Annotated in this window: 199 protein-coding genes, 9 tRNA genes and 1 other annotated feature (2 of these 209 only partly in view); of the genes, 91 read left to right on the top strand and 117 right to left on the bottom strand. The window is 58.4% G+C overall.

Annotated elements, in window-relative coordinates; all coding sequences use genetic code 11:
• The 3 genes in view from mlaD to BQ9846_RS02985 are tightly spaced (at most 16 nt apart) and all read right to left on the bottom strand, a layout consistent with a single transcriptional unit that may run on beyond the window.
• Nucleotides 1-216, bottom strand: partial view of an outer membrane lipid asymmetry maintenance protein MlaD gene (gene mlaD / locus BQ9846_RS02995; protein WP_075879127.1) — the 5' end (the start) only. It extends 249 nt beyond the left edge of the window; 216 of the gene's 465 nt are visible here — the first part of the coding sequence; the start codon lies at nucleotides 214-216; its stop codon lies beyond the left edge, outside the window.
• A 16-nt stretch (nucleotides 217-232) separates the two neighbouring features.
• Nucleotides 233-1033 (bottom strand): lipid asymmetry maintenance ABC transporter permease subunit MlaE, encoded by an 801-nt coding sequence (mlaE, locus tag BQ9846_RS02990; protein ID WP_075879126.1) that lies wholly within the window; start codon nucleotides 1031-1033, stop codon nucleotides 233-235.
• Nucleotides 1034-1855, bottom strand: coding sequence for an ABC transporter ATP-binding protein (locus BQ9846_RS02985; RefSeq protein WP_075879125.1), 822 nt, complete (start codon nucleotides 1853-1855; stop codon nucleotides 1034-1036).
• 241 nt (nucleotides 1856-2096) lie between these two features.
• Here BQ9846_RS02985 and BQ9846_RS02980 point away from each other — a divergent pair, with 241 nt between their 5' ends.
• The 10 genes from BQ9846_RS02980 to BQ9846_RS02935 all read left to right on the top strand — a co-directional run bounded on the left by BQ9846_RS02980 (nucleotide 2097) and on the right by BQ9846_RS02935 (nucleotide 9249).
• A complete protein-coding gene (locus BQ9846_RS02980; RefSeq protein WP_075879124.1) occupies nucleotides 2097-3068 on the top strand; it encodes a KpsF/GutQ family sugar-phosphate isomerase in 972 nt (323 codons plus the stop codon).
• Between the two features lie 34 nt (nucleotides 3069-3102).
• Nucleotides 3103-3651, top strand: coding sequence for a KdsC family phosphatase (locus BQ9846_RS02975; RefSeq protein ID WP_075879123.1), 549 nt, complete (start codon nucleotides 3103-3105; stop codon nucleotides 3649-3651).
• A 5-nt stretch (nucleotides 3652-3656) separates the two neighbouring features.
• Complete coding sequence (lptC, locus tag BQ9846_RS02970; protein ID WP_210433163.1) at nucleotides 3657-4238, top strand: LPS export ABC transporter periplasmic protein LptC; 582 nt, start codon at nucleotides 3657-3659, stop codon at nucleotides 4236-4238.
• Entirely contained in the window at nucleotides 4235-4750 is a 516-nt protein-coding gene (lptA, locus tag BQ9846_RS02965; RefSeq protein WP_075879122.1) for a lipopolysaccharide transport periplasmic protein LptA, read from the top strand. The genes lptC and lptA overlap by 4 nt, the downstream gene beginning before the upstream one ends.
• A gap of 13 nt (nucleotides 4751-4763) precedes the next feature.
• Nucleotides 4764-5534, top strand: coding sequence for an LPS export ABC transporter ATP-binding protein (lptB, locus tag BQ9846_RS02960; protein WP_235818892.1), 771 nt, complete (start codon nucleotides 4764-4766; stop codon nucleotides 5532-5534).
• Nucleotides 5535-5650: 116 nt separating this feature from the next.
• Nucleotides 5651-7069, top strand: coding sequence for an RNA polymerase factor sigma-54 (locus tag BQ9846_RS02955; protein WP_075879121.1), 1419 nt, complete (start codon nucleotides 5651-5653; stop codon nucleotides 7067-7069).
• A gap of 86 nt (nucleotides 7070-7155) precedes the next feature.
• On the top strand, nucleotides 7156-7464 hold the full coding sequence (gene hpf, locus BQ9846_RS02950) for a ribosome hibernation-promoting factor, HPF/YfiA family (protein ID WP_075879120.1): 309 nt from the start codon (nucleotides 7156-7158) through the stop codon (nucleotides 7462-7464).
• A gap of 4 nt (nucleotides 7465-7468) precedes the next feature.
• Nucleotides 7469-7936, top strand: coding sequence for a PTS sugar transporter subunit IIA (locus BQ9846_RS02945; RefSeq protein ID WP_075879119.1), 468 nt, complete (start codon nucleotides 7469-7471; stop codon nucleotides 7934-7936).
• Nucleotides 7937-7992: 56 nt separating this feature from the next.
• Nucleotides 7993-8886 (top strand): RNase adapter RapZ, encoded by an 894-nt coding sequence (rapZ, locus tag BQ9846_RS02940; protein WP_075879118.1) that lies wholly within the window; start codon nucleotides 7993-7995, stop codon nucleotides 8884-8886.
• A 93-nt stretch (nucleotides 8887-8979) separates the two neighbouring features.
• Nucleotides 8980-9249: an HPr family phosphocarrier protein gene (locus BQ9846_RS02935; RefSeq protein WP_075879117.1), complete on the top strand. Its 270-nt coding sequence runs from the start codon at nucleotides 8980-8982 to the stop codon at nucleotides 9247-9249.
• 9 nt (nucleotides 9250-9258) lie between these two features.
• Here BQ9846_RS02935 and pmbA read toward each other — a convergent pair whose 3' ends face one another.
• Nucleotides 9259-10599 carry a metalloprotease PmbA gene (pmbA, locus tag BQ9846_RS02930; protein WP_075879116.1) on the bottom strand — a complete coding sequence of 447 codons (1341 nt, stop codon included), beginning with the start codon at nucleotides 10597-10599 and terminating at the stop codon, nucleotides 9259-9261.
• Nucleotides 10600-10700: 101 nt separating this feature from the next.
• On the opposite strand from pmbA, the gene yjgA reads away from it, so the two are divergent.
• A complete protein-coding gene (gene yjgA, locus BQ9846_RS02925) occupies nucleotides 10701-11222 on the top strand; it encodes a ribosome biogenesis factor YjgA (protein WP_075879115.1) in 522 nt (173 codons plus the stop codon).
• A gap of 23 nt (nucleotides 11223-11245) precedes the next feature.
• Here yjgA and tldD read toward each other — a convergent pair whose 3' ends face one another.
• The 7 genes from tldD to BQ9846_RS02890 all read right to left on the bottom strand — a co-directional run bounded on the left by tldD (nucleotide 11246) and on the right by BQ9846_RS02890 (nucleotide 21016).
• The gene (gene tldD / locus BQ9846_RS02920; protein WP_075879114.1) at nucleotides 11246-12697 is read right to left on the bottom strand and encodes a metalloprotease TldD; all 1452 of its coding nucleotides are present in this window, start codon (nucleotides 12695-12697) and stop codon (nucleotides 11246-11248) included.
• Nucleotides 12694-16350, bottom strand: a complete 3657-nt coding sequence (locus tag BQ9846_RS02915) for a YhdP family phospholipid transporter (RefSeq protein ID WP_075879113.1) — start codon at nucleotides 16348-16350, stop codon at nucleotides 12694-12696. Before BQ9846_RS02915 ends, tldD begins: the two co-directional genes overlap by 4 nt.
• Before the next feature lie 4 nt (nucleotides 16351-16354).
• Nucleotides 16355-17818, bottom strand: coding sequence for a ribonuclease G (gene rng, locus BQ9846_RS02910; RefSeq protein ID WP_075879112.1), 1464 nt, complete (start codon nucleotides 17816-17818; stop codon nucleotides 16355-16357).
• A gap of 33 nt (nucleotides 17819-17851) precedes the next feature.
• Entirely contained in the window at nucleotides 17852-18445 is a 594-nt protein-coding gene (locus BQ9846_RS02905; protein ID WP_075879111.1) for a Maf family protein, read from the bottom strand.
• A gap of 63 nt (nucleotides 18446-18508) precedes the next feature.
• Nucleotides 18509-18997 carry a rod shape-determining protein MreD gene (gene mreD / locus BQ9846_RS02900; protein WP_075879110.1) on the bottom strand — a complete coding sequence of 163 codons (489 nt, stop codon included), beginning with the start codon at nucleotides 18995-18997 and terminating at the stop codon, nucleotides 18509-18511.
• Nucleotides 18997-19953 (bottom strand): rod shape-determining protein MreC, encoded by a 957-nt coding sequence (gene mreC, locus BQ9846_RS02895; RefSeq protein ID WP_075879109.1) that lies wholly within the window; start codon nucleotides 19951-19953, stop codon nucleotides 18997-18999. The genes mreD and mreC overlap by 1 nt, the downstream gene beginning before the upstream one ends.
• A 25-nt stretch (nucleotides 19954-19978) precedes the next feature.
• Nucleotides 19979-21016 carry a rod shape-determining protein gene (locus BQ9846_RS02890; protein WP_075879108.1) on the bottom strand — a complete coding sequence of 346 codons (1038 nt, stop codon included), beginning with the start codon at nucleotides 21014-21016 and terminating at the stop codon, nucleotides 19979-19981.
• A 191-nt stretch (nucleotides 21017-21207) separates the two neighbouring features.
• Here BQ9846_RS02890 and gatC point away from each other — a divergent pair, with 191 nt between their 5' ends.
• The 3 genes from gatC to gatB all read left to right on the top strand — a co-directional run bounded on the left by gatC (nucleotide 21208) and on the right by gatB (nucleotide 24492).
• Complete coding sequence (gatC, locus tag BQ9846_RS02885; RefSeq protein ID WP_075879107.1) at nucleotides 21208-21495, top strand: Asp-tRNA(Asn)/Glu-tRNA(Gln) amidotransferase subunit GatC; 288 nt, start codon at nucleotides 21208-21210, stop codon at nucleotides 21493-21495.
• Between the two features lie 82 nt (nucleotides 21496-21577).
• Complete coding sequence (gene gatA, locus BQ9846_RS02880; RefSeq protein ID WP_075879106.1) at nucleotides 21578-23038, top strand: Asp-tRNA(Asn)/Glu-tRNA(Gln) amidotransferase subunit GatA; 1461 nt, start codon at nucleotides 21578-21580, stop codon at nucleotides 23036-23038.
• Nucleotides 23038-24492 carry an Asp-tRNA(Asn)/Glu-tRNA(Gln) amidotransferase subunit GatB gene (gatB, locus tag BQ9846_RS02875; RefSeq protein ID WP_075879105.1) on the top strand — a complete coding sequence of 485 codons (1455 nt, stop codon included), beginning with the start codon at nucleotides 23038-23040 and terminating at the stop codon, nucleotides 24490-24492. The genes gatA and gatB overlap by 1 nt, the downstream gene beginning before the upstream one ends.
• A gap of 65 nt (nucleotides 24493-24557) precedes the next feature.
• On the opposite strand, the gene sixA is transcribed toward gatB, so the two are convergent.
• The 4 genes from sixA to BQ9846_RS02855 form a co-directional block, all read right to left on the bottom strand.
• The gene (gene sixA, locus BQ9846_RS02870) at nucleotides 24558-25040 is read right to left on the bottom strand and encodes a phosphohistidine phosphatase SixA (protein WP_075879104.1); all 483 of its coding nucleotides are present in this window, start codon (nucleotides 25038-25040) and stop codon (nucleotides 24558-24560) included.
• The gene (locus tag BQ9846_RS02865) at nucleotides 25030-26100 is read right to left on the bottom strand and encodes an NAD(P)H-dependent glycerol-3-phosphate dehydrogenase (RefSeq protein ID WP_075879103.1); all 1071 of its coding nucleotides are present in this window, start codon (nucleotides 26098-26100) and stop codon (nucleotides 25030-25032) included. Before BQ9846_RS02865 ends, sixA begins: the two co-directional genes overlap by 11 nt.
• A 133-nt stretch (nucleotides 26101-26233) precedes the next feature.
• Nucleotides 26234-28138 carry a molecular chaperone HtpG gene (htpG, locus tag BQ9846_RS02860; RefSeq protein WP_075879102.1) on the bottom strand — a complete coding sequence of 635 codons (1905 nt, stop codon included), beginning with the start codon at nucleotides 28136-28138 and terminating at the stop codon, nucleotides 26234-26236.
• Nucleotides 28139-28271: 133 nt separating this feature from the next.
• Nucleotides 28272-28616, bottom strand: a complete 345-nt coding sequence (locus tag BQ9846_RS02855; protein ID WP_075879101.1) for a YkvA family protein — start codon at nucleotides 28614-28616, stop codon at nucleotides 28272-28274.
• A gap of 109 nt (nucleotides 28617-28725) precedes the next feature.
• On the opposite strand from BQ9846_RS02855, the gene BQ9846_RS02850 reads away from it, so the two are divergent.
• Nucleotides 28726-30693 (top strand): transglycosylase SLT domain-containing protein, encoded by a 1968-nt coding sequence (locus tag BQ9846_RS02850; protein WP_075879100.1) that lies wholly within the window; start codon nucleotides 28726-28728, stop codon nucleotides 30691-30693.
• A gap of 18 nt (nucleotides 30694-30711) precedes the next feature.
• On the opposite strand, the gene BQ9846_RS02845 is transcribed toward BQ9846_RS02850, so the two are convergent.
• Nucleotides 30712-31368, bottom strand: coding sequence for a LysE family translocator (locus BQ9846_RS02845; RefSeq protein ID WP_075879099.1), 657 nt, complete (start codon nucleotides 31366-31368; stop codon nucleotides 30712-30714).
• A gap of 202 nt (nucleotides 31369-31570) precedes the next feature.
• Here BQ9846_RS02845 and BQ9846_RS02840 point away from each other — a divergent pair, with 202 nt between their 5' ends.
• Nucleotides 31571-31774: a cold-shock protein gene (locus tag BQ9846_RS02840; RefSeq protein WP_075879098.1), complete on the top strand. Its 204-nt coding sequence runs from the start codon at nucleotides 31571-31573 to the stop codon at nucleotides 31772-31774.
• A gap of 108 nt (nucleotides 31775-31882) precedes the next feature.
• Here BQ9846_RS02840 and BQ9846_RS02835 read toward each other — a convergent pair whose 3' ends face one another.
• From BQ9846_RS02835 to BQ9846_RS02820, 4 genes are all read right to left on the bottom strand, one after another.
• Nucleotides 31883-32629: a hypothetical protein gene (locus BQ9846_RS02835; protein ID WP_235818891.1), complete on the bottom strand. Its 747-nt coding sequence runs from the start codon at nucleotides 32627-32629 to the stop codon at nucleotides 31883-31885.
• Nucleotides 32630-32717: 88 nt separating this feature from the next.
• Nucleotides 32718-33680 carry a lipid kinase YegS gene (gene yegS, locus BQ9846_RS02830; protein ID WP_075879097.1) on the bottom strand — a complete coding sequence of 321 codons (963 nt, stop codon included), beginning with the start codon at nucleotides 33678-33680 and terminating at the stop codon, nucleotides 32718-32720.
• A gap of 52 nt (nucleotides 33681-33732) precedes the next feature.
• On the bottom strand, nucleotides 33733-36363 hold the full coding sequence (gene pepN, locus BQ9846_RS02825; protein ID WP_075879096.1) for an aminopeptidase N: 2631 nt from the start codon (nucleotides 36361-36363) through the stop codon (nucleotides 33733-33735).
• Between the two features lie 62 nt (nucleotides 36364-36425).
• Entirely contained in the window at nucleotides 36426-36911 is a 486-nt protein-coding gene (locus BQ9846_RS02820) for a YajQ family cyclic di-GMP-binding protein (protein ID WP_075879095.1), read from the bottom strand.
• 224 nt (nucleotides 36912-37135) lie between these two features.
• Between BQ9846_RS02820 and cobO the strand changes: the two genes are divergently transcribed.
• Complete coding sequence (cobO, locus tag BQ9846_RS02815; protein WP_075879094.1) at nucleotides 37136-37735, top strand: cob(I)yrinic acid a,c-diamide adenosyltransferase; 600 nt, start codon at nucleotides 37136-37138, stop codon at nucleotides 37733-37735.
• Nucleotides 37736-37742: 7 nt separating this feature from the next.
• Here cobO and BQ9846_RS02810 read toward each other — a convergent pair whose 3' ends face one another.
• From BQ9846_RS02810 to BQ9846_RS02760, 11 genes are all read right to left on the bottom strand, one after another.
• Nucleotides 37743-39056 (bottom strand): adenylosuccinate synthase, encoded by a 1314-nt coding sequence (locus tag BQ9846_RS02810; protein WP_075879093.1) that lies wholly within the window; start codon nucleotides 39054-39056, stop codon nucleotides 37743-37745.
• Nucleotides 39056-40249: an ATP phosphoribosyltransferase regulatory subunit gene (locus tag BQ9846_RS02805; protein ID WP_075879092.1), complete on the bottom strand. Its 1194-nt coding sequence runs from the start codon at nucleotides 40247-40249 to the stop codon at nucleotides 39056-39058. The genes BQ9846_RS02810 and BQ9846_RS02805 overlap by 1 nt, the downstream gene beginning before the upstream one ends.
• A gap of 218 nt (nucleotides 40250-40467) precedes the next feature.
• The gene (gene hflC, locus BQ9846_RS02800) at nucleotides 40468-41355 is read right to left on the bottom strand and encodes a protease modulator HflC (protein ID WP_075879091.1); all 888 of its coding nucleotides are present in this window, start codon (nucleotides 41353-41355) and stop codon (nucleotides 40468-40470) included.
• Nucleotides 41356-42600 carry an FtsH protease activity modulator HflK gene (gene hflK, locus BQ9846_RS02795; RefSeq protein WP_075879090.1) on the bottom strand — a complete coding sequence of 415 codons (1245 nt, stop codon included), beginning with the start codon at nucleotides 42598-42600 and terminating at the stop codon, nucleotides 41356-41358.
• Nucleotides 42601-42718: 118 nt separating this feature from the next.
• Nucleotides 42719-44029 carry a ribosome rescue GTPase HflX gene (hflX, locus tag BQ9846_RS02790; RefSeq protein ID WP_075879089.1) on the bottom strand — a complete coding sequence of 437 codons (1311 nt, stop codon included), beginning with the start codon at nucleotides 44027-44029 and terminating at the stop codon, nucleotides 42719-42721.
• 39 nt (nucleotides 44030-44068) lie between these two features.
• Nucleotides 44069-44317: an RNA chaperone Hfq gene (hfq, locus tag BQ9846_RS02785; protein ID WP_075879088.1), complete on the bottom strand. Its 249-nt coding sequence runs from the start codon at nucleotides 44315-44317 to the stop codon at nucleotides 44069-44071.
• Nucleotides 44318-44421: 104 nt separating this feature from the next.
• Nucleotides 44422-45360 (bottom strand): tRNA (adenosine(37)-N6)-dimethylallyltransferase MiaA, encoded by a 939-nt coding sequence (gene miaA / locus BQ9846_RS02780; RefSeq protein WP_075879468.1) that lies wholly within the window; start codon nucleotides 45358-45360, stop codon nucleotides 44422-44424.
• 67 nt (nucleotides 45361-45427) lie between these two features.
• Nucleotides 45428-47359: a DNA mismatch repair endonuclease MutL gene (gene mutL, locus BQ9846_RS02775; protein ID WP_075879087.1), complete on the bottom strand. Its 1932-nt coding sequence runs from the start codon at nucleotides 47357-47359 to the stop codon at nucleotides 45428-45430.
• Between the two features lie 35 nt (nucleotides 47360-47394).
• Nucleotides 47395-48879 carry an N-acetylmuramoyl-L-alanine amidase gene (locus BQ9846_RS02770; RefSeq protein ID WP_083651449.1) on the bottom strand — a complete coding sequence of 495 codons (1485 nt, stop codon included), beginning with the start codon at nucleotides 48877-48879 and terminating at the stop codon, nucleotides 47395-47397.
• Nucleotides 48876-49367, bottom strand: coding sequence for a tRNA (adenosine(37)-N6)-threonylcarbamoyltransferase complex ATPase subunit type 1 TsaE (tsaE, locus tag BQ9846_RS02765; protein ID WP_075879086.1), 492 nt, complete (start codon nucleotides 49365-49367; stop codon nucleotides 48876-48878). The genes BQ9846_RS02770 and tsaE overlap by 4 nt, the downstream gene beginning before the upstream one ends.
• Before the next feature lie 11 nt (nucleotides 49368-49378).
• A complete protein-coding gene (locus BQ9846_RS02760) occupies nucleotides 49379-50872 on the bottom strand; it encodes a bifunctional ADP-dependent NAD(P)H-hydrate dehydratase/NAD(P)H-hydrate epimerase (protein ID WP_075879085.1) in 1494 nt (497 codons plus the stop codon).
• 54 nt (nucleotides 50873-50926) lie between these two features.
• Between BQ9846_RS02760 and queG the strand changes: the two genes are divergently transcribed.
• Nucleotides 50927-52096, top strand: a complete 1170-nt coding sequence (queG, locus tag BQ9846_RS02755; protein WP_235818889.1) for a tRNA epoxyqueuosine(34) reductase QueG — start codon at nucleotides 50927-50929, stop codon at nucleotides 52094-52096.
• A gap of 16 nt (nucleotides 52097-52112) precedes the next feature.
• Here the strand turns inward: queG and orn are convergent, their stop codons facing one another.
• Nucleotides 52113-52697: an oligoribonuclease gene (orn, locus tag BQ9846_RS02750; protein ID WP_075879084.1), complete on the bottom strand. Its 585-nt coding sequence runs from the start codon at nucleotides 52695-52697 to the stop codon at nucleotides 52113-52115.
• A 150-nt stretch (nucleotides 52698-52847) separates the two neighbouring features.
• On the opposite strand from orn, the gene rsgA reads away from it, so the two are divergent.
• Genes rsgA through asd form a run of 3 tightly spaced genes read left to right on the top strand, consistent with a single transcriptional unit; the run spans nucleotide 52848 to nucleotide 55634 of the window.
• Nucleotides 52848-53888, top strand: coding sequence for a small ribosomal subunit biogenesis GTPase RsgA (gene rsgA, locus BQ9846_RS02745; protein WP_075879083.1), 1041 nt, complete (start codon nucleotides 52848-52850; stop codon nucleotides 53886-53888).
• Between the two features lie 12 nt (nucleotides 53889-53900).
• Entirely contained in the window at nucleotides 53901-54755 is an 855-nt protein-coding gene (locus BQ9846_RS02740) for a sulfurtransferase (protein WP_075879082.1), read from the top strand.
• Between the two features lie 27 nt (nucleotides 54756-54782).
• Nucleotides 54783-55634: an archaetidylserine decarboxylase gene (gene asd, locus BQ9846_RS02735; protein WP_075879081.1), complete on the top strand. Its 852-nt coding sequence runs from the start codon at nucleotides 54783-54785 to the stop codon at nucleotides 55632-55634.
• Here asd and epmA read toward each other — a convergent pair.
• Both epmA and efp read right to left on the bottom strand, forming a co-directional pair.
• A complete protein-coding gene (gene epmA, locus BQ9846_RS02730; protein ID WP_144049364.1) occupies nucleotides 55624-56601 on the bottom strand; it encodes an EF-P lysine aminoacylase EpmA in 978 nt (325 codons plus the stop codon). The genes asd and epmA overlap by 11 nt on opposite strands.
• A complete protein-coding gene (gene efp, locus BQ9846_RS02725) occupies nucleotides 56598-57164 on the bottom strand; it encodes an elongation factor P (RefSeq protein ID WP_075879079.1) in 567 nt (188 codons plus the stop codon). The genes epmA and efp overlap by 4 nt, the downstream gene beginning before the upstream one ends.
• 68 nt (nucleotides 57165-57232) lie before the next feature.
• On the opposite strand from efp, the gene epmB reads away from it, so the two are divergent.
• The 3 genes from epmB to BQ9846_RS02710 all read left to right on the top strand — a co-directional run bounded on the left by epmB (nucleotide 57233) and on the right by BQ9846_RS02710 (nucleotide 59235).
• Nucleotides 57233-58258, top strand: a complete 1026-nt coding sequence (gene epmB, locus BQ9846_RS02720; RefSeq protein ID WP_075879078.1) for an EF-P beta-lysylation protein EpmB — start codon at nucleotides 57233-57235, stop codon at nucleotides 58256-58258.
• 114 nt (nucleotides 58259-58372) lie between these two features.
• Entirely contained in the window at nucleotides 58373-58789 is a 417-nt protein-coding gene (locus tag BQ9846_RS02715; protein ID WP_075879077.1) for an antitoxin Xre/MbcA/ParS toxin-binding domain-containing protein, read from the top strand.
• On the top strand, nucleotides 58786-59235 hold the full coding sequence (locus BQ9846_RS02710; RefSeq protein WP_075879076.1) for an RES family NAD+ phosphorylase: 450 nt from the start codon (nucleotides 58786-58788) through the stop codon (nucleotides 59233-59235). Before BQ9846_RS02715 ends, BQ9846_RS02710 begins: the two co-directional genes overlap by 4 nt.
• A 112-nt stretch (nucleotides 59236-59347) precedes the next feature.
• On the opposite strand, the gene leuA is transcribed toward BQ9846_RS02710, so the two are convergent.
• Both leuA and BQ9846_RS02700 read right to left on the bottom strand, forming a co-directional pair.
• On the bottom strand, nucleotides 59348-61054 hold the full coding sequence (gene leuA, locus BQ9846_RS02705) for a 2-isopropylmalate synthase (protein ID WP_075879075.1): 1707 nt from the start codon (nucleotides 61052-61054) through the stop codon (nucleotides 59348-59350).
• Nucleotides 61055-61334: 280 nt separating this feature from the next.
• The gene (locus tag BQ9846_RS02700; RefSeq protein ID WP_075879074.1) at nucleotides 61335-62201 is read right to left on the bottom strand and encodes an ion transporter; all 867 of its coding nucleotides are present in this window, start codon (nucleotides 62199-62201) and stop codon (nucleotides 61335-61337) included.
• A 162-nt stretch (nucleotides 62202-62363) separates the two neighbouring features.
• Here BQ9846_RS02700 and BQ9846_RS02695 point away from each other — a divergent pair, with 162 nt between their 5' ends.
• Genes BQ9846_RS02695 through BQ9846_RS02670 form a run of 6 tightly spaced genes read left to right on the top strand, consistent with a single transcriptional unit; the run spans nucleotide 62364 to nucleotide 68193 of the window.
• Entirely contained in the window at nucleotides 62364-65195 is a 2832-nt protein-coding gene (locus tag BQ9846_RS02695; protein ID WP_075879073.1) for a monovalent cation/H+ antiporter subunit A, read from the top strand.
• Complete coding sequence (locus tag BQ9846_RS02690) at nucleotides 65195-65527, top strand: Na+/H+ antiporter subunit C (RefSeq protein ID WP_075879072.1); 333 nt, start codon at nucleotides 65195-65197, stop codon at nucleotides 65525-65527. Before BQ9846_RS02695 ends, BQ9846_RS02690 begins: the two co-directional genes overlap by 1 nt.
• Complete coding sequence (locus BQ9846_RS02685) at nucleotides 65524-67035, top strand: monovalent cation/H+ antiporter subunit D (protein WP_075879071.1); 1512 nt, start codon at nucleotides 65524-65526, stop codon at nucleotides 67033-67035. Before BQ9846_RS02690 ends, BQ9846_RS02685 begins: the two co-directional genes overlap by 4 nt.
• A complete protein-coding gene (locus tag BQ9846_RS02680; RefSeq protein WP_075879070.1) occupies nucleotides 67032-67529 on the top strand; it encodes a Na+/H+ antiporter subunit E in 498 nt (165 codons plus the stop codon). The genes BQ9846_RS02685 and BQ9846_RS02680 overlap by 4 nt, the downstream gene beginning before the upstream one ends.
• Nucleotides 67523-67792, top strand: coding sequence for a K+/H+ antiporter subunit F (locus tag BQ9846_RS02675; RefSeq protein WP_075879069.1), 270 nt, complete (start codon nucleotides 67523-67525; stop codon nucleotides 67790-67792). The genes BQ9846_RS02680 and BQ9846_RS02675 overlap by 7 nt, the downstream gene beginning before the upstream one ends.
• Before the next feature lie 14 nt (nucleotides 67793-67806).
• Nucleotides 67807-68193, top strand: a complete 387-nt coding sequence (locus BQ9846_RS02670; protein ID WP_075879068.1) for a Na+/H+ antiporter subunit G — start codon at nucleotides 67807-67809, stop codon at nucleotides 68191-68193.
• A gap of 62 nt (nucleotides 68194-68255) precedes the next feature.
• Here BQ9846_RS02670 and serB read toward each other — a convergent pair whose 3' ends face one another.
• From serB to pgi, 4 genes are all read right to left on the bottom strand, one after another.
• Nucleotides 68256-69461, bottom strand: a complete 1206-nt coding sequence (gene serB / locus BQ9846_RS02665; protein ID WP_075879067.1) for a phosphoserine phosphatase SerB — start codon at nucleotides 69459-69461, stop codon at nucleotides 68256-68258.
• On the bottom strand, nucleotides 69455-71710 hold the full coding sequence (gene parC, locus BQ9846_RS02660; protein WP_075879066.1) for a DNA topoisomerase IV subunit A: 2256 nt from the start codon (nucleotides 71708-71710) through the stop codon (nucleotides 69455-69457). Before parC ends, serB begins: the two co-directional genes overlap by 7 nt.
• Nucleotides 71711-71716: 6 nt before the next feature.
• Nucleotides 71717-73612: a DNA topoisomerase IV subunit B gene (parE, locus tag BQ9846_RS02655; RefSeq protein ID WP_075879065.1), complete on the bottom strand. Its 1896-nt coding sequence runs from the start codon at nucleotides 73610-73612 to the stop codon at nucleotides 71717-71719.
• A gap of 73 nt (nucleotides 73613-73685) precedes the next feature.
• Complete coding sequence (pgi, locus tag BQ9846_RS02650; protein ID WP_075879064.1) at nucleotides 73686-75395, bottom strand: glucose-6-phosphate isomerase; 1710 nt, start codon at nucleotides 75393-75395, stop codon at nucleotides 73686-73688.
• A gap of 102 nt (nucleotides 75396-75497) precedes the next feature.
• Here pgi and cmoA point away from each other — a divergent pair, with 102 nt between their 5' ends.
• Both cmoA and cmoB read left to right on the top strand, forming a co-directional pair.
• Nucleotides 75498-76241, top strand: coding sequence for a carboxy-S-adenosyl-L-methionine synthase CmoA (gene cmoA, locus BQ9846_RS02645; RefSeq protein WP_075879465.1), 744 nt, complete (start codon nucleotides 75498-75500; stop codon nucleotides 76239-76241).
• Nucleotide 76242: 1 nt separating this feature from the next.
• A complete protein-coding gene (cmoB, locus tag BQ9846_RS02640) occupies nucleotides 76243-77250 on the top strand; it encodes a tRNA 5-methoxyuridine(34)/uridine 5-oxyacetic acid(34) synthase CmoB (RefSeq protein WP_075879063.1) in 1008 nt (335 codons plus the stop codon).
• Between the two features lie 3 nt (nucleotides 77251-77253).
• Here the strand turns inward: cmoB and BQ9846_RS02635 are convergent, their stop codons facing one another.
• The 10 genes from BQ9846_RS02635 to BQ9846_RS02590 form a co-directional block, all read right to left on the bottom strand.
• Nucleotides 77254-77571: a type II toxin-antitoxin system PemK/MazF family toxin gene (locus BQ9846_RS02635; RefSeq protein WP_210433162.1), complete on the bottom strand. Its 318-nt coding sequence runs from the start codon at nucleotides 77569-77571 to the stop codon at nucleotides 77254-77256.
• Nucleotides 77568-77804: an AbrB/MazE/SpoVT family DNA-binding domain-containing protein gene (locus tag BQ9846_RS02630; protein ID WP_075879061.1), complete on the bottom strand. Its 237-nt coding sequence runs from the start codon at nucleotides 77802-77804 to the stop codon at nucleotides 77568-77570. The genes BQ9846_RS02635 and BQ9846_RS02630 overlap by 4 nt, the downstream gene beginning before the upstream one ends.
• Nucleotides 77805-77883: 79 nt before the next feature.
• On the bottom strand, nucleotides 77884-78558 hold the full coding sequence (locus tag BQ9846_RS02625; protein WP_075879060.1) for a zinc metallopeptidase: 675 nt from the start codon (nucleotides 78556-78558) through the stop codon (nucleotides 77884-77886).
• Nucleotides 78559-78581: 23 nt separating this feature from the next.
• The gene (locus BQ9846_RS02620) at nucleotides 78582-79706 is read right to left on the bottom strand and encodes an App1 family protein (RefSeq protein WP_075879059.1); all 1125 of its coding nucleotides are present in this window, start codon (nucleotides 79704-79706) and stop codon (nucleotides 78582-78584) included.
• 140 nt (nucleotides 79707-79846) lie between these two features.
• On the bottom strand, nucleotides 79847-81298 hold the full coding sequence (gene cysN, locus BQ9846_RS02615; RefSeq protein ID WP_075879058.1) for a sulfate adenylyltransferase subunit CysN: 1452 nt from the start codon (nucleotides 81296-81298) through the stop codon (nucleotides 79847-79849).
• 1 nt (nucleotide 81299) lies between these two features.
• Nucleotides 81300-82283 (bottom strand): sulfate adenylyltransferase subunit CysD, encoded by a 984-nt coding sequence (gene cysD, locus BQ9846_RS02610; RefSeq protein ID WP_075879057.1) that lies wholly within the window; start codon nucleotides 82281-82283, stop codon nucleotides 81300-81302.
• Between the two features lie 259 nt (nucleotides 82284-82542).
• Complete coding sequence (locus BQ9846_RS02605) at nucleotides 82543-83289, bottom strand: phosphodiesterase (RefSeq protein WP_075879056.1); 747 nt, start codon at nucleotides 83287-83289, stop codon at nucleotides 82543-82545.
• Complete coding sequence (locus BQ9846_RS02600; protein WP_075879055.1) at nucleotides 83289-83729, bottom strand: DUF1249 domain-containing protein; 441 nt, start codon at nucleotides 83727-83729, stop codon at nucleotides 83289-83291. The genes BQ9846_RS02605 and BQ9846_RS02600 overlap by 1 nt, the downstream gene beginning before the upstream one ends.
• Before the next feature lie 54 nt (nucleotides 83730-83783).
• On the bottom strand, nucleotides 83784-84449 hold the full coding sequence (locus tag BQ9846_RS02595; RefSeq protein ID WP_075879054.1) for an NUDIX domain-containing protein: 666 nt from the start codon (nucleotides 84447-84449) through the stop codon (nucleotides 83784-83786).
• 81 nt (nucleotides 84450-84530) lie between these two features.
• Entirely contained in the window at nucleotides 84531-85172 is a 642-nt protein-coding gene (locus tag BQ9846_RS02590; RefSeq protein WP_075879053.1) for a TRAP transporter TatT component family protein, read from the bottom strand.
• Nucleotides 85173-85350: 178 nt separating this feature from the next.
• Between BQ9846_RS02590 and greB the strand changes: the two genes are divergently transcribed.
• Nucleotides 85351-85890: a transcription elongation factor GreB gene (gene greB / locus BQ9846_RS02585; protein ID WP_075879052.1), complete on the top strand. Its 540-nt coding sequence runs from the start codon at nucleotides 85351-85353 to the stop codon at nucleotides 85888-85890.
• Here greB and BQ9846_RS02580 read toward each other — a convergent pair.
• Together BQ9846_RS02580 and BQ9846_RS02575 are read right to left on the bottom strand one after the other, a co-directional pair.
• Nucleotides 85869-86900, bottom strand: a complete 1032-nt coding sequence (locus tag BQ9846_RS02580; RefSeq protein ID WP_075879051.1) for a methyltransferase — start codon at nucleotides 86898-86900, stop codon at nucleotides 85869-85871. The genes greB and BQ9846_RS02580 overlap by 22 nt on opposite strands.
• Nucleotides 86901-86930: 30 nt before the next feature.
• Nucleotides 86931-87677: a methyltransferase domain-containing protein gene (locus BQ9846_RS02575; protein ID WP_083651468.1), complete on the bottom strand. Its 747-nt coding sequence runs from the start codon at nucleotides 87675-87677 to the stop codon at nucleotides 86931-86933.
• A gap of 333 nt (nucleotides 87678-88010) precedes the next feature.
• On the opposite strand from BQ9846_RS02575, the gene cheZ reads away from it, so the two are divergent.
• Nucleotides 88011-88691 carry a protein phosphatase CheZ gene (cheZ, locus tag BQ9846_RS02570; protein ID WP_075879049.1) on the top strand — a complete coding sequence of 227 codons (681 nt, stop codon included), beginning with the start codon at nucleotides 88011-88013 and terminating at the stop codon, nucleotides 88689-88691.
• 20 nt (nucleotides 88692-88711) lie between these two features.
• Here the strand turns inward: cheZ and BQ9846_RS02565 are convergent, their stop codons facing one another.
• Complete coding sequence (locus BQ9846_RS02565) at nucleotides 88712-89602, bottom strand: prenyltransferase (RefSeq protein WP_075879048.1); 891 nt, start codon at nucleotides 89600-89602, stop codon at nucleotides 88712-88714.
• Between the two features lie 78 nt (nucleotides 89603-89680).
• On the opposite strand from BQ9846_RS02565, the gene BQ9846_RS02560 reads away from it, so the two are divergent.
• Nucleotides 89681-90973 (top strand): MgtC/SapB family protein, encoded by a 1293-nt coding sequence (locus BQ9846_RS02560; protein ID WP_075879047.1) that lies wholly within the window; start codon nucleotides 89681-89683, stop codon nucleotides 90971-90973.
• A 256-nt stretch (nucleotides 90974-91229) separates the two neighbouring features.
• Complete coding sequence (gene katG, locus BQ9846_RS02555; protein ID WP_075879046.1) at nucleotides 91230-93407, top strand: catalase/peroxidase HPI; 2178 nt, start codon at nucleotides 91230-91232, stop codon at nucleotides 93405-93407.
• A gap of 71 nt (nucleotides 93408-93478) precedes the next feature.
• Here the strand turns inward: katG and BQ9846_RS02550 are convergent, their stop codons facing one another.
• On the bottom strand, nucleotides 93479-95224 hold the full coding sequence (locus tag BQ9846_RS02550; RefSeq protein ID WP_075879045.1) for a GGDEF domain-containing protein: 1746 nt from the start codon (nucleotides 95222-95224) through the stop codon (nucleotides 93479-93481).
• A 249-nt stretch (nucleotides 95225-95473) separates the two neighbouring features.
• On the opposite strand from BQ9846_RS02550, the gene BQ9846_RS02545 reads away from it, so the two are divergent.
• A complete protein-coding gene (locus BQ9846_RS02545; RefSeq protein WP_075879044.1) occupies nucleotides 95474-97591 on the top strand; it encodes an AAA family ATPase in 2118 nt (705 codons plus the stop codon).
• 91 nt (nucleotides 97592-97682) lie between these two features.
• Nucleotides 97683-98063 (top strand): gamma-glutamylcyclotransferase family protein, encoded by a 381-nt coding sequence (locus BQ9846_RS02540; protein WP_075879043.1) that lies wholly within the window; start codon nucleotides 97683-97685, stop codon nucleotides 98061-98063.
• 30 nt (nucleotides 98064-98093) lie between these two features.
• On the opposite strand, the gene BQ9846_RS02535 is transcribed toward BQ9846_RS02540, so the two are convergent.
• Complete coding sequence (locus BQ9846_RS02535; RefSeq protein WP_075879042.1) at nucleotides 98094-99680, bottom strand: ABC-F family ATPase; 1587 nt, start codon at nucleotides 99678-99680, stop codon at nucleotides 98094-98096.
• 80 nt (nucleotides 99681-99760) lie between these two features.
• Nucleotides 99761-100330 carry a nucleoside deaminase gene (locus BQ9846_RS02530; protein WP_075879041.1) on the bottom strand — a complete coding sequence of 190 codons (570 nt, stop codon included), beginning with the start codon at nucleotides 100328-100330 and terminating at the stop codon, nucleotides 99761-99763.
• 231 nt (nucleotides 100331-100561) lie between these two features.
• On the opposite strand from BQ9846_RS02530, the gene BQ9846_RS02525 reads away from it, so the two are divergent.
• Genes BQ9846_RS02525 through BQ9846_RS02515 form a run of 3 tightly spaced genes read left to right on the top strand, consistent with a single transcriptional unit; the run spans nucleotide 100562 to nucleotide 104852 of the window.
• Entirely contained in the window at nucleotides 100562-101227 is a 666-nt protein-coding gene (locus tag BQ9846_RS02525; RefSeq protein ID WP_075879040.1) for an ABC transporter ATP-binding protein, read from the top strand.
• Nucleotides 101224-103716 (top strand): ABC transporter permease, encoded by a 2493-nt coding sequence (locus BQ9846_RS02520; RefSeq protein WP_210433161.1) that lies wholly within the window; start codon nucleotides 101224-101226, stop codon nucleotides 103714-103716. Before BQ9846_RS02525 ends, BQ9846_RS02520 begins: the two co-directional genes overlap by 4 nt.
• On the top strand, nucleotides 103713-104852 hold the full coding sequence (locus tag BQ9846_RS02515) for a lipocalin-like domain-containing protein (protein ID WP_075879039.1): 1140 nt from the start codon (nucleotides 103713-103715) through the stop codon (nucleotides 104850-104852). The genes BQ9846_RS02520 and BQ9846_RS02515 overlap by 4 nt, the downstream gene beginning before the upstream one ends.
• A gap of 122 nt (nucleotides 104853-104974) precedes the next feature.
• Here the strand turns inward: BQ9846_RS02515 and BQ9846_RS02510 are convergent, their stop codons facing one another.
• Nucleotides 104975-105487 (bottom strand): Spy/CpxP family protein refolding chaperone, encoded by a 513-nt coding sequence (locus BQ9846_RS02510; RefSeq protein ID WP_075879038.1) that lies wholly within the window; start codon nucleotides 105485-105487, stop codon nucleotides 104975-104977.
• 369 nt (nucleotides 105488-105856) lie between these two features.
• On the opposite strand from BQ9846_RS02510, the gene BQ9846_RS02505 reads away from it, so the two are divergent.
• A complete protein-coding gene (locus BQ9846_RS02505) occupies nucleotides 105857-107668 on the top strand; it encodes an SLC13 family permease (protein WP_075879037.1) in 1812 nt (603 codons plus the stop codon).
• Nucleotides 107669-107714: 46 nt separating this feature from the next.
• On the opposite strand, the gene BQ9846_RS02500 is transcribed toward BQ9846_RS02505, so the two are convergent.
• Nucleotides 107715-108161, bottom strand: coding sequence for a nucleoside deaminase (locus tag BQ9846_RS02500; protein WP_075879036.1), 447 nt, complete (start codon nucleotides 108159-108161; stop codon nucleotides 107715-107717).
• 248 nt (nucleotides 108162-108409) lie between these two features.
• On the opposite strand from BQ9846_RS02500, the gene BQ9846_RS02495 reads away from it, so the two are divergent.
• The 3 genes from BQ9846_RS02495 (at nucleotide 108410) to BQ9846_RS02485 (ending at nucleotide 111314) form a co-directional block, all read left to right on the top strand.
• On the top strand, nucleotides 108410-108988 hold the full coding sequence (locus tag BQ9846_RS02495) for an antibiotic biosynthesis monooxygenase (RefSeq protein WP_075879035.1): 579 nt from the start codon (nucleotides 108410-108412) through the stop codon (nucleotides 108986-108988).
• A 175-nt stretch (nucleotides 108989-109163) separates the two neighbouring features.
• Entirely contained in the window at nucleotides 109164-110066 is a 903-nt protein-coding gene (locus tag BQ9846_RS02490) for a cobyrinic acid a,c-diamide synthase (protein WP_235818888.1), read from the top strand.
• Between the two features lie 51 nt (nucleotides 110067-110117).
• Nucleotides 110118-111314, top strand: coding sequence for a toxic anion resistance protein (locus BQ9846_RS02485; protein WP_075879033.1), 1197 nt, complete (start codon nucleotides 110118-110120; stop codon nucleotides 111312-111314).
• Nucleotides 111315-111322: 8 nt separating this feature from the next.
• Here the strand turns inward: BQ9846_RS02485 and BQ9846_RS02480 are convergent, their stop codons facing one another.
• Nucleotides 111323-112609, bottom strand: a complete 1287-nt coding sequence (locus BQ9846_RS02480) for a sensor domain-containing diguanylate cyclase (protein WP_075879032.1) — start codon at nucleotides 112607-112609, stop codon at nucleotides 111323-111325.
• Nucleotides 112610-112719: 110 nt separating this feature from the next.
• Nucleotides 112720-114558: a putative bifunctional diguanylate cyclase/phosphodiesterase gene (locus tag BQ9846_RS02475; RefSeq protein WP_075879031.1), complete on the bottom strand. Its 1839-nt coding sequence runs from the start codon at nucleotides 114556-114558 to the stop codon at nucleotides 112720-112722.
• Nucleotides 114559-115201: 643 nt separating this feature from the next.
• On the opposite strand from BQ9846_RS02475, the gene BQ9846_RS17140 reads away from it, so the two are divergent.
• The 13 genes from BQ9846_RS17140 (at nucleotide 115202) to BQ9846_RS02405 (ending at nucleotide 136553) form a co-directional block, all read left to right on the top strand.
• Complete coding sequence (locus BQ9846_RS17140; protein ID WP_075879030.1) at nucleotides 115202-117355, top strand: methyl-accepting chemotaxis protein; 2154 nt, start codon at nucleotides 115202-115204, stop codon at nucleotides 117353-117355.
• Between the two features lie 48 nt (nucleotides 117356-117403).
• A complete protein-coding gene (locus tag BQ9846_RS02465) occupies nucleotides 117404-119047 on the top strand; it encodes an ATP-binding protein (protein ID WP_075879029.1) in 1644 nt (547 codons plus the stop codon).
• The gene (locus BQ9846_RS02460) at nucleotides 119040-119420 is read left to right on the top strand and encodes a response regulator (protein ID WP_075879028.1); all 381 of its coding nucleotides are present in this window, start codon (nucleotides 119040-119042) and stop codon (nucleotides 119418-119420) included. Before BQ9846_RS02465 ends, BQ9846_RS02460 begins: the two co-directional genes overlap by 8 nt.
• The gene (locus BQ9846_RS02455; protein ID WP_075879027.1) at nucleotides 119417-121318 is read left to right on the top strand and encodes a response regulator; all 1902 of its coding nucleotides are present in this window, start codon (nucleotides 119417-119419) and stop codon (nucleotides 121316-121318) included. The genes BQ9846_RS02460 and BQ9846_RS02455 overlap by 4 nt, the downstream gene beginning before the upstream one ends.
• Nucleotides 121311-122536 (top strand): IS3 family transposase gene (locus BQ9846_RS02445; protein WP_144049355.1). Its coding sequence is split into 2 segments (ribosomal slippage): nucleotides 121311-121596 and nucleotides 121596-122536, totalling 1227 coding nucleotides; the frame shifts between segments, so codons are not numbered across the junction. The genes BQ9846_RS02455 and BQ9846_RS02445 overlap by 8 nt, the downstream gene beginning before the upstream one ends.
• Nucleotides 121589-121705 (top strand) — a sequence feature (AL1L pseudoknot). It overlaps the preceding gene by 117 nt.
• Complete coding sequence (locus BQ9846_RS02440) at nucleotides 122502-123344, top strand: PAS domain-containing protein (RefSeq protein ID WP_083651446.1); 843 nt, start codon at nucleotides 122502-122504, stop codon at nucleotides 123342-123344. The genes BQ9846_RS02445 and BQ9846_RS02440 overlap by 35 nt, the downstream gene beginning before the upstream one ends.
• Before the next feature lie 89 nt (nucleotides 123345-123433).
• Nucleotides 123434-124813 (top strand): IS1380 family transposase, encoded by a 1380-nt coding sequence (locus tag BQ9846_RS02435; protein ID WP_075879025.1) that lies wholly within the window; start codon nucleotides 123434-123436, stop codon nucleotides 124811-124813.
• Between the two features lie 236 nt (nucleotides 124814-125049).
• A complete protein-coding gene (locus BQ9846_RS02430; RefSeq protein WP_075879024.1) occupies nucleotides 125050-126753 on the top strand; it encodes a PAS domain-containing hybrid sensor histidine kinase/response regulator in 1704 nt (567 codons plus the stop codon).
• Between the two features lie 15 nt (nucleotides 126754-126768).
• Nucleotides 126769-127902, top strand: coding sequence for an HD-GYP domain-containing protein (locus BQ9846_RS02425; protein WP_235818887.1), 1134 nt, complete (start codon nucleotides 126769-126771; stop codon nucleotides 127900-127902).
• Nucleotides 127903-127909: 7 nt separating this feature from the next.
• Nucleotides 127910-130906, top strand: coding sequence for a PAS domain S-box protein (locus tag BQ9846_RS02420; protein WP_075879023.1), 2997 nt, complete (start codon nucleotides 127910-127912; stop codon nucleotides 130904-130906).
• Nucleotides 130903-131844, top strand: coding sequence for a diguanylate cyclase domain-containing protein (locus tag BQ9846_RS02415; protein WP_075879022.1), 942 nt, complete (start codon nucleotides 130903-130905; stop codon nucleotides 131842-131844). The genes BQ9846_RS02420 and BQ9846_RS02415 overlap by 4 nt, the downstream gene beginning before the upstream one ends.
• Before the next feature lie 558 nt (nucleotides 131845-132402).
• Complete coding sequence (locus tag BQ9846_RS02410) at nucleotides 132403-136254, top strand: AsmA family protein (RefSeq protein ID WP_075879021.1); 3852 nt, start codon at nucleotides 132403-132405, stop codon at nucleotides 136252-136254.
• Nucleotides 136251-136553 (top strand): BON domain-containing protein, encoded by a 303-nt coding sequence (locus tag BQ9846_RS02405; protein ID WP_075879020.1) that lies wholly within the window; start codon nucleotides 136251-136253, stop codon nucleotides 136551-136553. The genes BQ9846_RS02410 and BQ9846_RS02405 overlap by 4 nt, the downstream gene beginning before the upstream one ends.
• 146 nt (nucleotides 136554-136699) lie before the next feature.
• On the opposite strand, the gene BQ9846_RS16670 is transcribed toward BQ9846_RS02405, so the two are convergent.
• Both BQ9846_RS16670 and BQ9846_RS02400 read right to left on the bottom strand, forming a co-directional pair.
• A complete protein-coding gene (locus BQ9846_RS16670) occupies nucleotides 136700-136855 on the bottom strand; it encodes a hypothetical protein (protein ID WP_159437901.1) in 156 nt (51 codons plus the stop codon).
• Between the two features lie 199 nt (nucleotides 136856-137054).
• Nucleotides 137055-137312, bottom strand: coding sequence for a type II toxin-antitoxin system Phd/YefM family antitoxin (locus BQ9846_RS02400; protein ID WP_075879019.1), 258 nt, complete (start codon nucleotides 137310-137312; stop codon nucleotides 137055-137057).
• Nucleotides 137313-137449: 137 nt separating this feature from the next.
• Here BQ9846_RS02400 and BQ9846_RS02395 point away from each other — a divergent pair, with 137 nt between their 5' ends.
• Entirely contained in the window at nucleotides 137450-137701 is a 252-nt protein-coding gene (locus tag BQ9846_RS02395) for a type II toxin-antitoxin system Phd/YefM family antitoxin (RefSeq protein ID WP_075879018.1), read from the top strand.
• Nucleotides 137698-137952: a Txe/YoeB family addiction module toxin gene (locus BQ9846_RS02390; RefSeq protein ID WP_008938367.1), complete on the top strand. Its 255-nt coding sequence runs from the start codon at nucleotides 137698-137700 to the stop codon at nucleotides 137950-137952. The genes BQ9846_RS02395 and BQ9846_RS02390 overlap by 4 nt, the downstream gene beginning before the upstream one ends.
• A gap of 65 nt (nucleotides 137953-138017) precedes the next feature.
• On the opposite strand, the gene BQ9846_RS02385 is transcribed toward BQ9846_RS02390, so the two are convergent.
• The 22 genes from BQ9846_RS02385 to BQ9846_RS02280 form a co-directional block, all read right to left on the bottom strand.
• Complete coding sequence (locus BQ9846_RS02385; RefSeq protein WP_210433160.1) at nucleotides 138018-138683, bottom strand: GNAT family N-acetyltransferase; 666 nt, start codon at nucleotides 138681-138683, stop codon at nucleotides 138018-138020.
• Nucleotides 138680-140002: a DUF6602 domain-containing protein gene (locus BQ9846_RS02380; RefSeq protein WP_075879016.1), complete on the bottom strand. Its 1323-nt coding sequence runs from the start codon at nucleotides 140000-140002 to the stop codon at nucleotides 138680-138682. The genes BQ9846_RS02385 and BQ9846_RS02380 overlap by 4 nt, the downstream gene beginning before the upstream one ends.
• Before the next feature lie 820 nt (nucleotides 140003-140822).
• Nucleotides 140823-141935 carry an RNA-guided endonuclease InsQ/TnpB family protein gene (locus BQ9846_RS02375; RefSeq protein ID WP_075879015.1) on the bottom strand — a complete coding sequence of 371 codons (1113 nt, stop codon included), beginning with the start codon at nucleotides 141933-141935 and terminating at the stop codon, nucleotides 140823-140825.
• Nucleotides 141936-142102: 167 nt separating this feature from the next.
• Nucleotides 142103-142261: a helix-turn-helix domain-containing transcriptional regulator gene (locus BQ9846_RS17135; protein WP_328585364.1), complete on the bottom strand. Its 159-nt coding sequence runs from the start codon at nucleotides 142259-142261 to the stop codon at nucleotides 142103-142105.
• The gene (locus BQ9846_RS02365) at nucleotides 142252-142560 is read right to left on the bottom strand and encodes a type II toxin-antitoxin system RelE/ParE family toxin (protein ID WP_075879014.1); all 309 of its coding nucleotides are present in this window, start codon (nucleotides 142558-142560) and stop codon (nucleotides 142252-142254) included. The genes BQ9846_RS17135 and BQ9846_RS02365 overlap by 10 nt, the downstream gene beginning before the upstream one ends.
• Nucleotides 142561-142673: 113 nt before the next feature.
• Nucleotides 142674-145880, bottom strand: a complete 3207-nt coding sequence (locus BQ9846_RS02360) for a type I restriction endonuclease subunit R (protein WP_075879013.1) — start codon at nucleotides 145878-145880, stop codon at nucleotides 142674-142676.
• 9 nt (nucleotides 145881-145889) lie between these two features.
• The gene (locus tag BQ9846_RS02355) at nucleotides 145890-146924 is read right to left on the bottom strand and encodes a PDDEXK family nuclease (protein ID WP_075879012.1); all 1035 of its coding nucleotides are present in this window, start codon (nucleotides 146922-146924) and stop codon (nucleotides 145890-145892) included.
• A 25-nt stretch (nucleotides 146925-146949) separates the two neighbouring features.
• Entirely contained in the window at nucleotides 146950-147873 is a 924-nt protein-coding gene (locus BQ9846_RS02350; RefSeq protein ID WP_075879011.1) for a GIY-YIG nuclease family protein, read from the bottom strand.
• On the bottom strand, nucleotides 147870-149219 hold the full coding sequence (locus tag BQ9846_RS16805) for a restriction endonuclease subunit S (protein ID WP_075879010.1): 1350 nt from the start codon (nucleotides 149217-149219) through the stop codon (nucleotides 147870-147872). The genes BQ9846_RS02350 and BQ9846_RS16805 overlap by 4 nt, the downstream gene beginning before the upstream one ends.
• The gene (locus BQ9846_RS02340; RefSeq protein WP_075879009.1) at nucleotides 149216-151192 is read right to left on the bottom strand and encodes a type I restriction-modification system subunit M; all 1977 of its coding nucleotides are present in this window, start codon (nucleotides 151190-151192) and stop codon (nucleotides 149216-149218) included. Before BQ9846_RS02340 ends, BQ9846_RS16805 begins: the two co-directional genes overlap by 4 nt.
• Nucleotides 151193-151421: 229 nt before the next feature.
• Nucleotides 151422-151509: transfer RNA gene (locus BQ9846_RS02335), tRNA-Ser, on the bottom strand.
• Between the two features lie 85 nt (nucleotides 151510-151594).
• Entirely contained in the window at nucleotides 151595-152122 is a 528-nt protein-coding gene (locus BQ9846_RS02330) for a YiiD C-terminal domain-containing protein (protein WP_075879008.1), read from the bottom strand.
• A gap of 6 nt (nucleotides 152123-152128) precedes the next feature.
• A complete protein-coding gene (locus BQ9846_RS02325) occupies nucleotides 152129-152689 on the bottom strand; it encodes a nitroreductase family protein (RefSeq protein WP_075879007.1) in 561 nt (186 codons plus the stop codon).
• A gap of 47 nt (nucleotides 152690-152736) precedes the next feature.
• The gene (queF, locus tag BQ9846_RS02320; protein ID WP_075879006.1) at nucleotides 152737-153573 is read right to left on the bottom strand and encodes an NADPH-dependent 7-cyano-7-deazaguanine reductase QueF; all 837 of its coding nucleotides are present in this window, start codon (nucleotides 153571-153573) and stop codon (nucleotides 152737-152739) included.
• Nucleotides 153574-153617: 44 nt separating this feature from the next.
• Entirely contained in the window at nucleotides 153618-154391 is a 774-nt protein-coding gene (locus BQ9846_RS02315; protein WP_075879005.1) for an ABC transporter permease, read from the bottom strand.
• The gene (locus BQ9846_RS02310) at nucleotides 154388-155350 is read right to left on the bottom strand and encodes an ABC transporter ATP-binding protein (RefSeq protein ID WP_075879004.1); all 963 of its coding nucleotides are present in this window, start codon (nucleotides 155348-155350) and stop codon (nucleotides 154388-154390) included. Before BQ9846_RS02310 ends, BQ9846_RS02315 begins: the two co-directional genes overlap by 4 nt.
• Before the next feature lie 263 nt (nucleotides 155351-155613).
• A tRNA-Gly gene (locus BQ9846_RS02305) sits at nucleotides 155614-155688 on the bottom strand.
• 21 nt (nucleotides 155689-155709) lie between these two features.
• Nucleotides 155710-155785 (bottom strand) — tRNA-Glu (locus tag BQ9846_RS02300).
• A gap of 15 nt (nucleotides 155786-155800) precedes the next feature.
• Nucleotides 155801-155875, bottom strand: a tRNA-Gly gene (locus BQ9846_RS02295).
• Between the two features lie 25 nt (nucleotides 155876-155900).
• A tRNA-Glu gene (locus BQ9846_RS02290) sits at nucleotides 155901-155976 on the bottom strand.
• 5 nt (nucleotides 155977-155981) lie between these two features.
• Nucleotides 155982-156056, bottom strand: a tRNA-Gly gene (locus BQ9846_RS02285).
• Nucleotides 156057-156180: 124 nt separating this feature from the next.
• Nucleotides 156181-156256, bottom strand: a tRNA-Glu gene (locus BQ9846_RS02280).
• Nucleotides 156257-156499: 243 nt separating this feature from the next.
• Between BQ9846_RS02280 and msrB the strand changes: the two genes are divergently transcribed.
• From msrB to htpX, 4 genes are all read left to right on the top strand, one after another.
• A complete protein-coding gene (gene msrB / locus BQ9846_RS02275) occupies nucleotides 156500-156898 on the top strand; it encodes a peptide-methionine (R)-S-oxide reductase MsrB (protein ID WP_075879003.1) in 399 nt (132 codons plus the stop codon).
• Between the two features lie 264 nt (nucleotides 156899-157162).
• Nucleotides 157163-158131, top strand: a complete 969-nt coding sequence (gene ylqF / locus BQ9846_RS02270; RefSeq protein ID WP_075879462.1) for a ribosome biogenesis GTPase YlqF — start codon at nucleotides 157163-157165, stop codon at nucleotides 158129-158131.
• Nucleotides 158132-158173: 42 nt separating this feature from the next.
• Nucleotides 158174-159427 carry a pyridoxal phosphate-dependent aminotransferase gene (locus BQ9846_RS02265; RefSeq protein ID WP_075879001.1) on the top strand — a complete coding sequence of 418 codons (1254 nt, stop codon included), beginning with the start codon at nucleotides 158174-158176 and terminating at the stop codon, nucleotides 159425-159427.
• A gap of 87 nt (nucleotides 159428-159514) precedes the next feature.
• A complete protein-coding gene (gene htpX, locus BQ9846_RS02260) occupies nucleotides 159515-160420 on the top strand; it encodes a protease HtpX (RefSeq protein WP_075879000.1) in 906 nt (301 codons plus the stop codon).
• A gap of 146 nt (nucleotides 160421-160566) precedes the next feature.
• Here htpX and pdxB read toward each other — a convergent pair whose 3' ends face one another.
• Complete coding sequence (gene pdxB / locus BQ9846_RS02255) at nucleotides 160567-161712, bottom strand: 4-phosphoerythronate dehydrogenase PdxB (protein WP_075879461.1); 1146 nt, start codon at nucleotides 161710-161712, stop codon at nucleotides 160567-160569.
• 85 nt (nucleotides 161713-161797) lie between these two features.
• Between pdxB and BQ9846_RS02250 the strand changes: the two genes are divergently transcribed.
• Entirely contained in the window at nucleotides 161798-162079 is a 282-nt protein-coding gene (locus tag BQ9846_RS02250; protein ID WP_075878999.1) for a hypothetical protein, read from the top strand.
• Nucleotides 162080-162084: 5 nt separating this feature from the next.
• Here the strand turns inward: BQ9846_RS02250 and BQ9846_RS02245 are convergent, their stop codons facing one another.
• Nucleotides 162085-162423, bottom strand: a complete 339-nt coding sequence (locus BQ9846_RS02245) for a glutaredoxin family protein (protein WP_075878998.1) — start codon at nucleotides 162421-162423, stop codon at nucleotides 162085-162087.
• Nucleotides 162420-164603 carry a bifunctional 23S rRNA (guanine(2069)-N(7))-methyltransferase RlmK/23S rRNA (guanine(2445)-N(2))-methyltransferase RlmL gene (gene rlmKL, locus BQ9846_RS02240; RefSeq protein WP_075878997.1) on the bottom strand — a complete coding sequence of 728 codons (2184 nt, stop codon included), beginning with the start codon at nucleotides 164601-164603 and terminating at the stop codon, nucleotides 162420-162422. The genes BQ9846_RS02245 and rlmKL overlap by 4 nt, the downstream gene beginning before the upstream one ends.
• A gap of 351 nt (nucleotides 164604-164954) precedes the next feature.
• Here rlmKL and rmf point away from each other — a divergent pair, with 351 nt between their 5' ends.
• Nucleotides 164955-165161 carry a ribosome modulation factor gene (rmf, locus tag BQ9846_RS02235; RefSeq protein WP_075878996.1) on the top strand — a complete coding sequence of 69 codons (207 nt, stop codon included), beginning with the start codon at nucleotides 164955-164957 and terminating at the stop codon, nucleotides 165159-165161.
• Nucleotides 165162-165184: 23 nt separating this feature from the next.
• On the opposite strand, the gene BQ9846_RS02230 is transcribed toward rmf, so the two are convergent.
• From BQ9846_RS02230 to BQ9846_RS02210, 5 genes are all read right to left on the bottom strand, one after another.
• Nucleotides 165185-166246 carry a quinone-dependent dihydroorotate dehydrogenase gene (locus BQ9846_RS02230; RefSeq protein ID WP_075878995.1) on the bottom strand — a complete coding sequence of 354 codons (1062 nt, stop codon included), beginning with the start codon at nucleotides 166244-166246 and terminating at the stop codon, nucleotides 165185-165187.
• A gap of 285 nt (nucleotides 166247-166531) precedes the next feature.
• Nucleotides 166532-171355 carry an NAD-glutamate dehydrogenase gene (locus tag BQ9846_RS02225; protein ID WP_075878994.1) on the bottom strand — a complete coding sequence of 1608 codons (4824 nt, stop codon included), beginning with the start codon at nucleotides 171353-171355 and terminating at the stop codon, nucleotides 166532-166534.
• A 161-nt stretch (nucleotides 171356-171516) separates the two neighbouring features.
• Complete coding sequence (gene trmA / locus BQ9846_RS02220; protein WP_075878993.1) at nucleotides 171517-172620, bottom strand: tRNA (uridine(54)-C5)-methyltransferase TrmA; 1104 nt, start codon at nucleotides 172618-172620, stop codon at nucleotides 171517-171519.
• 109 nt (nucleotides 172621-172729) lie between these two features.
• Nucleotides 172730-173518 (bottom strand): glutamate racemase, encoded by a 789-nt coding sequence (gene murI / locus BQ9846_RS02215; protein ID WP_075878992.1) that lies wholly within the window; start codon nucleotides 173516-173518, stop codon nucleotides 172730-172732.
• Between the two features lie 105 nt (nucleotides 173519-173623).
• Nucleotides 173624-174169 carry a hemerythrin domain-containing protein gene (locus tag BQ9846_RS02210; RefSeq protein ID WP_075878991.1) on the bottom strand — a complete coding sequence of 182 codons (546 nt, stop codon included), beginning with the start codon at nucleotides 174167-174169 and terminating at the stop codon, nucleotides 173624-173626.
• Nucleotides 174170-174287: 118 nt separating this feature from the next.
• Here BQ9846_RS02210 and BQ9846_RS02205 point away from each other — a divergent pair, with 118 nt between their 5' ends.
• Entirely contained in the window at nucleotides 174288-175622 is a 1335-nt protein-coding gene (locus BQ9846_RS02205; protein WP_075878990.1) for a replication-associated recombination protein A, read from the top strand.
• Here the strand turns inward: BQ9846_RS02205 and lolA are convergent.
• Both lolA and BQ9846_RS02195 read right to left on the bottom strand, forming a co-directional pair.
• Complete coding sequence (gene lolA / locus BQ9846_RS02200) at nucleotides 175619-176332, bottom strand: outer membrane lipoprotein periplasmic chaperone LolA (protein WP_083651444.1); 714 nt, start codon at nucleotides 176330-176332, stop codon at nucleotides 175619-175621. The genes BQ9846_RS02205 and lolA overlap by 4 nt on opposite strands.
• A 136-nt stretch (nucleotides 176333-176468) precedes the next feature.
• Nucleotides 176469-179567 (bottom strand): DNA translocase FtsK 4TM domain-containing protein, encoded by a 3099-nt coding sequence (locus BQ9846_RS02195; protein WP_075878989.1) that lies wholly within the window; start codon nucleotides 179565-179567, stop codon nucleotides 176469-176471.
• A 156-nt stretch (nucleotides 179568-179723) separates the two neighbouring features.
• Between BQ9846_RS02195 and aat the strand changes: the two genes are divergently transcribed.
• The 4 genes from aat to infA all read left to right on the top strand — a co-directional run bounded on the left by aat (nucleotide 179724) and on the right by infA (nucleotide 183372).
• Nucleotides 179724-180482 carry a leucyl/phenylalanyl-tRNA--protein transferase gene (aat, locus tag BQ9846_RS02190; RefSeq protein ID WP_075878988.1) on the top strand — a complete coding sequence of 253 codons (759 nt, stop codon included), beginning with the start codon at nucleotides 179724-179726 and terminating at the stop codon, nucleotides 180480-180482.
• 321 nt (nucleotides 180483-180803) lie between these two features.
• The gene (iscB, locus tag BQ9846_RS02185; protein WP_075878987.1) at nucleotides 180804-182180 is read left to right on the top strand and encodes an RNA-guided endonuclease IscB; all 1377 of its coding nucleotides are present in this window, start codon (nucleotides 180804-180806) and stop codon (nucleotides 182178-182180) included.
• 99 nt (nucleotides 182181-182279) lie between these two features.
• Nucleotides 182280-183017, top strand: coding sequence for an arginyltransferase (locus BQ9846_RS02180; RefSeq protein WP_075878986.1), 738 nt, complete (start codon nucleotides 182280-182282; stop codon nucleotides 183015-183017).
• Between the two features lie 136 nt (nucleotides 183018-183153).
• A complete protein-coding gene (gene infA, locus BQ9846_RS02175; protein ID WP_026352028.1) occupies nucleotides 183154-183372 on the top strand; it encodes a translation initiation factor IF-1 in 219 nt (72 codons plus the stop codon).
• 133 nt (nucleotides 183373-183505) lie between these two features.
• Here the strand turns inward: infA and clpA are convergent, their stop codons facing one another.
• The 3 genes from clpA to icd form a co-directional block, all read right to left on the bottom strand.
• Entirely contained in the window at nucleotides 183506-185785 is a 2280-nt protein-coding gene (gene clpA, locus BQ9846_RS02170) for an ATP-dependent Clp protease ATP-binding subunit ClpA (protein WP_075878985.1), read from the bottom strand.
• A gap of 151 nt (nucleotides 185786-185936) precedes the next feature.
• The gene (clpS, locus tag BQ9846_RS02165; RefSeq protein WP_202403058.1) at nucleotides 185937-186290 is read right to left on the bottom strand and encodes an ATP-dependent Clp protease adapter ClpS; all 354 of its coding nucleotides are present in this window, start codon (nucleotides 186288-186290) and stop codon (nucleotides 185937-185939) included.
• A 131-nt stretch (nucleotides 186291-186421) separates the two neighbouring features.
• Nucleotides 186422-187678, bottom strand: a complete 1257-nt coding sequence (gene icd / locus BQ9846_RS02160) for an NADP-dependent isocitrate dehydrogenase (RefSeq protein ID WP_075878984.1) — start codon at nucleotides 187676-187678, stop codon at nucleotides 186422-186424.
• A 135-nt stretch (nucleotides 187679-187813) separates the two neighbouring features.
• Between icd and BQ9846_RS02155 the strand changes: the two genes are divergently transcribed.
• From BQ9846_RS02155 to BQ9846_RS02120, 8 genes are all read left to right on the top strand, one after another.
• A complete protein-coding gene (locus tag BQ9846_RS02155; RefSeq protein ID WP_075878982.1) occupies nucleotides 187814-188461 on the top strand; it encodes a pseudouridine synthase in 648 nt (215 codons plus the stop codon).
• On the top strand, nucleotides 188458-188913 hold the full coding sequence (locus BQ9846_RS02150) for an NUDIX domain-containing protein (RefSeq protein WP_075878981.1): 456 nt from the start codon (nucleotides 188458-188460) through the stop codon (nucleotides 188911-188913). Before BQ9846_RS02155 ends, BQ9846_RS02150 begins: the two co-directional genes overlap by 4 nt.
• An 81-nt stretch (nucleotides 188914-188994) precedes the next feature.
• Nucleotides 188995-190107 carry a tRNA 2-thiouridine(34) synthase MnmA gene (gene mnmA / locus BQ9846_RS02145; RefSeq protein ID WP_075878980.1) on the top strand — a complete coding sequence of 371 codons (1113 nt, stop codon included), beginning with the start codon at nucleotides 188995-188997 and terminating at the stop codon, nucleotides 190105-190107.
• Nucleotides 190104-190745: a high frequency lysogenization protein HflD gene (gene hflD, locus BQ9846_RS02140; protein WP_075878978.1), complete on the top strand. Its 642-nt coding sequence runs from the start codon at nucleotides 190104-190106 to the stop codon at nucleotides 190743-190745. Before mnmA ends, hflD begins: the two co-directional genes overlap by 4 nt.
• A 72-nt stretch (nucleotides 190746-190817) precedes the next feature.
• The gene (gene purB / locus BQ9846_RS02135; protein WP_075878976.1) at nucleotides 190818-192203 is read left to right on the top strand and encodes an adenylosuccinate lyase; all 1386 of its coding nucleotides are present in this window, start codon (nucleotides 190818-190820) and stop codon (nucleotides 192201-192203) included.
• Between the two features lie 40 nt (nucleotides 192204-192243).
• Nucleotides 192244-193419, top strand: coding sequence for a cupin domain-containing protein (locus tag BQ9846_RS02130; RefSeq protein WP_075878975.1), 1176 nt, complete (start codon nucleotides 192244-192246; stop codon nucleotides 193417-193419).
• Between the two features lie 287 nt (nucleotides 193420-193706).
• Nucleotides 193707-195305 carry an isocitrate lyase gene (locus BQ9846_RS02125; protein WP_075879458.1) on the top strand — a complete coding sequence of 533 codons (1599 nt, stop codon included), beginning with the start codon at nucleotides 193707-193709 and terminating at the stop codon, nucleotides 195303-195305.
• A 181-nt stretch (nucleotides 195306-195486) separates the two neighbouring features.
• On the top strand, nucleotides 195487-195954 hold the full coding sequence (locus BQ9846_RS02120) for an outer membrane lipoprotein (protein WP_075878973.1): 468 nt from the start codon (nucleotides 195487-195489) through the stop codon (nucleotides 195952-195954).
• Between the two features lie 106 nt (nucleotides 195955-196060).
• On the opposite strand, the gene BQ9846_RS02115 is transcribed toward BQ9846_RS02120, so the two are convergent.
• A complete protein-coding gene (locus tag BQ9846_RS02115; protein WP_075878971.1) occupies nucleotides 196061-196342 on the bottom strand; it encodes a hypothetical protein in 282 nt (93 codons plus the stop codon).
• Nucleotides 196343-196525: 183 nt separating this feature from the next.
• Here BQ9846_RS02115 and BQ9846_RS02110 point away from each other — a divergent pair, with 183 nt between their 5' ends.
• The gene (locus BQ9846_RS02110; protein WP_075879457.1) at nucleotides 196526-197008 is read left to right on the top strand and encodes an FKBP-type peptidyl-prolyl cis-trans isomerase; all 483 of its coding nucleotides are present in this window, start codon (nucleotides 196526-196528) and stop codon (nucleotides 197006-197008) included.
• Between the two features lie 130 nt (nucleotides 197009-197138).
• Here the strand turns inward: BQ9846_RS02110 and BQ9846_RS02105 are convergent, their stop codons facing one another.
• The 4 genes from BQ9846_RS02105 to BQ9846_RS02090 form a co-directional block, all read right to left on the bottom strand.
• Complete coding sequence (locus BQ9846_RS02105; RefSeq protein ID WP_075878969.1) at nucleotides 197139-198323, bottom strand: MFS transporter; 1185 nt, start codon at nucleotides 198321-198323, stop codon at nucleotides 197139-197141.
• Between the two features lie 24 nt (nucleotides 198324-198347).
• Nucleotides 198348-198911, bottom strand: coding sequence for an NlpC/P60 family protein (locus tag BQ9846_RS02100; RefSeq protein WP_075879456.1), 564 nt, complete (start codon nucleotides 198909-198911; stop codon nucleotides 198348-198350).
• A gap of 191 nt (nucleotides 198912-199102) precedes the next feature.
• Nucleotides 199103-201565 (bottom strand): DUF1266 domain-containing protein, encoded by a 2463-nt coding sequence (locus BQ9846_RS02095; protein ID WP_075878967.1) that lies wholly within the window; start codon nucleotides 201563-201565, stop codon nucleotides 199103-199105.
• A 152-nt stretch (nucleotides 201566-201717) separates the two neighbouring features.
• Entirely contained in the window at nucleotides 201718-201960 is a 243-nt protein-coding gene (locus BQ9846_RS02090; RefSeq protein ID WP_075878965.1) for a GlsB/YeaQ/YmgE family stress response membrane protein, read from the bottom strand.
• Nucleotides 201961-202072: 112 nt separating this feature from the next.
• Between BQ9846_RS02090 and BQ9846_RS02085 the strand changes: the two genes are divergently transcribed.
• From BQ9846_RS02085 to BQ9846_RS02060, 6 genes are all read left to right on the top strand, one after another.
• Nucleotides 202073-202942 carry a D-hexose-6-phosphate mutarotase gene (locus tag BQ9846_RS02085; RefSeq protein WP_075878964.1) on the top strand — a complete coding sequence of 290 codons (870 nt, stop codon included), beginning with the start codon at nucleotides 202073-202075 and terminating at the stop codon, nucleotides 202940-202942.
• A gap of 63 nt (nucleotides 202943-203005) precedes the next feature.
• Nucleotides 203006-203203 (top strand): hypothetical protein, encoded by a 198-nt coding sequence (locus BQ9846_RS02080; protein ID WP_075878962.1) that lies wholly within the window; start codon nucleotides 203006-203008, stop codon nucleotides 203201-203203.
• Nucleotides 203204-203244: 41 nt separating this feature from the next.
• On the top strand, nucleotides 203245-204663 hold the full coding sequence (locus BQ9846_RS02075) for a YcjX family GTP-binding protein (protein ID WP_075878960.1): 1419 nt from the start codon (nucleotides 203245-203247) through the stop codon (nucleotides 204661-204663).
• Complete coding sequence (locus BQ9846_RS02070; RefSeq protein ID WP_083651442.1) at nucleotides 204660-205763, top strand: YcjF family protein; 1104 nt, start codon at nucleotides 204660-204662, stop codon at nucleotides 205761-205763. Before BQ9846_RS02075 ends, BQ9846_RS02070 begins: the two co-directional genes overlap by 4 nt.
• Nucleotides 205764-205895: 132 nt before the next feature.
• Nucleotides 205896-206339: a universal stress protein gene (locus BQ9846_RS02065; RefSeq protein ID WP_075878959.1), complete on the top strand. Its 444-nt coding sequence runs from the start codon at nucleotides 205896-205898 to the stop codon at nucleotides 206337-206339.
• A gap of 151 nt (nucleotides 206340-206490) precedes the next feature.
• On the top strand, nucleotides 206491-208431 hold the full coding sequence (locus tag BQ9846_RS02060; RefSeq protein ID WP_075878957.1) for an exoribonuclease II: 1941 nt from the start codon (nucleotides 206491-206493) through the stop codon (nucleotides 208429-208431).
• A 48-nt stretch (nucleotides 208432-208479) separates the two neighbouring features.
• Here BQ9846_RS02060 and BQ9846_RS02055 read toward each other — a convergent pair whose 3' ends face one another.
• The 10 genes from BQ9846_RS02055 to sdhC all read right to left on the bottom strand — a co-directional run bounded on the left by BQ9846_RS02055 (nucleotide 208480) and on the right by sdhC (nucleotide 221188).
• Entirely contained in the window at nucleotides 208480-209286 is an 807-nt protein-coding gene (locus BQ9846_RS02055; RefSeq protein ID WP_075878956.1) for a M48 family metallopeptidase, read from the bottom strand.
• An 85-nt stretch (nucleotides 209287-209371) separates the two neighbouring features.
• Nucleotides 209372-210244 carry a succinate--CoA ligase subunit alpha gene (gene sucD, locus BQ9846_RS02050; protein WP_075878954.1) on the bottom strand — a complete coding sequence of 291 codons (873 nt, stop codon included), beginning with the start codon at nucleotides 210242-210244 and terminating at the stop codon, nucleotides 209372-209374.
• Complete coding sequence (gene sucC, locus BQ9846_RS02045; RefSeq protein ID WP_075878953.1) at nucleotides 210244-211410, bottom strand: ADP-forming succinate--CoA ligase subunit beta; 1167 nt, start codon at nucleotides 211408-211410, stop codon at nucleotides 210244-210246. The genes sucD and sucC overlap by 1 nt, the downstream gene beginning before the upstream one ends.
• Nucleotides 211411-211571: 161 nt before the next feature.
• Nucleotides 211572-213011: a dihydrolipoyl dehydrogenase gene (lpdA, locus tag BQ9846_RS02040; protein WP_075878951.1), complete on the bottom strand. Its 1440-nt coding sequence runs from the start codon at nucleotides 213009-213011 to the stop codon at nucleotides 211572-211574.
• Between the two features lie 82 nt (nucleotides 213012-213093).
• Nucleotides 213094-214683 carry a 2-oxoglutarate dehydrogenase complex dihydrolipoyllysine-residue succinyltransferase gene (gene odhB / locus BQ9846_RS02035; protein ID WP_075878949.1) on the bottom strand — a complete coding sequence of 530 codons (1590 nt, stop codon included), beginning with the start codon at nucleotides 214681-214683 and terminating at the stop codon, nucleotides 213094-213096.
• 38 nt (nucleotides 214684-214721) lie between these two features.
• A complete protein-coding gene (locus tag BQ9846_RS02030; RefSeq protein ID WP_075878947.1) occupies nucleotides 214722-217556 on the bottom strand; it encodes a 2-oxoglutarate dehydrogenase E1 component in 2835 nt (944 codons plus the stop codon).
• A gap of 399 nt (nucleotides 217557-217955) precedes the next feature.
• Entirely contained in the window at nucleotides 217956-218666 is a 711-nt protein-coding gene (locus BQ9846_RS02025; RefSeq protein ID WP_075878945.1) for a succinate dehydrogenase iron-sulfur subunit, read from the bottom strand.
• 27 nt (nucleotides 218667-218693) lie between these two features.
• Complete coding sequence (gene sdhA, locus BQ9846_RS02020; protein WP_075878944.1) at nucleotides 218694-220466, bottom strand: succinate dehydrogenase flavoprotein subunit; 1773 nt, start codon at nucleotides 220464-220466, stop codon at nucleotides 218694-218696.
• Between the two features lie 3 nt (nucleotides 220467-220469).
• Nucleotides 220470-220817: a succinate dehydrogenase, hydrophobic membrane anchor protein gene (gene sdhD / locus BQ9846_RS02015; protein WP_075878942.1), complete on the bottom strand. Its 348-nt coding sequence runs from the start codon at nucleotides 220815-220817 to the stop codon at nucleotides 220470-220472.
• Nucleotides 220811-221188, bottom strand: coding sequence for a succinate dehydrogenase, cytochrome b556 subunit (gene sdhC / locus BQ9846_RS02010; RefSeq protein ID WP_210433159.1), 378 nt, complete (start codon nucleotides 221186-221188; stop codon nucleotides 220811-220813). Before sdhC ends, sdhD begins: the two co-directional genes overlap by 7 nt.
• A gap of 489 nt (nucleotides 221189-221677) precedes the next feature.
• Between sdhC and gltA the strand changes: the two genes are divergently transcribed.
• Both gltA and BQ9846_RS02000 read left to right on the top strand, forming a co-directional pair.
• The gene (gltA, locus tag BQ9846_RS02005; protein WP_075878939.1) at nucleotides 221678-222964 is read left to right on the top strand and encodes a citrate synthase; all 1287 of its coding nucleotides are present in this window, start codon (nucleotides 221678-221680) and stop codon (nucleotides 222962-222964) included.
• A gap of 103 nt (nucleotides 222965-223067) precedes the next feature.
• Nucleotides 223068-223949 carry an NAD(P)-dependent oxidoreductase gene (locus BQ9846_RS02000; protein WP_210433158.1) on the top strand — a complete coding sequence of 294 codons (882 nt, stop codon included), beginning with the start codon at nucleotides 223068-223070 and terminating at the stop codon, nucleotides 223947-223949.
• Between the two features lie 402 nt (nucleotides 223950-224351).
• Here the strand turns inward: BQ9846_RS02000 and BQ9846_RS01995 are convergent.
• From BQ9846_RS01995 to gltX, 3 genes are all read right to left on the bottom strand, one after another.
• Nucleotides 224352-224427: transfer RNA gene (locus BQ9846_RS01995), tRNA-Glu, on the bottom strand.
• Nucleotides 224428-224464: 37 nt separating this feature from the next.
• Nucleotides 224465-224540: transfer RNA gene (locus tag BQ9846_RS01990), tRNA-Ala, on the bottom strand.
• Between the two features lie 65 nt (nucleotides 224541-224605).
• A complete protein-coding gene (gltX, locus tag BQ9846_RS01985) occupies nucleotides 224606-226096 on the bottom strand; it encodes a glutamate--tRNA ligase (protein WP_075878938.1) in 1491 nt (496 codons plus the stop codon).
• A gap of 328 nt (nucleotides 226097-226424) precedes the next feature.
• Between gltX and BQ9846_RS01980 the strand changes: the two genes are divergently transcribed.
• Complete coding sequence (locus BQ9846_RS01980) at nucleotides 226425-226955, top strand: helix-turn-helix domain-containing protein (protein WP_075878937.1); 531 nt, start codon at nucleotides 226425-226427, stop codon at nucleotides 226953-226955.
• On the opposite strand, the gene BQ9846_RS01975 is transcribed toward BQ9846_RS01980, so the two are convergent.
• Nucleotides 226952-227584 (bottom strand): hypothetical protein, encoded by a 633-nt coding sequence (locus BQ9846_RS01975; RefSeq protein WP_235818886.1) that lies wholly within the window; start codon nucleotides 227582-227584, stop codon nucleotides 226952-226954. The two genes, BQ9846_RS01980 and BQ9846_RS01975, sit on opposite strands and share 4 nt — an antisense overlap.
• A gap of 191 nt (nucleotides 227585-227775) precedes the next feature.
• Here BQ9846_RS01975 and dusA point away from each other — a divergent pair, with 191 nt between their 5' ends.
• The gene (dusA, locus tag BQ9846_RS01970; RefSeq protein ID WP_075878935.1) at nucleotides 227776-228795 is read left to right on the top strand and encodes a tRNA dihydrouridine(20/20a) synthase DusA; all 1020 of its coding nucleotides are present in this window, start codon (nucleotides 227776-227778) and stop codon (nucleotides 228793-228795) included.
• A 10-nt stretch (nucleotides 228796-228805) separates the two neighbouring features.
• Here the strand turns inward: dusA and BQ9846_RS01965 are convergent, their stop codons facing one another.
• On the bottom strand, nucleotides 228806-229837 hold the full coding sequence (locus BQ9846_RS01965) for a succinylglutamate desuccinylase/aspartoacylase family protein (protein ID WP_075878934.1): 1032 nt from the start codon (nucleotides 229835-229837) through the stop codon (nucleotides 228806-228808).
• A gap of 231 nt (nucleotides 229838-230068) precedes the next feature.
• On the opposite strand from BQ9846_RS01965, the gene BQ9846_RS01960 reads away from it, so the two are divergent.
• Nucleotides 230069-230686 carry the 5' portion of a TetR family transcriptional regulator gene (locus BQ9846_RS01960; protein WP_075878933.1) on the top strand. The gene runs 6 nt beyond the window's last position, so 618 of the gene's 624 nt are visible here — the first part of the coding sequence; it begins with the start codon at nucleotides 230069-230071; the stop codon falls past the right edge of the window.

Genomic DNA, 230686 nt, shown 5'->3' with positions numbered 1-230686 from the left:
GATCGACTCCACCCGACCGACGGTAACGCCGGCCATCGTAACCCGTGCACGCGGTTTTAAGCTGCCGATGTTGGCGAAGTTAGCCTCTAAGCGAAATGTTTCCGTTGGGGCTGAAAGGCTTAGCCCGCTAACGCGTAAGCCCAAAAACACGAGCCCAACGATGCCTGCCAGCATAAAGAGACCCACGCCAAATTCCATGGTTTTACTGCGTTTCATGCATCTGCTCCCGCATTTATAGGCCGCCGAACATGACGGCGGTTAAAACAAAATCCAGGCCCAATACGGCCAGCGACGAGTAAACCACGGTACGCGTGGTCGCACGCGAGATACCTTCTGACGTGGGCACCAGATCATAGCCTTGAAACACCGCAATCCAGGTGACAACGACGGCAAACACCAAGCTTTTGATCATACCGTTGCCAATATCGTCCCAAAACGTCACGTTTGCCTGCATGTTGCTCCAGTAGGAGCCTTCAAAGACTCCCAGCCACTCAACGCCGACAAGATACCCACCCCAGATGCCTACGACGCTAAACCCCACGGTCAAAACAGGTAATGAGACAAAACCGGCCCATAAGCGCGGCGCAACCACCCGGCGAAGCGGGTCAACGCCGATCATCTCCATGCTAGTAAGCTGCTCGGTCGCCTTCATTAAGCCAATTTCTGCCGTCAGCGCCGACCCCGCCCTGCCGGCAAAGAGTAGCGCGGCCACCACCGGCGCCAGCTCGCGCAAAAGCGAGAGCGCCACCATTTGTCCCAGGACTTGCTCAGCGCCGAAGTCGACTAAAATAGTGTAACCCTGCAACGCCAGCACCATGCCGATAAAAAGGCCTGACACCAGCACAATGGCGACCGACAACACCCCCACAAAATGCACTTGACGCAGCCATAACCGAACACCTTCGCGAGAAGGAAAACCCACGGCAGACTGCACCAGAAATAGCCCCGCCCGGCCGAGCGCCTCAAGCACATCGCAGGCTCGTCGCCCCAGGCGGGTTATACGCGCGAGCGCGTGAGAAACGTATTCAGCCATTTAGCCGACCCTTATGGTTGCATCTTCACTAAGAATATCGTCGTAAAGCGGTTTCGCCGGATAGTGGAAAGGAACAGGGCCATCTGGCTCACCGTGCATGAACTGGCTAACCCGGGGGTCCTCGTGGGTGTCTAGGCTTTGTGGAGTACCGTGAGCGACCACCTCACCATCGGCGATTAAGTACAGGTAATCCGCAATACTCAGTGTCTCTTTAATATCATGAGATACCACGACAGACGTCAGAGAGAGCGCTTGGTTCAAACGTTTAATCAACTGCACCAACACCCCCATCGAGATCGGATCCTGACCCACGAACGGCTCATCATAAAGAATCAGCTCTGGGTCGAGCGCTACCGCGCGCGCCAAGGCCACCCGCCGCGCCATCCCCCCCGAAAGCTCAGAGGTCATTAGATGCCGCGCGCCACGCAAGCCCACCGCCTGAAGCTTCAATAGCACGATATCGCGCACCATGGCGTCGGGAAGGTTGGTATGCACCCGGATAGGAAAAGCGACGTTTTCAAAAACGTTTAAATCGGAAAATAGCGCCCCGCTTTGGAACAGCATGCCCATCCTTTTACGCAATCTAAACAGCGCCTTGCGCGAAAGCTTATGCACATCTTGGCCGTCGATAAACACGCGGCCGCTATCGGGCTGAAGCTGGCCGCCGATTAACTTTAACAGCGTGGTTTTGCCCGTGCCGCTTGGCCCCATGATCGCCGTTACTTGACCGCGTGGAATGGATAAACTTACGCCACGGAATATTTCATTATCGCCACGTGAAAAGTACACATTTTCGATTTCAATAAAGCCAGCATCCGTCATAGCAAAAGCACTCTTTCCAGGCGCGTGGCGCTGTTTCGATGTCAGAAGGGCGCAAGTACGCAGACACAAGTACTAGCAGACATCAGTACGATACGCCTATCGTGTTAACAGCGTTCCAAAAAAGTTATCGAACATTGTATCCTAACTCCGCCTTACGCTGCCAAAACAATTGTTGCCTGAAGGGGTGGGCATTATCATGTAATGTTTTCTTCACCCTTTCACTACCACGGCTTTCTATCCCATGACGATTAGCCCACTGCGCGAAAGCGCACTGCGCACTTTACAAATTGAGCAAGCCGCCATCGGAGGGCTGCAGGCAAAACTCGACGCTCACTTTGACCGGGCCTGCGAACTGATTATCGCCTGCCAGGGCCGCGTCGTGGTGACCGGCATGGGCAAATCCGGCCATATCGCCGGTAAACTTGCCGCCACCTTGGCCAGTACCGGCACGCCGGCATTTTTCGTCCATCCGGGTGAAGCTAGCCACGGCGATCTTGGTATGATCACACGTAGCGACGTAGTGCTCGCCCTGTCCAATTCGGGCGAAACCGCCGAAGTCACCGCTCTTTTGCCACTGCTAAAGCGCTTGGGGGTACCGCTGATAAGCATGACCGGAAGGACGCGCTCGACGCTCGCCCTTCATGCTGACGCGCATTTAGACAGCGGCGTGGAGCGCGAGGCGTGCCCGCTGGATCTCGCCCCTACTAGCTCAACGACCGCAGCCCTAGCACTTGGCGATGCCTTGGCGGTGGCACTACTGGAAGCGCGAGGCTTTACCGCAGAGGATTTCGCGCTTTCTCACCCAGGCGGCACACTGGGCAAACGCTTGCTTCTGCGGGTCAAGGATGTGATGCACAGTGGCGAACGTTTACCTCAGGTCTTGCTCGGCAGCCCCCTACGCGATGCGCTATTGGAAATTACCCGCAAAGGGCTAGGCTTTACCTGCGTGATCGACCCCCAAGGGCGCCTAGCCGGGGTATACACGGACGGCGATTTACGCCGCACGCTGGATCAATACCACGACCTACGCGACGTCTGCGTCGATGATGTGATGACCCGCCCGGGTAAGCGCATTGCCCCTGACGTTCTTGCGGCAGAAGCCGTACACTTAATGGAAGAGAGCAAAATCACAGCGCTTGCCGTTGTCGATGAGCAGCAGCGCCCGATTGGCGCCCTCCATATGCACGACTTACTCATCAGTGGCGTGATTTAACGACGCTTGATGTCACTTCTTAGCCGGAGGCTGTATGGCACTACCTGTTCCCCTTATTGATCAGCTGCGCCGTGTGCGCTTACTCGCCCTGGACGTTGACGGCGTTTTAACCGACGGTCGCCTGTACTTTCAGGCGGATGGTATCGAAATCAAAGCGTTCCATACCCAAGATGGCCACGGGTTAAAACTCCTCAAGCGTGCCGGCCTGCAAGTGGCGTTGATCACCGGAAGAGACTCCCCCATGGTGAGCCAACGCGCCGCGGCGCTGGGCATCTCGCATGTTTATCAGGGCTGCGAAGATAAGCTTGCCACGCTGCGTAGCCTCTGCCAGCGTTTGAGCCTCGATATCGAACAAGTCGCCTACTGTGGCGATGACCTGCCCGATTTGGCGGCTATCAAGCGGGCCGGGGTCGGCATTACGGTGCCCAACGCGCCCGACTACATGCACAAGCACGCTGACTGGGTCACCGAGCGCCAGGGCGGTCACGGCGCAGTGCGAGAAATCTGCGACACGCTGCTCGACGCGCAGGGTCACTGGGGCGCGGTGGTGGATACCTATTTGCACGGCCTGCCGTCGGCATAATGCCAATGTGGAATCTGTTGCTCCAAAAGCGCCTAGTACTACTGGTGCTTGTCGTAGGACTGGGGGCGTTATTAGCGTGGCTGGACCTCCATGACACCGACCCTAGCCGACCGGACCCAGAGGCGCGCGCCCAAGAGCCGAGCCACGTGGTAGAAAACGCCACGCTAACCCGCTTTGATACCCACGGTAGGCGCCATCAAATCCTAACGACCCCCCTGCTCACCCACACCCCGGAGCGCGCCACCACGCAGCTCAAGGAGCCGCAGGTAACGCTTTTTGACAGCCAACAGCGGCGTTGGCACGCCAGTGCAAGGCGCGGCACCATTGACCGGCGCGAGCTACTGACGCTTACAGGCGATGCGCGGATCAGCGCCCCGGAACAGGGCTGGCAGCTTGACACCGAGCAGTTACACTACGATAGCGACAACGCCTACGCCTACAGCAATACGCCCGTGCGCTTACAGCAACCGCCGCAACATATGCAAGCACAACGCATGGAGCTATGGCTTAACCATGATGCCTTACGCTTAACCGGTGATGTACGCGGCTACCACCCCGCAGAAGCCTTCAACGAGGACACTCCATGAAAGCCAACGCCTTCCTATATGGCTCACTAATGGCCCTAGCGCTAGGAGTTGCTGCCATCAGCAGCGCGCATGCGGCCCCCAATGACCCTGTCGAAGTTGAAGCCGATCAGCTCGACATCGATCAGGGGGCGGGCACCGCCGTCTATCGCGGTAATGTCGAGGTTCGCCAGGGGGAAATGCGCCTTCGTGGCGATAAAGTCGAAATTCAGCGCAATGAGGCAGGCGAGTTATCGCGCGCCACGGCCATTGGCAATCGCGCCTATATGCGCCATCGCCCCGAAGGACAAGAAGAAGTGATGGAGGGTCAGGCACAGCGCATTATCTACCACTTGGCTGAACGCCGCGTCGAACTTATCGACCGTGCAGAGCTGACCCAGGGCGGTGACCGCTTTACCGGTGGGCGACTGGAGTACTTTATCGACCGGGACGTGGTTCAGGCCCGCTCGGACGTCGAGGGTAGCGAAAATCAACGTATTCGCATGACGCTTCAGCCGGAGCAGCCGTCCGAATAGGAGAAGAGACCGCGTGTCTTTCGACGATATTACCGCCACAAGTCAAACGCCAACGCCGGGTAAAACGCTCAGCGCCCGCCACTTGGCCAAAAGCTACAAGCGCCGCCGCGTGGTCAAGGATATTAATCTCGATATTGCCCAAGGCAGCATTGTCGGGTTGCTCGGCCCTAATGGAGCGGGCAAAACAACCTCGTTCTACATGATCGTAGGGCTGGTAAAAGCCGATGCGGGCAAGGTCAGCATTGATGATATTGATCTCTCGCATGCCCCCATGCACGAGCGGGCGGTGGCGGGGATCGGTTATCTTCCCCAGGAAGCCTCGATTTTTCGCAAGCTCTCGGTTGCCGATAACATCATGGCAATTCTTGAGACGCGCAAACACCTCAGCCGCTCGGCCCGAGAAGCGCAACTCGCGAACCTGCTCGAAGATTTCCACATTACCCACATTCGCGACAATTTAGGCATGAGCCTTTCAGGCGGCGAGCGTCGGCGAGTTGAAATCGCCCGATCACTGGCCACAGATCCCGCGTTCATTCTGTTGGATGAACCTTTTGCCGGCGTTGACCCTATTTCGGTGGGCGATATTAAGTCGATTATTCGCACCCTGAAAGCGCGTAATATCGGCGTTTTAATCACCGACCACAATGTGCGTGAAACGCTGGATATTTGCGATACCGCCTATATCGTTAGTGACGGCCACATTATTGCCAGCGGCTCGCCTCATACCATTTTAACTAACCAAAAAGTTCGCGAGGTCTATCTCGGCGACGATTTTCGTCTCTAACCCATGGTAGCGACAATCATGGCACGTATTTTGCTGGCGGCATGCTTATTGCACTTGCACAGCTGCCACACTGCCCTTAGGGTATAGCCTTCCGCTGTCTCAAGGGTTGCCTACCAATGGTCATGAAAGCGTCCCTTCAACTGCGTGTCGGTACCCAGCTAACGATGACGCCTCAACTGCAGCAGGCCATTGCCCTGCTGCAGCTTTCAACACTGGACTTGCGCCAAGAGATCCAGCAGGCGCTGGATACCAACCCGCTACTCGAGCAAGAGGATGAGTTTAGCGAACACACCTCCCCTGAAGAGCCACAAGAGCCAGAGTGGGAAGAGAACATTCCCAGCGAACTCTCCGTGGATAGCGAGTGGTCGGACACCTATCAAGACCTAGGCACTGCCTCAAACGCAAGCAGTGACGCCCCCGATTTTGAACGCGACGCCCCCACCCAGAGCCTACAGGGCCACCTCCTATGGCAGTTGGCCATGACGGACTTTAGCCCGCACGAGCTGCGAATTGCGGAAACGCTGATCGACGCGGTGGATGACAACGGCTACATTCACCAACCGCTTAACGAGCTACGCGATGGGTTACGACAGCAGGCACTAGAAGGGGTTAATCAGCGCGATATCGAGAGTGTGCTGCTTCGCCTGCAGCAGTTTGAGCCTACCGGTGTGTTTGCTCGGGATCTGCGCGAATGCTTGATGCTGCAGCTTGCCGCCTTACCCGACGATACCCCGCTTTTAATCGCCGCACGACGGCTAGTGCGGCAGTTTCTTGAAGCGCTCGGCCGAGACGATCGGCGCTTGTTAAAACGCCGCTTAGGGCTTGATGAAGAGCAGCTCGATGAGGTGATCGAGCTGGTGAGAAGTCTCAACCCACGCCCGGGAAGCGCGTTCGGCAGTACCGATAACGGCTATGTAATCCCCGATCTTGTGGTGCACCATGATGAGCAGGGCTGGCACTTAACCCTTAACCCTGACGCCATGCCGCGGCTGCGCATTCAACCCGACTACGCCAGCCTGATCAAACGCGCCGATAAAAGCCAAGACAACCAGTTCCTTAAAGAGCATTTGCAGGAGGCTCGCTGGCTGATTAAGAGTTTGAGTAGCCGCAACGACACCCTATTACGGGTAGGGCGCGAAATCATCACCCGCCAGATTGGCTTTCTTGAGCATGGTGAGGAGGCCATGAAGCCGCTGATTTTGGCCGACATCGCCGACGCCGTGGAGATGCACGAATCGACCATTTCACGGGTTACCACGCAAAAGTATGTGCATACGCCGCGTGGCGTGTTTGAACTCAAGTACTTCTTTTCCAGCCAGGTCAGCGGTCAAGACGGCGACGGTCACTCCAGCACGGCCATACGCGCTCGGATCAAAAAACTCATACAGGATGAACCGGCTAAAAAACCGCTCTCGGACAGTCGCTTGGTCACGCTGCTCGGCGAAGAAGATATTCATGTGGCACGGCGAACCGTGGCGAAATACCGTGAAGCGATGGGCATTCCTTCGTCAAGCGAGCGGCGTCGGTTACGCTAGTTAACCGGAAACTGCCGTAAAGGGCTTTGCATAATAGAAAAAAGGGTTACAATCGAGGGACAGTCCGACGGATAAGGAGTACGTCAATGCAAGTCAATATCACCGGTCATCACGTAGAGCTGACTGACGCCTTGCGTGACTATGTCAACGAAAAGCTTGATCGCGTTGAACGCCACTACGACAACATCACGACCGTTCAGGTTACGTTGTCAGTAGAGAAAGAACGCCAGCAGGCGGCTTGCACCCTTCACGCAGCCGGTGCAGATTTGCACGCTGAAGCCACCGATATCGACATGTATGCCGCGATCGATGCCTTAGCGGATAAGATTGATCGCCAACTCGTTAAGCATAAAGAAAAAGCACAGGCACGCGCCCAAGGCGCTGGTGCACGGTAATCCAATGACATTGGAAACGATCCTTCCCCCGGAACGCGTACTCTACGATGTTCCGGGGGGCAGCAAAAAAAGGGTGCTGGAGTTTTTCAGCACCTTTATTGCCCAAAACATTCCCAGCCTTGATAGCCAAGAAGTGTTTAGCCGCCTGATAAGCCGAGAGCGGCTTGGCAGCACGGGTATTGGCAATGGCGTCGCAATCCCACACGCGCGCAGCCCCCACTGCACATCGCCTATTGCCAGCTTCTTGAAACTGGCTGAAGCGGTCGATTTTGATGCCATTGATGGCGATCCAGTCGACCTTGTGTTCATCCTGCTGGTACCGGAAGAGGCAGATGACACGCACCTTGCGCTACTCGGTCAAGTCGCCACCATCATGAACGACGCTGACACTCGCGCACAGCTTCGCAAAACAGGCAGCCAGCGTGAGCTTCTCGATTTGATCAACGCAAAAATACGCGAACATTCAGCGTAAATCAGTGCCCAACACAACGGCTCACGACATGCGCTGATACCCAACAGAGACTCCCTATGCAACTGGTCATCATTAGCGGCCGCTCCGGGTCGGGAAAGTCGATTGCTTTGCAAGCCCTGGAAGACCTTGGCTACTATGCGATTGATAACTTACCCGCCGTACTGCTCGGCTCGCTAGTGGATGAAATTCGTGACCAGGGTGACCAGGCGCGTTTAGCCGTGAGTATTGACGCACGCAATCTGCCCGGCGCATTAGAGCAACTCCCCCGACTATTGGGCGAGTTAAAGCAGCGGGGCATTCACTTCCAGGTCGTCTTTCTTACCACTGATGCCAGAATTTTACTGGAACGCTATTCGGCCACGCGCCGGCGCCATCCGCTAACGCGTAACAGCGATTTAACCCTCGAAGAAGCGATTACTAAAGAGGAAGAGGCGCTAAGCGAAGTACGCGATTTAGCCGACCTCACCATTGATACATCACGTCTCTCGGCACACGATTTACGCCGCCGTATCACCGACCAAGTGGCTCACCGTCGGCGTGACCAGCTCACTATTACCTTCGAATCCTTTGGTTACAAGCGGGGTGTGCCCTTAGATGCCGATCTGGTATTTGATGTGCGCTGCCTGCCCAACCCTTACTGGGACCCGGCGCTGCGCCAATCCAATGGACGCGATGAAGTTATTCAAACCTTTTTGAGTACTTACCCGGTCGTGGAGAGCATGTGCCAGGATATCCACGACTGGATTGTGCGCTGGCTACCCGCTTACCAAAGTAGCCAACGCAGCTATATGACCGTCGCTATCGGCTGCACCGGTGGACAGCACCGCTCTGTCTACTTGGTTGAGCAGCTCGCCCAACGTATCATCGAGACAACCGGCGAAGCGCACGTGCGCCACCGCGAGCTGGGCCTGCAATACACCCTCGATGAGGGCGGTATTGAACCCCATTGAGAGAGCGTGATGTGACAGAGAGACTCAGTCGATGCTGGGCATACAGTGACGGCTTAGCAACCCAAACGACACCGCTTGGAAGAAGGAACCAGGGTGCCAGAGAGAACATTAACCCTCACCAATAAGCGTGGCTTACACGCACGCGCCGCCACCAAATTGGTCAATTGCGGTCAGCAATTCAGCGCCCGAATCAACGTATACAAAGGCGCCCAAAAAGCCGATGCCGCCAATATTATGGCGCTTTTGATGCTCGCGGCACCCTGCGGCACAGAACTCACCGTCACCGCCGAAGGGGACGATGCCGAACAAGCGCTAGAGGCTGTTCAAGCGCTGTTCGACGCCCGCTTCGATGAAGATAAGTAGCGCTACCGCTTAACTCCCCGCCACTGTCATGTTATCAATCAGCCAGCTACCGGTATGGATGCTGCCGCGTGTGTCGGTATCGCTGCCCACCGCGCGCAAGTTAGCGAACATCTGTTCAAGATTCCCCGCTATCGTGAACTCTTCGATGGGATACTGCACCTCGCCGTTTTCCACCCAGAAGCCTGCCGCGCCGCGCGAATAGTCTCCTGTTACGCCGTTAACCCCTTGCCCCATGAGCTCGGTGACCCAAACGCCACGCCCCATTTGCTGCAGCAGCGTCTCAAACGAGCTTAGCGGTGCGCTTAGGCGTAAATTGCGCGCGCCACCCGCATTGCCAGTAGTTTGCATGCCTAAACGGCGGGCGCTATAGGAAGAGAGCAGGTAGCTTGCCACCTTACCCTGTTCGATAAAGCGATTATTGCGGGTTTGGACCCCCTCACCATCGAAGGGCGAACTCGCCATCGCGCCAACTTCCATGGGGCGCTCTTCCAAGCTAAACCACTCGGGAAACAGCGGCGTCCCGAGCCGGTCACAGAGAAACGAGGCTTGACGATACAGGGCGCCACCGGCGAGAGCACCCATCAAATGGCCCACTAACCCACTCGCCATTGAGGGATCAAACAGCACCGGAAAAGTCCCCGTTGCCGGACGCTTGGCTCCGAGGCGACGCAGGGTACGTCGCGCGGCTTCTCGCCCGACATCTTCCGGGTCGCGCAGTTCTCGCGGGTCGCGCGCCGTGGAGTAGTCGTAGTCGCGCTGCATGCCATTGCCATCCTCGGCAATTAGCATGCACGAAAAGGAGTGACGGCTGCCTTTTTGCGTGCCTAAAAAGCCATGACTATTGGCATAAACGCGCACCCCCTCGCCGGTGGATAGCGAGGCACCATCCGAATGGGTAATACCGGCGACATCACGGCCGGCACGCTCGCAGCGAAGCGCCAACGCCGTCGCCTCCTCGATGCTTAATGCCCAAGGGTGATGAACGTGTAAATCTGGCACTTCGCGGGCCATTAGCGCCGCATCGGCGAGGCCGGCGGCCGGATCTTCGCCGGTATAGCGGGCGATGGCCATGGCCTTTTCCACCGTCGCCCGAATCGATTCGCTGCCCGCATCGGTGGAGGAGGCACTGCCTTTACGCTGGCCGACGTAGACCGTCACCGCAATGCCTTGATCGCGTGAAAGCTCGACGGTTTCAACCTCACCTAGACGCACGCTTACGCCCACGCCCTGATCCACGCTCGCCCCCACTTCCGCCGCATCGGCGCCTAGGCGCTTCGCCAGTGCGAGCGCGTCGGTGGCGCGCGATGCCAGCACGCTTTGCTGAGCGTTTGCATCAAATGCCTGTGCCATTCGTCATTCTCCTTTACCGGCACCGCTTGGGCGATACCCCTGTCATTCTCTGGCGGCCTGCTATAATGCCGCCCTTCATTTAACTGTTTGCTGTGAGCACCATGCCAAAAAAACGTCCCACTCCCGTTGAACCGGACGAGCAAGACATTCGTCCGAGCAAATCGCAGCTCAAACGCGAAATGCACGAACTCCAGCAGTTAGGCGAAACCTTAATTGCCATGTCGCCCGCCGAGCGCGCCCGTTTTCCGCTGTCCGACGACCTGCTGCGCGCCATTGACGAAACCGCGCGCATTCGCTCCCACGAGGGCCGTCGCCGACACATGCAGTACGTAGGCAAGCTCATGCGCAAGGAGGATTTATCCGCCATTCAGGCGCAGTTCGATGCCATCGAACAAGAGCGCGAGCAGCGCGACCACGCCTTCCACCGCTTGGAAAAGTGGCGCGACCGCCTTATCGATGAGGGTGATAGCGGCATCGAGCGCTTTATGGCCGACTACCCCGATGCGGACCGCCAAACGCTACGCCAGTTAGTGCGCAACGCCCGTCGCGAACGCGATCAAGGCAAACCGCCCGCCAGCGCCCGCAAGCTCTTCAAACACCTACGCGATAGCGCCGCGCTTTAGGCGCTCACCGCCGCGAGCGCGACTTAAGACTGCGTGCCGCCCACGGTCAGCTCGTCGATTTTAAGCGTCGGCTGGCCGACACCCACCGGCACGCCCTGCCCTTCCTTACCGCACACGCCAATACCGGGGTCGAGCGCCATGTCGTGTCCGACCATCGAGATGCGACCCATCACCTCTGGGCCGTTACCGATCAGCGTGGCCCCTTTGACGGGCGCGGTGATCCGGCCCTCTTCGATCAAATAGGCTTCACTGGCGGAGAACACAAACTTGCCTGAGGTGATATCGACCTGCCCACCGCCAAAGCTCACGGCATAAAGGCCACGCTTGACGCTTTTGATAATGTCATCAGGGTTTTCCTGGCCGGCGAGCATCACCGTGTTGGTCATGCGCGGCATCGGCAAGTGGGCAAACGACTCGCGCCGCGCGTTGCCGGTAGGCGCCATGCCCATCAAACGCGCGTTGAGCTTATCCTGCATGTAACCGGTCAGGATGCCATCCTCAATCAGTGGCGTGTTCTGCCCCGGCGTGCCTTCATCGTCGATACTCAAGGCGCCTCGGCTATCGGCGATGGTGGCATCATCCACCACCGTAATGCCTTTGGCCGCCACTCGCTGCCCCATCTTACCGGCAAAGGCCGAGCTCCCTTTGCGATTAAAATCGCCTTCAAGCCCGTGACCCACGGCTTCGTGGAGCAAAATACCCGGCCACCCTGAGGCCAGCACCACCGGCATCTGTCCCGCCGGCGCATCAACAGCATCCAGGTTCACCAGCGCCTGACGCACCGCTTCTTTACCATAACGCTCGGCGACCCTCGCATCGCGCAGCTTCGCCATTGAGTAGCGACCACCGCCGCCGGCGCTGCCCCGCTCGCGGCGTCCATTTTTGACCGCGATCACGCTGACGTTAAAACGCACCAATGGGCGAATATCCGCAGCGAGCGTGCCATCACTGGCGCGCACAAGCACCACTTCGTAGGTGCCCGATAGCGATGCGCTGACTTGGCTCACGCTGGGGTCGGCGGCCCGTGCCACACGATCCGCTTCCTTGAGCATGGCGACTTTTTCATCAGCCGTTAGCCCCGCAAGCGGGTCAATACCCGCGTACCGTGAGACCGCGCTCACCCGGTTTAGCGCTTGCCCGGGCAGTTTTTTACCGCTAAGGACAATCCCCGATGCCGTTTTACCCGTATCGATTAAGGCATCCGCGGTGATCTGGTTCGAGTAGGCAAAACCGGTTTTCTCACCGGCGAGCGCGCGTACACCTACACCACCGTCAATGTTGTAGCTCGCTTCCTTGACTTCGCCATCCTCAAGCACCCAACCCTCTTGCCAGGTGCGTTGAAAATAGAGATCGGCGTAATCAATACCCGCGCCCATCGCATGGTCAAGGCCGGTTTCCAATCCGTTGAGATCCAAACCGCCAGGCGTTAAGAGCGTGGCGACCGCCTGATCAAGATCAGAGGTGTGTTGTGTCATCGAGAGCCTTCTAAAGTAACATTCGGTGCGGCCCAGGGGCCGGTCACGCGATAGTGAATCGTGGTTGCTTGGCTTAGCGTATCACCGAACAGCGAGTGTGCAAGAAACAGCGCACCGCCCACCACAGGCGCACCGGCGGCAATAGCGGCAAAAGGTAAACTCTGGCTAATAGGCAGTGAGACGCCAAGACGCTGATCAAGTTCACGCTGCAGCAAATCCACACTACCCGTCAGACGAATGGAGGACGAAGGCGCCTCTATTTCCAATGGCCCACGCAGTAACAGTTGGCCGCCTGTCACGTCGGCTTGCCCTTGAACAAGGTCGAAGGCAGTGCCCTCGCCGGTGACGTCGGAAAAGTCCAATCGCAGCCGACGCAGGATATTGTCGAGATTCAAAAGCCCTACCAAGCGTGCCGGTGTCGAGTTCAGCGTGACAAAGCGGCCGTCGCGCAGATCAAGCGCCAGGTCACCATTGGCTCGACTTAGTGAAAATTGCCACGGCGCGCCTGGCCAAGTGAGATTTGCCGCGACATTCGTGCGCTGGCTGCGTAGCGCCACCGGCTGATTCAAGCGCTCCAGTGCCGTGCCTACATCGCCCCCTAGCAAGGTGATATCCGCCCGCGTCTCGTTAATATATGGGCGCCCCTCCCAGTGCATCTCGCCGCGGGCGGAAAGCTCCCCGAGGGTAAGCCCTACCGGCGCCAGTGAAAGGCTTTCGCTATCGCTTTGCCAATACGCCGTCAACGGGCCAAAGCGCTCAGGCCCCAGGGCAATATCCGCCACCCGAAGCCGCCCATCGGGTAGCTTTTCCAGCCAGGCGGGAAACGTAGCGGGAGCCGGCAACCGAGTCTTCACCGACTGCATCCACCCCTCAGGCTCATCGGTAACCGAGGAGGGCGAGATTCGCTGCAGCTGACCTGCCCATGCTAACAGCGTATCCAAATTGAGCTGGCTAACGCTAATATCGACCGGATTGCGCGCGGCGTTATCGTAGTGAAGCCTGCCGCTGAGCCCATCCGTCAACGCATCGACTCGCCACCCGGGCTGCTCTGGCCAGCGCGGCGCGTTAGCGGCTGCATCGCCAAGGTTTACCGCGCCTGCCAGAGTGCCTCCCATCGCCTGAGCACGCAGGTGAGCGATCTCTCCCAGCTCGCTCTCAATTCGCGCGCGGGAAAGGTCCGCGCTGAGAGTCCAGGGCCACCTCTCATCTTCGGCTTTACCCCATGGGGACGGCAAATCCACCCTCACGCCTCGCCCATCGCTCTGCATGTGCCAGTGCGGGTCGCTGCCCCAGTCCAGCTGGCCTTGCCAAGACGCCTGCCCCGATAACGGCAGTGCCTCACTATTAGCACCAAGTAAAGCGAGCAGGTCGCGAACGCCCACAATGCCCGTAAAAGCGATATTTTGATCCGGCTGAAACGTCGCGCTAAGTTCGCGCCCCAGTAACTGCCCCGTGGCGTTACCCAGCAAATCAGCGCGCGCTCCTTGCTGGCGCCACTCAATATCGCCGCCAATATCACGAATGGGTAAATCCAACGGCTTATAGCGCAGCGTGGAGAGCTTGGGCGTTGCCTCAATGTCCACACTTAGTGCTTCCGGGTTTCCCAGCGGTAACGTCAGCGCAAGGGCTGCGTCAATACGGCCTTGCGCTTCGATTTGCTCCAGCACATTTGAGGAGATCAGCGGTGCAGCTTGCAAAAAACGCAGTAGCGATGCGCCGGTGGCTTCTACGTCGCCATCAACCCGTAGTAACTCATCCTGCAGCGTGATGTGGGCATCTTTTGCCGTCATGCCTTCGCTTTTCGCATGCTCAGCCGTCGCGCTCACTCCTTCACTGGAGTGCCAGCGTAGCTGCCCCTGGATATCCGTGAGCATCGGCCAGCCAGGGGCAATGGGGATAGCGCCTTCCTCGATGGTCAAATCCAGCGCAGCGGTTGCTGTTTGATCGTCTATTTGCGCCCCAAAGGGAACGCCGACGGTTAGCGCGCCGCGCTCCACGTAGCCACTAATGTCGCGACTTAGCCACTCGGTGAGATCAGGGGCCATCATCGACACAGGCAACCAAGACTGTACCGGCCGATTTAGCGCATCGACATCGCTAAATGCCAAGTCCAAGCCGAAACGGCCACGCCCGGCGGCGTTAACCAAGCCAAAATTGCCTGTCACTGACGCCCCGTTCCACTCGACCTCAAGCTGCTTGCCACTGACTAAGGCAACAGGACCGTCGTAGACCCACTCCACCTCGCCTTGGGCGTGGTCGAGCGTTAGCGGCTCAGCAAAAAGATCGGGGAATTCCAGTGAGCTCTCGCCTGAGTCTGAAAAGAGCACGCGCCCACGCTGGTTACGCGCCTGAACCCAGGCATCAAAGGGGCCACCGCCAGGCGCTCTGCCCCAAGGCGAAGCTTTGAGGTCGCGCACTGCCGCATCAACCCGCCAATCTCCCGCCTTTTGCCCCAGGCTAAAGCCTTCGACATTGCCGCGTGGGCTTAACGTATTTAATACGCGGGTAAGCGATTCGGGCAGCTTGATATAACGATGCCAGGCCGCCAGTGAGGCCAGCTCAAACCCACTGGTTCGCAGTTCCCACTCCCCTGGCTGATGGGAGAAGTACCAGTGGTGTGGCAGCGCCGGGCGATTCCCCACTTGCTCCGGGCTCGCCCACTCTACGCTTTCGGCATCCCCACTCAGCCAGGCTTGCCCACCCTCGCCGCTACGTTGCCAAACCCCTTGCGCGCTGATATTGCGCAGCAGCGCCAGCTGATGGGATTGAAGCAGGGTGAGTTCAGGAATATCGGCCGACAGCCGCGCCTCCTGCAGAACGCCCTCTCCCCAGCGGCCCCACAGGCGCACATTGCCATTAATATCCGCCAGCTGCGGTGCTGCGACCGGGCGCAGAATTTCCATCAGGGTCGATAAATGGTCGAGTTGCATATCGAGCTGCAACGCGGCGGAGAAATCGCGCAGTCCCTGCTGTCCGGGCTGCATTTCCGCGCGCATGTGCGCCGCCGGTGGCGCATCCGCGCGCTCATCAAGCGCACCTGAATCGATGGTCACTTGGCCTTCCAACCGTGTGCGTCGGGCATCCCCTGTCAGCACCAGTGACGGTGCCTTAAGCGTTGCCTTCTCCTCGCGGGCGTGCAGCACAATGCGAGTCTCCTCCACCTGCAAGTGCTGTTGCAGCAACAGGCCTATCCACGCATCCAGCGTTTCTAGGTCAAGGGTGGGATCAGCACCAAGCTCAAACGGAAGCGAGGCCGGTCTAGGCCACCGCCACTCCATACCACTGCCTTGATAGAAGTGTACCGCAAAGCCGCGCATGTAAGCGTTACGAAACACGGGGGCACGGGTTGAGAGAGAAGCCCAGCTATCTAGGCGCAAGTGAAGTCGTTCAAGACTAAAAAGACGCTCACCCGCCTCTGTGGTGGCACTCACCCCGGTGAGGCTTAACTGCGGATCACTGCGCGCCAGGGACAGGGAAATTCCCTCAATCGTCACCGGCGCCCCGATACGGGCTTCAAGCAGCGCTTCTATTTGTGGTGTCAGTTGCTCTGCCTGACTCATCAGCAAGCGCACCAACAGCAAGATGACGGCGAGCGTGCCGAGGCAGCACGCCAGCCCTAAAAGCAACCACTTGCGCAGCATCGAAAGCGTCATGGGCTCACATCAGTACGATGTCGTATTGCTCTTGAGAATAGTGCTGCTCGACTTGAAAGCGAATGGTTTTGTGAATAAACATCTCCAAATCGGCCACCGCCGCCGACTCCTCGTCCAGCAGCCGGTCGACCACCGCCTGAGACGCTAGCACCATGTACGTTTCGGCGCTGTAGGCGCGCTCTTCACGCAGTATTTCGCGGAAGATCTCATAGCACACCGTTTCGGGCGTTTTCAGCGTGCCGCGGCCCGAGCAGGTGGAGCACGCTTCGCAAAGGGTTTGCTCCAGGCTTTCTCGGGTCCGCTTGCGGGTGAGCTGGACTAACCCCAACTCGGTGACGCCGGTACATTTGGTTTTAGCGTGATCGCGCTCCAAGGCTTTCTCCAGCACCCTTAGCACTTGGCGCTGGTGCTCGGCATCCTCCATATCGATGAAATCGATAATGATGATACCGCCTAGATTGCGCAGCCGCAGCTGACGGGCGATGGCCGTGGCGGCTTCTAGGTTGGTTTTGAAGATCGTCTCTTCAAGATTGCGATGTCCCACATAGCCACCGGTATTGACATCAATGGTGGTCATCGCCTCAGTGGGGTCTATCACGAGGTATCCGCCGGATTTGAGCTGCACTTTGCGCCCCAGCGCTTTTTGGATCTCATCCTCAACGCTGTAGAGATCAAAAATCGGCCGCTCACCGGGGTAGTATTCAATGCGCTCGACGGCGCTAGGCATAAATTCCTCGGCAAACTCGACGAGCTTGGCGAAGTTTTCCCGCGAATCGATTCTTACCTTCTCGATATCGTCGCGCATCACATCGCGTAATGTGCGCATAAAAAGCGGCAGGTCATCATAAATCACCGTGGGCGGAGTCGCGGTAATTTTGCGCTCGCTGACTTTGCGCCAGAGGCGCAGAAGAAAGTGCATATCGCTGGAAAGCTCCTCCTCACTCACGGCTTCGGCTGCCGTGCGCACGATAAAGCCCCCCGTGACCTCCAGCGTTTGTTGCGCCACCCCTTGCTCTAAAAGACCCCGGAGCCGTTCGCGTTCGCCTTCGTCCTCAATGCGCTGAGACACACCGTGGTGTGGCGAGTCGGGCATATACACCAGATAGCGCGACGGCACCGAAAGGTGCGTGGTCAGCCGCGCGCCCTTGGTGCCGATGGGGTCTTTCGTGACCTGCACCACCAAGGCCTGCCCTTCGTGCAAAAGCTGCCCGATGGTCTGCTGCTCCTCGGTTGGCGTTCCCGAGGGCATCACTTCGTGAGCATGAATAAAGGCCGCGCGCTCCAGGCCAATATCGACAAAGGCAGCCTGCATGCCAGGCAAAACGCGCACCACTTTACCTTTGTAGATATTGCCTACGATGCCGCGACGACGAGAACGCTCGATCAACGCTTCCTGTAGGACACCGTTTTCGACCAGCGCCACGCGGGTTTCCATCGGTGTTAAATTGATGAGAACCTCACCACTCATGCCCATTTCCTTATTGATTGGTACGTGGATGCTTTACCTGAGTTTACCTTCCCACAGCGCTACGCCTTGCCGACGTAAAAGCGCGGCGGTTTCATACAAGGGTAACCCGACCACAGCCGAATAACTCCCCTCAAGGGAGGCCACAAAAACCGCAGCTAACCCCTGAATCGCATAGCCACCGGCTTTATCCACCGGCTCGCCGGTCTCCCAGTAGGCGCTGATTTCTGCCTCGCTTAGCGCACGCAGGGTGACACGCGTTTCCACGCATTGGGTGAGCACGCCGTGCGGCCCACTCACTGCTACCCCGGTGAGCACCTGGTGCGTTCGCCCGGATAGCGCCTTGAGCATGCTGGCCGCATGCTCTTGATCCGTGGGCTTGCCCAAAATGTCACCGTCGAGCACCACGGCGGTATCAGAGCCTAGCGTTGGCAGCGATGTTGACGATGCAGCAGCCAGCGCTTTTTCGCGGGCCAAGCGCACGACGTAGTCGCGGGCCGGCTCGCTTGCATACGGTGTTTCATCGATATCGCAAGGGTGAACGTCGACGCTTACCCCTATCGCTGCCAGTAAATCCCGCCGGCGCGGCGAGGCGGAGGCCAAACATAAAACAGGTGACTCTTTGCTCATAGCGCCCTTAGCTCACAAGTACCCTTTAACGTCAGTGCCATTTAACATTAGTCCGTTTTTGCACTAAGAAGCCGCTAAGCGTTTCTCCAGTGCGTAAAACATGGTGGCGAGCCACGGCCATAGTACCGCGCTGATAAGCGAGGGAATCAGGAACGCCAAATGGATGGAAAAATCCCCCAAGAAGGTGCGCACCCACTGCGCTAGCAACTGCACAATCCCCAGCAGTACCAACACCAGCACCGCTTGCTGCACTAAGGAGTAGGCACGAAAACGCGGGTAAACCAACGCGCACAAAAACGCCAATAAAGAGAGCGTCAGCGCATTTTGCCCCAGCGGCACGCCTTCAATCAGGTCAAGCAGTAAGCCAAGGGTAAAACCGTGCAGCACACCGACGCGGTCAGGCACACGCATGCACCAGTAAATCAGCATCAATCCCAACCAGTCAGGGCGGTAGAGCTGCCAGCCTTCCGCTAACGGCATGGCTTGCAGGCACAGAGCCAGCAGGAGTGTCAGCCACACCACCACTAACGGTACGACAGGGGCACGAGCCATCAGCGAGCCTCCGTTGACTGCAGGGACGATGAAGGGGCACGTAGGGTCGCACTTAACTGCTGCGCACTGCGCAGGGCGGTCGAGGTGAGCGCAAAGTGCTCATCCCACACGCTCTCATCAACCTCTTCACGCGGCGGCGGGAAAAGCAGCAAAAAGTGGCGCGAACGCTGCAACCGCGCCATCGGCTCGGCACTCACTTGGGCAAACGGCTCACCCGGGTCGTGCACCACCTCGGTCACTCGCGCCACCGGATACCCCGGCGGAAAGCGTCCGGCCAGACCTGAGGTCATCAGCAAATCGCCGACGCGAATATCCGCCGTATCCGGCACATGCAGCACGTTCAGGGTTTGATAATCTCCCGCGCCCTGGGCAATAAAACGCAAGCCGTTACGATTCACGTGTACCGGTAGCGAGTGACTCGCATCGGCGACCAGCAGAACGCGACTGGAGTAGGCGGAGACCGCGGTAATTTGCCCCACAAGGCCAAACGCATCGATCACCGGCTGACCCACATAAGCGCCATGGCGGTGCCCACGATTAACCACCATTTGGTGGCTGAAAGGGTCATTGTCGAGCGACAGCAGCTCCGCGCTGATAAACGGAATGTCGCGTCGCTGGGCGGCGTTGAGCTGCTCACGCAGTTCGGTGTTTTCCGCCCGCAAGCTGGAGATGCGCTGGCCCCGATGCGAAAGCATCAATATCTGCTCGCGTAGCTGGCGGTTTTCGTCGACCAGGGCCTGCTGATCAGAGAGTGCGACCGTGCCCCAACTGAGTAAGTCGCTGGGCCAGCTCACCACCCACTGGATCGGCGCCACCACCATGGAGAGATTGGCGCGCACCTTATCCATACGGGTAAAGTGCTGATCGGCAAACATCAGCGCGCTGGCCGCCAGCACGCAGAAGAAGAGGCGGTACCCCGGCAGTGGACCGTGCGAAAACAGCGGTTTAATAGGCAATACCTCCGCAAATTAACCGCTGACGCTAGTCGCTCGACAGCAACTCAAAGGTGTGCTGATCAATCATTTCCAACGCTTTGCCGCCACCACGCGCCACGCAGGTCAGCGGGTCCTCTGCCACGATCACGGGTAAGCCGGTTTCTTCGGAAATCAGCTTATCCAGATCGCGCAACAGCGCGCCACCCCCGGTTAACACCAAGCCACGCTCGGCAATATCGGAGGCCAATTCGGGCGGTGACTGCTCCAGCGCGCTTTTAATCGCCGCCACGATCGAGCCCAGGGTTTCCTGGAGCGCGTCCAGAATCTCGTGGGAGTTGAGAGTAAAGCTGCGCGGAATACCCTCGGCCAGGTTGCGCCCGCGCACATCAATTTCGCGCAGCTCGCCGCCGGGATAGGCGCAACCAATCTCTTCTTTGATGCGCTCGGCGGTGGCTTCGCCGATCAGGCTGCCGTAGTGGCGACGCACGTAGGCGGTAATTGCCTCATCGAAGCGATCGCCGCCCACGCGAATAGATTCGGAGTAGACAACGCCATTGAGCGAGATGATCGCAATTTCGGTGGTACCCCCACCGATATCGACCACCATCGAGCCCTGCGCTTCTTCCACCGGCAAACCCGCGCCAATGGCGGCGGCCATCGGCTCTTCGATCAAGAACACCTCGCGAGCGCCGGCGCCTTCAGCTGACTCACGAATCGCGCGACGCTCAACCTGGGTCGACATGCACGGCACACACACCAACACGCGCGGGCTCGGCGTCAGGAAGGTGCTCTGGTGCACTTTACGGATAAAGTGCTGCAGCATCTGCTCGGTGACGGTGAAGTCGGCGATGACGCCATCTTTCATCGGACGAATCGCGGTGATATTGCCGGGCGTGCGGCCAAGCATGCGCTTAGCATCGGCCCCGACAGAGGCAACACTGCGCATATTGCCTGACTGGCGAATAGCGACCACCGACGGCTCATCGAGAACGATACCGCGACCGCGGACATAAATTAGCGTGTTGGCCGTACCCAGATCGATCGACAGATCGCTGGAAAACAGCCCCCTCAAACGTTTGAACATGGATGTTGTTACCTAGTGCAGACCGGGAACCCTATGCGGATGCAAACGGTATCACTCGGGCCCCCTGGCAGCAAGCACGAGTCTCGCCTAACACTGCCCGCGCCGGCCAAGATATGGTACCTTTTGGGGCTATTTGTGTTCCCCGCGCAGGCACACGCCGCGCGCTTTTTCATTTTAGAGGACTTTCGATCATGGCGCTTGAAGAGACCCATGTACGTAGAGCCGCCCATTTGGCCCGGCTCGCGATTAGCGATGACCAAGCCAGCCGCTTTGTCGATGACTTAAGCCAAATTTTAGACATGGTCGATCAGCTTCAGCGTGTCGATACCCAGGGTGTGGCGCCACTGGCGCATCCCCTTGACGCCACTCAACGCCTGCGCGCTGACGAAGTCACCGAAACCGATCAGCGCGACGCCTTCCAGCGCTGCGCCCCGGCGGTTGAAGAGGGCCTCTACTTGGTGCCACGCGTCGTCGAATAAGCGCTGGGAAATCAGCCAAGCAAACTGAACCGACCGTCATCTTTTGACGCTTCAATCATCACCCGAACGGAGCTTCCGGGTCATGCATGACAAAACGCTTACGCAGCTCGCTGCTGCGCTAAAAAGCGGCGAGCTCTCTAGCCGAGAGTTAACGGCTTACTACCTTCAGCGCATTGAAAAGGCTGATATCACGCTCAATAGCTTTATCAGCGTGACCGCCGAGCAAGCGCTTACCCAGGCTGACGCCGCCGACCAAGCGCGCGCTAACGGGGAAGCGGGCCTGCTCACCGGTGTCCCCCTGGCGCTGAAAGATATTTTCTGCACCCAAGGGGTCAAGACCAGCTGCGGCTCCAAAATGCTGGACAACTTTGTTGCCCCCTACAACGCCACCGTGGTGGAAAAGCTCTATGCCGCCGGCAGCGTCAGCCTTGGCAAAACCAACATGGATGAGTTCGCCATGGGCTCCTCCAATGAGAACAGCCACTTCGGTGCGGTCAAAAACCCGTGGGATTTAAGCGCGGTCCCCGGCGGTAGCTCGGGTGGCAGCGCCGCCGCCGTTGCGGCAGGACTCACCCCCGCGGCACTGGGCACCGATACCGGCGGGTCGATTCGCCAGCCGGCCTCCTTCTGCGGCATTACCGGGCTCAAGCCGACCTATGGGCGCGTCTCGCGCTACGGCATCATCGCCTACGCCTCAAGCCTTGACCAGGCCGGCCCCATGGCCCGCACTGCCGAGGATTGCGCCCACCTGCTGAACGTAATCGCCGGACACGATACGCGCGACTCCACCAGCGTAGCCCGCTGCGTGCCTGACTATGCCGAAACCCTCGACGCACCGCTTTCTGGGCTTAAAGTCGGCCTACCCGCCGAGTATTTCGGCGACGGCCTTGACCCCGAAGTGGAAAACGCCGTGCTTGAGGCGGTCAAGGTGTATGAATCCCTCGGCGCCAGCGTGCGCGAAGTGAGCCTGCCGCACACCCATTACGCCATCCCCGCCTACTACGTGATTGCTCCGGCGGAGGCCTCCTCCAATCTTTCGCGTTACGATGGCGTGCGCTTTGGCCACCGCTGCGAAAACCCAGAAGACTTGATGGATCTGTACAAACGCTCGCGGGCCGAGGGCTTCGGTGACGAGGTGAAGCGCCGCATTTTGATCGGCACCCACACGCTTTCCGAAGGCTTTTTTGATGCCTACTACAAGAAAGCGCAGCAGGTGCGCCGCTTGATCCGTCAAGACTTCCTCAACGCCTTTGAGGATGTGGACGTGCTGATGGGACCAGCCTCGCCGACGCCCGCCTTTGACCTCGGCGCTAAGAAGGATCCGGTCTCGATGTACCTGCAGGATATCTACACCATCGCGGTAAACCTCGCCGGCATTCCCGGTATCAGCGTCCCCGCCGGCTTTGTCGGCAACCGCCCCGTCGGCCTTCAGATTCTCGGCACTCACTTTGCCGAAGCGCAGCTCTTAAACGTCGCGCACCAGTTCCAGCAAGCCACCGATTGGCACCAGAAACGCCCCGCTTTCGCTGAGGAGACCGCCTAATGCAATGGGAAACCGTGATTGGGCTGGAAGTCCACGTTCAACTCGCCACTAAATCGAAGATTTTCTCCGGCGCCTCCACGGCGTTCGGCGCCGAACCCAACAGCCAAGCCTGTGCCGTTGACCTCGGGCTCCCCGGCGTGCTGCCCGTTCTAAACGAGCAAGCGGTGGCCATGGCCGTGCAGTTTGGCCTGGCCGTACACGCTGAAATCCCCGAAGTCTCGGTGTTTGACCGTAAGAACTACTTCTACCCCGACCTGCCCAAAGGCTACCAAACGAGCCAGATGTACCATCCCATCGTCGGCCCGGGCGAAGTGGAAATCACGCTGGATGACGACACCACCAAGCGCGTGCGCATACACCACGCGCACTTGGAGGAGGATGCGGGCAAGTCGCTGCACGAAGACTTCCATGGCATGACCGGCATTGATTTAAATCGCGCCGGCACCCCGCTTTTGGAGATCGTCTCCGAGCCGGACATGCGCAGCGCTAAAGAGGCGGCCGCGTACCTTAAGGCTATCCACTCGATCGTCACTTACCTTGGCATCTCTGACGGCAACATGGCCGAGGGCTCCATGCGCTGCGACGTCAACGTCTCGGTGCGCCCGGCGGGGCAGCCGGAGTTCGGCACCCGTGCCGAGATCAAAAACGTTAACTCCTTCCGCTTTGTGGAACGCGCCATCGCCTTTGAAGTCGAGCGCCAGATTGAGCTGATCGAGGATGGCGGCAAGGTCGAGCAGGAGACGCGGCTTTTCGACCCGGAGCGCGATGAAACCCGCAGCATGCGCACCAAGGAGGAGGCCAACGACTACCGCTACTTCCCCTGCCCGGACCTTCTGCCCGTGGTGCTCGACCAAGCCTACGTCGAGCATCTGCGCGATGCCCTACCGGAGCTTCCCGCCGATAAGCGCGAACGCTTTCAGAGCGAGCTTGGCCTCTCGGCTTACGATGCCAATGTGCTCTCCGCCAGCCGCCCCATGGCGGAGTTTTTTGAAGAAGTGAAAAACACCTGCGGCGATGCCAAGCAGGCCGCGAACTGGGTTCAAGGCGAGTTTTCCGGCGCACTAAACCGCGAAAACCTCAGCATCGAAGAGAGCCCGATCAACGCTCGCCAGCTCGGCGAACTCATCACCCGCGTCATGGACGACACCATCAACGGCAAGGCCGCCAAGCAGGTGTTCCAGGCTCTCTGGAATAACCAGGGGGAAAGCGCGGATGAAGTGATCGAGGCCAAAGGCTTGAAACAGGTCACCGACACCGGCGCCATCGAAGCGATGATCGATGAGGTGATTGCCGCGAGCCCCGCTCAGGTGGCGCAGTACTGCGACGCCGAACCGGAAAAGCGCGGCAAGATGATTGGCTACTTTGTCGGCCAAGTGATGAAAGCCTCGCGCGGCACCGCCAACCCGCAGCAGGTCAATCAGCTGTTGAAAGAGAAGCTCGACGCCAAGCTCTAAGCCCACAAAGCGTTAGCCAAGGCCCCCTGCGACGGCAGCGGGGCCTTGGCGTATCAATAAAGGCTTTAGCCCTGCAACTGCCGGGGTTCTGTAAAGCGGGTTAGCCGCGCACAGCCGGCGGCCCAGACATCGGCTTCTAACTCTGCGATCGCGGCAGTGGGAAAGCCGAAACCACGATCCGCACGCCCTTCCACCAAAAGCCCGGTGAGCGCGCCCACAAGGGGCATATGGCTCACCAGCAGCAGATCGCCCTCTTGCGCCACCAGCCAATCACACACGGCCTGGGGCGCGTCCTCCGGCGTAATGCCTGGGTGAGTCGCCACGCGAGTGCCGAGCGCTTGGGCCACGGCGTTGGCGGTTTGCTGAGCACGGGTATAGGGGCTGGCGATGACCCGCAGCGCTTCTAACTGCCCGCGGCTTTGGCGGCGGGCCATCCAACTTGCCATGGTGATGGCTTCCTGTTCGCCTTGCGCGGTTAAACGCCGAGAACTGTCGGGCACGCCGGGGGCGGCCTCGCCGTGGCGCATGATGAACAGGTTAGGGCTCATGCCAGCCTCCGGTTTCACGGTGGGCTTGCTGAACGGCTTCACGCGGCAGGACGAACTCCACGTCGCTACTCTGCTCTCCCATCATCAGCATCCGCGCCATATCCTGTGCCGGCACGCCATCAAAGAGCACGTGGTAAAGCCCTTCGGCCAGTGGCATATAAACACCGATATCAGCGGCTTTGGCGCACACCAGCTTCACGGTGTTGACGCCTTCGGCCACCTGGCCCAGCGCATCGACGGCCTCTTCGAGCGTGCGACCCTCGCCCATGGCGTAGCCCACACGGTAGTTGCGCGACAGATTCGATGAGCAGGTGACGATCAAATCGCCCACGCCCGCCAGACCGAGAAAGGTCATCGGATTTGCCCCGTGGGCCACGGCAAAACGGCTCATTTCCGCCAAGGCCCGGGTCATCAGCATGCTGCGGGTATTTTCCCCCATGCCTAAGGCAGCAGCCATGCCGGCCGCGATGGCGTAAATATTTTTCAGGGCGCCGCCTAGCTCGACGCCGTGACGGTCGTTGCTGGCATACACGCGAAAATAGCGGCATCCGAGCGCTTGCTGCACCCGGGTTCGCGTCAGCGCATCGCCACTTGCCACGACCGTGGCGGTTAGCTGCTTGTCGGCGATTTCCGAAGCAAGGTTGGGCCCGGCGATCACGCCGATATGGGCAGAGCCCGTCTCTTGCGCCAGCACATCGCTCATCAGCATAAAGCTCTCCTGCTCAATGCCTTTGGTGGTGCTCACCAGTATCTGCTCGGCGGTCAGCCAAGGCTTGGCGGCTTGAACAACGCTGCGAAACGCCTTCGATGGGATGGCAATGAGCACCAACTCCGCCTCTTTTAGCACCTCGGCCATCTCAGTGGACGCTTGCACCGCCGGGTTCATGGCGTAGTGCGGCAGGTAGCGCCCGTTTCGGTGCTCGCGGTTGATCTGCTCCACCAACGCTTCGTCGCGCATCCACTGCCGAACCTGTGCGCCGTTGTCGGCGGCAATACTCGCCAGCGCCGTCCCGAAGCTACCGCCCCCCAGCACCGCCACTTTTATCTGTTGTTCTGCCATAAAAACGCCCTGACTCAAGCCTAATCGTTGTGAGGTGTTCGTGTCGTTGATGCCCACTTTAACAAAACAAACGGCCCGCCAGGAGAACCTAACGGGCCGAACGTGGAGCCGGCGTGTATTAAGCCATCAAAAGCTATGCCGTTAAGACACTGTTGAGGCGTTTGACGTAAGCGGCCGGATCATCAAGGTGGCCGCCTTCGGCGATGATCGCTTGATCCAGCAAGATATGCGCGAGCGCATCGAAACTTTCGCCTTCGGCGCTTTCCAGACGCGATACCAGCGCGTGCTCGGGATTAAGCTCCAAAATCGGCTTCACTTCGGGTAGCGGCTGGCCAGCGGCCTCCATGATGCGGCGCATCTGGAAGCCCATCTCGTGCTCGGGAAGCACGACGCAAGCGGGGGAATCGGTCAAGCGGTGGGTGACTTTCACCTCTTGAACGCCATCGCCAAGGGCTTCTTGCACACGCTTCACCAAATCCTCTTTCGCTTTCGCGGTCTCTTCCTGCGCTTTCTTCTCCGCTTCATCCTCGACATCGCCCAGATCGAGCTCGCCTTTGGCGACATCGGCGAACGCCTTGCCGTCGAATTCGGTCAGGTGACTCATCAACCACTCGTCGATGCGGTCATTGAGTAGCAGGACTTCGATGCCCTTCTTCCGGAAGATCTCCAGGTGCGGGCTGTTTTTTGCCGCATTGAAGCCATCGGCCACGATGTAGTAAATCTTCTTCTGGCCCTCTTTCATGCGCTCGACGTACTCGGCCAGCGACTGATCCTGGGTCGTGCTATCGGTGTGGGTCGTCGAAAAGCGTAAGAGCCCCGCGATGGTCTCGCGGTTAGCAAAGTCCTCGCCCGGCCCCTCTTTGAGTACGCTGCCGAAATGGTTCCAGAAGGTCTGGTACTTCTCGCTATCCTTGGCGAGCTTTTTGAGCATATCCAGCGCGCGCTTAGTGAGCGCGGACTTGATCTTTTCGACCTTGGGATCTTGCTGCAAAATCTCGCGGGAGACGTTCAGCGACAGGTCGCGAGTGTCGAGCACGCCCTTGATAAAGCGCAGATAGAGCGGCAGGAACTGCTCAGCGTCATCCATGATGAACACCCGCTGCACGTAGAGCTTCACCCCGCGCGAGCCGTCGCGCTCGTAAAGATCAAACGGGGCGCGGCTGGGCACGTAAAGCAGGCTGGTGTACTCCAGCTTGCCCTCTACCTTGTTGTGGCTCCAGGTCAGCGGGTCAGAGAAGTCATGGGCGACGTGTTTGTAGAATGCCTTATACTCGTCATCGGAAATCTCGCTTTTCGGGCGTACCCAAAGCGCTGTCGCTTCGTTGACGGTTTCCCAGGTCGTGACCTCGCTGCCCTCGATCTCGTTACCCTCGTCATCCTTGGCGGTCTCGGTCTTGGGCATGCGTACCGGCACTTCGATGTGGTCGGAGTACTTGCGTACCAAGTTTTGCAGACGGAAGTCATCGGCGAACTCTTTGGCGTCCTCTTTTAAGTGCAAGACGATCTCGGTGCCGTGCTTGAGGCGCTCAATATCGGCGACGGTGAACTCGCCTTCGCCCTGCGAGCGCCACTCAACGCCTTCATTGGCGTGGGCACCCGCTTTACGCGTGCGCACTGTCACTTCGTCGGCAACGATAAAGCCAGAGTAAAAACCTACCCCGAACTGGCCGATCAGCTTGGCGTCTTTTTGCTGCTCGCCGGAGAGCTGCTTGAGGAACTCGGCCGTGCCGCTGCGCGCGATCGTGCCTAGATTGGCGATAACGTCATCGCGGTTCATGCCGATGCCGTTATCGCGAACGGTCACGGTGCCGGCCTCGGCATCGTGCTCGATCTCGATACGCAGTTCGCTGTCGCCCTCATAGAGCGCGTCGTTGTCGAGCGCGGCATAACGCAGCTTGTCACACGCATCGGCCGCGTTGGAGATCAGCTCGCGCAGGAAAATTTCCCGGTTGGAGTAGAGCGAGTTGATCATCAAATTCAGCAGCTGTTTGACTTCCGTCTGGAAACCCAGTGTCTCTTCGTGTGTCGCGGTGGTCATTCTCTTAGCCCTCAACAATCAAGGTGTTGGTTTTCAATACGGTTTTTTCAGTACAGGCAGCACATGACAAACCACCATCACGTGGTGCTCAATGCGTTAAGTGAAAGCCAATATGGGGCTAAGTCGGCGCTTTTCAAGCGGCAGAGGGGGGAGAGTCTTGCGTGTCTTTATGCTGCTTCCATAAGCGATAGGCCTCCAACTGCCCATCAATACGATTGAGCAGCCAACCCACGATCATGACGTCATCCAGCACGCCGAGCAACACCAGAAAATCAGGGATGAGATCAAAGGGCAGTATCAGGTAGCCTAGGGCCAACGCCATTAGCCCAAACGCGCGCCAGGGCACGGGGCGAAAATTGCCGCGCAGCACGTCGCGGGTCATGGGCACAAACCACTTCAAGGCGCGGACTATCCGCTTCAACACCCAAGCACGCGATTTGAGTCGACGCACTAGCCACCAAGTCGATAATGGGTTCATATTCACTCTTTCGCCTATGTCATTACGCGCTTTGCCATTGGCCACTAAGAAACGCGGCGACTGATTTCGTTCACTCTCTTGACTCAATTACCCCACCGAGGACACACCCATGCGCCTCTCATGCTTCACTTTTCTGTTGAGCCTTGATCGCTGGGCGCTACGGCTAACCGCGATCGTGTTGCTCTGCGCCCCCTTAAGCAGCTGGGCACTCTCCGATAGCGAGATGCGCCAAGCGCTGGCCGATGCGCGAGAGCAGCGCTTTGAGCGTATCGATTTTGACGCCGTGAACGACCACCTCTTAAACGGCTATATCCACTACCACCGGCTACGCGACGAACTCCCCCGCGTCTCTCCCGAGCGTGTCAACGCCTATATCGACACCCACCGCGACTCCCCGTTAAGCGAGTGGCTTCGCGGCCAAGCGATCACCCAGTACGGCGAGGCCAAGCAGTGGGCCGACTTGCGCGCGGTGGCCAGCGGTGAACCCAGCGGCGGTGAGCGGCGCTGTCACTACTACACCGCGCTTTTGCAAACCGACCCCGAACGCGCCTTCACAGGCGGCCTTGCGCTATGGCAGGTCGGCCACTCCCAGCCAAGTGCCTGCGATACGCTGTTCGAGCGGCTGCGCGCCAACGGCGTGATTGACGCCACCGCCATCTGGGAGCGCAAAATGCTCGCCTGGCAAGCAGACGAAACACGCTTAATGGCGTACCTTAGCGGCCTACTCGATGACAATTGGCAGAGCGCCAAAGAGACGGTCAGCGAGCTGGATAATGCCGCGGCGCTGCGCCAAGCGCCCGCTTGTCTTGGGCCGCGCTGCGCGGCCACCCCTAGCTTCTACCGCGCCGCCATGTATCGGCTTACCCGCGACGATACCGCTGCCGCGCTGAACGTCTGGCGCGCCATTATCCCAGCGCTGACGCTACCCACCGCCACGCGACACGCCATCGAAGAGGAACTCGCGTTTTACGCCCTGGTAAGAGAAACACCGGATACTATCGACTGGGTAGACCGCACGTTGGCTCAAATCGACAGCGAGCGCGTCCTCGAACTGCGGGTCCGCCGTGCGCTGGGGCAACGCCAATGGCAAGAAGCACTTCGCTGGATCGGTGAAATGTCGAGCGAACGGCAAGCTTCCAGCCGTTGGCAATACTGGCTTGCCCGGGCCAATGAACAACTCGGCAACGCCGAGATGGCACAAACGCACTTCCAAAACGCCGCCAGCGAACGCAATTTTTACGGCTTCGCCGCCGCCGAGCGTATTGGCCAGCCTTTTCGCTTGGAATTAGCGCAGTATCGCTTTGATGACACCTCACGCGAACAGCTTGCGGCCCTACCCGCCCTTCAGCGAACCGAAGCGCTGATGAGAATCGGTGAAAAAGGCTTAGCCTATAGCGAGTGGCTACACACCGTGCGCCATGCCCCGCGTGAGCAGGCGCTGGCCATGGCGGACTACGCCGATCACCAGCAGTGGCATGCGCTACTCGTGCAGACCACCATTGCCGGCGAGCTCTGGGATGCCCTTGAGTGGCGCTTCCCCCAAGCCTATGCGGATCAGTTCTTACACTGGGGGCGTTTAAGCGGCGTCGACCCCTATTTATTGATGGCGATAGCCCGCCGCGAGAGTGCATATAATCCCGAGGCGCTTTCACCGGCCGGCGCACGCGGGTTAATGCAGCTCATGCCCGGTACCGCCGCTCAGGTAAGCCAAGAAATCGGGCTCTCCGACCCTGGGCCGTATGGTGTTCTTGACCCCGAGGTCAATATTCGCCTGGGCAGCACTTACTTACGCGATAAACTGACACGTTACGGTGGCAACCGCCTAGCCGCCACAGCCGCCTACAACGCCGGGCCAGGCCGTGTCGACAGCTGGCTTGAAGAACAGGGAGTGGAGGCCTTCGATCTGTTTGTGGAGCGCATTCCCTATCGCGAAACCCGCGAATACGTTCAGGCAGTTCTGAGCTATCGGGTCATATATGCCGCGCTCGCACAAGGGGGAGATACCTCGGGCATTTCGCTGCTAAGCGCCGGTGAACAAGCCGTGCGCTACGACAACTCCCTTCTGGCCAAACAGTAGCCGCTTTGACCGCAGCGCCTAGCTCGGGCGCTGCTCAAGCGCGAGCTTGATGCCAAACAGCACCAGCACGCCACCTGTTAGCCCATTGAGCCACTGCGCAAAGCGCGCGCTCGCAAGCCACTTGCTGGCGCCGCCCACCATCCATACCACGCTGATTTGCCATAGGTTAGCGATCACAAAGTGAACACCGGCCAACCACAGCGATTTAAGCAGGGCCGGATCACTGGGGGCGATAAACTGTGGCAAAAACGCCATATAGAACACCACCGTTTTGGGGTTGAGTACATTAGAGAGCAACCCCTCCTTCATTGGCTGCCACCATGCTACCCGCGAGCGTGATTGCAACACCCCCGCCACCGGAAGCCCCTGCCCGCGCCTTGCCTCCAACAAGCTTTTGATACCCAGCCAAATCAAATAGGCAGCCCCTACCATTTTGAGGGCATGGAACGCCCAGGCGGATTGCAAGAGTATGAGCGAAATACCCAGCGCTGAAATCGTGGCGTGTACAAAAAGCCCGCAACAAATAGCCACGCTGGTCATCACCCCGTCGCCGACGCCTCCGCGTGCGGTATTGCGAATCACCAGCAGCGTATCCACCCCGGGGCTTAACGAAAGCAGCGTGATGGCAATCAAAAAAGGCAAAAACTGGCTATCAATCAAGCCCCACTCGGCCATCTTGTCTCCCCCGGCTGTTTCATGACTGGACACTCTATCGTAGCTGACAACATACCGCTTAGCGCTAATGAAAGCAGCCTTCGCCTTGGGCAAAATTCATCTGCTTAGCCCTGGACGTCAGTTTTTTTTGCATCTACATTGAAGATGGCGGGCAGGTAAACGCCAAGCCCGTTTTACTATCAAGCATGCAAGGAAATCGATAATGGCAACTGGTACAGTTAAGTGGTTCAACGACACGAAAGGTTACGGCTTCATCTCTCCGGACGATGGCGGTGACGATCTGTTTGCCCACTTTTCCGAAATTCAGGCTGAAGGCTTTAAGTCTTTGCAAGATGGCCAAAAAGTCTCCTTCGAGGTTACGCAAGGCAAGAAGGGCCTTCAGGCCTCCAATATCCGCCCTGAATAAGCGCGGATATGAATCTTCCGTGATCAATTAGGCGATCGCCTCCCAGGCGAGTCTCTACGGAAAAAGCCAGGCCCGCATTCGCGGGCCTGTTTACGTTGTCGAGTCGCGTTAAGGTGAATCGCTCTCCTCTGCCTCTTCCGTACTTTCACCCGAGGTGCCGGCGGGTACTTCCTCCATTGCCTCTTGGCTAGCGCCCCTCTCTCCCTCTAACGCCTGATACTGCTCGTCGAGGCGTTGCTGTGCTTCTTCAAAGCGCCGCTCGGTTTCTTCAATCAACGCTTGCACGTCATCCTGGCCTAACTCTCCCTCCCGTCGATTGCCTTCCGAGAGACTACTTTCCGGCAAGTCCATTTCAGACTCCAAGTCGGACGAGATATCTTCATCTAACTCGTCCCTATTCAACTCTTCCGGCGCGAGCGCCTCCGCTTGGTTTTCCACTTCTTCAAACTGCTCGTCTAAGCGTTGCTGAGCCTCTTCAAAACGGCGTTCGGTTTCGGCAATAATGTCATCCACATCGGATGAGGAAACTTCGCCGGGAAGGCCACCCTCTTCCTCAAGGGCGTCTGACGGGTCGGCGGTAAGCGTGTCTTGGTCTGCGTCGACATCTTCCGTGGTAGTGGTAGCTGTATCTACCTCGCCACTGGCCTCCTGCGCTTGATCGGCTTGCGAGGGCTGCTCGGTGGTAGCACCGACCTGCTCATCGGTCGATTCAGTGGCGCCCTCTTGTTCGGCAGTTTCACTCACGGGGGCAGCGTCATCTGCGGGAGCATCCGCACTCTCTTCGCTATCCCCACACGCACTTAGCAGCAGAGCCGCCGCCATGAGGGTAGGGATCCAGAAACGGTTTGCCATCATCATTATCTCCTTACGCTGTAGTTGCCTACGTTGACGCTCGATTTTTCAAGCTTGCTTTTACGTTCACGACCCACTTTTACGCACTTTTTTACTGCGACTTTGATGTAGCCAGGAGCGGAGAGTCCGCGGGCATGGCCACCGTGACCGCCAATGGCACCACTTCGGCGCTGAACGCTTTGAAGCGTCGCGCCTCCCCGTCCAGGGTCACCGGCCAAGCAGGGTCTTCAGCGCACGTGGTGATATCTATTTTTTGGGTGGTGAAGTAGCGGACCAATTGACCGTCATGCGGGAATTGGCGCAGCTCTTTGCGTAACTGAGAGAGCGAACCGATGGAGGGCAGATCGCGCACCAACAGTACGTCCAGCAAACCATCATTGAGCTTTGCTTTAGGGGCCAATACTTGCCCCCCACCCGCTTGGCGGGCGTTGCCTAACGCTAAGAGCAGAAGCGACGCTTGCTCTTTGCCTTCCCCCCAATCCAACATGCCGCGATAGCTGGTGTGACGCCAAGCCTTCAATGCACCCATGACCGAATAGGCGCCACCGCCAAATAGACGCTTTAACCTTTTAGGTGTGGATGACGTCACTTCAGCGCCAAATCCACAGGTGGTCATATTGATATAGTATTGATCACCACGCTTAGCATTCTCCTTTGTGGCACTCACCCGCACTACATCAATGCTCTGCCCTTCCCATTGGCTCACCGCCTTCAGTGCGGCTTCCGAAGCCAAAGGCACGCCTATTGAGGTAGCAAAATCATTGGCGCTACCGAGCGGAACGATACCCAGTATCGGGCGTTTCGCTTTGGGCAACCGCATCATGCCATTCACTACCTCGTTAACCGTGCCATCGCCGCCACCGGCAATAACATGCGTAAAGCCTTTGGATGCCGCCCACTCGGTGAAATCGGCAGCGTCCCCCGCTTCCCAGGTGACGCGAACCGTCAGCGCCATGCCGGCATCGCGATGCTTGTCCACAGCGTCTCTAAGCGCCGGCTCATCCGATGATTGTCCATTCACGACGAGCAAATAACGCGAACCAGCTTCACTCACCTAGGGCTACCTCTTTTGAGATCGAGATTGATGCGGTCTCGTGTGCCACCACTTACGCGAGCGCCTTTTCCACTACTTCATACACATTTGACGACAGTGGCTCACGCTTGATGCGTTCCAACTGCTCCTTCATCAAGGTTTGACGCGTTTCATCAAAGCGCTGCCAGCGTGTCAGCGGGGTGATCAGGCGAGCGGCGATTTCAGGATTAAGACGGTTGAGCTCAATCACGACGTCGGCTAGCAAGGCATAGCCTGCCCCGTCCAGACGATGGAAGTTGACACGGTTTTGCGTGAAGGCCCCGATCAGCGCGCGCACCTTGTTGGGGTTTTTAAGCGAGAAAGCGGGGTGGTGCATCAGGTGTTTCACCCGATCGAGCGCATCTGCCTGGGGTCGCGTGACCTGAATCGTAAACCACTGATCCATCACCAGCGGGTCGTGCGCCCATTTTTCACCGAACGCCTTCAAAGCGGGTGAGGAGAGGTCATCGCGGTCGCTGTGTACCAGTAGGGTCAAGGCATGACGCACATCGGTCATGTTGTGATCGGCTTTGAACTGGTCTTGGCAGAACTCGATCGCTTGCGGCTCCTCAATCGACATGAGGTACGACAGCGCCACATTTTTCAGGCTGCGCTGACCGATTTGCTCGGGGGTTGGCGAGTAGGGTTCTTGGGACTGGTTGGCTTCATACACCGCGATGAACTCATCGCGCAGTGCCATGGCGAGCGACTGGCGCACAAACTCCCGAGCGGCGTGGATCGCATCAATATCCACCAGCGGCTGCTGCTCGGCGATGTAGGCCTCGGTGGGCAGCGCCACCATCTCGGCCAGCACGGCTTTATCATCCGTCGGGGTTGTGAGCAGCGCGCGATAGGCCTCAATCACGCGATTATCCATCACTTTTTCTACCCCGTTGCGATGCGCGGCAATCAGGTCATCCAAGGCGAGCATGGCCAGTCGCTGACCGGCGTCCCAACGGTTGAAGCCATCGCTATCGTGGGTCAGTAGGAAGGCTAGATCCTCCCGTGAATAAGGGAAGTGCATCTTCACCGGCGCCGAGAAGTGGCGCAGAAGCGACGGTACCGGCGCTTCCGCTACATCGGTAAAGATAAAGGTCTGTTCATCTTCGCGCAGATGCACAACGGCATCTTTACCCAATTTTTCGCCGTCAAGGGTAAGGGTGAGATCTTGGCCCGACTTGGTCCCCACAAGCCCCATGCGCACCGGAATATGCAGCGGCGCTTTCTCCGTTTGCCCAGGGGTCGCCGGCGTGCGCTGACGCAAGGTTAAGTGGTACGCCGCATTGACATAATCATACTCGCCGTGAGCATCAATTTCCGGGGTGCCGGCCTGTTCGTACCAACGCATGAATTGGCCAAGCTCCACGTCGGAGACCTCTTCCATGCAGGTTACAAAGTCTTCAATGGTCACCGCCTGGCCGTCAAAACGGGAGAAATAGAGATCACTGCCACGACGAAATGCTTCCCACCCCACCAGGTTGCACAACATCCGCACGACCTCAGCACCCTTTTCGTAGATCGTCAGGGTGTAGAAGTTGGTGATCTCGATGTAGTGATCAGGCCGAACCGGATGCGCGGTAGGGCCGGCGTCTTCAGCAAACTGCGCGGTACGAAAAAACGAAACGTCTTGAATACGCTTGACCGGGGCCGAATTGGTATCGGCGGTGAAGCACTGGTCACGAAAAACCGTAAAGCCCTCCTTTAACGAGAGCTGAAACCAGTCGCGGCAGGTCACGCGGTTACCCGACCAATTGTGAAAGTATTCGTGCGCCACGATACCTTCCACTTGTTGAAAGGCGGCATCGGTCGCGGTGTCGGGATGGGTGAGCACGGCCGCCGAATTGAAGATATTGAGCCCCTTATTTTCCATGGCGCCCATGTTGAAGTCGTTGACGGCGACGATCATGAACAGGTCCAGATCGTACTCGCGGCCATACGCCTGTTCATCCCATGTCATCGCGCGCTTTAATGACGCCATGGCGTGGTCGGTTTTGGCCAAGTTCTCCTCTTCTACCCAAATTTGCAGCGCTACCTGACGACCGCTCATGGTGGTGAAGTGCTCTTCGACGCGTTTTAAATCACCGGCGACTAGAGCAAAGAGATAGCAAGGTTTGGGATGCGGGTCTTCCCAGGTAGCGAAATGGCGGTTGTTCTCCAACTCCCCCCGCTCAACCGGATTGCCATTGGCCAGTAGCACCGGCTCCCGGGTTTTGTCACCGATAAGGGTGACACGAAACGTCGCCATGACATCCGGGCGGTCGGGGTAAAAGGTAATCCGTCGAAACCCCTCCGCCTCGCACTGGGTACAGTATATGCCGTTGGACTGGTACAACCCTTCTAGCGCTGTATTGGCCTTTGGTGCAATCGTGACCTCGCTCTCCAAGGTAAACGCGGCCGGAGCGCTCTCGATGGTGAGACCGTACTCATCGACTTGGTAGGCGCTCTCATCAAGCGCTTTACCGTCAATCGCTAGGGAGTTGAGCGCAAGCCCTTCACCATTGAGAAAAAGGGGCGTAGTGGCATCGGCATCAGCATGACGCTCAAGGAACAAGCGTGCTCTAACGCGCGTTTGGGCAGGGTCAAGATCAAACGTCAGCTCGGTATGGGTAACACGATAGGCGGGCGGCTGATAGTCGCTTAGGTAAACCGGCTGGGGGGCGGACATGATGCATGACTCCTTGTTAGGCATAAGCGTTATGTAAGGGCTCGACGTGAGCAAAGGGGAAATTAATCGCGAAAGTTATCAAACTGCAGCGGTAAGTCGGGCCCTTCTTCACTTTTTAACAGTGCGATAATACCTTGCAAATCATCGCGCTTTTTACCCGTCACGCGGACTTTTTCGCCTTGAATTTGCGCCTGAACCTTGGCTTTACTCGCCTTAATGCGCTTGACGATATCCTTTGCTTGTGCGGCATCAAGCCCCTGCTTAAGCGTCACCGATTGGCGCGCTTTCACACCCGAAAGCTCCGGCTCTTGCACTTCCATGCAGCGCGCGTCGATACCGCGGGCAATCAAACGATTGCGCAGGACATCGAGCATCTGTTTTAGCTGGAAGTCGACTTCGGCCTCAAGGTGAACGGTATCACCCTCAAGGCGAAAACTGGCGTCAACGCCTTTAAAGTCAAACCGAGACTGAACTTCACGGTTGGCTTGGTCAACCGCATTGGTCGCTTCGTGCTGGTCGAATTCAGAGACAATATCAAATGAGGGCATGAGCAATTCCTAGACAAAGATAGCCCACCATTCTAGAGCAGCTACCCGCTTATCTGCCATCCTTCTAGCATGCCACTAAACGATGATATCGATTTAACTAGACACACCTTTTGCAAAAAAGACAGAAAAGGCGAAAAACCTATACAAAAATTAGCCACTCCAATTCTCTTTCCCTCTACCCTGATGCATACTGACCGCCTATTTACCCTGATTAGGAGACAGGAATGAGCGATCGCGACTCGCGTCACAGAGCGTCGATGCAGAAACTCAAAGCGCACGTCGACGAAAAAGTCGCCAGCGCCACCGAGGAGCGCGGGCTACTCTTGATCAACACCGGCAATGGCAAAGGCAAAACCACCGCCGCCTGGGGCACCGTCACCCGGGCGCTGGGTTATGGCTACAAGGTAGGCGTCGTGCAGTTTATCAAGGGCCTGTGGGAGTGCGGTGAACGCAACCGCTTGGAAGAGGATGCCAACCTTGAAGTCGCCATCATGGCAACAGGTTTTACCTGGGAGACGCAAAATCGCGAAGAGGACACCCGCGCTTGCCAAGAGGTGTGGAACGAAGCCGCCCGCATGCTGGCAGACCCCGAGGTCTACCTGGTGGTGCTCGATGAAATCACCTACATGCTGAAGTTTGGCTACCTGGATATCGAAACGGTCAAGCAAGCACTAGAGAACCGCCCGCGTGAGCAGACGGTGATTATAACCGGGCGCAATGCCCATCGTGATTTGATCGCCATGGCCGATACCGTGACCGAAATGCAGGAAGTGCGCCATGCCTTCAATAACGGCATTCAGGCACGGCGCGGTATCGACTATTGAGGCGCACTTATCCTTTGTCGAGCGAACCTTCGTCGAAGGGGTTACGGAGTACGATGGTTTCCACACGATCCGGGCCGGTGGAGATAATATCGATACTGGTGCCCACCTGCTCTTCTAGAAAACTGATATAAGAGCGCGCGTTAGCAGGCAAATCCTCTACCCGCTTGACGCCCAGGGTGGACTCTTTCCACCCTGGCAAATCGGTGTAAAGCGGCTCGATTGCCTCGTAACCTTCTGAATCTACTGGGGTGTCCAGCACGTCGCCGTCTTTACTGCGATAACCCACGCAAACGCGAATATTTTCGAGTCCGTCGAGTACGTCAAGCTTGGTCAAACAGAGCCCCGAAACGGAGTTGATCTGTACCGCATGGCGCAACGCCACGGCATCAAACCAGCCGCAGCGGCGCGGCCGGCCGGTGGTAGCACCAAATTCGTGCCCTTTTTCAGCCAAGTGGCGACCATGATCGTCAAAAAGCTCAGTCGGGAAGGGGCCGGAACCGACCCGGGTGGTATATGCCTTAGTGATGCCCAGCACATAATCCAAGTAAAGTGGCCCCACACCTGAGCCTGTTGCCGTCCCGCCGGCCGTGGTGTTGGAGCTGGTCACGAACGGGTAAGTACCGTGGTCGATATCCAGCAGAGAGCCTTGCGCGCCCTCAAACAGAATATTTTCACCCTCTTTGCGCAGGCCGTGAACAAGACTCACGGTATCACCCACCATGGGACGCAACTCTTCGGCCATCTGCATGGCGCTGTCGAGCACTTCCTGAAAATCGACCGGCGCTTCACCGTGATAGTTGGTCAAGACGAAGTTGTGGTAATCCAGCACCTCGCCGAGCTTGGAGGCAAAACGCTCGCGGTGAAGCATATCGCCTAGTCGCAGGCCGCGACGCGCGACTTTATCTTCATAGGCAGGGCCAATACCCCGCCCGGTGGTGCCGATCTTAGCCACACCACGCGCTTTTTCACGCGCCTGATCAAGGCGCACGTGGTAAGGCAGAATCAAGGGGCAAGCCGGCGACAGCCGCAGCCGCTTGCGTACCGGCACGCCTTTATCCTCAAGCTCGCGGATCTCTTTTATCAGCGCTTCCGGTGAGAGCACGACACCATTACCGATTACGCAGGTTTTATCAGCGCGTAAGATACCCGAGGGGATCAAGTGAAGAACGGTTTTCTCTCCGTCGATCACCAGCGTATGACCGGCGTTATGCCCGCCCTGAAAGCGAACAACTGCTGACGCTGATTCGGTCAACAAATCAACGATTTTTCCTTTACCTTCGTCACCCCATTGGGTGCCTAGTACTACGACATTCTTGCCCATTATGCTCTCGTCTCTTGTGCCAATGTCGTTGGCTGCCAACGACCGTCGATAAACTCAAGACGGCGGTCACACCCGTGCTCCGCCGGCCCGGTACGCTGCCCTGGCAGCGCCTGTACTACACGTTCGCCCTGCTCACGAAGTGACGCGATGACGAGGCTCAGTGCTTCATCTGCCTCTGCTGGCGCCCAAATGGCTCCTTTAGCAGGCGATGCTTGAGCCAGCGAGGCTAGCTGCTTAAGGTCCATCGAAAACCCGGTCGCCGGGCGGGCGCGGCCAAAGGCTCTGCCTGTATCATCGTAGCGCCCACCTTTTGCCAGCGCCTGGCCATACCCTGGCACATAGGCGGCAAACATCATACCGGTATGGTAGGCGTAGCCGCGCAGCTCGGCTAGATCCACGTAAAGATCCACGTCGAAATGTGCCAGAACGCCTTGATAAAGCGCGTCCAGCTCATCCAGCGCGGTTTTGACCGATACCGGCCCACCGGCAAACACGTCGCGGGCGTGCTGTAATACGCTGATATCGCCATGCAGTTCGCCAAGCGCATTAAACATGTCGGCCAAGGCGGGATCTGACACACTCATACGGACTTGCTCGGCAAGCGCCCCGGGGGACTTTAACGCCAGCGCGTCGAATAGCGCACGCTCTTGGTCATCGTTAAGCCCCGCCGCCTCGACCAGGCTACGGTAGATGCCGATATGCCCCAGCGCCAGGTGAATTTCGCTCGCTCCCGCTGCACTTAGACTTGTCAGCGCGAGATGAATGATCTCACTGTCCGCTTCTAAGCCAGCATGGCCAAAAAGCTCGACGCCAACCTGTACCGGGCTGCGGCCACCCTGATGCTGATCAGCTTTCGCCCGAAGGACGTTGGTGCAGTAGCAAAGCCTAACCGGACCTTGGCGGCGCAGCGAGTGGGCATCCATACGCGCCACCTGGGGCGTCACATCGGCGCTTGCGCCCATCATGCGGCCAGTCAATTGGTCGGTGAGCTTAAAGGTTTGCAAATCGAGGTCGGTACCGGTGCCCGTTAACAGCGAGTCCAGAAACTCCACGGGGGGTGGCATCACCTGATCGTAACCCCAGCCATGGTAGAGATCCAGCAGCGTACGGCGCAGTTCTTCCATACGGCTAGCCTGAGGTGGTAACACCTCATCCATACCGTCGGGCAATAGCCAGCGGTCAGCGATGGTCATAGGAACAATCCTGCGAGACGACAATAAAAGCTCACGGCGCTAGCGACAAACATCAGACGACAAAAAGCGGGCCACAAAAGCCTGCATCGCTTAGCCTGTGTCACAAAAGCCGGGCCACAAAAAAACCGGGCAACGCCCGGTTAACAAAGTCTATCACGTTTAGCCTCCGGGTGAACCCCGCATTCGAGGCTCACCCGGCGCTACCGCATTACCCCATCCTATTCAGCGTCGCTAGTCGCTGAAGGACTGCGCAAGTAGCGGAAGAACTCGCTGTCGGGCTCAAGCACCAGCAGGTTGCCGTTGTCCGAGAAGCTCTCGCGGTAGGCATTCAGGCTGCGCCAGAAGGAGAAGAACTCCTGGTCCTGGCCGTATGCCTGCGAGTAGACCGCCGCGGCCTGGGCATCCCCTTCACCGCGCAGCGTTTCAGCCCGTTCATTGGCTTGCGCAATCAGCACCTGGCGGCGACGGTCGGCGTTGGCCCGAATGCGCTCGGCCTCTTCCTGACCTTGGGCGCGCCACTCGCGGGCTTCTCGCTCACGCTCGGAACGCATACGCTCAAACACCGCAGCGGAAACGTCATCGGGAAGATCAATTCGTTTAATGCGGATATCGCGTATTGCAACGCCCAGCTCCTCGCGCATCAACTCGTCAAGCTCTTGCGTTGGCCCTGTCATCAAGTCATCGCGGCGCTCAGCGATGATTTCCTGCAGGTTCAAACGCCCAAACTCGTTACGTAAACTCTCGTCAACACGCGGCTGAATCAAGCGTACCGCCACCATCTCGTCACCCGAGGTTGCCTCGTAGTAACGCGTGGGGTTCACCACCTGCCACTTGACGTAGGAGTCCACGATCACCGCTTTTTGCTCTAGCGTGAGGTAACGGCTCGTGTCGGTGTCCAGCGTCAACAAGCGCGTATCAAATTTACGCACCGTTTGCGTGATCGGCACTTTCACATGCAGACCCGGCTGGATGTTCTCTTCGATGACTTCACCGAAGCGCAACTTCACCGCGCGTTCGGTTTCATCCACGACATACAAACTGTTACTGGCCAACCAGGCGACTGCAGCCAAGCCACCAACGATCAGCAGGGAACGATTATTAATCATTTACCGGCCCTCCCTGCGAATAGAGTTACTGCTGTTTGATGATGAGCCACTGCTCTGGCTGCTTTGACCACTGCTTAAGCGTTCAAGCACGCGTGGATCGAGATTCTCATTGCCGCTTTGGTTAGAAGAGCTGCCGCCGCTACTACCACCACGCATTTGATCCAAAGGCAGATACATCAGCGGGGCATTTTCGCTTACGTCCAAAAGGACTTTTGGCGTGCCACCAAAGACGTCTTGGATAGCGTCAAGATACATCCGCTCACGCATGACCTCGGGTGAGTTTTCGTACTCGCCAAGCAGGGAGTTGAAACGGTTGGCTTGACCCTGCGCTTCGGCGACCACCGATTCGCGGTAGCCCTGGCCCTGCTCAATAATGCGCTGCGCCTGGCCTTGCGCTTCGGGGATGACCGAATTGGCATACGCGATAGCTTGGTTGATGATCCGTTGCCTGTCCTCGCGCGCCCGAATAACGTCGTCGAAGGCATCAATGACGGGGTCAGGCGCGGAGGTTGACTCGATGTTGATCGTTTGCAAGCGGATACCGGCACCATAGCTATCCAAGTAGGATTGCAAGCGGCTCGCCACAGAGCTACCTAAGATTTCACGCCCTGAGGTCAGAATCTCGATCATATCCGTTCCCCCCACCACGTGACGCAACGAAGAGTCGAGAGCGTTTTCAATCGAGAGATTGGGGTCGCGCAGGTTGATAACAAAATCGCGCGGATTAGCCACTTGATACTGGGCCGAAATTTCCACCTCAACGATGTTCTCATCGCGAGTTAGCATCGACTGCGTTTGCGTTATAGAGCGTACACGGGTGACGTTCACCATACGCACATCATCGACCAGCGGCGGGTTCCACTGCAAACCGGGCGTTACGATCTCTTGGAATTTACCAAAACGCAGCACGACACCACGCTCGGATTGATCCACTAGGTAGAAACCCGACGCCGCCCAAATCGCCAGCGCAACGATAATAAGAAGGCCCGGCAAGGCGAAGGTGTTGCGCGGTTTGTTGCCACCCCCTCCTTTTTTACCGCCGCCGCCTTTTTTGCCGCCACCGCCCACCATCCGGTTGAGCTTGTCCTGAAACTTTTTCAGCGCTTCATCAAGGTCCGGAGGCCCTTGGTTGTTACCTCCATTATTACCACCACCGTTGCCGCCGCCGTCGCTTTTGCCACCGCGTCGGCCACCGCCACTCCAAGGGTCGTGCTGGTTGCCACCACCGGGCTCATTCCAGGCCATACGTTTTTCTCCACTAAGGTGTTCAGCTGCACCTGCGACTTAAAAAATCGTTGTGCTAGTAGCTACTGTTGCTGCGAAAACCTATAAAATCCTATGGGATAACACGTACAAAGGCAGCCTACCACTCCGCAGGCTCTTGCAGTGTTTCGGGCAAATACGTGCTGGCACGCTCGCCAAGCTGCGCCATCAGCTGATTAAAGTCACGCCGCGGCAAGCGCACGTCCAAAACCGAATGCCCATGCTCATCAAAAGACTCTTCACGCACGGCGTTGAGGGCATGCAGCCCCGCCCGTAGCTTGCCCTGCTCGGGCGCCAGTGTCATGGAAAAATCGATGACATCATCCGCGAGGCGTTCACTTAACGCCTGCTGTAAAAGATCCAAACCGCGCTGCTCGCGCGCGGATAGCCATACCACTTCAGGCTTGCCATCACCGTCACGCTCAATGCGGGGAGCGCTATCCAGCTGGTCGATTTTATTCATGACCTTGAGCATAGGCACATCATCGGCGCCAATCTCTTTCAACACGTTCTCGACCTGCTCCACGTTGAGATCACGATCGGGATCGGCGGCATCGATCACATGCACCAAAAGCGTGGCGTCGGCGGCTTCCTGAAGCGTGGCTTGAAAGGCCTCGACCAGTTTATGCGGCAAATGACGGATAAAGCCGACCGTATCGGCCATGACCACCGGACCAACGTCGTCAATCTCCATGCGCCGGAGCGTTGGGTCTAGCGTGGCAAAAAGCTGGTCCGCTGCATACACCTCTGAGTCGGTCAGCGAGTTAAACAGCGTTGACTTGCCCGCGTTGGTGTAACCCACCAGTGAAATACTGGGGATCTCGGCGCGAGAACGGGCACGACGATTCTGCTCGCGCTGGCTGCGCACTTTGTCGAGGCGCTTATGAATGGCCTTGATCCGCGCGCGCAGCAGACGCCGGTCAGTTTCAAGCTGTGTTTCACCCGGGCCGCGCAGACCAATCCCGCCCTTCTGCCGTTCAAGGTGCGTCCAGCCTCGCACAAGGCGCGTGGACATATACTCCAACTGGGCAAGCTCAACCTGCAGCTTCCCCTCATGCGTTCGGGCTCGCTGAGCAAAAATATCCAGAATCAGTCCCGTGCGATCAAGCACGCGACACTTAAGCTCATGCTCTAGATTACGCTCTTGCGAGGGGCTTAAGCCGTGATTGAAGATCACAAGCTCCGCTTGATGAGCCGCAAGCATCGCCCGCAGCTCCTCAAGCTTGCCCGACCCGATAAACGTTCTCGAGTCGGGGCGATGACGACTAGCGGTGAGCAGCGTCGCCGGCACTGCGCCGGCAGAACGCACAAGCTCCAGGAATTCACCTGCGTCTTCACGCTCGCGCTCGTCGTGAAAATCGACGTGCACGAGTACTGCCGTTTCACCGGCATCGGGGCGCTCAAAAAACAATCAATACCTCATGGACTGTTCTGCCTGCTTCGTGTGGCATTAAACCTCGGCATCGGCCGCTGCGGGGTCTTGGGCCGGCAGACGAACGTTGCGAGAGGGTACCACGGTCGAAATGGCATGCTTGTAAACCATCTGACTGACGGTGTTACGGAGCAGGATCACAAACTGGTCAAATGACTCAATCTGGCCCTGCAGCTTAATGCCGTTCACCAAAAAGATGGAGACCGGAATGCGCTCCTTGCGCAAAATATTCAAGTATGGATCTTGAAGGGACTGCCCTTTGGACATGTTGCTCTCCCTAAAACTGTCGTTGGGGTTGGTTAACATTGTTACCCGAAAGGCCCGGTAGGCCGGCCGCTCGAAAACACTCACTAAGAACCACCTATCTTACGCTAAGCACCGCTTTCACGCACGAGTTTCAGCACCTTATCTAGCGCGGTGGGCTGTTGCGAATCGACCCAGTGAAGATCTTGCCAACGCCTTAACCACGTTAGTTGGCGCTTGGCAAGTTGGCGAGTCGCGATGATCCCGCGCTCAACAAGCGCCGCACGGTCCAGCTCGCCATCTAAGTACTCCCACACCTGACGATAGCCAACACTTTTCATTGCCGGCAAGTTTAGGTGCAAATCTTCACGCTGCTTCAGAGCGGCCACCTCGTCAATAAGCCCTTCTTCTAGCATTAAGGCGAAGCGCTGCGCGATGCGTTGATGCAGCACTTTACGGTCTTCAGGCGCCAGCGCGATTGACACCACTCGCCAGGGGAAAAGCGTTGCCTCTTGCTCAGCCCAGAGCTCGCTCATTGGCCGCCCACTGGCGTAATAGACCTCTAACGCACGCAGCGTACGCTGCGGGTCATTGGGGTGTATGCGCTGACCGGCCTGGGGGTCCACCTCGCATAGCGAGCGATGGAGCGCACTAAGCCCTTCATCTTTCATACGCTGCGCCAAGTGCGCGCGAATCGCCAGGGAGGCCGCCGGCAGGTTCGCCACACCTTCAACCAACTGCTTGAAGTACAGCATGGTGCCGCCGACGAGCAGTGGCACCCCGCCCATCGCGCTAATTTGGCGCATCTCGTTGAGTGCATCGTGACGAAAATCCGCTGCCGAGTAAGGGTCAGCCGGGTCTCGGATATCGATCAGACGGTGTGGGGCGCGTGTTAGTTCCCGAGCACTGGGCTTAGCGCTGCCAATATCCATACCGCGATACACCATGGCCGAATCAACGCTGATTAGCTCACAGCCCAACTGCTCGTGAAGCGCAATCGCGGCATCGGTTTTACCCGCGGCGGTTGGCCCCATCAAAAAGATAGCCAAAGGGCGCGCATCGCTCATCGCGGCACCTTGTTCATTCATACCTTCACCAATACCGTCGCCACTACCTTCGCCTTGAGCATGCCGGTTACTGTCCACGTAAAAAGAGTTTATCTAGCGCATGCATATCCATTAGCGTCCAGGTGGGGCGACCATGGTTACACTGATCACTGCGCTCGGTGCGCTCCATATCGCGCAGCAAGGCGTTCATTTCATCGAGGGTGAGACGCCGGTTGGCGCGCACGCTGCCGTGGCACGCCATAGTGGAAAGCAGCGTATGAATACGCGCTTCGACTTGCTGGGAGCGGCCAAATTGCGCCAGCTCATCCAGCATCCCGCGCACCAGCGGTTCGGGGTCAGCCTGGGCCAGCAGCGCTGGCAACTGCCGTACCAGCAGGGTTTCGGGGCCGGCGATATCAAGCTCCACGCCCAGTTTGGCGATGGCATCACACTCAGCCTCCACCGTGGCCACTTCCGCGCGGCTGGCCGCGAGCGACACTGGCACTAAAAGCGGCTGTGTATCGATGCCGTTTTGCGCCCACTGCTGCTTCATACGCTCATAGACGATGCGCTCGTGGGCGGCGTGCATATCCACCAACACGAGCCCCTCGCTATTCTGCGCCAGAATATACACGCCGTGCAGCTGAGCCAACGCATAGCCCAACGGCGGCGGTGCCGTCGGGTCTTGCGCTGGCATGAAGGGGGATATCGCGGCCTCGCGCACGGCGTTGCCGGAACCGGTATCGACAGAGGTTTGTGGGGTCAGGAGCGTCTCTTCGTGATCGGGATGAAGCGCCTGATAGCCCTGCATGAAGCGGCGCACTCGCGCGGCCCCAGGGTGCCCCTCGGACGCGGGAGCAAGCGCGATACCCTGCTGCTCCCAGCGGTGGCGCTCAGCGCTGGGCGCCGACGAGGCCTCGCTTGCCTCGCGTGGCTTTTCGTCGCTGGCGGGAAAGGCTGCTGCTTCTATGGCTGCGCCCTCGGCAGCCGGCTGCGTATGCGCCAGACCGTGGTGCAAACTGGAATACAAAAAATCATGCACCATGCGCCCGTCGCGAAAGCGCACTTCATGCTTGGTGGGGTGCACGTTGACGTCCACCACGTCGGGGTCCAAGTCCAAATAAAGGACAAACACCGGATGGCGCCCGTTATAAAGCACATCGCGGTAGGCCTGGCGCACCGCGTGCGCCACTAAACGGTCCCGCACCACGCGTCCATTCACAAAAAAGTACTGCTGATCCGCTTGCGCGCGCGAGTGTGTGGGCAAGCCCACCCAACCGGAAAGGCGCAGCGCACCCGCTTCGCGCTCGATATAGCGCGCGTGCTCGATAAAATTTTTGCCCAAAAGTGATGCAATACGCCGTTCGCGGGCAGCGGGCGAATCCCCCGGGGGTAGCTGATGCACGGTTTTCTGATTGTGCCGCAGCACCCAGGCAATGTCGTAGCGCGAGAGCGCTTGGCGGCGAAACGCCTCCTCCACGTGGGCAAACTCGGTCTTTTCGGTGCGCAGAAACTTGCGCCTTGCCGGGGTGTTGAAAAAGAGATCGCGAACGCTCACGCTGGTTCCGCGCGGATGCGGTGCGGGCGTCACGCGCGCTTCCATACCGCGACCTTCCGCCACCACGCGCCAGCCATCGCGCGGATCATTTGAGGCGTTGGAGATCAACTCCAAACGCGATACCGAACTGATCGATGCCAGCGCCTCACCGCGAAAGCCCAATGAGCTGACGCCCTCCAAATCCTCCAGGCTTTCGATTTTACTCGTCGCATGGCGGGCAAGCGCCAAGGGAAGATCCGCCTCGCCGATTCCCACGCCGTCATCGCGCACTTTGATCAATCGGGCGCCGCCCTGCTCGACATCCACCTCAATACGTCGGCTTCCCGCGTCAATAGCGTTTTCGAGCAGCTCCTTGGTGACCGACGCGGGGCGCTCCACCACTTCCCCGGCGGCAATCTGGTTGGCCAGGCGTGGGTCGAGAACATGAATACGGGATGCATGCTTAGCGGTTACTTCTGACACAGGTACCTCAACTCGGTTAACCCCCAAAGCATCACCTACGAGTTAGGAATGCGTAACACTTGACCCACACGAATCACATCGCCATTAAGGTCGTTAGCCTGCTTGAGATGGCTCACCGGCACGCCGTGCTGCACCGCGATCGCTGAAAGCGTGTCGCCCGACCGGATTCGGTATTCGTCACCCAACGGACCGCGCTGATTATCGCGCTGCCACGCAAGCAGGCTGGTCGGGGGTGGATAGCGCTCAAAATGCCCTTTCACGCCATTGAAAAGCGCCGTGGCGATATGCTCTTGGTGACTTGCGCTTTTCAAACGCCGCTCTTCATCGGGGTTGGAAATAAACCCAGTTTCCACCAGCAGTGAAGGGATATCGGGAGACTTCAATACCATAAAACCCGCTTGCTCAACGCGGGATTTGTGCAACCGGTTAACCCGCCCAAGCTGATCAAGCACTTGCCCGCCGATCGACAGCGAGTCATTAAGCGTGGCGGTCATGGTCAAATCCAGCAGCACCCCACGCAGCACTTGGTCTTTATCGCGTAGCGAAAGGTTGCCATCGACTCCCCCGATCAAATCGGCGCGATTTTCACTATTGGCCAGCCACTGTGCCGTTTCGGAGGAAGCCCCGCGTTGCGACAGCGCGTAGACGGAACTCCCCTGGGGGCGAGGGCTCGCAAAGGCATCGGCGTGAATGGAGACAAAAAAGTCGGCTTTTTGCTCGCGGGCAAGTTCGGTGCGCTGACGCAAGCCAATATAGTAGTCCCCATCGCGGATCAACACGGCCTTGAAGCCCGCCGCCGCGTTGACCTTCTTAGCCAAGCGCCGGCTAATCTCAAGCACAACGTCTTTTTCGCGGGTGCCGCTAGGCCCAATCGCGCCGGGGTCTTCTCCACCGTGGCCGGCGTCGATGGCGATAATAATGTCGCGCTTGGGGTGCGGCTGCGCCTTTGTCGCCGCCACGTCTTCGGGCGGCGCGGGCTCACGGCCATCCACACCGTCAATACTCCGTTGCACGCTGGCACGCTGCGCGGCGATTTCCTGTTCGCGTATCATCGACTCAATGGGGTCGATCGGGTTTTCGATGGCGTTTTCGCCGGGGTACTCCAGGTCCACCACCAAGCGGTGGCCGTACTGGTCGTTGGGTGGCAAGGTAAAGTGGCGTGGCTCTATTTCGCGGTTTAAGTCCAGCACCACGCGTAAGTCGTCGCCATTGCGCTTACCGGTTCTCACCGCGGCAATCGCACTGCCTTCAAGAGGGAGCGTACGAGGGTCTGTTCCCATCTGGCTAGCGTCGATATCGATCACCAACCGGGAGGGCGAGTCGAGCGTGAAGACGTTGGCGTCTACGGCGCCGGAAAGGTCAAACACCAGCCGCGCGTGATCAGGCGCCGCCCAGAGGCGCATTCCTTCAACGTTCGCCGCGTTCGCGCTAACGCTGACGGTGCTAACAGCGCAAAGCACCAAGAGGGCCAGCGCTTTTCGCCATACTCGGCTTGTACTACCTGCACGTCGCCTTGTCATAACGGCTCGCTATGGTGTGTCACCCGCTGTTGCCAGGCATTTTCCAACGCGCTCAGCCACTGCTGCCCGCGCGGCGTTTCGGCGCTTAGCCTAGCCATGCGGCCGGCATCAGCCACGGCCAAGTGAAGGCGCAAATCCGCCTCGGGGAGCCAGCCCTCGCCGCGGCTTGGCCACTCCACCAGGCATAACGCGTCGTCATCAAGCACATCGCGCCCGCCGATAAACTCTAGCTCCTCGGGGTCGCCAAGGCGGTATAAATCCAAATGGTAAAGCCGCTGATCGTTAAGTTCGTAAGGCTCGATCAGGGTATACGTTGGGCTTTTTACCGCCCCTTGATAGCCGTACGCACGCAATACCCCTCGGGCCAGCGTGGTTTTTCCCGCGCCCAAGTCCCCTTCCAGGTACACACGACCGCGCCCTTTCAGCACGCGGCCAAGCATTTCCCCAAAGGCAATATGAGCACTTTCATTAGGCAGCGACACCTGCATGGGAGCAGACCTCACGGATTGATTAATGAGCGTGCATAGGATGCCAGATCACTGGCAAGCAAGCCACGCTCGCCGCACTCAGCAGCACCTGCATCAGCGGCCAGTGCATGTAACAGCGTCGCAAGCCATGCGCTCTGCTCGCTCTCACGACGCTGAGCAATGAGCGCCCCCAGCATGCCGCTTAAGGCATCGCCCATACCGCCGCTGGCCATTCCCGGGTTGCCGTAAGGGCAGACCAAAAGCCCGCTTGGGCCGGCGATCAGCGTACCAGCGCCTTTTAACACCACCGTACCGCCACGTTGGCGTTGCAGCGCACGCGCCGCAGCGGGGCGATCCGCTTGAACCTCGGCCGGGCTAATCCCCAGCAACCGCGCCGCCTCGCCCGGGTGCGGAGTTAACACCCAGTCATCGCGACGGGTATCGGGCCAGTGGCTGACCAACAGATTAAGTCCATCGGCATCGATAACAAGCGGTTTATCGCTATCCAGAGCGCTTTGCAGCATCGCCTGCCCCCAGCTCCCTTGACCCAGGCCTGGCCCTACCACGATGACATCGCTTTGGCTTGGCAACTCACCAAGCTCTGCTGTCCCGCGCACCCCGTGGGCCATCACCTCCGGACAGCGTACAAGGCTTGCCACCACATGCTCGGGCGCCGTGGCCAAGCTCACTTTACCCGCGCCAAGCCGCGCGGCCGTCTGCGAGGCCAAAAGTGCCGCCCCACCAAGCCCCGGGCCCCCTCCCAGCACCAGCACATGGCCCATATCCCCTTTATGCGCGGTCCGCTTGCGCGGCGTGAATACTTCCGTCAGCAGGCTTTCACTCAGGCGCCACGCCGTTGGCGGGATATCAAAGTAGGCTTGCGATTTCACACCCAACGGGCGGAAGTCGATCTCGCCAATATACGCGGGTGCATCGCCGGTATGTAGACCGACTTTATCGCCAATAAAAGTCACCGTGCATGACGCCCGAATCGCCACCCCAAGCACCGCGCCCGTATCCGCGGCAAGCCCCGAGGGAATATCAATGGCAAGCGTTGGTCTACCCAAGGCATTCACCACCTCGATCACTTGACGAAAGCGCCCGGCGACTTCTCCGTTCAGCCCGGTACCCAAAAGCGCATCGACCATGACCTCACCGGTTAGCTCCAGCTCTTCCTGCCACGGCTCGTCACCCACGCCCGCGGCGGTGGCAAGCTGAGCCGCTTTTAGGGCATCGCCTTTGAGTTCGTCGATCGGCTTGAGCGTAACGCGCTGCACCTTTAGCCCCGACTGCGCGGCCAATGCGGCAAACACATGGCCATCGCCGCCGTTGTTGCCACCGCCGCATAGCACGCTCACCGTGCGGGCTTGGGGCCAGCGAGCGCGAAAACTGTGCCAGGCGCTCGACGCCGCGCGCTGCATCAACGCGAAGCCATCGATGCCGCTGGCGATCGTGCGGCGGTCCAGCTCACCTACCTGCTCGGCCGTGTAGAGCGGCCTAAGCGTTGAAGATCTTAACAAGCTCACGGAATCTCCTTTCGCATGCTGTCACGTTAGCGTTAGCATAACGTGCTCACGTTGATGGCTGTAGCGCTTATTATGCCCAAACTCCCCGCGTCTCACTCTAAGACTCCTGACGCTGATACCCCTCAATCTGCGTCTGACACCCTTTCCATCGAAACGCTTGAGAGCCTGCGCGACGACATCAAGCGCTGGGGCTTGGAGCTGGGCTTTCAGCAGGTCGGCATCACCGATACCGAGCTGGCCACGCACGAAGACCATCTTAATCACTGGCTCGATCACGGCTATCAGGGCGAGATGGGTTTTATGGCCAAGCACGGCACCAAGCGTACCCGTCCTGCTGAGCTAGAGCCCGGCACACAGCGCGTGATCAGCGTGCGTATGGACTATCTTCCGGCTGACATCGAAAACGTCAAGCAGCTCGAGACACCTGAAGGCGCGTATATATCACGCTATGCGCTAGGGCGCGATTATCACAAGTTAATGCGCAAGCGCTTAGCGCAGCTGGCACGAAACATCGAGCAAAAAGCGGGGGCTTTCGGCTACCGCGCGTTTGTCGATTCGGCGCCGGTCATGGAGCGCGCCTTGGCACAAAAAGCCGGGCTCGGCTGGTTCGGCAAAAACGCCATGCTGCTCAACCCCAAAGCCGGGTCGCTGTTTTTTCTGGGTGAGCTTTATACCGACCTGCCGCTACCGGTGGACCCACCGTTTGCGAATGAACACTGCGGTAGCTGCGATGCGTGTCAGCGCGCCTGCCCCACCGGGGCCATCGTTGCCGACAAAGTCATCGATTCACGCAAGTGCATTTCGTATCTTACTATTGAGCTGCACGGAGCGATTCCGGTCGAATATCGCCGCGCCATGGGGAATCGTATCTACGGCTGCGACGACTGCCAGCTTTTTTGCCCTTTTACCCGCTTCGCGCCTGCCACTCAAGAAGCGGATTTTTATCCCCGTCACGACTTTGACCGCGCGGAACTGTTGAGCCTGTTCGCCTGGAGCGAAGAGGCCTTTCTCGACAACACCGCCGGCAGCGCGATTCGCCGCATTGGCTATGCCCGCTGGCTGCGTAATATCGCCGTGGCTTTGGGTAATGCGCCCTGGAGCGAAAAAGTCGAAGCCGCCCTGCTCGCTAGGCGCGCCTATCCCGATGCCTTAGTACGCGAGCACGTCGCCTGGGCGCTGGCCGAGCAGCGCCAAAAACGCCTCGCTCGTATCGCGACAGCCTAGCCCTTCGCTTTCCCGCTTACTCCTCCTCGTCGGCAGAAGCGTTATCCAGGCGTAAGAAGGTATTACGGTAGTGCGCCAGCTCATCAATGGACTCTTTAATGTCATCCATCGCCAGATGCACGTTACGCTTTTTAAAGCCCGCCTTGGCGCCGGGGTTCCAGCGCGTGGCCAGCTCTTTAAGCGTCGATACATCTAGGTTGCGATAGTGGAAAAACGCCAGCAACTCCGGCATCTCGCGCTCTAAAAAGCGCCGGTCTTGATGCACGCTGTTGCCGCACATCGGCGAGGAGTTCGGCACGGCATATTGGCGCAGAAACGCAAGCGTTTGGCGCTCGGCGGTTGCGGTATCCACATCGCTCTCTTTCACGCGCGCCGTGAGCCCCGAGGCGCCGTGGGTTTTGGTGCACCACTCATCCATGCTGTCGAGTAGGCTATCCGGCTGCTTCACCGCGATCACCGGCCCTTCCGCCACGACGTTCAGATCGGCATCGGTAATGAGTGTCGCGACTTCGATAATGCGCTCTTTCTCCGGGTCAAGGCCGGTCATTTCCAAATCGATCCAGACCAGTAAGTCTTTGCGTGGCGTGCCCGTTTCACTCATGCTCAACTCCCCTTTACGCGCGGTAGCGGCGATTTAGCCCCACCGTCAAAACAAAAATCCGTACAATACGCGCTATTGTACCTATGAATACCCGTTTGAATACGTGTTCCTCGACACGCATCAACAAGCGGCAGCGATAATCAGGTGGCCATGAGCAAACGTAAACTGAGCCGGCAGCAGCGCTGGCGGGTCGAGAAGATTCAAGCCGAGCGGGAGAAACGCGCCCAAAAGCGCGGCGCTGACGAGGCAGAGAAACTCGCCGCGGGAGAGTACGGTGACGAGCAGCGTGGCCGCGTAGTGGCCCACTTTGGTCGCACCCTTGAAGTGCAGGATACCCACCGCACCCCAGTACGCTGCCATCTACGCGCCAACCTTGAGGGCCTGGTGACTGGCGATAGGGTGATTTGGCGCGCCGGCCAAGAGGGCACGGGTGTCGTGGTCGCACGCAGCGAGCGTGACAGCGTGCTGACGCGCCCCGACGCCCGCGGGCAGCTCAAACCGGTGGCCGCCAATATCGACCAGATTCTCGTGGTCTTCGCCGCCGAGCCTGCCCCCCACGCCAACCTCATCGACCGTTACCTTGTCGCCGCCGAAGCCACGGGCATTGCCCCGGTGCTAGTGCTCAACAAAGTCGATCTGCTACCGAAAGACGGCGGCGAACTGAGCGAGCTGTTAGCGCGCTACCAAGCATTAGGCTACCCTGTGGTGCGCACCACCACGGCTTCAGAAGCGGGCCTGGAAGCCCTGCGCGAACAGCTTACCGGACGAACGTCTGCCTTTGTCGGCCAAAGCGGCGTGGGGAAGTCATCGCTGATAGACCGCTTACTGCCGGAAGAGACGCTACGCATCGGCGCGCTCTCGGAGGAGTCGCGCAAAGGGACACACACCACCACCACCGCGCGCCTTTACATCATGTATCGCCTTGACGCCAAAGGCGAGCGCGTGCCCACCGGCGAACTCATCGACTCCCCGGGTATCCGCGAATTTGGGCTGACGCACCTCGACGAAGCGACGGTGACCGACGGCTTTGTCGAATTTCGTCCCTTTCTTGGCCACTGCCGTTTTCGCGACTGCCGTCATATCAACGAACCCGGCTGCGCTTTACTCGACGCCGTAGAGGAAGGCAAGATTCATCCACACCGTTTTGCCAGCTACCGGCGCATTCTTGCCAGTTTGGATACCGATCGCTAAAAGGAGCCCGTCATGACCGCCCCCTCTTCCTCCGCCCAGCACAGCTCAGAAGCCAACCTTTTACCGCTGATTGTCGAGCCCGAGCAGCTATTTGAGCACCTTGATCAGCCCGAGCTTTTAATCATCGACGTGCCGGTTAACGCCGATAGCTACGCTGAAGGCCATGTGCCGGGGGCGATTTTTCTCGATTTTCGCCATCTGATGCGCGGTGCCGGCCCGGTGCCAAGCGACGTACCCGAGGTGGAGACACTCTCAAGGTTATTTAGCGCCCTTGGCCTCACCCGCGATACCCACGTCGTGGCCTACGACGACGAGGGCGGTGGCTGGGCAGCGCGGCTTTTGTGGACACTGGAGCTGATGGGCCATACCCGCTACTCCTACTTAAACGGCGGCATTCATGCTTGGCGCGGCGCGAGCCTGCCCGAGAGCACCGAGCCCAGCGCACCGACACCCAGCGAATACCACGCCGAGATTCTCAACCCCCAGGTGCGTATTACCTGCGACGAAATCAAAGAGCGGCTTAACGACCCACAGTTCGCTGTTTGGGACGCGCGCTCAAGCGCCGAATACAGCGGCCAAATGGGCAATAACAAGCATTTAGGCCATATTCCTGGCGCGGTCAACATGGATTGGCTCGATGCCATGGATCGACAGCGCGATCTGCGCATCCGCGACTATGCGGAGCTCATTACCGAGCTTGAGGCGATGGGCTTAACGCCGGAGATGGAGATTGCCACCCACTGCCAAAGCCACCACCGCAGCAGCTTTACCTGGTTGGTTGGCAAAGCGTTAGGCTTTAACATGCGCGGCTATGCCGGTTCCTGGGGCGAGTGGGGCAACCGCGACGACACCCCGATCGAGACGTAATTTCTTCCTTAAAGTGATCAAACGACCGTGACCGTTTCCCAAAAAGCTTTTGCACTGCTGCAATACCCACTGCCCCACCACGGCCTTTCGCGCCTGGTGGGCATGTTCGCCGAGTGCCGTATACCGTGGTTGAAGAACGCGCTGATCAAAGCCTTTATCCAGCGCTTCAAGGTGGACATGAGCGAAGCGCTCGAGCCCGACCCTACCGCCTACGCCACGTTCAATGACTTTTTTACCCGAGCGCTGAAAGCCGACGCACGCCCCATCGACGAAGGCATCGCGAATCCCGCCGACGGCACGCTATCGCAATACGGCGAACTGCGTGCCGGGCAACTGGTTCAGGCCAAAGGCCACACCTTCTCGGCCCAAACGCTGCTCGGCGGCGATGCCGAACTCGCCGAGGAATTTCTTGGCGGCAGCTTTGCCACCGTTTACCTCTCACCCAGCAATTACCATCGTGTTCACATGCCGATAACCGGCACTCTTCGCGAGATGATTTACGTGCCGGGGAGGATTTTTTCGGTCAACGAAGCAACCGCCAAAAACGTGCCCAACCTCTTCGCGCGCAATGAGCGCTTGGTGTGTATCTTCGACACGGAGCGTGGCCCCTTTGCCATGGTGCTGGTGGGCGCGATGATTGTCGCCGCGATCGAAACCGTGTGGGCCGGGCAGATCACTCCCCTTGCCGGTACGCCTCAGCGTACGCGGTTTGATCAGCCGATCACGCTGGAAAAAGGCGTTGAAATGGGACGCTTCAAGCTCGGTTCGACCGTGGTGATGACCTTTGCCGAGCCCGTCGATTTTGCCGACCTCACTCTCGGAAGCAAGGTGTACATGGGGCGCTCGCTTGGCCGTTTCCCGGAGCAGGCTAGCAGTTAGGCGTAGCGAAACTCAGCACCTCGGAAAGCTGGCGTTTACCCAACGCCAGCTGAATCACCCGATCAATGCCTAGCGCCACGCCGGCGCCATCGGGCATGCCATGCTCAAGGGCGGCAAGCAAGTGGGTGTCTACATCCACTTGGGGCAACCCCAGGGCGACACGTGCGGCATTATCTGCCTCAAAGCGTTGGCGCTGTTCATTGGCGTCGGTGAGTTCATCGTAACCGTTGGCGAGTTCCACGCCCTGGAAATAAAGCTCGAAGCGCGAGGCGACCCAGTCGCCGTCAGGGTCTTGATGACGGCGAGCGAGGGCCGCCTGGCTTGCCGGGTACTCCACCACGGCACTGAGTTCACCTTGACCCAGCGTCGGCTCGATAACTGCCCCCATCAGTAGGTCAAGGCACACATCGCGCGGCTCGTTTGCAAGCGCCTGAGCCGGCATTTCGGCGTTTTGGGCAGCCAGCGTCCGTAGCGCCTCAACCGGCGCGGTAAAGGGGTCCACGTCTAAACACGCGTGAAATAGCGCGCGGTAGCGGTAGCGCCTAATCGGCATTGCATGCGGTATCAGCCGCTGAATGAGCGCCGTGGTTTCCTCCAGCAGCTGATCCAGCGAAAAACCCGGGCGATACCACTCAAGCATGGTGAACTCGATATTGTGGCGCCGGCCCACTTCGCCATCGCGAAAGCTCTTCGCTAGCTGAAAAATCGGCCCGCTGCCGGCAGCCAACAGCCGCTTCATGTGGAACTCCGGCGACGTCTGCAGCCACAGCCGCTGTTCACCGCGATCGGTTTGCGCTTGGGTCGCAAGCGACGCCAGGTGCGTATCCGTGCTGCCGCCCTGCCCTAGCACCGGCGTCTCCACCTCCAGCACATCGCGGGCCGCGAAAAAGGCGCGCACTTCGGCCAGCAGCCGCGCCCGTTCGCGCAAGGTGCCGATATCGGCGGTGGGTTGCCAGTCATCCATCAGGCGCGGCTAACGTACTCGCCGCTGCGGGTATCGATTTTCAAGACTTCGCCCTGATTAATAAAAAGCGGTACGCGTACCACCGCACCGGAGGAGAGCGTGGCCGGCTTGGAGCCCCCTTGTGCCGTATCACCTTTTAGACCCGGATCGGTTTCCACCACTTCCAGCTCGATAAAGTTCGGCGGCGCTACGTGAATGGCGTTATCATTCCACAGCGTCACGGTGTAGGGAGCCTGCTCTTTGAGCCATTTTTCCGTCTCGCCTAGCGCTTTCTTTTCCACCGCGTACTGCTCAAAGGAGCCATCGGTTTTCATGAAGTGCCACATTTCGCCATCGTTGTAGAGATACTCCATCTCCAGCTCCATGACATCGGCGCCCTCCAGCGACTCGCCGGACTTGAACGTACGCTCCCAGACACGCCCGGTCATCAAGTTGCGCAGCTTCACGCGGTTAAACGCTTGCCCCTTGCCGGGCTTGACGTAGTCGTTCTCCAGAATGGCGCACGGGTCGCCATCTAGCATCACTTTTAAACCGCCCTTGAATTCGTTGGTAGAATAGTTCGCCATACTGTCTCTCGATTATCCGTTCAAAATGTCGAAAAGTGTGCCGCATGATAACCCGAAGGAGGACGTTTTTGCAGGATAAGATCATTTTCGCCGACGCATCGTCAGGCGCGGCGACTCAGCAGGCCTCCTGGCAGCGGCAGCTCTCAAACGCCATTCGCGACCCTGCCGAGCTCTGCTCCCGGCTCGACTTACCCGCGACATGGCTGCCGGGCGCCAGCGCCGGGCACGCGCTGTTTACTATCTGCGTGCCGGAAGCCTTTTTACACCGCATCACGCCCGGCGACCCCCATGATCCGCTACTACGGCAGGTTCTCCCCCTAAACGAAGAGACCCTGACGCCGCCTGGCTTCGTCGCCGATCCGCTGGCCGAGGCCGATCATCAGCCAGCCAAAGGAGTCATTCATAAATACGCGGGACGGGTGCTGCTGATCGCCAGCCCCAACTGCGCGGTGAATTGTCGCTACTGCTTTCGCCGCCACTTCCCCTACGATGAACACCGCCCTTCACGCGCACAGTGGCAGGAAGCGCTTGACTACCTGCGCGCCGACACCTCCCTTCAGGAAGTCATACTCTCGGGCGGCGACCCCCTCGCCGCCAATGACCGTCAACTGGCGTGGCTGGTCGGCGAACTGGAAAAAATCCCGCACCTTAAGCGGCTGCGCATTCACACTCGATTGCCGGTGGTAATTCCCGGCCGTATCGATACCGCACTGCTTGAGTGGCTGGGCGACACGCGGCTGCAGAAAGTGATGGTGCTGCATATCAACCACGCCAACGAAATCGACGCCTCGGTGGAACAAGCCTGTGCGCGGCTAAAAAACGCCGGCGTGACCCTGCTGAATCAAAGCGTGCTGCTAGAAGGCATCAACGACAGCGTTGATGCCTTGGCGACACTTTCCGAGCGAATGTTCGAGGCCGGCGTGCTGCCCTACTACCTGCACGTGCTCGACCCAGTACAAGGCGCTGCGCACTTTGATGTCTGCGACGCAAAAGCCCGCGAACTGATCGCGGGCTTGCGTGAGAGATTGCCGGGTTTTCTGCTACCCCGCTTGGTGCGTGAAATTCCCGGCGAGGCAAGTAAAACGCCGCTTTAACACAGAAGAACACATATCAAAATCGGCAATTTGCGCAGACATGACAAGCAAATTGCCGAAGAACACAATCAAACCTATACTTCGGTGACATGCCTGATGAAAGGGAGTGCTTAAATGGAAGGTACCGATGTGGTTGAAAGTGAAGTCATCGCGCTAATGGGCGGCTCGATAGGCACACGTTCGGATAAGCTCATCCGCGAAGGCGTACCGCTAGATGCCCTAGAGCGACTGCGTAACGAGCACGGCATTGATGCTTATGGTGTAGGGATCATTAATCGCCGCACGCATGATCACCGACGCTTAAAAGGAAGGCCTTTGACGCCTGACGAGGGAGATCGACTCTACCGGACCAGCAAAATCGTTATCCTCGCCGAAGAGGTTTTCGGCAATCGCGAGAAAGCCATTCGTTGGCTAGAGAAGCCTCGCCGTACGCTCGGTGGAATCAATGCGTTGACGGCTGTCACCACGACTCCAGGCTATGAAGCCGTAGAGGAGCTACTTCAGCAACTGCACTATGGATTATCGGCGTGAGCAAAGTAGCGTGGCGTATATCCAACTACAGGGATCTCTCTGGTATAGGGGGCACGATCACTGCGGGCCGCTGGCATCATAAAGGCCAGCCGGTCGTGTATCTAGCCGACTCACCCGCCACCGCGCTGCTTGAAGTGCTCGTTCACTTCGAAATGAGCATCGATGAGCTACCTGATCAATTTACACTACTACGCGTTGAGCTACCGCCAACTATCAGCGAAGAATCTATTTATAATGACTTGCCAGAAAACTGGCATCAGCAACAGAACCTGACCCGCTCGCTCGCCACAACTTGGCTGAATGAAGGTAGCTCTTTACTACTCAAAGTGCCCACGGTGATTGTGCCGCATAATGGCAACTACCTTTTTAACCCGTACCACCCGGAAGCAAGCCTTGCTCAACTTTCAGTTGAGCAATTTCCTCTCGACCGCAGACTGTTGGACTAGCTGCGAACTGAGCCTGGAGAGGTCAAGGCGGATAACTTGTCTCCTGGTGGTGAGGGTCAGAGTGATGCTCGTATCCCCGCCCTGAATCGGGCGAGGGTTTACGCGGAGTTTTCTAAGCCAGCGTTTCCGCCGTCACGTTGGGCGCAGGCGCCTGGGTGGAGTGGTGGCGGTTGATGGCGCTGAGCACGCCTTTCATTGAGGCGCTGGTGATGCTTTCGTCAGTGCCCACACCAAAGATGGCCTCGCCATCAATGCGGACTTCCACATAGGCGATGGCTTCAGCATCGGCGCCCTGCCCACGGGAGTGCTCGTGGTAGTCGATAATTTCGACATCGTGACCGGCGGCTGCAAGCGCCTTGATAAACGCGGCCAGCGGGCCGTTACCTTCGCCTTTGAGCGTTTGGCGCTCGCCGTTCTCCTCGATCACTGCTTCCAGCAGAACCTTGGGGCTATCCGGCTCGGAGGAGAGGCGGTGATTGATCAGCGCAAAGGGTGATGTCTGCTCCAGGTACTCATCGGCAAAGGCCTGATAGATCATTTGTGAAGTGATCTCGCGCCCGGTGCGATCGGCCACTTCCTGAACGACCTGGCTGAACTCGATGGAGAGCCGGCGCGGCAGCTCAATGCCGTGCTCCTGCTCCAGCAGGTAGGAGACGCCGCCCTTGCCCGACTGGCTATTCACGCGAATCACCGCCTCGTAGCTGCGACCCACGTCGAGCGGATCGATGGGCAGATACGGCACGTCCCACACCGCCTCGGGATTGGCGCGACGATCGGCCATGCCTTTTTTGATCGCATCCTGATGCGAGCCCGAGAAAGCGGTAAATACCAGATCACCCACGTAAGGGTGGCGCGGATGCACCGGCAACTGGTTGCAATACTCCACTTCGCGCATCACCGGGGTTATGTTGGAGAAATCGAGGCCCGGATGCACCCCCTGGGTATACATGTTCATCGCCAAGGTCACGATATCGACGTTGCCGGTGCGCTCGCCGTTACCAAACAGCGTGCCCTCCACGCGGTCAGCGCCGGCCATCAGGGTCAATTCCGCGGCGGCCACGCCGGTACCGCGGTCGTTATGCGGATGAACGCTGACAATCAGGCTATCGCGATGTTTCACATGGCGGCAGAACCACTCAATCTGGTCGGCGTAGTTATTGGGCGTTGCCACCTCCACCGTGGCGGGCAGATTGACGATCATGCGGTTGTCGATACTCGGTGCATAGGTATCCATGACCGCTTCGACAATCTCCACGGCAAAATCCATCTCCGTGGTGGAAAAAAGCTCCGGTGAGTACTGGAACGTCCAGTGGGTTTCTGGGTTAGCTTCCATCAGGTCGCGAATCTGGCGCGTCGCGTCCACGGCAATTTGGATACACTCCTCCTTGTCGACGTGAAACACCACGCGACGGAACATGGGATCAGTGGCGTTATAGACGTGAACAATGGCGTTTTTGGCGCCCTTAAGGGCTTCGAAGGTGCGCTCAATCAGGTGTGGACGCGCCTGGGTCAACACTTGAATGGTCACATCGTCGGGGATTTTGTCCTGCTCTATCAGCGCACGCACAAAGTCATAGTCGGTTTGCGAGGCGGAAGGAAAGCCGACTTCAATCTCTTTGAACCCAATATTGACCAGCATATCGAAGAGACGCTGTTTACGTTCGTGATCCATCGGATCAATCAGCGACTGATTGCCATCACGTAGATCAACGCTGGTCCAGATCGGCGCTTTTTCGATACGGCGATTGGGCCACTGACGATCGGGCAGATCGACAGCCACAAAGGGACGGTATTTTTTGGCGGGATCAGACAACATCATGGCGGCTCTCCTAGAACGAAAAACGCCCCTTTGCCGTAAACGGCCAAGGGGCGCTGGTAATACTCGCAACACTTTGTGCCGCATCAAAGGCGGTACGGCAGCGGTGCTGAGATGTTTGGGGGTAGATAATGTGTAAAACCATGACGACCTCGCAATAGAAAACCAACGACAATGCCAGCAGCATTTAGCATTGCCCGACCCTGAAACTTCAGAGACGGGCGCTAAGTAGTCGTAGGTCTAGTGCAAGGTGCGTCATCGGTGTATTCATGCCCCTAGAAAATCAGTCTGGGCGCTGTTTGTCAATGCCCTTTGGCGTTTCATGCCCATTTGCAGCGGTAAGCGTCGCCTCCATGCGATCCAACTGGGTTTGCAGCCGGCGGATATCGTCATGCATGCTGTGCATCTCGGCCGTATCGCCCTCACCCTTTTCCAGCGCTTGCTTGTCGCTCTCTTTTTGCATCACATCCAACACGATCCCAATCATCATGTTGAGAAAAATAAACGCGGTCAAAAAGATGAAGGTGAGGTAATAAAGCCAGCTCCAAGCGTACACCTCCTGCGTGGCATACATCACGTCCGTCCAGTCTTCAAAGGTGGCGACGCGAAACAGAGTGAGCATAGAAATGGAGATATTACCCCACAAAAACTCATCGATATCGGCGAACAGAAAGCTGCCGAACGCGGCGTATATATAGAAAATAATAAACATTAAAAGCGCCACATACCCCATCCGTGGGATCGATTTCACCAGCGCCACCAGCAGCATTTGCAGCTCGGGAATCATCGACACCAAGCGCAGTACCCGGAAAATACGTAATAGTCGCGCCAGAAGCACCATTTCAGAGTCATCAAGCGGAATTAAGCTGGCGGTGACGATGATAAAATCAAACACGTTCCAGCCGCGCTTAAAAAAGCTTCGCAGATTACGCTCGGCGGCCATGCGAATCAGGATTTCCACCAAGAAAAACAGCGTCACGCCGACATCGAGATACAGCAACCACTGCTCGAAACGCGACGTCTCTTCGTAGGTTTTAGCGCCAATGGCCAAGGCGGAAACCACGATGATGGTGATCACCACGCCTTCAAAAATTTTATTGGAGCGCAGCGCTTCAAAGCGCGACTGCCAGGTATTAAACGGTTCACTCATGCGTTTTGTACAACTCTCTCCGGGGAAAGGCGTTAGAAGGCAATATCTTCAAAATCTCAACAGAGCTGATACTCTCTAAACTGACTGATGTATCCTACGTTGCTTCATCGCATTTGAAATCGATGCAATGCGACTTTAGACATTTTTCATTGGATGATTCCCATGATACTGCTGTGGATAGCCCTACTGCCTCTGCTGGGCGTCGTGGTGCCTGCTCTGCTCGGGCAGCGAGGTCGCGCCGTTTGCACTCGCGCGACCGCCATTGCGCCCGCCCTTGCCCTGCTGCTCACACTGGGCCAAATTCCTGCCCTGGTGGACGGCGAAACGCTGCGCTTCTCCGCCACCTGGCTACCCGAGCTCGGGCTTGATCTCGCCCTGCGCCTTGATGGGCTCACGCTACTCTTCAATCTGCTGATCTTGGGAATCGGGCTACTCATTTTACTCTATGCCCACTTCTATTTGAGCCCTGAAGAGCCTTATGGGCGATTCTATGCGTTTTTGCTGCTATTCATGGCGTCCATGGTCGGCATTGCGATGTCCGACAACCTCATCCTGCTGTGGCTTTTTTGGGAGCTGACCAGCCTCTCCTCGTTTCTGCTGATCGGCTTTTGGTCGCACCGCAGCGATGCCCGCAAAGGGGCCCGGATGGCGCTTACCGTCACCGGCGCGGGCGGGCTTGCCCTGCTCGCCGGGCTTTTGCTGTTGGGCAACATCGCCGGCAGCTTTGACCTTAACGTGGTGCTGGCAAGCAGCGACGCGATTCTCGCTGATCCGCGCTACCCTGTCATGCTCGTTCTGGTCCTGCTCGGCGCCTTTACCAAATCCGCCCAGTTCCCGTTTCAGTTCTGGCTGCCCCACGCGATGGCAGCCCCCACGCCGGTATCCGCTTATCTGCACTCGGCGACCATGGTGAAAGCCGGTATTTTCTTAATGGCGCGCCTGCATCCCGCCATTGCCGGCAGCGAGCTCTGGACCGTTATCGTGTCGCTGGTGGGCACGGCAACGCTTCTCTACGGCGCCTGGTTCGCCCTGTTTAAAACCGACTTAAAAGGCATTCTCGCCTTTTCCACCGTGAGCCACCTGGGGCTGATTACCGTGCTGCTGGGCATTGGTAGCCCCATGGCGGTGCTGGCCGCGCTGTTTCATATCTTGAACCACGCCACCTTCAAGGCCGCGCTGTTCATGAGCGCGGGCATTATCGACCATGAAACCGGAACGCGCGAATTGAAACAGCTCGGCGGCTTGAAGAAAACCATGCCCGTTACGGCGCTTTTAACCACCCTTGCCGCCGCTGCCATGGCGGGTGTGCCGCTCTTTAACGGCTTCTTATCCAAGGAGATGTTTTTCACTGAGACAGTGGTCACGCCGGTACTGGGCGGGCTCAGTTGGCTGTTGCCGGCACTGGCGACCCTTGGCGGCATTTTATCGGTGGCCTACTCATTGCGCTTGGTGCATGCGGTATTCTTTAAGCCCGCGCGCAAGGCTCCGCCAAAAACGCCCCACGAGCCGCCACACCTGATGCGCCTGCCGGTAGAGATTCTGGTAGTGCTCTGCGTGGTGGTCGGGCTTTTGCCAGGCTTGATGGCCACGGGGCTTCTCGATCTGGCGACTCAGGCAGTGGTGATCGAGCCATTTGGCTTTTATCTCTCCATTTGGCATGGGGTGAACCTGCCGCTGATGATGAGCGTGGCGGCGCTGGTATTGGGCACCGTGATGTACTGGCGCCACGCCGATTTACGCCAATTTACCCAGAGCTTTGCCGGGGTGGATGCCCGCCGTGTCTTTGAGCGTGCGGTGGTGATGCTTAGCTACCGCGCCGAGCGCTGCGTTGCCATTATCGAGGGCAACTCCCTGCAGCGCTACATGGGGCTTTTACTCTTCGCCGCCTTTGTCATGGGGGTTGTCGGCCTTGTCCAGATCACCGGCCTGACCGGCGCGCGGGGCAATCAAGACGTAGATGCGATAGTGATGCTCGGTGCGGGCATGCTGATATTTGGCGGTATCGCCACAGCCGCCACGCACCGCTACCGCCTTATTTCGCTGCTAATGCTGTCGGTTGTCGGCCTCTTTGTCGCGCTGACCTTTGCGCGTTTCTCGGCGCCCGACCTCGCCCTGACCCAGCTGTCGGTGGAAGTGGTCACGATGATTCTGCTGATGCTCGCGCTGTTTTTCCTCCCGCAAAAAACACCGCGGGAGTCGAGCCCTTTGCGCAACCTGCGCGATATCTTGCTAGCAGGCGCTCTGGGGCTGGTGGTGGCGAGTCTTAACTACGCGGTGTTAACCCGTGAGACGCTGTCGATCTCGGAATTTTTTATCGAAAACAGCAAGCCCGGCGGCGGCGGTTATAACGTCGTCAACGTGATACTGGTCGACTTCCGTGGCTTTGATACCCTCGGTGAGATCACGGTCTTGGCCTTGGCGGGCCTGGCGATTTTCAAACTTCTCAACCGCCTGCGGCTTTTCATGCCGCACAGTGACGGCGAAGGGCGCGTCTGGTCACCGGATCGCTACCCGGCGATTTTGACTTCGATTTCCATGGCGCTGCTGCCCTTGGCGCTACTGGTGTCGGCGTTTATCTTCTTGCGCGGACACAATTTGCCCGGGGGCGGCTTTATCGCCGGGCTAATTACCGCCGTCGCGCTTATTTTGCTCTACATGGCTCGCGGAGTGGAGTGGGCGCAGTCTAAGCTCAACTTCCCTTTCCAGCCGGTCGCGGTGGCCGGTGTCGCCATCGCCACCCTCACCGGCCTGGGAAGCTGGCTGTTCGGCTATCCGTTCCTCACCTCGACCTTTAGCTACTTCACGCTGCCGTTGGTGGGCACCTTTGAGCTCGCAAGCGCCCTGCTCTTTGATCTCGGGGTGTATCTCGCGGTGGTCGGTGCCACGCTGATGATTCTTGCGAATCTAGGTAAAGTGACCACGCCCCACCGGCCCATGCTGGAACCTTCTGACACAAAGACCGACGCCTCCGCGCCACAAAAGGAGTCACGCTAATGGAGATGCTATACGCCATAACCACTGGAGTGTTGACCGCCTGCGGGCTTTACCTCACCTTGCGCGGGCGCACCTTTCCCGTCGTTGTCGGCCTCACGCTGCTGTCGTATGCCGTGAACCTGTTTCTCTTCTCCATGGGCGGCTTAACCACCGACGGCGCCGCCCTGGCAAACCGTGACGGGCACTTTGCCGACCCTTTGCCGCAAGCCCTAGTGCTCACCGCCATTGTGATTGGCTTCGCCATGACCGCTTTTGTGGTGATTCTGGCCATGCGCGCACGCAGCGAAGTGGGTAACGATCACGTGGACGGCAAAAAGGAAATTCGCGAATGATTCAACACTTGACTGTCCTGCCCGTTGTCCTGCCGCTGGTCGCGGGTATTTTGCTGCTCTATCAGCGCCAGGGGCTAGTGCGCTACAAGCGGTGGGTCAGCGTTGCCGCCACGCTTTTGTTGCTGCTGGTCTCTATCGCTTTGCTCACTAAAGCGAGCAGCGGCGAAATCACCTACTACGCGCTAGGGGACTGGCAGCCGCCGTTTGGTATCGCCCTGGTACTGGATCGACTTTCGGCGCTGATGATCCTGGTCACCTCGATTCTCGCCGTGGGCGCGGTCGTTTTTGCCTGCGGCGGTGATGACGAGAAGGGCAGCAACTTCCACGGCCTTTTTCAGTGGCAGTTGATGGGGGTCAACGGGGCGTTTTTGACCGGCGATCTGTTCAACCTATTTGTCTTTTTTGAAGTGCTTCTGCTCGCCTCTTACGCGCTGCTGCTGCACGGCGGCGGCAAAGCCAGAATTCAGGCCAGCGTCCACTACGTGGTATTGAACCTCGCGGGCTCATCGCTCTTTTTGATCGCCGTGGGGATTTTGTACGGCGCCACCGGCACGCTCAATATGGCCGATATGGCCCAGCGCCTGGGGGATCTGCCCGCCGAGCGCGAGGGTCTGGTGACCGCCGGTGCGCTCATGCTTCTGGTCGTGTTTGGTCTTAAGGCCGCGATTTTGCCGCTCTACTTCTGGCTGCCGCGCGCCTACGCCTCCGCTCCCGCCCCGGTGGCGGCGCTGTTTGCGATCATGACCAAGGTCGGCATTTACGCCATTTTGCGCGTCTATTCGCTGATTTTCAGCGATCAAGCGGGAAGCCTCGCCGCGCTTGAGCAGCCGTGGGTGTGGTGGTTGGCGCTCGCCACGCTTGCCATTGCCGGCGTAAGCGTGATGGCGGCACGCGATTTGCGCCTGCTGGTGGCGTATTTGGTGCTGGTCTCGGTGGGCACGCTGCTTGCCGGCATCGGCATGCGCACCCCGCAAGCAGTATCGGCGCTTCTTTACTACTTGATACACACCACCCTGATTACCGGCGGGCTCTTTTTGCTCGCGGAGATGATCGGTCTGCAGCGGGGTAAAGCCGGCACCCGATTGGTACGCGGACGCCCGATGGTACAGGGCAACTGGCTTGCACTTATGTTCTTCGCCGGCGCCATTGCGGTGGCCGGACTCCCTCCGCTTTCAGGTGCAATCGGCAAAGCGCTACTGCTCAATGCCGCCGAGGGCAGTCAGCAACTCTGGCTGTGGCCGCTGCTACTGCTGGCGGGCTTGAGCTCTTTGATTGCCCTTTCGCGCGCGGGCTCCACGCTATTTTGGCGCAGTCATCGGGGTAACGTCAGCGGCAAAGTGCTGCCACGCCAGCACTGGTTTGCCGTTATCTGGCTATTAAGCGCAGCCCCTTTGATGGTCGTGTTTGCCGGCCCGGTAAGCGACTATACCCAAGCGACCGCCGCTCAGCTTGAAGACCCACAGCCGCTGATACACACGCTGTTAAATGACGCAGGAGAAACCCCATGATTGCACCGCGCTCGTGGTTACCCACGCCGGTTTTATCCCTGCTGCTGCTCTTTGTCTGGCTGCTCTTGGTACGCAGCACCGCCTTTGGCCACATCGTGCTAGGCGGTGCATTGGCGATTATCATTCCCTTGGCCACCTACCGCTTCTGGGATGCCAAACCCCGCATCGGCAAGCCACTGCTGCTGCTACGCTTTGTTCTACGTGTGCTCAAGGACATCGTGGTCGCCAACTTTGAAGTGGCCTACTTAATCGCCAACCCGTGGCGCAAATTGCGCCCGCACTTTATTGAGTATCCGCTGATGGTGGAGGACCGTTTCACCATTACGATGCTGGCCAGCACCATCAGCCTAACGCCGGGTACCGTGTCGGCCAACTTGCGCATGGACGGCAAATCTCTCTTAATTCACGCCCTCGATGTAGACGACGAAGAAGCGCTGATCGAGCAGATCCGTCAACGCTACGAGCAGCCGCTTAAGGAGATTTACGAATGCTGACCGTTGCGCTCTATATCACCCTCGCGCTTGTGATCATGGCGCTTTTGTTTAATCTCTATCGGCTCACGGTGGGGCCTGATTTACCCGACCGGGTACTGGCGCTTGATACCATGTATATCAACTCCATCGCGTTGATTGTGCTGTTAGGGCTATGGCTAAACACCAAAACCTATTTTGAGTCGGCGCTTTTGATCGCCATGCTGGGCTTTATTAGCACGGTGGCCGTGTGCAAATACATTTTGCGCGGCGACATCATCGAGTAAACGCAGGAGTTATCATGTCTTGGATCGTTGAAGCGCTGGCATCACTGCTCCTAATCGCTGGCGGGATTTTTCTTTTTATTGGCTCGATGGGAATGGTGCATCTGCGCGATTTCTATATGCGGCTTCACGGCCCCACCAAGGCCACCACGCTAGGCATCGGCTGCATGCTGATTGCCTCAACGCTCTATTTTTGGAGCCAAGACGGCAAGCCCGATATTCAGGAAATGCTGATCACACTGTTTCTGTTTATCACCGCGCCGGTTAGCGCGCACCTGCTCTCCAAAGCGGGTCTGCACATGCGCTTGAAACATATCGATATCACCGAAGGCGATCCGGTGGAGCTGCGAGCTGAAGAAGTGGCGCAAAAGCCGGTACCCCACCCCGACAAAGGGCACGGCTAAACCTCGCAAATGGCGTAGGGGCGCTTGGCGAAGAAAACCCAGCGCCCTACTTCTCGCTAGCGTTACTCCAGCAAATCGATCTGCCGATAGCCAATCAGATACAGCACCGCGTCAATGCCCAGCGTGGAGATCGCCTGCCGCGCCTGGGCGCGCACGAGCGGCTTAGCGCGGAAGGCAATCCCCAGCCCCGCCTGCGCCAGCATTTTCAGGTCATTGGCCCCGTCGCCCACGGCAATGGTTTGATCCAGCGTCAACCCCTCGCGCAGGGCGATCTGCTCTAAAAGGGCGGCTTTGCGTTCGGCGTCGATAATCGGTTCGCGCACCTCGCCGGTCACCTTGCCGTTCTCGATCAAAAGCTCGTTGGCGTGGACCTCATCAAACCCGAGCCGCTCTTGCAGGTGGCGGGCAAAGTAAGTAAAGCCGCCGGAAATTATCGCCGTGCGATACCCGAGACGCTTCAGGTTGACCATTAGCCGTTCAACGCCATCCATCAGCGGCAGATTCGCGGCGATATCCACCAGCACCGACTCATCCAGTCCTTCTAGCTTTGCCATGCGAGCGCGAAAACTCTCCTGAAAATCCAGCTCGCCGCGCATCGCCTGCTCGGTCACCTCGGCCACTTCGTCGCCCACGCCGTGGCGACGCGCCAACTCATCGATCACTTCGGTTTTAATCAGCGTCGAATCCATATCGAAGCACACCAGGCGGCGGTGGCGACGCCAGATAGAGTCCTCCTGCAGGGCGATATCCACGCCGTGCTGCGCGCCTAGCGCCAGCGCTTTTTCACGCAGCGCTTCCAGGTCGGTTTCTTCCCCGCGCAGCCAGCACTCAACACACGCCCCCGACTCCGGCGCCTCCCCGTCGAGCGGCTCGCGACCGGAAAGGCGATGAATCAGCTCTACCGTTAAGCCAAACTCGGCGGTGAGTCCCCCCACCTCGGCGAGAATCCCCGCCGGTAAACGCGGCGCCAACAGCGTCAAAATCAAGCGCGGAGCGCTTGCCTGCTCGCTCCAGCGATGGTACTCCTCGGCACTGACGGTAATCGCCTGCACGTCCAAGCCTAGCGCATCGCCCGCCTCAGAGAGCGCGGCTTCCAAGGCGCTATCGTGATCTAGCCCCACCAGCGCCTCAAGCGAGAGCATGCCAAAGGTCACGCTCTGGTTGATATCCAGAAGGCGCGCACCACTTTTGGCCAGTGCCCTCCCCAATCCGGCGAGCTGCCCCGGGCGCGCCACGCCGGTGGCGCGAATTAAACAGCGTTTCATGATTCACCCGCTTGTAGTCGATCAACTTTCTGGAAGCCGCGCGGCAGTTTGCTGCCGCGCCGCCCACGTTCGCTGCGATAGTACGCCAGATCGCTCGCTTTGAGCGTCAGTTTGCGCTTACCCGAGTAAATCACCAGCGCCTCGTCGCCGCCAAGCAGGGTCATATCGCGCACAAACTCCTCGCGCCGCGCCGCGCGCGGGCCGGGAATATCGAGCATTTTATTGCCTTTGCCCTTGGCCATTTCGGGCAGCTGATCAAGAGAGAAAAGCAGCAAGCGCCCTTCGTTAGAGACCACGGCCACCCACACGTCATCGCCTTCGGGCACCGCCACCGGCGCCATGACGCTGCACCCCTTGGGCACCGAGAGCACCGCCTTGCCGGCCTTGTTCTTACCGGTTAACTCACCGAGCTTGGCAACAAAGCCGTAGCCGCCGTCGGAGGCAAGCACAAAGCGCCGCTCGGGCGGGGCAAGCATCACACCGGCCATTTGCGCGCCCGCAGCGACATTCACGCGCCCGGTCACCGGCTCCCCCTGCCCCCTGGCACTGGGTAAGTTGTGCGCAGTTAACGTGTAGGCACGCCCGGTATCATCCAAAAGTACCAACGGCTGGTTGGTTTTACCCCGGGCGGCGAGATGGAAACGGTCACCGGCTTTATAAGAGAGCCCTTCGGGGTCGATATCGTGGCCTTTGGCGGCGCGGACCCAGCCTTTTTCGGACAGCACCACGGTAATCGGGTCGGCGCCCAGCAGCTCGACGTCGGAGAGCGCTTTGGCGTCTTCGCGCTCGACCAGCGGTGAGCGGCGGGCATCAAAGTGCTCTTTGCCCGCGGCGCGGATCTCTTTCTCGATCAGCGTAGTGAGTTTGGCGTCGCTGCCGAGCAGTGCCTGGAGCCGCTTGCGCTCTTTCTCCAGCTCATCCTGCTCGCCCCGTATCTTCATCTCTTCGAGTTTCGCCAAGTGGCGCAAGCGCAGCTCTAAAATCGCTTCCGCCTGGCGTTCGGAGAGCCCGAATGCCGCCATCAGTGCAGACTTGGGCTCGTCCTCCTCGCGAATAATACGGATCACCTCATCAATATTCAGGTACGCGGCGAGCAGCCCTTCCAAGATGTGCAGGCGATCCTCGACCTTGCCTAACCGGTGCTCCAGGCGGCGGCGCACCGTGGCGCGGCGAAAGCGCAGCCACTCACCGAGCAGTTCGGGCAGCGGCATGACGCGCGGGCGCCCGTCCAAGCCGATCACGTTCATGTTGACGCGGGCGCTTTTCTCTAAGTCCGTGGTGGCAAACAGATGCGCCATCAGCGCTTCCACGTCCACCCGACTAGAGCGCGGCTCAATCACCAGACGCGTGGGCGCTTCATGGGTCGATTCATCGCGCAGATCGGCCACCATGGGCAGTTTTTTGGCCTGCATCTGGGCGGCGATTTGCTCCAATACCTTGGCGCCGCTGACCTGATACGGCAACGCGGTAATCACGATATTGGCGTCTTCGCGCACGTAACGGGCGCGCAGCTTGACCGAGCCGCGGCCGGCCTCATAAAGCTTTCGAAGATCGGCGCGCGGTGTGATGATCTCCGCCGCCGTGGGAAAGTCCGGCGCGGGGACAAATTCCATCAAATCGGCGGTGGTCGCCTCGGGGTTGCGCAGCAAGTGGCAGGTGGCCTCAACCACTTCCGCCACGTTGTGGGGCGGAATATCGGTCGCCATCCCCACGGCGATACCGCTGCCACCGTTAAGGAGCACGTGCGGCAAACGCGCGGGCAGCACGACCGGCTCTTGCATGGTGCCGTCAAAGTTAGGCGTCCAGTCGACGGTGCCTTGGCCCAGCTCGCTTAGGAGCACCTCGGCAAACTTGGAGAGCTTGGCCTCGGTGTAGCGCATGGCCGCGAAGGATTTGGGGTCATCGGGGCTGCCCCAGTTACCCTGACCATCCACCAAGGGGTAGCGGTAGCTGAACGGCTGCGCCATCAGCACCATGGCTTCGTAGCAGGCGCTATCGCCGTGAGGGTGGAATTTACCCAGTACGTCGCCGACGGTGCGCGCCGACTTTTTGTACTTGGCGTTGGCGTGTAGCGCCAACTCGCGCATGGCGTAGACGATACGCCGCTGAACGGGCTTCATGCCATCGCCGATATTAGGCAAGGCGCGATCCAGAATCACGTACATCGAGTAGTCGAGATACGCTTTTTCGGTGTAGTCACGCAGGGAGAGGCGTTCGACGTCGCCCTCGGCGACTTGAATATCCATGGTCATCAGGGGTTATACCTCGATATCCGCGAGATTGCCGTAATCTTCCAGCCACTTTTTACGATCGCCCGCCCGCTTTTTGGCCAGCAGCATGTCCATCATCTCCTGGGTGCCGTCGCCTTCCGTGCGGGTGAGCTGCACCAGGCGTCGGGTTTCCACCGCCATGGTGGTTTCGCGAAGCTGCAGCGGGCTCATTTCACCTAAGCCCTTAAAGCGTTGCACATTCGGGGTGCCGCGCTTTTTGGCCAGCTGCTTGAGAATCGCCGCCTTTTCGCTCTCGTCGAGGGCATAGTGCACCTCCTTGCCCAGGTCGATGCGATAAAGCGGCGGCATGGCGACATACACGTGACCCGCCTCGACAAGGCTTGGAAAGTGCTGGACGAACAGCGCGCACAGAAGCGTGGCGATGTGCAGGCCGTCCGAGTCGGCATCGGCGAGAATACAGATCTTGTGATAGCGCAGTTTTTCCAGGTCCGCGCTGCCCGGGTCGGCGCCGATCGCCACGGCGATATCGTGGACCTCCTGGGAGCCGTAGATATCGTGGGAGTCGACCTCCCAGGTATTCAGTATCTTGCCGCGCAGCGGCAGAATCGCCTGGGTGTCACGATTGCGCGCCTGCTTGGCGCTGCCGCCCGCCGAATCGCCCTCCACCAGGAAAAGCTCGCTCTGCGCCGGGTCCTGGCCGGAACAGTCGGCGAGCTTACCCGGCAGCGCCGGGCCGGAGGTGACTTTCTTGCGCGCGACTTTCTTGGCCTTTTTCTGGCGCTGCTGCGCCGAGCTGATCACCAGCTCGGCAAGCGCCTCGGCCTGGTCGACGTGGTGATTGAGCCACAGCGAAAAGGCGTCTTTCACCACCCCGGAGACAAAGCCGGCGATGGTGCGCGAGGAGAGGCGCTCCTTGGTCTGTCCGGCAAACTGCGGATCGAGCATTTTCACCGACAGCACAAACGCGACCCGCTCCCAGAGATCGTCGGCGGTGAGCTTGATGCCGCGGGGCAAGAGACTGCGGTATTCGCAAAACTCGCGCAGCGCGTCCAGAAGCCCGGCGCGAAAGCCGTTGACGTGGGTGCCGCCCTGGGGGGTGGGGATCAGGTTGACGTAACTCTCCAGCAGCGCCTCGCCGCCCTCGGGAAGCCACTGAATGGCCCAGTCGACGCCGTGCTCATCGTCGCTGAAGTGGCCGACAAACGGCTCGCTGGGCAGTACCTCGTAGCCATCGGTGGCTTCGGCAAGGTAGTCGCGCAGGCCATCCGCGTAGGCCCACTCGCTCCTGGTGCCGTCGGGCTCCACCAGCGTGACCGCAAGCCCGGGGCAGAGGACCGCTTTCGCCCGAAGTAGGTGTTTCAGGCGGCTGATCGAGAGCTTGGGGCTGTCAAAGTAGCGCTCATCGGGCCAGAAACGCACCTTGGTACCGGTGGCGCGTTTAGCGGCCTTGCCGATCGCGTGCAGCTCCTCAACCTTTTCGCCGTGCTCAAAGGCGATGGCGTGGCGGGCGCCGTCGCGGGTCACTTCGACTTCCAGGCGCCGTGAGAGCGCGTTCACCACGGAAACCCCCACGCCGTGCAAGCCTCCGGAGAAGCGGTAGCTATTGGCTGAGAATTTTCCCCCGGCGTGGAGTTTGGTCAAAATCAGCTCAACCCCGGAGACGCCGTGCTCCGGGTGGAGATCAATCGGCATCCCCCGGCCATTATCCGCCACTTCGATCGCGCCGTCGCTTGAAAGCACCACGGTAATGGCACTGGCGTGGCCGGCAAGCGCCTCGTCGACGCTGTTATCAATCACCTCTTGAGCGAGGTGGTTAGGCCGCGAGGTGTCGGTATACATGCCGGGGCGTTTGCGCACCGGCTCAAGCCCCGACAGGACTTCGATGGAACTGGCGCCATACTGAGAGGCATCAAACTGTGGCATATCGCGTCGTTTCCTGAAGGGTCAAAGCGAGCAAAAGGCGAATAGGATAGCGGAAAAGCCAAAGGCTGTATATCTACCCACCCTTCTCACACGCCCAAAACGCCTCGATCAAGCCGCGCGTTGAGGCGTCCATCGGCGCCAAGCTGCCTTCGTGGTCGAGGATTTTTTGCGTGTCGGTGGCGATTTTCTTGCCCAGCTCTACCCCCCACTGATCGAACGGGTTGATATCCCAGATCACCGCTTGCACGAACACTTTGTGCTCGTAAAGCGCGATCAATGCGCCCAGGGTGGCCGGCGTGAGCTGGTCGAGCAGCACCGTGGATGAGGGCTGATTACCGCGATAGCGCTTGTGCGCCGGGCGGGGGCCGTCGTCGTCGATGGCATCGTCGCCCAGCATCAGCACTCGCGACTGGGCAAAGCAGTTGGCCAGCGAAAGCTTATGCTGCGCCTTCAAGTGGCGGTGCGTTTCGGGGTCGGTCACCTCATCGTAACGCTTGAGCGGAGCGATAAAGTCGCACTCCACCGGCTGAGTCCCCTGATGCAATAACTGGTAGAAGGCGTGCTGCGCATTAGGGCCAAGCTGCCCCCACAGCACCGGGCAGGTGGAGTAGTCGATCGCCTGGCCGTGACGCGTGACGGATTTACCGTTGGACTCCATCTCCAGCTGCTCAAGGTAGGCGGCAAAGTACTCCAACCGCCCATCGTAGGGCAGAATCGAGTGGGCGCGGATATCGAGAAAGTTGACGTTCCAGATACCCGCGAGCGCCAGCATCACCGGCAAGTTGTCGGCAAGCGGCGCGGATTGAAAGTGGCGATCCATGGCGTGCGCCCCGGCCAAAAGCGCACGAAAATGGGCCACCCCCACCACCAGCGCAATCGGCAGGCCAATGGTGCCCCAGAGCGAGTAGCGCCCGCCGACCCACTCCCAGAAACGCAGCTGGTGGGCGGGGGCAATCCCCCACTCGCTCATCTTTTCCGGGCAGGCGGAGACGCCGATAAAGTGTTGACGCACCACAAGCTCGGCGCTAATCGGCGTCGCGCCGTGGCGCGTCAGCCGCGCCAGTAGCCAGTCCCGCGCCGTATTGGCGTTGGAGAGCGTATCGATGGTGGTAAACGACTTCGACGACAGCACAAAGAGCGTGGTTTCGGGGTTCAAGCGGCTTAAATAGTCGGCAAGCTGCGAGCCGTCCATGGTCGAGGCAAAGTGCACCTCCACCGGATGGACCTCAAGTGGGCGAAAATCCGCTAGCGCATGGGTGACCATCAGCGGCCCTAAATCCGAACCGCCAACGCCCAAATTCACCACGTCTTTGATGGGCTTGCCGGTGGCTCCGCGCCACTGCCCGGCATGAAGGCGCTCCACCAAGCGCTCCATCTGCGCAAGGCTTTCATGCACGCCCGCCACCACATCCTCACCGTCCACCGTTAAGGAGGCTTCCATAGGCAAGCGCAGCGCTGTGTGCAGGGCCGGGCGGTCTTCGCTGGTATTGACCCGCTGCCCGCTCAGCAGGGCGTCAATCTCCTCGGGTACCTTGGCTTCTTCGGCCAGCGCCAGCAGCAGATTAAGCGTTTCTTGGTTCCAGCGCTGCTTGGAGAGATCCAGCGTCAACCCGGCAATGCGTCGTGTAAAGGTCTCAAACCGCTGAGGATCTTGCTTAAACAGTGTTTTCAGATGCACCGTTTTCTGCACGTCGGCATGGCGCTTAAGCGCCCGCCAAGCCGGCAGTGTATCGGGCGTCGTGGCGTTGGACGTGGATGTTGCGTGCGGTGGTACGGATGCCATGTGCCCTCTCCTGTGGCGTCTTGCTGTGCGGCCGGGCCTGTTCTGCTTCCCGCTAGGCGCGTAAACTATTGCCCCTTTTTTGCGATGAACCCGGCCTGCCCCATGAGTGATGCATCTTACCGCGACGCCATCTTTTCCACACCCCTGGATCGTGTCGCGCGCTTCTCCTTCGACGAACAGGTGGTGGCCTGTTTTCCCGATATGATCCGTCGCTCGGTGCCCGGCTACGGGCAGATTCTGGGCATGCTGAGCCTGATCGCCCAGCGCCACCTGCGCCACGGCGCTCATGTGTATGACCTGGGCTGCTCGCTGGGCGCCTCGGGGCTGGCGCTCGCCGGCGCCCTGCCGTTTGATGCGTTTCGCTACACCGGGGTGGATCTCTCCCCCGCCATGGTCGAGCGCGCGCGCCAAACCTTTCTTGAAGAGTGCCCCGAGCACGCCATGCAGGTGGAAGAGGCCGATATCCGGACACTGGATTACGCCCCGTCGGGCATGATTATTCTCAACTTCACGCTACAATTTTTGCCCCCCGAAGACCGCGACGCCCTACTCGCCAGGCTCTATCAAGCGCTGGAGCCCGGCGGCGTGCTGGTGCTCTCGGAGAAGACAGTGGATATCGATGAGCGCGACAACGCCTGGCGCGTCGAGCGCTACCACGATTTCAAGCGCGCCAACGGCTACAGCGACTTGGAAATCAGCCAGAAGCGCACCGCGCTTGAGAACGTGCTGGTACCCGATACCCTTGAAGCCCACCATGCGCGGCTAAAAAAGGCCGGGTTTCCCCGCTCGCTCACCTGGTTTCAGTACCTCAATTTCGCGTCCATGATCGCCTTTAAGGAGGGTTAAGGTGGCTAATCCCAACACGCCGTTGCCCGAAGACCACCGCTTGCTTTATCAAGCCTTTCTCGACCAGGGGCTCACCCGCTGGCTGGCCAAGCTCCCCGAGCAGCTCGCCGCGGGGCTGGATCGCAAACGCCACGGCGATCTGCCCATGTGGGAAAAGGCCGTGGCCAAGCTGCCCGAGCTCCCGGTTGAACGCCACGTACACTTAGACCGTGACACCGTCAGCGTCGAACTCGCGCTTAGCGATAGTCAGCGCCGCCAGTGCGAAAACCTGCTCAGAAAGCTTGCCCCTTGGCGCAAAGGCCCCTTTGCGCTTGGCGGCATCTTTATTGACACCGAGTGGCGCTCGGACTGGAAGTGGCAGCGTGTCGCCCCGCATTTAGCGCCACTACACTACCGTAAGGTGCTGGATGTGGGCGGCGGGAGCGGCTATCACGCCTGGCGCATGGCGGGCGCCGGTGCGGACTTTGTGCTGGTGATCGACCCCTCGCCGCGCTTTTATTGGCAGTTTCACGCGGTGCGCCACTTTGTTGGCGCAGCCGACGGCCACCGCACGCACTTTCTACCCGTCGGCATAGAGGATGTACCAGAGAACCTGGGCTTTTTCGATACCGTATTTTCGATGGGTGTGCTCTATCACCGCCCCGCACCGCTGGAGCATCTTCAGCAGCTCAAAGCGGCGCTCGCCCCCGGCGGCGAGCTGGTGCTTGAGACGCTCGTGGTGGAGGGCGACGAGCAGACGGTACTGCTCCCCGGTGAGCGCTACGCGGCGATGCCCAACGTCTACTTTCTGCCCTCGTCCAAGGCCCTGTGCCACTGGCTTGAGCGCTGCGGTTTTATTAACGTGCGCGTGGTCGATGAAGCCGTCACCACGCTTGAGGAGCAGCGCTCAACCGAGTGGATGACCTACCAGTCGCTTGCTGATTTCCTCGACCCGCACGACCCTAACCACACACGGGAAGGCTACCCCGCCCCCCGCCGCGCAGTCGTTATGGCCAATAAGCCAGGGTAAGCACTAGCTCAGCATTTCCAGCAGGGTGGGTTGCCAGATATTGAGGGGTATTTCGCCCATATGGCCAAGAAGACGACGCTTATCCACACATCGAATTTGATCCAGCAGGATGCGCGCACTCTTGTCCTGAAAGGCAGCCACAGGGCGGCACCCTAAAGGCTGCCCCTTGCTCGTCACCGGCGCCACGATAACGCGTGGCATAGCGGCGTTCATATCGTCGGGGGAGATCACCAAGGCGGGGCACGTCTTGCGAATCTCTGTGCCGACCGTCGGGTCGAGATTGACCCAGTAGACGTCGCCGCGGCGAATGACGCGGCTCACCACTGCCACTCCTCATTGTCAGCGTCTTCCATGACGTCAGGCCAGGTATCGCTGTCCTGCGCGGCGTTATAGCCTTCAAACCAACCTTGGCGCGGCCGCTTAACCGCTTCGACAACCAGCCGTCGCCCTTCAGAGTGAATTTCCACCTCATCCTCAATCCCCAGCTCGTTGAGCAAGCTCGCCGATATCAGTACGCCTTTCGAGTTACCGATTTTTCTCAAATGCGTACGCATTGATTCCCCCTAAGCACCATTCAGTTATTACTTTGTAATAACATACGGCTGATAAAGAAGTAAAAGCAAGGCGTTTGACTCAGCGCCTTAATATGACGAGCCAGCGGCCGAGGTTCATAATGCTCGCAAGCGAAGCGGCGACGTAGGTGAAGGCGCAGGCAGTGAGCACGTGACGGGCGCCGGGCATGTCGTAGGGGGGAACGTACTCTTTGAGCATGGGTAGAGCGCGGTTGAAACTGGCATCGAACTCCACCGGCAGCGTGACCAAATGCACAACGGCCGCCGTCCCGAAGCTTACCACCGCCATGCCCACCACAAGCGCCAGCCCACCCGGCAGACGGGTCAAAATAAACAGAAATGGCGCGGCCATCATCAGTATTGCGCCGACCTTCTCCGCCTTTTGCGCCAGCTTAACCAGGCGGCTGCGAGCGATCAGCGGCGCGTAGCCTTCAAAGTGCTGAAGGGCGTGACCGACTTCATGGGCGGCGACGGTCACCGCCGTGAGCGAGCGGCCGTCGTAATGCTCAGGGGAGAGGCGCACGCGACGCGCTTCGGGGTCGTAGTGGTCGCCCTGCTCGGTCCGCTCGACTTTCACCCCTTCGATACCCAAACGGCGCAATAAATGATCGGCAAGCTCGGCGCCGGTACCGGGGTAGTCATCGCGCCCCCGGGTATGGCGCCTCAATACCCATTTGGCCCATAGATTGGGCAGTACAAAAATGGCCAATAAAAAAACGATCAATACGACGATCATAGAAAGATGCTCCCGGCTACGCGCTACCCGCCCTCATCCGTGCGGTTATCCGCCACATCACGTTTCACGGCTTGCAGCCCACGAATCGAAATATGCCCGTTCTCAAAGGCATGTTCCGCCATTTTGATGCTATCGGCGGCAAGAATAAGATCACAGGACGTATGCTCAAGTTCACGCTGTAACGTGCGTATGGCCTCCTCGCGCTGCGGGTCGTTACCCACTTGGCGGATATAAATCGCCGCAATACGGTTAGGGTAAACTTTGACAATATCGGCATACACTTCGGGGTCATGCTGGCCGCTGTCGCCAATCAGCACACAGGGCAAGCCATCAAAGAGCTTTAGCATACGATGGATTAAATCGCGCTTATGATCTTCGGCGCGACGTGGCCAGGGGCGGCGCCAGGAGATTCCCCACTCGCGTAGAAACAGAATTGGCCCCACCGGAATACGGTTAAGCTGAAAAAAGGCTTCGAGCAATTCGTAAATCGCCCAGGGGCCGCGCGAGACGTATAGGATAGGCCGTTCGGATTTTTCATTTGCGCCACGATGAAGCGCTTGATAGAGCGAGGCGACGCCGGGAAACGCCGTGCGGCGGTGAGGCTTTTTGACAAACAAGCGGTAGAGCATCTTGAGCTTCTCGGCGACACCGGTAAACATCACCGTATCGTCGATATCGCTGATGATCAGCAAGTCGGCGTCAGGCGATGGCACGAACACCTCCACATGGGTGCGAATGGGGGCTTCCCCTTGCGCTCTTACCCAAATATCCGCACGGTGCCATGACACCTCAATGGGCAGCGGCTGCTCAAGCGGAACCCGCACATCGAAATAGCCATCCCGATCGGTGACGACTTGATGCTGATTCTCGCCCAGGTAAACCTCAACCTCGGTATCGGCGAGTCCGTGGCGGAAGATTCGCCGCGCCACGTCGGCGGTATCGCGCAATATGCCCCGTCGAGGAATCATACGGCCTAGTGTCGCCTGACGAAAAACACGCCCCATGACGAAGGCTTCCCGCTGGGAGCCATAACCCCGGTAGGGGTGAACCACGACGCCGCCGCGGCCACGGTCACGACGAATCGGGGAGGCCACCAAATGCAGCAACCGCTTAATGAAATGCCACACTTTGCGAAGAGCGCGCATCATTTCCACCACCGCTGCCGTGTTGGCGCCCTTGATTTTTGCGACATAAAACGCCCTACCCTAAACGTGTCCACGTAAAGGTACACGTTTTCAGGCAGGGCGTGAATGCGCTTAACAATGGCGCCAAACGCGAATCCCACCGCTTAGAGCAAGGAGCGAATGTCCTTCGCTTCCCAGTGCGGAAAGTGTTTGCGCACCAGGGCATTTAAGTCGCGCTCAAACGCTGCCCAATCGGTTTGCACTGCGGCATCGTTGGCGGCTACCGCGTTGCGAATCATGCCCGCGCCCACGGTGACATTGGTCAGCCGGTCAATGATGATAAAGCTGCCCGTACCGGGACTTTGACGGTAATCATCCACCGGAATTTCCGCCGTCAACTCGACCTCGCAGCGGGCGATCGCGTTAAGCTCAAGCGCATCGCAGGCGTGCTTTTCCAGTGTGTTCACGTCGATTTGGTAATCGATATGGCGCACCTGGCCGGACAAATCACGCGTGGCGAGTTTAAAGTCGTAAAGCTTGCCGGGCGTTAGCGCGTCTTCGTGCATCCAGACGATATCGGCGCTGAAAGCGTTGGAAAGAGGCACCGATTCATCGGCTGCGACAAGCCAATCCCCGCGGGAAATATCGATCTCCTCATCCAGCGTCAGGGTAATCGCCTGACCGGGAAAAGCGGCATCCAGATCACCGTCGAACGTCACCACCCGTTCAATGGTCGCCTGTTTCTGCGACGGCAATGCTTTCACCTGTTGACCGGGCCGGGCGATGCCTGCGGCGAGCGTGCCGCAATAACCGCGAAAATCCAGATGCGGGCGATTCACGTACTGCACCGGCAGGCGCAGGTTGGTCAGATTTTGATCGCGACGAATCTCAACGTTTTCCAAAAGGCTTAACAGCGTCTCGCCGGTATAAGACCGAGCGCCCGTTTGCGGCGCCTGGAAATACCAAGGCATGTTCGCGCTGGGGTTGACCACGTTGTCGCCCGCCAACGCCGAGATGGGCACAAAGCGGATATCCCGGGCATTCAGGTTCTTCGCAAACATTTGATATTCTGAAACAATTTCATCAAAGCGAGCTTGGGAGAACTCCACCAGGTCCATCTTGTTGACCGCTATCACCAAGTGCTGGATACCCAGCAGGTCGGCGATAAAACTGTGGCGGCGGGTCTGCGTCTGCACGCCATAACGCGCGTCGATCAGAATGATGGCCAGGCTCGCGTTCGAGGCGCCCGTGGCCATATTGCGGGTGTACTGCTCGTGCCCCGGCGTGTCGGCGATGATGAACTTGCGTTTCTCGGTGGAGAAAAAGCGATACGCCACGTCAATGGTGATGCCCTGTTCACGCTCGGACTGAAGCCCATCCACCAAGAGCGCCAGATCCACCGTGTCGCCGGTCGTACCGCTGGTCTTGGACGCGGCGGTGATGGCGGCCAACTGATCCTCAAAAATCATTTTCGAGTCGTGCAGAAGCCGCCCGATCAGGGTCGATTTACCGTCATCGACGCTGCCGCAGGTAATAAAACGCAGCAAGTCCTTGTTTTCATGCTCGTGCAGATACTGCTCGATGTTATCGGCAATCAAATTGGATTGGTGAGCCATATTAAAAATACCCCTCGCGCTTTTTACGCTCCATCGAGCCGGCCTGGTCATGATCAATGGCACGACCGCTGCGCTCGCTGGTTTTGGTCAGCAGCATTTCCTGAATAATCTCGGGCAGCGTGGCCGCGTTGGACTCCACCGCGCCGGTGAGCGGGTAGCAGCCGAGTGTACGAAAACGTACCCACTTCTCCTCGGGCACTTCACCAGGCGCGAGCGGCATGCGGTCGTCGTCGACCATGATCTGCATGCCATCGCGCTCGACCACCGGGCGCGGCGCGGCGTAGTAGAGTGGCACAATGGGAATGTGCTCAAGGTAGATGTACTGCCAGATATCCAGCTCCGTCCAATTGGAGAGCGGAAAGACGCGAATGGACTCGCCTTTGTTGACTTTGGCGTTGTAGATATTCCAAAGCTCGGGGCGTTGATTTTTGGGATCCCAGCGGTGGTACTTATCGCGGAAAGAGTACACCCGCTCCTTGGCCCGGCTCGCCTCTTCATCGCGACGCGCACCGCCAAAAGCGGCATCGAAACCGTGTTTGTCCAGCGCCTGCTTGAGCGCCTGGGTTTTCATGATATCGGTGTACTTGGCACTACCGTGGTCAAAGGGGTTGATACCCGCCGCGCGCCCCTCTTCGTTGGTATGGACAATCAGCTCCATGCCCGCTTCCGCCGCCATGCGGTTGCGAAAGGCGATCATCTCGCGGAATTTCCAGGTGGTATCCACGTGCAAAAGCGGAAACGGCGGCGTACCCGGGTAAAACGCCTTACGCGCCAAGTGCAGCATTACCGAGGAGTCTTTGCCGATGGAGTACATCATCACCGGATTGGAAAACTCTGCCGCCACCTCGCGAATAATATGGATCGACTCCGCTTCCAACTGCTTTAGGTGCGTTAGTCGTGCAGCGTCCGGGGCGGCAGGCGCCGACGGGGGGGCCGCCTGCCGGGAGACGGCCTCTTGGGGGGAGACTTCGGAAAGCTGGACCATGTGGCACTACCTCATCGCAAAATCGGGTCTGAAAACGTGCTCTCAAACGACGTTGAATGCGATCAGGGTAACGCTAGGCCAATAATAACCCAAAAGAATTAATGACTATCTTTTTATTCCACTTTAACAACAACCGCAGCGCTTGTCTGAGCGCGACGCTTTGTGGGATTAGCGTGCTTCCCTCGACAGGCTCGGGATGAATGGATGTGCGGATTGAATGAGATGTGTGGATATGGATGTACGGACAGGCGCGCCTAAGTTACAGATCCACTCGCTCCACCCAAGTTTGCCACTGCTCTCCTTTAAGCTCTAAGACGCGATACCCTGGGCGCGAGGCTTCGTCGAGGGCGAAGTCATCGGCACCGGGAAGAAACTGATCCGCTGTCGCGGGGCAGCCGTAGACCTTAGCCTGCCCTTCGCTCATACCTACCCCAAGTGCCTGCGTCTGCGCAAAGGCTTGATGCGCGTGCCCGAAAACAATCAGCTTTACCTGGCGGTAGGCGCTAAGCACCTGCCAAAACGCCTCACGATCTTCCAATCCAATCGCGTCCAACCAGCGTGCGCCCACCTCAACGGGGGGGTGATGCATGGCAATCAGCGTCGGGCGAATATCGGTCTCTAGCCGCTCGGCCAGGGCGGCAAGCCGCTTGGGCCCAAGCTCACCATGGGGCTGACCGGGCACTTGCGTGTTCAGCAGCAGCATGCGCCAATCATCAAGGTCGACCTCGTCAAGCAAGGGGTGTTCAGCTTCCATTAACCCAACGTGATCGTGGTTGCCCGGCAGCCAAAACCAGGGACAAGGAAACGCCCTAAGCGCCTCGGCCGCGTGCGTATAAGAGGCCGGCGTTTCATCCTGGCTGACATCCCCGGTTACAAGCACGATATCGGGATGTTCGGCTTGGGCCGCCTCGACCACCGCCTTGAACTGCTTCAGCGGAACCCCGGTGCGTGAACGCGCTAAAGGGTCGGCATGCAGGTGCGCATCGGTAATCTGCACGATGCGCATCAAGGCATCTCCGGTACGTGCTCGCTACGCCCATGAGCAAGGCCATGGGCCAGCCACTCCCCGAGGAAGCGGTTGAGCTGAAGCTTCTCGTCGGGTTGATGCATGCGCGGGTTGGGGTAGCGATAACGGCCGTGAAAATGGCGCTCGCGCTGAAAATCGGTGACTTCCGCCATGCGCACGTCGTGGTAAAGGTGAACGCGCATTCTGGGGCTTTCGAGTACGTGATCCAGCGGCCCTGTCTGAGACACTTGGATCATCGTGGTATAGGGCGCGTTTTCTTGAATATACAAGTGCAAGGCATGGGTGCCCGCTTCGCTCAGAGGGATATCGCGGCTCTGCCCTTGCTCCATATCCCCCACCAGACGAATCAGGCGCAGATAGTTGGCACTGCACTCGCCCTGCAGGGATTTTAAATCGGTCACATAGGCGGTTTTGGCCATGCGGGCTCCTGTCGGTCTTGTGCTTGGGCATGGGGTCTTTTCACGCTTTTCAGATCAGGTAAAGCGCAAAGCGTTATCCGGCAACGCACGCAGTGAGGCGCGCTGGCCAGCCAGCCAGTGCAGGCCAATCAAGGTCGTGGCGTTATCGAGTCGCCCCTGCTCAAGAAGTTCCCACGCCTCACGAAAAGGTACCACGTGCACGCGAATATCTTCATGCTCTTCGTCTACCCCGTGAATACCGCCTAGCCCTTGGGTATCGGTTAACCCACAAAAAAGTGTCACGCGCTCGCTGCAAGCGCCGGGGCTGGGGTAATACATATGGATCTTTTTCAGCTCGACGATGTCGCAGGCGGCTTCTTCACGAGCCTCGCGGCGTGCCACGCTTTCAAGGGTTTCATCGGCGTCGACCAGGCCCGCGACCAGCTCCAACTTCCACGCCGAATCGGAGTCGTCAATCGCCCCCGCGCGTAGCTGCTCGACAAGCACTAGCGCATCGCGTGCCACGTCATAAAGTAGCACTCCCACCGCGTCATGGCGAAAGTGCACTTCACGGCGCATGGTGTCGCTAAAGCCACCTTCAAACAGACGATGGCGCAAGGTAAGCGCTTCCAAGCGGAAAAAGCCCTCCTGCAGCACCTCGCGCGACATCACTTCAACATCGTCTCGTCCGAACGCGGGGGTCATCAGCGCTGACGATGAGGTTGGCGTAAATGATGCCATGTATCACTCCCAATAAGCATATCGCACTATTATCGGGGGTGATTGGCACGAATGCCACCACCGCACGGGCTGAGATATCCGCTAAAGGCTACCCAACAGCGCCTTGGCATCGTTGCGCAGGGCTTCATCTGATGCTTTGCGACCCTCGCGCGCCGTCCCGTTCACCGCGCGTTGGGCATGCGCTTTTGCCGCTTGGGTATTGCCTTCCTCTTCTAGGAAAGAGGCGTAATAGTAGTTCACATCAATGCCGTCGGGGCGGATGTCCAAGGCGCGCTGAAACATTCGCTCAGCGGTCTCGCTATCGCCAAAGCTAATCAACCCACCCGGCACCCGATCATAAAGCGCCCCCAGCGTGACGTAGGCCGAGCCATTGTTGCCGGCAGGGTCTAGCTCAATGGCGCGCTCCAGTGCATCGCGAGCCTCCTTGGCGCTGCCAAGCGCACCTAAACCGCCCTGCTCGCGGGCATAAGAGGCCAGCACAACGCCTTGCCATATCAGCACATCGGCGGCGTCGCTGTGCTGCTTCGCGAGTGTTTGGACTTCCTCCGCCAAGGCTTTGAGGTTCTCTTCGCGTTCGCTCTTGGGCGTCTGTGTGACCGTATGCTCCCACCGGTTTTTAAGCGCAAATAGTGCGTTTTCATACGCGTTCGCGCTTACGCTAACCAGTACCAAGGAGGCGCCGATAAGCGCTGTCGCCAAGCATTTATTAGGTGTGAATCGCATACATCGCTCCTGAGTTGTTGTTGTCGCCGGGAAAGCCCGTCAAAACGCGGCTCAATCACGCGGCTTCGCCTAATGTAACGAACGTTTGAATTAATCGCCAGCTCAACGCATCGTGCTTGGCAGCGCTAGGTGATCTTTTTTAAAGTGAGCGCTCTTACTCTTTAGAGAGGCGTGGAAAGTGAAAGGCAGACACATGACCCGCTGGCGCGATCCCGCCAAGGACCCGCGCCAGGAGCCCAAAAGCAACGTGATCACCGCCGAAGGCGCGGCGCGGCTGCGCGGCATTCTGGATCATTTATCGCGGGTGAAACGCCCCGCGCTCTCCACCAAGGTGGGCGAGGCGGCAGCCCTTGGCGATCGCTCGGAGAACGCCGACTACACGTACAACAAGAAGGAGTTGAACCGCGTCATCGCACGCATTCGCTATCTCACCAAGCGCCTTGACGAGCTGCAGGTGATCGACCGACTGCCCGCCGATACCAGTAAGGTGTTTTTTGGCGCTTTCGTCGCGCTTGAAGATGAAGAGGGCGAAACGCTCGACATTCGCCTGGTCGGCCACGACGAAACCGATACCACCAAGCACTGGATTAGCGTCGATGCACCGCTCGCCAAGGCGCTATTGGGTAAAGAGGTGGACGACGAAGTGACGGTCACCACCCCGGCGGGCGATACCACCTACTTGATCACCGCTATCGACTACCGCGACCCTGCGCGATAAACCTTGAAACGGCGGTTATCGGCCAGTATCTCAAAGCCACCAAATGCCTGCGCCAACCGCTCGGGATAGGGCAGAAACCCATTCGCCACCAAAATGAGCTGCCCGCCGCGCGTAAGGTGGTGCGGTGCTTCGCTTATCAGCCTCCCCGCCGCGCCGTAATGAATATCGCGCTCCTGGTGAAACGGGGGGTTGCTGATGATGAGATCAAACCGCTCCTGGTCGATCGCATGGTACACATCGCTGGCGACTACCCGGCCCGTTAGCGCATTGGCCTCAAGCGTTTTTCGTGCCGCTTCCACGGCGAAGTCGCTGATATCCACGGCGGTCACGTCGTGGCCGCGCCGGGCCAGCCAAGCGGTGATAATGCCATCGCCGCAGCCCACATCGAGAATGCGCTGCGTTTGGGCCGGCAAGGCAGTGGCTAACGTCTCTAATAGCAGTGCCGTGCCGTCATCGAGCTTGCCATGGCCAAACACCCCCGGATGGCTGTAAAGCGTTAAGTCGAGCGCCTCGAAGGCGACCCAGGCGGCGTCGCTTGGCTGATCAAGCGGCTCGGTACGCGTGACAAATAGCGAGCAGCGCCGAGCGCTGTCGAGCTTATCGCACGCAAGCCCGAGCTCGGCGAGCACTTTAGGCACCCGCTTAATACCTCCCTGATGCTCTCCTACGAATGCTAACGGCGTACCCGGTGGCAAGTGCGCGCACAGCCACGTCAGCCACCAGACACCAAGCTGGTGCGCTTTAGGCCAGAACAGCACCACGCGAGCATCATCGGGCATTACGCACTGCCCAAACGGCGACTGCGCGATTTTGCCCGCGCGCTGCCACTGCTCACGCATGCCCGCATCCGCGCTGACGACCCCACTGCTATTTTCCACCAGCCACGCATCCGCAGGCGGCGCCACCGCCCACAGCATGGGCTCCGGCGCCGCCCCAAAGTAGCGGGCGAGCAGTTGGCAGGTAGAGCTTTCACTTTTACTAGGGCTCTCGCGTTTGAGGGTGCCGCTCATGCAAAGGATCTCCGAGGGGTTTACGCCGTTTTAAGCTGTTTTGATCAGGGTATAGAGCAGATAGCGCCCCAGGCGCCAATGGGGGTCAACGCGGGCGTAGGCTTTTTCTAGGGCAAAAAGTGTCGAACGCTGTGCCTGTGTCGCCGCGGGCTCGCGTAAATAGTCCTGAAAAATTCGAATACCCGCGACATGGGCAAGCGTCAAGCCCACCTCGCCACTCCACTGCTCAATCTGGGCATGGGTAAGCGGCGAGATGGGCGTTAGACGCTGGCCTTTGCCAAGTCCTTCAAGCTCGTCGCTTAACGCTTTGTGCATGTTGCCCTTCACGACGTTGGAGAAGCGTAGCGCATCGCGATTAAACACCATCAGGCTGAGCTGACCGCCCGGGGCCAAACGCTGGCTGAGCTGATAAAGCGCCGCGCGAGGGTCGCCGAGCCACTCCAGCACAGCGTGGCAAGTGATCAATGCCCAAGGGCCGGGCGCGACTTGCGAAAGCCGCTGTAGCGGCGCTTGCACGTAGCGCACCCGCGCTTTAATCGCCTCCTGCCCCTCTATTTCACGCTGCGCGCACGCCAGCATATCGCCCGAGGGCTCGGCAAGCGTCACGGCGTGGCCGCGCCGGGCAAACCACGCCGCTTGCTGGCCCAAGCCGCCTCCGACATCCAGCACCGGCTGCTGGTCGAAGGTGAGCATTTCGGGCAGCAGCGCATCGAGCAGCGCTAATCGCAAAGCCCCGCGCGGTGCGTCATACAGCGAACGCGCGAACTTATCCGCCATGCCGTCAAAATAACGATCCCCTTCGGGAGTTAGCTCAAACGCCTTCTTTGCACCTTTCACACGCACCTATTCACTATCGATCTATATGGTTTTGGACGCTTTCTCATGCAACATGGCGGCGTAGTTTACGCCAATTAACGCGACGACTTCACGCAAACTCACTTGGTGGTTCATCGCGCCGTTTACCGGTATAAACCACGAATCCCCTTTTGCTGAACATCGGCGCATCTTGATCTAGCGCAATTTTGCTCCCTAACAGGCGCACAGGCGAATAGGCAATGCTGGGCTTTATCGTGCATGATGAGCCTAGAACTCACGTCAAGAGAGGATAAGATGGCAAATCCCAAGAACGCGCATGATAGCGCTATGCCCTCTGTGCTTAATGAACACGGCGCGGAAGAGGTCATCCAACGGATTGGCCATTTGACGCGCATGCTGCGTGAAAGCATGAAGGAGCTTGGGCTTGATCAGCAAATCGAGCAGGCCGCCCAAGCCATTCCTGATGCCAGCGAGCGACTCCGGTACGTCGCCTCAATGACCGAACAGGCGGCCGAGCGCTCACTCAATGCCGTTGAGCGTGCCCAGCCGACCCAAGATCAGCTCGAAAGTGAAAGCCAAACACTCTCCAAGCGCTGGGAAGCCCTGGAAAACCACGACGACCCGCTAAGCAATGAGCAGCTTATTGCCGACACGCGCCACTTTCTTGCCGAGCAAGTCCCTAGCCAGGTCGGTATCGCGCAAAAAGAGCTCCTTGAAGTCATGATGGCGCAAGACTTCCAGGATTTAACCGGCCAAGTCATCAAAAAGATGATGGACGTGATCCAAACCATCGAACAGGAACTGGTGCAAGTGCTGATGGAGAGCGCGCCGGGCGTTACGGAAGGCGTGAACCTCAAGGATGAGCGCGACGAGCACGCCAAGCTACGCAATGGCCCGCAAATGGATAAAGAGAAAGCGGATGTGGTCAGCGGCCAGGATCAAGTCGATGACCTTCTCGACGAGCTAGGGTTTTAACCACGCTGGCTTTGAATTGCCTACCCCCACCATAAACCCACGAGTAGCAAGGCCAGTGTGCTCAGTAACGCCGCGACATTGGCCGCCAACAATGGCGGCCATGCGGGCTCTTCTAAGGAGTGCGTGACGTTAAGTTTTACACTCAGCCAAGCCATGACCGGCAGCGGAATGAGCGCTAACACGCAGAGCGTGGGTAGTATGCCTTGCCCAATGCCGATCGCGATCACGCCATAAGCGGCCAGCACTAGCCCTGCCACCACGCGCGCCCCAACGCCTTTGCCAAAGGCAATCAGAAGATGCCGCCGCCCCACTTCACGGTCAGCCTCGACATCGGGAAATTGATTTAACAGCAACAGTTCGCTGACCAGCAAAAGCACCACCAATGTCACCGTCCACACGGCGGCGGTCAGCTCCCCACCCAGCGCCAGCAAACTGCCCATGACGACAATGGCAAAACCAAGCCCCGGTGCGAGAAGGCATAAAAGCGGTGAGCGCGTGAGCCATCGCGTGTACGCCATGACGAGCAATACACCGCCTGCCCCCAACGGCAAAAGCGCCCCGCCCCGCAGCCAGACAAAGTAGAGCCCCATACCCACCACAAGCCCCAGTGACAACAGCGCCCCCCAGCCGACCAGCGATGCCGCCGCCGGCTCCGCCGGTAGCGCGCCACTTCCGCCCGAGAACAGTGTGCGCTGGGTGATGGCATCCAACCCCGAGCGGAAATCGTCGTACTCATTGAGTAGGTTGACGGCAATATGCGCCAGCAGCGCCGCCAACAGAATCAAGACACCATGCAAAGGCGCTATCGCGACGGATTGACGCGCGACCAACGCCAACGCCAACCCGACGCAAAGTACGGCGAGGATCAAAAAACCGGGCCTCGAAGCGGCCATAAGGGGTTGCCAATGCATAGGTTCTCCTTGTCGGTGACCGCACATAGTGTAAGTTAGGGCTAATCAAAAGCGTATCCGGCTATCGAAGGGGGGATGATGGAACAACTCACCAGCGAATTTATCACCTCCAATCAGTCCGCCCTGCATCTTGCACTCGCCCTGTTGCTGGGCACGCTGATTGGCATTGAGCGCGGCTGGGTCGCGCGCGATAGGGGCGCCGGTTCACGTGTGGCAGGGGTTCGCACCCACGCGCTGATTGGGCTTTTGGGCGGGGTGTCGGGGCTTTTGGCTGAAACGCTGACGCCTTGGGCCTTCCCGCTGATGTTTCTTGGGCTGTCCGTTATTGCACTGGTGGGCTGGCGCGAAAAGGTAGCGCAAAGCGGCGACGTGAGCATCACCGGGTTGATTGGCCTGCTGTTGGCGTTTTCGTTTGGTGCCATGGCCGTGGCCGTTAGCCCGGCGTTGGCGACAGCCTGCGCGGTTATCACCGCGGTGATTCTGGACAATAAGCGTGAAATACATGGCCTTTTGCACAAACTGCAGTCCCATGAGCTTGATGCCGCGCTTAAACTGCTGCTGATTTCGGCGGTCATGCTGCCATTGCTACCCAATCAGGGCATGGGGCCGGGCGGGGTACTCAACCCCTACCAGCTATGGTGGATGGTGGTGATGATCGCCACCATCTCCTTTGTCGGCTACTTCGCGATCCGTTTTGGCGGCGCAGAGAAAGGCATTCTGTTCACCGGCCTGTTTGCGGGACTCTCCTCTTCAACGGCGCTCACGCTGCATTTTGCCAGGCAGTCGCGCGTGGAAACCGCGCTTAGCCCTTTGCTGGCCTCGGGTATCTTAATTGCCTGCGGCACCATGTTTCCCCGCATCATCATCTACGCCGCGATTATTCATCCAGCGCTGATTCCTCCGCTGATTCTCCCCGTTACACTGATGGCGCTAAGCCTCTACCTGCCGGCCCTGCTCATCTGGTATCAACAACGCCGGGGCGACGCTATCGATACCCCGGAACTCAACCAGAACCCGCTTGAGTTGCGTACCGCGCTGATGTTTGGCGCCTTACTCACTGTGATTATGCTGCTAGGGAAGTGGCTGCGTGAAGCGCTGGGTGATACCGGCGTTTACCTGCTGGCCACGGTCTCGGGCATTGCCGATGTCGACGCCATCACGCTGTCGCTAGCGCGCATGGCGCAGGACGACTTAAACATCGCCAGCGCGGTACTGGGCATTATCATCGCCGCCTCGGTCAATAATGTGGTGAAAGGCGCGATGGCTACCGGCCTCGGTGCTCGCGCCCTGGGATGGCGCATTGCCTTGCCCATGCTTGCCTCCGTTTTACTTGGCATCGTGAGTGCGTGGGGCACGATGTTTTTCTATTAGAGATGAAGGGCACAAGGCTATAGCACTTGTCTATTAAAACAGTGATAAAAAGCAAATGGTGGCTATGGCGTTCGTGTTCTATAAATATGAAGCGAAGCTTAGAGGCACAGCTTATCTCGTAAGCATTAACGGTCATCATTGTTCGATATCAAGGTGAGCGAGAAATAGTTTTGCTGCCCCCAGGCTCGGCGTCTATGTTACATGCGTGATTTGGTTGCAACCGTGACCCAATGCGAAACAGAGAGTGGAGGATTCAATGAGCGAACACACAGGTAAGTGCCCAGTAATGCACGGTGGTAACACCACAGAGGGCAACTCCAACATGGACTGGTGGCCGGAAGCCCTGAACCTGGACATACTTCACCAGCATGACCGCAAGACCAACCCCATGGGCGAAGACTTCGACTATCGCCAAGAAGTCAAAAAGCTCGACTTCGATGCGCTCAAGAAGGACGTTCACGCCTTAATGACCGATAGCCAAGAGTGGTGGCCGGCCGATTGGGGCCACTACGGCGGTCTGATGATTCGCATGTCATGGCACGCAGCCGGTACCTACCGTATCGCCGATGGCCGTGGCGGCGGCGCCACGGGTAACCAGCGCTTCGCGCCGATTAATAGCTGGCCGGATAACGTGAGCCTGGATAAAGCCCGCCGCCTGCTGTGGCCGATCAAGAAAAAGTACGGCAACAAAATCAGCTGGGCCGACCTGATTATTTTCGCTGGTAACGTGGCCTACGAATCCATGGGGCTGAAAACCTTTGGCTTCTCCTTCGGTCGCGAAGATATCTGGCACCCGGAAAAAGACACCTACTGGGGCGCCGAAAAAGAGTGGCTGGCACCGTCTGACGAGCGCTACGACAACGTCGATGATCCCGGCACCATGGAAAACCCGCTGGCCGCGGTGCAGATGGGTCTGATTTACGTCAACCCAGAAGGCGTAAACGGCGTTCCCGACCCGCAGAAGACCGCCGAGCAGGTACGCGAAACCTTCGCCCGCATGGCGATGAACGACGAAGAGACCGCCGCCTTGACCGCCGGTGGCCACACCGTGGGCAAATGCCACGGTAACGGTGACGCTGAAGCACTGGGTCCGGAGCCCGAAGCCGCGGACGTGGACGAGCAGGGCCTAGGCTGGCGTAACCCCAACATGCAGGGCAAAGCCGCCAATGCGGTGACGTCGGGCATCGAAGGCGCCTGGACGACACACCCCACTCAGTTCGACATGGAGTACTTCGACCTGCTGTTCGGTCACGAGTGGGAGCAGAAAAAGAGCCCCGCTGGTGCCTCGCAGTGGGAACCGGTCGACATGAAGGAAGAAGACAAGCCGGTTGATGCCACCGACATGACGACGCGCCGTAATCCGATCATGACCGATGCCGACATGGCCATGAAGGTGGATCCGACATACCGGGCGATCTGCGAAAAATTCAGGGCGGACCCTGAGTACTTCAAGGACTGCTTTGCGCGTGCCTGGTTCAAACTGATCCATCGCGACCTGGGCCCAAAAGAGCGCTATATCGGCCCGGAAGCGCCGTCTGAAGACCTGATCTGGCAGGACCCGGTTCCGGCTGGCAGCACCGACTACTGCGAAGAAGTGGTCAAAGAGCAAATCGCCAATAGCGGCCTGAGCGTGAGCGAGATGGTCTCCACCGCCTGGGATAGCGCCCGCACCTTCCGCGGCTCCGACAACCGTGGTGGCGCCAACGGCGCGCGCATCCGTCTTGCCCCGCAGAAGGATTGGGAAGGCAATGAGCCCGAGCGCCTGGCCAAGGTGTTGAAAGTTTATGAACAAATCGCCGCCGACAACGGTGCCAGTGTGGCCGATGTGATCGTACTCGCCGGCAGCGTGGGCATCGAGCAGGCAGCCAAAGCCGCTGGCCACGATGTACGGGTTCCGTTCACGCCCGGCCGCGGTGATGCCACCGATGAGATGACCGACGTCGACTCCTTTGAGCCGCTGGAACCGCTCGCCGATGGCTTCCGTAATTGGCAGAAGAAGGACTACGTCGTCAAACCCGAAGAGATGCTGCTCGACCGCGCGCAGCTGATGGGGCTGACAGCGCCGGAAATGACGGTGTTAATCGGCGGGATGCGCATGCTCGGCACCAACCACGGTGGCAGCAAGCACGGTGTTTTCACCGACCGCGAAGGCCAGCTGACCAATGACTTCTTCGTTAACCTGACCGATATGCGTTATACCTGGAAGCCGGCGGGCAACAACGTCTACGAGCTCCGTGACCGCAAGACAGACGAGGTGAAGTGGACCGCTAGCCGCATCGACTTGGTGTTTGGCTCCAACTCGATTTTGCGCTCCTATGCCGAGGTCTATGCCCAGGACGATAACGAAGAGAAGTTTGTCAACGACTTCATCAAAGCCTGGACCAAGGTAATGAATGCGGACCGCTTTGATGTAGAGAAATATCAAAGTGCTTAATCCAGCGAGCTGACATGAGTCTTAGACTCACCGCACCCAACCGCGCCCCTTGAGGCGCGGTTTTTTGTGGGTTATGCCTCAATGGGTGGCGCGTAAATCACACAGCAGTCACGGCCGCTATTTTTCGCTTGATAAAGCGCCTCGTCCGCCTTGATAAGCAACGTTTTAGGCTCTTTAGCATGATCGGGATAAGTGGCCACGCCACAGGAAAGGGTAAGGCTCTCTATCTCACGGCTCTCATAGCGAAAAGTGTGTTGCCGAACCCTCTCAAGGAGCGACTTCGCGCGTGACGCGGCCTCCTCCATCGCCACACCAGGAAGCAGGGCCACAAACTCCTCGCCACCCAAACGACACACCACATCCGCACCACGAAAATGGCGCTTGAGTAATGCCGCCACGCCTTTTAACACCGCATCGCCCGCATCGTGACCGAGAGAGTCATTGATGTTTTTAAAGTGATCTAAATCCAACATCAAAAGCGAAAGCCGGCCGCCTTGACGCTCAGCACGACGAAACTCATGCTCAAGCAGGCTATCAAAATGGCGCCGGTTACTTAGCCCGGTCAACGAATCCTTTAGCGAGAGCCCTTCCAGCTCATGCACGAGCCTATCGAGCTCGGCCGTTCGCGCGAACACTTTGTCCTCAAGCGTTTGATTGACGTGAGCCAATTGCCGCTGAGTCTCGCGGTAGTGCCAAAGCGATATACCCACAATCGCGATGGAAAACCCTAAAGTGCCCACATTGAGTGGCACGATGCGCCACGGGAGAAAACCATGAGCTACCAGCATATCCACGAAGAGCAGCACGGCAAAAATAGCAAAACTGAGCACCAGTAAACGCTGCTCTAACCCAAAACGGCTAAAGCGGCGCACCGCAATCAACAGCATCAGGGGCAGCGTGACCGCCAATAGCGCATCAAAGACGGGAAACGTCAGCGATAAACTGATCATTCCCGCTTTGACCAACCCAATCGCCCCAATCAGGTAGGCAAGATGTAGCTGCCAAAGACGTGCCATCCAGCGCCGGGATCGACCCGGCACCCAGTAACTCAGCAATAGCCCCATCGCCACGGGCAACATATAGTAGCTACTTGCCCGCAAGGTATCCCAAGCCAAAGCACTCTCAGCGATGAGCTGTCGGGCGGGCGCCTCGGCCAGCAGCATAAGGCCCGCGGAAAGCGAAAACAGCGCGATCGCGGCAAACCCCCGCCTCTCAGGCCCCATAAGTGCAAAAATGACGGCCAAAATAGCGATTAGAAGGCTAAAGGCACTGACCGCCAGATCCATTGCCGAGCGCTTAATCACTTTATGAAAGCCGTCGATGCGATCCATCAGCTTGACCTCGCCCCACAGGCCAATATCGGTGTAATACGAAAACACACGGATAGACATTGGCTTGCCGGCAAAATCTTCGGGCAGCTCAATCATATGCCAGGGCCAGCCGACAAAATCACCTTTGCCCTCGGCGTCGAACTCCCCGTGCTGATAAATCAGCGCATCATCCAGGTAAACTTGGGCGATTAAATCAATGCTGGTGATATACAGCACCGGGTCTCGCCACTCCCCTTCGGGCAGAACCGTGCGAAACCAGACGTGCTGCCGCCCCTCCCTCTCAGGGGGGCTAGCAGGAAAAGAGATCGCGTGCCACGGCGCCGATTCATCCCTCAGCCAAACGGGATTACCCTTCTCATCTAGGGGGGAATCGCCCCAGCGGTACTCCCAGTTATTCAGTGGCGCGGGCGGGGTATCTGCCAAGCTGCTGCCACACGTCAAAAGCAGCATAACGAGCGCCATACACGGCAGAAGGTGAATGCGCATGGCGGCTCCTTTTCACAAGGGTTAGGAAATAATACGCCAAATCTTGATAACACATTAAACGATTAACTCACCTTGTATTACATATCAGCCTAAATAAATAATTTAAATATCTTCTGTTACTTTTTACCGCCGTGCGCAATCTTTACGCCGGTTGATTTACCCAGCCAATCAAGAAGTTTGTCCTTGCGGCACAAAACGTCGCACCTTGGCGTTAAGATGGGGGATCAATGGGCAAGACAGGAGCGCGCTATGCAGTGGGGACAAGTACTCGATGTGACATCGCCTTCATCCACCGATGAGCACCACGATCCCGAGGAGCGCCTTTTCGCCCAGTTAATCACCGCGCGCATGGTGATGTTTCAAGGCAAGGACGGCTCGCTCGATGACGAGGATTGGCAGAGCCTCTTTGGCTGGCTGGGTATCAAATTACCCCAAGGTGCCGAGAACAGTCGCCGTTACAGCGATTATGCCCCGGCGCTAAAGCGTTGGTGGAAACGCGCTACCCGCGAGCTTGACCCGGATACACCGGTAACCGGTACTTTGACCACACTCTGCGCGCATGTGGCCGATCTGTTGCAGCTAACGCCGTTGGAACGCGACCTGCTTACCTTAACGTGGCTGCGTCTGCGCCACCCCAATATGAACCCGATTTTGACCTGCGTTGAGGAGACCCGCGCCAAGAAGCTGCTGGCGCAATTAACGGGGTACGGCAGCGATGAGATCCATCTGGGCTTGCAAGAGCGCGGCCGCTTGAAAATGCTGGGGCTTTTGTCCCACAACAAGAGTTACCGCCCGCTCGACCTGGATGACACCTTGTCGACAGGGCCGATGCTGCGAAGCCTCGCCCCGCTGGTGAACCACGACGTCGCCACGCTCTCCTCCCAGGCGCTACGCGGCTTTATCACCGACCGGCTAATGAGCCTTTGCCCCACTCAGCCAGCGGGAACGTTTTCGCTGGCAAGCTTTGATGCCGTTCCCCTGCGCCAACTCGCGGTCGATTACCTGCGCCAGGCGCTAGACACGCACCAAGCCGGTGCCAATGTATTGATCTACGGCGCTCCCGGCGTGGGCAAGACCGAGCTGGTCAAAACCTTGGCCACCCAGCTGGGCGTGCCGCTTTACGGCGTGCCGGTGGTGGATCAGGACGACGACGTGCTGACCCCGAGTAAACGTCTGAGCCGCTATCAGGTCGTACAGAAGCTGATCGATCAACGCCAGGGCCTTGTGATGTTTGATGAGATCGAGGACGTCATCAACGACGAGGAGGCGCTGCCCAAGGGCTGGATGAACCAGCTTTTAGAGAGCAACCCTAAGCCTGGGCTCTGGGTAAGCAACAGCGTTCACTGGCTCGACCCCGCGTATTTGCGTCGCTTTGACATGATCATTGAAGTGAAAGCCCAGCACGGCGAGCAAGCCAAGGCGCACTACCGCCAGTTGCTCGACGAACTACCGGTAACCCCCCAGGGGCGCCAGCACCTGGCCGAGCAGCCGTGGATGACGCCGGCGGCGGCGCAGCAGCTGTGCCGCTTGGGCACGCTATTGAACCCGCGCACCCCACAGCGCAACGAGCAGCATATCGACACGCTGATGTCGCACCGTTTGCACGCCCTGGGCGAAGCGAGTTCGCGCGTGCTACCGGATGCGTCTCACGCTGCCGGGCCAAGCATGCCCGAGTACCGCCTCGAATGGCTCAATACCCGCCCGGGGCTTGAGAGCATTGTGCAGCGCCTAACCCGCCGACAGCGCGGCCGCTTGTGCCTGCATGGCCTACCCGGCAGCGGCAAGACCGCCCTGGCACAGCACTTGGCTAAGCGCTTGGATCGCAAGCTTATCACCGCTCATGCGAGCAGCTTGCTGGACAAGTTTGTTGGCGGCACGGAGGGGAAACTCGCGGCGCTGTTTCAGCAGGCGCGCGAGCAAAAGGCCGTGCTGCTGCTGGATGAGGTGGATACGCTACTCATGCAGCGCGATAACGGCATGCAGAGCTGGGAGATCTCGCACACCAACGAGCTCTTGGTGCAGATCGAGAACTTCGACGGCATCTTGCTGGCCACCACCAACCGCGTGGATAGCCTTGATCGCGCCGTGATGCGCCGCTTTGATCTCAAGGTGGAGTTCTTACCGCTCGACCCCGAGCCGCTGCGCGACTTGCTTAAGTCGGTGCTCCCCGAGCGCGACCACCCTCGCCTGGCCACCATCCCCGCGAGCCACCTGGCCCAGCGCCGCGTCACCCCCGGCAATGTGCGCACCGCCCTGGATCAACTCGACCTGCGCGGTCTCCCCATCCGCTTGAACACGCTAATGGACGCCCTCACCCTGGAAGAGCGCGAACAGCACGGCAAGCGCCAGCCGATAGGGTTTGTTTAGCCAATAGCACGTGAGAAGAGTACGTGAAAACAGTACTTGAGAAGAGTACGTAAGAAGAGTGCGTGAAAACAGTACGTAAGAAGGCCGCGAAATGGATCACTTGCAGCGCGACATACAACGCTGCCCCCGCGTCGCCGTGTACGGCACGCTCAAACGGGGCTATCGCAATCACACCTGGCTAGAGGGCGCCACCCTGCTCGGCCAGGACCGCTTGACCGCGCTCAGCCTCTACGACCTTGGCCCCTATCCAGGGGCCAAGCGTGAAGCCTCCCGCGGTACGGTGATCGAGGTTTACGCGATCGACGCCAGGCAGCTGGCCCGACTCGATGAACTAGAAGACTTTATCGCCCATGCCCCGCATACGGGCGTTTACGACCGCGCTATTTTCGCCACCCAGCACGGCGAGGCCTGGTGCTATCTCTACAACGCCGATATCGAAGGTGCATTGCGCATCGAGAGCGGCGAGTGGTAGGCCCATCGCCCTCGGCTTACTGGCAGCCCCTCAGATCACACCTTGGCTGCGCAAGTAGTCATCGTAGCCACCGCTGAAGTCGACGATGCCATCGCTGCTCATATCGAGCACCCGCGTGGCCAGCGAGGAGACAAACTCGCGGTCGTGGCTGACAAAAATCAGCGTGCCGGGGTAGTTCTCCAGCGCCAGGTTGAGCGCCTCGATGGACTCCATGTCGAGGTGGTTGGTGGGCTCGTCCATCAACAGCACGTTGGGCTGGGTCAGTGTCAGCTTGCCGAACAGCATGCGCCCCTGCTCGCCGCCGGAAATCACCTTCACCGATTTGTCGATATCGTCGCTGGAGAACAGCATCCGCCCCAGCGCGCCCCGCACCACCTGCTCACCGCCTTGCGTCCACTGGGACATCCACTCGAACAGCGTGGCGTCGACGGCAAAATCGTCGCCGTGCTCCTGAGCGAAGACGCCAACGTCGGCGCTATCGGTCCACTTCACCTCCCCGGCATCCGGGTGCAACTCGCCCGCCAGGGTCTTAAGCAGCGTGGTCTTGCCAATGCCGTTGGGGCCAATGATGGCAATTCGCTCACCCGCTTCTACGGTCATGGAGAGCCGCTCAAAGAGAGGCGCATCGTCGTAGCCCTTGGTGATGGCCTCGACATTGACGGCATTGCGGTGAATCTTTTTGGCCTGGTCGAAGCGGATAAAAGGGCTCACCCGGCTCGACGGCTTGATCTCCTCAAGCTTGATCTTGTCGATCTGGCGCGCCCGGGAGGTAGCCTGCTTGGCCTTGGAGGCATTGGCCGAGAAACGGCTGACGAACTGCTGCAGTTCGGCGATCTGGGCTTTTTTCTTGGCGTTGTCGGCGTACTGACGCTCACGCACGGCGGTGGCCGCGGTCATGTAGTCGTCATAGTTGCCAGGGAACAGCGTGATCTCGCCGTAGTCCAGGTCCGCCATGTGGGTGCAGACACTGTTAAGAAAGTGACGATCGTGGGAAATGATGATCATGGTACTGCTGCGCGCACGGAGCACATCCTCCAGCCAGCGGATGGTATTGATATCCAGGTGGTTGGTGGGCTCGTCGAGCAGCAATACATCCGGGTCGGAGAACAGCGCTTGGGCCAGCAGCACGCGCAGCTTCCAGCCCGGCGATACCTCGCTCATGGGGCCGTAATGCTGCTCGATGGGAATACCCAGACCCAGGAGCAGCTCACCCGCCCGCGCCTCGGCGGTATAACCGTCGAGTTCAGCAAAACGGACCTCCAGATCGGCGACCGTCATGCCGTCTTCTTCGCTCATTTCCGCCTTTGCGTAGATGCGCTCGCGCTCCGCCGCCACCTGCCAGAGTTCCGTGTTGCCCATGATCACGGTATCGATAACGCGCTCATTCTCGAACGCGAACTGATCCTGGCGCAGCTTACCCAGCCGCGCACTGGTATCCACCATTACCTGCCCGGAGGTGGGATCCAGATCACCGCCAAGAATCTTCATGAACGTCGACTTGCCACAGCCGTTGGCGCCAATCAGGCCGTAGCGATTGCCGTTGCCGAACTTAACGGAGACGTTTTCAAACAGGGGCTTGGCCCCGAACTGCATGGTGATATTGGCGGTTGCGATCACGTAAGGGTCCAGTCATAGTGCAAAAGCCCGCCATCTTACGCGCTATGCGCCGCGCATTCACCCCAAGATGGCGAAAGCGTTTACCCTTTCGCCACCACCCCTTTCCAGTCCTCGCGCTCAAGCGCTGGGTTCTCGGCACGAAAGCGCGCGTAGAGCGCGATGCCTTGCGCGTCTTCGATGATATCCACCTGAACGCCCTTCTCGCGCAGCAGCGCTTCCGTTCCCGAGGCATTGGTGACATCGCCGATCACCACCCGCGCGACCCCGCGCATAGGAAGGAGCGTGGCGCAGATATCACAAGGGCTCAAGGACGTAAAAAGCGTTGTTTGGCTGAAATCAAGACGACCCGCATCGCGCATGGCGGCGGTTTCCCCATGGTTGTAGGGATGACTCTCCTGCACCAGGGTATTGTGCCCCTTGCCGACGATTCTTCGCGTCGCGTTATCGATGATCACCGCGCCAATAGGGCAGCCGCCCTCGTCATAGCTTTTCTGCGCCAACAGCACCGCCACGCGCATGAAGTCGGCATCGCTTAAGCGACGCGTGAAGGCGTCATCCATCAACGCCGAAAGGCTTGCGGTGGGCATGTGGGCAATGGCGTTCAGGGCTGACTCGGTCACGGGGGTGTTTTCATTCAGCAGTGGCTGCATGGCATATTTCCTCGTATTTCGGGTGCATTAAAGTCTCAGGGTTATTACAGTGAGTGACTCAATGGCATACCACCCGACCACCCTGAGCTTGTCGAAGGGTAAAGCGCTGTGTCAACGCTGATACGCCCTTCGACAGGCTCCCTTCGACAGGCTCAGGACGAGCGGAAATATCCGAGCCTATCGCACTTCATGCTTTGCTGTCGTTGCGATTACGGGTAACAGGAGGCCCGCATGCTGGCCCTGCATCAGGTGCATAAAACGTTCAACACGCCGCAGGGCGTACTGCCGGTGCTCAGCGGTATCGACCTGACCCTTCAAGCGGGTGAAAGCCTCGCCTTGATGGGCGAATCGGGCAGCGGAAAATCCACTCTGCTGCATTTGGCCGCGGGGCTCGACGTGCCCGACCGTGGGCAGATTATCTTTGCCGATCACGATCTCGCCACCCTGGATGAAGCCGAGCGCGCCCGTTTACGCCGCCAGCAACTCGGGCTTGTGTTCCAGCAATTTCATCTGGTGCCGAGTCTCAATGTTATCGACAACCTACGCCTTCAGGCACGCTTGGCCAACCGTGAAGACGCCAAGTGGAGCGCTCACTTAGTAAAACGCTTGGGGCTTTCCGGGCGCGAGCGCTACTTCCCCGAGCAGCTCTCGGGTGGCCAACAGCAGCGCCTGGCCATTGGCCGCGCGCTAGCCGTTCGCCCGAGCCTGCTGTTAGCCGATGAGCCAACCGGCAACCTGGATGAACAAAGTGCCGACACCGTGCTTGAGCTTCTGCTGGAACTCGTGGCCGAGACGCGCTGCGCACTGCTAATGGTGACCCATAGCGCGCGCGTAGCGAAGCCGCTTAACCGCGTGGCGCGCTTGCATCGCGGGCAGTTACAGGATGCCCCCACATGATCCTGCGCGTGCTGCTGACACTGCTTGCCCACTACCGCCGCCACCCGGGACAGTTGGCCATGCTGCTATTGGGGCTTTGGGTGGCCAGCGCGCTCTGGAGCAGCGTTCAGGCGGTTAACGCGACCGCCAAAGAGAGTTACGCCCGCGCCAATCAACTCTTTAGCGCCAATGTCGACCAGCTAACGCGACGCGATGATCAGCCGCTCACCCGCGAGGACTACCTGACCCTGCGGCGCGCCGGCTGGCCGGTGTCACCGATGCTCGAAGGCCCCCTAGAAATAGACGGGCAGCGCGTCACCGTTATCGGCATTGACCCCTTAACCTTGCAAAGCGGTAACGCGCTGGGCGGCAACGGCGCCGAGTTAACGGCGTTTTTAACGCCGCCCTGGCAGACTCAACTCGCTCCCGAAACCGTGGCATTACTCGGCCTGTCTCGCCAACAAGCGTCGGGGGCAAGGCCCCTTGTCGAGGAGAATCAGCGCCTGCCGCCGCTGTCGCTACGCACCGATCTTCCGTCCAATACCTTGGTGATGGATATCGCCGCTGCCGCTTCGCTATTAGACACTGATAACCGCCTAAGCCAACTCGTCACCGCGCCTGGGGCGCTGACCCATCCACCCGAGGGCTATCGGCTCACCCGCGCCGCCTCGCTGGCGTCTCCCGGGGAGCTCACGGACAGCTTTCACCTGAACCTCACTGCACTGGCTCTGCTGTCGCTGATCGTGGGGCTATTTATCGTCCAGGCCGCCTTGGGGCTTGCCATGGAGCAGCGCCTCACGACATTGCGTACCCTGCGAGCGCTAGGGGTACCGGCGCGCACCCTCACCCTGGCGATCGTCCTTGAGCTTTTGGTGTTCGGCTTGCTGGGCGCCGCGCTCGGGCTTATCAGCGGCATTTGGCTGGCAGGCCACTTACTGCCCGATGTGGCCAACACCCTCTCCTCTCTTTACCAAGCCGATGTGCATCGCACGCTGGTATTGCCGTGGCACTACTGGCTGGGCAGCCTCGCGATCACTTTGGGCGGGCTGCTACTTGCCGGTAGCGGCGTGCTGTGGCGAGCAGCGCGACTTGACGTGTTAGCGCTGGGGCAGTCTCAGGCCTGGCGCGCCGGCTACCAACGCCAGCTAACGCGCATGATACAAGGTGCCGCGGTGATGGCGGTCATCGCGATCGCTTTGGCGGTTTGGCTTACGCTTCTCCCCCCCGGCCAGGGCGTGCGGGTGAGCTTTGGGTTCGTCGCCGCGCTCTTGTTGTGCAGTGCGCTGAGCCTCCCCCCTCTGCTCAACGGTGGGCTGCGTTTGTTGCAACGCGTGATGCATCGGCATCCGCTGGCTCATTGGGCGGTAGCCGATAGTCAGCTGCAGCTACCGCGCCTTTCATTGGCCATGATGGCCCTATTGATTGCCCTTGCGACGAATTTAGGAGTGAGCAGCATGGTGGGCGGTTTTCGCCTCACCTTTTTGGAGTGGCTGGACCAGCGCTTGGCCGCACCACTATATATCAATGCCGCCCCGTCGACGCTAACCCCGATGATGGATTGGCTGGAGCGCCGTTCTGATGTCACCGAGACGCTGCCCACTGCCCGCGGCAACGCTGAACTGCTCGCCATGAAAAATGCCTCCCACCCTGGGAGCACCGGCGAGCGCATTGCGCTCTTTGGCATTACGACCGCGCCCACCATCACCGACCAATGGCCGCTACTCGATACGCAAACGGGCCGCACCGATGCTTGGGCGGCGCTGAACGTCAACGGGGTCTTCATCAATGAACAGATGGCGGTAGGAAAAGGCTTAGCGCCGGGCGATGCCCTCACCCTGGCAACGCCGCGCGGGCCAGAGACGTTAACCATCGCGGCGGTTTATCCTGATTACGGTAACCCGCGCCACGAGCTACTCATGCCTACCCAAACGCTCATTCAGCGCTTTGGGGCTGAAATCGCCTCCATCGGGCTCGCTCTAAAGGAGGGCAGCGACCCAGCCACGTTACGCCAAGCGCTGGCCGATACCTTTGATGTCTCTGCGGATGCCCTGATTGATCAGCACGCGATCAAACGTCAAGCGACGCAGATTTTCGAGCGCACCTTTAGCATCACCCGGGCGTTAAACGGACTCACCTTGGGCGTTGCGGCCCTTGCCCTGTTCGCCACCTTGTTGGCGCAAGCCCGCGAACGACAGCGACAACTGGCGTCGCTATGGGCGCTGGGCGTGCCACGCAAAGCACTCGCACGGCTCCCGCTCTTTCAACTCGGTGGGCTGGCACTGATGACCGGTATCGTGGCCATTCCGCTGGGCATCGCGATCACCTGGACGCTGGTGGCGATTATCAACGTGGCCGCTTTTGGTTGGCGATTGCCGTTACATCTCTTCCCCGGCGATATCGTCATCACGCTGTTGACCGCCCTCGGCGTGGCACTGATCGCGGCCGCGCTGCCGTCGATTCAGCTATGGCGAGCGTCGCCACGGGCAATGCTCAACGAGGGGGCCACATGAACCGTCTTCGTATATGGGCGCTGGTAGGGGCTATTGTGAGCAGCCTTTTACTGACGGGTTGCGAAGAGACGCCTTCTAGCGCCGAGCCTCAAGGGTTTGCCGGACTGGGCCAGACGGCCGACGCCTTTGTGCAAGCAGATGCCTCGACGCCGCTGCGCTTTCCACGAGACCACGGTTCACACCCGGACTACCGCATCGAATGGTGGTACCTCACCGCCAATCTTGAAGACGCCCGCGGCAAGCCACTCGGCCTGCAGTGGACGCTGTTTCGTCAGGCGCTTATGCCGCCAAGTGAACGCCCCGCCCCCTCTCCATGGGCAACCGATCAACTATGGATGGCGCATATGGGGGTTTCCCAAGGGGAGACACACCTTGCCGCCGAACGCTTTGCCCGCAGCCACAGCGCGCGCAGCGATGGACAAGCGGGGGTAACGGCCTCGCCTTTTCATGCTTGGATCGATGACTGGTCGCTAAAAAGCCCGCCAGAGACCAATTTTGCGCAATTTACGCTGCAAGCCTACCGCGGTGAGGGCAAAGAGCGCTTCGGTTACGACCTGACACTCAGCGCGCAAGGTCCGCTGGTTTGGCATGGCGAAAACGGCTTTAACGCCAAAACCGAGGATGGTCAAGGCTCACGCTATTACAGCCAGCCATTTTTGCATATTACCGGTGAGGTCACGATGAACGGCGAGCCTCGCGAGGTAACGGGCAAAGGGTGGCTAGACCGCGAATGGAGCAGCCAACTGCTTACCGCCGAGCAAACCGGATGGGATTGGTTTTCGCTACATCTGGATGATGGCCGCAAGCTGATGGCCTACCGACTACGAGGGGGTGGCGCGCAAGGTAATGATGCTACGTTCGCACATTTATTCGCCGCCAATGGCCAAACCCAGCACATCGGCCACGACATTGCCACGCTGACACCCCTAGCGACTCAAAATGTGGCCGGACGCGAGATCCCCACACGCTGGTCCCTCTCGCTACCCCAGGCCAACCTACAAATCGAGGTGGAAGCACGCCACCAAAACCGCTGGATGCCGACGTCGGTACCTTACTGGGAAGGCGATGTCGTGGTGCGCCACGCCGAATCGCAAGACGATATCGGCGTGGGCTATTTGGAAATGACCGGGTATTGAGGCCACCTAAAGCGCATCGCCCCACTTTTTTAAGGTGTTAGGGCCAGACGACTTATGGCCGCATGGCCAGGGCAATCCGCCAACCTAACCTCACATTGAGCCAAAGCAACACGCGTCAAGCCTTATTGAAGGCCACGATAGCGTGGCATCGCCTCGCGCATTTGCTTGCGCTGCTCATCGGTCAAAAGATCCTGCATCTGATTATGCAGGCGCACATTATCCGCCAGCATGTCGCCATGGAGGCTCGCCATTTGCCCGTGCAGCGCCTTCACTTCCTCTGGATCAGGGCGCTCTGCCTGCATGAGTTGCATCATGTCATCACGCAGGTTCATCATTTCCCCCATCCGCTCGAGTTGGACGGCGCGATGCTCCTGGCGCATCTCGCGCATGGTGCTCCTCTGCTGCTCGTCGAGCATACCGCTCATGCCGAACATCGACCCCATGCCTCCCATCATGGCATCAGGCATCATGCCAAACCCCATGCCGCCTTGGCCGCCCATCATCATGCCGGCGCCCATACCGCCTTGGCCGCCCATCATGCCGCCTTGATGCATACCTTGGGCAACGGCCGCGCTGCTTGCGGCACCGAGGCTAGCAGCAAGCGCAATGGCAACGATCTTTTTGTACTTAACCATGGTATTACCTCTCATCGTGTTGTGGATCGAGAAGTCACCTTTTCCGCTACGAGGGAAGAAGGTGGGTTTAGCCTCAGTGATAAGCCTACAACCTATAGGTAGCCCAAAGGTCAAGGAGAAAAAATTCCACGCTCTCTGCTATTGCCGCAGGTCATTTTTCGCTCGCTGTTTTCAACCGTGTTTCAAGTTGGCACGCTGTGGCGTGCCTTGTCAGCGCAAGCGGAATCAGCAACGCTGTTGAAAGGAGCACGCGTTTCTTCTTGATTAAGCAGTAGCGGATGGCAGAGAGGAGGAGGTCAACATGCCCAAGCCAGCAGAGTACCCGTCGAAGCCGAGCAAGTCTTCATTCCATGCCAGGGAGGCGAAACAATGAGCGGCGCAATTCTCGTCTTCGTCATCCTGGCATTGGCGTTTCTCTTCTTGATTGCCGGCTGGCTCAAGCCCGATATCGTCGCGGTGCTGGTGCTTCTAGCGCTGGTGCTGACCCGCATCATCGAACCGGCGCAGGCGTTTGCCGGCTTCAGCAGCTTTGCGGTGATCACCATCGCCGCGCTGATGGTGATCGGTGACGGCCTGGAAAAGACCGGCGTGGTCGAATGGGTCGCCAGGCGGCTGGAGCGGGTGATCCGCAAGCGTTACAACCGTTTGCTGTTCGTCAACATGGCAGTGCCGGGCACTCTGTCGGGTTTTCTGAACATCGTCGCCGCCGCCTCGTTTTTTATTCCTGTCATTCTGCGTCTCTGCAAGCAGATGGGCGTGGCCCAATCGAAGATTCTCCTGCCGATGGCATGCACCGCCTTGATCGGCGCCAACCTGACCCTGATCGGCGCGTCGCACAACTTGGTCGTGCACAGCCTTTTGGAAGACGCGCGCGGCTTCGGCTTCGGTTTTTTCGAGTTCACTATTGTGGGTGCTGTGCTTCTGGCCGTCGCCATGGTGTACATCTTTCTGATCGGCCAGCGTCTACTGCCAGGTAAACAAGAGACAGCGGACCCCGAGGATGTGCCGGTCACGCTCAAATTGATCGACACCTATGAATTGGAGGACCGGCTGTTCGAGATCTGGGTGACCGAGGAAATCGAAGGAGAGCCGTGCACGGTCGGCGAGGCTTATCTCAAAAAGGACCATGACCTGGAGCTGGTGACTATCGTGCGCGATGGCGATCACCTTGAGTACAGCGACAAAAACGTGGAACTGCGTGAAGGCGACATGTTGCTGGTCCAGGGACGGCAGGGAGACGCCGAAGCGCTGGCCGAAAAACAAGAAGCCATGACCTTTTTTGGCCCACCCAGGGCGCAGAAGAAGTACCCTTTAAGTACGGCGGAACTCGCCGAGGCGGTGGTGCCGCCCCGGTCAGCCGCCATTGGCCACACGCCGCGCGAGCTGGGATGGTCCGAAACGTACGGACTGAAAACCATCGCCTACTATCGTGACGACCGCCCCCATCGTAAAGGGGCGCTTGATATAGCGCTTCAAGAAGGCGATAGCCTGCTGTTTTATGGCCCACGCGCGAAGATGCGGGAGTTCAATCCCGAAAAGGATCTGCTGATCTACTTCAAGCCGGGGATTGCGGAGGTCACTTCCTCGAAAAAACATCAGGCGCCCATTTCGGCTGCCATCCTGCTGGCCGTCATCGTGGTAGCGGCGCTAGGCTGGTTTCCCATCGCGGTCAGCGCCATGGCCGGGGCGGCGCTGATGGTGCTTTTGGGCATTGTCGAGTGGAAGCGGGTCTACAACGTGATCGACTGGAAAACGCTGGTACTGATCGCGGGGATGTATCCGCTGGGCGTCGCGCTGAACCAGTCCGGCGCGGCTGACCTCGTCGGTGAGGGCCTGGTGGCCAATTTGGGTAGCTTGGGTCCGCTGGCGGTGTTGGCCGGCATTTCGGTCATCTGCATGATCCTGACCCAGCCGATGCACAATGCCGCGGTGGCGATCATCATGACCCCCATCGCGATCAACGCCGCCGAGATGATGGATTCAAGTTTGACCGCCTTCTGCGTCGCCGTTGTTGTCTCCTGCTCGGCCACCTTTTTGATGCCTTTCGGTCACCCGGCGCCGTTTCTGGTCCAGGAGCCTGGCGACTACAAGCCGAGCGACTATCTGCGTTTCGGCATCGGCCTCAACGCGCTGACGTTAGCGGTTATTTTGCTCATCGTCCCGATGCTCTGGCCGCTATGAACCGTTGACGGTCACCATGGAAACCACGGGTGGAAAACAGCCTACGTCAATGGGCCTGAAAGGGGCGGCGAGGATCGACGTTATCGGGGGTGGCCTGCACCAACTGAACACGACGCTTGTGAGCCGCGCGGCACAACTCCGCGTACTGCAACGCTGGAAGGTCATCGAATGCCGCCTGCTCCGTGACGGAGAGCCCGTAATACACGTGCGTAATACCGCTCCAGTAGATGGCGCCCAGACACATGGGGCAAGGCTCGCAGCTGGTGTAGAGCACACACCCGGCTAAGCGCCTGGTGCCCATGCAACGGGCGGCGGCTTGAAGCGCGCGAATCTCGGCATGACCGGCCACGTCCTGTGTGGCCTTAACATCGTTTACGCCTGTTGCGACCAGATTATCATCCTGCACCACCAGGGCGGCGAAAGGCGCCTGTCCATCTGCAGCGTTTTCAAGAGCAAGCTCAATGCACTGCGCTATCCACTCTTGATGTGTCACGGCTCTCTCCTTTCAGAATGAACGTACAGAATGAACGTATTGGCTGTATTTACATCTCATACTGGCCATAGCCCGCGCATGTGGGCCAAGGCTCCAGCAGGCATAAAACCTACTTTATGGGTAAAAAATAGCTTTTTTTACCAGAAAAAATATTCATGGTATGCTTATTGCTTATAACATCACGAGAGCCTACCCGGTTCAAGTGAGTGCCGGCGCCCTACCCTAGCGCCACAAAAAGGAGATACACCATGTCCCCTAACCCTGTCACCCTGATGGTCGCGCGCCGCGTCGCCCGTGGCCGCTACCGCGACTTCACCGCCTGGCTGGAAGAAGGCCGCGAACTGGCCAGCGATTTCGAAGGCTATCTTGGCTCCGGCGTGCTGGCCCCACCGCCAGGCGATGACGAGTATCAGATTATCTTCCGCTTTCGCGACGCCCAAACGCTGGCTGCCTGGGAGCACTCGGCCTCGCGCCGGACCTGGCTTTCTCGTGGCGAGGGGCTTTATGAGGCACCCCAGGAGCATCGCGCCATTGGCCTGGACGGTTGGTTTCAGGAGGCTACCGGCCAGACGCCGCCACGCTGGAAGCAGGCGATCGCCATCTGGCTGGCATTTTTTCCCGTGTCCCTGCTCTTTCAGACGCTCTTTGGTGGCCTGCTCGCCGACTTGGCGCTAGTCCCCAAGGTACTGGTTAGCACCTTGGCACTAACGCCGGTCATGGTGTTTTTGTTCATTCCGCTCTCCATGCACCTGCTGGGGCCCTGGCTGCGCGGCGAACAGTCCATCGTGAAGTGTCTCACCCAACGTTTTCACCCTCGCAGTATATAGGTGTTGTTAGCGGCCCAATCACGGGGTCGTGAGAAACATGGCCGTTACCGTTGTGTCATATCTCGCTAGTGCTTAGCGTTCCTGCTCGGTTACTCTACACTCGATATTTGCACTCGACGGAAGGATAGTCCTATCAATGTTGGGATTCCTGCAGGGTTTTTCCTATGGCCTATTTATGACGTGCCTGCCCTGGCTGCTGGCCGGTCTGTTTAATCCTCGCCTGGCGCTTCCCGGGCCGGCGTTTGGCCGCCTGCAGGTGGTTGCGCGCTACTGCTTGGTGATTCCTTTCATCAGCATGCTGCTGTGGCTGACGTCTCTTTGGGGAGGTTTCAGCCCCAGTCTATTGGGCTGGCTTGCAGGCATTGTCGCCATTCCCGTGGCGCTACCCGTCGAGCGAAGCCTGCGCGGCTGGCTGGCTCGCCGCCGCCAGCGTCGTCAAGAGGCCCAACGGGTGGCCGAGGCACAAAAGCGCCGTGCTCAGGAGGAGCGCCGCGCCCATGAGGCCGGAGTGGCCGTGCTTGACCCCGCCAACCCACCCGAAGGCGCCGACGAACTGGTGCTGGCCATGTGTCGGGCCAAGCAGCGTCTAGTAGAGGTTCGTCGCCCCGATCTGGCGATCCTGGCCGATCGCCTCTATAGCCGTTATCGCCATGTGATGGACGTGCTGGGTGAGCGATTCCAGCGTGGCGAGCTGGCCTTTGAACGCTCACGAAGCCTAGTGACCCAAGTCTGTTTCGGCGCGGTCGATACGCTGATAACCATGGCATCCCAGGCACGCGGGGTGGTGAGCGTCGACGGCGATTACGTGCGGGAGCGCTTGAAACATGCGAGCAGCCGATTAACCGAGGAGGAGCGTGCCGCCCTGGTCCGGCGCTTGGACCTTCTGGCAGAAACCGAACAGCGGCTAAACGCGCTCTCCGCCCGCATCGAATCCGCTTTGACCGTGCTCGACGATACCGCGGTTTCCATGGCGCGTATCGAAACGACTCGCCCGCAGGCATCTGTCACCACCGAAAAAGCGCTGGAGGATCTGCGCCGCTTCGTCGAGGGCGCGGATCGTTATGCACGCAAGGAGTGATCTGCCAGCCGGCTTTCACAACGGTTTTTTTTAATAGTTCAGGAGATGTCCATGTCTCAGCCCTCCGATGACCAACGCCGCCTCTCCCTGCCGCCGGTTGACGAGATCGAAAGCCAGCTAGGCACCCGCCAGTTCGGCTCGGTCGAGCCCGATGAGCGTGACATCGATCCTGAACTTGAGGCAATGGCCTCCCGCTTTGTCAATGAGATCCTCGCCGAGGATGACGAAGCATCAGCGGTTCGCCAGCGCCGTGCGGTCGATGAGATGGGGCTTGAATTGCAGCAGCAGGCCGCTCATCGCAGCGCCATGCTGCAAACGCCGCTGCACCAGTTGGCCCACCAGGGCGACGAAGGCGGGCCGGTCGCCAAGGCACTGACCGATCTGCGCGGGCGCATGGAAGGGCTCGACCCCGCTCGCCACCGCCTGGCGCCGAGCGCCCTGGATCGCGTTTTAGCGATGATTCCCGGCATCGACAACCGTCTGCAGCGCTACTTTCGAAAGTTCGAGAATGCCCAACAGGCGCTGGACGCGATCATCGAGGAGCTGGAAAGCGGTCGCGACATGCTGGACCGCGACAACCTCACCCTGAGCGACGACCAGCAGGCCTTGAATGACATCCTGCGCGAGCTGAACCGTCAGATCGCCTTGGGTCGTTTGATTGATCATCGCCTACAAGATGAAATCGCTGCTCGCGATACCGAGGATCCACGGCGTCAATTTCTTGAGGAAGAGCTACTCTTTCCCCTGCGCCAGCGCATCGTCGACCTCCAGCAGCAGCTAGCGGTGAGCCAGCAGGGCGTGCTGGCATTGGAAGTCATTATCCGCAACAACCGGGAATTGATGCGCGGCGTGGACAGGGCCATCAACGTCACCGTTTCGGCCCTCACCGTCGCGGTCACCGTGGCCATGGCGATGGGCAATCAGCGCCTGGTGCTGGATCGCATCGAAGCCCTCAACACCACCACATCGCAGATGATCGGCGGGACCGCCAAGGCGCTGCGCCAGCAAGGCGTGGACATTCAGAAGCGCGCATCTGGTGCCATGCTCGATATGCAAAGGCTTGAAGAGGCTTTCAACGAGGTAATGGGCGCCATCGATGATCTCTCGAGCTATCGTCAAGAAGCCCTGCCCCGGCTCGATGAGCAGATCGACCGCCTGGCGAGCCTGTCCAAACGCGGCAGTGCGTCCATCGAGCGTCTTAGAGAGGGGAGCGAGTCGTCATCAAAGGAGCGCCATACCCCCGACTGACGCTAGCGCTATGTCGGTGGCCGAGGGGTACTGCGTTCACCATCACACGCCCTCACCCGGTTACGCCCTTCGGCCTTGGCTTGGTAGAGCGCCTTATCGGCACGTTTGACGACCTCGGCGGAAAAGTTGTTGCAAGCGGCCTCAACGACGCCGAAGCTTGCCGTCACCTGCCCCACCACCGGGAAATCCGTATCGGCGATAACTTCGCGCAGCTTTTCAGCGAGCTGCGCGGCTTCGGTGAGCGCTGTTTCCGGGGCCAGCACCATGAACTCCTCACCGCCCCAGCGCGCACAGAGATCGGCTGCCCGCAGGTTTTCCAAGAGAACTTGGGCTAAATGCACCAGCACCTGATCTCCCACGTCATGGCCATGATCATCATTGACGTATTTGAAGTGGTCGATATCCAGCATAATAAGTGACAGCGGCCGCTTATAGCGTTTGGCTCGCTCGATCTCCTTTTCCAAGCGTTGGTCGAAGCTCATGCGGTTAACCAGGCCCGTGAGCGTGTCTGTGTGGGCTATCCGCTTGAGCTCCCGCTCGTTTTGGACGCGTCGTGTGATGTCCTTGCCGATGGAGACGTAGCGGATAATCTGCCCCATGTCGTCCTTGATAGGCGTGATGGTCTGCTCGATATGAAAGAGCCGGCCGCCAATGCCCTGGTCGACAAAGGTATCGCGAAACGTCTCACCGCGGGTCAAGGTATCCCACATGTTGCGGTAAAATTGGGCCGAATGCTGGCCGGACTTCAATAGCCGGGGGTTCTGCCCGAGCACGTCGTCGCGGTCATACCCCGTATAGCGCTCAAACGCCCGGTTGACGTATTCAATGTTGCCGGCGGCATCGGCCATGACCACGATATCGGGCGACATTTCAAGCGCGCTCGACAGCAGTTTCATTTGCTTTTGATCCTCGACCAGGCGCGTCACATCCTGCTGAATCGAGATGAAGTGGGTTAAGGTGCCCTCCTCGTCGTGCATCGGCGAAATACTCCACTCCACCCAATAGGGCGTACCGTCCTTGCGGTAGTTAACCGTGTTAGCTTCAAAATGCTCGCCGTTCGCCAACGCCGCACGCAAGTGGTCAAGCATGTCGCGGTCGGTCTCTGGCCCCTGCAGTAAGCGCGGTGTCGTGCCTAACAGCTCTTCACGGGAATAGCCGCTCATACGTGTCATGGCCGCGTTGACATAGACGATCTCCGGCCCCGGACGGTCGAGTTGGGCCGTGGTAATCAGGACGGCATTGAACGACTGCTCCATCGCGGCTTCTAGCAACCGCAGGTACTGCATTTCTCGCATAAAACTCCCTGTTTCTCTGTCGTTGCCATCTCGTCGACCAGACACCAGAGCCGTTGACAAAAGATAGTAATGCGACAGCGCGGCGCAATGACCCTGTTACAAAAAACCATCTACAAAAAACCGTCGAAAAAGATATCGGGCATACGTTCAAGGGGCGCAGGTCGGGCAAGCAGAAAGCCTTGGACATACGCACAGTTGCGCTCGCCGAGAAAGGTGAGCTGATCACGGGTTTCCACCCCTTCGGCCACCACGTTTAACGTGAGCGCCTTGGCCAGCACAATCACCGCCTCCGTGATCGCGGCATCCTCCGTGCCGTGAGGCAAGTCGCGAATGAAGGCACGATCAAGCTTTAGGGTATTGACCGGAAAGCGCTTGAGATAACTCAGCGATGAGTAGCCGGTGCCAAAATCATCGATAGCCAGCTGTACGCCCAGCTCACGCAACGCGTGCATGGTCTTGATAGCGGCCTCGACATCCTCCATGACCATGCTTTCGGTAATTTCCAGCTCCACTTTCTCAGGTGGGATGGCGCTCTCTTCCAGGGCAACGCGCACGGCCTCAATCAGGCCAGGCTGACGAAATTGACGGGCGGACAGGTTGATCGCGATCCCCGGTACTTGGCCAATACGCCGGCTGAGGGCCATGGCGTCCTGGCAGGATTGGCGAAGCACCCACGCCCCCAATGGCACAATCAGATTGGTCTCCTCGGCCAAGGGGATAAAATCGGCAGGGGACACAATGCTTCCACCCCGGGGCCACCGAATCAGCGCTTCCATGCTGGAAAAGCGGTGAGTTTTGACGTCGAGTTTCGGCTGGTAGTGCAAGGTGAACGCATTTTCTTTCACCGCCCGACGTAGGTCGCTTTCCAGGCGCAAGCGTTCGGCGCTGTTTTTATTCATGCTCTCGGAGAAAAAGCGAAACTCCCCTCCTCCATACGCTTTGGCCCAGGTCAGGGCGGTTTCCGCGACGCGTATAAGGGTGTCGATATTCTCGGCATTATCGGGAAAAATGCTGATACCGATACTCGCCTGCAAAAAGATGTCGTCTATTTTCTCCGCTTCATCTTGAACCGTGAACGGCTGGCTCAATGTCTCCAGCACACGCGATGCCACCACGGTCGCGTTCTCAGGCTGCTTCAGATCGCTAAGGATGATGGCAAAGTCATCACCGCCGACGCGGGACACAATATCAGGGTCGCGTTCACGGCGGCTCTCTTGGCGGGCAACAAGGTCGGTGCGGCGCACCGTTGTCGCCAAGCGCTCTGCCACTTCCACGAGCAATTGGTCTCCGACCGGAAAACCGAAGGTGTCGTTGACCTGCTTAAAGCGATCGAGATTAACCAGCATGAGGCCCACGCGGGTCTTTTGGCGGCGGGAGACCTCAAATTCATGCTGTAGGCGATGACGAAACAGCGAACGGTTGGGCAAGGTGGTGAGCGAATCGTAATACTGTAGGCGCTCGATCTCCTCTTCCGAGGCTTTTTGCTGCGTGAGATCGTAGAACATCGCCACAAAATTACGTGTATTGCCCGCCTCGTCCACCAGCCGGTCGATACTCATCAGTTTGGGAAACACAGCTCCGTCTTCACTGCGATCCCAAATTTCGCCTTCCCAGTGCAAGTCGTGATGCAGCGCATCCCACATTTTGCGGTAGAACTCGGGGCCGTGCCGGCCGGACTTGGAGATCGAGGGTTTTTTGCCGATAACATGCTTGAGCTTAAAGCCCGTCATTTTCTCGTAAGCGGGATTGACGTAGAGGATACGATTATCGGCATCGGTGATCACCACGGCATGGCTAACCCGCTCCATCACCCGGTTAACGAGTTCAAGGTGCTGGATCGTCTGCTGGTGGCTTTTTACCTCCTGCTCCAACTGCGCGGTGCGTTCGCGTACGCGCGCCTCAAGTTCAGCGTTATGGGCGTTGTTGGCTCCCGACGAGGCTTCATCCATGATGGTATCCCGTGATGACGATATGGGTTCTCTCTGCAGGCGTATCCATGGGTGCGCCCTGATTTGGGTACGATACAACGCCCGATGCTAAGGGGGAAACGGCTCCTCTCATCAGACGCCGACATGCCTACCAAGAAGTAGTTTAATCTCCTTAACGTAGAAAATAGGGCGCGATGATAAACCCGCCTAAGCGCGGCCACCACTACGTTCCACGCAGCGCCATCACCATTAACCAAACGCCCCCTCTCCTTTTTGCCTCAGGCGATTGCGCCAATGTGGACAGCATAAGGAAACGAAACACTTACGCTTTTACCCTCGTGACCGAAGCTGCCAACTCTTATACATCCTCTGGACAAAAACTATCTCAACACATTCAAAAAAAACTAATTTATTCTCTTTTTTCAAAAGCTTAGCTTTTTTTTAAAAAAATGTCATTTATTTGACTTAAGTCAAATTAATGACCATTACCATTCGCACCTAAGCTTATTCGCTTATACATTGCCGCAACAAATCTCCTGCTTTCAGTCACATGTTCGTACACAGCATCGGGCCTCTGGTACGCCTTCATTAAGCCTGATGGCATAAAGCTGAAATATCTGAAAGCAGACACCGCACTATTCATTTGATGCTGGAGTGTTAAGCAATGCGTGACAACGGGCCGGTAACACAAAACAACCATCCTCTTTCCGATAACGATGTCCTCATATCCAAGACCGACACCCAAAGTCACATCACTTACGCTAATCAGCGCTTTATCGAGGTCAGCGGGTTTACCTACGAGGAGCTAAAAGGCTCACCCCATAATTTGGTACGCCATCCCGACATGCCGGAGGCCGCTTACAAAGATATGTGGGATACCCTGAAGAAGGGGCGCTATTGGAGTGGGCTGGTCAAGAACCGGCGTAAGGACGGCGACCATTACTGGGTACGCGCCAACGTGGTGCCGTTGCGGGAAGGCGGCAGCGTCCAGGGCTATGCCTCCATCCGCGTCAAACCCGATGAAGAGGACATTCAACTGGCCGAGATCGCTTATCGTGACATACGCGAAGGCGGCAAGCGCTACACCGTCTCCGAGGGAAAAATCTATCGCACCGGGCTACGCAAGCATTGGCAGCGCTTCAAGCCAGAAAGCCTCGCCGCTCGCCTTGGCGCCACTAGCCTTATGACGCTGCTCCTATTGGGCATTACCGGTATCGGCGGCGGCTATATCATCCATCAACAGACACTGGACAAAGACCGCGCCGAGCTACGCCTTGATGCCCACGCCCTGGAAGGCAGCATCAGCCACGGGCAGGCCGCGTTGTTGGCGGGGGTCGACCCACGGGCCGAACTCAGCTCGGAAGCCGCGGCGTCGCGGATACGCGAAACCGCCGAGCTGCTTGAGCAGGAGTGGAGCACCTTTAAGGTTGCCTTGGATAGCCGCCAACCTGAGGCAACCGCCACACTCGATGAGCGCATGCAGCGTTTGTTCAACGGCGCGATGCCCGAGATGGCGAATCACCTACAAGCAGGTCGGACGACCGAGGCCCAAGCCCGCTTCTCGCAATTTATTCAGCAAGACGCCACTCCGCTTCTTGAAGAGCTCGACAGCCTGCAGCAGTCACTGGCCCAGTGGGGGGAGCGCCGCGCGCTGGATGTGGCCTTCGAGCGCCATTTAGGTTGGATATTTGGCCTGATCGCCGTGATCGGTGGCCTGCTAATTTCCCTCATCCTTTGGCGCATTGGCCGCTATGTGCGCGTCTCACTGCGCCAAGCCAACGACTTTACGCTCCAAGTGGCGGCCGGCAACCTGAAGGCTGACCTACCTCGAACGAGCAAAAACGAGGTCGGCCAGACGCTGCGCTCGCTCAACTTCATGCGCAAGTCGCTTAGCTTTTTGATCGGCGAGGTGAATCAACGCGTCGGCGTGGTACGCCCGTCGATCAACGAGCTGCTCAATAATAACCAAGCCATGAGCGGTCGCATTGAGCAGCAGGCCTCGGCCGTTCAGGAAACCGCCGCCAGCGCCGAGGAGATCTCCTCGACGGTGGCCCACAGCGCCGAAAACGCGCAACAGGCGAGCGAGGCCTCCACCGGCAACTCCCGCGAGGTGGAGGAAGCCGGCCGCACCATGCAGGCCCTAGGCCAGTCGATGGACGACATTACCCAGCATGCCAATAACATGGCCAGCATTGTCGGCACCATCGACTCTATCGCTTTTCAAACCAACATCCTGGCGCTCAATGCCTCGGTGGAGGCGGCTCGTGCGGGCCAACATGGCCGTGGCTTTGCCGTGGTCGCTCAGGAAGTGCGCAAGCTCGCCAGTCAGTCAGCGGATGCCGCCCAGCAGGTGCAGACGCTGATTCAACAAACACAGGGCAGTATCAAGGAGGGCGAGAAACGCACCCACGAAGCGGAGGAGGCCATGGCGCGTATCCGCGAGGCAAGCCAGCGCGTCAATGACTTGATGGGCGAAATCAGCGCGGCGACGAAAGAGCAGAATCAAGGGGTCGGTGAAATCAGCCAGGCGATTTCCGAAATCGACCGTGGCACCCAGGAGAGCTCTAGCGCCATGCAGAGCTACAACGCCTCTACCCAGGCCTTGCGCAAGGAGGTGCTCTCCCTGGCGCACAGCGCTCGCGCCTTTCAGTCCGAGGCCGATATACAGGCGCAAAAAGGCAGCCAGGGCCTTCCGGCACCCGACCGGCAACAGCAGGCGTCTCGACCACTACCGGCATCAAAACGGGCGCCCGCGGAAAAGACCGGCCAGCGCCCAGCGTCACACGACACTTCCGCGGATGAGTGGGAGTCGTTCTAAACCGGATACGCGGCGTTTGCCACGGCTGAAAACGGGGCACTTTTCATCATGCAACCACCTGCGTTACCAGAAAATGAGCTTGAGCGCCTCGCGGCGCTCCACGCCAGAGGGCTTCTCGACACCGCCGCCGAGGAGCGCTTTGATCGCCTGACACGCATTGCCCAGCAGGCGTTAGGCGTTTCGACGGTATTGGTTACCCTCGTCGACAGTGAGCGTCAATGGTTCAAGTCACGCCAAGGCCTTGAGGCCAGCGAAACGCCCCGTGATATCTCATTTTGCGGCCACGCGATTCTGGGCCGGACGCTGTTTGAAGTGCCCGATGCCCGGAAGGATGTGCGCTTTCACGATAACCCGTTGGTCACTGGGGCGCCCTTTATTCGCTTCTACGCCGGCATGCCCTTGCAAACGCCAAGCGGTCACGCCCTAGGCACGCTCTGTCTGCTCGACCCGCAACCCCGTCAGCTTGAAGCCAGCGAGCGCCAACTTCTTGCTGACCTCGCAGCCTGTGTGGAGGCGGAAATCAATCAGCAAGCTTTAGAACAAGTGCGCGAGCGGGCCGAGCGAATGAAAAGCGAGTTTGTCTCCATGGTCAGCCATGAGCTGCGCACGCCTTTAACGTCTATCTCTGGTGCCCTTGGGCTGCTCAACAGCGGCATGCTGGGCCGCTTCTCCGCCGACGCCAGCCAGATGTTAGAGATCGCCCACGCCAACAGCAAGCGCTTAACGCTGTTGATTAACGACCTGCTCGACATGGAAAAGCTCTCAGCCGGCAAGATGCGCTTTGACATGCAGCCCGAGCCCCTAGCGCCACTGATCTATCAAGCCGTGGATGCCCTCGCCACCTATAGCCACGAGCGCAAGGTGACAATTGAGATTCTGGAGCCCATTGTCGATGTCACGGTAACGGTAGATGCACAGCGCCTACAGCAGGTGCTGGCCAACTTACTTTCCAATGCGTTGAAGTTCTCCCCTCCTGGCGGCCAGGTGGTGTTAAGCGCTGAGCCAAAAAACACAGGGGTGGAAGTGAGCGTGCGGGATCACGGCCCGGGTGTGCCTGCTGCGTTCCAGAAAAACCTCTTTGAAAAGTTCGCCCAAGCGGAAAGCATCAACACCCGCACGCGCGAAGGCACCGGCCTGGGACTCGCCATCAGCCGTGACATCATTGAGCGCATGGGCGGTGAGATCGGTTTTCACTCGGTTGAAGGGGAAGGGGCACGCTTTTACTTTACCTTGCCCATTACGCCCCGATTTGAGGCGGCGCCGGCACCCGCCAAGACACCCCTAATGCAGACCGACGCCAGTCAAGCAGACGTCTTGCGGGTACTTATTATCGAGGATGATATCGATCTTCCCCAAGTGCTCCAGGCGCAAATGGGCGCCCCTATTCTCCTGGAGCATGCCGCTACCCTGCTCGACGCACGCGCTCGGCTTGAGCGCGCACGCTTTGATGCCGTGCTGCTTGACCTGAGCTTGCCCGACGGTAGCGGATGGTCACTGGTCCCCGAGGTTCGTGCCCGACAACCCGATGCCCGTCTCGTCGTGCTCACCGCGTGGGAGGTCTCGGCCAAAGAAGCCGAACAAGTCGAGGCGGTGCTGCTCAAGACCCGAGCAGGCCCCGAAACACTGCTGGCGGCAATGGGTATCACGCCTGACAGTACCGCCCCCGCACCAGGAGAGACACCCAATGCTTGAGCACATTCTCTGCGTAGAAGACGACCCCGATATTCAGGTGGTGGCCCGGCTGGCGCTTGCAGCCATTGGCGGTCTACAGGTCACGCTCTGCAGCTCCGGTGCCGAGGCGCTGGAGAGAGCGCCGGCTCTGGCCCCGGACATGATTTTGCTGGATGTGATGATGCCCGGCATGGACGGCCCGACGACCCTGGCCGCACTGCGCCAAGACCCCGCGCTACAACATGTGCCCATCGCCTTTATGACCGCCCGCGTGCAGCCTGAGGAGGTGGCGCATTACACCGCTCTGGGCGCTTGCGGCGTGATTGCCAAGCCGTTCGACCCGATGACCCTTGCCGATGAAGTTAAAGCGCTGTGGCATAAGGAGAGGCCATGACAACGCCCGAAGAAGCCGTGGCTGCGCTCAACGCGCTGCGTGCGCAATTTATTCAGCAGCTCCCTGAGCGCTTGGACGCCATGCGCCGCTGCTTGGAGGTGCCCCATGCCCGCAGCGAGACGACGGTATCGGCGTCGCACTCAGAGTCCCTAGGGCTTGATACCCTACACACTCTGGCACACCGTTTAACCGGCACCGCCGGCACCTTTGGCATGCCCACGCTATCGCGCTGCGCGCGCACTTTAGAAAGGCGCGCCAAGGCAGCCCTTGAAGCATCACCGCCACTTACAGACGTCCAGCACCAGGGGCTTAAAGAGGCACTTGATGCCTTGCTCACAGAGGCCCATCAGAGTCTCACACGCACCGAACCGTCGCTGATGATTCCGGCTCCGCCCCCCTCTCCCACCACTCAACCCCTGCTGTTCATACTGGAAGATGACAGCTTACAGCTTGCTCACCTGACGCAGGCGCTCGAAAAACGCCGCTACCGTGTGCAAGGCTTCACTCAAATAGAGGCGTTTCAGCAAGCATTGAGCGATGCCAAGGCAGAGCTTCCGGCGGTGGTCATCATCGACATGGTATTGGATAACGGCACCTTACAGGGAGCTGAGTTGATCCAAAGACTCCGCCTCGGTGGCCAGGAAGGCATCCCCACCGTGGTCATTTCGGTGCGCGATGACCTAGAAGCGCGCCTGGCGGCCCTGCGCGCCGGGGCTTGCCGCTATCTCACCAAACCGGTGGAGATTCCTGGACTCATACAGCTACTGGATAGCTTGAGCGGGCGCCAGCCACCCAAGCCCTATCGCGTCTTGCTGGTGGATGACGACCCTGTGCTGCTGGAGAGCCAAACCTTGGTACTGGAAAGTGCCGGCATGGAGGTTTTTTCCCTGGCCGAGCCGATGGCGCTTCTCAATGCCATGGAGACTTGGCCGCCTGATGTCGTGGTACTGGATGTGCATATGCCCGAGGTAAGCGGCCCTGAACTCGCTGCCGTCCTACGCGAGCGCGACAATTACCTTGAGCTACCGATTCTATTTCTCTCCGCCGAAACCGATCTGCAGCAGCAGCTACACGCCCTCAACCTCGGCGGCGATGATTTCCTGGTCAAGCCGGTGGATCCAGAGCACTTTATCGAAGCGGTGGCCGTGCGTGCGCGCCGCAGTCGCCAGCACGGGGCTATTCGCAAACGCCTAGAGACCTCGCTGTACGAGCGCCAGCGCGAACACCTAACGCTCAACCACCACGCCATCGTCAGTGTCGCTGACAGAGACGGCAATATTATCGAGGTTAATGAGCGCTTCTGTCAGATCAGCGGCTATTCTCGCGAAGAACTCATGGGCCGCAACCACCGTATCGTGAAATCCGGCATGCACTCACCGGCCTTCTACCATGACATGTGGCAGACGATCTGCCACGGCAATGTATGGCAAGGCGAGATTTGCAACCGCTGCAAAGATGGCAAGCATTACTGGGTGGAATCGACTATCACGCCCTTTCTCGATGAGACCGGCAACCCTTACCAGTACGTCTCGATTCGCACCGACATCACGCAGCTAAAGCAAGCCGAGCTAGATCTTAAAGCGCGCGAGCAGGAGCTTACCGCTACGCTAGATGCGACTCAGGATGGCATTCTGGCAGTGGCGCCTGATCGGCGCGTGCGTTTTGCCAATGACCGCTTTCGCCAACTCTGGGATTTGCCCACCTCCCAGGCGCATCAAGGGATGGATGAACGCGAACACCTCAAGGCGGTTGCACATAAAATTGTAAGCAGTGCCCAAAGCGGCGACTTCTTCAATCGCATTGAAGCGCTTTATCAAACCCAGGAGACTTTTCACAACATTGAACCGTTCCGGGATTCCCGGAGGCTCCAAACCTTGAGAGGATGGAGCTATGAGTAAATCAAATCGATATTCCCCTGAAGTCCGCCAGCGGGCGGTACGCATGGTCTTCGACCATGAAGCTGATTATCCCTCCCAGTGGGCCGCTATCGGTGCCATTGCGCCTAAAATCGGCTGTAATCCTGAAACACTGCGCAGCTGGGTCCGCCAGGCGGAGCGTGACGCCGGTCGTCGAGAAGGCACTACGACCTCTGAGCGTGATCGAATTAAGGCGCTAGAACGTGAAAATCGAGAGTTGAAGCAGGCCAACGAGATACTGCGAAAGGCGTCTGCGTATTTTGCCCAGGCGGAGCTCGACCGCCGAAGCAAGTGATGATCAACTTTATCGATGATCATCGAGCGCTATACGGGGTCGAGCCGATCTGCCGTGTCCTGCCGATCGCCCCGTCAACGTACTATGAACACCAAGCTCGCCTACGTGAGCCCGACCGAGCGCCTCCCCGTCACCAACGTGAACGCTGGCTACGGGCCGAAATCCAGCGCGTGTGGGACGAGAACTTTGGCGTCTACGGCATCCGCAAAGTCTGGCGTCAACTGCACCGAGAAGGTATTTCGGCAGCTCGCTGCACTATCGCTCGCCTGATGCGCCAGTTGGGGCTGCGCGGCGTGATACGGGGTAAGCCGATCCGTACGACCGTTTCCGATCCCCACAAAGCCTGTCCGGCGGATTTGGTCAAGCGGCAGTTTCAGCCGGCTCAGCCAAACGCCCTGTGGGTATCCGATTTTACGTACGTGGCGACATGGCAGGGCTTTGTTTATGTTGCCTTCGTCATTGATGCTTTTGCTCGCCGAATCATTGGTTGGCGAGTATCCAGTACACCCCGAACTGATATGGTGTTGGATGCGCTTGAACAGGCACTCCATGAGCGTCCTCAACGGCCTGAAAGTGACCTTGTTCACCATAGCGATAGGGGAGTGCAATATGTGTCGATTCGGTACACAGAGCGCTTGTTAGATGCCGGCATTGAGCCTTCAGTCGGAAGCGTGGGCGATTCGTACGATAACGCAATGGCTGAAACAGTCATCGGCCTTTTTAAGACCGAAGTGATTCGCCGACGCGGACCATGGCGGCATCTAGAAGCGGTTGAGTTTGCTACGTTAGAGTGGGTTGACTGGTTCAATCATCGGCGGATATTGGAGCCGATTGGCAACATGCCACCGGCAGAGAGAGAAGCCCTGTATTATGAGCACCAGGGTCAGGCTAATAAAGCTGCCTGACTCAAACAAACGGGTCTCCGAGAAAGCCGGTACGGTTCACATCCTGGAGTTGAGCAGTGGACGTTTTTTAGAGGTGTACTCGCAACCCGTGATGGACGGGGCCGCGATCGGCCGGGTATGGAGCTTTCACGATATCACCGACAGCCGACGTGCGCAGACGGAGTTAAAAGAGCACAAGGAACGCCTACGCCGAGGCCAGATGTACGCCAATATCGGCACTTGGGAGTGGCATATCCAGAGCGGCAAACTCTATTGGACCGAGCAGATCGCGCCTCTTTTCGGTTACGCTCGATCAGAGGAGATCGCACCCTCTTACGACCTGTTTATCCAGGCGGTTCATCCTGAGGATCGCGAGGGGCTCAACGCGGCGATTCGCGCCACCATCGAAAACGATGCCCCTTATGAGTACGAGCATCGCGTGATATGGCCCGATGGACAGGTACGCTGGCTGCTTGAACGCGGAGCCGTGCTGCGCGATGCGCAGGGAGCGCCTTTGCAAATGATCGGCGTGGTGCAGGATATTGATGCACGCAAACGCGCTGAACTCGCCCTTGTCGAGCGCGAACACGAGCTGCTTGAAGCTCAACGCCTGGCGCATATCGGCAGCTGGCAGCTAAATCTTCTTAACCGTGAGCGCGCGTGGTCTGATGAGGTGTTCCGCATTCTAGGCTATCAACCCGGCGAAGTGACGCCGTGTGACACGGTCCTAAAAGCCCGTATTCATCCCGAGGATCGCGGACGACTCAGCGTTAGTATGCGTCACACGCAAACACAAGGGACTCATGATGTCATCCCGTCTTATTCATGAGGCAGACCTGAAAACGAAAATAGCGGATGGTATTCTCTTGAAAAATCAGTGCGTTCCGCCAAGAACCTGATTCAAGAGGACCATCCGCTATGGGTGAAACTGTATCTCCCTGGATTCCGTCCTGCAACGGGTCCATCCGCGTTGAGCTCGATGGTCAACGCACCACCAGTGACAGCGGCGCTTTGCTGCTGCGTGAAGCCCTCGACAACAGCGGCGTGATCGACGCGCTGGAGGATAATCTGGTCGACCCACGCAACCCACTGCGTATCCGCCATTCGCTGGCCAGCCAGCTGCGGACGCTGGTGCTACAGCGTGCGATGGGCTGGATCGATCTCAGTGATACCGACACACTGCGCCACGACCCGCTCTGGCAACTGGCCTGCAGCGATGCGCGCGGGATGACGCCATTGGCGCAGGACCGGCCGTCCCAAGCCACGCTGTCGCGGCTGCTGACGTGCCTTGGACGTAGCGACAACATCGATGCCGTACACGAAGGTTTGCTGCGGTTGGTGGTCTGGCGTCTGACCTCGCTGGAGAAGGGCAAACGCCCGGATCAACTGACACTGGACATCGATGGCCTGCCGATTGAGGTCCACGGTCACCAGGGCGGCTCGGCCTTTCATGGTCATTACGGTGCCCGCATCTACTCACCGCTAGTCGCGTCGTTGGCAGAGACCGGCGACATGGTGGGCGGTTTGCTGCGGGAGGGCAATGCTGGCCCGGCCGAGAATGCCGACACCTGGGTCCCGCATCTGGTACGGCGACTCAACGAGAGCACCGGCGCCCAGGTGCGAGTGCGCATTGACGCTGGCTTCACAGGCAACGCGACACTGGAGGCCTTGGAAGCGCGTGACATTCAGTACTTGGGCCGGCTCCGCAGCCATACAGGTCTACAGCAGCTAGCCGCGCCCTATCTCAAGCGACCCCGTGGCCGGCCACCCGAACAGCCTCGTGAATGGTGTCATGACCTGGAATACCAAGCCGGCTCCTGGTCGTCACCACGGCGCGTGGTACTGGTGGTGCAGGAACGCCCCGATGATCTGTTGCTGCATGCCTTCTTCCTGGTCACCAATCTCAGCAAGTTCCACTGGCCCCCAGAGAAAGTCCTGGCGCTTTACCGTAAGCGCGGCAGTGCCGAAGCGCACATGGGCGAGGTAAAATCAGCCCTCGACGTGCATCTCTCCTCGACGGATCGTGGCGCCTCCACCGTTCAAGACGTGATGGCTCGTAACGAAGTGAGTCTACTGCTGAGCCTCTACGCCTACCAGGTCCTGCATGGCCTGCGCTGTCTTCTGGTGCGACAAACTCGCCAAGGCTGGAGCCTGAGCCGGATGCGCGAGCAGGTGCTCAAGGTCGCTTCCACCCTCTCGCTACATGCTCGACGTATCACCGTTCACCTCGGTGACGCCGCTGAAAAATGGTGGCCCACCTTGCTCAAGGGGCTGCCGAAGCTGACCGCACTGAGCTAATACGGCGATAAACTCATAACTAACGCAAGAACAAGGCGGCCACAACGGGGGCCGGCGGACATGGCTACCTTGATGGCCGGGATCAATGCCTGAAAGTTATAGACAACGAAGATAAGCGCTACACTTGGGCATTAATCTGTGTGTCAACACGCCATCGATACGGCTGCGAAAAACCGAAGCCGGCAACCCATGGCTCCAAAACGCTCAATCGGCACCCTCATGAATGAGGCGGGGTCATGTACCGCATTCTGCGCCCTGATGGCGAGGTGCGCCACGTCCACGAGCTGGCCAAGGCCGAGATGAATGAGGCTGGCCGGCTGGTTTTTCTCAAAGGGACCATACAAGACATTACTCCTCAGATAGACGCCGAAAAAGCCTTACGCGAAAGCCAGGAGCGCTTCACTTTTGCCGTTGAGGGCGCAGGCGACGGTGTTTGGGACTGGGACATTCCCGGCAACGTCGTTCAGTACTCTCGCCTTTACGCCGAAATGCTCGGCTATCGCCCCGAGGAGTTTTATCGCACCCCAGACGCTTGGGAAAAGGATGTTCACCCAGATGACCTTCCCTTGGCCCAAGAGCGCCTAGACGCCTACCTTCAGGACCGTCGTACAAGCTACGAGGTTGAGCTTCGGATTCGCTGCAAAAACGGTCGCTATAAGTGGGTACTCTGTCGCAGCACCGTGGCCGAACGCGACAGCAGCGGACACCCCACCCGCGTCATTGGTATCCATAGTGATATCGACGAACGTAAGCGGGTGGAAACGGAACTCATCCGAGCTCGTGAAGAGGCCGAGCGCGCTAATCGCGCCAAGTCTGAGTTTCTTTCCAACATGAGCCATGAACTGCGCACCCCGCTCAATGCCATTATCGGCTTTGGCCAACTGCTGGAGTACGAAGAGAGCCTCGACGCGGACCAGCGGGATAGCGTGGCCGAAATTCTCAAGGCGGGCCAGCATCTGCTTACGCTGATCAACGAGATACTGGATCTCGCCAAGGTCGAATCGGGGCACTTGGAGTTTTCACTAGAGCCGGTAGCGGTCGCCGACGTCGTGGAAGAGTGCTTAACACTCGTGCGCGCTCAAGCCGCCAAACGCGGGATCCAACTCTGCACTGAGGATCTCAATGGTGCTGTCGTGCAAGCCGATCGCACCCGGCTCAAGCAGGTATTGCTCAACTTGCTCTCCAATGCCATTAAGTACAATCGCGAGCAGGGCCAGGTTGACGTTGCGCTCGCCTCATCCGCCCCTGAACGCTTACAGATTCGCGTCACCGATACCGGTAAGGGTATTGCGCCAGAAGATCATGCCGCCCTATTTCAGCCCTTCAACCGTCTTGAGGCAGAAGGTAGCGCCATCGAGGGGACCGGCATTGGCCTGAGTATCTCCCGGCGCATCGCCGAACGAATGGGAGGCCGGTTGGAGATGGAGAGCCAGCCTGGTGTGGGGAGCTGTTTCTGGGTCGAGCTTCCCGGCGAGATGCATCAACCAACCTTCGAAGTAGTGACTCCCCCGGCAAGGCCATCCGAGCCCGTCGATGACCTCGAACACTCACCGGTGCTCTATATCGAAGACAACCCAGCCAACCTTAAGGTCGTAGAGAAACTGCTACGCGGCCGAAGACGCATACAGCTGTTTACCGCGAAAGCTCCCGAACAAGGCATTATCCTTGCCCGGGAACAGCGTCCGGCGTTGATTCTTCTCGATATCCACATGCCTGGGCTAAGCGGCTTCGAGGTGCTCGAGATTCTCCGTCAAGACCCAGAGACGCGAGATATTCCCGTCGTGGCCGTGAGCGCCAACGCCATGCCCGACGACATCACGCGGGCAAGGCAAGCGGGCTTTGACCACTACCTGACCAAACCCTTGGACGTGACGGCCTTTCTGGAAACGCTGGACGCCTACCTGAAAGACAGTAATGCCAAACAAAACGGGCAGGCGTAATGCCATGCTCCTTTTATGTACAACAACTATCGTACAACGACTATCGAGAGCACTTGCCTGATCATGCGTGACTTGGACGAGGAATACATCAAGGCCGGCGGCATTCTTGTCGTTGACGACGAGCCCGCCAACCTCAAGCTCATGGACCGGATGCTCCGGGCCCAAGGTTATTTGAACCTGCAGTTGATTGCCGACCCGCGAGAGGTGGTGGCGCGCTACCAAGAGGAAGGGGCGGCACTCATTCTGCTCGATATTAACATGCCGTACTTAGACGGCTTTGCGGTGCTCGAACAGCTTCAGGCGCTCGATGACCCTCTGCTGCCCCCGGTCATCATGCTGACGGCCCAAAGCGATCGTGAGTTTTTGCTACGTGCGCTATCTCTTGGCGCCCGTGATTACATCACCAAACCCTTCGACCGGGCCGAGCTTATGATGCGGGTGCGCAATCAACTTGAAGCGCATCTGGGTAAGCGCCTGCTACACGAACAGAACGCTGTGCTCGAAGAAATGGTGCGCCTGCGTACCGAGGAGGTCAGCCACACCCGCCTGCAGGTGGTGCGCCGACTCGGCCTGGCCGCCGAGTACCGCGACGAGGAGACCGGCGAGCACATCCTACGCATGAGCCAGTGCTGCGCGCTGATCGCCCGAGAGCTGGGCTGGACCGACGCCGAGTGCGAACTGATACTGCTGGCAAGCCCCATGCACGACATCGGCAAGATTGGCATACCTGATCGCATTTTGCTCAAGCCCGGCAAATTCGAGCCCGACGAGTGGGAGATCATGAAAACCCACGTCACCATCGGGGCGCGTATGCTGGAGGGCGATGACTCGGACCTACTGCGTTTAGCGCGGGATATCGCCCTCACCCATCACGAAAAGTGGGACGGCAGCGGCTATCCTCACGGCACCGCCGGCGAGGCGATTCCCCTCTCGGGGCGCATCGCCGCCATCAGCGATGTCTTCGACGCGCTCACCTCGCCTCGTCCCTATAAGCGCGCCTGGTCGGTGGACGAAGCGCTTACCCTCATCGAGGAGAATCGCGGCAAGCACTTCGACCCCGCCGTGGTGGATGCGTTTTTTAAGGTACTACCCGAGGTCCTCAAGGTGCGCGAGCACTACCGCGACCATCACGAACCCACCCCCTCTTGAGAGACACATGCTAACGTCAACCGCTTCACACCTGCATGTCCTGCTGGTGGAGGATGAACCCTCAGAGGCCGAGCTAATACGCTACTATCTCAGCCGCCCCCCGGGCGGACAGACCGAGACAGCTATTAGGCTGAGCCAGGTCGCCACCTTTACCGAGCTAACTCGCTTTCTGGAAAGCGACACGGCGGATGTAATACTGCTGGATATAGGGCTGCCGGACTCGCAAGGGATACCCACCGTGACCAATGCTCGTGCGTTGGCAGCGGATACCCCCATCATCGTGCTGACCGGCAACGACGACCAAGGCATTGCCCTGCAGGCGCTTGCGGCAGGCGCGCAGGAGTATTTGGTCAAAAGTGATGTTGACGCGGCGCGGCTACTCCGGACGCTTCACCAAGTCATCAGCCGCCATCGCCTGGAGATACGCCTTGAAGACGCCAATCAGCGCATGCACACGCTGCTTAACACCGCTGGCGACGCCATCATCACCGCCGATGACACCGGGCGGATTTTAAGCTTCAACCGTGCAGCCGAAGCCATGTTCGGCTACAGGGCCTCGGAGATCATCGGCGAGAACCTGCGCCGGCTGATGCCCGAGCCCTATAGCAGCCAACACGACAGCTACATGCAGCGCTACGAACACACCGGCGAGCGACGCGTTATTGGCATCGGCCGTGAAGTCACGGCGCTGCGTCGCGATGGTAGCACTTTTCCCATTGAGCTTAACGTTGCGGATACCGGCCTGGATCATCCTCGCGAATTTATCGGCACTATCCGTGATATCAGCCAGCGCGTGCATGAGCGCCGCGAACTGGCCGCCGAGGAAGCCAAGTTTCGGGGCCTTTTCGAGCTCTCCCCCGTGGGGATCGCCATGAATGACTACCAAACTGGCGAATTTCTGGAATTCAACGCCGCCGTCAATGAGCCGGCGGGCTACACCCCTGAAGCGTTCCGGCGTCTGAGCTACTGGGACATCACCCCGGTGGAGTACAAGCAAGCCGAGCAGCAGCAACTAGAGATACTAGAAAGTACCGGACGCTACGGCCCTTTCGAGAAGGAGTACCAGCGCCGCGATGGTTCGCGCTATCCCGTGCTGCTAAGCGGCTTCAAGGGCCTCGACGCTGAGGGGCGGCCGGTTATTTGGTCCATTATTCAAGATATTTCGGAGCTTAAAGCTGCCGAGGCTAAGGCCAAGGAGCGTGAAGTCCGCATGGAGCAAGCCCTCGAGGAGGCCGAGCAAGCCAACCGTGCCAAAAGCGAGTTTCTCGCCAACATGAGCCACGAGATTCGCACCCCCATGAATGCCGTGATCGGCCTGAGCCAACTGCTGCAGGAGACGCCGCTGGATGCCAAACAGCGCGACTACCTCGATAAAATTCACGACGCCTCACGGTTACTACTGGGGATCATCAACGATGTACTCGACTACTCCAAGATCGAGGCCGGCAAGCTTGAGCTTGAGCAGATCCCCTTTGATGTCAATAGCCTAACCGAGCAGATGTGGGCCCTTTTTGAGGCCACGGCCCAAAAGCGCGGACTCGCCCTGGAGATAGTGATCGATCCCGAAGTCCCCCGATGGCTGATCGGCGATACGCTACGTCTAAGCCAGGTACTCACCAACCTACTCAGCAACGCCGTGAAGTTCACCGCCGCCGGCAGTGTCACCTTGAACGTAGCACTAACGGAACGCCAAGCCGATAGTGCTCATCTGACCTTCAGCGTGACGGATACCGGCATCGGCATGACCTCAGCCGATATAGCGAAACTGTTTCAAAGCTTCTCCCAGGTCGACACCTCAACCACCCGTCAGTACGGCGGCACCGGCCTCGGGCTCGCGATCAGTCGCCAACTCGTGGAGATGATGGGCGGCCAATTAAACGTGGAATCCACTCCGGGTCAAGGGAGTCACTTTTTCTTCAGTCTCACTTTCTCTCTAGCCGGAGCGTCCACAACAGCCGATTCAGCCAGGCATGCCGCGCCTGAGCGTGCAAAGATGGCGACGCTCCCCGCGCTGGATGGCTACCGCCTTCTTCTTGTGGATGACAACGCCATCAACCTGGAGGTGGCACTACGCCTGCTAGAGAAAACCGGCGCCGAGATTGTGCTAGCAGAAAATGGCGTTGAGGCCCTGGACAAAGCTAAGGAGTCGGCCTTCGATCTGGTGCTGATGGATTTACAAATGCCGGTAATGGATGGTTTTGAGGCCACCGCTCGCCTACGCGAAAGAGGCTTCACGCCACCGGTCATCGCGCTTTCCGCGTCCGTGATGCAGGACGACCGCAGCCGCGCGCGCCAAGCTGGCATTGATGACCATGTGGACAAGCCCATTGACAGCGCAATGCTCTATCGCACGCTGGCGCACTGGCTGGGTACTGAAGCACAAGCGCCGGTCACTCCACCTGCAACGCCGACAACCGGATGCCTGCCCGCAAGCTTAAAAGGCTTTGATGTCGCCAAAGGAGTGCGCTATGTCGATGGCGCGGAAGACTTTTATCTCGCCATGCTAGTGCGCTTTCGTGAACGGCTTGAGCACGAGTTTGCCGCCCTACCCGGCCTGATTCAAGCAGGCGAACGTGACGCCGCCAGACGGCTGGCCCACTCCCTCAAGGGGTTGGCCGGCACCCTTGCCGCCGAAACACTGCATCAGCTTGCAGGTGAGATCGAAACCATCCTCTACGCGGGTGGCAACGTGACCCACGCTCAGCGTCAAGCCCTCGTTGGCGCCCTTAAAGAAGCCAAGCATGCCCTCACCTCCCTAAGCGCGCCCCGCCAGACAGCGCGTGTCACACAAGACCCCGCTGCTATTGCGCAACTGCGCGAGTACCTTGCGGCCAGCGAGTTCGTTGATGAAACCACGCTTCAGGCAGCCCTCGCCTCACTGGAAACCGTCGCCAGCGCTGCTAGTCTTGCCCAGCTGACCACCCTGGTGGAACAGATGGAGAACGAGGCAGCGCTTGAGCAACTCGACGCCCTCATTCAAGCGGCAGAAGGAAAAGTGACATGAGCCTAGAGCAACTCACCCCGACCGTGCTCATCGTGGATGACCAGCCTGATAACATTCAGGTGTTGGCCAAACTGCTCAAGGCAGACTGCCGTATCAAAGTGGCCAACAGTGGCGCAAAAGCCCTAACGCTCGCCAACGGGGAGATGCCACCCGACCTGATCCTGCTTGACGTTCAGATGCCAGACATGGACGGTTACGAGGTCTGTCAGCGCCTCAAGGAAAACCGTCGTACCCACGATATTCCGGTAATCTTTGTGACAGCAAGTAATTCGGTGACTGACGAGGAGAAAGGTTTTCTGCTCGGCGCGGTGGACTATATCACCAAGCCATTTTATCCGGTAATAGTGCGCGCCCGGGTCAATACCCATCTGAGCCTTAAGCGTAAGACCGATCTATTGGAAAAGATCGCCATGCTCGACGGTCTGACCGGCATTCCTAATCGACGTTACTTCGACGAGCAGCTAACCCGAGAGTTCGGTCTCGCTCGACGCCAAGGCTCGCCCCTCTCGGTCATCTTGATGGATGTGGATCATTTTAAGCAGTTCAACGACCATTATGGCCATGGCCCAGGGGATGAGTGCTTGAAGAAGGTCGCACTGGCCTTAACACTTGCCGCGGAGCGCCCCACCGATGTGATCGCGCGTTACGGTGGCGAAGAGTTTGTGGCGCTACTGCCGGGTACCGATGCCGCGGGGGCGTGCCGTGTAGCCGAACGCCTGCGCGAGGCGGTACAAGCGCTTGCCCTGCCTCATGCTCATTCCAGCGCTGCCGAGGTGGTCACACTGAGCCTTGGGGTGGCGGTGCTGCCGGCTAGTACCGACACACCAAGAGACGATCAGGCCTGCATGACAAGCCTGCTCGCCCAGGCCGATGCCGCACTCTATGCGGCCAAGCAGGCGGGGCGCAACTGCTACCGGTTGGCCAGCGAGTCAACGTGATGACGACAGAGCGGGTGCCGTCAGCTCAGCAAACGTGCTGCGCGAAGCTGACCCTAGCGTTATGTCGTGATTGACATCCTCCCCTTCCTCAGCTTGCGCTGCCGTCTAACGACGGAAAGGAAGGGGATTCCCAGGTCGTCACCTTCCTGGTTTCTGCTTCCAAGACGACTGCCCGAGGGAATGGCTTGGTTATCGCCGCAAAAGTCCCACAGTGGGGATTTTTACGGTGGCGAGCCAACTCATATCCCCCAGGTCTCACATCGTCTCCACAGACGTATCTTCCCGAGTGCCCCTCGGTAGGCCGTGTCGACATGGGTAGTATAGCACTGCACAAACCGTCAGCAATGGCATCCGGTGGATGCCGCGCTATCCATCCGCTCACTAAAAGTAAGCGGTTTTCCGCGCTGATTGATAAGGCCACTGTCACGCCGTCGACGACCCTCACAGGGCACAACATCGAAGTCCCGGGGGGATAGGCTATACTTCAGCGGTCATCCTGGGTAGGAGACACTAGAAAACGGTTAACACCCGGCCACTTTTAAGGGGAGTCACGAGCCCATGGCAGATGAATCTTCACGAAAATGGCGCGGGTGGTGGCTCGCCCCTTTGTTGCTGGTGGCGCTCGTTGTCACCCTTGTGCCGTTGATGTCGTGGAATATCCTCAAGCCTCTCATTATCGAGCGTGCCGAGGAGGCCACCGGACGCTCTGTGGCGATCGAAGGTGACATCACAATCGATTTCCTTCCCCGCCCAGGGGTTTCGCTGCACGACATCACGATTGGCAACCCGGAGTGGGCGAGGTCCTCGTTCCTGCTCGAAGCGCAGCGCCTCAGCGTCACGCCTTCGCTTGCCGCGCTGTTTAATGGCGAATTAGCGGTGGACGCGGTCGAGTTAGCCGGCCCCATCCTCAGCTTGGAGCAGCGCCAAGACGCCCCCGGCAACTGGGTGTTTCAGAATACGCGGGATGAGGAAAGCGAGCCGCCACCTGACGGTGACGGGACATCGGTCCTACCCATCACCATCCGCCAGTTCTCCCTGGTGGATGCAAGAGTCAGCTATTGGGCTCCACACACCGAATCCCCGGTGGCATTGACGATTCCCTCCCTGCAGATCGCGCGTGATAACGAAACCATGCACACCCAGGGGGCGCTGGTCTACATAGACCGGCGCTTCGAACTAGAGGCCCAAACCGATTCACTGCAGGCACTGTTGGATAGTACGTCACCCTTCGGTGGCGAGATAACCCTCACTGCCGACGATGACCGATTGGAAGGCACTTTCACCCTACCTGAGCTGCCCTCGCTGACGCCCCTGCAGGCAGACGCCAAGTTTAGCGTGGCGTCCACCGCCGACTGGGCCGATTGGCTCGGCCTGCCCGGCGTGGAGCTGGGGTCTCTTGCGTTAACGACGCGCCTTGAACGCGCAGGTAACGAGTGGCAATTCCGCGAGATCGACGCTTCGGCACTCGATAGCCGCGTCAACGGCGAGCTCAGCGTGGAGGCCACCGAGGAGACACCGAGGCTGAATGGACGCCTGCACGCCACCGAGATTGATCTAGCCGCCTGGCGAGAAGCGCTGCCCGAGGGGGAGAAAACGCAAGGCATGGCGATTCCGGTGCTGCCGGACCTGCGCGGAGAGTTAGCACTATCGACGGATCGGCTCGTGCTTCAGCAGAGGGTTTTGGAAAACGCTTTGGAGAACTTATCGGCCAAAGTGCACCTCGCCGAGCACTCACTCAAGCTGGCACCGGTCACCTTCGACGTCGCAGGTGGCAAGATCGAGGCCAGCGCCGACCTGGCGAGTAGCCCCGAGACACTTTCGGCAGAGGCACAAATCTCGCTGCAAGCACTGGATATGGAGGCACTGGGTATAGAATCACGGGGTATCGCCGAACAGGGCGGTACCCTCGCGGGCGACGTTGGTTTGCGCCTTCCACCCCTAGAGCAGCGCCCCGCTTTCGCGCTTGATACGCTGCTTGCGAACCTAGCGATCGACAACGGCCGCTTCTCTTACCGCAACCAGCAGGCCAAAAGCCACCTCGATATCCGCCTCGCCAGCGGCGAAGCGCCACCGCTGCGACTCGGCGTAACCGGCACCTTCCGCGACAAACCCCTGACCCTGGAAGTTGAAGGCGATTCGCTGCCCGGGCTGGTCGCATTGAAAGAGGAGTACCGCTTCGAAGCTGAGGCCACCTCCGGGAACCTACGGGCTCGGGCCGACACCACCCTCGCCTCGCTACTCAACCCGGCAACCCTCGCCGGCGAGGTAATGCTTCAGGCGCCGGATGCTCGCGACCTGGAAGCCTGGGTAGGGCCAGTGCTCCCTCCCCTGCCCGAGTTTCGGCTTGTGGGCCGCCTGGAGCGGGAGAACGAACGCTGGTCCGCCTCCGAGCTTAAAGGTGAGATAGGCGGAGCCCGTGTCGCTGGCAGCGTTACGTTTCGCAATACCGAGCGCCCTAACGTGCAGGCTGATTTTGAGGCGGGTCGCATCTCCCTTGCTCGGCTTCTTCCCGAATCCACCGGCGCCGAGACGAACGAGGAGCCTGCGGATGACTCGCTACTGGCGCCGCTACGGGGCTTCGATGGCCAATTAGCCCTAAGGGCAGACAGCTTGGTACTGCCCGCGGGCACCGTACTGAGCGGCCTTGAGCTTTCCGCCGGCCTTGATGAAGGAAGGTTGGACGTTGAGCCCCTTCGCTTTGGCCTTGCCGACGGCGTGGTCACCAGCCGGTTGGTCATGGACACCAACGGCCAGGTGGCCTCGGGAAGTCTCGACACCGTGATCGATAACATGTCACTGGCAACGCTGGCCGACAATTTCACACCGGTGGAAGAGCGGTTGGGGAGACTTTCGGCCGACCTGCACCTAGAGATGAGCGAAACCCTGCCCGTCGACAGGCGTGAAAACGTACTGCTGCCGTTTATTGGCCGGATGATATTTGAGCCCTCCACACTGCATTTCGAGAATCCCCAGGCCGATACCGACCTCACCCTGACGCTTGAAACCCGCGGGTTAGAGGATGACCATCGCCGGTTCCACGTAGAGGGGGATGGCCGCTATGACAGTGACCCAGTGACGCTCTCTATGGTGGGCGACCCTCTGCTTAATGCCCGTCACCCAACGCAGCCCTATGCAGTGGATCTGGAGGTCGATGTCGTTGGCAGCCGGCTTGCGTTGCAGGGAACACTCCTGCGCCCTATGGCGCTTGAGGGCTTGGACCTGGAGCTCGCGCTTGAAGGGCCTAACCCCCAACGTCTAAGCCGGCTACTGGGCGTGGCACTGCCGCAACTCCCCCCTTATTCGGTTTCGGGTAGCCTGAACCTGGACGACCAACGCTGGACACTGGACAACATGGAGGGTGACATCGGCGACAGTGACCTCGATGGCCGGCTAAGCCTCGATGGAGGCGCCAAGCCACCAAAACTCTCCGGTGAACTACACTCGGCCTCTCTCGACATCGCCGACCTGGGCGTTCTCATTGGGGCCACCGAGGAGCAGGAGAGCCAAGACCGCTTCATTCTGCCCGACACGCCCCTCATCGGCGAAGGCTGGCAGGATTTGAGCGCCGAGGTGCGTTATCAGGGTGAGTCGGTTCGGGCGGGAAGCGTGCCCTTGAGCGAGGTGGTCATCGACTTTCGTTTGGAGGACGGACACGGCCGCTTTGAGCCGGTGAGCTTCGGTATCGGCGAGGGACATATCGACCTGGTGCTCGACCTGAATGCCGGCAGTGAGCCACCCGGTGGCAGCATGCAGGTGGAAATGCGGCGCGTGGATCTGAACGATGTACTGCGCCAGTGGAACCTGGCCGATGAAAGCGTGGGTGTCGTGGGGGGACGCGGCAAGTTCTGGATCGAGGGCCGCTCAATTGCCGAGCTTCTGGCCTCAGCCGATGGCGGCCTGCTGCTGCTAATGACCGGCGGCAGACTTGATGCCATGCTCGTCGAGCTGGCCGGGCTCGACGCCAGCCAAGCGTTCTTCAGCTGGGTACGCGGCCGTGAGCCGATCCCCATCGACTGCCTATATGCCGATCTGCAGGCCAGAGACGGCGTCTCCAAACTGGATACGTTTGTGATCGACACCCTGGATACCACCTTCACCGCCGGAGGCGAGGTGGATCTGAACACCGAACGCCTGGACATCTCCCTCTTCGCCCACCCCAAAGACCCCAGTGTCTTCACCGGGCGCGCGCCCTTTCATCTGGGTGGCACCTTCAACGACATCGAAACGGGGGTGCATGGCGGTGGCCTGGGATTGCGCGCCGGTGCCAGTGCCGCGCTCGGCGCCCTTGGTGGCCATATCGCCGCGCTTTTGCCCTTGCTGGAAGTGGGCGCCGGCCCGGACATGGCCTACTGCGACGGGTTGGTCGAGCGCTCTCGCGAGGCGGTGCGGGACGAGGAGGCTTCGCCATGACCCCACGCGCTTGTATCGGTGGCCTAATAGTGGCACTGCTTCTTATTGGCTGCGCCGACACACCCGTCAACGAATCCGCCCGGCTCGCGAATCAAGACTCCCCTCAGGCGGTAAGAATCAAGGCTCAGCTTCTCGAAGCGCCCGAACTCGCCGGCGCCGCCATCGACGTGGACATGCGCAACGATCGCGTCATTCTGGAAGGCTTTGTGGAGACCGAAGAGCAGCGCGAGCGAGCCGAAGCCATCGCACGCGAGCAAGGCTCGGGAAGTGAAATCGAGAACAAGATCACCGTCAAGTGAGCGAGGATACCGAATACAACAATGCCGTGGCGCTGAACAAATTTCTCGAAACATACCGCTAACGCTAAACCGCACGTAAAAAACGGCGAGCTTAAACCCGCCGTTTTGCTTCTTTTCGTAGGCGACAGTCTGATGTCTGAGTGGCATCACTTCCACCAAACATGCTCTGCATTTTGTGGATCGCTGTAGTCTGGAATGCCTGTCTGATTAAACTTGTCACCGGTTCGCGTCCCCGACTGGCTAGCACAGCCGGCAATCAACAGGGAAGACAACATCACGATGGCTAATGTCTTGATACTCATAGGGCACCTCTCTTCACAAGGAAAAACTCGTCCACGATGGTATTCGCTACCTTAATGTCCCTGCCTGGTGGGTGCAGAGCTTCCGTAACGAGCCATATGGAGCACATGAGTTGGTCTTCTTGCCGTGCGAAAGCTTACAGCTCCGCTGCGCACCTTTGCTCGATAGCATCCAGTTCGTGAAGGGCGGGCTCCGTCCAGATTACTTCAGCCATTTACGCATTTTCTCCCTGGCCTCACCTTGGCTGTACGTTCTTCCCTCAAGTACAGCGCGCTCTCCTCGGGAGAGCCCCTCAAGCAGCTCAAGCCGACGCTGCATGAACTCGTAATCCTGCACATCGACAAGGTATGCGGATGGCTGACCATGCTCCGTGATCAGGACCGGCTCCTTCGACGAATGCAGATCAGCCAGAATCTTTGTGGCCTGGCGCTTGAGGTTCGTAACAAGCTCAACTTTCATGGGCTCATCCTGATTCAGACTAATAGTGACACTATAGTATCACCTGGCCGGAAAATCGGTCGCTGCGCAGCCGATTGTTACATCCTTTGATGTATCGTATCCTGAACACGAACAACATTCTGTACAGGAGCAGCCTTATGGATGCCATTAGCTACACAGCCGCTAGAAACAATCTAGCAAAAACCATGGAACAGGTCTGTGAAGACCATTCACCTGTGATCATAACCCGGAGCAAGTCACCATCCGTGGTCATGATCTCCCTTGAAGACTACGAAGCACTGCAAGAGACCGCATACCTTCTGCGCGCACCAAAGAACGCCCGCCGTTTGTTGGAATCCGTTGCCGAGCTTGAACAAGGCGGTGGTCGGGAAAAGGAACTTCTTGAATGAAACTCATCTTCTCCGAGAACGCTTGGGAAGACTATCTGTACTGGCAGAAAACCGACAAAAAGATTCTTAACCGAATCAACAAGCTGATCAAGGAGACCAAGCGAGAACCGTTTGAAGGTGTCGGTAAACCAGAACCCCTCAAACACAGCCTCGCCGGGTACTGGTCTCGGCGGATCAACGAAGAACACCGAATAGTTTACAAAGTCACGGACGATGCCCTGCTTATCGCCCAACTTCGGTATCACTACTGATTTAACGGGAGTGGCAACGGCGCGAAGTGGAGCGTCCCTTGGAACCCATTGTTATGTTCTTGTGATTACCAATAAACAGTATCACTAAATTCCCTAACGCATGTAGGACGATCATTGATGGTTGGAATTGGCTCATTCGTTAAGGACTGACCTAGCCAACCCTCTGGCATTGAAAGCCTCACCGGAGCCTTGATGGTGTTTTCTGAGAGTACTTGAAACCCTACTTTTGAGTAGAAGGATGGATCGCCATATGTGATGGCTATAGCCACGGAACGATTTTTCAGTTCATTCAGACCATACTGGATTAGTGCCTGTCCGACGCCTTTTCCTTGATGTTCAGTGCTCACTGCAACCGGAGCGAGCATGTAGACCAGAATGCCATCACTAAAACGCAGGCGAGTGAAGAAGATAGAAGCAATGAGTGATTCTTCTTCATATGCACCGAAACAGATTATTTCTTCATTGTCGATGTTTGAGGATAGTTCGGAGACAAGGCCACCAATCAGCCTCCCTTCATTTTCCCCTTCAGATGAAGTGAAAACAGACGTAAAAAGGCTCGTCACTTCTGCTTTACTGTTTTTTTCGAGTATTTTGTATTTCATTCCTGTACCTTGAGAGCCGATCACTCTCAGCCAGCTTTTTGGAACATAACGCCTTGGCTCAGCAGCCGGTTTGGAGCCGTGAAGCGGCGGAAAATCGGTCGCTGTGCAGCCGTTGGTTATACATTTCAATCCATCAACACCAGGTTTATGTAATGCGGTGCAATACCATTTTCTTCACACCAAAGATCAAACCGCTCTCGTTCGGAGCATACGTAACCACTGCCATCATCATTCGTCACCATGTGGGTAACCGAATTAATAGGACGTAAATACTCTCCATCCTTCACGAATAGCCTCATTGATATCAAACTTTCCGCAACTTCTTCAGTTGAGGTTTCATATTTTCTGTTGAGGTATTCGTTCATTCCGTCATCCATCGGCAAATAGCCACCTCGCAACGCCATGATTTGTATGGCGGAGACTTCTGCCGACGTTAGTGGCGATGGCTCCCAAATCACATCATCTTCTCTGGCCAAGTGCGTTTCTTTGGGCTCCAGTGTATTGTACATCCAGCCAACTTTATCACCGGCCCTGACGGCTTTTGATATTAGTAATGGCTCGACATTATCCATGTGTAAACCATCGCCCCATGGCATATTTATATTGAAGAATGACGATATTTTTGACCATACAATTTCTAGTATCAGTTTTGCTATGTTATGACGAGCTGATACAACTGAAACCCATTCACCTTTGCCTCTAATAGTAAGAAACGGGACACCATTAGCTTTGATTAACGCATACTGGCCAGAGGTCACTAACGAAGGGATACTTGGTATCCCCACTCCGGAACCATCCTCTAACCTTTCCTCTTCCAAAATATCGATAAACGCTGTCCTGAGACCCTTTTCTGTCTTGTACCCGTCGTAGCCATGAATAATGCTAACCGGAGCCAAAGATTCCTGAACAAGACAATAGAATAAAATGCCCTCGCCCTCAGGCAAGCTATGTATCCCGCCATAACGTTCTGGTGCGGTTTTCCCGGTAATCTGTGCGAAGTGGCGACGAGCAGAAGAAATATCTGGCTCATATCCCTCGTAGATTAGCCTATGCTCGAAGTTGCGGGCGAACTTTTTTCTTATACCAGATAAATGCTCAATCGCATCTTTGTATTCTTTTTTTCCTAATGTCTTTTTGACTTCAAAAATGCACAGAACATTCTCGATTTCATATATATACTGCTTAGTTAAGCCATACTCTTTTCCAGGGCCATGAACAAGCATACAGTCGACTTGCTCGGGCAGCATCTCTCCACCGACTGAGATAAAACCGGATACAACGCTCAAGTCTAAGAATTTGGGGATCGAGAATTTTTGGTCTATTCCCTGTTTAGTTACCTCTTCATAGGCGCTTCCTAGAGTTGGCATATGAGGCATATCGAAGCCCGCCAACTTCTCTGTTTCTTTCTTGATGAATAGCTCTAGTAGCTCCGATGCTTTGGTAATCAATTATGCACCCTCAAGTCTGGATTTCTGTATAACAGTATTCATATACGGCATGCGGGAATACACGGTACTGGGCGGCATGCCGTAAAGATACTTTTTTGATGGTTGACTTCGCAGCCCTCTGCACACTACCGTCAGCCCCTTGCATTAGTTCATTACACGAAAGGATTCGTACGATGGCAAGCCGGAATGCTGCATCTCTGCTCCCTCCTGAGCTGACTACTGATTTATTCAATAGAATCAATCGACTAGCAAAAAGTGAATCACACGCGCGCTGATACATGAAACGTGTCGAAGAGCACCTTGCGACCAATCGGCGGCGTCCCGTCTCCCGCCATACAGCGGATGACATCACCCGCTGGTTTTCCGAACTAGGCCGCAAAAAGCGCCTGAATGAATGGCAATTCCGTCAGTGCGTCGAGGCAGTCGGCATGCTGATGCGTGTGGCCGGCGCGCCATCGCTGAAGGAGGTGGACTGGGAGTTCTGGCTAGCCGGGGGCAAAGCCCTTGAGTCTGCTCACCCCACCACTGGCAGAAACAATAGCCCGATCACCGTTAGCGAACCGCCCTCCTTCGCAGTGACGGCGGCATCCGGAAATGATCTATTGGCCGATTTCGTTCGTGCCATTCGCATTGAAGGGCTCGCTTTTGACATCCTCCCCTTCCTCAGCTTGCGCTGCCGTCTAACGACGGAAAGGAAGGAGATTCCCAGGTTGTCACCTTCCTGGTTCCTGCTTCGTTGTTCGTCGCCTCAATGCCTTGGCATTGCCGGTCTTACACAAACTCCACAGGCGTTGATTCCCGAGTGCCCCTCGGTATTACATCAACCCTCGGCGCTGGCTAACAGCGCAGTCCCGGCTTGCAGGATGTTACGCGCAGCGTTCACATCGCGGTCGATGCCTTGGGTGCCGCAGTCCGGGCAATCCCAGGTGCGCACATCGAGCGGTAGCGACTCCAACACAAACCCACAGCCATGACAACGTTTCGAGCTGGGATACCAGCGGTCGATCTGGACGCACCGACGCCCCGCCCATTCGGCCTTGTAGTTGAGTTGACGCGCCAACTCACCCCAACCTGCATCGCTGATGGCTTTTGCCAAACACCGATTCTTGACCATATTTTTCACCGCGAGGCTTTCAAGGCAGACCACTTGGTTCTCGTTCACGATCTGCCGGGTGAATTTGTGGAGGTGGTCAAGCCGTGTGTCGGCGATTTTGGCGTGGCACTTGGCCACTTTCTGTTTCGCTTTGGCGCGATTATTCGAGCCTTTTTGCTTGCGCGATAGCTGGCGCTGCGCCCGGGCCAGCTTGAACTCGTAGCGTGCCGTGTTGCGCGGGTTATTGACCTTTGTGCCGTCACTGGTCACGAACAGGTCTTTCAGCCCGAGATCAATACCCACCATCTTAGGCGTGATCGGCAACGCCTCGGCGTCCACTTTGCACAGGCAGCTAATGAAGTAGCGTCCAGCACGGTCTTTGGAAACGGTCACGGTGCTAGGGGCCGATGGAAGCGCACGGCTCCAACGGATAGCGAGCGGTTCGCTGCACTTGGCCAGCGTGATCGCGCCGTTGCGGTACAAAAACGCCGAACTGGCAAAGGTGGCGGACTGCCGGTGCTTCTTGGACTTGAAGCGCGGATATCGAGCGCGCTTGGCGAAGAAGTGTTTGAAGGCGCTTTGCTGATGACGAAGACATTGCTGCAACGCCACCGAACTGACGTCGGCCAGAAACGCCGTTTCCGGCTGCTTTTTTAACTGTGTCAGAAGAGCGCTGGCGTCGGTATAGCCAATTTTCTCTTTGCGCTCGTAAAACGCATCGGTGCGATAGCGCAACACCGCGTTCCAGACAAACCGCACACACCCAAACGTCCGCGCCAGCAGGGCTTCCTGCTCAGGCGTCGGATAGAAACGGTATTTGAAGGCGCGTTCGGTTTTCATGCATTACAACTTAGTACCGTTTATGTAATAAACGCAAGTGCAAGGTAGCCAAGGCGCCCTACCGGGCGTCGCGCTATCCATCCGCTCACTAAAAGTAAGCGGTTTTCCGCGCTGATTGATAAAAGTAGGTGATTGGCTGCGATTCGATGCGACGTGATGCGCAGATTTTAGACAGCTTTTGGGGCTTGGTGAGTGAAGTCGTGGAAATTAACCCCTGTGGCTTTGATAACGGCCGTCATGGTGCGAAGCGTCGGGTTGCCTTTAGGTGAAAGCGCACGGTAAAGGCTTTCGCGTGAAACTTGTGCGCGCTCAGCTATCAGCGCCATACCGCCTTGGCCTGCTCGATGTCGGCTTGCTGGCGTTGCTTGGTGCCTCCTATTAGCAACATAACTAGGCGCGCACCTAACTTGGCATAGTAAATGCTATAGCCAGGGCCACAGGTGATGCGCAACTCCCATACACCATCGCCAACAGCCTTCGTATCACCCGCGTTACCCGCTGCCAGGCGGTTAATGCGGGTCAGTACACGCATGGCAGCTTGTTGATCCTTGGCTTTGGTGGCATCCAGCCAGGCTTGAAATGGATCATGGCCATCAGCAGTGAAGTAGTGGGTGATCTCTGTCAAAGGAATATTGTAGCTTAAAAGCTACTCGAAGACAGGTTACAAAACACGTTTTTGAATGACGGGGAGACAATTAAACCAGCCGGTGACGAGTATAGGTGACCTCTCCACCGGCTTTATTCCTGGGTAAAACGGTTATCAGGCTGCCGCCCCGCCAACAACTTCAAAATCAACAGCGCGAACTGCTTGCCGGTCTCTGTATCTTCTAAGAGCGGCGTGGTGAGTTTTTCGTGGTCGTCCATGGCATCGAGCAGCGCTTTTTCTACGCGCTTGGGAAATAGCCCATGCATGATTTGGGCTTCGTCATGGTTCTGAATTTGCGCCATCACGTCGTCATCGCGCTCGATGCGGTCGGCAATGCCGTTGGCAAAGTACAGCTTGTCTTCGTCGCTGATATCCGCTCCGTAGAGGTCGTTTAGTCGCTCGATGATCTCATCGAGGCGCTCTGTTTCCGGGTCATGGGGCTTGCCGGAACCCACGGCAGAGATAGGCTTCAAGCCGTACTCGCCTTCATTTTCTTCCAGCGACAGGCGCTGCTCGGCGCGCTTAGTAAGCCGGTAGCTATCCAGCGCGAGCTCACTTACGTCAACGGGGTCGTCCACTATCAAGCGGTCGATACGCAGCAGCGGGTGAAGGTGTTTGGCGAACACGCACAGTTGTTCTAGTTCCGTATCGTCAAAGGCGATGATTTGGCTCAAGAACTCGTAGCTGCGCACAAAGCTTTGCAGGTTTTTGCGGAACAGATCGAGCTCATCGCGGGTTTTGCCGGCGTCTTCCAGCTCTTGCTCGGCGCGCTTGACGCCTTTCTCATCGCCCTGTCGCTCCGCTTGGCGGCGCTCCTGCTTCCAGGTGTCTTGCTGCTCCAGAATCGCCTCATAGCGTTTTTTGAAACGCTCCTGAGCGGGCTGGCAGTGGTAACTCAGTCGCGAGGCCGGTGCCTTGGGGTCGAAAAACGCGGTAGCGAAGGCTTCGACCTCGGGCCAGTGGTAGATGCCGCTGGCGTCTAGGGTGCGCTTGATGTCATACACCACTTGCGGGTCGGAAACGTCCGAAAGCTCGGCCTTGCGGTAGTACGGCGCGAAGGCGTCCAGAATGTCCTCGGGGTCATTGTAAAAGTCGAGGATAAACGTCTGCTTGCCGGGAAATAGCCGGTTAAGCCGCGAGAGGGTTTGCACGCAGTCTACGCCCTGGAGCTTTTTGTCCACGTACATCGCGCAAAGCTTGGGCTGATCAAAGCCGGTTTGGTACTTGTTGGCGGCGATCATCACGTTGAAGTCGTCGGTGTCCAATGCCTCGGCCAAGTCGCGCCCGCGTACGCCAGGGTTAAGTAGCTGGCTGGACTCGCTGACCTCTTCGGGGATCACGTCATCCGGCGGCACAGTGCCGGAGAACGCCACGAGCGGGTGAACATCGTCGTACCCCTTTTCTTCCACGTACTGACGCATGGCCAACTGATAGCGCACGGCTTCTTGGCGGCTGGCAGTCACAACCATGGCTTTGGCCTGACCATCTAAGAGATGGCGTACATTGGCGCGGAAGTGCTCGACAATCACCTCGACGCGCTGAGCGATGTTGTACGGGTGCAGGCGCACCCATTTGGCCAGCGTGCGCGACGCCTTTTGGGCGTCCACTTCCTGCTCCTCGCCATCCGGGTGGGCGAGCTTCCAAGCGGTGTTGTAGGTGACGTAGTTGCGCAGCACATCGAGAATAAAGCCCTCCTCAATCGCTTGGCGCATTGAGTAGAGGTGAAACGGCTCGGGCTTATTGTCCGCGCTGGGAGGCAAGCTTGGGTCCGGCACGCGGCCAAAGAGCTCTAGCGTCTTGGCCTTGGGTGTCGCGGTAAAGGCGTAATAGCTAATGCGCTCGTTGGGGCGGCGCGACGATACGGCCGCGTCGAGCATTTCCTCGGCGCTAATCTCGCCATCATCACCTGTTCCTTCCCCGGCAGCGGCCAGCAGCGCTTTTAGCTTGGTGGCCGAGCCACCGGTTTGTGAGGAGTGGGCTTCATCGGCAATCACCGCGTAGCGGCCCTCGGCCAGATTGGGGCGTTTATCTAGGGCGTCAAACAGCGCCGGGAAGGTCTGAATGGTGACGATGATAATACGGGTATTGCTCGCCAGCGCTTCGGCCAGCTGTTCGGATTTACTCTGGTTGCCCACATCGCGGGTAATGGGGCACACCACGCCGTGGGCGTGCTCAAACTGGTAGATGGTGTCTTGAAGCTGACTATCGAGCACCGTGCGGTCAGTGACCACAATGACCGAATTGAAGCGCTTTTGCTGACCGTGTTCGTCATAGAGGTTGGCGAGCTGGTGAGCGAGCCAGGCAATGGAGTTGGATTTTCCCGACCCGGCGCTGTGCTGTACCAAATAACGCTGCCCGGCGCCTTCGGCCTGCGTGGTCTCGATCAGTTGGTTGACCACTTCCCACTGGTGGTAGCGCGGGAAAATCAGCGTTTCCTTGGTTTTGCGCCGCCCGTGAAAGTCCTCGGTGGTTTTTTGCTCTAAGTGCAAAAAACGCCCCAGAACCTTCAGCCAGGCATCCGGCGCGAATACGCGCTCCCAAAGGTAGGTTGTCGCGTAGCGGTTCTCATCCTCCGGCGGTGGATTGCCGGCCCCGCCGCCTTCCGTGCCTTGGTTAAAGGGCAGAAAGAAGGTGTCTTTACCCGCCAGTTTGGTGGCCATCGCCACCTCGGCTTGGCTAACGGCAAAATGCACCAGCGCACCGCGCTTGAACGCCAGCAGCGGCTCGATCTTGCGCGTGATGGGGTCTTTGAGTGGGCGGTCATTGCGGTACTGGCGTTTGGCGTTCTCGACCGATTGTTTGAACTCGCTTTTCAACTCCAAGGTAGCCGTAGGGATGCCGTTGACGAACAACACTAGGTCTAGGCGCGGGTTATAGCTTTGGCTGCCCTGGCCTTTTTCTCGGGCATGGGGCGAGTAGGCGACTTCCGGCACCACGCGAAGGCGGTTGGCACGATACCGGGAAAGCGCGTCGGGGTTCATGGCGTGGTCGGGCTTAAAACTGCACAGGTCGAACGTCACCCCCGGCACCTTGAAGCCGTGGCGCAGCACCTCTAGCGTGCCCGCACGTTCAAGCTCGCGCACCACCTTTTGCACGAACACCTGCTCGGACGCTTGCGGGTTGGCCTTGCAAAACTTCTCCCAGCGCTCCGGCCAAGCCTCTTGAACATAGCCGAGCAGGTCTTTGGTATAGAGCGCCGTGGCGCGGTCATAACCGCTGGCGGTGCCTACCCGCCAGCCACCGGCAACCATGGCATCGATAATGTCTTGCTGGAACTGAGCTTCCTTGCTGTCGGCCATATAAAATCCTTACATGCTTTGAGAGTCTGCTTGCCTATAACGGTCACAATGGCTTTTCAATGAATCGCCGCCCGTCGTGCGTAACTGGGTGTAAGTGCTGACTAATGGCACATGATAACCCGCCGCATCCCGCAACTCTGAAGGACTAACGCTGCGCTCAAGCCGATAGAATGGCGATAACGTCACGAAATGCTCTTGATGATGATCCTCAGGTGCGTGTGGTGGTGCCTTTAAAGAAGGCGTTTCTGATTGGCATTTTCCGTAAGCCACCACCCCGTGCCCACTATAGTAGAGAAATACCCAATCCCCTTTCTCGATATTATCTATCTTGTTTTTCCAGGGTGTGTAAAAGGCAGCAGCGCGCCCCTCATCCAGCATGTAATGATGCGAAATGGGATCATTACTGTGATTGGTATTGACCAGGTGATAACGCATTGGGCGATCCTCGTGGGGATCGTCCTCTTGCCCAAATGCATTGATATCCAAGAAAGGCTGCCCGTTAATCTCGTAAACCCGATATATCCAGGCACGAATGTTAATCCCTTTGCTATTCCAATATTTGATCGCTTTTCGCGTCGCGTAATCGAGTCCATTGGTGATGACGACTAACACTTGATCATGGTTCCAGGCAGCCCTTTCTAGCGGGTTTGAAAGCCCGAAGACCTCTTGATGAACTTCGCTTAGCTGCCCTTCTGACTTATTCAGCTTTTGATATAGCCTGTTGAGATGCTCGTATCCCCACTGGCTGGAAATTTGAGCATAGCGCATGACCTGTAAAAGGTTTTCAGAGTGTGCCTCCCAGCGCTTTAACTCAAAAATAAAAAGCCGCCCGCTAGCATCTACGGCAGTAATATCAGCTTCTTCACCTCTAGTGGCTTGCTGAATAGGGAGCAACTCATCTGTACGCAAAACCGAATCTAAATGGTGGAAAATCCACCGCTGCAAGTCAGCTTCTTTGTAATGGGAAGATAACGATTGAAGCGTCGTAGCATTATGACGTTCGAGATATCCGGTCTCGTCATCGTTTTGAATGCGATAGAGCATTTGCTGTCCTTTTTACTCGCGACCCTTAACTTAGGGCGGCATTAACTTGCTGATCTTGCCATTCACCGTAAGTCTTTCGGCTGATTTTCTCTACCCAAGCGGTGCGACCATTCGCTGGACGACCAGACACCACCGCAGCAGCGGCACTGGGGCTTGAAAAAGCATGATCACGAGTAAAGCTCACACCTCCCGCTTCATCTGCTACCAGCACGCCCTCTTCTGTCAGTTGTTGGTAAAGGGGCTTATAACTGGCGTAGTCAGTGTTGCTAGCCCAGCGCTCGCGGGCTTTGCTGCCTGTTAGCACGATAAATTCACCGTCAACTTCTTGTGCCCATGCAGCGATTTTGTACTTGGGTATGTTCAACTCAAAAGTGGTGGTGGGCGCTTGTTGCGCAGGCTGTTCCTTGCTTTGCGTCAGCGGGCTTTGACGTTGACGAAGGAAGTCCAAGCCCAGCACCGGCAGCACGGTGCGTATCTGATCCAGAAAGAACGCCATATCAGCGCGGTCGGACTCTGGCAGGTTGATGTAATCGTGTGCGGTGCCATTGATTAACTTACAGTGCCCGAGCTCTCTAGCAGACTGAATCAACAAGCTTTCCAGGTATTTAACGTGGGCTTTGGTGAGGTTTTGGTCCTTGCTAGTCACCAGGCAGACCTTTTCCCAGAAATCCTTACCGCCTTTGTCTTCCGGGCGATTGTGCTGTTTGAGGCGAGTACCCACATCATCGCTTTCGCCGATATACACCTGTGGTCGTGGGCTACCTTCAAGGTCGGGACCAACCAGGAAATAAATTCCGGTGCGGCCGCACTCGGGGCGCTGCACCAGCTCTGTCAGCTTGGTGCGCGGGCCAGTGAGTACGTGGCCTGTCCAGTTCATGATCTCGGCGGTGAGAAGCCCATTGGGCGTGCCATCCACCAGAAAAAGCCGAATACTTCGTCCCTGCATCATACCGCCTCCTGTTGGCTCGCCTCGTGAGTATTCGAAATTTCTGGCGAATGCCAGCCACGTACATCGATCTTGCCGGTCACGGCGGCGGAGATAAGGGCAGAGCGGCGTTCTTGGAGTAACTGCATATTTCGCTTCGCCGCAACAACCAGTTGATCAAAACTAGACGACTCGCGATCGATGTAGTCAGCAATTCTGGTCTGCTCATCAATCGGCGGTTCAAATAACCAGAACTCTACCGCATCGGCAATATTAAACTGCTTCTGCGCTGCCCCGTACTGAACTACTTCTACTTGATGACGAATGAGGCGGCTGTTCATTGCAGCACAAAGCCACCTAGAGTCGTAGCTACCTTTCTTGATAAGCATAACGGAGGCACAATTTCCACCTTCACACTCTGGTGGAACCACAGCTGTGACGCCTGGATACCCCACACGCATCGTCACAACATCACCAGTTTCCAGCATGGTTTTTCTGTTGCGGCGGCTATCTTCTAAGGAGATCTTTCTGGCCTTATCAACTTCAATATACCCCTCTCTGACCTCTCCGCCGTAAATGAAAGGAAGCCCTTCTTCAGCGAGGTAGCTACTAGGGTTAACGACAATACCAACGGTAATAAATGGCGACACATTTTTAAGCCGCTTCCTTAGCCAATGCGCCGGCACTTCCCCCAACCACTCCACCCCGGAGTCTTTCATCGGCACATCGGGGTCGAGCCCTTTGGTCACGGCATGGGAGATCACCGCCTGGCGCTTCTCCTTGAGCAACTCGATCAGGCGCTGCTGCTCCTCCACTAGGGCATCGATACGGGCGGTCTCGTGGTCGAGGAAGGCGGCGATGGTGGCTTGCTCATCAACAGGAGGCATTACGGCTGGCACATTCCCTAGCCGCTCAGCATTCAAAATCCTTAGAACATTACCAGTGGCACGTAGATCAAGTTCTGGCTTTGATGCACAAGTCAGATAAAAAAGATAGCGAGCATCATAATAAGGCTGAATAGAAGTAATCTGCTGATTAGTGCACGTCACTTCCGTGGTATAACCAAGCTTCCCGATACTACCAATACAGCACACCAAGGTGGACATGGGATCTACTGGGCGACAATACGACCACCCTTGATCAGTCAGAAACTTTGATGCCCGAACGGGCGCGCCTTGATCATCTAAATCATCGGGCCTGACCCAAGGCCACCCAGCCTCAGAGTAATTACTGAAATCTTCACTAGGAGGAGTAATGCCTGTTATCAACTCCCCGAAAAACTTCAGACGAGATACCTCCCAATGCGCCGGCACTTTCCCCAGCCACTCAACGCCGGAGTCCTTGTATTCGGGATAGGCGGGATAGCTCATGCCGACAGCTCCTCGATCATCTGCTTGATCTTGTCGGTGCAGGCTTTGAGGTCGGCGTCGATCTCCTCCAGCGGGCGCGGGGGCGTGAACTGGTAGAAGTGGCGGTTAAACGGTATCTCGAAGCCGACAATGCCGATGCGGCCGTCCAGCGGGTCGCGCTTGTTTTCGTCAATCCAGGCATCGGGCACATGGGGTTTCACTTCCCGATCGAAGTAGGCGTAAACCGACTCGCCATAGGGCACGTTCTCATTATCGCGTAGACCGCTATCGGGTTCCGGGTTGCCTTGCTTGTCGAGGCAAACATCCGCGTCGGGGTCGCGCTCGGATAGCGCATTGAGAATGGCCTTCTGCACCGGCGCGCCCACCTTCAGCCCCTCGGCCTTGAGGGCGTTTTTCAGCGCCTTGGTGAAGGCGTCGCGGTTGGTATAGCGCTGTTCCCCTAATGACTCGCAGGCGGCTTTGAGCGCGGCTTGTTCGGCGTCGTCCAGCTTCTGAATAGGCTTCTCGTCATCCAGCCGAGTCAGGCGTTCGGCGCTGGCGTCAAAGTTGAGCCGCAGCGGCCGTTCGACGGTAATCCGCCGATAGCCAAAGGCTTCCACCGGGAAGATCTTGCTCTCGTTGCTCTCTTCAAAAGCGCCGTAGAGCCGCACGATATCGTCAATATCGCGGTCAGCCACGAACTGGCGCTTGCTACCAAGCGACTTGCGCATTTTGCTGGCCCGGTCGGTGGCATTGATCAGCTGCACCTTACCTTTTCGCTCGGCGGGCTTGTCATTGGAGAGCACCCACACATAGGTCGCGATGCCGGTGTTGTAGAACATATCGGTGGGCAAACCGACGATGGCTTCCACCAGGTCATGCTGCAGCAGGTAGCGGCGAATCTCGGACTCCCCGCTGCCCGCGCCGCCGGTAAACAGCGGCGAGCCGTTAAGGATGATGCCAATGCGCGACCCCCCGTCCTGGCGAGTGCGCATCTTGGCGACAAGGTGCATCAAAAACAGCAGCGAGCCATCGGAGACGCGCGGCAGGCCAGGGCCAAAGCGGCCATCGTAGCCGCGATGCTTATGCTCATCGGTGACTTGCTTCTGCACCTTCTTCCACTCGACGCCAAACGGCGGATTGGAGAGCATGTAATCAAAGCGCTCGCCCGCGAGCTGATCATCGGAGAGCGTGTTCCCGAGCTTGATTTGCTCGACCTCCTGCCCCTTGACCAGCATATCGCCCTTACAAATGGCATAGGACTCGGGGTTGAGCTCCTGCCCGTGCAGCGAGACGGTCACATTTTGGCTGACTTGCTGAATGTACTCATCGCTCTCGGAAAGAAACCCGCCGGTGCCCGCTGTTGGGTCATAGACGGTGACGATGCTGTTGGGCTTGAGCTTTTCTTCCTGGCCGGTAAGCACCAGCGAGGTCGTCAGGTGGACGATATCGCGGGGCGTGAAGTGCTCCCCGGCGGTTTCGTTGGAGCTTTCGGCAAACTTGCGAATCAGCTCTTCAAAAATACCGCCCATGCCGTGGTTGCTCACCCGCGCGGGGCTTAGGTCAATCGCCGCGAACTGCTGCACCACCTTATAGAGCAGGTTATTGGCGTTGAGCTGCTGCACGAAGCTCTCAAACTCGAAGTGCTCGAAAATCTCTCGCGCGCTCTGGCTGAACGACTGAACGTAGCTCATCAAGTCGTCGCTAGTTTGGGTGTCGGACAGGCTACCCAAAGTGAGCGGTGAGGCGTTGAAAAACGGCTGATCGGCGGCGCGTAGCAACAGCTTTTCACGCACCGCTTCGGGCTTGTTCTGGTGCTGTTCGGCGGCCTGCAGCACCTCGGCCTTGGTGGGCGCAAGCACACACTCCAAGCGGCGCAGCAGCGTAAACGGTAGGATGATGCGGCCATACTGCGACTGCTTGAAATCGCCGCGCAGTAGATCGGCCACCGACCAGATAAAAGCGGCAAGCTGAGAGTGACTTTCCGTGTTCACGGTGCATCTCCAAGGGTAAAAGGCGTTGATATAAAGGCATGATACACGCCTTGGTTCCTATCAACAGCCAGCTCGCTAAAGCCAGAGCTAACCCATCTACTTGGAGAAAAGCTGGGGACTCATCTCAATGTCGTGAAACGACCTATACACATTCCCAAAAATGCTCCCAAAGCACCAAAACGAAAAAAGGGGAATCAAGCTGGATGCTTGATTCCCCTTAAAAATTCGGTGGCGGAGGGGGAGGGATTCGAACCCTCGAAGCCTTTCGACTTACACACTTTCCAGGCGTGCTCCTTCGACCACTCGGACACCCCTCCGTCTTTTTGTGCTCTCGCAAGGCGTTGCCTTTAACGAAAGAACGGCGCATATACTATTGCCTAAGTGGTGAAATAGCAAGCCTTTTCACGATTTCGTTGGGAGTACGACATAATCGCCGCTGGCTTCTAGGCAGAGGGTGTCGCCACAGAAAAGCTGCTGCGTCACTGCGATACGCCCTTTTCCTCGTTCCGCTAGCTTAGCGGCAAGCTGTGTTGGGCCTTCCGGGTCGCTGGGGGTGCAAATCAGGCGGTAGTCGTGCGTTACCGGTGCCAGAAAGCGCTGGCTGGCCTCAGCGACCACGACATCGCGGGCGATTCCTTGGGCGCGCAGCCAAAGTGTCACCCAGCACCAGCCCTGCAGCGTGGTTTGCGCGGTGAGCGCACCGCCAAAGCCGGTGCCCTTGTCATTCAGGTTCGGCGTCAGTGAAAGCTCCCAGCTAAGCGCAGCGTCTTGTTGCTTCATGGCCTGAATACCCAGTGCGCTCACCATGGGGATGGCATCACCTAACCAGCGCTGGAAGGCGACAAGATCTTCTGCCCCCTCTGGAAGAGGCAGGCGTGGATGGGGAACGCCGGCTTGCCGTTGTGTTGGTGTCTGAGTTTGTACTGTCATGGCGCGTTAATCCCAGCGTTCGAGAAAATCGCCGACGTTATGCTCGGGCACCGGCTTGTGGCGCCCGCCCAGGGTGCCAAGGTAAATAAAAGCGACCACTTCGTCGTCGTCTTCCAACCGCAGCCCTTTACGGACCACCGGATCGAAGGCGTATTTACCGCTACGCCACATAGCGCCAAAACCGAGTGCATGGGTGGCCAGCAGAATACCGTGAGCCGCGCAGCCAGCCGAAATCACCTGCTCAATTTTGGGCACTTTAGGAATATCCGGCGTGACCTTGGCGATCACCGCGATAATCATTGGCGCCCGCAGCGGCTTCTTGCGCGCGGCATCAAGAGCGGCGTCCCCAACGTGCGGGTCTTCCTGGAACTCGGCTTCGGCAAACAGCTCGCCCAAACGTTCGCGCCCTTCCCCACTGAACTCGATAAAGCGCCAAGGGCGCAGCTCTTTGTGATCCGGGGCACGCAGCGCGGCTTGGTAGATCGCTTCTAATTGCTTGGGCGACGGGGCTGGGTCGACCAGTTTGCCCATGGAGCTGCGTTGGTGCAGTAGCGTGAGAGCGTCCATTATTGGCTCCAATCCATTAAGTTAAAGGCGTACTGTAGCGCAGTGGCTTACTGCCTTGCCAGGCGCAGCGGGTGCGGCGGCGTTAAGCCAGGCGTTGCCCGCCAGGGGCTGATATCCAGCCCGCCACGGCGCACATAGCGCGCCAGCACCAACAGTTTCTCAGGTTTCGCCTGCTGCATCAGGTCGGTGAAGATATGCTCAACGCAGTGCTCGTGAAAGTCTTGATGCTGCCGGTAACCAATGAGGTAGCGTAAAAGCCCTTCGTGTTCGATCTTGGGACCTTTATAACGTATTAAAACGCTCCCCCAATCGGGTTGCCCGGTCACCGGGCAGTTGGATTTAAGCAGGTGCGAGTAGAGCGTTTCTTCTACCACCGCCTCCCCCACTGCGAGCATCGCAGCGCTGGGCGTATAGTCATTCACGCTGATGTCGAGCTCATCTAGGCACATGCCGGGCAGTCGCTGCGGCGTTAGCTCCTCGCTATCCACCTCCAGAAGCGTTACCTGTACCGCGTCTCCTGCAGCTTGAGACAGATCGTGCGTAAGCCGCTTCACGACGTCATCACGGCTGGCAAAGCGGGTTTGATTGAAGCTATTGAGATAGAGCTTCCACGACTTTGATTCAATCAAATTAGGCGACTCGGCCGGCAGCGTGAAGCGCGCTACGGCCACTATCGGCTTACCCCGGGCGTTAAGCCAGGACATTTCGAACGCGTGCCATTCGTCAAAGCCGACAAAGGGCAAGCAGGTATCGTCGATGCCTAACGGTACCCGGTTGGCGGCCCGGGGGATAGGGTATAAAAGCCCCGGATCATACTGCTCTGGGTAGGCCGATTCTCGCCCTAGCGGGGCGTTTTTAAGCGTTTCAGGGCGGTGATGCGTCATGTCGCGATGCCTTTAAGAGCGAATACTTTTAAGAACAAGTACCTTTAAGAACGAATACCTTTACCACGCGACAGCATATTAAGCGCCACGGTAAAGAGCACCACGATGAAGCCGAAAATTGCCATCAATGCCCAACCGACGGGGATATCCGAAACGCCCAAAAAGCCGTAGCGGAAAACATTGACCATATAGAGAATCGGGTTAAGCATCGAGACGCTCTGCCAGAACTCCGGCAGCATCGAGATAGAGTAAAACACTCCACCCAAGTAGGTGAGCGGCGTCAAAATAAACGTCGGCACAATCGAAATATCGTCGAACTTATTGGCTAATAGCGCATTGATAAACCCGCCGATGGAGAACAAGGCGGAGGTCAGTACCACCACCAAGACAGTCAATAGCGGATGCTCCATGCTCAAGCGGGTGAAAAACAGCGACACAATCGTGACGATCAGCCCTACCCCCAAGCCGCGCGCCATGCCACCCAGCACAAAACCGGTGAGAATGACCCAATTCGGCATGGGTGAGACCATCATCTCCTCCACCGAGCGCTGAAACTTATTGGAAAAAAAGGAGGACGCGACGTTGGAGTAGCTGTTGGTGATCACCGCCATCATGATCAGCCCAGGCACGATAAAATCCATGTAGCTGAAGCCATCCATCACCCCGATGCGCGAGCCAATCAGGTTACCGAAGATGATGAAGTACATGGCCATGGTGATGGAAGGCGGTAACAGCGTTTGCGGCCAGATGCGGGTAAAGCGTTTAATCTCTTTGAGCACCACCGTCCACAGTGCGATCAGCGTTTGTGTGGCGTTCATGCGCGTGCCTCCTTGGCCTGGGTTTGATCGATGGGGCTTTGTCCGCTCTCGACCATCGACACAAACATCTCCTCCAGCCGATTGGCGCGATTACGCATCGAGACCACCTTGATGCCCTGCTCGCTCAACGCCGCGAACACATCGTTCATCTGCTGGCCACGGTGAATCACCATCGAAAGCTGCGAGGGCTCGGTCAAGCGCATCTCAAAGCCGTCCACTTCGGGGGCGGCATCCAGCGGATGCGCCAGGTCAAGCAAGAAAGTTTCGGTATCGAGCTCGGCTAAAAGATCACGCACGCTGGTGTTACGGATGATGTCGCCGTGGTTAATGATGGCGATATTGCGACACAGACTCTCCGCCTCTTCCAAGTAGTGCGTGGTGAGAATAATGGTCGTGCCTTCGTCGCGGTTGATGCGGCGCATATACTCCCACATGCTACGGCGCAGTTCGATATCCACCCCAGCGGTAGGCTCATCGAGAATCAAAAGCTTGGGGCGATGCATCAGCGCACGCGCAATCATCAAGCGGCGTTTCATCCCGCCGGAGAGCATCCGCGCGCTGCCGTTGCGCTTATCCCACAGGCCCAGGTCGGTCAGCAGCTTTTCCGCCCGGGGCAGTGCCTCGCGGCGCGTCATGCCGTAGTAGCCCGCCTGCGCCAGCACGATGTCGATCACCTTCTCGAACTGGTTGAAGTTAAACTCTTGCGGTACCACACCGAGCTGATATTTAGCTTTGGCAAAGTCTTTGTCGATATCGATCCCGAAAATCGTCACTTTACCGTCAGTCTTTTGCACCAGAGAGCAAACAACGCCCAATGTGGTCGATTTTCCCGCACCATTGGGGCCCAATAGGGCAAAAAAATCGCCCTGCTGGACGTCTAGATCGATACCTTTGAGCGCGTGAAAACCGTTGCCGTAGACCTTGGTCAGCCCACGGATCGCCAATGCCGGTTCGGCCATGTACATGTCCTGTCAGCAAGAAAAGAGGGGTAAAAAAATAGGAAGGCTAGATATAAGGGCAGCTCGCCTGTTTTCAAGGCCACGCCGCCGCGATGCACGCTGCCAACGTGACCATTGCCAAAGGCGCGCAAAAGCATTGCCCGCCAACACTGGGTCTTTGCTCAGCTGGGTCTTGCGAAGCATAGGCGTGCTGGGAGGGAAGGCGCGATAAAACGCAAAAACGGCCATTTGGAAAGGCCGCTTGGAAAATCTTGAAAGGCGCTTGGAGCGGGAAAGGAGATTCGAACTCCCGACCCTCGCCTTGGCAAGGCGATGCTCTACCACTGAGCTATTCCCGCAGCGCAAAAGATGAGGCGAGATGGCGTCCCATAGGGGGTTCGAACCCCTGTTACCGCCGTGAAAGGGCGGTGTCCTAGGCCACTAGACGAATGGGACATATAACTACCGAAATGGAGCGGGAAAGGAGATTCGAACTCCCGACCCTCGCCTTGGCAAGGCGATGCTCTACCACTGAGCTATTCCCGCTTATTCGATTGTCTCGCTATCGGATTGGCGTCCCATAGGGGGTTCGAACCCCTGTTACCGCCGTGAAAGGGCGGTGTCCTGGACCACTAGACGAATGGGACACGCTTGGAGCGGGAAAGGAGATTCGAACTCCCGACCCTCGCCTTGGCAAGGCGATGCTCTACCACTGAGCTATTCCCGCACTCCGATAAACCTTAACAATGCAACACGCTAAGAATCAGTCACTAAAATCGTCACTCATTCTTGGCACTAACGCTTATCAAAACGACCGCTTATCAAAAACAGTTTATGACAAACAGTGTTAGTGGCGTCCCATAGGGGGTTCGAACCCCTGTTACCGCCGTGAAAGGGCGGTGTCCTAGACCACTAGACGAATGGGACGCTGCGTTGCCTCGTCGAGGTGGCGCGTATAGTAATCAGCCGATGAAAAAGTGTCAAGCCTCAATCTTTACTGGCGTCCCGGTATCGGATCACACATGCTGATACGTAGCACACACCGCTTACGAACCTTAAAACCTGGCGCTTGAAACTCAGGCCGATCGACGTCAGTCACACGCTAGCGGCACTACCTTGCCCGGTACAGCGAGCGCACTTAGCGCTTGCCGTAATGATAAGGAGAGAGATATGGCCAAAGTAGAAAAATCCCCTGAGCAGTGGCGCGAACAGCTTACCCCGGAGCAGTACCGCGTCACCCGTGAAAAAGGCACCGAACCCCCGTTTACCGGCGACCATCGAGTAAGCGATGCCCAGGGCATCTACCACTGCGTGTGCTGCCATACCCCGCTGTTTGAAAACGAACACAAATTCGATGCGGGGTGCGGCTGGCCAAGCTTCGATCGCCCATTAGGCCGCCACCGCGTTGAGGAGCATAGCGACACCAGCCACGGTATGGTGCGTACGGAAGTGACCTGCGCGCATTGCGATGCGCACCTTGGGCATGTGTTCCCCGATGGACCGCCAGAAACCACCGGGTTACGCTACTGTATTAACTCGGTAGCGCTTGAGTTTCACGCCGACGAATAACGCCATCAGGATCAATGCCGTAAGCGACGCAATGGCACAGCCCCCGAGCACCCTGAGCCTGTCGAAGGGGGGAGCATTGTGCCAACGCTGACACGCCCTTCGACAGGCTCAGGACGAACGGAAATAACAGAGACTATCGAACGTTGTGCATTAGCTACGATAGCCCTGATAACGCTATCGGTTAATCCGGCAAAGCGGGCGCCATCTGTTAGAATGGGCGCCCGTTTTTTTATGTTTGCACAACGCATTGCGCAGGAGAGCCCCATGCTCGGCTGGTTTCCCGGTCATATGAATAAGGCGCGCCGCCAGATCAAGGACGCGCTGCCCGAAATTGATGTGGTGATCGAAGTACTCGATGCGCGCCTGCCCTACTCCAGCGCCAACCCGATGCTGGCCGAGCTCACGCGCCATAAACCGGTGCTCAAAATTCTCTCCCGCGCGGATTTGGCCGACCCCGAGCGCACTAAAGAGTGGGTCGCGTTTTTTGACGCCCAGCCCGATATGCGAGCACTGGCGATCACCACCACCAACGCCCGCGAACTCAAAAGCATCCCCAAACTTTGCCATGCGTTGGCCGGCGACGTACGCGCTGACCGCGATGTCCGCGTGATGGTGATGGGTATCCCCAACGTGGGCAAATCCACACTGATCAATGGGCTGGCAAAGCGCAAAATCGCCAAAACCGGTAACGAGCCCGCCGTCACCAAGCGCCAGCAAAAAGTGCGCATCGATGGCCGCGTGGCGCTGATCGACACCCCCGGCGTGCTGTGGCCCAAGATCGAGGATCAAGCCAGCGCCTACCGTCTTGCCGCCAGTGGCGCGATTCGCGATACCGCCATCGAGTATATCGACGTCGGCATTATCACCAGCGCCGAACTGGCCAAGCGCTACCCCGAAGCGCTTACCGGGCGTTATAAACTCAACGCCCTGCCGGCCTACGCGGCGCCCGAAACACCTCAGGCCGTCGAGGCCGACGGCCCCGAGCGCCCCGATTTTTTGGCGCTTGCCGGGTTTGACGGCCACGCCATTTTAAAAGAGATTGCCAGCAAGCGCGGCGGGTTACGCCCCGGCGGTGAAGTGGACCTGCACCGCGGGGCGGAAGTGCTACTGCACGAGCTGCGCGATGGCAAACTCGGCCGGATTACGCTAGAAACACCCAGCGACATTCCCCCGCCTGCCGTTGATACACCACCCGAAGACGCCAACGCGCCGGATACCTCGCCTGAGCGTTAACGCCACCCGCGTTTGGATCGACCACTTATTGGGAACGACAACATGGACACCCCACAGCCTCACGACGCCTTGCCGCTTAAAAAATCGCACAAGCTCGACAACGTCTGTTACGACATTCGTGGCCCCGTGCTCGACCACGCCAAGCGCCTGGAAGAGGAAGGCCAGCGCGTTTTAAAGCTCAATATCGGCAACCCCGCCCCGTTTGGCTTTGAAGCGCCCGAGGAAATTCTGCAAGACGTGATGCGCAACCTGCCAACAGCGCAAGGCTACTGTGACTCCAAAGGGCTTTATTCGGCGCGCAAGGCGATCATGCAGGAGTGCCAACGCAAAGAGATTCCCGGCGTGGGCATCGAGGATATCTATATCGGCAACGGGGTTTCCGAGCTAATCGTGATGGCCATGCAGGCGCTTTTGAACGACGGCGACGAAGTGCTGATCCCTGCGCCTGACTACCCGCTGTGGACTGCCGCTGCCAATCTTTCGGGTGGCCACGCCGTCCACTATCTCTGCGACGAGCAGGCCGACTGGGCACCGGACATGGCCGACATTCGCGCCAAGGTGACAAGCCACACGCGCGCCATCGTCATCATCAACCCCAACAATCCCACCGGTGCGGTCTACCCACCCGAGGTGGTGCGTGAAGTGCTGGCGATTGCCCGCGAACACAACCTGGTGGTGTTCTCCGATGAGATCTACGACAAGATTCTCTACGACGGCGTGGAGCATACCTCCACCGGCGCGCTTGCCGACGACGATCAGCTAGTGATCACCATGAACGGGCTGTCCAAAAGCTACCGCTGTGCGGGGTTTCGCTCGGGGTGGATGACCATTTCTGGCGCGATCGCCAAGCAGCGCGCAAGCGACTACATCCAGGGCCTGACCATGCTGGCATCGATGCGCCTGTGCGCTAACGTGCCCGCACAGCACGCCATCCAAACCGCCCTCGGGGGCTATCAGTCGATCAACGATTTGATTCTCCCGGGCGGTCGCCTGCTGGCGCAGCGTGATATCACCTATGAAAAGCTCAACGCCATCCCCGGCGTCAGCTGCGTCAAGCCCAAAGGCGCGCTCTATGCGTTCCCCAAGCTCGACCCCAAGGTGTTTAATATCCAGGACGATCAAAAAATGGTGCTGGATTTGCTATTACAGGAGAAAATCCTGCTGGTGCAAGGCACTGCCTTTAATTGGCCAGACCCGGACCATGTGCGCATCGTTACCCTCCCCTGGGCCGACCAGCTCGGCGATGCGCTCGACCGTTTTGCCAATTTTTTATCGCGCTATCGGCAGTCCTCTTGAAACCCCGCGCGAGTGGACGTATCTAAGTTTCGTCTTACTCGCGCTACGACTTGTTACCCTTATTGAGCTCTATGGAGATCTCGCCACATGATGCGAATTGTGCTGTTTTTAGCCACTAACCTGGCAGTGCTGTTGGTGGCCAGTATCACGCTACGGCTGTTCGGCGTGGACAGCTACCTCAGCAGCCAGGGGATTAACTTTACCAGCCTGCTGATTTTCTGCTTTGTTTTCGGCATGGCGGGGTCAATGATTTCGCTGTTCATCTCCAAGTGGATGGCCAAGCGCGCCACCGGCACGGTGATTATCGAAACGCCCTCTAACCAGACCGAAAAGTGGCTGCTGGATACCGTCGAGGAGCTTGCTCGCGAGGCAGGCATCAAAACACCGGAAGTGGGCATTTTCCCCGCCCAACAATCCAACGCCTTTGCCACCGGCTGGCATAAAGACGACGCACTGGTGGCGGTTTCGGCGGGGCTTTTGAACCGCATGCGCCCGGAGGAAGTCCGCGCCGTGTTGGCCCATGAAATCGGCCACGTCGCCAACGGTGACATGGTGACGCTGGCGCTGATTCAAGGCGTGGTGAACACCTTTGTCATGTTCTTCGCCCGCGTGGTGGCACACTTGGTAGATAACTTCTTGAAAAGCCGTTCGGATGGCGAGGGCGGCTTGGGCTTTTTCGGCTATATCGCCGTAGTCATGGTGGCTGAAATCGTCTTTGGCATTATCGCCTCGGCAATTGTGGCCTGGTTCTCGCGCTTTCGCGAATACCGCGCCGACGAAGCCGGCGCACGTCTTGCCGGCACCGGCGCCATGGTCAACGCCCTGGCCCGCTTAAAAGCCGAAACCGAGATGCCTGATCAAATGCCCGATACGCTGCGCGCCATGGCCATCACCAAAGGTCAGACCCGCTCGCTGATGGAGCGTTTGTTTGCCAGCCACCCGCCGCTGGATGACCGGATCCGCGCGCTGAAAGAAGCCGCTTACCGTCAGTAAACAACCCCACGCTTCACACGCCCGCCACCCGGCGGGCGTTTTGTTTACATCTCACCTTTCGCCCACGGCAAGCTCGCCTCTTTCGTTCGCGCTGAGCTTGTCGAAGCGCCTGCCCTTGTCCTTCGACAGGCTCAGGACGAGCGGTTTTAACCTGCCACCACATCAAACCCCGCCGCCCTTAACACGGGTGCCAGCGGCTGCGCTTCCCCTTTCAAATGCACACAAAGGGTCGAAAACTCGCGTCTGAGGGGGTACTGCGCACGACAGCGATCAAAACCGTGGGCCACGCCCAAGGCATGCGCCTCGCGGGTTAGGCTTTCATGGTCGCGCCGGACCTCGTACACCGCACGCGTGCACAACCGCAGCGCCTCCTCCTCCGGCAACGCCTGCTGCAGGGTGAGCGAGGCGAGCGCCGGCGGTGGGCAAATCGCCTCCAGCGTAAGCTCGCTCGTTTGCCCAAGGTGAGCCGCCAACGCCTGGTGAATCATCAGGCTGCCGCGCAGTTTGCCATCGAGGCTATAGCCGGCGATGTGCGGGGTAGCCAGCGCGGCCAGGTCGTGGAGGGCGGCGTCAATCGCGGGCTCGCTTTCCCACACATCCAGCACCGCCGTGATGTCATTTTGCCCCGTTAAACGGCGGCGCAGTGCCAGCCCATCGATACAGTCACCGCGCCCGGCGTTAAGCACCAGCGTGCCAGGGGCAAGCGCGCTGATGCGCTGGGCATCGAGCAAGTGCCGCGTCGCGTGCTTGCCAGTACTCACCAACGGTGTGTGCAAGCAGAGCACATCGCAGCGCTCGATGAGCGTGTCAAGCGAGGCAAAGCCCGCCTCGCCTTCGCGCTCGGCGCGCGGCGGGTCGCAGGCCCACACCTCGACCCCCAGCGCTTGCAGCCGCGTCTGCAAACGCCCCCCTACATTGCCCACGCCCACAATCCCCACGCGGCGATTCAAAAGCGTCCAACCGCCACGCTCACCGAGCGTTAACAGGCTCGCGAGCACATAGTCCACCACGGCGTCGGCGTTGCACCCCGGTGCGCTGGCAAAAGCAATGCCATGCTCGGCAAGATAGTGCGTATCAACGTGGTCGGTGCCGATGGTGCAAGTGCCCACAAAGCGCACCGGGCTATCGGCTAAAAGCGCGGCGCTCACCGGCGTGACCGAGCGGATGATTAACGCATCGGCGTCGCGCAGATGCGCGGCACCGACCTCGCGTCCGGGACAGGTCATGACCTCACCGAAAGCACCGAAGCAGTGCTCAGCGGCGGGAATGTTAGCATCGACGACAAGTTTCATGGCGTTTTGGCTCTGGCGATTTAGAATAGGGCCCGCCGCCATCACGGGCGGCGTCTTAGCGTGTTGGCAATAGCGGGGTAACGCAGTGATCGTACGTTGGGAAACCGACCATGACTACGTGTTGGTGCATATCCATCAGGATATGTTCGGCGACTGGATTTTCAGCCGTGCCTGGGGGCAAATCGGCACGCAGTTTGGCGGCTTAAAGCACCAGCTGGCGGACACCCGCGAACAAGCCCAGATGTGGCTCGATGACGAAGCGACCATCCAACGCTCGCGTGGCTTTCGCAAAGTCCTCGACGTTAACGACGATACCCCAGAAGGCCAGGAAGCCATGCGCCAGCTCTCGCTGCTCGATGTGGTGTGACGCGCTCAGCCCAGATAACGGCGACCGTTGCGCTCGAAGGCGGGTTTCGCGGGTTTGGGAGCTTCGGGCGGTGCCAAAAGCGCGGCGAGCGCCGCCTCATCCAGCCAGCCGCGCGCTCTAAGCCACTCGCCTAGGCGAACAGGGTCCAGGCCGCGATCCAGCTCTTGACCTTCAGCATCCGCCAAAACGGGAATCCGCACGCCGTAGCGCGCCATCAGCGCGTCATCCTCGCTGATTTCGATATGCCGCAGCGCTACCTCGTCATTGGCGAGCGTGTGCACCAGCGCTTCCAACTGCGCGCAGAGATGGCATCCCAAGGTGGTATAAAGCGAAAGCTGAATCATTGCCCCTCCTTATGGCGCAGCAGGAAGACATGGTGGAGATTGGTGCGGCGCTGAAAATCAGGATCGAAGGTGCGCGCGGAAATATCTTCGACTTCATAGCGCTCAAACAGGGCGTCATCGAGAACAAAGCGGCGCTGGTTATTGGAGAACACCAGCGTGCCCCCCGGCGCCAATCGCGCCATCGCAAGATCCACCAGGGCTGGATGGTCGCGCTGAATGTCCAGCGTGTCGCGCATTTTCTTCGAATTGGAGAACGTCGGCGGATCCATAAAGATCAGATCAAAAGTCGTGCCCGCCGTTTCCAGCCAGTGAAAGCAGTCGTCGCGCATGACGCGGTGGCGCGAGGGGTCGAGCCCGTTGAGCGCAAAGTTATCCTGTGCCCACTTGAGGTAAGTGTTGGACATATCGACGCTGACACTATCGCTCGCCCCACCCAGCGCGGCATGTACCGTGGCCGTCGCCGTGTAGCAGAAAAGGTTTAAAAAGCGCTTTCCTTGGGCCATCTCGCCAAGCATCCGGCGCACCGGGCGATGATCGAGAAAGAGCCCGGTATCCAGGTAATCGCGCAAATTCACCCACAGTCGCGCCGGCCCCTCTTGCACTTCAAAGCGCTCACCGCTGGCGGCGCGTTTTTGGTACTGCGCGCTACCGGTTTGCCGCTCGCGGCGCTTAACGTAGAGTTGGCTTGAGTCCACATCGAGTACCTCGGGCAGTACTTCCAGGGCATCGAAGAGACGCTTTTGCGCCTGGGCGGCGTTCACCGAGCGCGGCGGTGCGTACTCTTGGACATGAACACGATCCCCGTAGACATCAATCGCCAGGGCAAACTCGGGCATATCGGCGTCGTAGAGCCGATAGCAGGTTTCTCCGCTCTGCTTGAGCCACTTTTTTAGCCGTTTTTGGTTCTTTTTTAGGCGATTGGCAAACATCACCGCGTTTTCAGACACACGCGGCGTCTTTCGCTTCTCTCCTTCATCGGACGCTGGCTGCGACGCATCGGCAATGTGCATCAACAGTAGCTTAGCGTCCAAGGGGCCGTTTTTCAGCGCGTACTGCTTGTGCGCGCGCAGGCCCAGGCGATGCCCTAAATCCGGGTTGGCGGTGAAAAGCGCCAGCGTCCACCCGGGGAACAGCGCCTTGGCCTTCTCCCCCAAGGTGGCGTAGAGCTGCACTAGCTCCGGCAACTCGCCAAGGCGCTCGCCGTAGGGCGGGTTGGTGATGAGGAGCCCGCGCTCGGCGGTGAGCGCATCGGGTCTTTCAAGCGTCGCCAAACTCTGGCCACTTAACGTGATTAGCGCCGGAACGCCGGCACGCATGGCGTTGGCCTTGGCCGCGGCGAGCGCCGCGGGGCTTTGGTCAAAGCCGAATAGTGGGTTTTTGCAGCGTTTACGCCCGATGCTCGCGCGCGCCTGGGCTTCTCGGGTGAGCTCCTGCCATACCGCGGGCTCAAAAAGCGCCCAGCCGTGGAAGCCAAAGCGCTTGCGGTGTAGGTTCGGTGCTTGATCGGCGGCGATCAACGCCGCTTCAATCAACAGCGTCCCCGCCCCGCAGAGCGGATCGAGCAAAGGCTCGCCCGCCTTAGCGCGCTCGGGCCAGCCGGCGCGCATCAACAGCGCCGCCGCCAGGTTCTCTTTCAGTGGCGCATGCCCGACATCGCGGCGATAACCGCGCCGGTGCAGACTCTCACCCGAAAGATCGATACCCAGCGTCAGGTTCTCCCGATGCAGGTGCGCGTACAGGCGCACATCGGGGGTTTGCGTATCCACATTGGGACGCGGATGACCGGCAAGCGCTAGCCCATCGACGATACCGTCCTTGACCGTCTGCGCGCCGAAACGAGTGTGACGAATGTGCTCGCTGCGGCCATGAAAATCGACGGCGATGGTCTTGCCTGGGGCAATATGTCGCGCCCAAGGCACTCGGGTTGACGCCCTACGCAGCTGCTCGGCCGTATCCACCATTGGCTCGCGGGCAATGACCGCGATCACGCGATTGGCTAAACGCGACCAGAGGCATAAGCGGTACGCTGCCGCGTGGCTGGCACGGGCGTAAACCCCTGCCACCGTGGTTTTACCCGGCGTGGCGCCAAGGCGTGCCAGCTCCTCGGCCAGTAGGCCCTCGATCCCTTTAGGACAGGTGACCAGCAGGTCTAATTCGTTGCTGTGGCTCGGCTCAGTCATAGTGGCGGCGGCGCTAGAGGCGCGATATTCCTATAGATGGCAAAGAAGTTTACGTCTTATGACAATTTGATGGTCGACAGGCGACCCTGTCATGGTCTAACAATAAGGTGTAGCTACACGAAACGCTTGGGTGACACCCTAGGGATAAAGCGTCTGCCAGCGGTGCGTTCAGCACGAGAGTGCTAGACATTTTGATTGCAAAACCTGTGCTTGCAAACGCTGTGCTTTCACTTTTTTGCAACGCCGCTAACACGGCCACGTTACCCCAAGCGACTCTGAAATGGCCCTGTGATCTCCAACAAAAATACAGGCCACTTCCTCTCAAAGGCTTTCATACAACGAGGTTAGCCAATGAAACGACAGAAACGTGATCGCTTCCAGCGGGCTTATGTTCACGGCTACAAAGCGGGTATTACCGGTCGTTCCCGCGATGACTGCCCGAGCCAAGATATCAATTTACGCGAATACTGGATGAGCGGTTGGCGTGAAGGACGCGGTGACCAATGGGACGGTATGACGGGCGTATCGGGCATTCACAAAAATCCCATGGTCATGTGATAGTGCATTTTTACCTGTCCGTCTTACTTTTTTAGGTCAACATAGCCCGCTTCGCCCAGCGGGCTTTTTGCTGCTTGGGCTTTAAGCGCTTCGGCGCACTCTTCCACCAGCTTGGGCCCGCGATAAATCAAACCGGAGTAGAGCTGCACCAGGTCCGCCCCCGCGTTAATTTTTGCCTGCGCCGCGGGTCCGCTATCAATTCCGCCGACGCCAATAATCGGCATGTCGGGCAAATGCTCACGCAGTCGCCGAATGATCCGATTCGAGGCCTCAAACAGCGGCTTACCCGAGAGACCGCCCGCCTCTTGGGCTTGCGGGTCGCCCTGCACTGCATCGCGAGAGAGAGTGGTATTGGTTGCGATCACGCCATCAAAGCCATTGCGCTCGATACTTTGAGCCACCAACGCCACCTCTTCATCTTCCATATCAGGGGCAATCTTGACCAGTAGCGGCACCTTTCGGCCCCTTTCGCTATCCAGCGCTGCCCCCCTTTCGCGAATCGGACCCAGCAGCGCGTCGAGCTGTTCGCCAAACTGCAGGGTGCGAAGCCCAGGGGTGTTGGGCGATGAGATATTGACGGTGATGTAATCCGCCACCGGGTGTACCGCCTCCAAACAGATAAGGTAGTCATCCACGGCATTCTCAACCGAGGTGGCGAGATTTTTACCGATATTGATCCCGACCACGCCGTCATAGTGGCGCTTTTTTACCTGTCCAATCAAATGCGCCACGCCTTGGTTATTAAAACCAAAGCGATTGATGATCGCCTCGTGCCCGGCAAGGCGAAAGAGGCGCGGCTTAGGGTTGCCGGGCTGCGACCTAGGCGTCACGGTGCCCACTTCGATAAAGCCAAACCCCAGAGCGCCCAGCGCATCAAGATGGTCGGCGTTTTTATCCAGCCCGGCCGCAAGTCCAACGCGATTGGGAAATGCAAGCCCCATCAGCGCGACCGGGTCTTCCACACGCGGGTTCACCAGCCGCTTCACGCCACCCACGCGGTACAGCGTATCCAGAGCGCTCAGCGCCATACGGTGGGACGTTTCAGGATCGAGACGAAACAGCAGCGAGCGGGCAAGATCGTACATGGGGGCTCCAGGCGAGAGGGTACCGGCAACAAAAAAAGGCGCGGTGCGCGAGTATAACGCACACCACACCTTCAAGCATCGCTGAGTTGGTTTTCGTGCAGAGGTATTGCAGCTAGTGACTCAATGGCATAACACCCGGTCACCCTGAGCCTGTCGAAGGGGATAGGGTGTTGTGCCAACGCTGACACGTCCTTCGACAGGCTCAGGATGAGCAGGGGTATCAGAGACTATCGCATTAACATTACCTTGTGCGTTAACTGCGATAGCCCTGGGTTTTCGCGCCGTCTACGCTTCGCTGTCGCTCTCCGCTAGGTCGACCAGTTCGCGCACGGCGACGGCAAACAGCGCAAAGCCGCTTTCGCTGCCGCTACGCACCTCCTCGATCAAGCGGCACCAGCGGCGGTGCAGGTCGGCGTGCTGCTCAAGCCACTGCGCCACACGCTCCTCGGCATCACGGCTTCCCGCGTCCAGCTTCAATACACTGGTGGTGAGCGCCAGCTGCTGGCGATCGATATCGTCGCGGAAGGTCTCACGCGCCTGCGCTTGCCAGGTATCACGCACATCAAGTTGCGTGACTTGCTGAATCATCCAGGGGAGCTCCAGGCGACTGCCGATCTCGTAGAAGACCTCGGCGACACGCTGCGGCTTCTCGTTGACCTGGCGCGCGGCTTGAATAATACCCAACCCCGCGTAGAGGCTCGGCGCCGCCGCCACGCTCGCCGCCAACGCTTCCGGAACGCCAGCCTCCAGGAGCTCTTCGCGGCGCTCTTGCCAACGCTTAAGCTCCTCGCCACTTAAGAGATCGCCAATCCCCTCCTGCAGCTGGGTCAAACGCGGGGTGAAATACTCGACCGTATCTTGGGTCGAAAGCCCCATATGCTGGCGCAAGAACCAGCGGGTGGCGCGGCGAATCATGCGCATCAGGTCCAGCATCATGCCGTACTGCACGTGGCTCGACACCTGGTTATCCAGCGCTTCGATCTCGGCCCACAGCGCCGGCAAGTTAAAGCTGTCGCGGGCAATGATGTAGGCACGGGCAATATCGGCTCGCCCCATCCCGGTCGAGTCGATCAAGCGGCGAACAAACACAATCCCCATGTGATCGACCAGGTCGTTGGCCACCTGGGTCGCGACGATTTCGCGCTTGAGGCGGTGGTCGTACATCTCCTGTTCGTATTTCTCCACCAGCACATGGGGGAAGAGGCGCTCTAGATAGCGGTGGATGTAGGCATCATCCGGCACCTCGGAGGCGATCAGGTCCCCTTTCAACGTGCTTTTGGCGTAAGAGATCAGCACGGAGAGCTCCGGCAGGCTCATGCCTTGGCTGCTGCCCGAACGCTCTTTAAGCACATCGTCAGCGGGCAAAAACTCAAGCTCGCGGTCAATCTGCCCAGCAGCTTCCAACTCGCTGATAAAGCGCCGATACGGCCCGATGCCTTGCTGGGAAATGCGTGCGGAGAGATCCAGCGCCTGGGTCTGGCGATAATTATCCAGAATCACTAAGTCCGCCACTTCATCGGTCATGTCCGCCAGCAATTGATTGCGCTGCTTTTCGGTCATGTCGCCGCGCTTGACCACTTCATCGATCAATATCTTGATATTGACCTCGTGGTCCGAGCAGTTCACCCCGCCGGCGTTGTCGATAAAGTCGGTGTAGACATACACTCCCTTGGCCGCCGCTTCCATGCGCCCGCGCTGGGTCAACCCAAGGTTGCCCCCCTCACCCACGACACGGCAGTTAAGCTCCTCGCCGTTGATACGCAAGGCATCATTGGCTTTATCCCCCACCTCGGCGTCGCTCTCCGCTGCGCTTTTGACGTAGGTGCCAATCCCGCCGTTCCAGATCAGGTCAACCTTGGCCTTCAACATCGCACGGATCAGTTCGTTAGGCGTGAGCCGCGATTCGCTGATGCCAAATGCCTCCTGCATTTGCGAGGAGATATCGATTGATTTGGCGCTGCGGCTGAAAATGCCGCCGCCTTCGGAGATCAAGGAGGTGTCGAAGTCTTCCCAACTAGAGCGCGGCATGTCAAAAAGACGCTTGCGCTCGTCAAACGTGGCCTCCGCGTCCGGCGAGGGATCCACAAAGATATGCAGATGGTTGAAGGCACCGACCAGCTGGATTTTATCGGAGAGCAGCATGCCATTGCCGAACACATCGCCGCCCATATCGCCGATGCCCACCACGGTGAAATTCTCGCGCTGGGTATCCAGCCCCAGGTTACGGAAGTGGCGCTTCACCGACTCCCAAGCGCCTCGCGCGGTGATGCCCATCTTCTTGTGGTCATAACCGTTGGCGCCGCCGGAGGCGAAGGCATCGCCTAACCAGTGCCCATATTCCAAGGATATTTCGTTGGCGATATCCGAGAACGTCGCCGTGCCTTTATCGGCCGCCACCACAAGATAGGCATCGTCGTCATCGTGACGCACCACGTTTTCCGGCGGAACAACATCGCTTCCATCAAGGTTATCGGTCACGTCCAGCAGCGCGCGGATAAAGGTTTTGTAGCAGGCGATCCCTTCCTTCTGCTGGGTTTCGCGGTCGGCGTTTTCCGGCATGCGCTTGCACACAAAGCCACCCTTGGCACCGACGGGCACAATCACCGCGTTTTTTACCTGCTGCGCTTTCACCAGGCCTAAAATTTCGGTGCGGAAGTCCTCCAGACGGTCTGACCAGCGCAAGCCCCCCCGCGCCACCTTGCCACCGCGCAGGTGAACGCCCTCGACACGCGGCGAGCAGACAAAAATCTCATACGCCGGGCGCGGCTTGGGCATCCCGGTGATTTTGGAAGGCTCGAGTTTGTAGGCGATATAGTCTTTAACGTCGCCGTTATCGCTGCGCTGATAGTAGTTGGTCCTTAGCGTTGCCTGAATCAGCTCGATAAAGCGGCGCAGCAGTTGGTCGTCATTTAAGCTTGAGACACCCTCCAGCTGCTCGTTAATGCGGGCGATGCAGTCGCGGCTGTCTCGATCGCTGCACTCAGGATCAAAACGCAAGCGGAATAGCTCAACTAGCGCGCGGGTAATCTCAGCGTGATTGGCCAACGTCGAGGCGATGTAGTCTTGCGACATACCAAAGCGGATCTGCTTGAGATAGCGCGCATAGCCGCGCAGCATCGCGACCTCGCGCCAATCAAGATTGGCGCCGATAATGAGCCGGTTGAAGGGGTCGTTGTCCGCTTCACTCGCCCAAATACGCTGAAATGCCTCGGTAAAGGCTTCGCGCATCTCGCTTAAGCTGACATCCGCCCCGCTATGCTCAAGCTCAAAATCGTGGATCCAGTAGCGCTGCTCCGGGGCGTGGATTTCGTAGGGGCGCTCGCCAATCGCGCGCAGACCTAGGTTTTCCATCATTGGCAGCACGTCGGAAAGCGGTATCTGCGCGGCGCGGTGAAACAGCTTCAAGTTGACACCGCCCCCTTGCTCTTCCAACGGGCGGTAGAGCGAAAGGGCAAGGTCCTTGCCGCTGTCTAGCGTCAGCAGATGCTGGACATCGAACACGGCGGTTCGAGCGGTAAAGTCTTCGCGATAGCTTGCCGAGAAGGCATCACAAAAGCGCTCCATCAAGCGGTTGGCCTGCTCCTCGCCAAAGCCTTCCACCATGGCCGATTGCAGCTCATCGCGCCAACTACGCGCTAGCTGGTCGATTTTTTTCTCCAGCCGCTTCAGGTCAAATTGCCCCGGCTTATCGCCGTTGAAACGCAAAATAAGCTGGATGCGCGCCAACACGGACTCTGACAGGTAGGTGTTAAAGTCACCAAAATGGGCATCCATCTCCTCGCACAAGAGCTTCTGGATGGCTTGGCGCAAGCTGGTGGAGAACACATCCCGCGGGACAAAAATCAGACAGGAGTAAAACTTGCCGCTGACATCAGCGCGTACAAAAAGACGCACCTGGCGCCGTTCGCGAATATTCAGAATCCCAAGCGCGGTACTCGCAAGCGACTCCGTATCGATTTGGAAGAGGTCGTCGCGGGGATACACCTCCAGCACTTGCAGCAGTTGCTTGCCGTTATGCCCCTGCGGATTAAACCCGGCAATATCCATTACCGCTTTAAGCTTGCGCCGCAGCAGCGGAATGTTTCGCGGCGACTCGTTATAGACGGTCGCGGTAAACAGGCCAAAAAAGCGCCGCTCGCCGATGACATTGCCATCATCATCGTAGCGGTCCACGGTGATGTAGTCAGGATAAGTCGGGCGATGCACGCGTGAATGGTGGGCACTTTTCGCAAACGTCAGCAGCTGAGGCACCAGCACGTAGTCGCCGTTCTCGTCCACGCCCTCTTCGGAGCGAATCCGCTCGCGATAGCGCGGCTGATCAAGACGAAAAACCCCCAGCACGCTGTCGGTATCGCGCTTAAGCTCACCGTCTTCCATGACGTACTCGTCGTAACCGAGAAAGGTAAAGTTGTCCTTGGCCAGCCACTCAAGAAACGCGATGGCCTCTTCGTGGTCGTCCGGGTCAACTTGCGGCGGGCAAACCTTTTCCAGCTCCTGAATCGCCTCGCGTGCGCGCTCGCACATAGGCTCGTAGTCTTTCACCGCCGTGCGCACATCGCGCAGTACCTCCTGCAGTTTATGTTCGATATCCGTTAGCGCTTGCGGCTCGGTATGACGATCTACCTCGATGACAATCAACGATTCGCGAGATGAGGGTGCCTCCTTATCGCGGGTGGAAGTGACGCGTATAAGTTGGTGCTCATCATCACGCTCTACCGCCAACACCGCGTTTTGGATGGCGTGCACGGTCAAGCCGCGACGGTTAAGCTCCATCCGAACCGAGTCCACCAGAAACGGCATATCGGGATGCAGCACGGCGACAAAGGTGTGCGTCGACTGCCAGCCGTGCTCTTCAAAATCGGGGTTAAACACGCGCACTTTGGGCTGATCGAGGTCATGATGCTGCAAGAACTGCCAAATCGAGAGCGTCGCGCCATAGAGGTCATCCAGGCGCCGGTCCAAGAGGTCTTCCACCGGCACCGTGGCATAAAACTGCCGCGCAAAAGCATCCACTTCTGCCGCCCTCGCTGGCTCTAAGCGCGCTTGCAGCCGTTCTTGTAGTTGTTTGAGCAGATCCTGCCGACTCTCTTCAATTGCACTGTAATGCATCCATCACCTCGACTGCCAAAAAAACGAAGAACAATAGGCTGTTAGGCCACTTTCATCCTAACGTATAAAGAAGCTTACGCTAGCAATGCCGAGGACCCCAGCCCTTTGACGCCTTGCTCATGGCGCATACCGTTTATGCATCAAGTGATACTGATATATCGCTACCGACGCTGCAATAACACGCCACACTCACAATGGTCGGTAAACGGAAATTGATCAAACAGAGCAAAACGCTCAACTCGATGCGTTTGACTCAGTATGGTCAAGTTTTCGGCTAGCGTCTTGGGATTGCAGGAAATATACACAATCCGATCAAAGCGGCTGATTTGGCGGCAGCTCGCCTCATCCAGCCCCGCCCGCGGCGGGTCCACCAATACGGTGGAGAAGTCAAAGGTGTCGAGCGCCATTTCAGCCACGCGGCGACCGCCCTTCTCACCGTTTAATGCTTGGGAAAACTCCTCCGCGGACATCCGCGCCACCTGTGCATTGCCCACCCCGTTGGCGTCGAAGTTCACCTTGGCGCTGGCGACCGAGGTGCGCGAAATTTCGGTGGCGAGTACACGGCGAAAATTCGCCGCCAGCGCCACGGTAAAGTTGCCATTGCCGCAGTAAAGTTCCACCAAATCGCGCGCTTGGCTTCCCGCGGTGACATCGCGCGCCCAGCTCAGCATTTTTTGGCACACGACCGCGTTGGGCTGGGTGAAGCTGTTTTCCACTTGCTGATAGTGGAAAGCATGCCCGTCGACGTGCAGCTTCTCCCACACATAATCGCGGGTCAGCACGCGGCGCTCTTTGCGTGAGCGACCGATTATCATGATGCCTAGCTCGCGCTCCAGCGCCCGCGCTTCGCTCTCCCAGGCGTCATCAAGGGGGCGGTGGTAAATCAGCGTGACCAACGCCTCGCCCGAGAGCGTGGTTAAGAACTCGACCTGGAACAGACGATGGCGAAGCGCTTGGCTCGCCAAAAAGGCCTCTCTCAGCTGGGGCATCAACGCATTGATGGTGTCGCTTGCCACGGGGTAGCGATCCAACCGCACGATTTGCTTGTTTTTGGGGTTGGTTGGGTCAACCTCAAACATGGCATAGAAGAGATCCTCCCCCTCGTGCCAGATACGAAATTCGCAGCGCTGACGGTAGTGGCTGGGCGGTGAGGTAAATACCTCCAGCGGCGGAGGAGAAAACGGGCTGAAAAGCGCTAAAAGCGCGTCGCGTTTGGCGGCAAGCTGCTCGTTATAGCGCTTGGGGTCTACCACGGGAATGGCCAAAAGGGGCTCCTTTTCAGACTTAGTGATGAGTATCGATGTTTGGGGACAAAACGCACGACGAAACACGGCACAAAAACGTGGCGGGTTTTATGCGAAGAGGCATTAAATCTCAATCAAGCGATAGGCGACTCAGGGTATGAAAACCATAGCCGGCAAGCCCGGCTTGCAGCGAGGCGGCGGGCGCGGTGGTAAAGCAGCAGCCGTCGCCGCAATGGGCAACCAGCGTATCCGTCACCTGGCCCACGCGCCGCGCGATTGCGTCCCCGGAATCCACCCAGTTGAGCGGCACCGGCGCCAGGGCTTCCAGCCAGGGCTTGAGCAACGGAAAGTGCGTACAGCCAAGGACCACCGTATCCATCGCCACCTCGGCTTGGGTCGCTTGCCAAAGCGGCTCAAGCGCTGTCGCCAGGCGCCGAACGTCTGGCTTCGCGCCGCCCACCAGCGCCTCCGCCTCGATCACCAGCGCATCCGCCGCTACGCGGGTAATGCGGCAATCACGGGCAAAGCTATCGATCAACTGCTGGGTGTAGGGACGCCGGACCGTTGCCGTCGTGGCCAAAAGGCCGATATGGCGCGACTGGCTCGCGGCGGCGGCCGGCTTGATCGCGGGAACAGTGCCCACCACCGGAATGGTTAATTCCATGCGGAGCTGTTCAAGGGCCAAGGTGCTGGCGGTATTGCACGCCACCACCAGCACGCTTGGCTGGCAAGCGCTGACAGCGGCGCGACAAACGCGGACGATACGCGCCGTTAAGGCGCTGTCCTCGCGCACGCCATAGGGTAGCCAAGCATTGTCGCAGGCATAGCAGAAGGCGGCATGGGGGTAGTGCTCGCGCAGCGCACGCGCCACCGAGAGCCCGCCCATGCCGGAGTCGAAAATCAGTACGGGGCCAGCCATGCTTTACGGGTGCCCTTAAAAACGAAAATCGGGGCGGTGATTGTATCACGCCCCGAGACGAGTGCTTTAAAGACAAGTGCTTTGCCAATAGATGCGGGTGCGATGCTAGAGTGTCGGTATGTCAGCACCGCGCAGCTCAGCGTAAAGCTCTGGGTAAGCCTGCTGCAGGCGCTCTAGCTCTTGCTCGGCGCCCTCAGGCAGGGCTTGACGCAGTCGTATCAAATCTTCTTCGCTAAAGTACTTTTCTACCAGCGGGAAAAGCACTTCCCGCTCTTTACGCAAATAGGCGCGGTGCGCTTCCAGATACTGCTTCAAATCGTCAGCGAAGCGGTCCATCGTCATGACACTGTCCATTAAAATCATATCGATATCAGTGGAGAGCTGGGACAGCCGCGGTTTCAAATCGCGATATTCAATGAGCATGTCTTTCACCACGTCCACATGCTCTGGCGCGCGCTCCTGCAAGCATTCAACGAACTCGCGTTCAAGTGGCGCCGCAAATTTTTCCATATAGGCAAGAATGTGGTCCACGACCTCGCGCATCAACTGGAAGTTGGGCCGCTCGCCCTTGGCTAAGGTTTTATGCTTCAGCTGCAGGACGTGCAGCATTCGCGCCATATTGGCATGGTCCAGACGCAGTTGATGTAACATTGTGCCATCTCCTTTGTTATCGCATACGCCCAATTATTTGCTTACGCCTAACAGTAGCCTGACGCTGCGCTTATTACCACCGACAGCGAGTCACGCTGTCACGTTCCACGGAGCCTGCATGGATCTGTTCTCAACGTCTACCCCCGGCGGCGACGCCCCGCTCGCCTTTCGCATGCGCCCCACCTCTCTTAACGACTATGTCGGCCAGCAAGCGCTCGTGGGCCCTGGCAAGCCTTTGCGCCGCATGGCGGAGTCTGGTGTGGTTCGCTCCATGATGCTTTGGGGCCCTCCGGGGGTGGGCAAAACCACCCTTGCCGAGATGTTGGCGAACGCCTCTAATGCCCACTTAGAAACGCTCAGCGCAGTGATGGCGGGGGTAAAAGAGATCCGCGCGGTGGTCGAGCGCGCCCGGCAGCTTACGCCTACCCCGGTGATTCTTTTTCTGGATGAGATTCACCGGCTCAACAAAAGTCAGCAGGATGCGCTTTTACCTCACGTTGAGTCCGGCCTTTTAACCCTGATTGGCGCCACCACGGAAAACCCCTCGTTTGAGGTTAACTCGGCGCTGCTCTCCCGGGCGCGGGTCTACGTGCTCAAGCCGCTAAGCGAGGATGAGCTGATCGCCGTTTTACGCCAAGCGCTTAACGATCGCGAGCGGGGGCTAGGCCAGCGGGCGATTGAGGTGGAAGACGACGTGCTCAGGGTGCTCGCCCATGCCAGCGCCGGCGATGCGCGCCGGGCGCTTGGCTTACTCGAAACCGCCTGCGATTTTACCGTGCAAGAAAACGGCCGCGAAGTGCTCCATCGTAGCGCGCTGGATGATGTGATCGGCCACCAGGCCAGCGCTTTCGATAAGCAAGGCGATGCCTACTTTGATCTGCTCTCGGCAATTCACAAGTCGATACGCTCATCACGCCCGGACGCCGCCCTTCTGTATATCGCCCGCTTTATCCAGGGCGGGGGGGACCCGCTTGACGTAGTGCGACGGCTGACCGCTATCGCCTCAGAGGATGTGGGCAACGCCGACCCACGCGCACTGCCGCTGGTGATAGCCGCTTGGGATGCCTACTTGCGCCTAGGCGACTACGAAGGCCAGCGGGCGATTGCCCACGCCGCCATTCACTTGGCCGTGGCGCCTAAGAGCAACCGCATCGACCAAGCCTGGAAGGCGGCACAGCGCTTCGTGCGCCAACAGCCGCAAGTTGAGGTGCCTACCTATCTACGCAATGCGCCCACCAAGCTGATGAAGAGCCTAGGCCACGGTAGCGGTTACCGCTACGCGCACAATGAGCCGGAGGGGTATCCCGCGGGAAGCGCGCACGACTGCTGGCCTGAGTCGCTTGAGCGCGCAACGTTCTATCAGCCCAGTCAATTCGGCCAGGAGAAGCGCTTTGCCGAGATTATGGCCTGGCGCGAACGCCGCGACCAAGAAGCGGATCAAGCGCCTGGCTAGCGCGCCTCTCGAATCACATCGACGCCATCGGGCACGTCAAAGGTAAAACGCTCCTCGTCAATGCTGCCATTTTGTTGAATATCACTAAACGCGATCGCGGTACGCTGGCCGGTGCTATCGGTCATCCAGAGCTCTGTCAGCGTTTCGCCATTAAAGGTGAGGCTTAACTCCTCAAAAAGCGTTTCATTGGAGAGCGGTATTAGGGTAAACACATCCTCTTCGTTCTCTTTTTCGTAGAAAATGTCGTAGCTCTGGGCTAGGTCCTCAACGTTGCCTGAAAGCAGCATGGCGGGCGTGTGAGTTACGCGATCGTCTACTTGCTGCACGGTGACTTGCTCAAGATCGGGGTCATATAGGTAGACATCCTCCCCATCCGCTACCACCGTTTGCGCATAGGGGGCTTCCACTTCCCAGCGTAGAAGCCCGGGGCGCGAGAGCCACATTTCGCCATTCGCCTCTTGCAGCCGCTCGCCACTGCCATCCAGAATGCGCTGCTCAAACGTAGCCTGGTACGTCTCCAACGGCTCAAGACGCTCGGTTAACCGCTGCGCCGCCTCGTTGGCCCATACCGCTGGCGCCATAACCAGCCCTAACGCGCTAGTGGCGAGCGCCAGCGAAAACGGTCGTGCCGGTGTACTCTCCTTCGCTCCACGGGAAGAAACGTCATTCTCGCGCACGCCACTGTTCAACACGGTGTTCCTATTCGACATAGTGATCTCCCTTAGCCACCCGCCGGAAACTCGCTGCCGGGCAGAGTATGTGATGTGCCATCAGACGCGTGATCTGCCACTAGGTTTCATCTTCCAAAGCGCTTTCTTGGTGTTTGCACGTTTACCCCGCCGGTGGCTAGTGCCCCACCGGCGGCGGGGCAAGCACTTCGCGGGCGCCATTGGTGCCCATCGACGAGACCACTCCAGCACTCTCCATGGCATCGACCAGCCTTGCCGCGCGGTTATAACCAATTTTAAAGCGGCGCTGAACGGCTGAAATCGACGCTTTTCGGGTTTCGGTCACAAACTGCACGGCCTCGTCATAGAGTGCGTCCTGTTCGGCATCGTCACCCTCTCCACCCTCGGCTTCAAGGCCGGTCAGCGCGTCCGCCGAGACCCCTCCGGTCAAAATCTCTTCGATATACTCAGGCTCGCCACGGCGTTTCCAATCCTCCACCACACGGTGTACTTCGTCGTCGTCGACAAACGCCCCATGAATACGGTTGGGCGGACCGGACCCCGCCGGCAAGTAGAGCATATCGCCGTGACCCAGCAGGCTCTCCGCGCCGCCTTGATCCAGAATCGTGCGCGAATCGATGCGCGACGAGACCTGAAACGCCATGCGCGACGGGATGTTGGCCTTGATCAAGCCGGTGACCACATCCACCGAGGGGCGCTGGGTGGCCAGTATCAAGTGAATACCGGCCGCGCGCGCTTTCTGCGCTAGACGCGCGATGAGCTCTTCAACCTTTTTGCCCACGATCATGAACATGTCGGCAAACTCGTCGATGACCACCACGATGTAGGGTAGCTTTTCCAGCACCGGCGGCGTTTGGTGCATCTCCCAAGGTTGCGGCTCCCACAGGGGGTCAGCGACCTGGGCACCGGCGCGCTCGGCTTCATCCAGGCGCGCGTTGAAACCGGCAATATTGCGCACGCCCATCGCCGCCATGAGCTTGTAGCGTCGCTCCATTTCGGCCACGCACCAGCGCAGACTGTTGGCGGCCTCTTTCATATCGGTGACTACCGGCGCGAGCAGGTGCGGAATGCCATCGTAAACCGACAGCTCCAGCATTTTGGGGTCCACCATGATCAACCGAAGCTGATCGGGGGTGGCCTTGAGCAGCATGGAGATCAGCATCGCGTTAACCCCCACCGATTTCCCTGAGCCTGTGGTACCGGCCACGAGAAGGTGCGGCATCTTGCCGAGATTGGCCACCACCGGACCGCCGCCAATGTCTTGACCCAGCGCCATCGTCAGCGGTGACAACTCTTGCTGATAGCGCTCCGAGTCGATGACTTCGCGCAGGCGGATCATCGCCCGGTGTGGATTGGGAATTTCGATACCCACCGTGGGGCGACCGGGGATCACCTCCACCACCCGCACGCTCTTCACCATTAATGAGCGGGCGAGATCTTTCGCCAGATTGCTGATTTTCGAGACTTTTACCCCGGCCGCCGGCTTGATTTCAAAGCGTGTAATCACCGGCCCCGGCCAGGTGTCAACGACGTCTGCTTTAACGCCATACTCCTTCAGCCGAACTTCCAGCAGCTCAGCCATATCAGCTAACTGTTGATCGCTGTAGTTGGGTTGGTGCGGCTCGGGCAGGGTCAGTAGCCGCAGACTTGGCAGCTCCCCTTCTGGCTCGGGCATATCATCGAGTACCGGGCGCTGACTTTGCAGATGCTCGACGGTCCAAAGCGCAGGGCTTTCATCGTTGCTCTCGGGCTCAGGGGTTGGCTTGGGCGCAGACACGGGCTCGGGCCTTGACTCGGGTCGTGTTTCCGGCTGAGGCTCAGCAGAGGCAGAGCGCGGCGGCAGCGAGACCGGCGTTTCACCGTCTTCCCACTCGTTTTTTTCCCACTCGTCCTCTTCCCACAGGGGCTCCGGCACCACTTCGGGCACGCGTTGCCCTGTGCGTGGCGGCGTCAATGTCGTAGAGGAGGGCTCTGGCTCTGGCTCTGGCTCTGGCTCTGGCTCTGGCTCTGGCTCTGGCTCTGGCTCTGGCTCTGGCTCTGGCTCTGGCTCTGGCTCTGGCTCTGGCTCAGCAAGGGTAACCGGCACCGGGTCTTGCGCGCGAATAGGTTCCGGTTCCGGTTCCGGTTCCGGTTCCGGTTCCGGTTCCGGTTCCGGTTCCGGTTCCGGTTCCGGTTCCGGTTCCGGTTCCGGTTCCGGTTCCGGTTCCGGTTCCGGTTCCGGTTCCGGTTCCGCTGATAGGGTGGGTTCTTTGCGCCTTTCATCAACCGCTGGCTCGGGCTTTTGGGGGGCGGCAACGCTTTCAGCACCCGTGGCGGTTTTGGCGCGGGCGGTAAAATGCGCGGCGGCATCCCAAGGAATTTCGGTCTCTTCAGCCGCCGGCGTAGCGCGCTCTTTGTGGCTTTCCGGGCTTTGAGTGTCAGGCTTCTGCTCGGCGTCTAAAGAGAAACCCGGCTCTTGGCGCTTTGGCGCGCTCGCGGGTTTATGTGGCGCAGTAGGCGTTTGGGATGCCGTGTTTGATTCACGATGCTGCGGTGCTTGTGCGGCTTTTCGCGGAGTACGCGCGCGCAAGCGAGCCATTAACGCCAGTGCCATACCCCAGCCCTTCCGTGCGCCACGCCCTACTTCATCGGCTACCTGTAGCCACGACATGCCACTAAACAGCGGGAAGCCGCTTAACATCAGCGCTGCCGCCACAAGCCCCACGCCTTGGCTACTGACCAGTGGCTGCAGCGCACCCATCAAGCCTTCGCCCAGGATGCCGCCAGAGGCATACGGCAAGATGCTTTCAGGGTGATAAAAGTGCAGCGCACCCAGCATGGTGGTGCCAAATATGAGTAGCAGCAACCCACCTGCGCGCACGGCAATCGCCACCGCATCGAGTTCAAAACGTACCTGGCGCGAACGCATCAGCCACCAAGCCGCAAACCCCAGCATGCCCGGCCACCATAGCGCACTAGCGCCCAGCAGCGAGTAGAGAACATCCGCTAGCCAAGCCCCCACCGGTCCCATCCAATTGGCGATGGCGGTTTCAGGGCCACGGTATGACCATCCGGGATCACCTGGGTGGTAGCTGAGTAGCGCTAAGAGCAAAAACACACAGAGCGCGAGCAAGACAACCACTACCCCCTCGCGTACCACCCCCTGCAAACGCAGCCCCACGCGACGCGCTTTGTCTTTGGCGGCGCTGACACGCCCCGAGGTCGCTTGACTTTTTTGCCGCGTTTCTCGTTTATTGGCCGCTTTATTCACTTTCAAGCGTCTCTCCCTTTCGCACCGACATCACAATCAATACACTTTTGAAAAACAGCCTCTATACAACGTGGCGTTACCTAACTTGCGTGATGGCATCATACCGAGCATCCTGCTGCCGTCCCAGACTTCTCTCGAATCGTCTCGTATTGGGAGCATTACATGCTACCTTGGCTTTCTGCGTCTATCCCCCACTTTCCCGATACCGGTATGGCGCTCGATGAACCCGATGGCCTACTCGCGGCGGGTGGGAAGCTTTCGCCCACCTGGTTGGTGAGCGCTTACCGCCAAGGCATCTTTCCCTGGTACAGCGACGGCGATCCTATTTTATGGTGGAGCCCCAACCCGCGGATGGTGCTCTTTCCCGCAGCGTTCAAACAGCGCCGCAGCTTAACCAAGCGGCTACGCCACGGCGGCTTTCGCATCGCGCTTGACCAACAGTTCGACACGGTGATTAGCAACTGCGCCGCGCCCAGGCGACACGAAAGCGGTACTTGGATCACCCCGGAAATGCAGGACGCCTACTGTCGACTACACCAGCATGGCATCGCCCACAGCATAGAGGTGTATCAACACGACACCTTGGTGGGCGGCCTATATGGTTTGGCGATGGGCCCTGTGTTTTTCGGCGAATCCATGTTCTCTCTCACGCCCGATGCCTCAAAAGTCGCGCTTGCCTATCTCTGCGCGGCGATGCGCCAATACGGTGGTAAGATGATCGATTGCCAAATGCATACGCCCCACCTGGCAAGCCTGGGGGCGGTTACGGTCGCCCGTGAGGCGTTCATCGACTATCTTAAAGTCTGGCTACCTCATCATGCATTTACATGGCCAACGTCTCCTAGCGAGGCGCCGCGTGTGCCGCCATCACCCTGGCTCTTGGCGCTGGCGGAGCCAAATAGTGCCAATCTGGTGACGTAGTGCTAACGTTTTAAGCAGAAAGTTGTCACCTACGTCAACTACCTCTGCCTGAAGGCAGAGGCTTGTGAAAGCAAGCCCGGTTGACCAGGGAGAGCGGACACCAACCCGCTACGTTGATAACAGGTCGTCAAGACTCACCCCGCCGTACTTCACTCAGCGGCGGGCACTGAAAGGTCAGGATCATGCTGGCGCAAGGTAAAACGCCGAAGGGCTTGATCGCTGCCGCCAGGCAGGAGCCGGTTATCGACATTCCCGAGGGGAGATGGGGCGCAAGCCCCGCGATACCAGACCCGTAAGGGTACGTTTTAAGGAGGAAATCGCATGGCGGTTTTCGTACTGGACAAACAGAAGCAGCCGTTAATGCCGTGTAGCGAAAAGCGGGCGCGGTTGCTGCTAGAGCGCGGTCGCGCCGTGGTGCATAAACACTACCCGTTCTGCATACGACTGAAAGATCGCGTCGGCGGCGAGACGCAACCGCTTCGCTTAGGGCTCGATCCCGGCAGCAAAACGACCGGGCTGGCGCTGATGCGTGAATCGGACGGTGAGCAGCGCCATGTGCTGTGCCTGTTTGACCTGGTGCATCGCGGCTTTCAGATCAAAAAAGCACTAGCGCAGCGCGCCGCCTTTCGTCGGCGTCGCCGCTCAAAGAACCTGCGCTACCGCGCCCCACGCTTTGACAACCGGAAGCGCAAAGCCGACTGGCTACCGCCCAGCTTGCAGCATCGGGTGGATACGGTGATGGCGTGGGTGGAGCGGCTTTCTCGGCTGGCGCCGGTCACTGGCATCAGCCAGGAGTTGGTGCGCTTTGATACCCAGAAGCTGGAAAACCCGGAAATCAGCGGCGTCGAATACCAGCAGGGTACGCTGCTAGGCTACGAAGTGCGCGAGTACCTGCTGGAGAAATGGGGTCGTGAGTGCGCCTACTGTGGTGCCGCTGATACACCGCTGGAAATTGAGCATGTGGTGCCGAGTTCAAGCGGCGGCTCTAACCGGGTCAGCAACCTGACCATGGCCTGCCACGACTGCAATCAGGCCAAGGACTCACTACCCCTGGCGGACTTCTTTGCGCGTGATAAAGGCCTGAAAAAGCGCTTCAAGGCCAACGGTTTGTTAGCGGACGCACGGCTGGAGCGCGTGCAGCGTGAACTCAAGCGCCCGCTGCGTGATGCCAGCGCGGTCAATGCCCCCCGTTGGGTGCTGTTCACCGCGCTCAACGCCCCCGGCCTGCCGGTGGCTGTTGGCACCGGCGGGCGCACCAAGTATAACCGCCAGCGCCTCGACATTCCCAAGACCCATGCGCTGGACGCGGCCTGTGTCGGTGTTTTCGACAGCTTGCACGATTGGGTCGTACCGACGCTGGCGATCCAATGCACCGGCCGCGGCAGTTACCAGCGCACGCGGCTGACGAAACACGGTTTTCCACGCGGCCACCTGATGCATCAGAAGCAGGTACACGGCTTTCAAACCGGCGATATGGTCAAGGCCATCGTGCCCGCTGGCAAGAAGGCCGGCACCCATAACGGCCGTGTCGCGGTGCGCAAGACAGGCAGTTTCAACATCCAGACTGATCAAGGGGCCGTGCAGGGCATCTCGCACAGGCACTGCACCCTGATCCAACGAGGCGATGGCTACGGCTATTACGTCATGCCGACTATCCATCAACCAACAAAAGGAGAAGCGAGACAAGCGGTGGCGTAATCCAGGTCGCTCTGCGAGCGACGCGCTATCCCTCCCGGCACTAGAAGTACCGGGTATCCCGCGCAAAATCTGATGACGTAGTCAATAAGGAGACGAACCGTGAGTAGCAGCGCGCCACGCCGACCCGTCAGGGATTTGCGTTTTTTTTTAACGGTGCCACACGACTGTAGCTACCTACCGGGGCGTGAAGCGACCACGCTTTTCTTAGACCCGCAAGAGCCTCCTCAGCCCGGCGTTTACGATTCGCTTTCGCTGCTTGGGTTTCGCCGTAGCGGTCGCCACCTCTACCGCCCTCACTGCGAGGGCTGCAACGCATGCCGCTCGGTGCGTATCCCCGTGGAGGCGTTTGCGCCTAACCGCACGCAGCGCAAACTTTACCGTCGCAACGCCGATATTCACACCCGCCCAGTAAGCGCTCACTTTGATCCGCGTCACTATGCGCTTTACGCCGACTACATCGCCAAGCGTCACGCGGATGGCGACATGTACCCGCCTAGCCGCGAGCAGTACCGTACGTTTTTAACCCTTGATGAACCCTACGCCCAGCTTTTGGAGATGACCCTGAACGGCGAGCTGGTTGGCGTCGCGGCATTTGATCAGTTAGAGCATGGGCTATCGGCTATCTATACGTTTTTTGCCGCCGATGAGGCGCTGGATAAACGCTCGCTGGGCACCTTTGCCATCCTCAAGCTAATTGAGCTGGCGCGCGCCAAAGGGTTACCTCATCTCTATCTCGGGTACTGGATCAAAGAGTGCCGCAAAATGCGCTACAAACAGGCCTTTTCACCGCTGGAAATTCTCGATGGACGCCAATGGCGGCCTCTTATTACCTTTTAAGCACGGCTTTTTTGCCTTGACGCCAGCCTTACGGCACAATATAGCGCTGTTCTTTCGTCTCGCCCCTAGGCACAAAACCGATAGGGGCAAAACCGATATGACACCCATAACGTTCATCAAGTGAGGATCTGCCTATATGGCACGCGAAGATCATATTGAAATGGAAGGCGTCATTATCGACACCCTTCCCAACACCATGTTCCGTGTTGAGCTGGAAAATGGCCACGTCGTCACAGCTCATATCTCAGGCAAAATGCGTAAAAACTACATCCGCATTTTGACCGGCGATAAAGTTAAAGTTGAACTGACGCCCTACGACCTATCCAAGGGCCGCATTGTTTACCGCTCGCGCTGAGTTAAGCGCCCGGTTTTCGCCTTAACGCGAATTTGCGAGCGCTATACACGACAACGCCCCGTCGATGACAGGGCGCTTTCGTATACCTGGTGTCGGTTCGGCCGGAACATCGCTCCGGCCGCTGGTTTGAGGTTTACTCTGGCGCACCGGCCATTTCCGACTCGGTTGACAAGCTCAGCTCGCCCTCTTCCAAGCCGACGTGCACAATGCCGCCGTGCTCGGCAAGCTCGCCAAATAGAATCATCTCGGCAAGCGGCTTTTTGAGCTTCTCCTGGATCAAACGCGCCATGGGACGCGCGCCCATATCCGGGTCGTAACCCTGCTCGGCGAGCCAGTCGCGTGCCGCATCGTCCACATCCAGCTGTACGCGCTTCTCGTCCAACTGCGCCTGCAGCTCGATCAAGAACTTATCCACTACGTTGCGTACCACATCGGTGGGCAGCGCGCTAAATTGGATAATACCGTCGAGGCGGTTGCGGAACTCGGGCGAGAATGTCCGCCGAATCACTTCCATCGCATCGGTGGAGTGATCCTGCGTCTGGAAGCCGATCGAGCGGCGCGAAGCCTGCTCGGCGCCCGCATTAGAGGTCATGATCACGATCACGTGGCGGAAGTCGGCTTCGCGCCCGTTATTATCGGTCAAGCGGCCGTGATCCATTACCTGCAGCAGCAGGTTAAAGACTTCCGGGTGCGCTTTTTCGATTTCATCCAACAGCAACACGCAGTGGGGCTGCTTGGTAATCGCCTCAGTCAACAGCCCCCCCTGGTCGTAGCCCACATAGCCGGGAGGCGCGCCAATCAGGCGCGAGACGGTGTGCCGCTCCATGTACTCGGACATATCAAAGCGCACCAGCTCAATGCCCATGATATGCGAGAGCTGCTTGGCCACCTCGGTTTTACCCACACCGGTGGGCCCAGCGAAGAGGAAGCTCCCCACCGGCTTATCGGGGGATTTCAAGCCGGCGCGCGAAAGCTTGATCGCCGCCGCGAGGCTGTCGATCGCTTCGTCTTGACCGAATACCAGCATTTTGAGATCGCGATCGAGGTTTTCCAGCAGTTTACGATCGGAGCTAGAGACGCTCTTCGGCGGGATCCGTGCAATCGATGCGACCACCGCTTCAACCTGATCCACATCGATAGTATCGACACGCACCTCAGGCGGAAGCATCCGCTGATGCGCGCCGGCTTCATCGATGACGTCGATGGCTTTATCCGGCAGGAAACGGTCATTGATGTAGCGATCGGCCAAGCGCGCGGCGGTTTCTAGCGCGCCATCGGTATATTTAAGCTCGTGATGCTCCTCAAAGCGCGAACGCAGGCCCTTGAGGATCTTGATGGTATCGTCCACCGAGGGCGCGAGCACATCGACCTTTTGGAAGCGGCGGGCAAGTGCCCGGTCTTTTTCAAAGATGCCGCGAAACTCCTGGAAGGTCGTCGAGCCAATGCAGCGCAGCTCACCCGAGGAGAGCAGCGGCTTGAGAAGGTTGGAAGCATCCATGACCCCGCCCGAGGCAGCGCCCGCACCGATCACGGTGTGGATTTCATCAATAAACAGAATCGCGTGCGGCTGCTTTTTAAGCTCGGCTAGCAGCGCCTTGAGGCGTTTTTCAAAGTCACCGCGGTATTTGGTGCCCGCCAGTAGCGCGCCCATATCCAGCTCGTAGACCACGGCATCACTAATAACCTCGGGGACGTCCTCTTCGACAATACGCTTGGCCAAACCGGCGGCGATAGCCGTTTTACCCACGCCGGCTTCGCCTACCAGCAGCGGGTTATTTTTGCGCCGACGGGCAAGAATCTGCACGACGCGCTCCAGCTCGAAATCGCGCCCGATCAAGGGGTCGACCTTGCCCTGGCGCGCCTGCTCGTTCAGGTTGGTCGCATAACCCGTTAACGGGTGTGACGCCCCTTCACTGCTGCCCTCTTCGGCCTCCTCCGACTCCTGCTGCGACGGCGAGGGAGAAGCGCTGTGCCCGGAGACTTTGGAAATGCCGTGGGCGATATAATTGACCGCGTCAACGCGCGCCACGCTCTGCTGTTTGAGGAAATAAACGGCTTGGCTCTCCTGCTCAGAGAAAATAGCGACCAACACGTTGGCGCCGGTTACCTCACTTTTACCCGACGACTGTACGTGAAAGACCGCTCGCTGCAGCACGCGCTGAAACCCCAAGGTCGGCTGGGTTTCGCGTTCGCCCTGCCCCTCTGGAATCAACGGTGTGGTGGAATTAATGAAATCCTGCAGATCGGACCGCAGCTTATCCACATTGGCCCCGCAGGCTTTCAGCACATCGACCGCCGAGGCGTTATCGAGTAGCGCCAGCAGCAGATGCTCAACGGTCATAAACTCGTGACGCTTCGAGCGCGCCACGGTGAAAGCCGTGTTCAGGGTCAGTTCAAGTTCTTTGCTCAGCATGGCAGTCCCCTTTTCGCTGCTACCTGGGGCAAAAATTCCCAGGCTTGTCGCCACCTAGGGCGTGCGTCGGATCAAATCTCCAACCTGTACTTTCAACATCGGGTACAAAGCGCGCGGTTGCAAGCCTCGTGCGCAAAAATGTTCAACGCTCTCAGTCTGTCGCCTCAATATCGCTCATCAGTGGATGTTCGCACTCGCGCGCGTACTCATTGACTTGATAGCTTTTTGTCTCGGCGATATCACGGGTAAAAATCCCACATGTCGCTTTGCCTTGCGTATGCACCGCCAGCATGATCTGTACGGCCTTTTCGTGCTCCATATGGAAAAATTCCTGCAGCACTTCAATGACGAACTCCATCGGCGTGTAGTCGTCATTGTGCAGCACCACTTTAAACATCGGCGGCTTCGCCAACTCGGGTTCCGCCGGCTTTACCGCCAGATCGTCATCCTCGTCGGGGGAGGAAGGACGCGTCATACCGGCATATGAAATGTCTAAACGATTCATTTTCAGCATAGTGTTGATATCGACACTGTTAGGCGCAAAAGGGTTCAGCAAAGGGCTAAAATTAGCACAGTGCTCCATACAAAAAACCCCCGCCCGCAGCGCGGACGAGGGTTTTGACCACGATAACGGGGTTACATGTTATCGGCGACGGCCTGGCCAAACTCAGAACACTTCAGAAGCTTGGCGTCATCCATCAGGCGATGGAAGTCATAGGTGACTTCACCTTTGGAAATAGCTTTTTCCATGCCCTTAAGCACCAAGTCAGCGGCCTCAACCCAGCCCATGTGACGCAGCATCATCTCGGCGGAGAGAATCAGCGAACCAGGGTTCACCTTGTCCTGGCCAGCGTACTTGGGTGCGGTGCCGTGGGTCGCTTCGAACATAGCCACGGCGTCGGCGAGGTTGGCGCCCGGCGCGATACCGATGCCGCCAACTTCTGCCGCCAGCGCGTCAGACAGGTAGTCGCCGTTCAAGTTCAACGTGGCGATCACGTCGTACTCGGCCGGACGCAGCAGAATCTGCTGCAGCATGGCGTCGGCGATCACGTCTTTGACGACAATCTCTTTGCCGGTTTTGGGGTTCTTCATGGTCATCCACGGGCCGCCGTCGAGCAGTTCAGCGCCGAACTCCTCTTTGGCCAGCTCATAGCCCCAATCTTTAAAGGAGCCTTCGGTGAACTTCATGATGTTGCCTTTATGCACCAGCGTCAGCGACTCGCGGTCGTTGTCGATGGTGTACTGCAGCGCTTGGCGAACCAGACGCTTGGTACCTTCAACGGAAACCGGCTTCACACCGATACCGCAGTTCTCCGGGAAGCGGATGTTCTGAACGCCCATCTCTTCGCGCAGGAACTTGATGACCTTGTCGGCTTCCGGCGTGCCCGCCTTCCACTCGATACCGGCATAGATGTCTTCGGAGTTTTCACGGAAGATCACCATGTCGACGTCGCCGGGCTTTTTCACCGGGCTCGGCACGCCTTCAAACCAGCGCACCGGACGCTGACAGACGTACAAATCCAGCTTCTGACGCAGTGCCACGTTGAGCGAGCGGATACCGCCGCCTACCGGCGTGGTCAGCGGGCCTTTAATAGAGACGACGTAATCCTTTACGGCTTCCAGGGTCTCTTCCGGCAGCCAAGTGTCAGGATCGTAAACCTGCGTCGCTTTTTCACCGGCGTACACTTCCATCCAGTGAATTTTGCGCTCGCCGTTGTAGGCTTTCTGCACGGCGCTGTCGATGGCGATTTTCATTGCCGGCGTGACGTCAACGCCGATGCCGTCACCTTCGATGAACGGAATGATCGGCTCATTCGGCACGTTCAGGGTGTTGTCGGCGTTAACGGTAATCTTTTCACCGCCTTCAGGAACTACAATTTTCTGGAAACCCATAGAGAACTCCCCTGTCTGATCTGTTCAGTGGAGCGCGGATTGTAGCATCCCACCCGCCCTGCGGAGTAGCCTTACCACAGCGAACCGTTCTAAAGTCGAGTATTTCCCCGTTTAACCACCAATACGATTGCCCCTATGAGCGACCTTTACCTGCTGCACAAACCCTATCGCGTTTTGAGCCAATTCAGCGACACCGAGGGGCGCCCCACTCTTGCTGATCACATTGATATTAAAGCTATTTATCCCGCCGGGAGGCTAGACTACGACTCAGAAGGCCTTCTCCTTTTAAGCGCCGACGGCGCGTTAATCCACCGCATATCCCACCCCCAACATAAGCAACCCAAAACTTACTGGGTGCAAGTCGAGGGGGATATCGATGAAACGGCACTACAGGCGCTACGCCAAGGGGTAACGCTCAAAGATGGCCCGACGCGCCCGGCCAAAGCGCAGCGACTTAACACCCCTGAAATCGCCCCGCGCCAGCCGCCGATTGATCCCAAACGCCACCCGATGACCAGCTGGCTTGCCCTTACTATTACCGAAGGGCGTAACCGCCAGGTAAGACGCATGACCGCGCACGTGGGCTACCCCACCCTGCGTTTGATCCGCGTGGCGATTGGCCCGTGGCGGCTGGACGGTTTGGCGCCGGGAGAGTGGCGCCGAGAAGTGCTCCATGCCCCTAAGCCTCCATCATCCAAACACAGTCCATCCAAACGCACTTTACCCAAAAACGCTTCATCCCAACACAAGCCACGGCAAAACCGCCGGAAGGTCACGTCATGAGCTCGCGCACTGATATAGCGTTGCGCACCACCGTTGCCTGCGTGATCCAACGTCACAACCGCTATTTAGTGGTGGAGGAAGCGTGCGGCGGCCGGGAAACGCTGTTCAACCAGCCGGCGGGGCACGTTGAGCCCGGGGAAGGGCCGCTGGCCGCGATTAACCGTGAAGTGCGCGAGGAAACCGCTTGGGAAATCGAGCTCATCGGTTACCTGGGGCTTTATGTGTTCCATGCCCCGGGCGGGTTGACGTTTCATAGCCACGGATTTGTGGCGAAACCGCGGCGCTTTCTCAACACCCCTCTCGACAGCCCCATTACCGCCACTCACTGGCTCAGCCAAGAGGAGATGCAAACCTTAAGCGCCCAAGGCCGGCTGCGCAGCCCGCTAGTGCTGGCGCGTATTCTTGACGCCCAAACAGGGCCGATTTACCCGCTTAGCGTGATTCGCGAGTGAACACGCTGGCAAAGGTCGAAGCCAATCGACCGCATCGTGTATAATCTTTCCGCATTTGCAGACCACTTCAAGAGGATGCCCATGCCATCCACCAAAGGCAAAGTGATCGTCGGCATGTCCGGCGGCGTCGACTCCTCCGTCTCCGCCCTTCTGCTCCTGCAACAGGGGTACGAGGTCGAGGGCTTGTTTATGAAAAACTGGGATGAGGACGACGGCACCGAATACTGTACCGCCAAAGATGACCTGCTCGACGCTGCGGTGGTGTGCAAAAAGCTGGGGATTCCCCTGCATACGGCCAACTTCGCCGCCGAGTACTGGGACAACGTCTTCGAGCACTTCTTGGCCGAATATAAAGCGGGGCGCACGCCAAACCCGGATATCCTCTGCAACCGCGAAATCAAGTTTAAGGTCTTTCTCGACTACGCGGAGAAGCTCGGCGCCGAGATGATCGCCACGGGCCACTATGTGCGCCAAGGCATCCGTAACGGGCGCCCCAGACTGCTCAAGGGGCTAGATCCCAACAAGGATCAAAGCTATTTCTTGCACGCCGTGCCAGAAGCCGCCATCGCGCGCACGCTATTCCCCGTGGGCGAGTTGGAAAAGCCCACCGTTCGCGCCCTGGCCGAGCAGCACGAGTTCATTACCGCGAAGAAAAAGGACTCCACCGGTATCTGCTTTATCGGCGAGCGCCGCTTTAGCGACTTTCTCAAGCGCTACCTCCCCGCCCAGCCGGGCAAGGTGGAAACGCCCGAGGGCGATGTAATCGGCGAGCACATGGGCCTAATGTATTACACCCTGGGTCAGCGCCAGGGATTAGGCATCGGCGGTTTGGCCAATTACTCCGAAGACCCCTGGTACGTAGCGGCGAAAGATTTAGACCGCAATGTGCTGGTGGCCGTGCAGGGCAAGCATCACCCGCTGCTCTATTCGGATTCGCTTGCCACCGAGCCCATGGAGTGGGTAGCCGGCCACCCCCCCGCACGCGAAGGCCGCTTCACGGCCAAGACGCGCTACCGCCAAAGCGACCGCCCCTGCTCACTGCTGTGTCGCGACGACGGCAGCGTCGAGGTTCGCTTTGATGAGCCGCAGCGCTCCGTCACACCGGGGCAATCGCTGGTGATTTACGACGGCGATATTTGCCTCGGCGGCGGTGTCATTCGCACCACATGGAACGCCCAGGAGGCGGCCGCATGACAACGACAACACCGATTCACCGCGCCCCGGATAACCCCGCCACGCGCCAAGCGCTGGCGCTCGCCGGTGTCTTTCAAGCTGCGAGTCTCGTGGATGAACTGGCGCGGACAGGGCAAGTGGATCAGCGCGCCTGGGACACCCTGATTCAGGCCACCGTGGACACGAATCCTGAAAGTTTTGAAGCGATCTACGGCGGCCACCCCAACAACTTACGCCGCGGGCTCGATATGCTGGAGGCGCTGGTCGGGCGTAAGCAAGCCAACCCGGTGGTGCTACGCTACGGTTTTTCCTTGCTACTGCTGATGAACCAGCTGCGCAAAAACAGCGCCATGATGGATCAGCTCGGCGAGAAGCTTGGCCATGTGCAGCATCAGGCGGAGCACTTTGGCAGCACTCACGAAAACGTGATCGCAAGCCTCGGGGAAGCCTACCAAGAGACTATCTCAACGTTTAAAACCCGCATCGTGGTGCAGGGCGACCCTTCCATGCTGCAAAGCCGCATGATGCCTGAGCGCGTACGCGCCTGCTTGATGGCGGGAATCCGCTTCGCACTGCTGTGGCACCAGCAAGGCGGGCGTCGCTGGAAACTGATCTTTCAGCGCAAAGCGCTGCGCCGCGCGCTCGATGATTTAAGCTAACGCTTTTCTTACACCTTTATTGTTCACGAACGCTCTTTTAAACCCCATCGCTCACGACTGGACTCCACGCTCATGCATCTCTCTGCTCTTACCGCTCTCTCCCCCGTTGATGGTCGCTACGGCGCTAAAGCCGCCAACCTACGCGAACACTTCAGCGAATTCGGCCTGATCCGCGCCCGCGTCATTGTCGAAGTGCGCTGGCTGGAGCGCCTCGCCGAGCACCCCCAGATCACGGAAGTGCCGCCGCTTTCCGCCGAGGCAAGTGCGTTTTTGCATGCCTTGATTCGCGATTTCTCGCTGGAAGACGCCGAACGTATTAAAGAGATTGAGCGCACCACCAATCACGACGTGAAAGCGGTAGAGTATTTCCTCAAAGAGAAGATTGAAAGCCAGCCCGAGCTACAGGCGGTGACCGAGTTTATTCACTTCGCCTGCACCAGCGAAGATATCAACAACCTCTCCTACGGGGTCATGCTGGCCGACGGCCTAGAGGCGCTACTGCCTACCATGCACCAGGTCGCCGATGAGATCGCGCGCCTCGCGGGTGAACACGCCGCTCAGCCGATGCTTTCTCGCACCCACGGGCAAACCGCAAGCCCCACGACGCTTGGCAAAGAGTTGGCCAACGTCGCCTACCGCTTGAAGCGCCAGCTCAAACAGATTGAGCGCGTGGAAATTTTGGGCAAGATCAACGGCGCGGTCGGCAACTACAACGCCCACTTGACCACCTATCCAGAAATCGACTGGCAAGCCAATGCGCAAACCTTTGTCGAGGGCCTGGGGCTTACCTTCAATCCCTACACCACCCAGATCGAGCCGCACGACTACATCGCCGAACTCTTCGATGCGGTGTGCCGCTTCAACACCATTTTGATCGACTTCGACCGCGACGTATGGGGCTACATCTCGCTGGGGTATTTCAAACAGAAGACCGTTGCCGGCGAAATTGGCTCCTCCACCATGCCGCACAAGGTCAACCCTATCGACTTCGAGAACTCCGAAGGCAACCTCGGCCTCTCCAACGCAGTGCTTAGCCACCTGGCGCAAAAACTGCCGATTTCACGCTGGCAGCGTGATCTCACCGACTCCACCGTACTGCGCAACTTAGGCGTCGGCCTGGCTTACGGGGTGATTGCCTACCACGCCTCGCTCAAAGGCATTAGCAAGCTTGAAGCCAACCCCGAGCGCCTGGCGGCCGATTTGGACAGCAGCTGGGAGGTTCTCGCCGAACCGATTCAAACCGTCATGCGCCGCTACGGTATTGAAAAACCCTACGAGAAGCTCAAGGAGCTGACACGGGGCAAGCGCATCGACCAAGCCGGCTTTGCCGCCTTTATTGACACCTTAGCGCTTCCCGACGATGTTAAACAGGCGCTAAAAGCGCTCACGCCTGCGCGTTACATCGGCAACGCCGAAACCCAGGCCAAAGCGCTGATTACCCAACTCAACGCGCTGTAAGCCTTCACTCGCTTAGCTCTCTTCTTAAAAGGATACCGCCATGAGCCACCGCGACACGCCGCTGACGCTGCTGGGCGACTTAACCCCGGCCGAATTTATGGCCGAATATTGGCAACAGAAGCCGCTGCTTATTCGCGGGGCTTTCCCGGATTTTTTAACCCCGCTGGATGCCGATGAGCTGGCCGGCCTCGCCTGCGAGGAGGGGGTTGAAGCGCGCTTGGTGGAAGAAAACGGCCCCGCTGGCCCGTGGCAGGTATCGCACGGCCCCTTTGATGACGCCACTTTCGAGCGTCTACCCGAGGAGAACTGGAGCCTTCTGGTACAGGCAGTGGATCACTACGTCCCCGCAGTGGCGAATCTGCTCGACGAATTCGATTTTCTCCCTCGCTGGCGGGTTGACGATATTATGATCAGCTACGCCCCTCCGGGCGGCAGCGTTGGCCCACACGTGGACCAGTACGATGTCTTCCTGCTACAAGCCAGTGGTCAGCGGCGCTGGCAGCTGGGCAATAAGGTGGCGGATAACGCGCCGATTATTCCCGGTATCGACCTGCGCATCCTGCAGAAATTTGACCTTGAACCGGGCTCGGACTGGGTGCTGGAGCCCGGTGATATGCTCTATCTGCCGCCGGCTTGGGCCCACCATGGCGTCAGCCAATCCGATGACTGCATGACGATTTCCGTCGGGTTTCGCGCGCCCTCTGCCGATGAGGCGGTGACCTCGTACGCCGACTACTTAGGCGAGCAGCTACCGCCCTCCACGCGCTACAGCGACGCCGGCATGGCCCCTGTTGAGGATGCTTCCGAAATCGACGATGACGCCTTGGAGCGCATGCGTCGGCTAATCCTCGATACCTTGGATAAACCGGCGCAAATCAGCCAGTGGTTTGGACGCGTGATGACCCAACCCAAATACGTCGACCAGTTAATCCCCCATGACCCGCCGCTTAACGAGGCGCAGCTTGTTGCCGAGCTACAAAAGGAGCCGCTGCACCACGCCCCAGGGTCACGCTTTGCATGGCGTACCGACGGCAATGTCACCACGCTGTTTGCCGATGGCGACGGTTTCGTCTGTACCCAGGAGCTCGCCCAGCGCGTGGCGACCCCTCGCCCCCTGCATGAAGATATTCTCGAACTGCCGGAAGCCACTGCGCTACTCACCCAACTGGTCAACGCCGGCAGCCTCTATTGGCAGCTGGAGGACGAGGAGGAGTAAGCGCCTGGGAAATATGACTACCGTTTCAGCGCATGAGCGCCCCTTGGTGTAGTCGGGTTACAACGCTGTCTGCCCCCAAGGGGCAATTGTTGCAGTGCACGCCTTCAGCGATAGTAGCACCAACGCAGCGCCAGACGGCCTGCCCAGCATTCTCGCCCCCGGCGGCCCTTAGACCTTTTGTTTAAAGACAGTGCCGGCGTTATCGAGGATGCTGGTATCAACTTCGCAGGTGCAGCATGATTAACGTCTGGCCTGCGATTGACTATCACGACCCTGAGGGAAAGCTCATGACTGGACTGCTCGAAGAAATCAAAGCACTCGCTCAACTGCGTGAAGCACAAGGCGGCAAGTGGGACAACATCAAGCCGGAATACGCCGCGCGCATGCGTAGCCAGAACCGCTTCCACACGGGCCTGGATATCGCCCGCTACACCGCCAAGATCATGCGTGAAGACATGGCGGCCTACGACGCAGACACCTCGAAGTACACCCAGTCACTGGGCTGCTGGCACGGCTTTATCGGTCAGCAGAAGCTGATCTCGATTAAAAAGCACTTCAACACCACCAAGCGTAGCTATCTCTATCTCTCTGGCTGGATGGTTGCCGCGCTGCGCTCTGAGTTCGGCCCGCTGCCCGATCAGTCCATGCACGAGAAGACCTCTGTCGCCGACTTGATCGAAGAGCTCTACACCTTCTTGAAGCAAGCCGATGCGTGGGAGCTTAACCACCTGTTCCGCGCGCTGGAAGACGCGCAGCAAGCTGGCGATAAGGCTCAAGAGCAAGAGCTGATTAGCAAGATCGACAACCACGAGACGCACATCGTCCCGATCATCGCCGACATCGACGCCGGTTTCGGTAACGCCGAGGCGACTTACTTACTGGCCAAGAAGTTCATCGAAGCCGGTGCGTGCTGTATCCAGTTGGAAAACCAGGTGTCCGACGAGAAGCAGTGTGGCCACCAGGATGGCAAAGTGACCGTGCCCCACGCCGACTTCATCGCCAAGATCAACGCGGTTCGCTACGCGTTTTTGGAGCTGGGCGTGGAAGATGGCGTCATTGTTGCTCGCACCGACTCGCTTGGCGCCGGCCTGACCCAGAAAATCGCCGTCACCAACGAGCCAGGCGACCTGGGCGATCAGTACAACAGCTACCTCGATGGCGATGAGATCGACAGCGCCGCCGACATCAACAACGGCGACGTCGTCATCAAGCAAAACGGCAAGCTGGTCAAGGTCAAGCGTCTCGCTTCCGGCCTCTTCCAGTTCAAGCCGGGTACCGGTGAAGACCGCGTGGTACTGGACTGCATCACCAGCCTGCAAAACGGCGCTGACCTTCTGTGGATCGAGACCGAGAAGCCCCACGTTGGCCAGATCGCCGGCATGGTGAACCGTATCCGCGAAGTCTGCCCGGATGCCAAGCTGGTCTACAACAACTCGCCGTCGTTCAACTGGACGCTCAACTTCCGCCAGCAGGTATTCGATGCTTGGAAGGAAGAAGGCAAGGATGTCTCAGCCTACGACCGCGATAAGCTGATGGCGCCCGAGTACGACGATACCGAACTGGGTCAACTGGCCGACGAGTGGACTCGCAACTTCCAGCGCGATGGCGCACGCGAAGCGGGTATCTTCCACCACCTGATCACGCTGCCCACCTACCACACCGCCGCCCTTTCGACCGACAACCTGGCCAAGGGTTACTTCGGCGACGAAGGCATGCTGGCTTACGTGGCAGGGGTACAGCGCCAGGAGATCCGTCAAGGCATCGCCACCGTGAAGCACCAAGACATGGCCGGCTCCAATATCGGCGACGACCATAAAGAGTTCTTCCATGGTGACGCCGCGCTCAAAGCGGGCGGTAAAGACAACACCATGAACCAGTTTGGCTAATCGCCACACGGCAATGCACGCCAAGGGGCTCCATTTGGAGCCCCTTTTCGTTTAACGAGAAACGTTTTTTTTACTGCCCTTCCTCCCCCCACTTTCCCGGTCTTTTCACATTATGAGGTACACAGTCGGGCGAACAGTGTTCTACTATGGGGTGTGTATACATTATTGACCGGAGGTTGTTATGAAACATTTACTTCCCATTGCCGCACTGAGCCTTTTGACGCTTGCCGGCTGCGCCAACACATCGCAATACTCAGGCGATGTGTATAGCGGCAATCAAGCCAAAACCAGCCAAAACGTCACTTATGGCACCATCGTGGCGATCCGCCCGGTGCAAATTCAGGCCGATAGCCGCACAGGCAATTTACTCGGCGGCGGCGGTGGTGCCATCATTGGTGGGCTATTAGGCCGCCAGATTGGTGGCGGCAGCGGACGTGACCTAGCGACGGTTGCCGGCGCCTTAGGCGGTGCGGTGGCAGGAACGGCAGCCGAAGATGCGGCCAACCGCATCGATGCCTGGGAAATGGAAATCCGCACCGAGTCGGGTGAAGACGTAGTGGTCGTGCAGCGGGCCGACCGTCAGTTCGAGGCCGGTCAGCGCGTGCGCTTGATTGGCAGCGGCAGGAACGTGCAAGTTGTCCCTTACTGATCCTGCTTGACGCGTTTTACGCATCTGCTGTGATGCCCGTTTTCAATAGGCAAACAAAAAATACCGGCCTACGCATGTAGGCCGGTATTTTGCTTAGCGCTTTCGTTTAGTGGGCGGCTTTGTCCGCGGCGAAACTTGCCAGCTTCGCGACGACCAAACCGATAACGGTCAGCAGGATCACGACCAGCAGCACGTCAACCGGGCGCACCAGCGTGGTGGCACCGAGAATGGCTAGCGCAACCACCCATACATGCCGATTGTCGCCATGTGTTTTCAGCACATCCGGCAACATTTTATCGAGCCCATGGCTGACGCCGCTGTCCCAACGCTTGTTGGCAAAAAAGAGAATCAGGGCAAAGGCGATTACCCAAATGATAAAGATCGTCATACGTGGCTCCACAGGGCAGTAAGTGGGAAGTCAAAAAAGAAGTGGCGTAAGGGTAGCCCCGCTCATGGTAAGGCGCAATACCGCCAACGTTTAAAGCGATGGGAAAATATCCTCTCCCCCCTGACAAACGCCCTTTTTCCGCGTTACCATGGAAAAGACATGCACTCACCGAAAGGTTTATCCATGCAAATTGCGCAAAACTCGGTTGTCGCGTTCCACTACACCCTGACCAACGATGAAGGTGAGGTGCTAGACAGTTCCGAAGGCCGCGAACCGCTAACGTATCTCCACGGCGCTGGTAACATCATCCCCGGCTTGGAAAAAGAGTTGGAAGGCCGTGATGTAGGCGAAAAGCTGGTGGTAAAGGTGTCACCAGAAGAGGGCTACGGTGAAGTTCAAGAGCAACTGATGCAAGAAGTTCCGCGCGATGCTTTCCAAGGCGTTGAAAGCGTTGAGCCCGGCATGCAGTTCCAGGCCCAGACCCAGGGCGGCCCGCTGATGGTGACCGTCAAGAAAGTAGAAGGCGATACCGTTGTGGTGGATGGCAACCATCCGCTCGCCGGTCAACAGCTCAACTTCGACGTTGAGATCGCCAATGTACGTGAAGCCAGCCCCGAAGAAGTGGAGCATGGCCATGTACACGGCGAAGGTGGCGTTGAGCACTAATTGCCAACAGCCTCGCTAAGATCAAAAGAGCGGCCCTTACGGCGCCGCTCTTTTTTTGCCTGTCTGTTTTCCACACGCAACACTCAAAACGTCCGACGCCAGCATCGACTATCTTTAAAGCGTCCGCCGTTCAAAACGCTCGCTTTTCAAAACGCCATAGCCCAAAGGCGATCGCAAGCGTCACACTCAGCAATCCCCACGAACCCCACGCCACGCCCTGCCAGCCGGCCCAGCGCCAAAAGGGCTCAAGCCAGAAGCCACCCAAACTCGCGCCCACGTAATAAAACACCAAGTACAGCGCGGAAGCACTCCCCCGCGCGCCTTGCGCATAGCGCCCGACCCAGCTCGACGCCAGCGAATGCGCCAAGAAAAAGCCAAAGGCATTGATGGTCAGCCCCAGCACAATAAGCACTAGCGAATCGGCCAACGTCACCAGCGTCCCTAGCATTAAAATCGCGATACCCAGCATCATGCAGCGCGCCGGGGAGAGCTTGCCGGCCAAACGCCCGGAGAGCGTGGAACCCACCGTACCGCCCAGGTAGGTCAAAAACACCAAGCCTAAACTACTGGCGGCCAGCTGATACGGGGCATCCGCCAGGCGAAAGGTGATGTAGCTGTACTGATTGATAAAGATCAAAAAATTGATGCCGCCAAGACCATAGGCGGCCAGTAACACCGGGGAGCGTAAGTGCCCGGCCAGGTCACGCAACGCCGTGGGCAGATGGAAGGGTTTGGGCGTAAACGCCTGGCTATTGGGCAGCAAGCGCCAAAACAGCACGCTACCCACTAGCGTCATCGCGCCAACGGTCAAAAACGCCGCAGGCGGACCGCCGATTTCCGCCATACCGCCCCCGACAATCCGACCGCTGATGCCGCCAAGCGAGTTCGCCCCGATGTAGAGCCCTACCGCGCTTAAAAGCGCCGGCTGATCGAACTCATCGCCCATCCAAGCGATGGCCACGGCGGGCAGGCCACCTAGCACAAAGCCTTGCAACAAGCGTAGCGCCAATAGCAGCTCAAAATTGGGCGCAAACGCCAGCGCCAGCGAACAGAGCCCCGAGAGCAAAAGCGTGATGCGCATAATGCTTTCTCGGCCAATCGCATCGGAGAGCGGACCAAAGACCAACAGCGAAAACGCCAGCGACAGCGTCGAGATCGACATGATCAGGCTCACCCCAAGCGTCGAGACTCCATACGCTTGCTTTAACCCCGGCAACAGGGGTTGCGGCGCATATAAATTAATAAAAACTAATAAAGAGCCTAAACAGAGGGCTAAGGTAGCGCGCCACCAGGCGCGCGATTTAGCTGCAATCATGCCGTTCCCGTCGTACGCGCGTGGCTATAACGTGCGGCTTAGCTGGGCGATACGGGTAGGTTCCAGCGCGCGGCGCGCTTGCCAGTAGTAACGCTGCCAATAGCTGTTATCCAAGCGCGAGATGATCACACCCTGCGACGTGGAGGCGTGCAAAAAGTAGCCATCGCCCACGTAAACCCCTACATGCCGGTACGCCCCGGGGGGGCGGAAGAACACCAGATCGCCTGCCTTTAGCGCTTGGCGGTCGATCTCGCGTCCCTCTTTAACTTGCTCATAGGTGGAACGAGGAAGCTCCAAGTCAAACGTATCGCGATACACGTGCTGGACGAGCGCCGAGCAGTCGATCCCGCGCTCCGAGGTTCCGCCCAACCGATAAGGCGTTCCTTCCCAGCGCCGGTGCTGCTCCAAGAGCGCTTGGCGAATCAACGTTGGTGGCGGGGTCTGCAGGCTGCGCAGCTGTGCCACGGGATTGTCGATGGCTGACATTTGGACGTTTCCACTGCCTGGAAGCCCCGGTAGTTGCCGCGCAAAATAATCCTCTGGCACGTCGGCGTCGCGATGGCCCGAGCCGGCGCAGCCCGAAAGCAGGACGGCAGCCAGGCAAAGCGCCGTCGTACGGAGGGGCGTTGCGGTCGGCAACGCGGTACTACTCCTGGTAAAAAGCGTTAACGCACCCATGCGATTAACCTCGTAATGAGCCAACGTCTACAGTGACGATGCCACTATAAGCGAAAGACGATAGATTTGGCGAGCCTGACGGCCAGGCAGCCCTGCCTGTCTCAGTGCAGGGTTCGCCGGTCACCCGGCAAAGTATCAATGTGCAGGGGGGCAAAGTGGCGTGGTTTGTTCCCCGGGAAGTCTAAGCTCGCCCAAGGCCCAGCCAGAAGCGGGGCCGCACAGAGCCAGGCCACCAACGCCTGGCGCAGTCCGGCAAGGAAACTCTCGCGCTCGGGTGTTTCGCCCATAAAAAACGAGAACCCGGCGTACATGCCCTCGGCATAGCTTCGCCAGCCACTGTAGTGCTTCTCCGCTAGCGCATAGGCACGATCGAGCAGCTGGCCAAACTGCGCCTGAGTCAGCCAGCCGAGTTGACGCCCCGCGATCGCCAAATCCACCACCTGGGCGATATCCCACGCGGCCATGTCCAGGGTATTGCAACCATCCTCGTCGTCGCGCACCCGCTTCAAGCGTGAAAGGTGCTGTCGCTCCTCGACGCCGCATTCGCCCGTTTCAAGAATCGCAATCTCCTCGTCCAGCCGCTGACGATTGAGGGTATAGGGGGCGTAATTGATTTGGTACTCCTGCCGATCCCCCGCGTCCAGCATGTAGTTGACAAAATCATTGAGTTCATCGGCACGGTGCAACTGATAGTGGCTCTCGATCCACTCCGCGATCTCGCTTTTTTCCCGCGGGCTTTCCGGTTGCGGCTCGCTCCACGCGGCACTATTGAGCGGCCCGGCCAACGCCATCGCGGTAAAGTGGGTTAAAGAGGGGCGACTGCCCGGCTCACGCCACTCGCCGGGACGCCAATCGAGCCAGTGAAAAAGACTCCCCGGGTCCTCCAGGTGCCAGGCGATTTCGTGCACCAGCGGCTCGTGTTCGGGCTCTGGCAGGCAGCGCTCCCACGCAAGCCACGCGTTGAGTAGCGCCTTGGCGTTGGGATAAAAGCGGCACAAACTGCTTTGCAACGCCTCGGCAAAAGCCATCAACGCATCATGATCAAAGAGTTGGCTATCGATCGCCATGTGCAAATAGAAGGCAAACTTCTCGGCCATGTGAATGGTCGCGGCATGCCGGCTAGCGCTTTTAAGCCGCTGGCGCTGTTGCAAAAGCTCAGGTGTCGGCTGGCCGAAAGGTGTTTGCTGAGGCGGCCAGACGTTATACGCGGCGTCCGCCGCCAGTTGGTTCAGATGGTGCGCCTGCGCTGGCAGCCAGTAGCGCCCCATGGCGTCGGCCCCTTCATCGGCGTGAAAACCGAGCGTCTCTTGCAAAAAGTGCGCGGCCTCCATGCGCCGCGCCTCAGGCAGCGCCGCAAAGGGCTTACCCTGTCTTAGCAGGGTATCCGGCTCGCGCACGCCGGCTAACGCGAGTAGCCAATGGTAAGCCGTCCCTCGATACTCAATCAGCGCTGCGCGCGAGGCGTGGCGGGTTGGCTCGTCAAGCAGCTCCGCGATCTTGAGACGCCATGGGCTATGGGCGCTATGCAGCAGAGCACGCTCGCGTTTAAGCGGTGTGGCCGCTCGGCGGTCGACGCCTTCAAAGAGGCTAAGCCCACGCACGTAGCTGGACATCACGGCTTGCCAATCGTGGAAGCGTCGACTGACCAATTCGGCGGCGTGGGCGGCAAAATGATCCGCCTCTTGCTGGGATAGATAGCCGCTACACGCCCCCGCCCAGGCAAGTTCCGCTAAGCGCAACCAGTCCCAAGCCGCCCACTCCAACACCTCCCCCTGGGCCACAAAATTGGCCAGCACCACAGCATGCGGCGCCTCGGGGAGCACACTGCGCTGCCACTCATCGCGCTGGGCGTGATCCATCTCCATTAACAGGCGGGCATCGATGTCCCAGCGCTGGCGCTCCCCCTGGGCGCTGAGCCAGAGCATGGCCGTTAACAGCGCGTCGCGGTCACTGATCTCCCACGCCTTAGCAAGCCACGCCGCCGCCTCAGGCCAATCGGCCGAACTTGCCGGATAACGGATGACTGGCCGCAAAAGCGCGCATAGCCGATAGCTCTGCGCCTCGGGCGGCGTGGGCCATAGCGGGGCCTCGGGTGACGCCCCTAGGGCCGCGCACATTTGCGCCCAAGTGACACCCTCCTCTTCGGCTTCTAGCGTGGCCAGCGCCTGGCACGCCTCCACGAAACGGTCATCCCCCCCCGATTGCCAGCCACGGACGCCGAGTGCTTGACGACACGCGCCCAGCCAAGCGCGAAAATCACTAAACTCATGGGCAATACGCGAAATGACACACTGCGCCCACGCTTCGGCATGCGAGGGGTCAAGCCAACCCGCTGCCCCGGCCAACGCCGTCCACTCAAGGGCACCCAGCAGTTGATCCGCCCGCTCAGGGGGCGCGCCCGCTGCCTCCAGCAGTTGCTCGGCGAGTTCACCGCGATGGGTAATGCCCCGCTGCAACAACTGCTGCTCTGCCGCTCCGGCATCCATCAATAGCGGATGGGGGGTAAATGCCCAGCCGCAGAGCACGAGCTGTTGCGCCCACCAAGCGCGTAACGCATCGACCAAAAGACACCTCGACTATGACCTGGAAACTGACCGGATTGGCCAGCAAGCGCGCTAGTGTACCCCAGCACGCCGCCAGCCAAAAACGCCACCGCCGGTTTTGCGCGGCGGTGGCGTTTAAAAAAGCACTCTACGCTTAGCTACCCCATTGTGCGCTACGATTGCTTGACTTTACTGATCACCCACAAGAGCACGACCGCTCCGACAATGGCGGTCACCAATGAGCCGATAAAGCCGCCCGACTCCAAGCCTAAAAGGCCAAACAAAAAACCGCCGACAACCGCGCCGACGACCCCGACACCAATATTGCCCAGGATGCCAAAGCCGCCACCGCGCATGATATGCCCGGCAATCCAACCGGCAAGACCGCCAATAATTAGCCATGCAATGATGCCCATAATGGTCTCCTCGTCTTCTTAATTTAGGTGTGTTTTACCTATTTAACGTGCTTGTTCTACCATAGCATACCGCTTATCGCTCACGTCGATCCCCCAACCCTAGGAAGGCCCCATGATCCCCGATTCGCTTCGCCACCACCTCGATGCCACCCAACGCCAGCAGACCATCAGCTGGGAGGGGCGCGAACTGGTGCTGTTCAACCAGCCCTGGGGGGAACTCGCCATCAACCTCCAAGGCGCGCAGGTGTTACATTTCGCCCCCGCCGGCGAGTCCGATTGGCTCTGGATGACGCCCACGCCACAGTCGCTTCCGGGTGCTGTTCGTGGCGGCATTCCGCTGTGCTGGCCCTGGTTTGGCGATGAACGCTACGCCGATGAGAGCCCTGATCGCAGCGGGCCGTTTCATGGCTTGGCACGTCATGCCTCTTGGCGACTCGACGCCGTTGACGAGCACGAGGAGGGCATCGAAGCTCACCTTTCGCCGCAAACACGCCTACATAGCCTGCTCAATGTTCGCGCCGTCATCCAAGCCAATGCCAAGCGTCTTCACGTCGAAATCATCAGTGAAAACAGCGGCGAAACGCCGGTCAAAATCAGTGCGGCACTGCACACTTACCTGGCGGTCGATGATATCGAGCGCTGCCGCATCGAGGGCCTTGCCGGGGCGCGCTACCTCGACAAGCGCCGCGACTTTGCTGAAGCTGAGCAGCAGGGCACCCTAGCGATTCGTGGCCCCATTGACCGCATCTACCACAGTAACGCCCCGGTGCTGTTAAACGACGGTGAGCGGCGCTTGCGTATCGCCAAACACGACAGCGATTCCACCGTGGTCTGGCACCCGGGGGACGATGCGCCCAGCGATACGCCACCGGAACGCGCACGCGAGTTTATCTGCGTGGAAGCCGCCAATACGCGGCTTGACCCCGTGTGGCTAGTACCGGGTGCCCAGCATGTGCTTGGCACCACGTTGAGCCGCGGCTAGCCCGCCAGCGCGTTGCAGGGCCAAGGTTCACAACATTCCCATTGACCCCTCACTGGAGCACTCATGAACCCACAGCTTTGGCTTGAAGCCGCCACGCTCGTGTTCAACCTGATTGGCATGCTGATCTGCATTTTGGGGCTAACGCTGGCCCAGAAGATGACCCTTCGCTGGCCTGGCTATGTGATTGCCGTGATTGGCTTTCTCGTCGCGACCATGCCACTGTTTTACCAGCTTGTGCAGTCACTGCGAGGCGGGGCGTAGCGTGAGGGGTATCACCGCAAGACGACCTGGGAGTTTGTTCCATGCAGCCACCTTTTAGTCGCGAACGGCTAAACCGCGAATTGAGCAATCTGGTGGAGCGCAGCCGGGACCGCCAACTACGCCTTGCCGTCACCGGCCTCTCGCAAGCGGGCAAGACGGCGTTTCTCACCTCCTTGGTGAATCAGCTCCGCCACGCCGGCGTGGAAGCTCAGCTTGACCTCCTCCCGGCGGCAAGAGAGGGGCGCCTGCTAGGCGCCCAACGCCTCAACCAGCCTGACTTGGGCATTCCGCGCTTTCCCTACGATCCAGCGATGAGCGCCCTGCGCGCCGACCCGCCGCGCTGGCCTGAACCCACGCGTGGCATCAGCGAGCTACGCTTGCAGCTACGCTACCGCCCTGCTCAACGCGGCTGGCTAACCCCGGAAATCGCCCACCTTACCCTGGATATTTTTGACTACCCCGGTGAATGGCTGCTGGACTTGCCCCTTTTACAGCACGATTTTGACAGCTGGTGCGCCACGCAGAGTCAAGCCCACGGCGAGCAGCGCCAAGCCCTGTTTCGCGACTGGATCGACGGCGTGGCGAAGCTCGACCCCACCGCCGAGGCGGACGAAACCCAGCTTGCCGAGCTCGCCACGGCCTACGCCGAGGGGCTTAAACGGGCTAAAGCGGCGGGGTTCTCTGACTTGCAGCCGGGGCGCTTTTTGCTTCCCGGTGAGCTCGAAGGCGCGCCGGTGCTGCAGTTTTTCCCTTTACCTCAGGCACTGCTGGATAAATTCGCGCTGACCGACGCCAAACGCCATGCCCTGCCCGACACCAGCGTCTACGCCACCTTGGCCGCGCGCTTTCGCCACTACCAGCAGCATATCGTCAAGCCGTTCTACCGGGAGCATTTTCGCCGCTTTGACCGTCAGATTGTGCTGGTGGATGTGCTCGGTGCGCTTAATGCTGGCCCCGAGCGCTTTGAGGATCTTTCCAACGCCCTGCGCCAGCTGATGCAGAGCTTTGATTATGGCAAGCGCAGCCTGCTCACCCGGCTTTTTGCACCCAAAATCGACCGGCTCGCCATCGCTGCCACCAAAGCCGACCACGTCACGCCGGATCAGCACCAAAGCGTCGTGCACCTACTCGAAGCGCTGCTCGCCGAGCCGCTCAAAGATTTGCGCTTTGCAGGCGTGCCGGTCAAAGCGCTATCACTGGCCTCGATTCGCGCTACTCAGACCCGCGAGGTCAGCGAGAACGGCAGCCGTATCCCGGCGCTGTTCGGTACCACGCTCAGCGGCGAAGAAGTGCTGGACTTTCCTGGCGAGGTACCCAGCCACCTTCCGGGGGAGGATTTTTGGCGGCGGCAAGGCTTCGATTTCGCCAGCTTCCGCCCGCTGCCGATGTCTTCAGCGGCGCTACCGCATATTCGCATGGATGCCGCCATCGACTGGCTGATGGGAGATAAACTTGTATGACCCAGCTAAAACCCCGCCGCCGCTTTCATAGCCAACAGGCTCAAAGTGAACACATAGATCACCAACACGACAGCCGAAACAACCGCGTTGCGCCGCGCGAAGCGCTCGATAAAGACATACCGCTCGATGACGACTTAGCGACGTTAAAACCGCGCCGCCACTTTGACCCCGCGACCACTTCCTACCACGAACCCGACCCCGTGGCCGACGATGCTCCCCTGCCCGCGCATAGCCTCAGCGCGCCACCTAAGCGCCGCTGGGGGCTACTTTTTGCGTTAGTCGGCGGGGCGAGCCTTGGCGCGGCGGAATTGGCCACCGGCCTGCCTGAGGCGTGGCGGCAGTCGCAGTGGCTTGCCGTGGCGTGGCAGCTGTTGGGTATCAGTCTGATTGGCTTGGGCGGTCTCTCGCTGCTTAAGGAACTGAGCCGTTTACGCCGGCTAAAGCGCCATGAGCGCCTGCGCGATGACCTTGCCGAACTCCCGCAACGTTCCGCACAGCAGGCGCGAAAGCTTGCCGAGACGCTGCGCCAGCAGCTCAACCTAGGCGACGATGACCCCCACTGGCAGGCGTTCAAGCAGGCGAGCCAACCCCACCACAGCGGTGAGGAGACGCTAACGCTGCTTAACCATCATCTGCTTGCCCCGCGCGACCGGGAAGCGCAGCGGTTAATTTCACGGATGTCAGGAGAAACAGCGGTCCTGACCGCGATCAGCCCGTTGACGCTGGTGGATATGGGGCTGGTGGCGTGGCGCAACCTCGCCATGGTGAACCGGCTCTGCCGCCTCTATGGGCTAGAGCTTGGTTACGCCAGCCGCCTGCGGCTATTTAAACGCGTGCTTTACAACATGGCTTTTGCTGGCGCCAGCGAAATGGTGGCTGAGGCGGGCACTGACATGCTCTCCCTCGACCTTGCCGGACGGATATCCGCGCGGGCCGGACAAGGGCTTGCCACCGGGCTACTCAGCGCACGCCTTGGGCTGCGCGCGCAGCGCCTGTGCCGCCCGCTCGCCTTCACGCCCGAAGAGCAGCCCAAACTCGCGGATCTACGTCAAGAGATCTGGCGCCAAATTCGTCGCCTCGATAGCCAAAAAAAGCCCTGATGCATTACCGCCATCTCCTCCTGAATGGCTTCGTATCGTCCGCTGGGTGTGCTTACCACCGTGTGTTTCAGCTACGCTAATAGGCACAACACGCTTTTATCCACCTATTGGTATCACCAGAGGAGTCCGATGATGTATCAAAAAATCCTGGTACCCGTTGACGGTTCTGAGAACGCCCAACACGCGCTTGAGGTCGCCTGCCAACTCGCCAAAGAGCAGGACACCGCGCTGGTCATACTGCACGTACCCGAAATACTCACCCATGAAGCCACACTGGCCTGGGGAATCGGCACGACCGCCATTGACGCCTCCCGCGACGAGCTTGAGAAACTGGGAGAAAAGGTGATCGAGCACGCCTCAAACGCAGCCAAAGAGCGGGGTATCAGCCATCTCGAAACGGTCGTCGAACAGGGTGATCCGGCCAGAACGATTATCGACCAAGCCAAACAGCACGGCGTTGATGCGATCGTGATAGGTAGCCGCGGCCTAAGCGATCTGAAAGGATTGGTCGTGGGCAGCGTGTCACATAAAGTCAGCCACTCCGCGCCCTGCCAAGTGATCACCGTCAGCGGCTGATGATCAATCGCTAACCTACGCCCTGATAGGCCCGCGCAGCGTGATTCTTACGTCCCAACACGGTGCGCGGTCAAATGATCTCCTCGGAAGATTGGCGCCACGGACGTGAATCCGTATAGTGGCCCCCTACTCTTGCCAACTGATTGACCTCATGCTGCAAAATAACTCCGTGCTTGCTCAGCTCAAGCAACAGATGCGTGACACCACGCCCCGCGCTGAAGGCGTGATCAAAGCCACCGAAAAAGGCTTTGGCTTTCTGGAAACCGACGACGGTGACTCCTACTTCGTACCGCCCCCCGCGATGAAGCAAGTGCTGCATGGCGACCGCGTTGAAGCCGTCATTCATGAAAATGGCGATAAAAAGTCCGTCGAGCCCGAAAAGCTGATCGAAGCCGGGCTTGAGCGCTTTATCGCGCGGGTGCAAAAGCGCGAAGGCCGCTTGGCGGTGGTGCCTGACCACCCCTCTATTCGCAACGTGCTGAAAGCACGCATCAAACGTAGCCTCGATGAAGACACCATCGCCGACGGCGATTGGGTCGTCGCGCGCCTGGTGCGACACCCACTGAAAGAGAATGATCGCGGCTTCTTTAGCCAGATTGACGAGCTGGTCGCCAAAGCGGACGACCCCGCCGTGCCGTGGCGCGTTACACTAGCGCGCCACGCGCTGGAGCAGGAGTGCCCCGACGCCGGCAGCGATTGGCCGCTACGCGATGAAGGTCTGGTTCGCGAAGACCTAACCGATCAGGCGTTTTTCACCATCGACAGTGAAAAAACCCGCGATATGGACGACGCCTTGCATGTCGTGCCCCGCGAAGAGGGCGGCTGGCGCATGAGCGTGGCGATCGCCGACCCCACCGCCTATGTCGAAGAGGGCCACGCGGCGGATCTGGAAGCGCGCACTCGCGCCTTTACCGTCTATCTACCGGGGCAGAATGTCACCATGCTGCCCGAGCAGCTCGCCGATGACCTCTGCTCGCTGTGGGAAGGGAAAGAACGCCCGGCGCTTTCGTGCACGCTTGATATCAACGCCGACGGCAGCCTGGGCGAGTACCGCTTCTTTGCCGCCACGGTAAAATCCCACGCCAAGCTCGTCTACGACAACGTTTCCGACTGGCTTGAGGGCCAGGGCGACTGGGCGCCGGAAAGCGGCATTGGCGAGCAGCTTAAAGCGCTGCGCGATTTAACCCTGGCGCGTACCCGCTGGCGCGAAGAGCACGCTCTGGTATTTAAAGACCGCCCGGACTATGTGTTCGATCTGGACGAGGCCGGTAACGTCCTTAACGTGCGCACCGAGGAGCGCCGCATTGCCAACCGCATGATCGAAGAGTCGATGATTGCGGCCAACGCCTGCTGCGCCGATTTCCTCGCTCAGCACATTGGTCACGGCATCTTTAACGTTCACCGCGCCTTTGAGCCCGAGAAGGCGGAAGCGGCCCAGGAGTTCCTCGCCGGTCAAGCGATCAACGTGGAGCGCGAAGCCCTCACCGAACTGCCACGCTACAAAGAGCTTAAGCGCGAACTTGAAAGCCGCGACGATGCCTGGCTCGATGCGCGTCTGCGCCGCTTTCAAGGCTTCACCAACATGTCAGCGCAGCCGGGGCCGCACTTTGGTTTGGGTCTGCCCGCCTATGCCACCTGGACTTCGCCGATTCGTAAATACGGCGACATGGTCAACCACCGTTTGATCAAACGCGTGCTCAAGGGCGAGCAAGCCCCCGCCGAAGCCAGCCAGCAGCTGACCGAGCAGTTGACCGAACGTCGGCGCTTAAACCGCATGGCCGAGCGCGACGTCAAAGATTGGCTCTATGTGCGCTACCTGACACCGTCCGCGCAAAACCAAGAGACCTTCGACGCCGAAATCATGGCGATCAATCGCGGCGGCATGCGCGTGCGGTTGATCGACAACGGCGCGACCGCTTTCGTCCCCGCACCGCTGATGCACAGCGACCGCGACAAAGTCGTCATCGACGACAAGGAAGGCCGCATTCAGATCGAAGGCGAAGAGCGCTACAAGCTCGGCGACAGCCTCCGCGTGGCGCTGACCGAAGCGCGCGAAGAGACCCGTTCGCTGGTGGCTCGACCGGTCGAATAACCCCCTGCAAGCACCGATATGGCGGCGATATGCCGCCATATCGGTAGCTCAACGCCCACAGTGTGGCGCGTCGGCGGCACGGTAACGCGACATCGCCTCTGCCATGTTCGCGCTCAGTGCCTCAATACGTGTTTCGTGGGCCGGGTGTGTCGAAAGGAACTCAAGCGGCTGACCGTTTCCGGCAGCCGCCATACGGCGCCAAAGCGCAACACTTTGGCTTGGATCAAAGCCAGCTTCCGCCATCATCGCTTGCCCCATGATATCCGCCTCCTCTTCGTGGGTGCGGCTAAAAGGCAACGTGATGCCCAGTTGCGCGCCTAGCCCCAGTGCCTGCATTAAGGTGCCGCTTGCCACGTCCCCTTCGCTAAACAGCCCAATCACGACCAGCACCGCTTTGATCCCCAGTTGCTGTGTCAGGCGTTCGTTCCCGTGATCGGCAAGCACATGCGCCACCTCATGCCCAATCACCGCCGCCAACTGGTCAGACGTCTCCGCAAGCGCTAGCATACCGGTGTGCACGCCGATATGCCCACCTGGCAACGCAAAGGCGTTAGGCGATGGATCGTTCAATACCACGACCTGCCACGATGACGGCATCTCCACCTGTGGGTATAACGCGCGCGCGGCCGCAATCACTTCCCGTGATATGCACTGCACGCGCGCGATAGTGGCTGTATCACGCACTACCTGTCCTGAGGCGCGCATCTGCGCGAATGCGCTCTCCCCCATTTCCACCATCATCGATTCGGGTACGAGTGTTAGAGCAGAGCGCCCTTGAGGCGTTTCGCTGCAGCCAAGCAGCAGCAAAGATACCAGCGACAGTAGCCACCCTTTGATAGCGCGTTTTTTCGACATCGTTGATCCTGTTATTGATCATGCCCAAGAAACGAAAAAAGGCGCCCGAGGACGCCTTTTCTGTTCAGCCTTAACGCGACGCGTTTTACCAGCCGGTCACTTCTTTCAGTGCATCGCCAATCTCGGCCAGAGAGCGCACGGTTTTGACACCGGCGTCTTCTAGGGCGGCGAACTTCTCATCAGCGGTGCCTTTACCACCAGAGATAATCGCGCCGGCGTGCCCCATACGCTTGCCGGGAGGTGCGGTTACACCGGCAATGTAGGAGACAACGGGCTTGGAGATGTTGGACTTGATGTAAGCCGCCGCTTCTTCTTCCGCCGTACCGCCGATCTCACCGATCATCACGATCGCTTCGGTCTTCGGATCGTTCTCGAACATTTCGAGAATGTCGATGAAGTTGGAGCCCGGAATCGGATCGCCGCCGATGCCCACACAGGTGGACTGGCCAAAGCCGTGATCGGTGGTCTGCTTGACCGCTTCGTAGGTCAGGGTGCCTGAACGCGACACGATACCCACACGGCCCGGCTGGTGGATGTGGCCCGGCATGATGCCGATTTTGCACTCACCCGGGGTAATCACACCGGGGCAGTTCGGGCCGATCAGGCGTACGCCCAGCTCGTCGCATTTGACCTTCGCTTCGAGCATATCCAGAGTGGCGATGCCTTCTGTGATGCAGACGATCAGCTTGATGCCGGCATTAGCAGCTTCAAGGATCGAGTCTTTACAAAACGGTGCCGGCACGTAGATAACGCTGGCTTCCGCGCCTGTCTTCTCCACTGCTTCTTTCACGGTGTTGAAAACCGGCAGGCCCAGATGCTCCTGGCCGCCTTTACCCGGCGTGACACCGCCGACCATCTGCGTACCGTAGGCAATCGCCTGCTCGGAGTGGAACGTGCCTTGGCCACCGGTAAAGCCCTGGCAGATGACCTTGGTGTTCTTATCGATCAGGATGCTCATTACTTGCCCTCCGCCGCTTTAACGACCTGCTGAGCCGCGTCGGTCAGACTGGTAGCCGCGATGATATTCAGACCGCTAGACGCGAGTTTTTCCCTGCCTAGCTCGGCGTTGTTACCTTCCAGACGCACGACGACCGGTACATTGACGCCGACTTGCTCAACGGCACCGATGATGCCTTCGGCAATCATGTCGCAACGCACGATACCGCCGAAGATGTTGACCAATACGGCCTTAACGGAGTCGTCGGAGAGGATCAGTTTAAAGGCTTCCGCTACGCGCTCTTTGGTCGCGCCACCGCCGACATCGAGGAAGTTGGCCGGTTTGCCACCGTTGAGGTTAACGATGTCCATGGTACCCATGGCAAGGCCTGCGCCGTTGACCATGCAGCCGATGTTGCCATCCAGCGCGACATAGTTAAGCTCCCACGCGGCCGCTTCGGCTTCGCGCTCGTCTTCCTGCGACGGATCACGCATCGCCTGCAGGTCCGGATGACGGTACAGGGCGTTGCTGTCGAGGTTGATCTTGGCGTCGAGGCAGTGGAGGTTGCCTTCGTCGGTGATCACCAGCGGGTTGATTTCAAGCAGTGCCAGATCCTTGTCGTGGAACAGCTTGGACAAGCCCAGGAAGATCTTGGTGAACTGTTTCACCTGGTCGCCTTCAAGGCCCAGCGCGAACGCCAGCTCACGCGCCTGGTAGGGCTGTGCGCCGACCAGCGGATCGATTTCGGCTTTGAGAATCTTTTCCGGTGTTTCTTCGGCAACCTTCTCGATTTCCACGCCGCCTTCGGTAGAGGCCATGAAGACCACACGGCGCGTCGTGCGGTCAACCACCGCACCGAGATAAAGCTCGGAGGCGATGTCCGTGCAGTTCTCAACCAGAATCTTGGTGACCGGCTGACCGTTTTCGTCGGTCTGATACGTCACCAGGTTCTTGCCTAACCACTGCTCGGCAAAGGTTTTTGCCTCGGCCGGATCTTTGATCAGCTTAACGCCACCCGCTTTACCGCGGCCACCGGCGTGAACCTGGGCTTTAACGACCCACATGTCACCGCCGATTTTTTTGCACGCTTCTACTGCTTCTTCGGGAGTGTCCACGGCAAAGCCTTTGGACACTGGTAGACCATAATCGGCAAACAGCTGTTTGCCCTGATACTCGTGAAGGTTCATCGATTCATGCCATTGGTTGCATGTGACTCGAATGATGGCAAGCCATTAGCGTGCTCCCCATCCCCGTGCTTTCGATTCCTGTCTCTCATAACGAACGAAAAGAGGCATGGCCGAAAGCGTTGCGCCACCGGCTGGTGGCGCTTTGTTGTTACAGCATTGTATTACTTACGCTTTTTGCGGTTTGCCATGTGAATCGCATGGCCTTCCACCGCCAAGGCAGCTTCATGCACGGCTTCCGACATGGTCGGGTGTGCATAGCAGGTGAGCGCTAAATCTTCCGCGCTGGAGCCAAACTCCATCGCGATCACGCCTTGGGCAATCATTTCACCCGCGTGCTGGCCGACGATATGCATACCCAGGATACGGTCGGTTTCCGCATCGGCGATGATTTTCGCCTGGCCTTCGGTGGCGTTGTTGGCCATCGCGCGACCGCTCGCCGCAAACGGGAAGGTCCCGGTTTTGACTTCGATCCCTTTGGATTTGGCTTCTTGCTCGTTCATGCCGACCCAAGCCACTTCCGGGAAGGTATAGATGACGCTCGGAATGGTCTCGTAGTTCATCTCGGCTTTATGCCCGGCGATGATATCCGCCACCATAATGCCTTCTTCGGACGCTTTGTGTGCCAGCATGGGCCCGCGTACGCAGTCACCGATCGCGTAAACGCTGGGGATATTCGTACGGCACTGATCGTCGACAAAGATAAAGCCGCGCTCATCGAGCTCAATCTTCACGTCATCGGCAATCACGCCCTTGGTGTAAGGACGGCGACCGACACAAACGATCAGTTTGTCGAAGGTCATCTCCTGTTCACCGTTGGCGTCGGTATACTTGACGGTGACTTCATCACCGTTGGTTTCCGAGCCGGTGACGCGGGCGCCTAGGCGGATATCCAGGCCCTGCTTTTTGAGCAGCTTCTGGGTCTCTTTGGCAATGGTACTGTCAACCATGGGCAGGAAAGTGTCCATCGCTTCCAGCATGGTGACCTCAGAACCGAGGCGGCTCCATACGCTGCCAAGTTCCAAACCGATAATGCCGGCACCGATAACGCCCAAGCGCTTGGGCGCCTCTTGGAATTCCAGCGCGCCAGTTGAATCGACAACTAAGCCTTCCGTCAGCGGCGTGGGGGGAATTTCCACCGGCACGGAACCCGCGGCGACCACGATATTATCGGCCTCGTACTTCGTGACATTACCGTCTGCGTCGGTAACTTCAACCTGCTTACCGGCGATGACTTTACCTGTGCCATCAATCGCGGTAACGCCGTTGGCCTTGAACAGGCCCGAGATACCGCCGGTCAAGTTCTTAACGATCTTGTCCTTACGCGCCATCATCTTTTTGACGTCCATGGTGACGTCGCCCGCCTCAATCCCCATGTCGTCGAAGTCGTGCTTGGCTTCAACGAACTTGTGCGAGGCTTCCAGTAGCGCTTTTGAAGGGATACACCCCACGTTCAAGCAAGTGCCACCGTGGACCACCTTGCCCTCTTTACCGATCCACTTCTCGACGCAGGCTGTTTTTAACCCGAGCTGTGCCGCGCGAATGGCCGCCACATACCCCCCGGGGCCGGCACCGATAACGATCACATCAAACTTGTCAGCCATGTTGGCTCCTTTAGCTTGGTTGCCTTCTCCCTTGTGAGGAGAAGGCTAAGTGCGATTGAGCGTGTATGCATGGTTGGGCGTTTTATACGTCCAGCAGCAGACGCGCGGGATCTTCCAGCAGCTCTTTGATGGTGACCAAGAACTGTACCGCATCTTTGCCATCGATCATGCGGTGATCGTAGGAGACCGCCAGATACATCATCGGGCGAATTTCGACCTTGCCGTTGACCGCCATCGGACGCTCTTGAATCTTATGCATCCCCAGAATAGCGGTTTGCGGCGGATTGATGATCGGCGTGGACATCAAGGAGCCGAAGATACCGCCGTTGGTGATGGTGAAGGTGCCGCCCTGCATTTCGTCGATGCCAAGCTTACCGTCACGTGCACGCTTACCAAAGTCGACGATGGTTTTCTCAACGTCGGCGATCTTCATGCTGTCGGTATCGCGCAGCACCGGCACGACCAGGCCACGGTCGGTGGAAACCGCTACACCAATATCCTGATAGCCGTGGTAGACGATATCGGTGCCGTCGATGGAGGCGTTGACATCGGGGAAACGCTTGAGCGCCTCGCTTGCCGCCTTGACGAAGAAGCCCATGAAACCGAGCTTGGTATCGTGAGCCTTAAGGAAGGTATCCTTGTACTGGGCGCGCAAATCCATCACAGCACCCATATCCACCTCGTTGTAGGTGGTGAGCATCGCAGCGGTTTGCTGCGCCTGCACCAAGCGCTTGGCGATGGTTTGACGCAAGCGGCTCATTGGCACGCGCTTCTCGGGGCGCTCGCCTTCAACCGCAGGCGCTGCCGTAGCTGCAGCCTGGGTACTACCGCCCGCCGCCGGCTTCGCGGCCTTCTTGGCGCTACCCTCTTTGACGGCACGTTGAACGTCCTCTTTGAGGATGCGGCCACCCTTACCGGTGCCTTCGATGGCGTTAACATCGAGATCATGCTCGGCCACGAGCTTACGCGCCGCCGGCGCAAGAATCTTGTCGCCGATCTTTTCGTCGCTGGCGCCATCATCGGCAGACGCTGCGGGCTCAGCGTCGGCGGTCGTACCCGCGTCACTACCCGCGCCTTCGCTAAAGATCGCCAGGACTTCCTCGGATGCCACCTGGCTGCCCTCTTCAGCCTTAATATCGGTTAGCGCGCCGTCTGCAGGAGCTACCACTTCGAGCACGACCTTGTCGGTCTCGATATCGGCCAGCACTTCGTCGCGCTTGACCGCCTCGCCGACTTTCTTGTGCCAGGTGGATACAGTGCCTTCCTGCACGGACTCGGGGAAGGTCGGCGCCTTCACCTCGTGCTGCTTACCACTGTCGCTACCGCCGCTGGACTTTTTCTCTTCTTTCTTGTCTTTCTTGTCTTCAGACGCGTCTGACTTTTTAGCGCTATCGTCGTCGCCGGAAGACTTCTCCTCTTTGCCACCAGAGGCACTGCCTTCGCCGATCTTGCCTAGCACCTGCTCGGACTCAACGGTGTCACCCTCTTCGGCGGTGACATCGGTCAGTGTGCCCGCTTCCGGTGCGACAACTTCAAGCACCACTTTGTCGGTTTCAATTTCAACAATCAGCTCGTCACGCTCGACGCTGTCGCCCGGCTTTTTATGCCAAGCCGCCACAGTGCCTTCGGCAACGGACTCTGGAAAGGTTGGCGCTTTGATCTCGGTAGCCATGTCGTTTCCCTTATAGATTCTTTAAATCCGGTGGGCGCTTATAGGTTAAACGCGTCTTCCACCAGCTGGCGCTGCTGTTCAGTGTGAACGGACATATAGCCTGCCGCCGGTGCAGCGGAAGCCGGTCGCCCAGCGAACTTCAACTTGCCGCCTAAGCCCTCTTTGAGCATATCAGCCACGGCCCGCATATGGTGCTGGCTGGGGTACCAAGCGCCCTGGTTGAGCGGCTCTTCCTGGCACCAGACGATGTCCTCCACCTGGGTATACGCTTGAAGCGCTTCCAGTAGCTCCTCTTTGGGGAAAGGATAGAGCTGCTCAAGACGAATGATAGCCGTATCGGTACGCTCGTTATCATGGCGCCAGGCGACGAGATCGTAGTAGACCTTGCCCGCGCAAAGAATCACGCGCGTGACGTTTTCAGGCGTCAGATCGGCTTGATCGGGCAGTACCATATGGAACTTGCCATACGCCAGGTCATCCAGACTAGAAATCGCCTCTTTATGGCGCAGCAAGGACTTGGGTGACATGACCACCAGCGGTTTGCGTAGCGGACGAATCACCTGACGACGCAGCAGGTGGAAAATCTGCGCCGGTGTCGTGGGCACACAGACTTGCATGTTGTGCTCGGCACACATCTGCAAGAAGCGCTCCAAACGCGCGGAAGAGTGCTCAGGCCCCTGCCCTTCGTAACCGTGCGGCAGCAACATGGTCAAACCACACAGCCGTCCCCACTTGGTTTCACCCGAGGAGATGAACTGATCCACGACGACCTGAGCGCCGTTAAAGAAGTCACCAAACTGCGCTTCCCAAATTACCAGGTCGTTCGGCGCGGTAGTGGCGTAGCCATACTCAAAGGCTAGCACGGCTTCTTCTGACAAGAAGGAGTCATGGATCGTAAAGCGTGGCTGCCCTTCGGCGATATGCTGCAGCGGCGTATAGGTGCTGCCATCTTTTTGGTTATGAATGACGGCATGGCGATGCGAGAAGGTACCGCGGCCCACGTCCTGCCCGGTAATCCGCACCGGGTGCCCCTGGTCAAGCAGGGTGGCGTACGCCAGGGTTTCGGCGAAGCCCCAGTTGAGCGCCAGCCCCCCTGCCTGCATTTTGCGGCGATCATCGTAGATTTTGGCGACTTGGCGCTGCACCTCGACCCCGTCGGGGATATCGCACATTTTCGCTGCCAGTTTTTGCAGCTGCTTCATATCCACCGTGGTATCGGTGTGCCCGGTCCACTCGTGGCCGATATACGGCTGCCAGTCAACAAACAGCGACGTGTTGGGCTCTTGCACCAGCGCGTTTGCAACGTGGTTCCCCGCCATCAAGTCTTCGCGGTACTTCTCCACCATCGCTTTGGCATCGTCCTCGCTGACGACACCATCTTTTATCAGGCGTTCAACAAAGAGGGTGCGCGATGAAGGGTGCTGCTTGATTTTGGAGTACATCATCGGCTGGGTGCCGGAGGGCTCATCCGCTTCGTTATGGCCACGACGACGGTAGCACACCAGGTCAATCACCACGTCTTTCTTAAACTGCTGGCGGTAATCCAGGGCCACTTGGGTCGCATGCAGAACCGCGTCGGGGTCGTCGCCATTAACGTGGAAAATCGGCGCCTGAACCATCTTAGCGATATCGGTGCAGTACTCGGTCGAGCGCGCATCTTCCGGATGGGAGGTGGTAAAGCCCACCTGGTTGTTAATGATGATATGGACGGTGCCACCGGTTTTGTACGCCCGGGTTTGAGACATCTGGAATGTCTCCATCACCACGCCCTGGCCGGCAAACGCCGCGTCACCGTGCACGTTGATCGGCAGCACTTTATCGCCTACCGGATCATCGCGGCGATCTTGACGGGCACGTACTGAACCTTCCACCACAGGTGCGACGATTTCCAAGTGCGACGGGTTAAACGAGAGGGCGAGATGCACCTCGCCGCCCGGCGACATCACGTTGGAACTAAAGCCTTGGTGATATTTTACGTCACCGGAGCCACGCTCGATCGTCCGCTTACCGTCGAATTCGTCGATAAGATCCGCGGGGTTTTTACCCAGGATATTGACCAGCAGGTTAAGACGGCCACGGTGGGCCATGCCAATCACGACTTCTTTCGTGCCGTAACCCCCGGCGCGCTGGATAAGCTCGTCCACCATGGGGATGAACGACTCGCCACCTTCCAGGCCAAAACGCTTGGTGCCTGGGTACTTGGACGCGAGGTAGCTCTCCAATCCTTCCGCGGCGGTCAAGCGCTCTAGCACGTGCTTGCGCACGTCGTCGCTGAATTTCGGCGCGCTACGCACCGATTCAAAGCGACGCTGAAGCCAGCGCTTCTCTTCAGTATCGACAATGTGCATGATTTCGCAGCCAATGGAGCGGCAATACGTCCGTTCCAAGGCGTCAACGATGTCACGCAGCGGTGCTTTATCGATACCTAAAAAGAAAGAACCGGTTTGATACTCAACGTCCAAGTCGGCTTTTGAAAGCTGATGGAAGGAGAGATCAAGATCCGGAACGGGGGTGGGATTTCGCAGTCCTAGCGGGTCAATATTGGCCTTTTGATGACCACGGAAGCGATAGGCGTTAATCAGCTGCAGGACTTTCACCTGCTTTTTGTTTTCACCACTGTCGGCAGTGGCCGCTACCCGGCCGGGACGTGTTTCACGCCCTAACTGGTAGAACTGATCACGAATCGGGCTAAGTGGTACATCGTGGGAGGCACTGCCCTCGGGACGCGGTAGCGTATCAAAATAGTTACGCCACTCCTCGGGGACAGCATTGGGATCATCGAGGTACTGCTCGTAAAGCGCTTCCACGTAGTGGGCATTGCCACCACTAACGTGAGAGGAACGCCACATCAACTCCATTATGCCTTGTTGCATCTCTCGGTCACCCTGCACTGATGGGGTGGTATCGGTATCGCCACACAACGCGGCGACAACGCTATTGCCCTGCCGGCGGGGCGGGACATTTGCCGGCGGCGCCGACCCGTGGCCGGAAGCCCTTATTACTTTTCAACTACTGCGCGTTCTCAATTTACTGCTTGTTCTGCATACTGCCGCAGTTTTGATACTGCGTTCTTGCGAATGCTTTTCTTGCTTAACACGCTTTTAGCTAAACAGTCCATGCTCAAAAGCCGGTACTCGCGGCACCGGCTTTTAAACTTGGCTGATCGACGGGTGCGACTCACCGCCGCACCCGTCGACTCCCCCTATGATAACAAGCGAAGCGCTTCGATTTAAGTGGCAGTGATGCGCAACTTAAGTGGCACTCGCTTTTTCTTAGGTCGCCTCGGCCAACAGCATCTCACGGATCTTGCCAATCGCACGAGTGGGGTTAAGCCCTTTCGGACACACCGCCACACAGTTCATGATGCCGCGGCAGCGGAACACCGAGAACGGATCTTCTAAATCCGTCAGGCGCTCACTGGTCGCTTTATCGCGTGAATCCGCCAAGAAGCGGTAAGACTGCAACAGACCCGCCGGGCCCACAAACTTATCCGGATTCCACCAGAACGACGGGCAAGAGGTCGAACAGCACGCGCAGAGAATGCATTCGTAGAGGCCGTCGAGCTTGTCGCGATCCTCCGGCGACTGCAGACGCTCAATAGCCGGAGCCGGCTCATCATTTTGCAGGTAAGGCTGGATGCGCTCGTACTGCTTATAGAAAATCCCCATATCCACGACCATGTCGCGAATTACCGGCAGACCCGGCAGCGGACGCAGCGTTAGCTTGTTGTCCTTTACCACGTCGGACAGCGGCGTGATGCAGGCCAAGCCGTTTTTGCCGTTCATGTTCATGCCGTCAGAACCGCAGACACCTTCGCGGCAGCTACGGCGGAATGCCAGGGCGCTATCCTGCTCTTTCATCAGGTGCAGTACGTCTAGCACCATCAGATCGCGACCCTTAGTGTCGACCTGGAACTCCTGCATGTAAGGCGCGGAGTCGGTTTCCGGATTGTAACGGTATACGGATACCTGAAGATTGGACATTATGACTCCCTCTCGTCAGTGCGGAGTTTAGTAGGTACGAACCTTGGGTTCGAACGTATCAACGGTCTTCGGCTTGAAGTTCACATCGCGTTTCTTCAGCTCTTTGGTCGCTGGGAAGTAGAGCGAGTGCTTCAGCCAGTTCACATCGTCGCGATCCGGGTAGTCGTAGCGCGAATGCGCCCCACGGCTCTCTTTACGCTCCAATGCGGCAATCGCGGTGGCTTCAGCCACTTCCATTAGGTTATCTAGCTCCAACGCTTCCACACGCGCGGTGTTGAAGGCATTGGATTTGTCCGGAAGGTGAGCATTGTCAATGCGAGAGCGCAGATCGGCGAGCTTTTTGACACCTTCTTGCATATTTTTCTCTTCACGGAATACACCGAAAGAGGTCTGCATGATGTCTTGCAGCTCGGCTTTGAGTTCGGGAATGCTCTCGCCGCCTTCTGACTCGTTCCACCGCGTCATGCGCTTCATAGCAGACTCGATGTCGGACTCAGAAGCATCGAGGTACTCAATCCCTTCGTTCAGCGCACTCTCAATAAACATGCCCGCCGCGCGACCGAATACCACCAGATCCAACAGCGAGTTGCCGCCCAGACGGTTGGCACCGTGAACCGACACGCACGCCGCTTCACCGCAAGCGAACAGGCCATTGACAATCTGGTCGTTGCCTTTTTCATCTTGCATGATGGCCTGACCGTGAACATTGGTCGGAATACCGCCCATCATGTAGTGGCAAGTCGGCACGACCGGAATCGGGTCCTTGGCTGGGTCAACATGGGCAAAGGTTTTGGATAGCTCAACGATACCCGGAAGGCGCTTGCCAAGCACCTCTTCGCCGAGGTGATCAAGCTTCAGGAAGACGTGGTCGCCCTTCTCACCACAGCCACGACCTTCAAGAATCTCCATGACCATGGAGCGCGCGACAACATCACGGCCCGCCAAGTCTTTGGCGTTTGGCGCGTAACGCTCCATGAAGCGCTCGCCATCTTTGTTGATCAGGTAGCCACCTTCGCCACGGCAGCCTTCGGTCACCAGCGTACCCGCGCCGTAAATACCGGTCGGGTGGAACTGCCACATTTCCATATCCTGCATCGGGAAGCCCGCGCGCAGCGCCATGCCGATACCGTCACCGGTATTGATCAGCGCGTTGGTGGTGGAGGCGTAGATACGGCCCGCGCCACCGGTGGCCAGTACGGTTGCCTTGGACTTAACGTGGACCACTTCCCCGGTCTCGATGCACATGGCGATACAGCCCACCACGTCACCGTTGGCGTTTTTGACCAAATCAACCGCATACCACTCGTTCAAAAAAGTGGTGTTGTTCTTCAGGTTGTTCTGGTAGAGAGTATGCAGGAGCGCGTGACCGGTACGGTCAGCAGCGGCACAGGTGCGTGCGGCTTGACCACCTTCGCCAAAGTTTTTGGACTGGCCACCAAACGGGCGCTGATAGATACGCCCGTTATCAAAGCGTGAAAACGGCAGGCCCATGTGCTCCAGTTCAAAAACCGCTTTCGGGCCTTCAGAACACATATATTCCGCAGCGTCTTGGTCGGCAATATAGTCGCCGCCTTTAACGGTGTCATACATGTGCCAGCGCCAATCGTCTTGTGGGTCGGCAGAAGCAATTGCGCAGGTGATACCGCCCTGGGCTGAAACGGTGTGAGAGCGGGTCGGGAATACTTTCGATAGAACGGCGGTCTTTTTACCCGACTTCGCCAGTTCCAGCGCGGCGCGCAAACCAGAGCCACCGCCGCCAATGATAATGGCGTCAAATGACAGGCTACGTAAGTTAGACATGGATCAAGCTCCCCACAAAATTTGAATGCCCCAAACCAAGAAGATGAAGATGGCCAGAATGATCAGCATCTGGACACCGACACGCATGGCGGTGGGTTTGATGTAGTCGGTTGTCACGGTCCACAGGCCGACCCAGGCGTGCGCTGCCAGTGAAATAAAGGCCAACAGAGAGAAGATCCGCATCCACGTTTGGGCGAACAATCCGCTCCAGGCGTAGTAATCCAGGCCCGGATTAAACAGGAGATAGGCAACGATAAAAATCGTATAAAGCGCCAGCACCACGGCGGAGGCGCGCTGTATCAACCAGTCGGACAGCCCACTACGGCCGAAACTTGTGATGTTAGTTACCATACCCAAACTCCTGCCAAAATAATCAGAACGGCACTGATCACGACGGTGATCTGCGCTTTTTTCACGCCGCCTTCAAGGGTGACACCGATATTGGCATCCATGAGCAGGTGCTTGATGCCCGCTACAAAGTGAAAGGCGAGAGCCGATAGCAATCCCCACGCGATCAATTTCGCTAGAAAATTATGAGCCAGGGCGCTGCTGACAGCGTCGAAGCCGGCGGGCGAAGAGAGGGATTTACCCAGCGCCCAAAAAGCGAAGATCAGGCCAACGAACAGGATGACACCCGTGATGCGGTGTGTGATCGATGTTAATGCCGGAAGTGGAAAATGTATCGTCGATAGGTCTAGGTTTACGGGTCGTTTGCTATTCACGGCTTTATACACACTCTTTTGGCCCGCTCTGCGACAGGTCGGGCATGGCCCGAGCGGGCAGTGATTGCTGGAAGGGGCTCGGCCGTTGCCAAGTCGGGCACGACCACTTACCTGCCGGTGTCGCGCGCCGAGGATTATAAGAACCTTAGCCCCCGCTGACAAACCGAACTAAGGCGTTACTCGACCATTGTGCAAGAAATTGGCGCCTCCGCCGGTCGATTTTGCGCTGCAGCATCGCTATAGTGGAAAGGTAATGGAAATCACATCACACGCCTTGCAACTTCCACACCGTTAACATCCACCTATTCCAACGCAACAAAGCAATCATATACAAACTTTATTCAAGGTAACAAGCTTGTCAAAACCAAACTAGCGTTTAGGCTAATTGACAATTTGTCGCACGATTCTATAGTGGGCGAGCCTTTTCGCCGGCGCGGTTAAGCGAAATAACGACCTTACGTCCCAAACCGAATTCGAAAGGAGGCCATTATGGCTGACAGGAAAGCAACATTGACGGTAGATGGCCTAGACGAGCCGATTGAGCTACCCATGTACTCTGGCACACTTGGCCCCGACGTCATTGACGTCCGCGGCTTAGGTGCGAAGGGCCTGTTTACCTACGACCCCGGCTTTATGGCCACTTCTTCCTGCCAGTCTGCCATTACCTATATTGATGGTGGCAAGGGCGTATTGCTGCATCGCGGCTACCCTATCGATCAGCTGGCAAAAGAGTCTAACTTTATAGAACTCTGCTACACCCTACTGTTTGGCGATCTTCCCAACGACCAGCAGTACGCGGACTTTGAGTCGCGGATCCGTAACCACACCATGGTTCACGATCAAATCAACAACTTCTTCAAGGGCTTCCGTCGCGATGCTCACCCGATGTCCATCCTATGCGGCGTTGTCGGCGGCTTGGCCGCGTTCTACCACGACCACATGGACATCACCAAAGAAGAAGATCGCGTCATCAGCGCCATTCGTCTGATCGCCAAAATGCCGACCATTGCGTCGATGTCGTATAAGTACAACGTTGGCCAACCCTTTAACTACCCGCGCAACGACTTGAATTATGCAGAGAACTTCCTCTACATGATGTTCAGCACGCCGTGCGAGGAGTACAAGGTCAACCCGGTATACGCCAAAGCGATGGATCGCATCTTTATGCTCCACGCCGACCACGAGCAGAATGCCTCCACTTCTACCGTGCGTCTTGCCGGCTCTACCGGCGCCAACCCGTTTGCCTGCATTAGCGCCGGCATTGCCGCCCTATGGGGCCCGGCGCACGGCGGCGCCAATGAAGCCGTACTCAAGATGCTCGATGAAATTGGCGACGAGTCCGAAGAGAACATTCAGCGCTTTGTCGATAAAGCAAAAGACAAGGACGACCCCTTCAAACTGATGGGCTTCGGTCACCGCGTTTATCGCAACTTCGACCCGCGCGCCAAAGTAATGAAAGAGACCTGCGACGAAGTCTTGGCCGAACTCGGCATGGCCGATGACCCGCAGCTCAAAATCGCCAAGCGCCTTGAGCAAATCGCCCTGGAAGACGACTACTTCATTGAACGCAAACTCTACCCCAACGTCGACTTCTACTCCGGCATCATCCTCAAAGCCATGGGCATCCCGACCAACATGTTCACCGTGATTTTTGCGGTATCGCGTACGATTGGCTGGATCTCCCACTGGAATGAAATGCTCAGCGATAGCTATAAAATCGGCCGCCCGCGTCAGCTGTATACCGGCTACGAGCAGCGTGATTACCCCGTAAAATAAGCCCAGGCAGCTTCCTATGCCGGCTAAATAATAGAGGCCACCTTCGGGTGGCCTTTTGCGTATGCTACAAAGTTGACTCGACCTCTCGTAAAAGGAACATCCAATGCGCACCATCTCTACCGTGGCATTTATCGGCTTAGGCGTTATGGGCTATCCCATGGCGGGCCACTTAGCCCAACAGGGGCTTATCACCCGTGTGTACAATCGCACTGCGGCCAAGGCAGATGCCTGGGTCAAGGAGTATGGCGGCAGCGCCCATACCACACCCCAAGAGGCGGCCAAAGGCGCTGATCTCGTGCTTGTGTGCGTGGGCAACGATGACGATGTTCGCCAAGTCACCACCGGCGGCGAAGGCGTACTGCACAGCATGGAAAGCGGCAGCATCCTGGTGGATCACACCACCGCGTCCGCCGATCTCGCGCTAGAACTCGACGCCGCTTGTCGTGAGAGGAAGGTCGGTTTTATCGATGCACCGGTCTCGGGCGGGCAGCAAGGCGCGGAAAACGGCGCACTCACCATTATGTGCGGCGGCGAAAAGTCCCATTTTGATCACGCCTTCCCCGTGCTGGATCTTTACGCCCGCGCCGTGACGCTAATGGGCGCCGCCAGTAGCGGCCAGCTCACCAAAATGGTCAATCAAATTTGTATCGCCGGTTTGGTGCAGGGGCTCGCCGAAGGCTTGCACTTTGCCGAGCAGGCAGGTCTTGACCAACAGCAAGTCATCGACGTGATTGCCAAGGGTGCAGCGGGCTCCTGGCAAATGGAAAACCGACACAAAACCATGATTGCCGATGAGTACGAACATGGCTTTGCGGTTAACTGGATGCGCAAAGATCTGGATATCTGCCTGACACAAGCGCGCCGCTTAGAGGCAACGCTTCCTGTTACGGCATTGGTTGATCAATTTTACGCCGATGTCCAGCGAATCGGCGGCGGCCGCTGGGACACCTCATCGCTTCTAAAGCGGCTGCGTAAAGCCGAATAACGCTTGACTTTTTACCCTTTGCGGCTTGAACGGGGTTTTCCACACCTTCTGTGGATAACCCTGTTCACAACCGCTAGAAAACGTCTCAGAAGCGCCATTCTCAGCGGGTTAGCCTTAGATTGGTTATTTTTTGACCTACTTTAACTTATTGTTTTTAAAGGAATTTAATAAGTTAGGCTATTTTTATACGAAGATTCAGGCTGTTGTGCACAACCCTGTCTCGTGAACAGCAAGAGTGGACAAGTCAAGCCCAAAAAGGCCTTGTATGGGTGATTTTTTACGCCTGAAGCCATTTCAGCGTCAAGATACCCACATTAGCGACAGGCGCTGTGAGCACGCAAAATGCCTGCCGCGAGCAAGCCTCGGCAGAGGAGAATGAGCACATTAAGACTGAGTAAAGGATGGCGTCCCATAGGGGGTTCGAACCCCTGTTACCGCCGTGAAAGGGCGGTGTCCTAGACCACTAGACGAATGGGACGTATCGCGCAATGCAGAGAGTGCATTGAAGATAAGATTGGTGGAGCCTAGCGGGATCGAACCGCTGACCTCAACACTGCCAGTGTTGCGCTCTCCCAGCTGAGCTAAGGCCCCACATGTCGTGAAGACGGAGCGTATATTACTGATTACGCTCCGCTTCGTCAATACCGAAATGGCGTTTATTCTACAGATGGCAGTTCGCGGTACTCTTTCTCAAAACGTTTGGCCTGCTTTTTCGAAACGCCGCCCAGCACCTCGATGGCATGGCGCAGTCGCGCGCGGGTCATATCCGAGCCCAGAATGGCCATCGCATCCATCACCGAGGTACTCGTAGCGCTACCGGTAATCGCGATAAATACCGGCGCCAAGAACGCCTTCATTTTTAAATCAAAATGCGCGGCAAGCGCTTTGACCTCCTCAAGCAGCGCGTCTTTGTGCCACGCCGATACACCTTCAAAACGCCAGGTCAAAAACTGCAGCAGCTTGACGAGCGTCTCTTTGTCCAATTTTACCGCTTCGAGGGAGGCTTCATTAATGGCGGGGAGCCCTGAGAAAAAATGGCCCGCCAATGGCGCCACCTGGGAAAGCGTTTCAACGCGCGGCCTCACTTGTGGGAGGATTTGACGCACATACGCTTCATTGAATGCCCAATCACGTAGCACTTGTAAAAAGGCCTCGTCATCGAGGTCCTCGCGTATATAGAGACCGTTTAGCCACGTCAATTTTTCCAGATCGAATACCGGGCCGCCCAACGATACGCGCTGGATATCAAACGACGCCATCATCTCATCGAGCGAGAACTTCTCACGCTCATCGGGCATCGACCACCCCATGCGACCGAGATAGTTGGTGACTGCCTGCGGCAAAAAGCCCATGCGGCGATAGTAGTTGATCGATGTCGGGTTTTTGCGCTTGGAGAGCTTCGATTTATCCGGATTGCGCAGCAACGGCATATGACACAGCGCGGGCATCTCCCAGCCAAAGTACTCATACAGCAGTTGATGCTTCGGCGCTGAGTTGATCCACTCCTCGCCACGTAGCACATGGGTGATGCCCATCAAGTGATCATCGACGACATTAGCCAGATGGTACGTCGGCATGCCATCCGATTTGAGCAAAATCTGCGCATCCACCTGCGCCCACTCCACCTCAATGCGGCCACGCAGCATATCCTGCACCACGCACACGCCATCGGTGGGCACCTGCATACGGACGACATAGGGCCAATTCTCCTGCTCCCGGCGACGCTGCTCTTGTGCATCCAACGCTAAGTCCGCAGGCTTAAGCGCCAACTGCATACCGGCGGCTTTGCGTGCCTCGCGCAATGCGTCGAGCTCTTCGGCCGTACGGTAGCACTTGAAGGCATGGCCGGCATCGAGCAGTTGCTGAGTGTACTGCGCGTAAATTTCGCCTCGCTCGCTCTGGCGATAGGGGCCATGAGGGCCGCCAACGTCAGGGCCTTCATCCCACTCGACGCCCAGCCAACGCAGCGAATCTAAAATCATATGTTCTGACTCGGCGGTGGAGCGAACGCGGTCGGTATCTTCAATACGCAGAATGAACTTGCCCCCATGCTGACGCGCAAAACAGAGATTAAACAGGGCAATATACGCCGTGCCAACGTGAGGGTCGCCCGTGGGAGACGGTGCGATGCGAGTGCGTACGGTCATTAATCGTTCCTTAGCCTTAGCGTCTTTTGATTTGGCGTCGCGTCATTATACGCACCCAACGCGGCTCCAACAGCATGTGACAAACGAACGACCCAAGAGAAAAAGAATCTAAAGGGTTAATTCAGCGTTATCGCTTTCGGGATGCGCGTTAAAGCACAATCGCTTACTATGCGTTGACGTTTTAGCACGCTAACGCGCGCAAGTGGCATTGCACCTCACCGCTTAGCGCCAAATGCCAGTAGCGGCTTTAACGCCTTAAAGTTGGCATCGTCTTCAGGGTGCGCAACCCATTCACGAGTCGTGCAGGGCTCATTGACAGGAATCAACAATGGAAACGCTAGGCTCACGTATTAAACAACTTAGGCTGCGGGCCAAGCTCAACAAAGCGGCGTTGGCGCGTGAAATCGGTGTGTCGGATGTCACCGTCTCTTATTGGGAGTCTGGCGCCATTAAGCAGATTGGCCATGAGCGCCTTGTCGCCCTTGCCGATGCGCTAGGCTGTTCGCTTGCCACCTTGCTGGAGGGGGATAACGCGCCGACACTGCCCACACTTAACCATACGGGTCCCCTACCCTGGGAGCAGCGCCAAGCCAAGCCGGTGGATCCGGCAAGCAGCCATCTTCCGCTCAATATGTCGTGGCAGCAGCCCGCGTACATTGCCACCCCCGGGGCTAATACACATTTTGCACCGCTAAAAACCGGGGACTTAGTCTTGCTTGGCCCCACTGATACGTTCAAGCAGGCAGGCTATTACATCGTTATTCAAAACCAGCAAACCGAAATAGAGCATCTGACACAAGCCCCCGGCAGCAACGTGACCCTTAAAGCGGCTGTGCTGGCTCATTGGCGCCCCCTTTAAGGGGCATCAATGGGATAAGACAAGACTTCCACGTCATCGCGGGTGCTTGGTGACTCACTGCCAATCAAAACGCGCCGTGAGTACTTGATGACTTGGCCTAAGCCGTGGCGGGATTGTGCCACCCACTCTCCCGCTAAATATTCGCCTTCCGGACCAATACGCTGGCGCACCGGCGAGGGCTGAATGCTTGCTTCCATCGATTCCACTCTCAGAAGATAGACCCCATCGGGCAGACCGCTCCCCGGCCCCAACGGTCCCACATGAAAGCGTGCATCCGCCACTTGCGCGCGTTCGCGCCAACGAACGCCGCTCTGCTCACGTTCAATCAGTACATTGATCTGAGTGGCGTCGGGCAAATTCGTTTCACCGCTGATCGTGACGCGGCGATCGGCGCGCAATTCTACCTGGGTCTCCACCGTTACCGTCAGCGGCTCCGGCTCCTCCCCGGCTGTCTCCCCGCCCTGCGCGTTTGTCCCATTAGCGGCTTGATCGCTTGCAGACTCAGCGCTGGTGGTTGCCGAGCCAGATGCGTTTTCCGACGCTTGCTGCTCCTCCTTTGAACCGCTGCAGGCCGTGAGCAGCACGATCAACAAAGCAACTCCCCATTGCCACATTCGCTTATGTCTCACCGCCGCCTCCTTTCATGTCTGGATACTCTTGCGACTCTACGCTATCACCATGCAGTTAAGGCACAACTATGAGAAAATATTGTCTATTGACCGTCCTAAGTTGACCCAGTTCTATCGTACTATTTTTACTTGCTATTTTTACCCGCACTATTTTCTGTGTATCTCTGCCAAAAGCCACTGTGTATCCCCCTATGCCTCAAGCCAATCTCACTCTTTCCTCTCAGCGCCCATCGCTTGACAGAACCTTCTCCGTGGCGCCGATGATGGACTGGACGACTCGCGACTACCGCGCATTCTCTCGCACCCTGACAAAGCGGGCGCTTTTGTATACCGAAATGGTGACCACCGGCGCTATTTTGCATGGCTCACCGCGTGAGCGCTTTTTAGGCTTTGATCGCGTAGAACACCCTATCGCGCTACAACTGGGGGGCAGCGATGCCGGCGAACTCGCCGAGTGCGCCGCGATTGCCGAGGCGTGGGGCTATGATGAGGTCAACCTTAACGTTGGCTGCCCGAGCGATCGTGTGCAGAATAATTTAATTGGCGCCTGTCTGATGGGTTACCCGGAAAAAGTCGCCCAGGCCGTCAAAGCGATGCAGGCGGCGGTGTCGATACCCGTCACCGTCAAGTGTCGTATTGGGATCGACGATCAGGATGAAGAGGCGGATCTTGAGCGCTTTATAGCGACGGTGGCAGAGGCGGGCTGCGAGATTTTCACCCTTCACGCGCGCAAAGCGTGGCTTCAAGGCCTTTCGCCTAAAGAGAACCGCGACATTCCGCCGCTTAACTATGCGCGCGTGTATCGCCTGAAGCAGCGCTACCCTGACCTGCATATCGGCATTAATGGCGGCATCAAGACGCTCGACGCGTGTCGAGAACACCTAAAGCACGTCGACAGCGTGATGATCGGGCGCGAGGCGTATCAAAACCCGTGGCTGCTCGCTGGCGTCGACGAGACGCTGTACGGCACGCCAGGCCCCGTGCAGAGCCGCATCGAAGCGGCCAACGCCTTTCGCCCCTACATCGCTCAGCGCCTTAACGAAGGGGCCAAGCTCAACCATATCACGCGTCACCTGCTGGGGCTTTTTCAAGGCTGCCCCGGGGGGCGCCGCTTCCGGCGTCACCTTTCGGAGCATGCGCACAAAGAGGGCGCTGATCTGCGTATTTTTGACGATGCGCTGAGCCTTGTGCGCGAGCCGCAAGCCGCCTAATAGATCACACCTAGTAGAGCGGATCCGGCGGCGGCGTCAGTGAAGATTGAAACGACTCAATCGCCGTCTCCGCTTCTTCAATGGCATCAAAGCGCGCAATATGAAAAAGCGCTTCACCTTCGTTTGCCAGAGGCAAGCGGCTCATGCCAATCACAATGCCATCCGCTACGGCGCGTACTTCGCCTTCATCGTTGCCAAAAGGGTCCGCCACCTTGCCCAACAGCTCGCCTTTCGCCACCCGCGCGCCCAAGCGCACCTTGGGGCGCAAAATGCCGTCGATTGGCGCCCGCGCCCAGCTAGAGCCATTGGCAAGCTCGGCTGGAGCCGGTCGCCGGCGGCGTTGCTCGCCGGTTAACATACCCAACCGGCGCATCACCCGCAGCACGCCGCGTACGCCGGGAGCAATCGCCCACTCGTCAAAACGTAGCGCTTCGCCGGCTTCGTAGGTCAAAACGGGAATACCGCGGTTTTGTGCGTAGTGGCGCAGGCTCCCCTCCCTTAGCTCGGCGTTTAACACCACGGGGGCGCCAAAGGCATCGGCCATCTGCTCCGTTTCACTTCCTGGGCTTAACTGCGCGCGGATTTGCGGAAGATTAGTGCGATGAATCGCCCCCGTATGTAGGTCGATGATATGCGTGGCATGGTCAACGATCTCTTCACGCAGCAGCGCCGCGACGCGGCCACCCAGCGAACCCGATTCACTGCCCGGAAAACAGCGATTCAAGTCGCGCCGATCGGGCAAATAGCGCGTCTGCTGCAAAAAACCAAAGACATTGACCACCGGCACCGCAATAAGCGTTCCGCGTAGGCTATTGATAGCCTTGGAGCGCAACAGGCGGCGCACGATCTCGACACCGTTAATTTCATCGCCGTGGATGCCACCGCACACCAGCAGCGTTGGCCCCTCTTTACGGCCGTGCACCACCTCAACGGGCATATGTAGCTGCGTGTGGGTATAAAGCTTGGCGACGGGGACATCAATTTCTTGCCGCTGGCCGGGCTTAACGCTGTAGCCGGCTAATGTGAAGGGCGCTCGTGCCATAAAAAAACCTGCCTTGAGAACAAAACGTTGTAGCCAATACGGTTGACTTAGAGACGTGTTTCTTATCGTCGTTATACCCGCTTAAGCCGCACATGACGAGGGTAACTCCCTCACTCAGTCCGTTTTTTGTACCGATGTTTATCCTTCATCGACTATCCATACGCTTTTGCATGTAAAACATCGGCGAGTTGGTTAAGATGTCAATGCGTTTTATTCAGAGGCAGCGGATTCATGGCAAGAAAAACCAAGGCAGAAGCCGCCGCGACACGCGAGGCGCTTCTTGATGCGGCCGAAGAGATGTTTATACAGCACGGCGTCGCGCGCACATCGTTGGAGCAAATTGCTCGCCATGCCGGCATGACCCGTGGTGCTGTTTATTGGCATTTCAAAAATAAGGCGGACTTATTCCAGGCCATGCTGCAGCGTGTGCGGCTACCCTTTCAAGATTTAATCGAAGAACTGGACGACCCGGAGTTAGCCAAAAAACCGCTGGAAGCCATTCGTCTGGCGTGTCTCAGTGGCTTTCAACGCTTGGAGCGCCCCCGTTACCGCCGTGTGCACGCCATTTTAATTCACCACTGCGAAGTTTTTGGCGATATCGACCCGCTGGCCATGCAGAACGAAATGGCCGATGAAGCGCTTGGCGCGCTTCACGACTATTTTCACTGTGCCGCGCGCCTTGGCCATTTGCGCGACGATATTCCACCGGCACTCGCCGCAAAGCTGCTGCAGTCCATGCTCGGTGGCCTGTTTCATGACTGGCTGCGCAATTACGAGCGCTTCTCCATTTATGAAGAAGGCGCCCGTTTGGTCAAAACGCAGCTCGCGCTGATGCAAGCCCCACCCGCT

The organism is Vreelandella massiliensis, from assembly GCF_900155385.1.
In the GTDB taxonomy this organism is placed as follows: Bacteria; Pseudomonadota; Gammaproteobacteria; order Pseudomonadales; family Halomonadaceae; genus Vreelandella; species Vreelandella massiliensis.
Note: the sequence above shows the minus strand (reverse complement) of the source record. Positions and strands in the feature narration are given on the sequence as shown.

Bases quoted from the DNA above. Each gene is read 5' to 3' on its own strand.
- gatB (WP_075879105.1), top strand. From the start codon at position 23,038: ATGCAATGGGAAACCGTGATTGGGCTGGAAGTCCACGTTCAACTCGCC.
- msrB (WP_075879003.1), top strand. From the start codon at position 156,500: ATGGCCAAAGTAGAAAAATCCCCTGAGCAGTGGCGCGAACAGCTTACC.
- pdxB (WP_075879461.1), bottom strand. From the start codon at position 161,712: ATGAAACTTGTCGTCGATGCTAACATTCCCGCCGCTGAGCACTGCTTC.
- gatA (WP_075879106.1), top strand. From the start codon at position 21,578: ATGCATGACAAAACGCTTACGCAGCTCGCTGCTGCGCTAAAAAGCGGC.
- BQ9846_RS02155 (WP_075878982.1), top strand. From the start codon at position 187,814: ATGAGCGACCTTTACCTGCTGCACAAACCCTATCGCGTTTTGAGCCAA.
- BQ9846_RS02465 (WP_075879029.1), top strand. From the start codon at position 117,404: ATGCAACCACCTGCGTTACCAGAAAATGAGCTTGAGCGCCTCGCGGCG.
- BQ9846_RS02600 (WP_075879055.1), bottom strand. From the start codon at position 83,729: ATGGCCAAAACCGCCTATGTGACCGATTTAAAATCCCTGCAGGGCGAG.
- BQ9846_RS02310 (WP_075879004.1), bottom strand. From the start codon at position 155,350: ATGGCCGAACCGGCATTGGCGATCCGTGGGCTGACCAAGGTCTACGGC.
- queG (WP_235818889.1), top strand. From the start codon at position 50,927: ATGGCTGTAGCGCTTATTATGCCCAAACTCCCCGCGTCTCACTCTAAG.
- BQ9846_RS02820 (WP_075879095.1), bottom strand. From the start codon at position 36,911: ATGCCCTCATTTGATATTGTCTCTGAATTCGACCAGCACGAAGCGACC.
- BQ9846_RS02975 (WP_075879123.1), top strand. From the start codon at position 3,103: ATGGCACTACCTGTTCCCCTTATTGATCAGCTGCGCCGTGTGCGCTTA.
- BQ9846_RS02850 (WP_075879100.1), top strand. From the start codon at position 28,726: ATGCGCCTCTCATGCTTCACTTTTCTGTTGAGCCTTGATCGCTGGGCG.
- lpdA (WP_075878951.1), bottom strand. From the start codon at position 213,011: ATGGCTGACAAGTTTGATGTGATCGTTATCGGTGCCGGCCCCGGGGGG.
- pgi (WP_075879064.1), bottom strand. From the start codon at position 75,395: ATGGCATCCGTACCACCGCACGCAACATCCACGTCCAACGCCACGACG.
- murI (WP_075878992.1), bottom strand. From the start codon at position 173,518: ATGGCTGGCCCCGTACTGATTTTCGACTCCGGCATGGGCGGGCTCTCG.
- BQ9846_RS01980 (WP_075878937.1), top strand. From the start codon at position 226,425: ATGGAAACGCTAGGCTCACGTATTAAACAACTTAGGCTGCGGGCCAAG.
- BQ9846_RS02985 (WP_075879125.1), bottom strand. From the start codon at position 1,855: ATGACGGATGCTGGCTTTATTGAAATCGAAAATGTGTACTTTTCACGT.
- BQ9846_RS02485 (WP_075879033.1), top strand. From the start codon at position 110,118: ATGTCTCAGCCCTCCGATGACCAACGCCGCCTCTCCCTGCCGCCGGTT.
- BQ9846_RS02540 (WP_075879043.1), top strand. From the start codon at position 97,683: ATGGATCACTTGCAGCGCGACATACAACGCTGCCCCCGCGTCGCCGTG.
- BQ9846_RS02595 (WP_075879054.1), bottom strand. From the start codon at position 84,449: ATGGCATCATTTACGCCAACCTCATCGTCAGCGCTGATGACCCCCGCG.
- mlaE (WP_075879126.1), bottom strand. From the start codon at position 1,033: ATGGCTGAATACGTTTCTCACGCGCTCGCGCGTATAACCCGCCTGGGG.
- BQ9846_RS02205 (WP_075878990.1), top strand. From the start codon at position 174,288: ATGGATCTGTTCTCAACGTCTACCCCCGGCGGCGACGCCCCGCTCGCC.
- BQ9846_RS02525 (WP_075879040.1), top strand. From the start codon at position 100,562: ATGCTGGCCCTGCATCAGGTGCATAAAACGTTCAACACGCCGCAGGGC.
- BQ9846_RS02715 (WP_075879077.1), top strand. From the start codon at position 58,373: ATGGAAGGTACCGATGTGGTTGAAAGTGAAGTCATCGCGCTAATGGGC.
- BQ9846_RS02415 (WP_075879022.1), top strand. From the start codon at position 130,903: ATGAGCCTAGAGCAACTCACCCCGACCGTGCTCATCGTGGATGACCAG.
- BQ9846_RS02855 (WP_075879101.1), bottom strand. From the start codon at position 28,616: ATGAACCCATTATCGACTTGGTGGCTAGTGCGTCGACTCAAATCGCGT.
- BQ9846_RS02890 (WP_075879108.1), bottom strand. From the start codon at position 21,016: ATGTTCAAACGTTTGAGGGGGCTGTTTTCCAGCGATCTGTCGATCGAT.
- BQ9846_RS02245 (WP_075878998.1), bottom strand. From the start codon at position 162,423: ATGATTCAGCTTTCGCTTTATACCACCTTGGGATGCCATCTCTGCGCG.
- hpf (WP_075879120.1), top strand. From the start codon at position 7,156: ATGCAAGTCAATATCACCGGTCATCACGTAGAGCTGACTGACGCCTTG.
- htpG (WP_075879102.1), bottom strand. From the start codon at position 28,138: ATGACCACCGCGACACACGAAGAGACACTGGGTTTCCAGACGGAAGTC.
- sucD (WP_075878954.1), bottom strand. From the start codon at position 210,244: ATGAGCATCCTGATCGATAAGAACACCAAGGTCATCTGCCAGGGCTTT.
- BQ9846_RS02565 (WP_075879048.1), bottom strand. From the start codon at position 89,602: ATGCATTGGCAACCCCTTATGGCCGCTTCGAGGCCCGGTTTTTTGATC.
- BQ9846_RS02410 (WP_075879021.1), top strand. From the start codon at position 132,403: ATGGCAGATGAATCTTCACGAAAATGGCGCGGGTGGTGGCTCGCCCCT.
- leuA (WP_075879075.1), bottom strand. From the start codon at position 61,054: ATGATGTTGTCTGATCCCGCCAAAAAATACCGTCCCTTTGTGGCTGTC.
- BQ9846_RS16805 (WP_075879010.1), bottom strand. From the start codon at position 149,219: ATGAGCTATCCCGCCTATCCCGAATACAAGGACTCCGGCGTTGAGTGG.
- BQ9846_RS02685 (WP_075879071.1), top strand. From the start codon at position 65,524: ATGATTCAACACTTGACTGTCCTGCCCGTTGTCCTGCCGCTGGTCGCG.
- BQ9846_RS02315 (WP_075879005.1), bottom strand. From the start codon at position 154,391: ATGAACGCCACACAAACGCTGATCGCACTGTGGACGGTGGTGCTCAAA.
- hfq (WP_075879088.1), bottom strand. From the start codon at position 44,317: ATGTCCAAAGGGCAGTCCCTTCAAGATCCATACTTGAATATTTTGCGC.
- BQ9846_RS02495 (WP_075879035.1), top strand. From the start codon at position 108,410: ATGTCCCCTAACCCTGTCACCCTGATGGTCGCGCGCCGCGTCGCCCGT.
- BQ9846_RS02350 (WP_075879011.1), bottom strand. From the start codon at position 147,873: ATGATGCAGGGACGAAGTATTCGGCTTTTTCTGGTGGATGGCACGCCC.
- BQ9846_RS02620 (WP_075879059.1), bottom strand. From the start codon at position 79,706: ATGATGCGCGCTCTTCGCAAAGTGTGGCATTTCATTAAGCGGTTGCTG.
- BQ9846_RS02025 (WP_075878945.1), bottom strand. From the start codon at position 218,666: ATGTCCAATCTTCAGGTATCCGTATACCGTTACAATCCGGAAACCGAC.
- parC (WP_075879066.1), bottom strand. From the start codon at position 71,710: ATGACCATGGATATTCAAGTCGCCGAGGGCGACGTCGAACGCCTCTCC.
- BQ9846_RS02545 (WP_075879044.1), top strand. From the start codon at position 95,474: ATGCAGTGGGGACAAGTACTCGATGTGACATCGCCTTCATCCACCGAT.
- ylqF (WP_075879462.1), top strand. From the start codon at position 157,163: ATGCTCGGCTGGTTTCCCGGTCATATGAATAAGGCGCGCCGCCAGATC.
- BQ9846_RS17140 (WP_075879030.1), top strand. From the start codon at position 115,202: ATGCGTGACAACGGGCCGGTAACACAAAACAACCATCCTCTTTCCGAT.
- BQ9846_RS02955 (WP_075879121.1), top strand. From the start codon at position 5,651: ATGGTCATGAAAGCGTCCCTTCAACTGCGTGTCGGTACCCAGCTAACG.
- BQ9846_RS02110 (WP_075879457.1), top strand. From the start codon at position 196,526: ATGCAAATTGCGCAAAACTCGGTTGTCGCGTTCCACTACACCCTGACC.
- BQ9846_RS02835 (WP_235818891.1), bottom strand. From the start codon at position 32,629: ATGATGGCAAACCGTTTCTGGATCCCTACCCTCATGGCGGCGGCTCTG.
- katG (WP_075879046.1), top strand. From the start codon at position 91,230: ATGAGCGAACACACAGGTAAGTGCCCAGTAATGCACGGTGGTAACACC.
- BQ9846_RS02810 (WP_075879093.1), bottom strand. From the start codon at position 39,056: ATGGGCAAGAATGTCGTAGTACTAGGCACCCAATGGGGTGACGAAGGT.
- BQ9846_RS02805 (WP_075879092.1), bottom strand. From the start codon at position 40,249: ATGACCATCGCTGACCGCTGGCTATTGCCCGACGGTATGGATGAGGTG.
- BQ9846_RS02490 (WP_235818888.1), top strand. From the start codon at position 109,164: ATGACGTGCCTGCCCTGGCTGCTGGCCGGTCTGTTTAATCCTCGCCTG.
- BQ9846_RS02210 (WP_075878991.1), bottom strand. From the start codon at position 174,169: ATGTTACATCAACTGCGTCTGGACCATGCCAATATGGCGCGAATGCTG.
- BQ9846_RS02105 (WP_075878969.1), bottom strand. From the start codon at position 198,323: ATGATTGCAGCTAAATCGCGCGCCTGGTGGCGCGCTACCTTAGCCCTC.
- BQ9846_RS02845 (WP_075879099.1), bottom strand. From the start codon at position 31,368: ATGGCCGAGTGGGGCTTGATTGATAGCCAGTTTTTGCCTTTTTTGATT.
- BQ9846_RS16670 (WP_159437901.1), bottom strand. From the start codon at position 136,855: ATGAGTATCAAGACATTAGCCATCGTGATGTTGTCTTCCCTGTTGATT.
- sdhA (WP_075878944.1), bottom strand. From the start codon at position 220,466: ATGTCTAACTTACGTAGCCTGTCATTTGACGCCATTATCATTGGCGGC.
- BQ9846_RS02030 (WP_075878947.1), bottom strand. From the start codon at position 217,556: ATGCAACAAGGCATAATGGAGTTGATGTGGCGTTCCTCTCACGTTAGT.
- orn (WP_075879084.1), bottom strand. From the start codon at position 52,697: ATGAGTGAAACGGGCACGCCACGCAAAGACTTACTGGTCTGGATCGAT.
- miaA (WP_075879468.1), bottom strand. From the start codon at position 45,360: ATGAGCGATGCGCGCCCTTTGGCTATCTTTTTGATGGGGCCAACCGCC.
- BQ9846_RS02430 (WP_075879024.1), top strand. From the start codon at position 125,050: ATGTACCGCATTCTGCGCCCTGATGGCGAGGTGCGCCACGTCCACGAG.
- cmoA (WP_075879465.1), top strand. From the start codon at position 75,498: ATGAGTGATGCATCTTACCGCGACGCCATCTTTTCCACACCCCTGGAT.
- BQ9846_RS02865 (WP_075879103.1), bottom strand. From the start codon at position 26,100: ATGGCAGAACAACAGATAAAAGTGGCGGTGCTGGGGGGCGGTAGCTTC.
- hflC (WP_075879091.1), bottom strand. From the start codon at position 41,355: ATGATTAATAATCGTTCCCTGCTGATCGTTGGTGGCTTGGCTGCAGTC.
- BQ9846_RS02125 (WP_075879458.1), top strand. From the start codon at position 193,707: ATGACTGGACTGCTCGAAGAAATCAAAGCACTCGCTCAACTGCGTGAA.
- lptC (WP_210433163.1), top strand. From the start codon at position 3,657: ATGTGGAATCTGTTGCTCCAAAAGCGCCTAGTACTACTGGTGCTTGTC.
- BQ9846_RS02630 (WP_075879061.1), bottom strand. From the start codon at position 77,804: ATGCGTACGCATTTGAGAAAAATCGGTAACTCGAAAGGCGTACTGATA.
- parE (WP_075879065.1), bottom strand. From the start codon at position 73,612: ATGCCACAGTTTGATGCCTCTCAGTATGGCGCCAGTTCCATCGAAGTC.
- BQ9846_RS02625 (WP_075879060.1), bottom strand. From the start codon at position 78,558: ATGATCGTCGTATTGATCGTTTTTTTATTGGCCATTTTTGTACTGCCC.
- BQ9846_RS02080 (WP_075878962.1), top strand. From the start codon at position 203,006: ATGAACCCACAGCTTTGGCTTGAAGCCGCCACGCTCGTGTTCAACCTG.
- rsgA (WP_075879083.1), top strand. From the start codon at position 52,848: ATGAGCAAACGTAAACTGAGCCGGCAGCAGCGCTGGCGGGTCGAGAAG.
- BQ9846_RS02375 (WP_075879015.1), bottom strand. From the start codon at position 141,935: ATGAAAACCGAACGCGCCTTCAAATACCGTTTCTATCCGACGCCTGAG.
- BQ9846_RS02590 (WP_075879053.1), bottom strand. From the start codon at position 85,172: ATGCGATTCACACCTAATAAATGCTTGGCGACAGCGCTTATCGGCGCC.
- htpX (WP_075879000.1), top strand. From the start codon at position 159,515: ATGATGCGAATTGTGCTGTTTTTAGCCACTAACCTGGCAGTGCTGTTG.
- rapZ (WP_075879118.1), top strand. From the start codon at position 7,993: ATGCAACTGGTCATCATTAGCGGCCGCTCCGGGTCGGGAAAGTCGATT.
- rng (WP_075879112.1), bottom strand. From the start codon at position 17,818: ATGAGTGGTGAGGTTCTCATCAATTTAACACCGATGGAAACCCGCGTG.
- BQ9846_RS02605 (WP_075879056.1), bottom strand. From the start codon at position 83,289: ATGCGCATCGTGCAGATTACCGATGCGCACCTGCATGCCGACCCTTTA.
- mnmA (WP_075878980.1), top strand. From the start codon at position 188,995: ATGCCATCCACCAAAGGCAAAGTGATCGTCGGCATGTCCGGCGGCGTC.
- BQ9846_RS02740 (WP_075879082.1), top strand. From the start codon at position 53,901: ATGACCGCCCCCTCTTCCTCCGCCCAGCACAGCTCAGAAGCCAACCTT.
- BQ9846_RS02090 (WP_075878965.1), bottom strand. From the start codon at position 201,960: ATGGGCATCATTGCATGGCTAATTATTGGCGGTCTTGCCGGTTGGATT.
- BQ9846_RS02075 (WP_075878960.1), top strand. From the start codon at position 203,245: ATGCAGCCACCTTTTAGTCGCGAACGGCTAAACCGCGAATTGAGCAAT.
- BQ9846_RS02945 (WP_075879119.1), top strand. From the start codon at position 7,469: ATGACATTGGAAACGATCCTTCCCCCGGAACGCGTACTCTACGATGTT.
- dusA (WP_075878935.1), top strand. From the start codon at position 227,776: ATGCCTCAAGCCAATCTCACTCTTTCCTCTCAGCGCCCATCGCTTGAC.
- BQ9846_RS02460 (WP_075879028.1), top strand. From the start codon at position 119,040: ATGCTTGAGCACATTCTCTGCGTAGAAGACGACCCCGATATTCAGGTG.
- BQ9846_RS02575 (WP_083651468.1), bottom strand. From the start codon at position 87,677: ATGGCGGATAAGTTCGCGCGTTCGCTGTATGACGCACCGCGCGGGGCT.
- BQ9846_RS02700 (WP_075879074.1), bottom strand. From the start codon at position 62,201: ATGAGTGAACCGTTTAATACCTGGCAGTCGCGCTTTGAAGCGCTGCGC.
- BQ9846_RS02070 (WP_083651442.1), top strand. From the start codon at position 204,660: ATGACCCAGCTAAAACCCCGCCGCCGCTTTCATAGCCAACAGGCTCAA.
- BQ9846_RS02065 (WP_075878959.1), top strand. From the start codon at position 205,896: ATGTATCAAAAAATCCTGGTACCCGTTGACGGTTCTGAGAACGCCCAA.
- BQ9846_RS02530 (WP_075879041.1), bottom strand. From the start codon at position 100,330: ATGCAGCCACTGCTGAATGAAAACACCCCCGTGACCGAGTCAGCCCTG.
- cysN (WP_075879058.1), bottom strand. From the start codon at position 81,298: ATGGCTCACCAATCCAATTTGATTGCCGATAACATCGAGCAGTATCTG.
- cysD (WP_075879057.1), bottom strand. From the start codon at position 82,283: ATGGTCCAGCTTTCCGAAGTCTCCCCCCAAGAGGCCGTCTCCCGGCAG.
- BQ9846_RS02560 (WP_075879047.1), top strand. From the start codon at position 89,681: ATGGAACAACTCACCAGCGAATTTATCACCTCCAATCAGTCCGCCCTG.
- sdhD (WP_075878942.1), bottom strand. From the start codon at position 220,817: ATGGTAACTAACATCACAAGTTTCGGCCGTAGTGGGCTGTCCGACTGG.
- BQ9846_RS17135 (WP_328585364.1), bottom strand. From the start codon at position 142,261: ATGGCGCTGATAGCTGAGCGCGCACAAGTTTCACGCGAAAGCCTTTAC.
- pepN (WP_075879096.1), bottom strand. From the start codon at position 36,363: ATGTCCGCCCCCCAGCCGGTTTACCTAAGCGACTATCAGCCGCCCGCC.
- BQ9846_RS02405 (WP_075879020.1), top strand. From the start codon at position 136,251: ATGACCCCACGCGCTTGTATCGGTGGCCTAATAGTGGCACTGCTTCTT.
- BQ9846_RS02680 (WP_075879070.1), top strand. From the start codon at position 67,032: ATGATTGCACCGCGCTCGTGGTTACCCACGCCGGTTTTATCCCTGCTG.
- BQ9846_RS02225 (WP_075878994.1), bottom strand. From the start codon at position 171,355: ATGCATTACAGTGCAATTGAAGAGAGTCGGCAGGATCTGCTCAAACAA.
- clpA (WP_075878985.1), bottom strand. From the start codon at position 185,785: ATGCTGAGCAAAGAACTTGAACTGACCCTGAACACGGCTTTCACCGTG.
- lolA (WP_083651444.1), bottom strand. From the start codon at position 176,332: ATGTCGAATAGGAACACCGTGTTGAACAGTGGCGTGCGCGAGAATGAC.
- BQ9846_RS02550 (WP_075879045.1), bottom strand. From the start codon at position 95,224: ATGCGCATTCACCTTCTGCCGTGTATGGCGCTCGTTATGCTGCTTTTG.
- hflK (WP_075879090.1), bottom strand. From the start codon at position 42,600: ATGGCCTGGAATGAGCCCGGTGGTGGCAACCAGCACGACCCTTGGAGT.
- BQ9846_RS02475 (WP_075879031.1), bottom strand. From the start codon at position 114,558: ATGGATGAAGCCTCGTCGGGAGCCAACAACGCCCATAACGCTGAACTT.
- BQ9846_RS02400 (WP_075879019.1), bottom strand. From the start codon at position 137,312: ATGAAAGTTGAGCTTGTTACGAACCTCAAGCGCCAGGCCACAAAGATT.
- BQ9846_RS02695 (WP_075879073.1), top strand. From the start codon at position 62,364: ATGATACTGCTGTGGATAGCCCTACTGCCTCTGCTGGGCGTCGTGGTG.
- clpS (WP_202403058.1), bottom strand. From the start codon at position 186,290: ATGAATCGTTTAGACATTTCATATGCCGGTATGACGCGTCCTTCCTCC.
- lptA (WP_075879122.1), top strand. From the start codon at position 4,235: ATGAAAGCCAACGCCTTCCTATATGGCTCACTAATGGCCCTAGCGCTA.
- gltX (WP_075878938.1), bottom strand. From the start codon at position 226,096: ATGACCGTACGCACTCGCATCGCACCGTCTCCCACGGGCGACCCTCAC.
- cobO (WP_075879094.1), top strand. From the start codon at position 37,136: ATGAGCGATCGCGACTCGCGTCACAGAGCGTCGATGCAGAAACTCAAA.
- BQ9846_RS02515 (WP_075879039.1), top strand. From the start codon at position 103,713: ATGAACCGTCTTCGTATATGGGCGCTGGTAGGGGCTATTGTGAGCAGC.
- BQ9846_RS02395 (WP_075879018.1), top strand. From the start codon at position 137,450: ATGGATGCCATTAGCTACACAGCCGCTAGAAACAATCTAGCAAAAACC.
- BQ9846_RS02000 (WP_210433158.1), top strand. From the start codon at position 223,068: ATGCGCACCATCTCTACCGTGGCATTTATCGGCTTAGGCGTTATGGGC.
- purB (WP_075878976.1), top strand. From the start codon at position 190,818: ATGCATCTCTCTGCTCTTACCGCTCTCTCCCCCGTTGATGGTCGCTAC.
- queF (WP_075879006.1), bottom strand. From the start codon at position 153,573: ATGACGCATCACCGCCCTGAAACGCTTAAAAACGCCCCGCTAGGGCGA.
- BQ9846_RS02265 (WP_075879001.1), top strand. From the start codon at position 158,174: ATGGACACCCCACAGCCTCACGACGCCTTGCCGCTTAAAAAATCGCAC.
- BQ9846_RS02420 (WP_075879023.1), top strand. From the start codon at position 127,910: ATGCTAACGTCAACCGCTTCACACCTGCATGTCCTGCTGGTGGAGGAT.
- gltA (WP_075878939.1), top strand. From the start codon at position 221,678: ATGGCTGACAGGAAAGCAACATTGACGGTAGATGGCCTAGACGAGCCG.
- BQ9846_RS01965 (WP_075878934.1), bottom strand. From the start codon at position 229,837: ATGGCACGAGCGCCCTTCACATTAGCCGGCTACAGCGTTAAGCCCGGC.
- tsaE (WP_075879086.1), bottom strand. From the start codon at position 49,367: ATGCAGGTGTCGCTGCCTAATGAAAGTGCTCATATTGCCTTTGGGGAA.
- efp (WP_075879079.1), bottom strand. From the start codon at position 57,164: ATGGCGAACTATTCTACCAACGAATTCAAGGGCGGTTTAAAAGTGATG.
- aat (WP_075878988.1), top strand. From the start codon at position 179,724: ATGCTACCTTGGCTTTCTGCGTCTATCCCCCACTTTCCCGATACCGGT.
- cheZ (WP_075879049.1), top strand. From the start codon at position 88,011: ATGGCAAATCCCAAGAACGCGCATGATAGCGCTATGCCCTCTGTGCTT.
- BQ9846_RS02840 (WP_075879098.1), top strand. From the start codon at position 31,571: ATGGCAACTGGTACAGTTAAGTGGTTCAACGACACGAAAGGTTACGGC.
- yjgA (WP_075879115.1), top strand. From the start codon at position 10,701: ATGCCAAAAAAACGTCCCACTCCCGTTGAACCGGACGAGCAAGACATT.
- sixA (WP_075879104.1), bottom strand. From the start codon at position 25,040: ATGAGCCCTAACCTGTTCATCATGCGCCACGGCGAGGCCGCCCCCGGC.
- BQ9846_RS02670 (WP_075879068.1), top strand. From the start codon at position 67,807: ATGTCTTGGATCGTTGAAGCGCTGGCATCACTGCTCCTAATCGCTGGC.
- BQ9846_RS02230 (WP_075878995.1), bottom strand. From the start codon at position 166,246: ATGTACGATCTTGCCCGCTCGCTGCTGTTTCGTCTCGATCCTGAAACG.
- BQ9846_RS02150 (WP_075878981.1), top strand. From the start codon at position 188,458: ATGAGCTCGCGCACTGATATAGCGTTGCGCACCACCGTTGCCTGCGTG.
- BQ9846_RS02520 (WP_210433161.1), top strand. From the start codon at position 101,224: ATGATCCTGCGCGTGCTGCTGACACTGCTTGCCCACTACCGCCGCCAC.
- mreD (WP_075879110.1), bottom strand. From the start codon at position 18,997: ATGGCTCGTGCCCCTGTCGTACCGTTAGTGGTGGTGTGGCTGACACTC.
- rlmKL (WP_075878997.1), bottom strand. From the start codon at position 164,603: ATGACTGAGCCGAGCCACAGCAACGAATTAGACCTGCTGGTCACCTGT.
- BQ9846_RS02390 (WP_008938367.1), top strand. From the start codon at position 137,698: ATGAAACTCATCTTCTCCGAGAACGCTTGGGAAGACTATCTGTACTGG.
- BQ9846_RS02675 (WP_075879069.1), top strand. From the start codon at position 67,523: ATGCTGACCGTTGCGCTCTATATCACCCTCGCGCTTGTGATCATGGCG.
- BQ9846_RS02355 (WP_075879012.1), bottom strand. From the start codon at position 146,924: ATGCTCTATCGCATTCAAAACGATGACGAGACCGGATATCTCGAACGT.
- BQ9846_RS02085 (WP_075878964.1), top strand. From the start codon at position 202,073: ATGATCCCCGATTCGCTTCGCCACCACCTCGATGCCACCCAACGCCAG.
- BQ9846_RS02120 (WP_075878973.1), top strand. From the start codon at position 195,487: ATGAAACATTTACTTCCCATTGCCGCACTGAGCCTTTTGACGCTTGCC.
- BQ9846_RS02505 (WP_075879037.1), top strand. From the start codon at position 105,857: ATGAGCGGCGCAATTCTCGTCTTCGTCATCCTGGCATTGGCGTTTCTC.
- BQ9846_RS02580 (WP_075879051.1), bottom strand. From the start codon at position 86,900: ATGAGCGGCACCCTCAAACGCGAGAGCCCTAGTAAAAGTGAAAGCTCT.
- pmbA (WP_075879116.1), bottom strand. From the start codon at position 10,599: ATGGCACAGGCATTTGATGCAAACGCTCAGCAAAGCGTGCTGGCATCG.
- BQ9846_RS02055 (WP_075878956.1), bottom strand. From the start codon at position 209,286: ATGTCGAAAAAACGCGCTATCAAAGGGTGGCTACTGTCGCTGGTATCT.
- BQ9846_RS02130 (WP_075878975.1), top strand. From the start codon at position 192,244: ATGAGCCACCGCGACACGCCGCTGACGCTGCTGGGCGACTTAACCCCG.
- iscB (WP_075878987.1), top strand. From the start codon at position 180,804: ATGGCGGTTTTCGTACTGGACAAACAGAAGCAGCCGTTAATGCCGTGT.
- odhB (WP_075878949.1), bottom strand. From the start codon at position 214,683: ATGGCTACCGAGATCAAAGCGCCAACCTTTCCAGAGTCCGTTGCCGAA.
- BQ9846_RS02905 (WP_075879111.1), bottom strand. From the start codon at position 18,445: ATGAGCAAAGAGTCACCTGTTTTATGTTTGGCCTCCGCCTCGCCGCGC.
- BQ9846_RS02115 (WP_075878971.1), bottom strand. From the start codon at position 196,342: ATGACGATCTTTATCATTTGGGTAATCGCCTTTGCCCTGATTCTCTTT.
- tldD (WP_075879114.1), bottom strand. From the start codon at position 12,697: ATGACACAACACACCTCTGATCTTGATCAGGCGGTCGCCACGCTCTTA.
- BQ9846_RS02425 (WP_235818887.1), top strand. From the start codon at position 126,769: ATGTACAACAACTATCGTACAACGACTATCGAGAGCACTTGCCTGATC.
- hflD (WP_075878978.1), top strand. From the start codon at position 190,104: ATGACAACGACAACACCGATTCACCGCGCCCCGGATAACCCCGCCACG.
- infA (WP_026352028.1), top strand. From the start codon at position 183,154: ATGGCACGCGAAGATCATATTGAAATGGAAGGCGTCATTATCGACACC.
- BQ9846_RS02480 (WP_075879032.1), bottom strand. From the start codon at position 112,609: ATGCGAGAAATGCAGTACCTGCGGTTGCTAGAAGCCGCGATGGAGCAG.
- BQ9846_RS02360 (WP_075879013.1), bottom strand. From the start codon at position 145,880: ATGGCCGACAGCAAGGAAGCTCAGTTCCAGCAAGACATTATCGATGCC.
- sucC (WP_075878953.1), bottom strand. From the start codon at position 211,410: ATGAACCTTCACGAGTATCAGGGCAAACAGCTGTTTGCCGATTATGGT.
- BQ9846_RS02435 (WP_075879025.1), top strand. From the start codon at position 123,434: ATGGGTGAAACTGTATCTCCCTGGATTCCGTCCTGCAACGGGTCCATC.
- BQ9846_RS02510 (WP_075879038.1), bottom strand. From the start codon at position 105,487: ATGGTTAAGTACAAAAAGATCGTTGCCATTGCGCTTGCTGCTAGCCTC.
- BQ9846_RS02770 (WP_083651449.1), bottom strand. From the start codon at position 48,879: ATGACAAGGCGACGTGCAGGTAGTACAAGCCGAGTATGGCGAAAAGCG.
- BQ9846_RS02690 (WP_075879072.1), top strand. From the start codon at position 65,195: ATGGAGATGCTATACGCCATAACCACTGGAGTGTTGACCGCCTGCGGG.
- BQ9846_RS02455 (WP_075879027.1), top strand. From the start codon at position 119,417: ATGACAACGCCCGAAGAAGCCGTGGCTGCGCTCAACGCGCTGCGTGCG.
- BQ9846_RS02325 (WP_075879007.1), bottom strand. From the start codon at position 152,689: ATGGACGCTCTCACGCTACTGCACCAACGCAGCTCCATGGGCAAACTG.
- BQ9846_RS02980 (WP_075879124.1), top strand. From the start codon at position 2,097: ATGACGATTAGCCCACTGCGCGAAAGCGCACTGCGCACTTTACAAATT.
- BQ9846_RS02915 (WP_075879113.1), bottom strand. From the start codon at position 16,350: ATGACGCTTTCGATGCTGCGCAAGTGGTTGCTTTTAGGGCTGGCGTGC.
- BQ9846_RS02060 (WP_075878957.1), top strand. From the start codon at position 206,491: ATGCTGCAAAATAACTCCGTGCTTGCTCAGCTCAAGCAACAGATGCGT.
- gatC (WP_075879107.1), top strand. From the start codon at position 21,208: ATGGCGCTTGAAGAGACCCATGTACGTAGAGCCGCCCATTTGGCCCGG.
- icd (WP_075878984.1), bottom strand. From the start codon at position 187,678: ATGGGTTTCCAGAAAATTGTAGTTCCTGAAGGCGGTGAAAAGATTACC.
- BQ9846_RS02440 (WP_083651446.1), top strand. From the start codon at position 122,502: ATGAGCACCAGGGTCAGGCTAATAAAGCTGCCTGACTCAAACAAACGG.
- rmf (WP_075878996.1), top strand. From the start codon at position 164,955: ATGAAACGACAGAAACGTGATCGCTTCCAGCGGGCTTATGTTCACGGC.
- BQ9846_RS02330 (WP_075879008.1), bottom strand. From the start codon at position 152,122: ATGACAGTACAAACTCAGACACCAACACAACGGCAAGCCGGCGTTCCC.